206 protein-coding genes, 1 tRNA gene and 3 pseudogenes (1 of these 210 cut by a window edge) are annotated in these 224,821 nt (G+C 64.8%); 101 read left to right on the forward strand and 109 right to left on the reverse strand.

Features of this window, described 5'->3' with window-relative positions:
- Positions 1 to 172 precede the first annotated feature (172 nt).
- The 5 genes from VGR99_RS28080 to VGR99_RS28100 all read left to right on the forward strand — a co-directional run bounded on the left by VGR99_RS28080 (position 173) and on the right by VGR99_RS28100 (position 5,558).
- Entirely contained in the window at positions 173 to 1,066 is an 894-nt protein-coding gene (locus VGR99_RS28080; protein ID WP_326903206.1) for a dioxygenase, read from the forward strand.
- Between the two features lie 116 nt (positions 1,067 to 1,182).
- Complete coding sequence (gene pcaH, locus VGR99_RS28085) at positions 1,183 to 1,884, forward strand: protocatechuate 3,4-dioxygenase subunit beta (RefSeq protein WP_326903207.1); 702 nt, start codon at positions 1,183 to 1,185, stop codon at positions 1,882 to 1,884.
- A gap of 1 nt (position 1,885) precedes the next feature.
- Positions 1,886 to 2,488, forward strand: coding sequence for a protocatechuate 3,4-dioxygenase subunit alpha (pcaG, locus tag VGR99_RS28090; protein WP_326903208.1), 603 nt, complete (start codon positions 1,886 to 1,888; stop codon positions 2,486 to 2,488).
- Positions 2,489 to 2,728: 240 nt separating this feature from the next.
- A complete protein-coding gene (locus VGR99_RS28095) occupies positions 2,729 to 4,420 on the forward strand; it encodes a methyl-accepting chemotaxis protein (RefSeq protein WP_326903209.1) in 1,692 nt (563 codons plus the stop codon).
- A 49-nt stretch (positions 4,421 to 4,469) separates the two neighbouring features.
- The gene (locus tag VGR99_RS28100) at positions 4,470 to 5,558 is read left to right on the forward strand and encodes a phosphotransferase (protein WP_326903210.1); all 1,089 of its coding nucleotides are present in this window, start codon (positions 4,470 to 4,472) and stop codon (positions 5,556 to 5,558) included.
- A 139-nt stretch (positions 5,559 to 5,697) separates the two neighbouring features.
- Here VGR99_RS28100 and VGR99_RS28105 read toward each other — a convergent pair whose 3' ends face one another.
- Genes VGR99_RS28105 through VGR99_RS28115 form a run of 3 tightly spaced genes read right to left on the reverse strand, consistent with a single transcriptional unit; the run spans position 5,698 to position 8,907 of the window.
- Positions 5,698 to 7,254 carry an MDR family MFS transporter gene (locus VGR99_RS28105; protein ID WP_326903211.1) on the reverse strand — a complete coding sequence of 519 codons (1,557 nt, stop codon included), beginning with the start codon at positions 7,252 to 7,254 and terminating at the stop codon, positions 5,698 to 5,700.
- An 11-nt stretch (positions 7,255 to 7,265) separates the two neighbouring features.
- Positions 7,266 to 8,432 (reverse strand): HlyD family secretion protein, encoded by a 1,167-nt coding sequence (locus VGR99_RS28110; protein ID WP_326903212.1) that lies wholly within the window; start codon positions 8,430 to 8,432, stop codon positions 7,266 to 7,268.
- Complete coding sequence (locus VGR99_RS28115; RefSeq protein WP_212487817.1) at positions 8,425 to 8,907, reverse strand: MarR family winged helix-turn-helix transcriptional regulator; 483 nt, start codon at positions 8,905 to 8,907, stop codon at positions 8,425 to 8,427. The genes VGR99_RS28110 and VGR99_RS28115 overlap by 8 nt, the downstream gene beginning before the upstream one ends.
- Before the next feature lie 156 nt (positions 8,908 to 9,063).
- Here VGR99_RS28115 and VGR99_RS28120 point away from each other — a divergent pair, with 156 nt between their 5' ends.
- From VGR99_RS28120 to VGR99_RS28135, 4 genes are all read left to right on the forward strand, one after another.
- Positions 9,064 to 9,558, forward strand: a complete 495-nt coding sequence (locus VGR99_RS28120) for a Fur family transcriptional regulator (protein WP_326903213.1) — start codon at positions 9,064 to 9,066, stop codon at positions 9,556 to 9,558.
- A gap of 35 nt (positions 9,559 to 9,593) precedes the next feature.
- On the forward strand, positions 9,594 to 10,547 hold the full coding sequence (locus VGR99_RS28125) for a DMT family transporter (protein WP_326903214.1): 954 nt from the start codon (positions 9,594 to 9,596) through the stop codon (positions 10,545 to 10,547).
- Positions 10,548 to 10,559: 12 nt separating this feature from the next.
- Positions 10,560 to 11,843 carry a flavodoxin-dependent (E)-4-hydroxy-3-methylbut-2-enyl-diphosphate synthase gene (ispG, locus tag VGR99_RS28130; RefSeq protein WP_326903215.1) on the forward strand — a complete coding sequence of 428 codons (1,284 nt, stop codon included), beginning with the start codon at positions 10,560 to 10,562 and terminating at the stop codon, positions 11,841 to 11,843.
- Positions 11,844 to 12,037: 194 nt separating this feature from the next.
- Positions 12,038 to 12,934: a TauD/TfdA dioxygenase family protein gene (locus VGR99_RS28135; protein ID WP_326903216.1), complete on the forward strand. Its 897-nt coding sequence runs from the start codon at positions 12,038 to 12,040 to the stop codon at positions 12,932 to 12,934.
- 85 nt (positions 12,935 to 13,019) lie between these two features.
- On the opposite strand, the gene VGR99_RS28140 is transcribed toward VGR99_RS28135, so the two are convergent.
- A complete protein-coding gene (locus tag VGR99_RS28140; protein WP_326903217.1) occupies positions 13,020 to 13,859 on the reverse strand; it encodes an outer membrane protein in 840 nt (279 codons plus the stop codon).
- A gap of 205 nt (positions 13,860 to 14,064) precedes the next feature.
- Between VGR99_RS28140 and VGR99_RS28145 the strand changes: the two genes are divergently transcribed.
- Complete coding sequence (locus VGR99_RS28145; RefSeq protein WP_326903218.1) at positions 14,065 to 15,402, forward strand: Rieske 2Fe-2S domain-containing protein; 1,338 nt, start codon at positions 14,065 to 14,067, stop codon at positions 15,400 to 15,402.
- A 3-nt stretch (positions 15,403 to 15,405) separates the two neighbouring features.
- Positions 15,406 to 16,233 carry an N-acetylmuramoyl-L-alanine amidase gene (locus VGR99_RS28150; RefSeq protein WP_326903219.1) on the forward strand — a complete coding sequence of 276 codons (828 nt, stop codon included), beginning with the start codon at positions 15,406 to 15,408 and terminating at the stop codon, positions 16,231 to 16,233.
- A gap of 102 nt (positions 16,234 to 16,335) precedes the next feature.
- Here the strand turns inward: VGR99_RS28150 and VGR99_RS28155 are convergent, their stop codons facing one another.
- From VGR99_RS28155 to VGR99_RS28165, 3 genes are all read right to left on the reverse strand, one after another.
- Complete coding sequence (locus VGR99_RS28155; RefSeq protein ID WP_326903220.1) at positions 16,336 to 17,946, reverse strand: Na+/H+ antiporter; 1,611 nt, start codon at positions 17,944 to 17,946, stop codon at positions 16,336 to 16,338.
- Between the two features lie 58 nt (positions 17,947 to 18,004).
- A complete protein-coding gene (bla, locus tag VGR99_RS28160; RefSeq protein ID WP_326903221.1) occupies positions 18,005 to 18,862 on the reverse strand; it encodes a class A beta-lactamase in 858 nt (285 codons plus the stop codon).
- Between the two features lie 221 nt (positions 18,863 to 19,083).
- Positions 19,084 to 19,458, reverse strand: coding sequence for a nuclear transport factor 2 family protein (locus VGR99_RS28165; RefSeq protein WP_326903222.1), 375 nt, complete (start codon positions 19,456 to 19,458; stop codon positions 19,084 to 19,086).
- A 95-nt stretch (positions 19,459 to 19,553) separates the two neighbouring features.
- Between VGR99_RS28165 and VGR99_RS28170 the strand changes: the two genes are divergently transcribed.
- Both VGR99_RS28170 and VGR99_RS28175 read left to right on the forward strand, forming a co-directional pair.
- A complete protein-coding gene (locus tag VGR99_RS28170) occupies positions 19,554 to 19,982 on the forward strand; it encodes a GFA family protein (protein WP_326903223.1) in 429 nt (142 codons plus the stop codon).
- A 167-nt stretch (positions 19,983 to 20,149) separates the two neighbouring features.
- Entirely contained in the window at positions 20,150 to 21,961 is a 1,812-nt protein-coding gene (locus tag VGR99_RS28175) for a caspase family protein (protein ID WP_326903224.1), read from the forward strand.
- Positions 21,962 to 22,056: 95 nt separating this feature from the next.
- Here VGR99_RS28175 and VGR99_RS28180 read toward each other — a convergent pair whose 3' ends face one another.
- Positions 22,057 to 22,746, reverse strand: coding sequence for a DUF1345 domain-containing protein (locus VGR99_RS28180; RefSeq protein WP_326903225.1), 690 nt, complete (start codon positions 22,744 to 22,746; stop codon positions 22,057 to 22,059).
- A gap of 8 nt (positions 22,747 to 22,754) precedes the next feature.
- Positions 22,755 to 23,678, reverse strand: coding sequence for a farnesyl diphosphate synthase (locus tag VGR99_RS28185; RefSeq protein ID WP_326903226.1), 924 nt, complete (start codon positions 23,676 to 23,678; stop codon positions 22,755 to 22,757).
- 160 nt (positions 23,679 to 23,838) lie between these two features.
- On the opposite strand from VGR99_RS28185, the gene mtgA reads away from it, so the two are divergent.
- From mtgA to VGR99_RS28200, 3 genes are all read left to right on the forward strand, one after another.
- Positions 23,839 to 24,513, forward strand: a complete 675-nt coding sequence (gene mtgA / locus VGR99_RS28190; protein ID WP_326903227.1) for a monofunctional biosynthetic peptidoglycan transglycosylase — start codon at positions 23,839 to 23,841, stop codon at positions 24,511 to 24,513.
- A 169-nt stretch (positions 24,514 to 24,682) separates the two neighbouring features.
- Positions 24,683 to 24,865 (forward strand): 50S ribosomal protein L32, encoded by a 183-nt coding sequence (gene rpmF / locus VGR99_RS28195; RefSeq protein ID WP_007598106.1) that lies wholly within the window; start codon positions 24,683 to 24,685, stop codon positions 24,863 to 24,865.
- A 144-nt stretch (positions 24,866 to 25,009) separates the two neighbouring features.
- Positions 25,010 to 25,660, forward strand: a complete 651-nt coding sequence (locus VGR99_RS28200) for a hypothetical protein (RefSeq protein ID WP_326903228.1) — start codon at positions 25,010 to 25,012, stop codon at positions 25,658 to 25,660.
- Between the two features lie 6 nt (positions 25,661 to 25,666).
- Here the strand turns inward: VGR99_RS28200 and VGR99_RS28205 are convergent, their stop codons facing one another.
- A complete protein-coding gene (locus VGR99_RS28205) occupies positions 25,667 to 25,927 on the reverse strand; it encodes a hypothetical protein (RefSeq protein WP_326903229.1) in 261 nt (86 codons plus the stop codon).
- Between the two features lie 222 nt (positions 25,928 to 26,149).
- Between VGR99_RS28205 and VGR99_RS28210 the strand changes: the two genes are divergently transcribed.
- Positions 26,150 to 27,844 carry a bifunctional diguanylate cyclase/phosphodiesterase gene (locus VGR99_RS28210; protein WP_326903230.1) on the forward strand — a complete coding sequence of 565 codons (1,695 nt, stop codon included), beginning with the start codon at positions 26,150 to 26,152 and terminating at the stop codon, positions 27,842 to 27,844.
- 101 nt (positions 27,845 to 27,945) lie between these two features.
- On the opposite strand, the gene VGR99_RS28215 is transcribed toward VGR99_RS28210, so the two are convergent.
- Positions 27,946 to 28,314, reverse strand: a complete 369-nt coding sequence (locus VGR99_RS28215) for an antibiotic biosynthesis monooxygenase family protein (protein WP_326903231.1) — start codon at positions 28,312 to 28,314, stop codon at positions 27,946 to 27,948.
- A gap of 97 nt (positions 28,315 to 28,411) precedes the next feature.
- Here VGR99_RS28215 and VGR99_RS28220 point away from each other — a divergent pair, with 97 nt between their 5' ends.
- Positions 28,412 to 28,876, forward strand: coding sequence for a MarR family winged helix-turn-helix transcriptional regulator (locus VGR99_RS28220; RefSeq protein ID WP_326903232.1), 465 nt, complete (start codon positions 28,412 to 28,414; stop codon positions 28,874 to 28,876).
- Between the two features lie 13 nt (positions 28,877 to 28,889).
- On the opposite strand, the gene VGR99_RS28225 is transcribed toward VGR99_RS28220, so the two are convergent.
- The 7 genes from VGR99_RS28225 to VGR99_RS28255 all read right to left on the reverse strand — a co-directional run bounded on the left by VGR99_RS28225 (position 28,890) and on the right by VGR99_RS28255 (position 38,677).
- Entirely contained in the window at positions 28,890 to 30,398 is a 1,509-nt protein-coding gene (locus tag VGR99_RS28225; RefSeq protein ID WP_326903233.1) for a tripartite tricarboxylate transporter permease, read from the reverse strand.
- 4 nt (positions 30,399 to 30,402) lie between these two features.
- Positions 30,403 to 30,888, reverse strand: coding sequence for a tripartite tricarboxylate transporter TctB family protein (locus tag VGR99_RS28230; protein ID WP_326903234.1), 486 nt, complete (start codon positions 30,886 to 30,888; stop codon positions 30,403 to 30,405).
- Between the two features lie 191 nt (positions 30,889 to 31,079).
- Positions 31,080 to 32,054 (reverse strand): tripartite tricarboxylate transporter substrate binding protein, encoded by a 975-nt coding sequence (locus tag VGR99_RS28235; RefSeq protein WP_326903235.1) that lies wholly within the window; start codon positions 32,052 to 32,054, stop codon positions 31,080 to 31,082.
- Positions 32,055 to 32,257: 203 nt separating this feature from the next.
- Complete coding sequence (locus VGR99_RS28240) at positions 32,258 to 35,125, reverse strand: PAS-domain containing protein (protein ID WP_326903236.1); 2,868 nt, start codon at positions 35,123 to 35,125, stop codon at positions 32,258 to 32,260.
- Positions 35,126 to 35,468: 343 nt separating this feature from the next.
- Entirely contained in the window at positions 35,469 to 36,344 is an 876-nt protein-coding gene (locus VGR99_RS28245; RefSeq protein ID WP_326903237.1) for an acyl-CoA acyltransferase, read from the reverse strand.
- A gap of 95 nt (positions 36,345 to 36,439) precedes the next feature.
- Positions 36,440 to 37,420 carry an amino acid--[acyl-carrier-protein] ligase gene (locus VGR99_RS28250; RefSeq protein ID WP_326903238.1) on the reverse strand — a complete coding sequence of 327 codons (981 nt, stop codon included), beginning with the start codon at positions 37,418 to 37,420 and terminating at the stop codon, positions 36,440 to 36,442.
- A gap of 39 nt (positions 37,421 to 37,459) precedes the next feature.
- Positions 37,460 to 38,677 carry an acyl-CoA dehydrogenase family protein gene (locus VGR99_RS28255; RefSeq protein ID WP_326903239.1) on the reverse strand — a complete coding sequence of 406 codons (1,218 nt, stop codon included), beginning with the start codon at positions 38,675 to 38,677 and terminating at the stop codon, positions 37,460 to 37,462.
- A 360-nt stretch (positions 38,678 to 39,037) separates the two neighbouring features.
- Here VGR99_RS28255 and VGR99_RS28260 point away from each other — a divergent pair, with 360 nt between their 5' ends.
- From VGR99_RS28260 to mtnA, 3 genes are all read left to right on the forward strand, one after another.
- Positions 39,038 to 39,310 (forward strand): phosphopantetheine-binding protein, encoded by a 273-nt coding sequence (locus VGR99_RS28260; protein ID WP_326903240.1) that lies wholly within the window; start codon positions 39,038 to 39,040, stop codon positions 39,308 to 39,310.
- Between the two features lie 189 nt (positions 39,311 to 39,499).
- Entirely contained in the window at positions 39,500 to 40,375 is an 876-nt protein-coding gene (locus VGR99_RS28265) for an S-methyl-5'-thioadenosine phosphorylase (RefSeq protein ID WP_326903241.1), read from the forward strand.
- Between the two features lie 30 nt (positions 40,376 to 40,405).
- Positions 40,406 to 41,515, forward strand: coding sequence for an S-methyl-5-thioribose-1-phosphate isomerase (gene mtnA / locus VGR99_RS28270; RefSeq protein WP_326903242.1), 1,110 nt, complete (start codon positions 40,406 to 40,408; stop codon positions 41,513 to 41,515).
- 153 nt (positions 41,516 to 41,668) lie between these two features.
- Here mtnA and VGR99_RS28275 read toward each other — a convergent pair whose 3' ends face one another.
- Positions 41,669 to 42,304 (reverse strand): HAD-IA family hydrolase, encoded by a 636-nt coding sequence (locus VGR99_RS28275; RefSeq protein ID WP_326903243.1) that lies wholly within the window; start codon positions 42,302 to 42,304, stop codon positions 41,669 to 41,671.
- Between the two features lie 96 nt (positions 42,305 to 42,400).
- Between VGR99_RS28275 and VGR99_RS28280 the strand changes: the two genes are divergently transcribed.
- Together VGR99_RS28280 and VGR99_RS28285 are read left to right on the forward strand one after the other, a co-directional pair.
- Positions 42,401 to 43,159 carry a S1 family peptidase gene (locus VGR99_RS28280; protein ID WP_326903244.1) on the forward strand — a complete coding sequence of 253 codons (759 nt, stop codon included), beginning with the start codon at positions 42,401 to 42,403 and terminating at the stop codon, positions 43,157 to 43,159.
- Positions 43,160 to 43,277: 118 nt separating this feature from the next.
- The gene (locus tag VGR99_RS28285) at positions 43,278 to 44,780 is read left to right on the forward strand and encodes an NAD(P)/FAD-dependent oxidoreductase (protein WP_326903245.1); all 1,503 of its coding nucleotides are present in this window, start codon (positions 43,278 to 43,280) and stop codon (positions 44,778 to 44,780) included.
- Between the two features lie 122 nt (positions 44,781 to 44,902).
- On the opposite strand, the gene VGR99_RS28290 is transcribed toward VGR99_RS28285, so the two are convergent.
- Positions 44,903 to 46,000 (reverse strand): citrate synthase/methylcitrate synthase, encoded by a 1,098-nt coding sequence (locus tag VGR99_RS28290; RefSeq protein ID WP_326903246.1) that lies wholly within the window; start codon positions 45,998 to 46,000, stop codon positions 44,903 to 44,905.
- 83 nt (positions 46,001 to 46,083) lie between these two features.
- Between VGR99_RS28290 and VGR99_RS28295 the strand changes: the two genes are divergently transcribed.
- Entirely contained in the window at positions 46,084 to 47,313 is a 1,230-nt protein-coding gene (locus VGR99_RS28295; RefSeq protein WP_326903247.1) for a citrate synthase family protein, read from the forward strand.
- 136 nt (positions 47,314 to 47,449) lie between these two features.
- On the opposite strand, the gene VGR99_RS28300 is transcribed toward VGR99_RS28295, so the two are convergent.
- Positions 47,450 to 48,109, reverse strand: a complete 660-nt coding sequence (locus VGR99_RS28300) for a DedA family protein (protein WP_326903248.1) — start codon at positions 48,107 to 48,109, stop codon at positions 47,450 to 47,452.
- A gap of 310 nt (positions 48,110 to 48,419) precedes the next feature.
- Between VGR99_RS28300 and cobS the strand changes: the two genes are divergently transcribed.
- The 7 genes from cobS to VGR99_RS28335 all read left to right on the forward strand — a co-directional run bounded on the left by cobS (position 48,420) and on the right by VGR99_RS28335 (position 55,555).
- Complete coding sequence (gene cobS / locus VGR99_RS28305; protein WP_414645194.1) at positions 48,420 to 49,403, forward strand: cobaltochelatase subunit CobS; 984 nt, start codon at positions 48,420 to 48,422, stop codon at positions 49,401 to 49,403.
- 3 nt (positions 49,404 to 49,406) lie between these two features.
- A complete protein-coding gene (locus tag VGR99_RS28310) occupies positions 49,407 to 49,817 on the forward strand; it encodes a GNAT family N-acetyltransferase (RefSeq protein ID WP_326903250.1) in 411 nt (136 codons plus the stop codon).
- Positions 49,814 to 51,721: a cobaltochelatase subunit CobT gene (gene cobT, locus VGR99_RS28315; protein WP_326903251.1), complete on the forward strand. Its 1,908-nt coding sequence runs from the start codon at positions 49,814 to 49,816 to the stop codon at positions 51,719 to 51,721. The genes VGR99_RS28310 and cobT overlap by 4 nt, the downstream gene beginning before the upstream one ends.
- Complete coding sequence (locus VGR99_RS28320) at positions 51,718 to 52,800, forward strand: esterase-like activity of phytase family protein (RefSeq protein ID WP_326903252.1); 1,083 nt, start codon at positions 51,718 to 51,720, stop codon at positions 52,798 to 52,800. Before cobT ends, VGR99_RS28320 begins: the two co-directional genes overlap by 4 nt.
- Before the next feature lie 43 nt (positions 52,801 to 52,843).
- Entirely contained in the window at positions 52,844 to 53,539 is a 696-nt protein-coding gene (locus tag VGR99_RS28325) for a hypothetical protein (RefSeq protein ID WP_326903253.1), read from the forward strand.
- A gap of 140 nt (positions 53,540 to 53,679) precedes the next feature.
- The gene (locus VGR99_RS28330) at positions 53,680 to 54,792 is read left to right on the forward strand and encodes an NADH:flavin oxidoreductase/NADH oxidase (RefSeq protein WP_326903254.1); all 1,113 of its coding nucleotides are present in this window, start codon (positions 53,680 to 53,682) and stop codon (positions 54,790 to 54,792) included.
- 355 nt (positions 54,793 to 55,147) lie between these two features.
- The gene (locus VGR99_RS28335) at positions 55,148 to 55,555 is read left to right on the forward strand and encodes a hypothetical protein (RefSeq protein WP_326903255.1); all 408 of its coding nucleotides are present in this window, start codon (positions 55,148 to 55,150) and stop codon (positions 55,553 to 55,555) included.
- Positions 55,556 to 55,713: 158 nt separating this feature from the next.
- Here VGR99_RS28335 and VGR99_RS28340 read toward each other — a convergent pair whose 3' ends face one another.
- The 3 genes from VGR99_RS28340 to VGR99_RS28350 form a co-directional block, all read right to left on the reverse strand.
- The gene (locus VGR99_RS28340; RefSeq protein WP_326903256.1) at positions 55,714 to 55,959 is read right to left on the reverse strand and encodes a PilZ domain-containing protein; all 246 of its coding nucleotides are present in this window, start codon (positions 55,957 to 55,959) and stop codon (positions 55,714 to 55,716) included.
- 274 nt (positions 55,960 to 56,233) lie between these two features.
- Positions 56,234 to 57,571, reverse strand: a complete 1,338-nt coding sequence (locus tag VGR99_RS28345; RefSeq protein WP_326903257.1) for a DUF2235 domain-containing protein — start codon at positions 57,569 to 57,571, stop codon at positions 56,234 to 56,236.
- 127 nt (positions 57,572 to 57,698) lie between these two features.
- Positions 57,699 to 58,046, reverse strand: coding sequence for a hypothetical protein (locus VGR99_RS28350; RefSeq protein WP_326903258.1), 348 nt, complete (start codon positions 58,044 to 58,046; stop codon positions 57,699 to 57,701).
- Between the two features lie 357 nt (positions 58,047 to 58,403).
- On the opposite strand from VGR99_RS28350, the gene VGR99_RS28355 reads away from it, so the two are divergent.
- The 3 genes from VGR99_RS28355 (at position 58,404) to VGR99_RS28365 (ending at position 59,357) form a co-directional block, all read left to right on the forward strand.
- A complete protein-coding gene (locus tag VGR99_RS28355) occupies positions 58,404 to 58,670 on the forward strand; it encodes a hypothetical protein (protein WP_326903259.1) in 267 nt (88 codons plus the stop codon).
- Complete coding sequence (locus tag VGR99_RS28360) at positions 58,663 to 58,959, forward strand: hypothetical protein (RefSeq protein WP_326903260.1); 297 nt, start codon at positions 58,663 to 58,665, stop codon at positions 58,957 to 58,959. Before VGR99_RS28355 ends, VGR99_RS28360 begins: the two co-directional genes overlap by 8 nt.
- Before the next feature lie 119 nt (positions 58,960 to 59,078).
- The gene (locus tag VGR99_RS28365; RefSeq protein WP_326903261.1) at positions 59,079 to 59,357 is read left to right on the forward strand and encodes a DUF1488 domain-containing protein; all 279 of its coding nucleotides are present in this window, start codon (positions 59,079 to 59,081) and stop codon (positions 59,355 to 59,357) included.
- 61 nt (positions 59,358 to 59,418) lie between these two features.
- Here VGR99_RS28365 and VGR99_RS28370 read toward each other — a convergent pair.
- A pseudogene (locus tag VGR99_RS28370) lies at positions 59,419 to 59,547 on the reverse strand (phospholipase effector Tle1 domain-containing protein); the annotation flags it as partial.
- A gap of 120 nt (positions 59,548 to 59,667) precedes the next feature.
- Here VGR99_RS28370 and VGR99_RS28375 point away from each other — a divergent pair.
- Positions 59,668 to 60,348 carry a hypothetical protein gene (locus VGR99_RS28375; RefSeq protein ID WP_326903262.1) on the forward strand — a complete coding sequence of 227 codons (681 nt, stop codon included), beginning with the start codon at positions 59,668 to 59,670 and terminating at the stop codon, positions 60,346 to 60,348.
- A gap of 260 nt (positions 60,349 to 60,608) precedes the next feature.
- Here VGR99_RS28375 and ftsZ read toward each other — a convergent pair whose 3' ends face one another.
- Both ftsZ and VGR99_RS28385 read right to left on the reverse strand, forming a co-directional pair.
- The gene (ftsZ, locus tag VGR99_RS28380; protein ID WP_326903263.1) at positions 60,609 to 61,862 is read right to left on the reverse strand and encodes a cell division protein FtsZ; all 1,254 of its coding nucleotides are present in this window, start codon (positions 61,860 to 61,862) and stop codon (positions 60,609 to 60,611) included.
- Positions 61,863 to 62,020: 158 nt separating this feature from the next.
- Positions 62,021 to 62,746, reverse strand: a complete 726-nt coding sequence (locus tag VGR99_RS28385) for a hypothetical protein (RefSeq protein WP_326903264.1) — start codon at positions 62,744 to 62,746, stop codon at positions 62,021 to 62,023.
- A gap of 274 nt (positions 62,747 to 63,020) precedes the next feature.
- Here VGR99_RS28385 and VGR99_RS28390 point away from each other — a divergent pair.
- Positions 63,021 to 63,297: pseudogene (locus VGR99_RS28390) on the forward strand (DUF1488 family protein); the annotation flags it as partial.
- 197 nt (positions 63,298 to 63,494) lie between these two features.
- On the opposite strand, the gene VGR99_RS28395 reads toward VGR99_RS28390, so the two are convergent.
- The 3 genes from VGR99_RS28395 to rpmB all read right to left on the reverse strand — a co-directional run bounded on the left by VGR99_RS28395 (position 63,495) and on the right by rpmB (position 66,723).
- Positions 63,495 to 64,661, reverse strand: a complete 1,167-nt coding sequence (locus tag VGR99_RS28395; RefSeq protein ID WP_326903265.1) for a patatin-like phospholipase family protein — start codon at positions 64,659 to 64,661, stop codon at positions 63,495 to 63,497.
- A gap of 296 nt (positions 64,662 to 64,957) precedes the next feature.
- Positions 64,958 to 66,154 (reverse strand): pentapeptide repeat-containing protein, encoded by a 1,197-nt coding sequence (locus VGR99_RS28400; RefSeq protein WP_326903266.1) that lies wholly within the window; start codon positions 66,152 to 66,154, stop codon positions 64,958 to 64,960.
- 263 nt (positions 66,155 to 66,417) lie between these two features.
- Entirely contained in the window at positions 66,418 to 66,723 is a 306-nt protein-coding gene (rpmB, locus tag VGR99_RS28405; RefSeq protein ID WP_326903267.1) for a 50S ribosomal protein L28, read from the reverse strand.
- 517 nt (positions 66,724 to 67,240) lie between these two features.
- On the opposite strand from rpmB, the gene VGR99_RS28410 reads away from it, so the two are divergent.
- The 6 genes from VGR99_RS28410 (at position 67,241) to VGR99_RS28435 (ending at position 74,991) form a co-directional block, all read left to right on the forward strand.
- Positions 67,241 to 68,104 (forward strand): DUF3108 domain-containing protein, encoded by an 864-nt coding sequence (locus VGR99_RS28410; RefSeq protein WP_414645195.1) that lies wholly within the window; start codon positions 67,241 to 67,243, stop codon positions 68,102 to 68,104.
- Between the two features lie 819 nt (positions 68,105 to 68,923).
- Complete coding sequence (locus VGR99_RS28415) at positions 68,924 to 72,289, forward strand: helicase-related protein (protein ID WP_326903268.1); 3,366 nt, start codon at positions 68,924 to 68,926, stop codon at positions 72,287 to 72,289.
- A 22-nt stretch (positions 72,290 to 72,311) separates the two neighbouring features.
- Entirely contained in the window at positions 72,312 to 72,569 is a 258-nt protein-coding gene (locus VGR99_RS28420; RefSeq protein ID WP_212030331.1) for an RNA-binding S4 domain-containing protein, read from the forward strand.
- Positions 72,570 to 72,701: 132 nt separating this feature from the next.
- Positions 72,702 to 73,040 carry a ferredoxin FdxA gene (fdxA, locus tag VGR99_RS28425; protein ID WP_014490375.1) on the forward strand — a complete coding sequence of 113 codons (339 nt, stop codon included), beginning with the start codon at positions 72,702 to 72,704 and terminating at the stop codon, positions 73,038 to 73,040.
- Positions 73,041 to 73,386: 346 nt separating this feature from the next.
- Complete coding sequence (locus tag VGR99_RS28430) at positions 73,387 to 74,187, forward strand: CarD family transcriptional regulator (protein ID WP_326903269.1); 801 nt, start codon at positions 73,387 to 73,389, stop codon at positions 74,185 to 74,187.
- Between the two features lie 231 nt (positions 74,188 to 74,418).
- Positions 74,419 to 74,991 carry a hypothetical protein gene (locus VGR99_RS28435; protein WP_326903270.1) on the forward strand — a complete coding sequence of 191 codons (573 nt, stop codon included), beginning with the start codon at positions 74,419 to 74,421 and terminating at the stop codon, positions 74,989 to 74,991.
- A 202-nt stretch (positions 74,992 to 75,193) separates the two neighbouring features.
- Here the strand turns inward: VGR99_RS28435 and VGR99_RS28440 are convergent, their stop codons facing one another.
- From VGR99_RS28440 to cyoA, 7 genes are read right to left on the reverse strand one after another with little or no spacing between them, the layout of a single operon-like run.
- Complete coding sequence (locus VGR99_RS28440) at positions 75,194 to 75,727, reverse strand: response regulator transcription factor (protein ID WP_326903271.1); 534 nt, start codon at positions 75,725 to 75,727, stop codon at positions 75,194 to 75,196.
- Positions 75,717 to 77,120 (reverse strand): ATP-binding protein, encoded by a 1,404-nt coding sequence (locus tag VGR99_RS28445; RefSeq protein ID WP_326903272.1) that lies wholly within the window; start codon positions 77,118 to 77,120, stop codon positions 75,717 to 75,719. Before VGR99_RS28445 ends, VGR99_RS28440 begins: the two co-directional genes overlap by 11 nt.
- Positions 77,092 to 77,928, reverse strand: a complete 837-nt coding sequence (locus VGR99_RS28450; RefSeq protein ID WP_326903273.1) for an SURF1 family protein — start codon at positions 77,926 to 77,928, stop codon at positions 77,092 to 77,094. Before VGR99_RS28450 ends, VGR99_RS28445 begins: the two co-directional genes overlap by 29 nt.
- Positions 77,929 to 77,936: 8 nt before the next feature.
- Positions 77,937 to 78,317, reverse strand: coding sequence for a cytochrome o ubiquinol oxidase subunit IV (gene cyoD, locus VGR99_RS28455; RefSeq protein WP_326903274.1), 381 nt, complete (start codon positions 78,315 to 78,317; stop codon positions 77,937 to 77,939).
- Positions 78,314 to 78,943, reverse strand: coding sequence for a cytochrome o ubiquinol oxidase subunit III (gene cyoC / locus VGR99_RS28460; protein ID WP_326903275.1), 630 nt, complete (start codon positions 78,941 to 78,943; stop codon positions 78,314 to 78,316). The genes cyoD and cyoC overlap by 4 nt, the downstream gene beginning before the upstream one ends.
- Positions 78,944 to 80,941 carry a cytochrome o ubiquinol oxidase subunit I gene (gene cyoB, locus VGR99_RS28465; RefSeq protein ID WP_326903276.1) on the reverse strand — a complete coding sequence of 666 codons (1,998 nt, stop codon included), beginning with the start codon at positions 80,939 to 80,941 and terminating at the stop codon, positions 78,944 to 78,946.
- An 11-nt stretch (positions 80,942 to 80,952) separates the two neighbouring features.
- Complete coding sequence (gene cyoA, locus VGR99_RS28470) at positions 80,953 to 82,113, reverse strand: ubiquinol oxidase subunit II (protein ID WP_326903277.1); 1,161 nt, start codon at positions 82,111 to 82,113, stop codon at positions 80,953 to 80,955.
- A 182-nt stretch (positions 82,114 to 82,295) separates the two neighbouring features.
- On the opposite strand from cyoA, the gene VGR99_RS28475 reads away from it, so the two are divergent.
- The gene (locus VGR99_RS28475; protein ID WP_326903278.1) at positions 82,296 to 83,624 is read left to right on the forward strand and encodes an MFS transporter; all 1,329 of its coding nucleotides are present in this window, start codon (positions 82,296 to 82,298) and stop codon (positions 83,622 to 83,624) included.
- Between the two features lie 73 nt (positions 83,625 to 83,697).
- Positions 83,698 to 84,093, forward strand: a complete 396-nt coding sequence (locus tag VGR99_RS28480; protein WP_326903279.1) for a c-type cytochrome — start codon at positions 83,698 to 83,700, stop codon at positions 84,091 to 84,093.
- An 82-nt stretch (positions 84,094 to 84,175) separates the two neighbouring features.
- Here the strand turns inward: VGR99_RS28480 and VGR99_RS28485 are convergent, their stop codons facing one another.
- Complete coding sequence (locus tag VGR99_RS28485) at positions 84,176 to 85,567, reverse strand: M48 family metalloprotease (protein ID WP_326903280.1); 1,392 nt, start codon at positions 85,565 to 85,567, stop codon at positions 84,176 to 84,178.
- A gap of 132 nt (positions 85,568 to 85,699) precedes the next feature.
- Positions 85,700 to 86,575, reverse strand: coding sequence for a thermonuclease family protein (locus VGR99_RS28490; RefSeq protein ID WP_414645196.1), 876 nt, complete (start codon positions 86,573 to 86,575; stop codon positions 85,700 to 85,702).
- A 287-nt stretch (positions 86,576 to 86,862) separates the two neighbouring features.
- On the opposite strand from VGR99_RS28490, the gene VGR99_RS28495 reads away from it, so the two are divergent.
- From VGR99_RS28495 to VGR99_RS28505, 3 genes are all read left to right on the forward strand, one after another.
- Complete coding sequence (locus tag VGR99_RS28495; RefSeq protein WP_326903282.1) at positions 86,863 to 88,071, forward strand: ABC transporter substrate-binding protein; 1,209 nt, start codon at positions 86,863 to 86,865, stop codon at positions 88,069 to 88,071.
- A 152-nt stretch (positions 88,072 to 88,223) separates the two neighbouring features.
- The gene (locus VGR99_RS28500) at positions 88,224 to 89,012 is read left to right on the forward strand and encodes an enoyl-CoA hydratase (RefSeq protein WP_326903283.1); all 789 of its coding nucleotides are present in this window, start codon (positions 88,224 to 88,226) and stop codon (positions 89,010 to 89,012) included.
- Positions 89,013 to 89,014: 2 nt separating this feature from the next.
- Complete coding sequence (locus VGR99_RS28505; RefSeq protein WP_326903284.1) at positions 89,015 to 89,764, forward strand: hypothetical protein; 750 nt, start codon at positions 89,015 to 89,017, stop codon at positions 89,762 to 89,764.
- A gap of 111 nt (positions 89,765 to 89,875) precedes the next feature.
- On the opposite strand, the pseudogene VGR99_RS28510 reads toward VGR99_RS28505, so the two are convergent.
- The 4 genes and pseudogenes from VGR99_RS28510 to VGR99_RS28525 all read right to left on the reverse strand — a co-directional run.
- Positions 89,876 to 90,058 (reverse strand): annotated as a pseudogene (locus VGR99_RS28510) (hypothetical protein); the annotation flags it as partial.
- A 213-nt stretch (positions 90,059 to 90,271) separates the two neighbouring features.
- Positions 90,272 to 91,084 carry an enoyl-CoA hydratase/isomerase family protein gene (locus VGR99_RS28515; protein ID WP_326903285.1) on the reverse strand — a complete coding sequence of 271 codons (813 nt, stop codon included), beginning with the start codon at positions 91,082 to 91,084 and terminating at the stop codon, positions 90,272 to 90,274.
- Positions 91,085 to 91,123: 39 nt separating this feature from the next.
- A complete protein-coding gene (locus VGR99_RS28520; protein WP_326903286.1) occupies positions 91,124 to 92,284 on the reverse strand; it encodes an acyl-CoA dehydrogenase family protein in 1,161 nt (386 codons plus the stop codon).
- A gap of 15 nt (positions 92,285 to 92,299) precedes the next feature.
- Positions 92,300 to 93,364 (reverse strand): acyl-CoA dehydrogenase family protein, encoded by a 1,065-nt coding sequence (locus VGR99_RS28525; protein WP_326903287.1) that lies wholly within the window; start codon positions 93,362 to 93,364, stop codon positions 92,300 to 92,302.
- 262 nt (positions 93,365 to 93,626) lie between these two features.
- Here VGR99_RS28525 and VGR99_RS28530 point away from each other — a divergent pair, with 262 nt between their 5' ends.
- Complete coding sequence (locus VGR99_RS28530) at positions 93,627 to 94,412, forward strand: SDR family oxidoreductase (RefSeq protein ID WP_326903288.1); 786 nt, start codon at positions 93,627 to 93,629, stop codon at positions 94,410 to 94,412.
- Between the two features lie 161 nt (positions 94,413 to 94,573).
- Here the strand turns inward: VGR99_RS28530 and VGR99_RS28535 are convergent, their stop codons facing one another.
- Both VGR99_RS28535 and VGR99_RS28540 read right to left on the reverse strand, forming a co-directional pair.
- Positions 94,574 to 94,846: a GlsB/YeaQ/YmgE family stress response membrane protein gene (locus tag VGR99_RS28535; protein ID WP_326903289.1), complete on the reverse strand. Its 273-nt coding sequence runs from the start codon at positions 94,844 to 94,846 to the stop codon at positions 94,574 to 94,576.
- Between the two features lie 42 nt (positions 94,847 to 94,888).
- A complete protein-coding gene (locus VGR99_RS28540) occupies positions 94,889 to 95,491 on the reverse strand; it encodes a YidB family protein (protein ID WP_326903290.1) in 603 nt (200 codons plus the stop codon).
- Positions 95,492 to 95,642: 151 nt separating this feature from the next.
- Between VGR99_RS28540 and VGR99_RS28545 the strand changes: the two genes are divergently transcribed.
- Entirely contained in the window at positions 95,643 to 96,650 is a 1,008-nt protein-coding gene (locus VGR99_RS28545) for a 2-dehydropantoate 2-reductase (protein ID WP_326903291.1), read from the forward strand.
- Positions 96,651 to 96,667: 17 nt separating this feature from the next.
- Positions 96,668 to 96,880 (forward strand): hypothetical protein, encoded by a 213-nt coding sequence (locus VGR99_RS28550; RefSeq protein WP_326903292.1) that lies wholly within the window; start codon positions 96,668 to 96,670, stop codon positions 96,878 to 96,880.
- 57 nt (positions 96,881 to 96,937) lie between these two features.
- On the opposite strand, the gene VGR99_RS28555 is transcribed toward VGR99_RS28550, so the two are convergent.
- Entirely contained in the window at positions 96,938 to 97,573 is a 636-nt protein-coding gene (locus VGR99_RS28555) for a hypothetical protein (RefSeq protein WP_326903293.1), read from the reverse strand.
- Between the two features lie 210 nt (positions 97,574 to 97,783).
- Here VGR99_RS28555 and VGR99_RS28560 point away from each other — a divergent pair, with 210 nt between their 5' ends.
- The 5 genes from VGR99_RS28560 to VGR99_RS28580 all read left to right on the forward strand — a co-directional run bounded on the left by VGR99_RS28560 (position 97,784) and on the right by VGR99_RS28580 (position 102,514).
- Positions 97,784 to 98,812, forward strand: a complete 1,029-nt coding sequence (locus VGR99_RS28560; RefSeq protein WP_326903465.1) for an alpha/beta hydrolase — start codon at positions 97,784 to 97,786, stop codon at positions 98,810 to 98,812.
- Between the two features lie 123 nt (positions 98,813 to 98,935).
- Positions 98,936 to 100,453: an AMP-binding protein gene (locus tag VGR99_RS28565; protein ID WP_326903294.1), complete on the forward strand. Its 1,518-nt coding sequence runs from the start codon at positions 98,936 to 98,938 to the stop codon at positions 100,451 to 100,453.
- A gap of 19 nt (positions 100,454 to 100,472) precedes the next feature.
- Positions 100,473 to 101,111, forward strand: a complete 639-nt coding sequence (locus VGR99_RS28570) for an RraA family protein (RefSeq protein WP_326903295.1) — start codon at positions 100,473 to 100,475, stop codon at positions 101,109 to 101,111.
- Positions 101,112 to 101,138: 27 nt separating this feature from the next.
- Entirely contained in the window at positions 101,139 to 101,510 is a 372-nt protein-coding gene (locus VGR99_RS28575; protein WP_326903296.1) for a dimethylsulfonioproprionate lyase family protein, read from the forward strand.
- Between the two features lie 47 nt (positions 101,511 to 101,557).
- Positions 101,558 to 102,514, forward strand: a complete 957-nt coding sequence (locus tag VGR99_RS28580) for a tripartite tricarboxylate transporter substrate-binding protein (protein ID WP_326903297.1) — start codon at positions 101,558 to 101,560, stop codon at positions 102,512 to 102,514.
- Here the strand turns inward: VGR99_RS28580 and VGR99_RS28585 are convergent.
- Positions 102,504 to 103,208, reverse strand: a complete 705-nt coding sequence (locus tag VGR99_RS28585; RefSeq protein WP_326903298.1) for an adenylate/guanylate cyclase domain-containing protein — start codon at positions 103,206 to 103,208, stop codon at positions 102,504 to 102,506. The genes VGR99_RS28580 and VGR99_RS28585 overlap by 11 nt on opposite strands.
- 277 nt (positions 103,209 to 103,485) lie before the next feature.
- Between VGR99_RS28585 and VGR99_RS28590 the strand changes: the two genes are divergently transcribed.
- Both VGR99_RS28590 and VGR99_RS28595 read left to right on the forward strand, forming a co-directional pair.
- Positions 103,486 to 104,724, forward strand: coding sequence for a YcaO-like family protein (locus VGR99_RS28590; RefSeq protein WP_326903299.1), 1,239 nt, complete (start codon positions 103,486 to 103,488; stop codon positions 104,722 to 104,724).
- A gap of 94 nt (positions 104,725 to 104,818) precedes the next feature.
- Complete coding sequence (locus VGR99_RS28595) at positions 104,819 to 106,858, forward strand: BTAD domain-containing putative transcriptional regulator (protein ID WP_326903300.1); 2,040 nt, start codon at positions 104,819 to 104,821, stop codon at positions 106,856 to 106,858.
- Positions 106,859 to 106,872: 14 nt separating this feature from the next.
- On the opposite strand, the gene VGR99_RS28600 is transcribed toward VGR99_RS28595, so the two are convergent.
- Positions 106,873 to 107,376, reverse strand: a complete 504-nt coding sequence (locus VGR99_RS28600) for a hypothetical protein (RefSeq protein WP_326903301.1) — start codon at positions 107,374 to 107,376, stop codon at positions 106,873 to 106,875.
- A gap of 26 nt (positions 107,377 to 107,402) precedes the next feature.
- Positions 107,403 to 108,932, reverse strand: a complete 1,530-nt coding sequence (locus VGR99_RS28605; protein ID WP_326903302.1) for a peroxidase family protein — start codon at positions 108,930 to 108,932, stop codon at positions 107,403 to 107,405.
- Between the two features lie 470 nt (positions 108,933 to 109,402).
- On the opposite strand from VGR99_RS28605, the gene VGR99_RS28610 reads away from it, so the two are divergent.
- On the forward strand, positions 109,403 to 109,828 hold the full coding sequence (locus VGR99_RS28610; protein WP_326903303.1) for a hypothetical protein: 426 nt from the start codon (positions 109,403 to 109,405) through the stop codon (positions 109,826 to 109,828).
- Positions 109,829 to 109,890: 62 nt separating this feature from the next.
- Here the strand turns inward: VGR99_RS28610 and VGR99_RS28615 are convergent, their stop codons facing one another.
- The gene (locus VGR99_RS28615; protein ID WP_326903304.1) at positions 109,891 to 111,177 is read right to left on the reverse strand and encodes an SUMF1/EgtB/PvdO family nonheme iron enzyme; all 1,287 of its coding nucleotides are present in this window, start codon (positions 111,175 to 111,177) and stop codon (positions 109,891 to 109,893) included.
- A 193-nt stretch (positions 111,178 to 111,370) separates the two neighbouring features.
- Between VGR99_RS28615 and VGR99_RS28620 the strand changes: the two genes are divergently transcribed.
- From VGR99_RS28620 to VGR99_RS28630, 3 genes are all read left to right on the forward strand, one after another.
- Positions 111,371 to 111,447: transfer RNA gene (locus tag VGR99_RS28620), tRNA-Arg, on the forward strand.
- A 213-nt stretch (positions 111,448 to 111,660) separates the two neighbouring features.
- Positions 111,661 to 112,731, forward strand: a complete 1,071-nt coding sequence (locus VGR99_RS28625) for a DUF2252 family protein (RefSeq protein WP_326903305.1) — start codon at positions 111,661 to 111,663, stop codon at positions 112,729 to 112,731.
- Between the two features lie 179 nt (positions 112,732 to 112,910).
- Entirely contained in the window at positions 112,911 to 114,050 is a 1,140-nt protein-coding gene (locus VGR99_RS28630; RefSeq protein WP_326903466.1) for an amidohydrolase/deacetylase family metallohydrolase, read from the forward strand.
- Between the two features lie 83 nt (positions 114,051 to 114,133).
- On the opposite strand, the gene VGR99_RS28635 is transcribed toward VGR99_RS28630, so the two are convergent.
- From VGR99_RS28635 to VGR99_RS28645, 3 genes are read right to left on the reverse strand one after another with little or no spacing between them, the layout of a single operon-like run.
- Positions 114,134 to 114,727 (reverse strand): TlpA disulfide reductase family protein, encoded by a 594-nt coding sequence (locus VGR99_RS28635; RefSeq protein ID WP_326903306.1) that lies wholly within the window; start codon positions 114,725 to 114,727, stop codon positions 114,134 to 114,136.
- Positions 114,720 to 115,193: a DsrE family protein gene (locus tag VGR99_RS28640; protein WP_326903307.1), complete on the reverse strand. Its 474-nt coding sequence runs from the start codon at positions 115,191 to 115,193 to the stop codon at positions 114,720 to 114,722. Before VGR99_RS28640 ends, VGR99_RS28635 begins: the two co-directional genes overlap by 8 nt.
- A gap of 12 nt (positions 115,194 to 115,205) precedes the next feature.
- Positions 115,206 to 115,634, reverse strand: a complete 429-nt coding sequence (locus VGR99_RS28645) for a DoxX family protein (protein ID WP_326903308.1) — start codon at positions 115,632 to 115,634, stop codon at positions 115,206 to 115,208.
- 103 nt (positions 115,635 to 115,737) lie between these two features.
- Between VGR99_RS28645 and VGR99_RS28650 the strand changes: the two genes are divergently transcribed.
- Positions 115,738 to 116,622, forward strand: coding sequence for a LysR family transcriptional regulator (locus VGR99_RS28650; RefSeq protein ID WP_326903309.1), 885 nt, complete (start codon positions 115,738 to 115,740; stop codon positions 116,620 to 116,622).
- Positions 116,623 to 116,642: 20 nt separating this feature from the next.
- On the opposite strand, the gene VGR99_RS28655 is transcribed toward VGR99_RS28650, so the two are convergent.
- On the reverse strand, positions 116,643 to 117,788 hold the full coding sequence (locus tag VGR99_RS28655) for an acyl-CoA dehydrogenase family protein (RefSeq protein WP_326903310.1): 1,146 nt from the start codon (positions 117,786 to 117,788) through the stop codon (positions 116,643 to 116,645).
- A 126-nt stretch (positions 117,789 to 117,914) separates the two neighbouring features.
- On the opposite strand from VGR99_RS28655, the gene VGR99_RS28660 reads away from it, so the two are divergent.
- Positions 117,915 to 118,592, forward strand: a complete 678-nt coding sequence (locus VGR99_RS28660) for an alpha/beta family hydrolase (protein WP_326903311.1) — start codon at positions 117,915 to 117,917, stop codon at positions 118,590 to 118,592.
- Between the two features lie 3 nt (positions 118,593 to 118,595).
- Here the strand turns inward: VGR99_RS28660 and VGR99_RS28665 are convergent, their stop codons facing one another.
- The gene (locus VGR99_RS28665) at positions 118,596 to 119,570 is read right to left on the reverse strand and encodes a ketopantoate reductase family protein (RefSeq protein ID WP_326903312.1); all 975 of its coding nucleotides are present in this window, start codon (positions 119,568 to 119,570) and stop codon (positions 118,596 to 118,598) included.
- Positions 119,571 to 119,727: 157 nt separating this feature from the next.
- Between VGR99_RS28665 and VGR99_RS28670 the strand changes: the two genes are divergently transcribed.
- Positions 119,728 to 120,531, forward strand: coding sequence for an enoyl-CoA hydratase-related protein (locus tag VGR99_RS28670; RefSeq protein ID WP_326903313.1), 804 nt, complete (start codon positions 119,728 to 119,730; stop codon positions 120,529 to 120,531).
- Positions 120,532 to 120,542: 11 nt separating this feature from the next.
- Here VGR99_RS28670 and VGR99_RS28675 read toward each other — a convergent pair whose 3' ends face one another.
- The gene (locus VGR99_RS28675; RefSeq protein ID WP_326903314.1) at positions 120,543 to 120,815 is read right to left on the reverse strand and encodes a hypothetical protein; all 273 of its coding nucleotides are present in this window, start codon (positions 120,813 to 120,815) and stop codon (positions 120,543 to 120,545) included.
- Positions 120,816 to 120,962: 147 nt separating this feature from the next.
- A complete protein-coding gene (locus VGR99_RS28680) occupies positions 120,963 to 121,847 on the reverse strand; it encodes a LysR family transcriptional regulator (protein WP_326903315.1) in 885 nt (294 codons plus the stop codon).
- 110 nt (positions 121,848 to 121,957) lie between these two features.
- Between VGR99_RS28680 and VGR99_RS28685 the strand changes: the two genes are divergently transcribed.
- The 4 genes from VGR99_RS28685 to VGR99_RS28700 all read left to right on the forward strand — a co-directional run bounded on the left by VGR99_RS28685 (position 121,958) and on the right by VGR99_RS28700 (position 126,097).
- Positions 121,958 to 123,322 (forward strand): FAD-dependent oxidoreductase, encoded by a 1,365-nt coding sequence (locus VGR99_RS28685; RefSeq protein WP_326903316.1) that lies wholly within the window; start codon positions 121,958 to 121,960, stop codon positions 123,320 to 123,322.
- A 59-nt stretch (positions 123,323 to 123,381) separates the two neighbouring features.
- Positions 123,382 to 124,386, forward strand: coding sequence for an ABC transporter substrate-binding protein (locus tag VGR99_RS28690; RefSeq protein ID WP_326903317.1), 1,005 nt, complete (start codon positions 123,382 to 123,384; stop codon positions 124,384 to 124,386).
- 129 nt (positions 124,387 to 124,515) lie between these two features.
- On the forward strand, positions 124,516 to 125,289 hold the full coding sequence (locus tag VGR99_RS28695) for an ABC transporter ATP-binding protein (protein WP_326903318.1): 774 nt from the start codon (positions 124,516 to 124,518) through the stop codon (positions 125,287 to 125,289).
- On the forward strand, positions 125,282 to 126,097 hold the full coding sequence (locus tag VGR99_RS28700; RefSeq protein WP_326903319.1) for an ABC transporter permease: 816 nt from the start codon (positions 125,282 to 125,284) through the stop codon (positions 126,095 to 126,097). The genes VGR99_RS28695 and VGR99_RS28700 overlap by 8 nt, the downstream gene beginning before the upstream one ends.
- A 144-nt stretch (positions 126,098 to 126,241) precedes the next feature.
- Here the strand turns inward: VGR99_RS28700 and gtdA are convergent, their stop codons facing one another.
- Positions 126,242 to 127,282: a gentisate 1,2-dioxygenase gene (gene gtdA, locus VGR99_RS28705; protein ID WP_326903320.1), complete on the reverse strand. Its 1,041-nt coding sequence runs from the start codon at positions 127,280 to 127,282 to the stop codon at positions 126,242 to 126,244.
- A 110-nt stretch (positions 127,283 to 127,392) separates the two neighbouring features.
- Between gtdA and maiA the strand changes: the two genes are divergently transcribed.
- Together maiA and VGR99_RS28715 are read left to right on the forward strand one after the other, a co-directional pair.
- Positions 127,393 to 128,022: a maleylacetoacetate isomerase gene (gene maiA / locus VGR99_RS28710; RefSeq protein WP_326903321.1), complete on the forward strand. Its 630-nt coding sequence runs from the start codon at positions 127,393 to 127,395 to the stop codon at positions 128,020 to 128,022.
- Complete coding sequence (locus VGR99_RS28715) at positions 128,012 to 128,524, forward strand: MarR family transcriptional regulator (RefSeq protein WP_326903322.1); 513 nt, start codon at positions 128,012 to 128,014, stop codon at positions 128,522 to 128,524. The genes maiA and VGR99_RS28715 overlap by 11 nt, the downstream gene beginning before the upstream one ends.
- A 206-nt stretch (positions 128,525 to 128,730) precedes the next feature.
- Here the strand turns inward: VGR99_RS28715 and VGR99_RS28720 are convergent, their stop codons facing one another.
- The 5 genes from VGR99_RS28720 to VGR99_RS28740 form a co-directional block, all read right to left on the reverse strand.
- Positions 128,731 to 130,344, reverse strand: a complete 1,614-nt coding sequence (locus VGR99_RS28720) for a benzoate-CoA ligase family protein (RefSeq protein ID WP_326903323.1) — start codon at positions 130,342 to 130,344, stop codon at positions 128,731 to 128,733.
- Positions 130,341 to 131,498 carry an FAD-dependent monooxygenase gene (locus tag VGR99_RS28725; protein WP_326903324.1) on the reverse strand — a complete coding sequence of 386 codons (1,158 nt, stop codon included), beginning with the start codon at positions 131,496 to 131,498 and terminating at the stop codon, positions 130,341 to 130,343. The genes VGR99_RS28720 and VGR99_RS28725 overlap by 4 nt, the downstream gene beginning before the upstream one ends.
- A 190-nt stretch (positions 131,499 to 131,688) precedes the next feature.
- Positions 131,689 to 131,904 carry a hypothetical protein gene (locus VGR99_RS28730; RefSeq protein WP_326903325.1) on the reverse strand — a complete coding sequence of 72 codons (216 nt, stop codon included), beginning with the start codon at positions 131,902 to 131,904 and terminating at the stop codon, positions 131,689 to 131,691.
- Between the two features lie 127 nt (positions 131,905 to 132,031).
- Positions 132,032 to 132,853 carry a cysteine rich repeat-containing protein gene (locus VGR99_RS28735; protein WP_326903326.1) on the reverse strand — a complete coding sequence of 274 codons (822 nt, stop codon included), beginning with the start codon at positions 132,851 to 132,853 and terminating at the stop codon, positions 132,032 to 132,034.
- 150 nt (positions 132,854 to 133,003) lie between these two features.
- Entirely contained in the window at positions 133,004 to 134,005 is a 1,002-nt protein-coding gene (locus tag VGR99_RS28740; RefSeq protein WP_326903327.1) for an NADP-dependent oxidoreductase, read from the reverse strand.
- Between the two features lie 212 nt (positions 134,006 to 134,217).
- Here VGR99_RS28740 and VGR99_RS28745 point away from each other — a divergent pair, with 212 nt between their 5' ends.
- Together VGR99_RS28745 and VGR99_RS28750 are read left to right on the forward strand one after the other, a co-directional pair.
- Entirely contained in the window at positions 134,218 to 135,513 is a 1,296-nt protein-coding gene (locus tag VGR99_RS28745) for a dicarboxylate/amino acid:cation symporter (protein WP_326903328.1), read from the forward strand.
- Positions 135,514 to 135,525: 12 nt separating this feature from the next.
- Positions 135,526 to 136,443, forward strand: a complete 918-nt coding sequence (locus VGR99_RS28750; RefSeq protein ID WP_326903329.1) for an amino acid ABC transporter substrate-binding protein — start codon at positions 135,526 to 135,528, stop codon at positions 136,441 to 136,443.
- 153 nt (positions 136,444 to 136,596) lie between these two features.
- Here VGR99_RS28750 and VGR99_RS28755 read toward each other — a convergent pair whose 3' ends face one another.
- Positions 136,597 to 137,400: a RimK-like protein gene (locus VGR99_RS28755; protein ID WP_326903330.1), complete on the reverse strand. Its 804-nt coding sequence runs from the start codon at positions 137,398 to 137,400 to the stop codon at positions 136,597 to 136,599.
- Positions 137,401 to 137,776: 376 nt separating this feature from the next.
- Here VGR99_RS28755 and VGR99_RS28760 point away from each other — a divergent pair, with 376 nt between their 5' ends.
- The 4 genes from VGR99_RS28760 to VGR99_RS28775 all read left to right on the forward strand — a co-directional run bounded on the left by VGR99_RS28760 (position 137,777) and on the right by VGR99_RS28775 (position 141,888).
- The gene (locus VGR99_RS28760) at positions 137,777 to 138,550 is read left to right on the forward strand and encodes a ferredoxin--NADP reductase (RefSeq protein WP_326903331.1); all 774 of its coding nucleotides are present in this window, start codon (positions 137,777 to 137,779) and stop codon (positions 138,548 to 138,550) included.
- Positions 138,551 to 138,821: 271 nt separating this feature from the next.
- On the forward strand, positions 138,822 to 139,700 hold the full coding sequence (locus VGR99_RS28765) for a patatin-like phospholipase family protein (protein ID WP_326903332.1): 879 nt from the start codon (positions 138,822 to 138,824) through the stop codon (positions 139,698 to 139,700).
- A 227-nt stretch (positions 139,701 to 139,927) separates the two neighbouring features.
- Positions 139,928 to 141,553, forward strand: coding sequence for an FMN-binding glutamate synthase family protein (locus VGR99_RS28770; protein ID WP_326903467.1), 1,626 nt, complete (start codon positions 139,928 to 139,930; stop codon positions 141,551 to 141,553).
- A 95-nt stretch (positions 141,554 to 141,648) separates the two neighbouring features.
- On the forward strand, positions 141,649 to 141,888 hold the full coding sequence (locus VGR99_RS28775; RefSeq protein ID WP_326903333.1) for a PilZ domain-containing protein: 240 nt from the start codon (positions 141,649 to 141,651) through the stop codon (positions 141,886 to 141,888).
- A gap of 293 nt (positions 141,889 to 142,181) precedes the next feature.
- On the opposite strand, the gene VGR99_RS28780 is transcribed toward VGR99_RS28775, so the two are convergent.
- The 4 genes from VGR99_RS28780 to VGR99_RS28795 form a co-directional block, all read right to left on the reverse strand.
- Positions 142,182 to 143,477 (reverse strand): hemolysin family protein, encoded by a 1,296-nt coding sequence (locus tag VGR99_RS28780; protein WP_326903334.1) that lies wholly within the window; start codon positions 143,475 to 143,477, stop codon positions 142,182 to 142,184.
- 125 nt (positions 143,478 to 143,602) lie between these two features.
- Positions 143,603 to 145,627: a carbohydrate porin gene (locus tag VGR99_RS28785; RefSeq protein ID WP_326903335.1), complete on the reverse strand. Its 2,025-nt coding sequence runs from the start codon at positions 145,625 to 145,627 to the stop codon at positions 143,603 to 143,605.
- A 335-nt stretch (positions 145,628 to 145,962) separates the two neighbouring features.
- A complete protein-coding gene (locus VGR99_RS28790; protein ID WP_326903336.1) occupies positions 145,963 to 146,226 on the reverse strand; it encodes a hypothetical protein in 264 nt (87 codons plus the stop codon).
- A gap of 139 nt (positions 146,227 to 146,365) precedes the next feature.
- The gene (locus VGR99_RS28795) at positions 146,366 to 147,172 is read right to left on the reverse strand and encodes a creatininase family protein (RefSeq protein ID WP_326903468.1); all 807 of its coding nucleotides are present in this window, start codon (positions 147,170 to 147,172) and stop codon (positions 146,366 to 146,368) included.
- 132 nt (positions 147,173 to 147,304) lie between these two features.
- Here VGR99_RS28795 and VGR99_RS28800 point away from each other — a divergent pair, with 132 nt between their 5' ends.
- The 5 genes from VGR99_RS28800 to VGR99_RS28820 are packed head-to-tail and all read left to right on the forward strand — an operon-like array spanning position 147,305 to position 151,680.
- A complete protein-coding gene (locus tag VGR99_RS28800) occupies positions 147,305 to 148,327 on the forward strand; it encodes an ABC transporter substrate-binding protein (protein ID WP_326903337.1) in 1,023 nt (340 codons plus the stop codon).
- A 41-nt stretch (positions 148,328 to 148,368) separates the two neighbouring features.
- Entirely contained in the window at positions 148,369 to 149,184 is an 816-nt protein-coding gene (locus tag VGR99_RS28805) for an ABC transporter ATP-binding protein (protein ID WP_326903338.1), read from the forward strand.
- Positions 149,181 to 149,999 (forward strand): ABC transporter permease, encoded by an 819-nt coding sequence (locus VGR99_RS28810; RefSeq protein ID WP_326903339.1) that lies wholly within the window; start codon positions 149,181 to 149,183, stop codon positions 149,997 to 149,999. The genes VGR99_RS28805 and VGR99_RS28810 overlap by 4 nt, the downstream gene beginning before the upstream one ends.
- Entirely contained in the window at positions 149,999 to 150,988 is a 990-nt protein-coding gene (locus VGR99_RS28815; protein ID WP_326903340.1) for a 2-hydroxyacid dehydrogenase, read from the forward strand. Before VGR99_RS28810 ends, VGR99_RS28815 begins: the two co-directional genes overlap by 1 nt.
- Entirely contained in the window at positions 150,988 to 151,680 is a 693-nt protein-coding gene (locus VGR99_RS28820) for an AprI/Inh family metalloprotease inhibitor (protein WP_326903341.1), read from the forward strand. Before VGR99_RS28815 ends, VGR99_RS28820 begins: the two co-directional genes overlap by 1 nt.
- A 143-nt stretch (positions 151,681 to 151,823) precedes the next feature.
- Here the strand turns inward: VGR99_RS28820 and VGR99_RS28825 are convergent, their stop codons facing one another.
- Positions 151,824 to 153,224 (reverse strand): peptidoglycan-binding protein, encoded by a 1,401-nt coding sequence (locus VGR99_RS28825; RefSeq protein WP_326903342.1) that lies wholly within the window; start codon positions 153,222 to 153,224, stop codon positions 151,824 to 151,826.
- Between the two features lie 367 nt (positions 153,225 to 153,591).
- Between VGR99_RS28825 and VGR99_RS28830 the strand changes: the two genes are divergently transcribed.
- Together VGR99_RS28830 and VGR99_RS28835 are read left to right on the forward strand one after the other, a co-directional pair.
- Positions 153,592 to 153,834, forward strand: a complete 243-nt coding sequence (locus VGR99_RS28830) for a hypothetical protein (RefSeq protein ID WP_326903343.1) — start codon at positions 153,592 to 153,594, stop codon at positions 153,832 to 153,834.
- Between the two features lie 87 nt (positions 153,835 to 153,921).
- A complete protein-coding gene (locus tag VGR99_RS28835) occupies positions 153,922 to 154,227 on the forward strand; it encodes a YMGG-like glycine zipper-containing protein (RefSeq protein ID WP_326903344.1) in 306 nt (101 codons plus the stop codon).
- A 16-nt stretch (positions 154,228 to 154,243) separates the two neighbouring features.
- Here the strand turns inward: VGR99_RS28835 and VGR99_RS28840 are convergent, their stop codons facing one another.
- The 3 genes from VGR99_RS28840 to VGR99_RS28850 all read right to left on the reverse strand — a co-directional run bounded on the left by VGR99_RS28840 (position 154,244) and on the right by VGR99_RS28850 (position 156,809).
- Positions 154,244 to 155,029, reverse strand: a complete 786-nt coding sequence (locus VGR99_RS28840; RefSeq protein ID WP_326903345.1) for a hypothetical protein — start codon at positions 155,027 to 155,029, stop codon at positions 154,244 to 154,246.
- 27 nt (positions 155,030 to 155,056) lie between these two features.
- A complete protein-coding gene (radC, locus tag VGR99_RS28845; protein ID WP_326903346.1) occupies positions 155,057 to 155,770 on the reverse strand; it encodes a RadC family protein in 714 nt (237 codons plus the stop codon).
- A gap of 94 nt (positions 155,771 to 155,864) precedes the next feature.
- A complete protein-coding gene (locus VGR99_RS28850) occupies positions 155,865 to 156,809 on the reverse strand; it encodes a DMT family transporter (protein ID WP_326903347.1) in 945 nt (314 codons plus the stop codon).
- A 132-nt stretch (positions 156,810 to 156,941) separates the two neighbouring features.
- On the opposite strand from VGR99_RS28850, the gene VGR99_RS28855 reads away from it, so the two are divergent.
- Complete coding sequence (locus VGR99_RS28855) at positions 156,942 to 157,538, forward strand: bifunctional transcriptional activator/DNA repair enzyme AdaA (RefSeq protein ID WP_326903348.1); 597 nt, start codon at positions 156,942 to 156,944, stop codon at positions 157,536 to 157,538.
- A 5-nt stretch (positions 157,539 to 157,543) separates the two neighbouring features.
- Here VGR99_RS28855 and map read toward each other — a convergent pair whose 3' ends face one another.
- Both map and VGR99_RS28865 read right to left on the reverse strand, forming a co-directional pair.
- Complete coding sequence (gene map, locus VGR99_RS28860) at positions 157,544 to 158,362, reverse strand: type I methionyl aminopeptidase (RefSeq protein ID WP_326903349.1); 819 nt, start codon at positions 158,360 to 158,362, stop codon at positions 157,544 to 157,546.
- A gap of 115 nt (positions 158,363 to 158,477) precedes the next feature.
- Positions 158,478 to 159,788 (reverse strand): mechanosensitive ion channel family protein, encoded by a 1,311-nt coding sequence (locus tag VGR99_RS28865; protein ID WP_326903350.1) that lies wholly within the window; start codon positions 159,786 to 159,788, stop codon positions 158,478 to 158,480.
- A gap of 242 nt (positions 159,789 to 160,030) precedes the next feature.
- Here VGR99_RS28865 and VGR99_RS28870 point away from each other — a divergent pair, with 242 nt between their 5' ends.
- Entirely contained in the window at positions 160,031 to 161,824 is a 1,794-nt protein-coding gene (locus tag VGR99_RS28870; RefSeq protein WP_326903351.1) for a potassium/proton antiporter, read from the forward strand.
- Positions 161,825 to 161,956: 132 nt separating this feature from the next.
- Here the strand turns inward: VGR99_RS28870 and VGR99_RS28875 are convergent, their stop codons facing one another.
- The 5 genes from VGR99_RS28875 to VGR99_RS28895 are packed head-to-tail and all read right to left on the reverse strand — an operon-like array spanning position 161,957 to position 166,640.
- Positions 161,957 to 162,856 (reverse strand): polysaccharide deacetylase family protein, encoded by a 900-nt coding sequence (locus VGR99_RS28875; protein WP_326903352.1) that lies wholly within the window; start codon positions 162,854 to 162,856, stop codon positions 161,957 to 161,959.
- Between the two features lie 16 nt (positions 162,857 to 162,872).
- Positions 162,873 to 163,670: an ABC transporter permease gene (locus VGR99_RS28880; RefSeq protein ID WP_326903353.1), complete on the reverse strand. Its 798-nt coding sequence runs from the start codon at positions 163,668 to 163,670 to the stop codon at positions 162,873 to 162,875.
- Positions 163,670 to 164,533 carry an ABC transporter permease gene (locus VGR99_RS28885; protein WP_326903354.1) on the reverse strand — a complete coding sequence of 288 codons (864 nt, stop codon included), beginning with the start codon at positions 164,531 to 164,533 and terminating at the stop codon, positions 163,670 to 163,672. The genes VGR99_RS28880 and VGR99_RS28885 overlap by 1 nt, the downstream gene beginning before the upstream one ends.
- Positions 164,530 to 165,609 (reverse strand): ABC transporter ATP-binding protein, encoded by a 1,080-nt coding sequence (locus VGR99_RS28890; protein ID WP_326903355.1) that lies wholly within the window; start codon positions 165,607 to 165,609, stop codon positions 164,530 to 164,532. The genes VGR99_RS28885 and VGR99_RS28890 overlap by 4 nt, the downstream gene beginning before the upstream one ends.
- Positions 165,606 to 166,640 (reverse strand): extracellular solute-binding protein, encoded by a 1,035-nt coding sequence (locus VGR99_RS28895; RefSeq protein ID WP_326903356.1) that lies wholly within the window; start codon positions 166,638 to 166,640, stop codon positions 165,606 to 165,608. The genes VGR99_RS28890 and VGR99_RS28895 overlap by 4 nt, the downstream gene beginning before the upstream one ends.
- Before the next feature lie 196 nt (positions 166,641 to 166,836).
- Between VGR99_RS28895 and VGR99_RS28900 the strand changes: the two genes are divergently transcribed.
- Positions 166,837 to 167,577, forward strand: coding sequence for a GntR family transcriptional regulator (locus VGR99_RS28900; RefSeq protein ID WP_326903357.1), 741 nt, complete (start codon positions 166,837 to 166,839; stop codon positions 167,575 to 167,577).
- Positions 167,578 to 167,732: 155 nt separating this feature from the next.
- Here VGR99_RS28900 and modC read toward each other — a convergent pair whose 3' ends face one another.
- The 5 genes from modC to mepA form a co-directional block, all read right to left on the reverse strand.
- Positions 167,733 to 168,395 (reverse strand): molybdenum ABC transporter ATP-binding protein, encoded by a 663-nt coding sequence (gene modC / locus VGR99_RS28905; protein WP_326903358.1) that lies wholly within the window; start codon positions 168,393 to 168,395, stop codon positions 167,733 to 167,735.
- A gap of 2 nt (positions 168,396 to 168,397) precedes the next feature.
- Positions 168,398 to 169,093 (reverse strand): molybdate ABC transporter permease subunit, encoded by a 696-nt coding sequence (gene modB / locus VGR99_RS28910; protein WP_326903359.1) that lies wholly within the window; start codon positions 169,091 to 169,093, stop codon positions 168,398 to 168,400.
- Between the two features lie 54 nt (positions 169,094 to 169,147).
- Positions 169,148 to 169,933 (reverse strand): molybdate ABC transporter substrate-binding protein, encoded by a 786-nt coding sequence (modA, locus tag VGR99_RS28915; protein ID WP_326903360.1) that lies wholly within the window; start codon positions 169,931 to 169,933, stop codon positions 169,148 to 169,150.
- 192 nt (positions 169,934 to 170,125) lie between these two features.
- Positions 170,126 to 170,629, reverse strand: coding sequence for a hypothetical protein (locus VGR99_RS28920; protein WP_326903361.1), 504 nt, complete (start codon positions 170,627 to 170,629; stop codon positions 170,126 to 170,128).
- Positions 170,630 to 170,826: 197 nt separating this feature from the next.
- Positions 170,827 to 171,771 (reverse strand): penicillin-insensitive murein endopeptidase, encoded by a 945-nt coding sequence (gene mepA, locus VGR99_RS28925; protein WP_326903362.1) that lies wholly within the window; start codon positions 171,769 to 171,771, stop codon positions 170,827 to 170,829.
- Positions 171,772 to 172,356: 585 nt separating this feature from the next.
- Between mepA and VGR99_RS28930 the strand changes: the two genes are divergently transcribed.
- Positions 172,357 to 174,543, forward strand: a complete 2,187-nt coding sequence (locus VGR99_RS28930) for an EAL domain-containing protein (RefSeq protein ID WP_326903363.1) — start codon at positions 172,357 to 172,359, stop codon at positions 174,541 to 174,543.
- Between the two features lie 183 nt (positions 174,544 to 174,726).
- Here VGR99_RS28930 and VGR99_RS28935 read toward each other — a convergent pair whose 3' ends face one another.
- The 3 genes from VGR99_RS28935 to VGR99_RS28945 all read right to left on the reverse strand — a co-directional run bounded on the left by VGR99_RS28935 (position 174,727) and on the right by VGR99_RS28945 (position 178,787).
- Positions 174,727 to 175,209, reverse strand: coding sequence for a hypothetical protein (locus VGR99_RS28935; protein WP_326903364.1), 483 nt, complete (start codon positions 175,207 to 175,209; stop codon positions 174,727 to 174,729).
- Between the two features lie 118 nt (positions 175,210 to 175,327).
- Complete coding sequence (locus tag VGR99_RS28940; protein WP_326903365.1) at positions 175,328 to 177,292, reverse strand: methyl-accepting chemotaxis protein; 1,965 nt, start codon at positions 177,290 to 177,292, stop codon at positions 175,328 to 175,330.
- A 340-nt stretch (positions 177,293 to 177,632) separates the two neighbouring features.
- Positions 177,633 to 178,787 carry an acyl-CoA dehydrogenase family protein gene (locus VGR99_RS28945; protein WP_326903366.1) on the reverse strand — a complete coding sequence of 385 codons (1,155 nt, stop codon included), beginning with the start codon at positions 178,785 to 178,787 and terminating at the stop codon, positions 177,633 to 177,635.
- A 192-nt stretch (positions 178,788 to 178,979) separates the two neighbouring features.
- Between VGR99_RS28945 and VGR99_RS28950 the strand changes: the two genes are divergently transcribed.
- Positions 178,980 to 180,275, forward strand: coding sequence for an acyltransferase (locus tag VGR99_RS28950; RefSeq protein WP_326903367.1), 1,296 nt, complete (start codon positions 178,980 to 178,982; stop codon positions 180,273 to 180,275).
- 212 nt (positions 180,276 to 180,487) lie between these two features.
- On the opposite strand, the gene VGR99_RS28955 is transcribed toward VGR99_RS28950, so the two are convergent.
- Together VGR99_RS28955 and VGR99_RS28960 are read right to left on the reverse strand one after the other, a co-directional pair.
- The gene (locus tag VGR99_RS28955; protein WP_326903368.1) at positions 180,488 to 181,876 is read right to left on the reverse strand and encodes a hypothetical protein; all 1,389 of its coding nucleotides are present in this window, start codon (positions 181,874 to 181,876) and stop codon (positions 180,488 to 180,490) included.
- A gap of 227 nt (positions 181,877 to 182,103) precedes the next feature.
- Positions 182,104 to 182,559, reverse strand: a complete 456-nt coding sequence (locus tag VGR99_RS28960) for a GNAT family N-acetyltransferase (RefSeq protein ID WP_326903369.1) — start codon at positions 182,557 to 182,559, stop codon at positions 182,104 to 182,106.
- A gap of 126 nt (positions 182,560 to 182,685) precedes the next feature.
- On the opposite strand from VGR99_RS28960, the gene VGR99_RS28965 reads away from it, so the two are divergent.
- Positions 182,686 to 184,305, forward strand: a complete 1,620-nt coding sequence (locus VGR99_RS28965; protein WP_326903370.1) for an amidase family protein — start codon at positions 182,686 to 182,688, stop codon at positions 184,303 to 184,305.
- Positions 184,306 to 184,333: 28 nt separating this feature from the next.
- On the opposite strand, the gene VGR99_RS28970 is transcribed toward VGR99_RS28965, so the two are convergent.
- Together VGR99_RS28970 and VGR99_RS28975 are read right to left on the reverse strand one after the other, a co-directional pair.
- Complete coding sequence (locus VGR99_RS28970) at positions 184,334 to 184,654, reverse strand: hypothetical protein (RefSeq protein ID WP_326903371.1); 321 nt, start codon at positions 184,652 to 184,654, stop codon at positions 184,334 to 184,336.
- A 39-nt stretch (positions 184,655 to 184,693) separates the two neighbouring features.
- The gene (locus VGR99_RS28975) at positions 184,694 to 186,220 is read right to left on the reverse strand and encodes an FAD-dependent monooxygenase (RefSeq protein WP_326903372.1); all 1,527 of its coding nucleotides are present in this window, start codon (positions 186,218 to 186,220) and stop codon (positions 184,694 to 184,696) included.
- 301 nt (positions 186,221 to 186,521) lie between these two features.
- On the opposite strand from VGR99_RS28975, the gene VGR99_RS28980 reads away from it, so the two are divergent.
- Positions 186,522 to 187,211, forward strand: coding sequence for an aspartate/glutamate racemase family protein (locus tag VGR99_RS28980; protein ID WP_326903373.1), 690 nt, complete (start codon positions 186,522 to 186,524; stop codon positions 187,209 to 187,211).
- A 239-nt stretch (positions 187,212 to 187,450) separates the two neighbouring features.
- The gene (gene pip, locus VGR99_RS28985) at positions 187,451 to 188,404 is read left to right on the forward strand and encodes a prolyl aminopeptidase (RefSeq protein WP_326903374.1); all 954 of its coding nucleotides are present in this window, start codon (positions 187,451 to 187,453) and stop codon (positions 188,402 to 188,404) included.
- Between the two features lie 88 nt (positions 188,405 to 188,492).
- Here pip and VGR99_RS28990 read toward each other — a convergent pair whose 3' ends face one another.
- The 5 genes from VGR99_RS28990 to lepA form a co-directional block, all read right to left on the reverse strand.
- Positions 188,493 to 190,232, reverse strand: a complete 1,740-nt coding sequence (locus VGR99_RS28990; RefSeq protein ID WP_326903375.1) for an adenylate/guanylate cyclase domain-containing protein — start codon at positions 190,230 to 190,232, stop codon at positions 188,493 to 188,495.
- A gap of 340 nt (positions 190,233 to 190,572) precedes the next feature.
- Positions 190,573 to 191,796, reverse strand: coding sequence for an MFS transporter (locus VGR99_RS28995; RefSeq protein ID WP_326903376.1), 1,224 nt, complete (start codon positions 191,794 to 191,796; stop codon positions 190,573 to 190,575).
- A gap of 313 nt (positions 191,797 to 192,109) precedes the next feature.
- Positions 192,110 to 192,808: a YafY family protein gene (locus tag VGR99_RS29000; protein WP_326903377.1), complete on the reverse strand. Its 699-nt coding sequence runs from the start codon at positions 192,806 to 192,808 to the stop codon at positions 192,110 to 192,112.
- 283 nt (positions 192,809 to 193,091) lie between these two features.
- Positions 193,092 to 193,472, reverse strand: a complete 381-nt coding sequence (locus tag VGR99_RS29005; protein WP_326903378.1) for a nuclear transport factor 2 family protein — start codon at positions 193,470 to 193,472, stop codon at positions 193,092 to 193,094.
- 335 nt (positions 193,473 to 193,807) lie between these two features.
- On the reverse strand, positions 193,808 to 195,619 hold the full coding sequence (lepA, locus tag VGR99_RS29010) for a translation elongation factor 4 (RefSeq protein ID WP_326903379.1): 1,812 nt from the start codon (positions 195,617 to 195,619) through the stop codon (positions 193,808 to 193,810).
- Positions 195,620 to 195,733: 114 nt separating this feature from the next.
- Between lepA and VGR99_RS29015 the strand changes: the two genes are divergently transcribed.
- On the forward strand, positions 195,734 to 197,359 hold the full coding sequence (locus VGR99_RS29015; protein ID WP_326903380.1) for a glycosyltransferase family 39 protein: 1,626 nt from the start codon (positions 195,734 to 195,736) through the stop codon (positions 197,357 to 197,359).
- 118 nt (positions 197,360 to 197,477) lie between these two features.
- On the opposite strand, the gene VGR99_RS29020 is transcribed toward VGR99_RS29015, so the two are convergent.
- The 5 genes from VGR99_RS29020 to VGR99_RS29040 all read right to left on the reverse strand — a co-directional run bounded on the left by VGR99_RS29020 (position 197,478) and on the right by VGR99_RS29040 (position 201,541).
- On the reverse strand, positions 197,478 to 197,795 hold the full coding sequence (locus tag VGR99_RS29020; protein ID WP_326903381.1) for an HPr family phosphocarrier protein: 318 nt from the start codon (positions 197,793 to 197,795) through the stop codon (positions 197,478 to 197,480).
- Positions 197,792 to 198,193, reverse strand: coding sequence for a PTS sugar transporter subunit IIA (locus VGR99_RS29025; RefSeq protein ID WP_007597752.1), 402 nt, complete (start codon positions 198,191 to 198,193; stop codon positions 197,792 to 197,794). The genes VGR99_RS29020 and VGR99_RS29025 overlap by 4 nt, the downstream gene beginning before the upstream one ends.
- Before the next feature lie 208 nt (positions 198,194 to 198,401).
- Positions 198,402 to 198,851: an HPr kinase/phosphatase C-terminal domain-containing protein gene (locus tag VGR99_RS29030; RefSeq protein ID WP_326903382.1), complete on the reverse strand. Its 450-nt coding sequence runs from the start codon at positions 198,849 to 198,851 to the stop codon at positions 198,402 to 198,404.
- Positions 198,848 to 200,638 carry a sensor histidine kinase gene (locus VGR99_RS29035; RefSeq protein WP_326903383.1) on the reverse strand — a complete coding sequence of 597 codons (1,791 nt, stop codon included), beginning with the start codon at positions 200,636 to 200,638 and terminating at the stop codon, positions 198,848 to 198,850. The genes VGR99_RS29030 and VGR99_RS29035 overlap by 4 nt, the downstream gene beginning before the upstream one ends.
- Positions 200,639 to 200,839: 201 nt before the next feature.
- The gene (locus VGR99_RS29040; protein ID WP_025032555.1) at positions 200,840 to 201,541 is read right to left on the reverse strand and encodes a response regulator transcription factor; all 702 of its coding nucleotides are present in this window, start codon (positions 201,539 to 201,541) and stop codon (positions 200,840 to 200,842) included.
- Between the two features lie 240 nt (positions 201,542 to 201,781).
- Here VGR99_RS29040 and VGR99_RS29045 point away from each other — a divergent pair, with 240 nt between their 5' ends.
- The 3 genes from VGR99_RS29045 (at position 201,782) to VGR99_RS29055 (ending at position 207,091) form a co-directional block, all read left to right on the forward strand.
- Positions 201,782 to 202,519 carry a HugZ family protein gene (locus tag VGR99_RS29045; protein WP_326903384.1) on the forward strand — a complete coding sequence of 246 codons (738 nt, stop codon included), beginning with the start codon at positions 201,782 to 201,784 and terminating at the stop codon, positions 202,517 to 202,519.
- A gap of 78 nt (positions 202,520 to 202,597) precedes the next feature.
- Positions 202,598 to 205,189 (forward strand): CHAT domain-containing tetratricopeptide repeat protein, encoded by a 2,592-nt coding sequence (locus tag VGR99_RS29050; protein WP_326903385.1) that lies wholly within the window; start codon positions 202,598 to 202,600, stop codon positions 205,187 to 205,189.
- Positions 205,190 to 205,474: 285 nt separating this feature from the next.
- Positions 205,475 to 207,091 (forward strand): phosphoenolpyruvate carboxykinase, encoded by a 1,617-nt coding sequence (locus tag VGR99_RS29055; protein WP_326903469.1) that lies wholly within the window; start codon positions 205,475 to 205,477, stop codon positions 207,089 to 207,091.
- A gap of 112 nt (positions 207,092 to 207,203) precedes the next feature.
- Here the strand turns inward: VGR99_RS29055 and VGR99_RS29060 are convergent, their stop codons facing one another.
- Both VGR99_RS29060 and VGR99_RS29065 read right to left on the reverse strand, forming a co-directional pair.
- A complete protein-coding gene (locus tag VGR99_RS29060) occupies positions 207,204 to 208,019 on the reverse strand; it encodes a thioesterase family protein (protein WP_326903386.1) in 816 nt (271 codons plus the stop codon).
- A gap of 228 nt (positions 208,020 to 208,247) precedes the next feature.
- Positions 208,248 to 210,764: a glycogen/starch/alpha-glucan phosphorylase gene (locus VGR99_RS29065; protein WP_326903387.1), complete on the reverse strand. Its 2,517-nt coding sequence runs from the start codon at positions 210,762 to 210,764 to the stop codon at positions 208,248 to 208,250.
- A 203-nt stretch (positions 210,765 to 210,967) separates the two neighbouring features.
- On the opposite strand from VGR99_RS29065, the gene VGR99_RS29070 reads away from it, so the two are divergent.
- Positions 210,968 to 211,219, forward strand: coding sequence for a hypothetical protein (locus VGR99_RS29070; RefSeq protein ID WP_326903388.1), 252 nt, complete (start codon positions 210,968 to 210,970; stop codon positions 211,217 to 211,219).
- Between the two features lie 9 nt (positions 211,220 to 211,228).
- On the opposite strand, the gene VGR99_RS29075 is transcribed toward VGR99_RS29070, so the two are convergent.
- Entirely contained in the window at positions 211,229 to 212,092 is an 864-nt protein-coding gene (locus tag VGR99_RS29075) for a LysR family transcriptional regulator (protein ID WP_326903470.1), read from the reverse strand.
- Between the two features lie 109 nt (positions 212,093 to 212,201).
- Here VGR99_RS29075 and VGR99_RS29080 point away from each other — a divergent pair, with 109 nt between their 5' ends.
- Together VGR99_RS29080 and VGR99_RS29085 are read left to right on the forward strand one after the other, a co-directional pair.
- Complete coding sequence (locus VGR99_RS29080) at positions 212,202 to 213,113, forward strand: DMT family transporter (RefSeq protein WP_326903389.1); 912 nt, start codon at positions 212,202 to 212,204, stop codon at positions 213,111 to 213,113.
- A gap of 13 nt (positions 213,114 to 213,126) precedes the next feature.
- Positions 213,127 to 213,900, forward strand: a complete 774-nt coding sequence (locus tag VGR99_RS29085) for an MBL fold metallo-hydrolase (RefSeq protein WP_326903390.1) — start codon at positions 213,127 to 213,129, stop codon at positions 213,898 to 213,900.
- Positions 213,901 to 213,935: 35 nt separating this feature from the next.
- Here VGR99_RS29085 and VGR99_RS29090 read toward each other — a convergent pair whose 3' ends face one another.
- The 5 genes from VGR99_RS29090 to VGR99_RS29110 form a co-directional block, all read right to left on the reverse strand.
- Entirely contained in the window at positions 213,936 to 215,105 is a 1,170-nt protein-coding gene (locus VGR99_RS29090) for a Shedu immune nuclease family protein (RefSeq protein ID WP_326903391.1), read from the reverse strand.
- A gap of 648 nt (positions 215,106 to 215,753) precedes the next feature.
- The gene (locus tag VGR99_RS29095) at positions 215,754 to 216,524 is read right to left on the reverse strand and encodes a TIGR02186 family protein (RefSeq protein WP_326903392.1); all 771 of its coding nucleotides are present in this window, start codon (positions 216,522 to 216,524) and stop codon (positions 215,754 to 215,756) included.
- Positions 216,521 to 217,438 carry a sulfite exporter TauE/SafE family protein gene (locus VGR99_RS29100; protein ID WP_326903393.1) on the reverse strand — a complete coding sequence of 306 codons (918 nt, stop codon included), beginning with the start codon at positions 217,436 to 217,438 and terminating at the stop codon, positions 216,521 to 216,523. The genes VGR99_RS29095 and VGR99_RS29100 overlap by 4 nt, the downstream gene beginning before the upstream one ends.
- Before the next feature lie 401 nt (positions 217,439 to 217,839).
- Positions 217,840 to 221,334 (reverse strand): hypothetical protein, encoded by a 3,495-nt coding sequence (locus VGR99_RS29105; protein ID WP_326903394.1) that lies wholly within the window; start codon positions 221,332 to 221,334, stop codon positions 217,840 to 217,842.
- A gap of 308 nt (positions 221,335 to 221,642) precedes the next feature.
- Positions 221,643 to 222,233, reverse strand: coding sequence for a PadR family transcriptional regulator (locus tag VGR99_RS29110; protein WP_326903395.1), 591 nt, complete (start codon positions 222,231 to 222,233; stop codon positions 221,643 to 221,645).
- 205 nt (positions 222,234 to 222,438) lie between these two features.
- Here VGR99_RS29110 and VGR99_RS29115 point away from each other — a divergent pair, with 205 nt between their 5' ends.
- The 3 genes in view from VGR99_RS29115 to VGR99_RS29125 are tightly spaced (at most 38 nt apart) and all read left to right on the forward strand, a layout consistent with a single transcriptional unit that may run on beyond the window.
- Positions 222,439 to 222,822, forward strand: a complete 384-nt coding sequence (locus VGR99_RS29115; RefSeq protein ID WP_326903396.1) for a nuclear transport factor 2 family protein — start codon at positions 222,439 to 222,441, stop codon at positions 222,820 to 222,822.
- A 38-nt stretch (positions 222,823 to 222,860) separates the two neighbouring features.
- On the forward strand, positions 222,861 to 224,651 hold the full coding sequence (locus VGR99_RS29120) for an acyl-CoA dehydrogenase C-terminal domain-containing protein (protein WP_326903397.1): 1,791 nt from the start codon (positions 222,861 to 222,863) through the stop codon (positions 224,649 to 224,651).
- Positions 224,652 to 224,660: 9 nt separating this feature from the next.
- Positions 224,661 to 224,821, forward strand: partial view of a hypothetical protein gene (locus VGR99_RS29125; protein WP_326903398.1) — the 5' portion only. Its footprint extends 127 nt past the window's final position; only the first 161 of its 288 coding nucleotides appear in the window; the start codon lies at positions 224,661 to 224,663; its stop codon lies off the right edge, out of view.

Raw genomic sequence — 224,821 nt, forward strand, 5'->3', positions numbered from 1 at the left:
TACGCGACGCATACAAGCTGCGGAATCGGATCGAGAACAAAACAGAATCGAACCGCGAAGAGCGAGCTACGCCGCTCGAAAGAGTCTCCTCGCAAGTGCTGAGCGCAACAAGCATTTTTCCATATGCGATCGCCCTACCGCTTGCGGGGAGAGGGCCTCCAGGGGCCGTGCCATGATCATCGAGCGCGAGCAGGACGTCACGGCCGCGGCACTCGCGGTGATGGAGCGGACGTCCGATCCGCGGATGCGGCAGATCATGATCTCTCTGGTCAAGCATCTGCACGGCTTCGTCCGCGATGTCAGGCTGACCGAGAAAGAATTCCGCGACGCTACGGCGATCGTGGCCGAGCTCGGCAAGCTCACCACCGACACGCACAATGAAGTGGTGCTGATGGCGGGATCGCTCGGCGTCTCGCCGCTTGTGTGCCTGCTCAACAATGGCGATCAGGGCAACACGGAAACCGACCAGTCGCTGCTTGGGCCGTTCTGGCGGCTGAACTCGCCGCGGGTCGAAAATGGCGGCTCGATCGTGCGCTCGGAGACGCCGGGTGCGCCGCTGTTTGTCAGCGGCCGAGTCGTCGACAAGGATGGTCGGCCCGTCGCCGGCGCCGAGGTCGACGTCTGGCACGCCTCCCCGGTCGGCCTCTATGAGAACCAGGACCCCGAGCAGGCCGACATGAACCTGCGCGGCAAGTTCACGACTGATTCCGACGGGCGCTTCGCCTTCCGCTCAGTGATGATGATCGGCTATCCGATTCCGACCAATGGCGTGGTCGGCCGCCTGCTCGCGGCGCAGGGCCGGCATCCCTATCGTCCCGCGCATCTGCACGCCCTGATCTTCAAGCCCGGATTCAAGGTGCTGATCTCGCAGGTCTACGATCCCGCCGACCCGCATATCGACAGCGACGTGCAATTCGGCGTGACCCAGGCCCTGATCGGCAAGTTCCAGCGCCACGATACGCCGCATCCGACCGCGCCCGACGTCGCGATGCCCTGGTATTCGCTCGACCATACCTACCGGCTCGAGGCCGGGGAAGCCGTGCTGCCGCGTCCGCCGATCAAATAGCGTTCCTGCCCGGAGCGCGGGGCCGCCAAACCCGCTTCCCTAGATTAGTTATGTTCTATAATGATTGGCGGAAGTGTTGACCGGCCGGACCAAAATGGCCGGGGAGGAGTTCGCCCATGACATTCATCTATCCCACCGACAGCAACAAGGCGCATCCGCTGCCGCTGTCGCCCGAGTACAAGAGCTCGATCAAGCGCGCGCCGAACAAGCCCTTGATCCCGATGCGCCACACGCTGTCGGAACTGACCGGCCCGGTCTACGGCCACGAGACCGTGCGCGAGGGCGACAGCGATCTCACCACCCAGCACAGCGGCGAGCCGATCGGCGAGCGCATCATCGTGCACGGCCACGTCCGCGACGAGGACGGCCGCGGCGTGCCGAACTCGCTGGTCGAGATCTGGCAGGCCAATTCCTGCGGTCGCTACGTCCATGTTCGCGACCAGCATCCGGCGCCGCTCGATCCGAATTTCACCGGTGCGGGCCGCACCCAGAGCGACGCGTCCGGTTACTACCGTTTTGTGACGATCAAGCCTGGCGCGTATCCCTGGGGCAATCACCACAATGCCTGGCGTCCGGCCCACATCCATCTGTCGGTGTTCGGCCATTCCTTCGTCACGCGCCTGGTGACGCAGATGTATTTCCCCGCCGATCCGCTGTTCCCGTTCGACCCGATCTTCAACTCGGTGCCGGACGAGAAGGCGCGGGCGCGGATGGTCTCCTCGTTCGATCTTGAGAACACCCAGCCGGAATGGGCGCTGTGCTACCGCTTTGACATCGTGCTGCGCGGCCAGAACGCCACGCCCATGGAGAACCACTAACGTGCAGGATTCTGTGAAACCCGACGGGATCACCCCTTCGCAAACGGTTGGTCCGTTCTTCAAATACGGCCTGACTCCAACCGGCGAATATTCGTGGAACGACGCGTTCACCAACTCGACGCTGACGCCCGACGTCACCGGCGATCGCGTCCGCATCGAGGGCCGCGTGTTTGACGGCGACGGCGTCGTCGTGCCGGACGCCATGCTGGAGATCTGGCAGGCGGATTCCCAGGGCCGCTTCGCCGACCCCCAGGACAAGCGCGCGCTGCCGAACGCGAGCTTCCGCGGCTTTGCCCGCTGCGGCACCGACAAGGACGGCAATTATTCCTTCGACACCATCAAGCCCGGTGTCGTACCCGACCCCGATGGCAAGCCGCAGGCGCCGCACATCGTGCTTGCGGTGTTTGGCCGCGGCATGCTGCGACATCTCTACACCAGGATCTATTTCAGCGACGAGGCCGGCAACGCCGCCGATCCCGTGCTGGCCCTGGTGTCCGCCGATCGCCGCGCCACGCTGATTGCGGTGCGCGAGGCCGGCAAGGCGATCTATCGCCTCGACCTGCGCCTGCAGGGCGATGACGAGACGGTGTTTTTCGACGTCTGAAGCATGTGGCGCCGGCGACACCGATCGCCGGCCCAGCTTCTCACACAGCGCATCGGCGCCGCGACGCGCGCTGGTGTGACACGGTCGATCCTGTTTCCGTGTGTCAGCTTCGCTGCCTCAAAACTAATCACCGGCGGACAACTCCCGTAGTCTTGCGGAGCTTTCCGCGTCCCGGGCAATCCCGTATTTACCGTGTCGTCCTAGGCTCGATGCGGAATTGATTCGCGCCTGGATTGCCCCATGAAAATTCGCCTGTCGTTGTCCTCCGCGATCGTCGCATTCGGGATCGTGCTCGCCATCGGCTTTACGGCGGTCGTCTCCACCAGCCTCTATGCCCTGCGCGAGCTCAAGGTCGGCGGCCCGCTCTACTCCGACATCAAGCTCGGCAACGACCTGATCGCGGACATCCTGCCGCCGCCGGAATACATCATCGAGGCCTATCTCGAGGCGACCCTCGCCATGCGCGAGCCGGACCAGCTCGCCGCCCATGGCGACCGCCTGGTCCAGCTCCGCAAGGACTACGACGAGCGCAAGGCCTTCTGGGTCACGTCCAGCCTCGGTGCCGACCTGAAGACTGCGCTGGTGTCGAAGTCCGACGCCGAGGTGCAGAAGTTCTGGAAGTTCTTGTCCGATCAGCTCCTGCCGGCCCTCAAGGCCAAGGACACGGCCGCCGCCGAGCGCGCCTATGCGCAGCTCAAGGACGCCTATGCCGCGCATCGCGCCGTCATCGACAACATCGTCGAGAGCGCCAACAAGCAGAACGCCGATATGGAGAAGCTGGCCGCGGAGCGCGACAGCGCGATGCTCTATATCCTGATCGGGGTCTCCGCCGCCGTCCTCGCCTTCATTGCCGCCGGCCTGCTCGGCGTCGCCTTCGGCGTGGTGCGCCCGATCGTGCGCATGACGGATACGATGCAGAAGCTTGCGACCGGCGATCTCGCCGCCGACATCCCCTTCGCGCACCGCCAGGACGAGGTCGGCTCGATGGCCGGTGCGCTGCAGGTGTTCAAGGAGGCCGCGGTCGAGAACGCGCGGCTGCGCGAGGAGCAGCTGCGTAAGGAGCAGGAGGCCGCGCTCGCCAAGCGCGGCGCGCTGCAGCAGATGGCCGAAACCGTCGAGCGCGAGACCGGCCGCTCGGTCGACACCGCGAGTGCGACGACGCAGGGCGTCGAGCGGGCCGCGTCCAGCCTGTCCGAGATCGCCCGGTCGCTGTCCTCGGAATCGCAGGCGGTTGCCGCCGCCTCCACCCAGGCGCTTGGCAGCTCGCAGACCGTTTCGGCCGCCGCCGAAGAGCTGAGCGCCTCGATCCGGGAAATCGCAACGCAGGTCACGCGGACCAGCACGGTCACCAAATCGGCGGTCGCAGGCCGCGAGCAGGCGCGTTCGACCATCCAGGCGCTGGCGGGTGCGGTGAAGAAGATCGCGGAGGTCTCCGACCTCATCGGCGGCATCGCCGGCCAGACCAACCTTCTGGCGCTCAACGCCACGATCGAGGCGGCGCGTGCGGGCGAGGCCGGCCGCGGCTTTGCGGTGGTCGCCGCCGAGGTGAAATCCCTGTCCGACCAGACCGCCAAATCCACCGAGGAGATCACCCGGTTGATCGCCGAGGTGCAGGCCTCGACGCAGGCCGCGGTCGATGCCGTTGAAACCATGGGCGGTCACATCGTCGAGATCGACGGCGTGGCGACCTCTGTCGCCGCCGCGATGGAAGAGCAGGACGCCGCGACGCGCGAGATCGCCCGCTCGATCTCGGAATCGGCGGCCGCCGCCAAGGAAGTTTCCGCCAAGATCGGCAACGTCAGCCGCGACGCCGCCTCCGTCAACGAGCGCGCCGCGGAGGTCAGGCAGGCGATCGCCGGCATGGCGGCCAATCTCGAACAGCTGCGGTCGGTCGTGGTCCGGACCGTGCGGGACTCGACCGCCGCGGCTTGAGCTCGGGTATCCGGCGGTCCGCTGGTGCCCGGACTTGTGATCGTGCAGTATGGCGCGGGGCTGGGGCATCATGGCTATGACACCTCCACAATTGCCGGCCGTCGTTGAGCCGGCCCGCCTGACGGCTGCATTGCGCAAGAGCGGCGTGCTGGACGCCGGCGCGGTGCGCGAGGTGAAGGTGCTGGATGACCGCGATACCCTGGTGTCGCATATCACCCGGCTCGGCCTGCGCTATGTCGGGGAGTCCACTGGTTCCCCGCAGGCCCTGATCCTCAAAACGCCTCATGCCAATTTTGCCAAGACGCTCGCGCATGGCGGTCGGCACGAGGTTGCCTTCTATACGAAGCTGGCACCGAACATGCCGCCAGGGCTGGTGCCACGCTGTTTCGGCGGGCACTTCGACGAGAAGGGTACGGACTGGCATCTCCTGCTCGAGGATCTCACTGACAGTCATGAGGTCGCGACGCAATGGCCGTTGCCGCCGTCGCGCGATCAGTCGATCGCGATCGTCACGACGCTCGCGCGCTGGCATGCGGCTTGGTGGGATCATCCCAGTCTCGGCGACACCGTCGGCAGCTGGATGAGCATCGAGGATTACACAAGACTCATCGAGACGTTCGCCGGCCACTATGATCGTTTCGCCGATCTCCTCGGCGACCGCCTTAGCGAAGAGCGACGCATTCTCTTTCGCCGGTTCATCGAGCAGTCGGGTCGTCTGCTTGAGCGCTATCATTCCCGTCGGCATCTCACCATTGCTCATGGCGATGCCCACATCTGGAACTTCATGCTGCCGCGCGCCGGCGTCGCCGACACCGTACGCATCTTCGATTTCGACCAGTGGCGCATCAACGTGGCGACCGGTGATCTCGCCTATATGATGGCCATGCAATGGTATCCCGAGCGTCGGCAGGCGCTCGAGCGTGTACTGCTCAATCATTATCATGAGACGCTGATCGCGAACGGCGTTCGCGGCTACTCGCGCGGTGCGCTCGACCAGGACTATCGTCGGTCGGTACTCTGGCACATCACCAAGCCGGTCTGGCAATGGGCCATCAACATCCCGCCGCTGATCTGGTGGAACAATCTGGAGCGGGTGATGATGGCGGTCGAGGATCTCGGCTGCGAGGAGTTTTTGTAGGGCGGCTCTTGTCCCGGGCGCGGTGCAGCGTGTAACGCTGCGCCGCAGAACCGGGACCCAGTGTGCGGCGGGCATGGGCCCCGGCTCAGCAGCGCATCACTCGCGTGCTGCGCTGCGTCCGGGGCACGAAACCGGTCTCCTACTCCATCACCGCATGTTCCGGCCCCGCCGCCTGCTTGCGCAGCGTGGCCTTGGTCGAGCCGATCATCAGCGCCAGCGGGATGGTGCAGAGGATGAAGATCATGATGACCTGGTAGTCGTGCGCGAAGGCGATGATCTGCGCCTGGATGCTGACCATCCTGTCGGCCATGGCGCGGCCGGCGTCGGTGGAGAGGTTGAGCATGCCGCGGACATCAGGCATCTGCAGGGCGTGGTTGAACGGATTGATGTGCTCGGACAGGATCGCGTAGGTCTTGCGCGTGCCCTGCGTCAGCTCGGCGATCACGATGGAGATACCGACCGAGCTTGCGACGTTGCGTAGCAGCGTCAGCATCGAGGTGCCGTCGGTGCGCAAATGGTTGGGCAGCGTCAGGAACGACACGGTCGAGAGCGGCACGAAGACGAGGCCGAAGCCAAAGCCCTGGATCACGCTGACGATGACGATCTCCGGCACCTGGGTCTGGTCGGTCCAGCCGGTCATCTGGAACAGCGAGGCCGCCGTCAGCGTCAGGCCCGAGATGATCAGCGTGCGCGCCTCGATGTAGCGCATGATGCGGCCGACCATCATCATGGCGAAGAAGGTGCCGAAGCCGCGGCTCGCCAGCAGGCCGCCGGCGGTGATGATGGGATAGCCGATGACGTTTTGCAGGTACGGCGAGGCCAGCGCCATGGTCGAGTACAGCACGAGCCCCATCACCGTCATGAAGATGCAGCCGGTGAGGAAGTTGCGGTCCTTGAACAGCGCGAACTGGATGAACGGCTTCGAGGTCGTGAACGAGTGGGCGAAGAAATAATAGAAGGCGACGCCGGAGACGGCGAACTCGGTCACGATCTCGACCGATTCGAACCAGTCGAGCTGCTCGCCGCGGTCGAGTGCGAGCTGGAGCGCGCCGATCGCGATCGCCAGCGCGGCGAAGCCGAACCAGTCGAATTTGAGGCTGAGGTTCTTCTCGGTCTCGTCCATGAAGACGATCAGCCCGAGCACGGTGATCGCGCCGAACGGCAGATTGACGAAGAACACCCAGTGCCAGGAATAGGTCTCGGTCAGCCAAGCGCCGAGCGAGGGGCCCATGATCGGGCCCATCATCACGCCCATGCCCCAGATCGACATCGCCTTGGCGCGTTCCTGCAGCGTGTAATAGTCGAGCATGACCGACTGCGACAGCGGCACCAGCGCGGCGCCGAACACGCCCTGCAGCAGGCGGAACAGCACCATCTGGTTGATGTCCTGCGCCAGGCCGCACAGCACGGAGGCGAAGGTGAAGCCGGCGGCGCAGATGATGAAGATGCGCTTGCGGCCGTAGCGGTTGGAGATCCAGCCCACCGGCGCCGTCATGATCGCGGCGGCGACGATGTAGGAGGTCAGCACCCAGTTGATCTGGTCCTGCGAGGCCGACAGCGTGCCCTGCATGTAGGGCAGGGCGACGTTGGCGATGGTGGTGTCCAGCGCCTGCATGATGGTCGCCGTCATGGCGCAGATCGTCACCATGTTCCGGCGCAGGCCGGGGACCATCAGGCTGGCATTGGGGCCGGACATCGGATCAGTCCTCAGTCTTCTTTGTCCTGGCCCGCTGTCGCGGACAGGCCGAGCAGGCCGGCGAGCGAGCGCTGGTGGCCGGTGTCGATGGTGGCGTAGACACTCATGCCGGCCTTCAGCTTCTTCACGTATTTGTCGCTCTCGTCGAAATAGATGCGGATCGGCACGCGCTGCACCACCTTGACGAAGTTGCCGGTGGCGTTCTGCGGCGGCAGGATCGCGAATTGCGCGCCGGTACCGGGCGAGAGCGAGCCGATCTTGCCCTTGAAGACGTGGTTCGGGAATGCGTCGACCTCGAGCGTGACGGGCTGTCCCTCGGTGACGTGGGTGAGGTCGCTCTCCTTCGGATTGGCATCGACCCAGGGATGGGCGACGTCGATGATGGAGAACACGGCCATGCCCGCGGTGACGTAGCGGCCGAGCTGGATCTGCTCGACCTGGGTCGCGACGCCGCCCATCGGCGCGCGCACCACGGCGTGGTCGAGATTGCGCTCGGCATTGTCGAGCTTGGACTTGGCCTGCGCGTAAGGCGGGAACTTCTCCAGCGGCAGGTCGGTGTCGCCGAGCAGCTGCGTCTTGGCGGTCGAGATCTGCTGCCTGACATATTGCGCGATCGAGCCTGACGTCACCAGCGCGTTCGACGCGTTGTCGAGGTCGAGCTGCGAGCCGAAGCTGTTCTTGACAAGCGCCTGCTTGCGCTCGACGTCGCGCTGCTTCAGGTCGACGCCCTTCTGGGCGAGATCGAGCATGTCGCCGTAGATCTTGATGTTGGCGCGAAGGTTGTCATAGGTCGTCTGCGCCTGCATCAGCTGCGCCTTGGCCTCGTCCACCGCGAGGCGGAACGGTACCGGGTCGATCTCGAACAGCACGTCGCCCTGCTTGACGAACTGGCCTTCCTTGACGACGACCTTCTCGATCTTGCCGGAGATGTCAGGCGTCACCAGCACCTTCTGCGCGCCGACATAGGCGTCGTCGGTGCCGACATAGCGGCCGCCATGCAGATAGAAGGTGACGCCGCCGATGGCGACGACGACGGGCAGTACGACCATCAGCAGGACGCGGCGATAGCGCCGCAGTCCCGCGATCAGGCGGCGGCGCGGCTCGGTGCCGGCCTTCTTGCTGGGCTTGCCGCTGTCGCTCTTCTGCTCGGGCGGGAATTTGAGAACCTGATCAGCCATAGCGCTGCTCCTTACGCGCTTGTTCCGCCCCAGAGGCCTGGATCGCGTTCCGCACGTTTTCCTTGATTGTTTCGAGTTGGGTGAGAAGGCGGTGGGCATCCGCCGGGTTGATGCCGTCGAGCGCGTTCGCGGTGAGTTCCGACTTCAGGCCGCTCATCTTGCCGAGCAACTGCCGCCCGGCCTTCTTCAGATAGAGGCGCTTGACGCGGCGGTCGGAGGCGTCGCTGCGGCGCTCGATCCAGTCGCTCTCGCACAGCTTGTCGATCAGCCGCGTCAGCGTGATCGGCTGCATCTCCAGCAGTTCGGCGAGTTCCGACTGCTTCATGCCCTCGCTGCGCTCGACCTTGGCCAGCACCGCCCATTGCGCGCGGGTGATGCCGAAGCGCGAGGCCTCCTTGTCGGCATAGACGCGCAGCAGGCGGTAGAGCTCACCGAGCGTGAACAGGAAGTTCTGGTCGACGGACCCGCGGGTCATAAGCTTGGTCTCCAATAAGCTTGGATATAATAAGCAAGCTTATGATTATTTCACGGCGGGTTAACGGGAGGCTGTCCCGCAGGGGGAGCATGGCTGGCAGCCGTTCGGCCGGTGGTGCTTTGGGTTCCCGTGCCGAAATGCTAGAAGGCGGGCCACATGACCCTCGCAAAGCCGGCCTTTCCCGCGCCTGACCACGATCACGGCCGCTGCACCGCGGACGCGCTGGCGCATGCCGAGGCGGTTTGCGAGCAGCGCGCGCAGAAATTCACGCCGATCCGCCGCCAGGTGCTGGGCGCCTTGCTCGCGAGCCATCGCCCGCTCGGCGCCTATGAGGTGATCGACGAACTCGCAAAATCGATGGCGCGGCCGGCGCCGATCACGGTCTATCGTGCTCTCGATTTTTTGATGGCCAACGGCCTCGTGCACCGCATCGAAAGCCGCAACGCCTATCTTGCCTGCGCCGCCCACGATCACGATGCGACCTCCGCGGTGGCGTTCCTGATCTGCGAGCGCTGCGGCCTCGTCGGCGAGATCCCGTCGGCGTCCTTCGCCAAGGACCTCAACGCCGCGGCGCGCAGCTCAGGCTTCGCACCAAAACTGTCCGTGGTGGAGATCACGGGCGTCTGCGCCCATTGTCAGAAAACTGCCTAAAGCAACAACGGCGCAAAGCCGGTAGTCGGGAAGAAATGTCCTCACCTCAAGCCAACCCATCCGCCGCGCGCCCGCTCAGCGCCGGTGCCATCGCCCTGATGCTGATGCTGTGCCTGACCTGGGGCTTCAACCAGATCGCGGTGAAGCTGGTGCTGCCGGACGTGCCGCCGATGCTGCAGGCGATGATCCGCTCGATGGGCGCGCTGCCGGTGCTGTTCCTGATCGGCACGCTGCGCGGCGTCAAATTCTTCGAGAAAGACGGGACGTGGAAGGCTGGCCTGATCGCCGGGCTGATGTTCGGCCTCGAGTTCGTGCTAATTTTTCAGGGCCTGCGCCTGACCTCCGCCTCCCGCGCAGTCGTGTTCCTTTACACCGCGCCATTCTTCGTCGCGCTCGGCTCCTATCAGGTGCTCGGCGAGCGGCTGGGCGGTTCGCAATGGCTGGGGCTTGCAGTGAGCTTTGCCGGCGTCGCGCTCGCGATCGGCGTGCCGCAGCCCAATGTCGATTCCCACGTCCTGCTTGGCGATCTCCTGATCGTGCTCGGTGCCTCGCTCTGGGCCGCGACCACGCTGGTTGCCAAGGGCACGCGGCTGCGCTTCGCCGCGCCCGAGAAGGCGCTCGGCTATCAGGTTGCGATCTCGATCCCGATCCTCGGCACGGCGGCATGGTTGTTCGGCGAGACCATCACCCACACGCCGTCGCCGCTCTCGATCGGCCTGCTGGCCTTCCAGGCGATCTGGGTGGTTGGAACCACGTTCACGCTTTGGTTCGCGCTGGTGAAGGCCTATTCGGCCAGCAAATTGTCGGCTTTTACCTTCATCACCCCTTTGTTTGGCGTGGTGGGTAGCTATTTCATCATGCACGACACCCTGAGCCTGACATTCGCGGCCGCTGCGGTCCTTGTAATTGCTGGGCTTTTTCTGGTTAACCGTCCCAGCCAAACGGCTGCGGCGCCAGCTGATGCATTGCTGAACGTCACCAAAACCTGATATTTGGACGCCATGAACAAGCTCGAAAACCCTCTCGATTCCGACATCGCGGGCCCCGCGCCCCGGCACCGCACCACCCAGGTCAAGGTCGGCGACGTCGCCGTCGGCGGCGGTGCGCCGATCGTCGTGCAGTCGATGACCAACACCGACACCGCCGATATCGACGGCACCATCGCCCAGGTCGCAGCGCTCGCGCGCGCCGGCTCCGAAATGGTCCGCATCACCGTGGACCGCGAGGAGGCCGCAGCCGCCGTCCCGCACATCCGCGACGGCCTCGCCAAGCGTGGCATCACCACGCCGCTGATCGGCGACTTCCACTATATCGGCCACAAGCTGCTCGCGGCCTATCCGGCCTGCGCCGAAGCGCTCGCCAAGTACCGCATCAATCCCGGCAATGTCGGCTTCAAGGACAAGCGCGACACCCAGTTCGCCGACATCATCGAGATCGCGAACAAGAACAGCAAGCCGGTGCGCATCGGCGCCAATTGGGGCTCGCTCGACCAGGAGCTGCTGACCAAGCTGATGGACGAGAACGCCGCCTCCGCCAATCCGCGCGACGTTCGCGCCGTGACGCGCGAGGCCATGGTGCAGTCCGCGCTGCTCTCGGCCGCGCGCGCCGAAGAACTCGGTATGCCCAAGGATCGCATCATCCTTTCGGCAAAAGTTTCGGCGGTGCAGGATCTGATCGCGGTCTATCAGGACCTCGCCTCCCGCTCCGACTATGCCATCCATCTCGGCCTGACTGAGGCCGGCATGGGTTCGAAGGGCATCGTGGCCTCGTCGGCCGCGCTCGGTATTCTCCTGCAGCAGGGCATCGGCGACACCATCCGCATCTCGCTGACGCCGGAGCCCGGCGGCGACCGCACCCGCGAGGTGCAGGTCGGCCAGGAGCTCTTGCAGACCATGGGCTTCCGCACCTTCGTGCCGCTGGTTGCCGCGTGCCCCGGCTGCGGCCGCACCACCTCGACCACGTTCCAGGAGCTGGCCCGCTCGATCCAGGATTTCATCCGCGACGAGATGCCGGCCTGGAAGACGAAATATCCCGGCGTCGAGGAGCTCAACGTCGCGGTGATGGGCTGCATCGTCAACGGCCCCGGCGAATCCAAGCACGCCAATATCGGCATCTCGCTGCCCGGTACCGGCGAAGCGCCGGCCGCGCCCGTCTTCGTCGACGGCAAGAAGTTCCGCACGCTGCGCGGGCCCACGATCTCCGCCGACTTCAAGGCGCTGGTGATCGACTACATCGACCAGCGCTACGGCCAGGGCGCCAAGGTGCCGGCCCCAGCGGCGGAGTGAGCGGCTCCTAAAACATCGGAATCGTAAGGCGGGTTAGCGAAGTATAACCCGCCTTATTTTTTGCGCGACCGTAGCCCGGACGGAGCGAAGCGAAATCCGGGGCCTCGCGTACGCTGTTAGACCGTTCCCGGATTGCGCTTCGCTCCATCCGGGCTACCATGCCTCCCAATCAAGAACGATCGGGAGACAGACTCATGAGCTCACTCGCCGGCAAGCAGGGCCCGCGCTATCGCCACACGGCCGACGACGGCGCGCCTTACGAGACCATCGCGGTCGAAAAGCTCACCCCCATCATCGGCGCCGAAATCTCCGGCGTCGATATCGGCACGCTGGTCGAGGGCGATGCCCGTTCCAACCGGCAGATGGACGAGATCCATCGCGCGCTCGCCGAAAATCTCGTCATCTTCTTCCGCGACCAGCAGATCACGCCGAAGCAGCATCTCGCCTTCGGCCGCAAATTCGGCGAGCTGCATTTTCATCCCGCTGCTCCCCACGAGGATGAAGACCCGGCCTTGATGAAGATCTACGCCGACAAGAATTCGCCGCGCGCCAATGGCGAGGGCTGGCATTCCGACGTCTCCTGCGATCTCGAGCCTCCGATGGGTTCGATCCTCTACATCAAGCAGTGCCCGCCGCGCGGCGGCGATACACTGTTCGCCAACATGTACGCCGCCTATGAGGCGCTGTCGGATCGCATGAAGGCCTATCTCGACGGCCTCACCGCGCTGCATGACGGCGAGCCGATCTATCGCGGCCTCTATGCCAACTATGGCGTCGCCGACCGTCCGTCCTATCCGAACGCCGAGCACCCCGTGGTGCGCACCCATCCGGTCACGGGCAGGAAGGCGCTCTACGTCAATCGCGGTTTCACCCGCCACATCAACGGCATCCCGCGCGACGAGAGCGACGCGATGCTCGCCTATCTCTACCAGCACGCCGAGAACCCGCTGTTCCAGTGCCGCTTCCGCTGGACCGAGAACGCCATCGCGTTCTGGGACAACCGCTGCACCCAGCACCGCGCGATGTGGGACTACTGGCCGCACACGCGCTCCGGCACGCGCGTGACGGTGAAGGGGGAAAGGCCGGTGTGAATGGGCTGCATACGGGCAGCCCTGCATGAACGAAGAAAGCCCCGGGCGAGGCCGGGGCTTTTGAAGTCTTTCGGTTGGCAGGTGGTCAGTACTTCGCGACGATCGCGCTGCCGCTAAAGCGATAGTTGACACCCACGCGCACCACGTCTTCACGGAAATTATTCGAGATCGACCAGGCCGCACCTGCGGCTGGTCCCGCAGCGGGAGCGGGAGGAGTCGGAGTAGTTCCGGACGAGGTTCCGAAATCCATGTGCAAATATTCGACCTTGGCGGACCAATTATTGTTGAACGCGTACTCCCAGCCGGCGCCCACGACCCAACCGAGCCTGCTGTCAGACGCGCTGGCTTGATACCGGAAGCCTGTGAACCCGGGAAAATCGAGTGCCTTGAGCCAGTTGAATTCGGCAAAGGCTGCGCCGCCGGTCACGTACAGCAAACTGCGCTCGGCGACCACGACGCCGGCCCGCGCTCGCGCCGTTGCAAACCAATTGGAATGGAAACGCTCTTCCCAGGTGTACGGAACAATGGGCGCCGCGTTTGCGAAGGGGCCTCGAATGTGTTGTGCGCCAAGGTCGCTGTAATTGATATCGCCTTCGGCGCCGATGACGAAGATGCCCTTTTGGTAGTTACAACCAATTCCGAGACCTGCGGTGACGCCATCCGGCGTAACTTTTGCGGCGGATGCCGACGTCATTATCGCGGCGGTGCCGACCGGCGACAGGCCCGCAAAGATGGCGTTGGGGGTGCCATCCGACCTGAACTCTGCGCGCGAGTAGCCTGCGTTGCCGCCGACATAGCACCCGCTCCAGGAGAAGACGGGGGCCGGTGCAGGGCGAGCTTTCACCGCCATGTCGGCCGCAGAAGCGGCGCCGGCCATCAACACGGAAACAGAAATAGCCGCGACCGTCAGCGCGCTCTTCACCATCTTTGGCCCCCAGCCAAATCAGACTTCAATATGCCCACAAGTTACGGCGCCCACTGCGCCCAAGTCCGTCACCCATCTGCAACACCCGGGAAATTTCCCGAAAGTATGGTCACGAAAAAGGAGGGACCAGGGCGCTGCACTCCCCGCGTTGACGCCCAGCGTCGCCTGCGCCAATCTTCCCGAAAAGAAGTCGGGAGGATCAGCCATGCTCCGCGCCGAGGACAACAAATTCCTGACCGAGTCCGGGCCCGGAACGGGAATGGGCGAATTGCTGCGCCGCTTCTGGATTCCCGTCCTGCTGTCCGAAGAACTCCCCGAGCCCGACGGCGAGCCGAAGAAGATCGTCGTGCTCGGCGAAGAGCTGCTCGCCTTCCGCGACTCACGTGGCGTCGTCGGTGTCATCGACCAGTACTGTCCGCATCGCGGCGCCAATCTCTGGCTCGGGCGCAACGAGGAATGCGGCATTCGCTGCGTCTATCACGGCTGGAAGTTCGACACCGACGGCCGCTGCGTCGACATGCCGACCTCCTATCCCGACCTCAATGCCAAGGACCTCATCCGCATCAAGTCATATCCGGTGCGCGAATGGGGCGAGATGATCTGGGCCTATATGGGCCCGGCGGATGCGATGCCCGAGCTGCCAGATCTCGAAATGGCGTTGCTGCCGGCTTCGCACCGCTACGTCAGCAAGAAATGGCAGGACTGCAACTGGGTGCAGGCACTCGAAGGCTCGATCGACACCGTGCATTTCACCTTCGCGCATCTCTCCTTCGACAAGGAGGAGAACGAGATCCTGGACATCAAGAAGCATTTTGTGAACCCGCTCGTGCGCATGAACAACGACCACATGCGCTGGATCGCCGAGGGCCCGCGCCCCGTGATCAAGGTCAGTCCGCACGAGGCGGGCCTGACCATTGCCGGCGGTCGTCTCACCGGCAGCGACACCATCTACTGGCGCATCGCGCAGTTCCTGATGCCGTTCCACGCCTATGCGCCGAGCGCGATGCCGGGTGAGAACATCTTTGGCCAGACCTTCGTGCCCGTGACCGACACCAATTGCTGGATCTACACCTATGTCTGGAATCCGGAGCGGCCGCTGTTGCAAGGCGAGCGCGAGGCCTATGACCGCGGCAACGGCGTGATCGCGGAGGTCGACGAGAACTACGTGCCGCTGCGCCACAAGGGCAACGACTATTTGATCGACCGCAAGCTCCAGAAGACCAGGAGCTACACCGGCATCAAGGGCGTCTCCGAGCAGGACGCCGCCGTGCAGGACAGCCAGGGCCCGATTGCCGATCGTACCCGGGAGCATCTCGGCCCGACCGATCTCGGCATCATGCATTTCCGGAAAGTCGTGATGGAGCTCGCGCGTGCGCTCCAGCAGGGCGAGCCGCCGCCGCAGGCCGCGCATCAGGACCGCTATGCGGTGCGCTCCGGCGCCTGCGTCACCAGCAAGGTCAAGGATCTGCCTGCAGTCATGCTGGAACGTTTCGGCGATGTCGCGGGCTTCGTCGGGCGGCCGCGGATCGCGGCAGCGGAGTAACGCTTGAGGCAATCGCGCAGCATCATCGCAGCTCTCGTTGCACCGCTGGTCGCGTCGATCCTGCTGGCGTCGCTTGCTCCTGTTGATACCGCCCTCGCCGTTGCCGCGCGAAAGCCGGCGAAGTCCAGGCAGAAGCCGCCGGAGTCGCCGCTCAGATGCGAGAAGCCGAAATTCCGGATCGTCGTGGATGCCGGGCACACTCCGGACTCCTACGGCGCCCTCAGCGCCCGCAATGATCCGGAATTCGGCTTCAACGTCCGACTGGCACGGCTCATCACGGCAGACCTCAAGTCCGAAGGTTTTGCCGCGACCCGTCTGCTCGTCACCGACGGCAAGGCGCGGCCGAGCCTGTTCAAGCGGGTCAGTGCCGCCAATGACGGCCGGGCCGATCTCTTCCTGTCGATCCATCATGATTCGGTGCCGGACAAGCTGCTCGAGACCTGGGAGTTCGACGGTTCGAAAAGCTATTTCAGCGACCGCTTTTCCGGCCACTCGTTGTTCGTGTCGCAGCAGAATCCGCACTTCACCACCAGCCTGTCGCTGGCGCGGATGATCGGCCGGCAGTTGAAGGATCAGGGCCTGCGTTATGCCAGCCAGTACACTTTGCCGGTGATGGGCCGCTACCGGCGCCAGCTGCTCGATAAGGATGTCGGCGTCTACCGCTATGACGGGCTCATCGTGCTGTCGCGGACACGGAGTGCCGCGGTGCTGCTCGAAGCCGGCTCGATCATCAACCGCGACGAGGAGATGGAGATGAACTCGTCGGAGCGGCAGGAGACGATTGCGCGGGCCGTCGCTGCGGGGGTCGGGGAGTTTTGCGAGAAGCGGTAGATTGCCCCGCTATTTCAACAGCCGTCATTGCGAGCGCAGCGAAGCAATCCAGACTGCCGCCGCGGAAAGATCCTGGATTGCTTCGCTGCGCTCGCAAGGAAGCTACAGCGGCCCTCCCCGATACTCCCTGTTCGCCAAACTCGCCTCTTCCAGGTCGAGATCGCGCTCGATCCGGCGCCTTGTCTCGTCGGTGATCTGGCCGTCGCGCAGGAGGTCGTGGATGAATTTGCGCTCGCCTGCGATCAGTTCGCGGGTCAGCGCGGTGCCGGCGGCGGAGACGTCGTGGTGGGCGGGGTCGAGCGAATCCGGCAGCTGGTTGACGCGAATCTCGTGGCGCGCGCGCAGGAGCCGCATCACCTCGTCGGAGACCTCCTTCTCCTCGGTCAGCGCGTCCAGCGATCTCAGCGCGGCGTCGAGGGCCTGGCGGCGCGCGGCGATCTCCGCCTCGTGCTCGGCGACATGCTCGTTGCGGCCGGCCTCGGCGACGCCGAGCCAGCGCACCACCGGCGGCAGCGTCAGGCCGACACCGATCAGCGTGACGAAGATGACGCCGAAGGCGACGAACAGGATCAGGTCGCGATAGGGAAAGGCATCGCCATCAGGCAGTGTGAACGGCAGCGCCAACGCGGCCGCGAGCGACACGGCGCCGCGCACACCGGTGAAGGCGAGCGTGAACGGCCATTGCCAGGGCGGCGATGGATCGCGCTTGCGCAGCGACTTCGAGAGAATCCGCGGCAGATAGATCGCGGGGAACAGCCAGACAAAGCGTGCAATCACGATGACCGTCAGGACCACTGCGGTCGCGACCGCGATATCGTCGAGCGGGAACGCCTTCGATTTCTCGTAGAGCGCGCGCATCTGGAAGCCGGTGAGCAGGAACAGCAGGCCTTCGATCAGGTAGATGATGAGGTCCCAGAAGAAGATGCCCTGAAGGCGCGTCGACGCCGAGATCAGAAGCGGCCCGTTCCAGCTCACATAGAGGCCGCAGGCGACGGTGGCGATCACACCGGAGCCGCCGACATGCTCGGGCAGCCAATATGAGACGTAGGGCGTGATCAGCGACAGCGTCAGCTCGACCTGCGGATCTCCGGACCATTTGCGGAAGCGGAGGGAGAGCCAGCCGACGCCGATGCCGAAGGCGATCTCGCCGGCGACGATCAGGACGAACTCGCCGGCCGCGAGCGGCAGCGAGAAATGGCCGACAATGATGGCGGCAAGCGCGAACCGGTAGAGGATCAGCGCGGTGGCGTCGTTGGCGAGCCCTTCGCCTTCGAGGATGACCAAGAGCCGTCGCGGCATGTTCAGCCGCCGCGCGATCGCGAGCGGCGCCACCACGTCGGGCGGCGCGACGATGGCGCCGAGCAGGAAGCCGATGGTCCAGGGCAGGCCGATCAGATAATGCGTGGCGGCCGCCACCATGGCCGCGGTGAAGATCACCGCGCCGACCGCGAGCAGCACGATCGGGCGCAGATTCTTCTTGAACTCGCGCCAGCTCATCGCGACGCTCGCCGAGTAGATCAGCGGCGGCAGCACCATCAGCAGCACCAGTTCCGGCGGCAGTTCCACCGGCGGCATGCCCGGCACGAAGGCGAGGCCGACGCCGGCCAGCATCAGCAGGATGGCAGGCGCGATGTTGAAGCGGCGGGCGGCGAGCGCGGTGCCCGCCAGCACGGCGAGCAGGATGAGGAAGGTCTGAAATTTCGCGGCGATCATGGCCTGTCTTGGCCCGGAAGCGGCCAAGAGGTCAATGCGGCGGTCGATATGGTGCGGCCTATGCCAGCCGTTCGGCCACCATGCGCCCGATGCGCGCGAACACGGCCTCGATCTGCGCGGCGGTCGGCTTGCCGCCTTGGGTGTAGGCCGCGATCAGGATCGGCGCATCCGGTTTTGGCCAGACGACCGCGATATCGCCGGATGCATCCTTGCCGTTGTTGCCGGTCTTGTCGCCGATTGTCCAGCTTGCCGGCAGGCCGCCGCGCAGCCGGTTCGCGCCGGTCTTGCAGTTCACCATCCATTCGGTGAGCTGGGCGCGCGATGCCGGCAACAGCGCCTCGCCGATCACGAGGCGTTTCAGATTGCCGGCCATCGCCGCCGGCGTCGTGGTGTCATGGGGATCGCCGGGCGGCGAGCGGTTGAGCTCGGGCTCGTTGTGGTCGAGCCGCGTGGTGGTGTCGCCGAGCGTGCGCCAGAATGCGGTCAGCGCGGCCGGCCCGCCGACCCGCGCCAGCAGCAGGTTGGCGCAGGTGTTGTCGCTGAGCTCGACGATGGCCTTGCACATCTCGGCGACCGACATCTTGCCCGCCGCCAGATTTTGCTTGGCGACCGGCGCGTAGTCGAGCAGGTCGCCCTGGCCGTAAGGGATCACGGCCGCGAGCTGCTCCTCGCCGCGATCGACCCGCGCCAGCACGCAGGCCGCGAGCGAGGCCTTGAATGTCGAACACATGACGAAGCGCTCGTCGGCGCGCCAGGCGAGCTTTGCGCCGGTCGCAAGGTTTTCGGCATAGAGCCCGATCCGCCCGCCGCTTTCGTGCTCGTAGCTGGCAAGTTCGGGCGGCGCCTCTGCGGCAAATGCGGGGGCGGCGGCCATCCAGCAGAGTGAGGCGAGCAGGGAGCGGCGGTCGAGAGGCATGGGAGCTTTCAGGCGAGTGGACGTGGGTGTTGTAGCAAACGCTCCATCCCCATCGTCATTGCGAGGAGCGTAAGCGACGAAGCAATCCAGTCTGTTTCCTCGGAAGGATTCTGGATTGCTTCGTCGCAAGGGCTACTCGCAATGACGTGTGGCGAGAGTTGCGCTCGCAATGACGGCGAATGCGGGACAAGCGCGTCAGATTTCGGTGAGCGGCAAGCCCCTCACTCTCTCAAATCATACCGGTACGATTTCGACACGATCTGCCAGCCGTCGGCGAGCTTCATCGCCACCAGATAATCCGTGAAGAAGCGCGGCGGCAGCTGGCAGCGGACCTTGATGAAGGCGGTGTTGTCGTCGGAGCGGTCGATGGTGACGATGAAATCCTCGCGCGGCTTGCCTTCGGCCTTGCCGGAGGGGCGCTTGCGCACGCGGTCGAGCCAGTCGGGCACGGTCAGCACCTGCAATTCGCCCTTCTCGACCCAGCGCAAATCGGCGGAGGGATGGAAGATGGCGCTGAGCTTGTCGGCATCGCCCTCGTAGAGGCCGTCGAAATAGGATTGCACGACGGCTTCGACGCTCGAACGGTTCTGGCTCATGGGGTCATCCCTTTGAATGATGCTTGGGGCGGAACTTAGTCGTACACATCAAAATGCGCTATGGGTGTGTCAGCCATTTGCGCCAAGGCGTCGCCATGACCGGATCAGAAAATTCGATCGCTCGTATCCTCACCGGCGAATGCTATTGCCGCACGGTGCGCTTTGAGGTCGCCGACGCGTTCTCCTATGCGATGAACTGCCACTGCTCGAACTGCCGGCGCACCACCGGCTCCGCCTTCAAGCCGTTCGCCGGTATCGCGCAGGACAAGCTTCGCCTCGTCCAGGGCGAGGACCAGCGGCTGATCTACGGCGACGACACCACCCATGATGCCCACTGCGCCCGATGCGGCTCGCTGCTTTATTCCCGGGTGCGCGAGGGAAAATGGGTCCATGTCGCCATGGGAACCCTGGTCGATGCGCCCTCGATCCGCCCCAGCGCCCATATTTTCGTCGGCTCGAAGGCGCCCTGGCACGAGATTACGGACGATCTGCCGCAGTATCGGGGGCATGTCGGGGATGCCTAGGGGAACCCGGCCGGCGTGTGCCGTTGTCGCCGAACCCCAGCCGCGCTGGCGCGACAAACCTAAGGGGCCTTTCGGCCCGTCGCCGGCGTCGCCTTGGTGACCTCCATCACAAGCGCCGCCCGCCGATCCTGCTAAAGCGGCCTCAAAGAACTTTTGGAAGTCGTGTCATGCGCAACCTGTCCAGACTTTGCCCGCTTCTCCTCGCTCTCGCGCTGCTGTTCGGCGCCGGGCCGGCTTTCGCCGGAAAGCGCGTCGCGCTGGTGATCGCGAATTCGGCCTATCGGCACGCGCCTTCGCTCGCCAACCCGGTCAATGACGGCTCGGTGATGGCGAAGACGCTGAAGGACGCCGGCTTCGACATCGTCGATTCCCGGCACGATCTGTCGGCGCTGGACACGCGGCGCGTGCTGCGCGAATTCGCCGACGCGACGCGCGATGCCGACATCGCCGTGGTCTACTATGCCGGTCACGGCATCGAGGTCGAAGGCTCCAACTATCTGATCCCCGTCGACGCCAAGCTCGAGCGCGACACCGACGTCTATGACGAGGCGCTCTCGCTCGACCGCGTCCTGGTTGCGGTCGAACCCGCCAAGCAGCTTCGCCTGGTGATCCTGGACGCCTGCCGCGACAATCCGTTCGGCAAGACCATGAAGCGCACCCTCGCGACGCGCGGCATCGGCCGCGGCCTCGCCCAGGTCGAGCCGACCAGCCCCAACACGCTGATCGCCTATTCGGCCAAGGCCGGCTTCACGGCGCAGGACGGCGACGGCGCCAACAGCCCGTTCACGGTCGCGCTGTCGAAGCATCTGACGACCCCGGGCCTCGACGTTCGCCGCGCCTTCGGCTTCGTGCGCGACGACGTGCTGAAGTCAACCGGCAACAAGCAGGAGCCGTTCGTCTATGGCTCGCTCGGCGGCGAGGACGTGCCGCTGGTGCCGGTCAGGGCGGTGGCTGCGGCGCCTGCGGCGCCCATGGTGAATCCGCAGGCCGATATCCGTCGCGACTACGAACTCGCGCTCCAGGTCGGCAACAAGGCGGCATGGGATGCCTTCCTCGCCCAGCATCCCGACGGCTTCTATGCGAGCCTCGCCAAGCTTCAGGTCGAAAAAATTGGCGCCGAGCAGGCTCACGCGGCGGCCACCGAAAAGGCGCGGCAGGCCGAGGTCGAACGCGATCGTCTGGCTGCGCTCGGTGCGCAGAAGGAGGCGCAAGCCAAGGCTGCGGCCGATGCGAAGGCCGCCGAGCAGGCCCAGCTGGCCGCGCAGAAGGCCAAGGAGCAGGCGCAGCAGCAGGCCGCCGCGGCCGAGCAGCAGCGCGTCAATCTCGCCGCCGCAGCCCCGAGCGCCGCGCCCGCAAGCACGGCGAGCCCGGCCGGCACCAATGTCGCGTCCCTGACGCCCGCGGCGACGCCGGCCGATCTCACCCGCTCGGTGCAGACCGAGCTCGGCCGTGTCGGCTGCTTCTCGGGCCAGGCCGACGGCAACTGGACGACGTCCTCGCAGCGCTCGCTGTCGCAGTTCAACCGCTATGCCGGCACCAAGCTCGACGTGAAGGTCGCCAGCACCGATGCGCTGGACGCGGTCAAGGCCAAGCCGGCGCGCGTCTGCCCGCTGGTCTGCGAGCACGGCTTCAAGGCCGATGGCGACAAGTGCACCAAGATCGTCTGCCGTGAAGGCTATGCGATCAACGACGACAATGAATGCGAGAAGCAGCGTGCGGCCAAGCCGTCCAGGCCTGCAACAGCGAAGCGCGACGACAGTGACGAGCGTCCCGCACGGCAGCGTCGTCAGGCCGGTGGTGCGGCCGGCGGCTTTGGTGCCGCGGCCGGCATTGCGGCCGCGGGCGCCAGCCGTACCCCGATTGGCGGGAAGGTCTACTGCAACGGCAGTGGCTGCCGTCCGGTCACCCCCGGCTGCCATCTCGAATATCGCGGCGGCGGCGGTCCCGCCAACGAGGCCAACGCCGAGGTTTGTTACTGATTTCCGGAGTCGTCCCGGCCTAAAGCATGATCCGGAAAAGTGCGCAGCGGTTTTCCGAAAAGATCATGCTCAAACAACATCCAAAGCCGGGACGATCAACTCGAAATCGCGCTCGCCGCAATGTTCACCGTCAGCGCCAGCAATGCCGTGTTGTAGATGAATGATACGATGCCGTGCGCGGTGGCGGTGCGGCGGATGATCTTGTCGGAGATGCCGACGTCGGAGACCTGCGCGGTCATGCCGATCACGAACGAGAAATAGACGAAGTCCCAATAGTCGGCGTGGTCTTCCTTGTCGCCGCTCGGGAATTGCAGGCCGCCCGGCGGGTGCCGGTAATATTCATGGGCGTAATGCAGCGCGAAGGTCGTGTGCACGGCGGCCCAGGACAGCGCAATGGTGGTGATCGCGACCGTCAGTTCCCACGCACCGCGATGTGGTGTGCCGAGCTCCGAGACGATCGCGGCGATGCTGGCGAAGGCGCCGGTCGCCGTCACCAGCAGAATGACGAAGCGGCCGTCGTCCTGCATCGCCGCGGCACGGCGGATGTGCTGGTGGTCGTTGCACAGCATCATCGCGTAGACCAGCACGAGATAGACCGCGATCAGCGCGTCCCAGCCGAACAAGAGCCGCGTCACCAGCCGGTGCGAGCCCGGCAGCAGCAGGCAGACCAGAGCGCCGGCCGCGAGCGCGATGAAGGTGCGCGGCCGCGCATAGATCAGCCGCACCGGCCGCGACATCTGGCGGAAGCGGACGAGGACGGGATCGTCTTTGCCCTCGGCCGCCATCGAATGTGCTAGCTCTTCCGCTCGGCCACGAAGCGCGCGGCGGCCTGCAGCACGGCGGCACGGTCGCCGAAGATCGACACGGCGCTGTCGGCGCGCGCGAGCAGGTCGCGCACGCGCTGCTTGGCGCCGTCGATGCCGAGCTGGGTGACGAAGGTGGTCTTGCCCATCGCAGCGTCCTGGCCCGAGGGCTTGCCGAGCGCGGCCGCATCGCCCTCGACGTCGAGCAGGTCGTCGGCGATCTGGAAGGCCTCGCCGAGCGCGCGGCCGTAATCGTCGAGCGCCTGATATTCCTTCTGCGAGGCCTGGCCGAGGATCGCGCCGGCGATGCAGCCGTAGCGCAGCAGGGCGCCGGTCTTCATCTGCTGAATGCGGGCGACGTCGATCGGTTCGTTGCCGCCGAAGCGGCCTTCGCCGGCGAGATCGAGGATCTGGCCGCCGACCATGCCGCCGATGCCGGCGCAGCGCGCCAGCGCGCGCGTCAGCAGCAGGCGCACATTGGCGTCGCGATGGATCTCGTCGCGGGTGACGATGTCGAAGGCGAGCGTCAGCAGGCCGTCGCCCGCGAGAATCGCGGTCGCGTCATCGGTCTGCTTGTGCAGGGTGGGACGGCCGCGGCGCAGGTCGGAATTGTCCATCGCCGGCAGGTCGTCATGGATCAGCGAGTAGCAGTGGATGCATTCGAGCGCGGCGCCCACGAGCAGCGCGGCCTCGCGCGGCACGCCGAACACGGCGGCGCTCTCGACCACCAGGAACGGCCGCAGGCGCTTGCCGCCGTTCAGGCTCGAATAGCGCATTGCGTCCATCAGTCGCTTGGGCCGGGCGATCTCATCGTGCAGGATATCGTCCGTCAGCAGGCGGCCGAGCAGGGCCTCGGTGTCATCAGCGGTCTTGTCCAGACGTTTGGCGAAATCGGACGGGGACGTGCCGGTCATCAAGAAGGGCTCCAGAACTAAAATTCGGCGGGACAATCCTTTATGCGCCCGCCCCAGTCAATCGTTTGGAAGGCCTAAAAAGTGCTGGAAAAGGCCCGAATTATCACAGACTTAATGCGGGGATCGTCGCCGCGTTTCGTTTTCCGCCGGAAAGCTCGATTTGCGCATCGTTAAAATCCTGCTGGCGTTGCTCGCGGTCGTGGTTCTCGCGCCCTATGTGATCGCGCCGTTCTACCGCACCGGCCATCCGGTTTCGACACTGATGCTCTGGCGCAGCCTGCGGGGCGCGCCGATGCAGCGGGAATGGATCGATCTGGCGGCGATGTCGCCCTATCTGCCGCGCGCGGTGGTGGCGGCCGAGGATGCGCATTTCTGCAAGCATCACGGCATCGACTGGGGCGCGCTGCGCGAGGCGATCGACGACGCCAGGGAGGACGGCACCGCCTTCCGGGGCGCCTCAACCATCACCCAGCAGGTCGCGAAAAACCTGTTCCTCTGGCAGGGGCGGGATTTTGTCCGCAAGGCGCTGGAATTTCCGCTGGCGCTGTGGATCGACTTCGTCCTGCCCAAGGCACGGATCCTGGAAATTTACCTCAACATCGCCGAGCTCGGCCCGCAGGGCCAATTTGGCGTGGAGGCCGCCAGCGCCTATGCCTTCGGCAAGTCGGCCGAGGACCTCTCGTCCCGGGAGGCGGCGCTGCTGGCCTCGATCCTGCCGAATCCGCTCAAACGCAGCGCCCGGACCCCGGGGCCGGGCGTCCGGCGGCTGGCCGCGACCTACATGGCGCGGGGGCAGGCCTCCTCGCTTTCGACCTGCTGGCGGGAAAATCGCTGATTTTTGGCCCATTCCGGGCGCATTTTCCGGTCCAAGAGCCTAGCTTTACGGTCAGCCTTCCTCTATAAGCCCGGCCTTGATCGGCATTCAGCTCGCCCCGTATTGCGGGTGCTGAGCCGTCCTCCGCGGACGATGCCCGGATGAACACCAATCCCTAGAGGATATTGAAATGGCCGTTCCGAGACGAAAAACTTCGCCGTCGCGCCGTGGCATGCGCCGCTCGGCAGACGCCATCAAGAAGCCGACCTATGTGGAGGACAAGGACTCCGGCGAGCTCCGTCGTCCCCACCACCTCGACCTCAAGACCGGCATGTACAAGGGCCGTCAGGTCCTGAAGAAGAAAGAGTCCTAAAGTTTAGGATCTTTCTTCGGGCAGGATGATTTCGCCTGCCTGATTTCGGCCAACCCATGAGATATGACAGTGACGGCGGCGGAGCCAATGCTTCGCCGCCGCATTGTCCTGTCCGGATATCTTGATCGAGAAGGCATTTCGCCGATGGTCGGTTTCCCGCTGCTCCTGATTCCGCTCGCGGTCTACAACATCATCGCCTTCCTGATGCCGAGCGTGTCCTTCACGGACGTGCTGTTCAATGTGCCGATGATCACGGGCGAGACCTGGCCGGTCACGCTCGCCGACCTGATGCTTGCGCTCGGCATCGTGCTGCTGCTGCTCGAGGTGGTCAAAGGCGCGCGGCCCGGGTCGAAATTCCTGATGGACCATCTGCTGTCGCTGATCGTGTTCGGCGCGGCTGCTGCCGAATTCGTGATGTGGCCCAAATTCGGCAACTCCACTTTTTTCCTGCTGGTGCTGCTCGCGATGGCCGATTTCCTCGGCGGTATCGCCCAGCGAACGCGCCGCCGCGTCACCTATGTCGCCGAGACGACCGTGCCCGCACCGCGCAAGTCCAAGCGCAAGGCCGAGGCGCCGGCGGATGAAGCCGTGGTCGAGCCCAGGTTCGAGCCGATGTCCGCGCCGCAGCCAGCGCCGATGGCGCCGCCTGCACCTTCCGCGCAGTCGGTCGCCGAATCCGTGCTGATGGATCATCCGGCGCCGAAGCCGGTGATCCCGCCCTCGCCGGAAATTCCCTCGCCGCATCTGCAGCCCGGCAACGGCACGCCGCCGTCTCCCGACACGCCGCTGCGCTGATCGATCTTACGCCACTTGCCGCGTGCGCGCGGTGACGCTTCCGAGCGGGTGCTTGCTGCCATAGGCCACCCGCGCATCTTCGGACGAAGCGCGGCGGAGCCGGCTGGTCTGGGGCAGGTGCTCGGCATTGGCGATGAGCTGGGTGACGAAGCTCGAATCGGGGCGCGGCAGCGGGGCCTTGTAGATCAACTGGACAGTCGGGATCACCGGCACCAGGGCCGTGCCCGTGCTGCCTTCCGCCACTTCCGATCGATCAGTACCCAACATCGCTATCACCGTTGATCCGGCGAAGCCTGTCGCGTTTCGGGACGCTGGCGCCGGGTGCGTGTCAGTACTCGCAAGGCCTATGCCGGACGGGCCGGTTTGGTTCCGACGTCCGTTCACAACGTGGTTTCCAAATTGTTTATGAACTTTGCCTAGGGTCGTAGGCGAATCTGGCCGTATTCTGTACCGGCTCAGGACTCCCCGCTGTCCCGAAATGAGGCGATTTTGACCCCTGCATTGCCGCAAGCCTCCGACATCCTGGCCGCGCTCGGGCAGGCCGTGTTCGCCTGGGACATCACCAGCGATGTCATCGTCTGGGGTGAGCAGCTCCCTGCCGTCTTCCCCGGTATTCCCTCCGAGCGTCTTTCGACCGGCACGGAATTCGCCAAGCTGATCGAGCCGGCGCAGACGCTGCGAACCGCCGCGCTGGCGCAGACCTCCGCCGTGCATGGTGCCGACGGCACGCCCTACCGGGTCGAGTACGGCGTGCGCGTCAGCGCCTCCGATCCCGTGGTCTGGGTCGAGGAGACCGGCCGCTGGTTCGCCGGCCCCGACGGACGCCCCACGCGCGCGATCGGTTCCGTCCGCATCAACAATGAGCGCCACGCCCGCGACGAGGAGCTGGCCAGGCTCGCCCGGCTCGATCCGCTCACCGGCGAGCTCAACCGCTCGCATCTGATCGCGGCGCTGGCCGAGGCGATCGAGGAGACCACCCGCTTCCGCTCGACCGCGGCCTTCATGCTGGTCGGTATCGACCATCTCGCCCGCGTCAACGACGCCTTCGGCTTCGACGTCGCCGACGCCGTGATCCTCGACGTCGCCAAGCGCATCCGTGCGCGCCTGCGCGGCGGTGACGTGCTCGGGCGCTTCTCCGGCAACAAGTTCGGCCTGATCCTGAAGAACTGCACCATCGACGACATGAACGTCGCCGCCGAGCGTTTTCTCGCCGGTATCCGCGACGCGGTGGTGCCGACGAAATCCGGTCCGGTCTCGGTCACCGCCTCGATCGGCGCGGTCAGCCTGCCGCGCTACGCCCGCAGCACCGATGAGGCGGTCAACCGCGCCCACGAGACGCTGGACGCCGCCAAGCGGCGCCGCGTCGGCTCGTTCGCGGCCTGGCGTCCGGATGCCACGCGCGATGCGCAGCGCCGCGTCAACATCCGCGTCACCGACGAGATCGTCACCGCGCTGAACGAGCGCCGCATCAAGCTCGCCTATGAGCCGGTGGTCGCGGCCGGCTCGCGCGAGCGTGCATTCCATGAGTGCCTGGTGCGGATGGACCAGGGCGACGGCCAGGTGCTGCTCGCGCCCGACATCGTGCCGGTCGCCGAGCGGCTCGGCCTGATTCGCCTGGTCGATCATCGCGTGCTCGAGCTCGTCGTCGCCGAACTCGCCGCTGCGCCCGATATCTGCCTCAGCCTCAACATCTCGCCGGATACGACCATGGATCCGGACTGGTGGGCGAGCATCGAATCGCTGATGCGCGCGCATCCCGGCGTCGCCGAGCGGCTGATCGTCGAGATCACCGAGACGGTCGCGATCCAGGACATCGATGACGTCCGCGGCTTCGTCACCCGGCTGAAGAATTTCGGCAGCCGCATCGCCATCGACGATTTCGGCGCCGGCTACACCTCGTTCCGAAACTTGCGCAAGCTCGGCGTGGATATCGTCAAGATCGACGGCGCCTTCGTGCAGAACATCACCCATTCCGCCGACGACCGCGCCTTCGTGCAGACCCTGATCGACCTCGCCCGCCGCCTCGACATCAAGACCGTGGCCGAATGGGTCCAGGACGAGCAGGCCGCCAACATGCTGCGCGACTGGGGCTGCGACTACATCCAGGGCCGCCTGACCGGCCTCGCCTCCGCCGACCGCCCCTGGGGTGTCCCGTCGGACAGCGTGCTGCCTGCGGCGAGTTGAGACGCCGTAGGGTGGGTTAGCCGAAGGCGTAACCCACCGCTCCTGTCGCGGCACGAGAAGAGGTGGATTACGCCTTCGGCTAATCCACCCTACGAGCGCAGCTACGCCACACAGACCCCCGGCACCGCGACCTTCTGGAACAGATGCGGGCTCGCGACGGCCGACGCCGGGTAGTCCGCGATCTTCGCGCGGAATTCCGGGTGGGTGAACGCCGCGCGGAAATGCGCGTTGGACTCCCAGACCGCGTAGTTGAGATAGGTCGGATTGTCGCCGATAGCGCGGTGGAGCTGGGTCGAGATGAAACCCGGCTGCCGCTTCATGAAGGCGGCATCGTCCTGCCAGTTCGTCAGGAAGCGCTGTTCATCCGCCGCATCCAGCGTGAACAAATTCACCAGCACCACGGGGCCGGCATCGAGTGCGATCTGGCGGTCGATCGGAAAACTCGGGTCGAGCGGACGCATCTGGGGCATGGCATCACTCCGTGCAAATTGGTATCATTATGTCAATTCGACATGGTGTTACATTGATAATTGACATGATGATGTCAATACGGAGCAGTCATTACAAATGACCAGGACCAAACGGACGCCTTCTGGTGAGGCCCTGACCGGCTTCATCCTCGATCTGTTCCGGGCCAACGGCCTGCTTCTGACCGCCGGCGACCGGCTGGTCGCAGCGCTCGGGCTCACCAGCGCGCGCTGGCAGATCCTGGGGGCGATCGTCGATGCCGAGCGCCCGGAGCCGGTGGCCTGGCTGGCGCGCAATCTCGGCGCCAATCGCCAGAACGTGCAGCGGATCGTCAACGACCTCGAGCGTGACGGTCTCGTTGCGTTCGAGACCAATCCGCATCACCGCCGCGCGCAGCTCGTGGTGCTCACCGACAAGGGAAGGCAGGTCTACGATGCCGCCGGCCGCTTGCAGGTCCCGTGGGTCAACGGCCTGGCGGACGGCTTGTCGGTGAAAGACATCGAAACGGCGCATCGCGTGATCGGCGCGTTGCGCGACCGGCTGGAGAGAAGCGGCGAGGGGTGATCGCGCCGCGCCTTCACGCCCCCTCATCCAGTGCCACCAGCTCGCGCTTCTTGCGCAGCGCCGGCAACAGCGGCGCGATCAGCAGGATCAGCGCGAGCACAAGGCACGCCGCCGAGATCGGCCGCTGCACAAAAGTCCAGAGATCGCCCTGCGACAGGATCAGCGACTTGCGCAGATTGTTCTCCAGCATCGGCCCGAGCACGAAGGCGAGCACCAGCGGGGCCGGCTCGTAGCCGAGCTTGCGCATGAAATAGCCGATGATGCCGAACGCGATCATCACATAGACGTCGAACACGTTGTTGCTCGAGCAGTACACGCCGAGGATCGTGAACAGGATGATCAGCGGGAACAGGATGTTGTAGGGCAGCTTCAGGAGCTGCACCCACATGCCGATCATCGGCAGGTTCAGGATCAGCAGCATGACGTTGCCGATATACATGCTGGCGACGATGCCCCAGAACAGGCCGGGGTTTTGCGTGATCAGCAGCGGTCCCGGCTGCAGGCCGTGAATGACGAAGGCACCGAGCAGCAGCGCCATCACCACGTTCGGCGGGATGCCGAGCGTCATCAGCGGAATGAACGCGCCGCCGGCCGCCGCGTTGTTGGCGGATTCGGGGCCTGCGACGCCCTCGATCGCGCCATGGCCGAACCGTTCCGGCGTCTTCGACAGCCGCTTCTCCAGCGCATAGGACGCAAACGAGGCCACCACCGCGCCGCCGCCCGGCAAGATGCCGAGCAGGAATCCGAGCAGCGTGCCGCGCGCGACCGGCCCGGTGCTCGCCTTCCAATCGGCCTTGTTGGGCAGGAGCTGCGTGATCTTCGCATTGATGATGTCGCGCTTGATCGCCTGCTCGATGTTGAGCAGCACCTCGGCGACGCCGAACAGGCCCATCACGACGGGTACGAGGCCGATGCCGTCGATCAGCTCCATGCGGCCGAAGGTGAGGCGCGGCTGCGCCGTGATGCTGTCGAGCCCGATCAGCCCGAGCACGACGCCGATACAGGCCATGAGCAATGCCTTCGGCATCGAGCCCTGGGTCAGGAAGGTCAGCACCACGAGGCCGAGCACCATCAGGCTGAAATATTCGGCCGGGCCGAACGCGATCGCGATGCTGGCAAGCCGCGGCGCCACCAGCATCAAGGCGACCAGCGCAAACGTGCCGGCGATGAAGGAGCCGAAGGCGGAGATCCCGAGCGCGGGGCCGGCGCGGCCCTGCTTCGCCATCTGGTGGCCGTCGATACAGGTGACGACGGATGCGGCTTCGCCGGGAATGTTGACCAGGATCGAGGTGGTCGATCCCCCATACATCGAGCCGTAATAGATGCCGGCCATCATGATGATGCCGGATTCCGGCGTGCCCGACAGCGTCACCGGCAGCAGCAGCGACATCGCCGAGATCGGCCCGATGCCGGGCAGCACGCCGACCAGCGTGCCGATGAAGACGCCGATGAAGCAGTAGAGCAGGTTGATCGGGAGCAGGGCGACGCCAAACCCATGCGCGACGTTGGCAAGCGTATCCATGCGGTCAGCCGATCCCGAACAGGCCCGAGGGCAGCTGGATCAACAGCAGCCGCTTGAGCACCCACCACATGCCCGTTGGCACCAGCACGGCGACCGGGATCGCCAGCGTCCAGCGCACGGGGTCGATCAGCCGCAGCAACAGCAGCATCAACGGGATCGACGACAGCAGAAATCCGAGCGGCTCAAGCGCGAAGGAGAACGCGGTGAGGCAGGCGATCACGAGCAGCGGCTTGCTCCAGCGCGCATTCTCCCAGCGCGAGGCCAGCGTCTGTCCACCCTCGGTGACCGCCGCGATAATGATGGCGCCGGCGAACACGCACATCAGGATGCCCGTGTAGAACAGCACGTAGCCGGAGCCGGGATCGTTGATGGTCCCGAGCTTGAGCTTCAGTCCCTGCCAGATCACGAAGCCGCCGAGCGCAAGCCCGATCAGCCCGCCCCAGAGCTCGGAGTTGTTGAGGCGGAGTTTGACGTTGGTTTGGTCGTTCATCGGTGCTCTCTCGGCCGTTCCCCGGACGCTGCGCAGCGCCATAAGTGCGTTTACGCACGTCTTCGACGTGCTTTGGCGGTGCGCTGCAGAGCCGGGGCCCATGAGTGTGGACGAAAAAGATGGGTCCCGGCTCAGCGGTGCACCGCTGAAGAAGCGCTGCACCGCGTCCGGGACACGAAAGTGGCTCGGTCCTACTTCTTCGCAAGCCCGAGCGTGTCGATCACCTTGCGCTCGGACTCCGTGACCTCGACGACGAACTTCCTGTAGTCCTCGGTGTTCTTGTAGTTCGGCACCATGTCGTATTTGGCGAGCGTGGCGATCACCGCGGGGTCCTCGACCGCCTTCTTGAAGGCGTCGTGCAGCTTGGCGACGATCTTGGGATCCACGCCCTTCGGACCGGCGATGCCGAACGGGGAATCATAGACCATGGGATAGCCGAGCTCCTTCAGCGTCGGCACATCGGGATAGTTCGGCGACCTCGCGCCGGTCCACACCATCAGCAGCTTCAGCTTGCCGGCATCGACCAGCGGCCGCCATCCCGTGGAATCGGCCTGCAGCATGGTGTGCTGGCCCAGCACCGCGGCGTTGGTCTCCGCGCCGCCCTTGAACGGCACCTGCGTGAGCTTGATGCCAGACATCGCCGCGATCTGCTCCATGCCGATATGCAGCGAGGTGCCGGTGCCCGGCGTCGCGTAAGTTACCTTGCCCGGATTGGCCTTGGCGAAGTCGACCACGTCCTTCCAGGACTTGAACTGCGACTCCGCACTGGTGGTCACGCCGAACGTATAGCCGGTGAGGTGGATGATGTAGGTGAAGTCCTTGGCCGGATCCCACGACACTTCCTGCATCAGGGGCAGGCGGAACACGGTGATCGGAATCTGCGCGATGGTGTAGCCGTCGGGCTTTGCGGCTGCCGCCATGGTCGCTGGGCCCACCGTGCCGCCGCCGCCGGCCTTGTTGTCGATCACGATCGGCTGCCCCAGCACCTTCGAGGCACTGTCGGCGATCGCACGCATCGAGATGTCGGTGGAGCCGCCGGCCGGCCATGGCACGATCAGCGTGATGGGTTTGCTCGGATAGTCCTGCGCACTGGCGGCTGTTGCGAGCAACGCGCCCACGACATGCATGGCGGCAAAGGCAATCGTCTTCAGCCCGTATCGCGACATCGAAACTCCTCCCGCACGGCGGCCTCGTTGGACCGCCGTTTCTCTTTGTTATGACGGGATTGTCCCCGAAATCATGGGAGAAGAAAAGCGCATTGCGCGGTTCGCCCGTAACGGCGAGGCAGCGATCCCCGCGGAAACGGGACGTGCGACAATTGGTCGTTTTAGGGTGTGCCGAGAGGCGGAATTTGAAGGAGCCTCGGCCCTTAAGCCACGCGCCGAACCGCGTTCAGCGTCTCGATGGTGCGCCCGACCTCGGCCGCCGGGCAGGGTTTGCCGAAATAATACCCCTGCACGGCGGTGCAGCCGCATTCGCGGACGAAGTCGAGCTGCTCGGCGGTCTCGACGCCTTCCGCCGTGGTCTCCACCCCGAGCACGGAGCCGAGACTGGCGATGGTGCGGACGATGGCGACGCTCTCCGGGCTTTCGCCGAGCGTGCCGACGAAGGAGCGATCGATCTTGATGCGGTCGAACGGAAACTTGCGCAGATAGCTCAGCGAGGAATAGCCGACGCCAAAATCGTCGAGGCTGACGCGGACGCCGAGCGCACGGAGCTGATGCAGGATCTCGATGGTCGCCTCGCTGTCGTCGAGCAGGGCGGTCTCGGTGACCTCGAGCTCGAGCCGCTGCGGCGGCAGGCCGGCCTCGGCGAGCGCGCTCGTGACCAGCGCCACCAGCCCGCGCGAGCGGAATTGCACTGGCGACAGGTTCACCGCAACGGTGACATCGGGCCAGGACGCGGCGGTGGCACAGGCGGTGCGCAGCACCCACTCGCCGATCGGAACGATCAGCCCGTTTTCTTCCGCGATCGGAATGAACTCGGCCGGCGAGACGTAGCCGCGCGACGGATGCTTCCAGCGCAGCAGCGCCTCGAAGCCGGTGAGTTCGGAGTTGTCGAGCCGCACTTGCGGCTGGAACACCAGGTGGAATTGGCTTCCTTCGAGCGCGCCGCGCAGATCGTGCTCCAGCGCGTGCCGGCTGCGCGCCTCCTCTTCCATCTCGGGCTCGAACAGCTGATAGGCGCCGCGCCCCTTGGCCTTGGCCTGGTACAGCGCGAGGTCGGCGCATTTCATCAGCTCGTCGGCATCCAACCCGTGATCGGGCGCGATGGCGATGCCGACGGAGACGCCGACGTGGATTGACTGGCTTTCGAGCGGTGGCGGGTGGCCGATGATCTCGACCAGGCGACGGGCGAGCCGCTCCGCCGATTGCGGCTGCGGTCCGCGCTGCAGAACGGCGAACTCGTCGCCGCCAAGGCGCGCGACGGTGTCGTGCTCGCCGACATTCTCCTTCAGGCGCGCCGCGACCCAGCGCAGCAGCCGGTCGCCGGCGGCGTGGCCGAGCCGGTCGTTGACGGTCTTGAAATTATCGAGGTCGAAGCACAGCACGGCCATCGCGCCGCCGGCGATCGCGACCTGGTTCAGACCCTCGCCCATCTTCTCGCGGAACAGCGTGCGATTGGGCAGATCCGTCAGAGAGTCGTGCTGCGCCATATGCGCCACGCGGGCCTGGGCCTTGTGACGCTCGGTGACGTCTTCATAGGTGACGACCCAGCCGCCATGCTCCATCCGCTTGTGATTGAGCTTGATGATGCGGCCGTCGCTCAAATGGCGGTGCAGCGTGTGCTCGCCCTCGCGCAGTCGCTCGACATAGTCGGCATAGAGCTTGGCGCCGGTCATGTTCGGATGGATGCCGATTGTGCAGCTGTGCTCCATGATCTCGCGCATCGAGACGCCCGGCTTCACGATGTCGGCGGACAGCCCGTACATCTCGATATAGCGACGGTTGCAGACGATCACGCGCAGGCTCGAATCGAGCATGCACAGGCCCTGGCTCATGTTGTTCAGCGCCGCGTCGAAGCGCCGATACTGCTCGCTCAATTCCTCGACCGCGTTCTCGCGCTCGGTGATGTCTTCGTAGGTGGCAACGAAGCCGCCTTCGTCCAGCGCGCAATAGCGCACCGAGATGATGGTGTCGTTCGTCATGCGCCGGCGCATCGGCGAGGAGTCGCGGCGCGCGAGCCGTTCTCGGGCGGATTCGAGGACCTGCTGCGGGGTGTATTCCGAGGAGAACGCGCCGTTCTCCATCGATCGCTCGATCAACTCGCCGAGATGCGTGCCGGGCCGGGTCTCCTCCGGCGACAGCCGGTAGATCTTGCGGTAGGTGGTGTTGCAGACGCGCAGCCGCATGTCGCTGTCGTAGAAGGCGAGCCCGTGCGCCATGTTCTCCAGCGCCGCGTCGAGCATGACGTTCTGCTGCCGCAGCGTCTCCTCGTATTGCAGCCGCTCGGTGACGTCCTCGTGCACGGTGACCCAGCCGCCGTCGGGCAGGAAGCGGGAGACCGCCTGTATCATCCGCCCGTCATAGCGCATCACCAGCAGGGTCTTGGCCTTCCGGCCGCGCACGTCCTCCAGGCGCGTCTCGTGGAATTCTTCTGCCGACATGCCCGGCTTGTTGCCGCGCGAGAGCCAATGGTCGATGGCGGTGCTGTGCTTGACGCCCGGCTTCACGATGGCGGGGTCGAGATTGTAGAGATTCAGGAAGCGCTCGTTGCAGACGACGACGCGGCTGTCGGCATCGTACATGATGAGGCCGTGCGACATGTTGGAGAGCGCATGCTGGCTGCGTTCGGTCTGCACGCGCAATTCCGCTTCGAGCCGGGCGAGGCGGCTGACATCGTCGCAGATCGTCATCCAGCCGCCGCCGGGAAGCGGCTTCAACTCGAGCGTGATGACGAGGCCGCTTGCGAGTGTTTGCCGGGTGAGAAACGGCTTTCCAGCCGCGATCAAGGCGATCCGCTTGGCGTAGAGCGCGTCCAACTCGCTCGCCGGGATATTGCCGAGCGCCACGCTGTGGGCGAGCACGTCGCGGTAGCATGTCCCGATCCGGACGATGTCGGCCGACATGCCGAACAGTTCGATATACCGGCGGTTGACCAGCACGATCCGGTTGTCGGCGTCGTAGACGCAGACGCCCTGCTCCATGCCGTCGAGCGCAAGCTGGCTCAGCGCGAGCAGGGCCTGAAGGCCTTGCTCGCTGCGTGCACCAAGCTCGTTATCGCGGATCGACGTCATGGGATCGGCTGGATCTCGGCGGGCAATAGACTTAACGCAAACTAATTCAGTCGCGGAGGGTAGCGAAGAGGCCGGAAAATTCCCTTAAGCGCGGTAGTTTACGGAGGGTGACCGGGGATGCAGAGATGCGTGCCTCGCGCGCGAATGCGCAAGTGTCTGCAAGCCAGAGTTGGCCGAGATCGCGCGGCAAACCAGGTGTCGTCCCTGCGAACGCAGGGACCCATAACCCCAGGGAGAGGTTTGGCGAAGAAGTGAACGGGCTTTCCCGCGGTACTTGCACACTGCACTTACCGGCAGATCACGCGGTATGGGTCCCTGCGTTCGCAGGGACGACGGAAAGGCCCTACGGCCCGTACAGCACGAGCTCGGTGTCGGTGAGATCGCCGAGCTGCGGCCGGTGCGGGCCCTTGAAATATTTCCGGCCGCGGCGCTCGGTATAAATACCGGCGAGGCCGGGAATCGGGCCGTTGGCGTCGACCGCCACCGAGACCTTGCCGAGCCGCAGCAGCAGCCGGCCGATGCGGCCGGCGCAGGCGGCGTATTCGGCGGCGCTGCGGCAGTAGATCAGCTTCATCGCCGGCGGCGCGATGAAGCCGCGGCGGATGCGCACCGGCTGCAGGATGAAGGGGAACGTGCCCTTCGGCGTGCGGCAGACGAGGCTCAGGCAGTTGTAGCGCGCGTGGCGCGTCAACAGCTCGGTCTCGGCGTCGGTGAGGCCCTCGATCGTCTTGGTGTGCTGCGAGATCACCTCGATCTTGCTCCAGCGCGGGGCGCGCGCCAGCGCCGGCACCGAGAAGAAGATGCCGCGGCAATAGGCGCGAAATCCCTGCGTCTCGATGATCGGCCAGGTCCACGGGGCCGGGCTGATATTGAGATAGGTGACGTCCTTGTGCCGCTGCGCGATCTTGGTCAGCAGCGGCGCGTAGTTGCGATAGGCCGGATCGACATACCAGCTCGACAGGTTGCACTGGATGAAGGTCTCTTCGCCGTCCTTCCGTGCCGTGTAGATCTGCAACAGCACGCCGACCGGCTCGCCGTCATTGTCGAGCATGTAGCCGAAGCGCGGATAGCCCTCCGGCACGGGCCGGAAGGCCTGCCGGCGCAGGCCCTGGATCCAGTAATTGCGCGAGCGGCCCACGAAGCCGCGCGTCAGGAGGTCGGCGACCTTCTCGACGTCGGCTTCGGTGATCTCGCGGCATCGGACCTTGGTGTGGATCACGCTCGTCTTGCCCGTGGAAATGGTCGGCCTCGTTTGGTCTATCGTTTCAGCATGATCCTTTCGGAGAACCGCTTCGCGCTTCTCCGGATTATGCTCTAGCGCCAGCCTTCGCCGTGAGCGTCAGCCGCAACATGCGGCTGCATGCCCATGATCTCCCGCACCTTGGCGGGCCAGGCGGAAACGTCTGTGCCGTGGGTGTGGAACATGGCGACGGCCAGGCGGTCCATGCCGAAGGCGACGCAGCCGGTATGGGCGGGCTCGCCATTGGCGTCCTGGATGCCCCAGGTCGTGCCGAAATGCTCGCGGTGATAGTTGAAGCTCATGCAGGCGGTCGGCTGTTCCTCCGAGCGCAGCGGGATCAAGAGCTCGAACTTGAGCTGCTGCTGCTTCTGGCTCACCGCCTTCATCTGGCCGACCCGGCCGAAGAAGGGATCGCTGGCATAGTCGACGCGGAAGGTCAGGCCGAGATCGGTCGCGATCGCCTGCGCGCGCACCATCCAGCGCTCGCGGAAGTCGGCGACGTCATCGGGCGTGCCGATGCAGACATATTCGCGCATCCGGAACGATTGCAGCCGGTCGAGATGCTTCGACGGCTCGCGGCGGAAGCAGTCGGCGGCGACGTCGAAGCGCAGGCCGCCCTTCGGCAGCTGGCCGCGGCTCGCCGCGATCGGATAGACCGGATAGCAGGCGGCGGGCGACAGCACGAGGTCGGCGGGCGAGAGCGAGGTGGTCCAGTCGCCGCCGGCATCGAAGCGGCTCACCGCCGCGTTGATCTCGCGTTCGGTGCCGTGCAGGCCGCAGACGCAGCCGAGCAGGTTCGGAAAGCTCTTGAGATAGCCGGACTTCTCCAGCTGGGCGCGGCTCATCACCGGCGGGAAGCGCAGCGCCTCGGTGCCGGCTTCGCGGTGCCGGGTGATCAGCGCGGCGAGCTTCTCGACCACGCCCTCATAGAGCGCGGTACGGGCGTAGACGCCGTCCGAGCCCATGCGGTGGAACAGCTTGTCGGCGAGATGATCGAGCGGATCGACGATCTCAGGCGCGGTCTCGGGCGAGTTGGGGAGGACGGCAATGTTCATGTTAAGGTGTCCTGCTATCTGAAAATTGTTCTTGTTGGTTTAGTCACGAAGGCTCGTCGGCACGCCGCTCATCAGCGTCGAGGTGGCGGCGTTGGCCAGAATGCGGTCGTTGTTGATCATGATCGGCGACGACAGCACGTCGCGCAGATGGCGGCCCATGGTGAACTCGCCGTCGTTGCGGTAGCCTGACAGGCCGGCGGTGCGCATCGCATGCATCACGGTCTCGACCGCGAGCTCGGAGGCCTGCACCTTGAGAAGGGTGATCGAGGACTGGAAGTCCAGCGAGCTCAATGCGCGCTCGTCATGCTCGGCGCGGGCAAACGCGTCGATATTGGCGGCGATCAGCGCGCGCAGTTTTGCCAGCGACATTTTGGCGGCGGTGAAATGCGCGGCGGCCGGCGGCATCTGGCCGCCGGACGAGCGGGCCGCCTTGCGGATGAAGGCCTGCGCACGCGTCACGGCTGCGGCGGCGATACCGGCCCAGGCCGAGGACCAGCACAGATGCGCGAACGGCGTCATGGTCTGGGCGTGGATCTTGTCATAGGATTCGGGGAAGACACGGTCGGCGGGGCAGTCGACCTTCAGCTCGAAGCCGGTCGAGCAGGTGCCACGCATGCCGAGCGTTTCCCAGCCCAGCGTCCGCTTCAGCGAGTAATCGTCCTTGGCGAGCGCCAGCAGCACCTGGTCGGAGGCGGCGGCGTCGGTGGCGCGGCGGGCGATGGTGACGAGGCCGTCGGCCTCGGCGCCGTAGGAAATCACGGTGGCATCGCGCATCAGCGAGACGGTGTCGCCGGCGTGGTCGACCGCAGCCGCGCTGGCGCGGATGTTGCCGCCGTTCTGACCTTCGGTGGTGGAGGAGGCGAGCAGCCACTGGTCGCGCGCGACCCGGCGCATCATGGTTTCCATCCACGGGATGCCGTGGCCGTGCCTGACGACGCAGGCGACCTTCGTTGTGTGCATCGCGTAGATCATCGCGGTCGAGGCGCAGGCGCGCCCGAGCGTGTAGCAGATGTCGGTGACGTCGTGGATCGAGGCGTTGAGGCCGCCGAACTCGGCGGGGATCATGACACCGAGCAGCTTCTGCTCGCGTGCGACGTCGAAAGCCTTGTGGGGGAAGCGGGCGTCACGATCGACACCATCTGCATCTGCCGCGGCCGCAGCAGCAGTTCGCGCGGCGCGCTCGATCAGGGACGGACCCTCTTCGAGGAAGCTCGTTTGCGTTTCGTCGACAGTGAGGACCGCTTCACGCACGTTCATACTCGTCCGCCTCCGGTTCGTCGTTCAGGATCGCCGGTCATCATTCGCGATGCCGTTTGAAAGCGATCCTCCGACCATCTTTACTTGTGAGATGAGGCTACGGATTTAATTCAAATTCGTCGATGAAATAGAGGGTAAACAAAGCCCAATTCCGAATGAACAGTTAAGGTCCGGTTGTTCGGGTCCTCCGGATTTCGACGACCGCGTTAGGAATCTGGAAGAAGCCCGGATTTCCTACAATCTGAGTCATCGTTTACTAAGAAGCGTGAAGTAATGATCGCGCCCATTGTGGGATCGGTCCGTCGTGCCCATCGTAGCGGGCGACGGGTCCGACCTTTATAGACAGATGGGAATTTAACCATGCAGGCCTTCGACACCGACGTGCGCGATCGCATCATCAAGCTGGTGAAGGGCATCCTCGAACAGAACTCGCTCACCGCCGATGTCATGCCGCAGACCAAGCTCGTCGATGCCGGCCTGACCTCGATGGACATGGTCAACCTCATGCTCGGCGTCGAAGCCGAGTTCGACTTCACGATTCCCCAATCCGAGATCACGCCGGAGAATTTCCAGTCCGTCGAAACGCTGGAACGGATGGTCTCGACCCAGTTGCAGCCGGCGAACGCGGCTTAAGCCGGGCCTCTCTTCCGTCATTGCGAGCGAAGCGAAGCAATCCAGGCTGCCTCCGCAGCGGCAGCCTGGATTGCTTCGTCGCTGCGCTCCTCGCAATGACGCCGATCGGGCGTGCCACCCAGTTCCAAAACCGCCGCAAAACTGGCATAGCTTAACCATGTCGCAGGTAGCGGACAGGGTGGAGCAGGCATGACGCAGGCGGTATTGGGCATCATCGGCGGCTCGGGCATCTATGACCTGCCGGGTCTCGAGGGCGCGCACGAAGAGGTGATCAAGAGCCCCTGGGGCGAGCCGTCGGCTCCCCTAAGGCGCGGCACCATCGTCGGCCTGCCGATCGTGTTTCTGCCGCGGCACGACAAGGGGCACCGTCTGTCGCCCTCCGACATCAACTACCGCGCCAATATCGACGTGTTGAAGCGCGCCGGCGTCACCGATCTGATCTCGCTGTCGGCCTGCGGCTCGTTCAAGGAGGAACTGCCGCCCGGCACCTTCGTCCTCGTCGATCAATTCGTCGACCGCACCCACAAGCGCGAGAGCTCGTTCTTCGGCCGGGGCTGCGTGGCGCATGTGTCGATGGCGCATCCGGTCTCGCCGCGACTGCGAATCCATCTTGCCGCGGCCGCCGAAGCCGAAGGTCTCGCGATCGCGCGCGGCGGCACCTATGTCTGCATGGAGGGGCCGCAATTCTCCACCTATGCGGAGAGCATGACCTACAAGACGCTGGGCTATTCCGTGATCGGCATGACCAACATGCCCGAAGCGAAACTCGCCCGCGAGGCCGAGATCTGCTACGCGACCGTCGCGATGGTGACCGACTTCGACTGCTGGCATCCGGATCATGATGCCGTCACCGTGCAGGACATCATTCGCGTTCTGACCTCGAATGCCGACAAGGCCAAGGCGCTGGTGGCGCGGCTGGCCAAGGATTTTCCGCGCGAGCACGAGCCGTGCCCGATCGGTTCGGACCGTGCACTCGACACCGCGCTGATCACCGCGCCCGAGGCGCGCGATCCCGAGCTGCTGAAGAAGCTCGATGCGGTGGCCGGGCGCATCCTGCGCGGCTGAGACGCAAGAAGAACGAAAAGGCAGAACGCCATGAAGGTCGACGGCAAGCATTTCCGTAGTATCTGGCGCGAGCGCGACGGCTGGTCGGTCGGCGCGATCGACCAGCGCCGGCTGCCGCACGAGTTCGTCGTGGCGAAGCTGACCTCGTGCGAGGATGCGGCGGTCGCGATCCGCGACATGCTGGTGCGCGGCGCGCCGCTGATCGGTGCCACCGCGGCCTACGGCATGGCGCTGGCGATGCGCGAGGACGCCTCGGATGCCGGCCTGAAGCGCGCCTATGACACGCTGGTCGTGGCGCGGCCGACCGCGATCAATCTGAAATGGGCGCTCGACGAGATGCGCGCGACGCTTGCGCCGATCGATCCGGTCGAGCGGGCGGAAGCCGCCTATGCCCGCGCCGACGAGATCGTCGAGCAGGACGTCGAGATCAACCGTGGCATCGCCGCCAACGGTTTTGCGCTGATCGAGGCGATCGTGGCCAAGAAGAAGCCGGGCGAGACGGTCAACGTGCTGACGCATTGCAACGCCGGCTGGCTCGCCACCGTCGACTGGGGCACCGCGACCGCGCCGATCTATCTCGCGCATGAGCGCGGCATCAAGATCCATGTCTGGGTCGACGAGACCCGCCCGCGCAACCAGGGTGCCTCGCTAACGGCGTGGGAACTCGGCCATCACGGCGTGCCGCACACCGTGATCCCCGACAATACCGGCGGGCACCTGATGCAGCACGGCATGGTCGATCTCGCCATCGTCGGCACCGACCGCGTCGCCGCCAATGGCGATGTCTGCAACAAGATCGGTACTTACCTGAAGGCGCTCGCCGCGCACGACAACAACGTGCCGTTCTACGTCGCGCTGCCCTCGCCGACGATCGACTTCGCCGTCGATGACGGCATCCGCGACATTCCGATCGAGCAGCGCAGCGGCACTGAAGTCACCGACATGACCGGCCGCACCGCTGATGGCAGGCTGGAGACGGTGCGCATCGTGCCCGAGGGCTCGCCGGTCGCGAACTACGCCTTCGACGTGACGCCGGCGCGGCTCGTCACGGGGCTCATCACCGAGCGCGGCGTGCTGAAGCCCGACCGCGCCGCGCTGGCGGCGGCGTTTCCGGAGCGGATCGCGGCCGGGGCGGAGTAGGCCTGGTTACCAGGCGCGATCGCTCCACGTCGTCATTGCGAGCGCAGCGACTTGTCCGCCGAAGCCTCTGGCGAAGGCGGAAGCAATCCAGAGTCCCGCCGCGGAAAGACTCTGGATTGCTTCGTCGCTTCGCTCCTCGCAATGACGAGTTCACTATCCGAGCTTCAACCCCGTCGCCTTTTCGAGCTCGGCGATCGCCTGCGCGCCGCTGGCGACCCTGATCGTGGTCATGCCCATCTCGCGCGCCGGCTTCAGGTTGACGCCGAGATCGTCGAGATAGACGCAGTTGTTCGGATCGACCTTCAGTGTCTCCACCATCAGCCTGTAGATGCGCGGGTCCGGCTTGCGCAGGCCGATCTTTGCGGATTCGATGACGTGGTCGAACAGCACCATCACCTCGGCGACGTAGAGCGAACGCCCGGTCATGCTGCCGATCGCGTTGGCCGGCAGATTGTTGGTGATGCAGCCGGTCTTGAATTGCGCCTTGATGCGCTTCAGGGCCTCGACCATTGCAGGGCGCAAATCGCCCTGCAGCAGCGGCAGCACGTCGCGGCCGCGCACTTCCGCGCCGAGCGCGCGGGATTCCTCCGCGAACAATTTGTCGAATGTCTCGATGTCGACCTCGGCGCGCTCGAACTTCGCCCAGGCGTTCTCCAGATGGTTGGCGGCATTGGTGCGCCGGATGATGTCGGCCGGCAGGCCGCGCTCGGTCTCGTACCGCTTGAACGCCTCGAACGGCGAGCTCGTCAGCACGCCGCCAAAATCAAAGATCACCGCCTCGATCGTCACGATCCTGCCCTCGTCAATTCCTTTCCAAGAGGGCTAGCATGCGCTATCGGCAAGAGCCAGTGCGAAGCAATCCCGCCGATGCCGAAGCGTGTTCCCATGAAGAAGCTTGCAACTCTCGTCACCGCCGCGCTGCTGCTCGCGGCGCCCGCTTACGCCATTGTCGGCGGCGGCACGCCGCAGGCCGATGGCGTCGCGCGCGCCATCGTCACCATCGTCGGCTCGCGTGGAAATTTCTGCACCGGCACCCTGATCGCGCCGAAGCTTGTGCTGACGGTCGCCCACTGCGTGCAGCCCGGCGCCGACTACAAGATCGTCGATCGCGGCGCCGACGGCGCACCGCAATTGCTGAATGTTCGCACCGTCGCGATCCATCCGAACTTCAACATGCAGGCCATGCAGGCACATCGTGCCACTGCAGACGTGGCATTGCTGCAACTGGAAATTCCACTGAAGGGAAAATCGACAGTACCGCTCGGCATGCCGAGTATTCCGATTCAAGTTGGCAGCCGCTTCGTCATCGCCGGTATCGGCGTCACTGTGCGCGGCGACGGCAAGAGCGGCGGCACGATTCGCGTTGCGGGCCTCGTCGCTACCGGCCAGCCCGGCACGCTTCAGATCCGCCTCGTCGACCCCGTAACCAACGGTGTTCGCGACGGAATCGGCGCCTGCACCGGCGATTCCGGCGGTCCCGTATTCGAGGACAAGCCCAGCGGCTCCGTGCTCGTCGGTGTCATCAGTTGGTCGACGGGACCGAATGGCGCCGCCGGCTGCGGCGGCTTGACCGGTGTCACGCCGCTCACGCTCTATCGCGACTGGATCCTGCAGACCGCGCGAAGCTGGGGCGCGGCGCTTTGATCGCGAATTGATCTATGTCATTTTAAAGCGGAAGCGCGATGGGCGACCATGCCCGTTGCGGAGGAAACGCGTCGCCCATCAAGGGCGGCCACAAAAACAAGCAAGGCAAGAAGCAACAATGAATGTCGCTGTTCGCAGTCACGCCACCACCAAGCAAGCTTCGGAACATTTCGACGTGCTGATCGTCGGCGCCGGCATCTCCGGCATCGGCAGCGCCTATCACATCAACAAGCAGCTTCCGGGCACCAGCTACGTGATCCTGGAGACGCAGGCGACATTCGGCGGCACCTGGTCGACGCATCGCTATCCCGGCATTCGCTCGGACAGCGATCTCCACACCTTCGGCTACAGCTTCAAGCCCTGGGTGGGCCCGCCGATCGCGACCGCCGAGGAAATTCTCTCCTACATGAACGAGGTGATCGACGACAACGACATCGCCCGTCACATCCGCTACAAGCACAAGATCAATTCGGCGAGCTGGTCGAGCGAGCAGAATCTCTGGACCATCGAAGCGGTGACGACCGACACCGGCGAGGCCAGGACCTTCACCGCGAACTTCCTCTGGATGTGCCAGGGCTATTACCGCCATTCGGAAGGCTATACGCCGGAATGGAAGGGCACCGATCGCTTCAAGGGCCGCATCGTCCATCCGCAGACATGGCCCGAGGATATCGATCTCGCGGGCAAGAAGGTCGTGGTGATCGGCTCGGGCGCAACCGCAGCGACTCTGGTGCCGAACATCGCGGACAGTTGCGCGCATGTCACCATGCTGCAGCGGTCGCCGACCTATTTCCGGCTGGGGCGCAACGCGATCGAGATCGCAGAAGAATTGCGCCGGCTTCAGGTCGACGAGACCTGGATCCACGAGATCGTCCGGCGCAAAATCCTGTTCGAGCAGGATGCGTTCACAAAGCTCTGTCTGTCCAAGCCGGAGCAGGTGAAGAAGGAGCTGATCGGCCAGATCAGCGCGGTGCTCGGTCCGGACTATGATGTCGAGACGCATTTCACGCCGACCTACCGGCCGTGGCGTCAGCGCATCGCCTTCGTGCCGGATGCCGATTTGTTCAAGGGCATCGCCAGCGGCAAGGCTTCGGTCGTGACCGACGAGATCGAATGCTTCGTCGAGAACGGCATCCAGCTCAAATCGGGCAAGCTGCTGGAGGCTGATGTCGTCGTCACCGCGACCGGCTTCCACCTCTCGGCGCTCGGCGACATCGCCTTCGAGATCGACGGCAAGCCGCTCGCCTTCGGCGATACCGTCACCTATCGCGGCATGATGTTCACGGGCGTGCCGAACCTGGTCTGGGTGTTCGGCTATTTCCGCGCGAGCTGGACGCTGCGCGTCGACCTCGTCGCCGATTTCGTCTGCCGCCTGCTCGGACATATGAAGGCGAAGGGGAGCAAGAAGGTCGAGGTGGCCTTGCGGCCCGAGGACCACAACATGCCGATCCTGCCCTGGATCGATCCGGAGAACTTCAATCCCGGCTACATCATGCGCAACATGAACCTGCTGCCCAAGCGCGGCGACAAGCCGGAATGGCAGCACAGCCAGGATTACTGGACCGAGAAGGACGAGATCCCGAAGACCGATCTCGACGACAAGGCGTTTGTGTACGGGTAAGGCCGTTCGGGACGGCGGCACACCCGCCGTCCCGTAGCCCGGATGGAGCGCAAGCGTCATCCGGGAAATTGGTCGTCGTGCGCGAAAGACCCCGGATTTCGCTTCGCTCCATCCGGGCTACTTCATGACGCCTCCGGCATTGCCCCCACATATGACGAACTCGGCCGGATCAGCCGTCCCGTCCGCTGCTGCTCGCGCGCATGCGCGGTCCACCCCGCAGCTCGCGCCACCGCGAAGATCGGCGTGAATGCCTGCCGTGGAATGGCCAGCGCATCGAGCAGGATCGCGGTGAAGAACTCCACATTCGTCTCCAGCGGCCGCTCCGGATTCTTCTTGCGCAGCGCGCTGCGGATATAGGCCTCGACCTCGCCGGCGAACGGCAGATCGGTGCCGTTGGACGCCAGCGCCTCGACCGCGGTCTTGAGCACGTCGGCGCGCGGATCGCGGACGCGGTAGACGCGATGCCCAAAGCCCATCATCCGCTCGCCGCGGGCAAGCGCCGCATCCACCCAGGGCTGGATGCGCTCGCGCGAGCCGATCGCGTCCAGCATTTCCAGCACCGGCTCCGGCGCGCCGCCATGCAGCGGTCCGGTGAGCGCGCAATAGCCGGCGGTGACGGCCGCGAACAGATCGGCTTGCGTCGAGGCGACGACGCGCGCGGTGAAGGTCGAGGCGTTCATGCCGTGGTCGCTGGCGGTGACGAGATAGGCGTCGAGCGCGGTCACCTCGCGTGCCGCGGGGACGCGGCCATGCAGCATGCGCAGCGTATCCGCGGCGTGGCTGACATTCGGATCGGGCGCGATCGGCTCGAGCCCTTTGGCCCGGCGGACCAGCGCACCCGCGATCACCGGAAACGCGCCGACGATGGTCGCCTCATGCGCGAGGCCATGCTCGGCGCGAAGGCCCGCGACCGCCGCGCGGAACCCGTCGACGATGCCCATGCCGCGCGTTGCCGGCAGCAACTCGTCCAGCCGGGCGAAGGCGCGCTCGCGCGCCGAGCCCAGGTGTGAGCGCACATTGGCGTCGCTCAGGCTGGTCTTGCTGGCGCCGTTCCAGAGCCGGGCGGTGACGCCCTCGAAGCTCGATTTGGCGGCGAGGCGTCCGACATGCTCGCCGGCGATGATCAGCTCGCCGCGCTCGCCATCGACATGGCTCAGCACGGTCTCGGCCGCGGGAACGCCGTCCAGCCCGATCTGGCTTTTGGTGAGGTGGATGTTCATGGCCCAAATCTCCCTTTTTGCACTGCACCGAGGGAAAATCGGGCCTCTCGACAGATTGATCAATCTTGATTACATAAATCAATATGAAAAATTCTGGCGAGCTCTACCTCTCCGCCCGGGAAGCTGCCGCCGAGCTCGCGATCTCGCCGGCCACCCTCTACGCCTATGTCAGCCGCGGCCTGATCCGCTCCGAGCCGACGCCGGACTCGCGGAAGAACCGCTACCGCGCCGAGGACGTCCGCGCGCTCAAGGAGCGCCGGGTGCCGTCGCCCGAGCCGCGCGGCTTGCGCAGTTTCGATGCCGACCTGCCGGTGATGGACACGGAGATCTCGACCATCACCGAGGAGGGCGCGATCTATCGCGGCGTGAACTGTGTCGTTCTCGCCGAGAACGACACGCTGGAGCACACCGCGACGCTGCTGTGGGACGTCTCCGACGTTGATCCCTTCGCGCCGGACAATCTGCCTGAGATCTCCGAGGAAATGCGCGCGATCGCGCAGGCCGCGCGCCGCGCTGCGCCGATCGACCGTGCCATTGCGGTGCTCGCGCTGGCGACCTGCGCGGATGCTCGCGCCTTCACCCGCGCGCCCGATGGCCGCGCGATGGTCGGCGGGCGGATCGTCCGGCTGCTGGTCGCGACCATGCTCAACGCCGAGCCGTCACCTGAGCCGCTGCACCAGCAGATCGCGAGAGCCTGGGCGGCGGACAACAAGCACGCGCCCGATCTGATCCGCCGCGCGCTCGTTCTGCTCGCCGATCACGAGCTGAACGCCTCGACCTTCACCGCGCGCTGCGCGGCCTCGACCGGCCTCAACCTCTACGACTCCGTCATCGCGGGCCTTGCGGCGCTGAAAGGCCCCAAGCATGGCGGCGCCGGCGTGCTGGCATCGCAGCTCGTCAAGACGCTGATCGATCGCGATGTGGCTCCCATGGTGCGCGAACGCGTCGCGCTCGGCGAGCGTTTCGCCGGCTTCGGCCACGGTGTCTACAAGCGCGGCGATCCCCGCGCGCAATCGCTGCTGAACGCACTCTCCCGCGCCGGCGCACCGCGAAAATTCACGAAAGAAGTGCCGGAGCGGATCATCGAGGCGACCGGCGAGCTCGTCAACATCGACTACGCGCTGGCCGTGCTCGTGCACGCGCTGCGCCTGCCGGCCGGCAGTGAGCTCGCTGTGTTCGCCATGGCCCGCAGCGTCGGCTGGATCGCCCACGCCAGCGAGCAGTTGCAGTTCGGCAAGTTGATTAGGCCGAGGGCGAGGTATGTCGGACCCGCGCCGGGAAGAAGGGCGGGGGGCGGAGATTCCAGGGGCTGATCTAAGACCCTCATGGTGAGGAGCGCGGAACGCGCGTCTCGAACCATGCAGGCCCGGCTCTCGCCTGCGGCCATCCTTCGAGACGCCCGCTTCGCGGGCTCCTCAGGATGAGGGCGGAATGCCCGGATGCATCGGCTCAGGCTGGCCGCTTCGCCGTCGCGACACCGCCGCCGTTCCGCCGGCGATAGATCCAGACCGCCACACCCAGCACGATCGCAACCACGACCACCGTCAAAATCCAGATGTGCTTGAACGAATGCCCATGGTGCGGCACGCCGAAATATTGGTGGAGGGCGGACACCGCCAGCACGCCCGGCAGCACATGGGCAGGCGCCCAGACCAGGATCGCCGGGATGTTCACCGCATAGAACTTCGCCGGCGCCATTCCGAGCGCGCCGGCCGTCACCGGCACGAAGGCGCGGATCGGGGGCACGAAGCGGGCGAAGAACACGGCCCAGGTACCGAAGCGGTGGAAGAAGCTTTCGCTCTCGGCGACCACGCGGGGATAGTTGGTCAGCGGCCAGGTGTTGAGGATCTCGCGCTGCCGCCGGTGCCCGATCAAGTAGGCCAAGCCGTCGCCCAGCACGGCGCCGAGCGCGGCGGCCAGCAGCACCCATTGCAGCTTCAACTCGCCGCCGGGAACCAGGGCGCTCAAGGCCAGGATGATGGTCGACCCGGGGATCACCGACCCCACCACCGGCACGGCTTCGAGCAGCGCCGCCAGGAACAGGGTCAGGTAGGCCAGCCACACATGGACTGAGACGAAGGTGATGAGGGGATCGAGAAAGGTCGTCACGTCGTCTCTGTGGCGGGCTGGGGCTTTCGGGTTCAGACCCTACATAAGTAAGGTCGGCCGGGAAAAGTGCCATTCGCTTGGGCAGACGGCCCATCCCGCCCGAAATTCGAGCGTGATTCGCAACGCAGCCCTCCAAAAACTGCGTTCCTCACCTATCTAAATGAAAAGACAACGGAACTTTGATTGAGGGGCGGGCTTCTGCCGGCCACGTCTCTCTGATAGGTTCGCAGATGCACCCAGCCGCAGCCAACGTGCAATAACTGGTCTCGGGATCGCCCGGGGCCTCGGAGGATTGATGACGACCGCCGCCATGTCAAAAGTTGAGGAAGTTTCCGGTCTGCCCGACATGAAGGTGTCGGTCCGCCAGGTGTTCGGGATCGACAGCGATCTCGAAGTGCCGGCCTATTCCGAAGTCGATCCTCATGTGCCCGAAGTCGACGCCGATTACCGCTTCGACCGCGCCACCACGCTCGCCATTCTCGCCGGCTTCGCGCGCAACCGCCGCGTCATGGTGACCGGCTATCACGGCACCGGTAAATCCACCCATATCGAGCAGGTCGCCGCCCGCCTGAACTGGCCCTGCGTGCGCGTCAACCTCGACAGCCACATCAGCCGTATCGACCTCGTCGGCAAGGACTCGATCGTGGTCCGCGACGGCAAGCAGGTCACCGAATTCCGTGACGGCATCCTGCCCTGGGCGCTGCAGAACAACGTCGCGCTGGTGTTCGACGAATACGATGCCGGCCGCCCGGACGTGATGTTCGTGATCCAGCGCGTGCTCGAAGTCTCCGGCCGCCTGACGCTACTCGACCAGAACAAGGTGATCAAGCCGCACCCGGCGTTCCGCCTTTTCGCGACCGCCAACACGGTCGGTCTCGGCGACACTTCGGGCCTCTATCACGGCACCCAGCAGATCAACCAGGGCCAGATGGACCGCTGGTCGATCGTCACCACGCTGAACTACCTCAGCCACGACGAGGAAGTCGAGATCGTGCTGGCCAAGGCCAAGCATTATCGCACCCAGGAAGGCCGCGACATCGTCAACAAGATGGTGCGCCTCGCCGATCTCACCCGTAACGCCTTCGCCAATGGCGATCTGTCGACGGTGATGAGCCCGCGCACGGTGATCACCTGGGCGGAAAACTCCGACATCTTCGGCGATATCGGCTTCGCCTTCCGCGTCACCTTCCTCAACAAGTGCGACGAGCTCGAGCGTCCCCTGGTCGCCGAGTTCTATCAGCGCTGCTTCAACGCGGAGCTGCCGGAATCGGCAGTCAACGTGGCGCTCAGCTAGGCCATGCCGACCATCACCGTCGAGCGCACCATTGGGACCACCAAGAAGGCTGTGCTCGCCGGGCTCGGCGCTTATAACGACGAGCAGTTTGGGAAGCAGAAGTCCAAGAGCATCGCGGTCTCGTTGAAGGACGGCCGCAAGATCGTCGGCGGCGTCGTCGGGCACCTCTGGGCCACGGTTCTGTTCGTCCAGTATTTCTGGATCGACCAGAAGCAGCGCGGCAAGGGTTTCGGCACGAAGCTGATCGCGGCGATCGAGGACGAGGCACGACGGCAGGGCGCGGTCCAGGCCCATGTCGACACGATGAGTTTCCAGGCGCCGGGCTTCTATCGTTCCTGCGGGTACGAGGAATTCGGCACCCTCAAGGGCTATCCCGGCGGCGTGACGCGCCATTCGTTTACGAAGTCGCTATGAGCACATCATCATCCAACTCCAAATTCCGTAATACGAAGGAAGCGCCGACCGAGCCGTTCAAGCGCTCGGTGGCCTCCTGCCTCAAGGCGATCGCCAAGTCGCCCGAGCTCGACGTCAGCTTCGCGGCCGAGCGCCCGGGCCTTGCGCCGGGCAAAGCACGTTTGCCCGAGCCCGCGCGAAAGATGACCAAGCGCGATGCTGCGATCGTGCGCGGCCACGCGGACTCTATCGCGCTTAAGATCGCGTGCCATGATCCGAAAGTGCATCGCAAGCTGATGCCCGGCAATCCGCAGGCACGCGGCGTGTTCGAGGCGGTCGAGCAGGCTCGCGTCGAGGCGATCGGCGCGCGCCGCATGGCGGGCGTTGCGAAAAACCTCACCGCGATGCTCGACGACCATTTCCATCGCGGCAAGTTCGACGAGATCACCGACCGCGCTGACGCGCCGCTGGCCGATGCGCTGGCGATGCTGGTGCGCGAGCGCCTGACGGGCCTCGCACCGCCCGCCGCCGCCAAGAAGATGGTCGATCTCTGGCGTCCCATCCTCGAAGACAAGATCGGCAGGCGGCTCGACCGGCTCGACGGCGTGGTCGAGGACCAGACCAAGTTCGGCGACGCCGTGCATGACCTCCTGACCGCGCTCGAGCTCGGCGACGAGCGCAGCGCCGACAGTGAGGACAACGAAGACAACGACGAGAACCAGGACGGCGACAACGATCAGTCCGGCGCCGAGGGCTCGCCCGATTCCGACGCCGCGCAGGAGATGAGCGCCGACCAGGCGCAGGCCTCCAGCGAGGAGATGAGCGAGAGCGCGATGGAAAGCGCGCAGGCCTCGACCTCCGACACCTTCGACGACGGCGAGCTCGGCGATGACGAGACGCCGGGCGAGGCGACGCGTCCGAACGCGCACGGCAAGAACGAGCCGCGGGGGCCGGAATATCACGCCTTCGCGCCGAAATTCGACGAGGTCATCGCCGCCGAAGATCTCTGCGACCATGACGAGCTGGAGCGCCTGCGCGCCTATCTCGACAAGCAGCTCGCGCATTTGCAGGGCATCGTCGCCCGCCTGGCCAACCGGCTGCAGCGCCGCCTGATGGCGCAGCAGAATCGCGCCTGGGAGTTCGATCTCGAAGAGGGCATCCTCGATCCCGCGCGCCTGTCGCGCGTGGTCACCGATCCCTATCACCCGCTGTCCTTCATGCACGAGAAGGAGGCGACGTTCCGCGATACGGTCGTGACGCTGCTGCTCGACAATTCCGGCTCGATGCGCGGCCGCCCGATCACGGTCGCCGCCACCTGCGCCGACATTCTCGCGCGCACGCTGGAGCGTTGCGGCGTCAAGGTCGAGATTCTGGGCTTCACCACGCGCGCCTGGAAGGGCGGGCAATCGCGTGAGGCGTGGCTTGCCGCCGGCAAGCCGGCCAATCCCGGCCGTCTCAACGATCTCCGCCACATCATCTACAAATCCGCCGACGCCCCTTGGCGCCGTGCGCGCAAGAACCTCGGCCTGATGATGCGCGAGGGTCTGCTGAAGGAGAACATCGACGGCGAGGCGCTCGATTGGGCGCACAAGCGCCTGCTCGGCCGGCCCGAGCAGCGCAAGATCCTGATGATGATCTCGGACGGTGCGCCGGTCGACGATTCCACGCTGTCGGTCAATCCCGGCAACTATCTCGAGCGGCATCTGCGCCACATCATCGAGGAGATCGAGACCCGCTCGCCGGTCGAGCTGATCGCGATCGGCATCGGCCACGACGTGACGCGCTACTACCGCCGCGCCGTGACGATCGTGGACGCCGAGGAGCTCGGCGGCGCCATCACCGAAAAGCTCGCCGAGCTTTTCAGCGAGACCAACACAGCGCCAACCCAGCCGGCCGGTCGCCCGCGACGCAAATTGCATTCGTGAGCACGCTATCGTCCCGCCGCAGCTTCATCAGCCACGCGGCGGCGGGATTTTCCACTCTCGCAGTCTCCCGCCTCGCGCAGGCGCAGATCACGACCGAGCCGCCGCCGCGCGCCGCGCAGGTCGAGCACGCCGTCACCGCGCCTGTCGGCATCGAGGTCAATGCGCGGCAGATCCCGTTCTTCGAGCCGCGCGACCGTTCGCGCACCCGCTTCGGCTCGCTGCAATATCGCAGCGGCCTGGTGCTGACCTCCGCACATCGCGGCTTTGGCGGCCTGTCCGGCTTCCGCTTCCTCGATGCCAAGGGCGAGCGCTTCCTCGCGCTGTCCGACCAGGGCACCTGGTTCACCGGCAGCATCCGCTATGCCGGCGGCAAGATGACCGCGCTCGACGATGTCGAGGCCGCGCCGATGCTCAATACCGAGGGGCGTCCGATCACCGACAGGCGCTTCTGGTACGATACCGAGTCGCTCGCGCGCGACGGCAACCTCGTCTATGTCGGGCTCGAGCGCGTCAACCAGATCATGCGCTTCGACTTCGCCAAGGGCGGCACGCGCGCCCGCGGCGAGGTGCTGCCGACGCCGCCGGCTGTGCGCAAGCTGCCCAACAACAAGGGGCTGGAGGCGCTGGTGTTCGTGCCCAGGGACATCAAGGGCCAGCCGCTCGGAGGCACGCTGATCGCCTTGTCGGAAGGCGGCTTCGATGCCGACGGCAATCTGATCGGCTTTCTGATCGGCGGGCCCACGCCCGGCCAGTTCAGCATCAAGCGCACCGACAAGCAGTTCATCAGCGACGCCGTGCTGCTGCCCTCGGGCGAGCTGCTCATCCTCGAGCGCAAATTCTCCTGGTTCACCGGCATCAACATCCGCATCCGCTCGATTCCGCTGAAGTCGATCGCACCGGGCGCGCTGGTCGACGGGCCCGTGCTGTTCGAGGCCGATCTCGGCCACGAGGTCGACAACATGGAAGGCATCGACGCGCACGTCACGGCCGAGGGCGAGACCGTGCTGACGCTGGTGTCGGACGACAATTTCTCGATGCTCCAGCGCACCCTGCTGCTGCAGTTCACGCTGGTGGAGTAAGGCCGTCGTTGAACGCGGCTGCCGGCCGCCACGACCAAGCCTCATGCACCTCCGCCGCGCCATCGCCGCCGCTCTCTTCATCATGCTCGCCGCATCGCCGCGGGCGTACGCCACGGCCGAGCACACCTATGCGAAGGGCGAGTACGGCATCATCGCGGGCGGGTGGGCGCCGAACAAGCGGCTCGCCATCGCCGTTCATGGCGAGGGCGAAGGCGCGCATGACAAGTTTCACGCCTATCTGATGGCCGAGCCCAGGCATCGCCGGCTGGCGACGCTGGACGGCATCAGCGAGGATGACAATCTCGACACCGCGTCGGACGCCTATTACGCGGAATGGTCGCCCGATTCACGCTACGTCGCGGTGTCCTTCCGCACCGAGCGTCACATCATGACGCTGAACATCTATGCGGTCGAAGGCAATCGCGCGCGGCTGATCGCAACGCCGGACCTGTTTCGCGTGGCAACCGGCCGCACGGTCGTCGTCAAGACCGACGGCGACATGCGCACCTATTTTCCGACGGTCAAATGGCGCGGGCCGCGCAGCTACGATCTCAACGACTACCGTCTGTTCGTCCAGGACGACAAGTCGCTCGCCGAGAAGCTCGGCGAGCTCGGCAGCCTGAGCAAAATGGAGGACGGCCGCTATTCGATCGAGTTCGCCGCCCACGCCACCATCACGATCGGGCGCAGGGACAAAAGCCGCATCGGCAGGCTGCGGCTCGGGGTTTTCCAGCGCTAGCGGGCCGTTCCCGTGATCATATGACGCGCGCAATGCATGGCGCTTTGGGCGGGCATGCCTTCCGCGCGGCTGGCAATTTGCGATCGGCTGACTAAACTTCATGCAATTGCTTCCATCCCTCCATCCCCGGAACTCCCCGCATGAGCGCCCTGTTTTCCCCGATCAAGCTGCGCGGCCTGACGCTGAAGAACCGCCTCGTCGTGTCGCCGATGTGCCAATATTCGGCCGACGACGGCGTCGCCACCGACTGGCACTTCACCCACATCAACAATCTGGCACTGTCGGGCGCGTCGATGTTCTGCATCGAGGCGACCCATGTCGAGGCGATCGGCCGCATCACGCCGGGCTGTCTCGGGCTCTACAGCGACGCCTGCGAGGCCGCGCTGAAGCAGATCCTCACCTCGGTGCGCAAGCATTCCTCGACGGCGATCGCGATGCAGATCGCGCATGCGGGCCGCAAGGCATCGAGCGCGCGGCCCTGGGACGGTGGCCAGCTGATCCCGCAGAGTGAGGGCGGCTGGCAGACGGTGGCGCCGTCGGCGATCCCGCACAAGGAAGGCGAGGCCGCGCCGCTGGCGCTGGATGCCGCGGGCCTGAAGCGCATCCGCGAGGCCTTCGTCGATTCGACCAGGCGCGCGGCGCGGCTCGGCATCGACGCCATCGAGGTGCACGGCGCGCACGGCTATCTGCTGCATCAGTTCCTGTCGCCGATCTCGAACCGGCGCACGGATGAATATGGCGGCTCGCTCGCGAACCGCATGCGCTTCCCGCTCGAGGTGTTCGACGCGGTGCGCGCGGCCTTCCCCGGCGACAAGCCGGTCGGCATGCGGGTGTCGTCGACCGACTGGGTCGAGGGTGGCTGGGACCTGGCGCAGACCATCGAATTCGCCAACGCGTTGAAGGCGCGCGGCGTCGACTGGATCGACGCCTCCTCCGGCGGCGTCTCGCCGCTGCAGAAGATTCCGCTCGGGCCGGGCTATCAGGTGCAGTTCGCAGATAGCATCAGGCGCGAGACCGGCCTGCCGACCATCGCCGTCGGCCTGATCACCGAAGGCAAGCACGCCGAGGAGATCGTCACGTCCGGCAAGGCCGACATGGTCGCGCTCGCCCGCGGCCTGCTCTACGACCCGCGCTGGGGCTGGCACGCCGCCGCCGAGCTCGGCGGCGAAGTCGAAGCGCCGCCGCAATATTGGCGCTCGCAGCCCTCGACGCAGAAGGCGCTGTTCGGCAAGACCACGTTCGGGGCAAGGTAGGCCCACATACTCCGTCATTGCGAGGAGCGTCTTGTCCGCCGTAGCTCGAAGAGCGAAGGCGGAAGCGACGAAGCAATCCAGACTGTCTCCGCGGGTATATCTCTGGATTGCTTCGCTGCGCTCGCAATGACGATGGGGAGGCAGTCGTGCATCACAACCGCCGCTGCAAGTTGTCGCCACACCTCTCCCTGTAGTTTCGGATTCTACGTTCGCAGGGACGACGCTGAATACGCCGCACGCGCTTTATTCCCTCACCATCGCAGCACCCACATCACGTATCCGTAAAACTCCTCACCTTCCACGACCCGCAAAACTGGCCTAACCTTCGCGCATCGGGGCATCACGGAGGCCGGCCATGCGGTTTCGTGTTCGCAAGACTGCCCATGTGTTCGAGCGCGTGGGCCTGGCGATGGCAGGCGCGGCGTGCGGGCTGTTCGTCGGCGCCTATGTCGGCTCGGCGATCTCGCCTCTCACCACGCAAGGCTTTCTGCTGCTGATGATGCTGCTCGGCATCTTCGGCTTCTATCTCGGCATCGACACGCCGCAGCTTCCCTTCGACGATGCGCACAGCCGGATCGATGCCGCGGAATTCTTGAGCGCCGCCGGCACGCTCTGCGCCACGCTCGCCGCACTCGCCTCCGTCGCCGTCATCGTGCTCCGCCTCGACCCGCACCTCGCCTGGACCTGGCTCGTGCTGATCGGCTGGGTCGGGGGCGTCGCGATGCAGATCGTCGGGGGCACGAAGGCACGGATGCGGAAGTAGCTGGCTGCTGGTTGGTCGAGAGCTCGCGCCACAAGCACACTGCGTTCCCTCCCCCCTTGCGGGTCCCGCAAGGGGGGAGGGGGCCGAGCGGAGTGCGCGGCGACGTTACCGGGCTACGATTCACGCTGTTGAGAATTCGCCCGCGTTCAGCGCCGCCTTTAAAACACCACGCCCACCCGCGTGCCGCGCTTCCACGCGATGCGGCAGCGCTTCTTGGTGTTGACGTGCAGCAGCTCGAACCGGTCGGGGATCTTCACCTGCCCGCCGAGATCGACGCAGGCTCCGCCGGGCGAATAGTCGATCAGCGTGCAGACGATCACCGGCGCGCGCGGGTCGGTGATGATCTTGGCCTGGCGCGACACCAGCCCTGCGGGTTTCACGCGAGCATATTTGCGCGGATGCATTGGCACTCTCCTCCAATTCCGCGGACGGCGCGGCGAGCTCTGTGCAGAATGATGCGGAGGAGTTGATGCGAACCAGCTAAGGCGCGGGCGAGAATTTTAATGAAAAGTGGCAGCGAGTGGAGAAAGCGGCGGTAGTGGAGTGCGGCGCCGTTGCCCCAACCACCGTCATTGCGAGCGCAGCGAAGCAATCCAGACTGCGCCCGTGGAAAGACTCTGGATTGCTTCGTCGCAAGGGCTCCTCGCAATGACGAGCTGAGAGAGCGACGCCCGCACCTCACCCCGTCACGCTCTCACCCGCCTCCGCTTCGCCGCCCGTCGCCGGCTCCACCGGCATCGGCACCGTCTCATACACCTTCGGCAAATTCACCGGCCGATAGGTCGGGTCCACCGCGATCCGCTTCAGCACGCTCTCATGCACATGCGCGCCTTCGGGGATGACGCGCGGCTCGCAATCGGGGATGTAGAAGCCGAGCACGACCTTCCTGTCAGGCCATTCCTTGTACTTCGCGCTCTTCGGCAGATATTCCAGCACGCGCCAAGCCGCCGTCATCGAATTGTGCAGCTCGCCGGTCTTGCCGGTGTAGGCGGGCGCGACATATTGGAACGGCGATTTCTTGCGCTGGATGCCCCAGACGAGCTGGTTCACCGTGCGCGGGTTGAAGTTCAGCCCGGCCTTCGCGGCCTCCCCGATCATCCACAGCAGCGGATATTTGGACTCACCGCTCTCGGCTTCCGGATAGCCGCCGCCGACGTCGCAATGCACGCCGGCGAACCACACCTGCAGAATGTCCTGCGGCTCCTTCTTCTCGTCGGGGATGTAGCGGTTGCGCCAGTACTCCTGCGGCTCCTCGTATACCTTGAGGCGGAACATGCAGCGCCGTTCGTCGATCGCGATCGCCTGGCGGAAGATGTGAACGCTCGGATTGCGCAGCGTGAAGGCGAGCTCCTCCAGGCTGAATGCGAGGAAGAAGGCGTCGCGCCGCGGCACGATCACGCTCGCCACCGTGTCCCAGACGCCGATGAAGTGGATGGTCGGCCAGCGCGTCGAGGTGATGCGCGCGAACTGGGCGGCGAGATCGAATTGGTCCTTCGGCAGCGGCCCGCTCTCGTCGAAGTCGATGTCCTTGAGATCCTCGATATCGTTGCCGCGCCCGGTGCCGGAATATTGCTTGTAGGCGACGAGGCCGCTGCCCGCGAGGTTCGCCTGCTCCGGCGAGATCAGCCCGATCTTGTGGATCAGCCCCGCCAGCACCCGCACGGTGTAGGCGCCGCGCGAGAAGCCGAACAGATAGATCTTGTCGCCCGGCGCGTAATGCTCGACCAGGAAGCAATAGGCCGAGAGCACGTTGTCATCGAGCCCGTAGCCGGTGGCGAGCCCCAGCACCAGGTTGATGTTGGCCTTCCAGCGATGCCAGGTCGACGGCTCCGTCACCGTGCCGACCCCGGGATCGTAGAACACCATCTGCCGCGGCTGCGTCTTGTCGGTCTTGCGCAGGCAGCGATAGAGCTTCAGGACGTTGGAGATGTTCTCCGAAATCTCGTTGCCGGTGCCGTCGCAGCAGATGACGAGGTTTTTCGGCTCGGGTTTCGGTTCGGTCTTCTCGTGGTCCACAGGCGGCCCCTCCCGGAAATGCTACCCGGGCGAGTATAGCCGAAAAGCGCGACGGAGAAGAGACGATGGCAATGGCCGTGCAGGCGGTGCGCTCCCTCTCCCCGCGCGCGGGAAGAGGCGAAAGAACCTACTTCTTCTTCCCCGGCCCGAAATCCGGCTGCCAGGCCGCCTCCTTGCGGCTCGGCGCCGCGGCGATCACCTTGGCCTTGTCCTTTTTCGGCTTCTTGGCTTCACGATTGGAGCGTTGCTGTCCCTTGGCCATGGCATCGGTCTCCTTTGCAGGCTTGAGTTCGTCCAGTTCGTCCGATTGCAGCACGCGTCCGCGCGGCGTGCAGACGCGCACGTCCATGAAGCCGTCGCGCAGCAGCTTGCGCGCCAGCCGCAGCGCCACGGTGGCGTCGCTGCGGCCGTGGTTGGCGCTGCCGTATTCGCCGGTCGCCAGGATGAGATAGGGCACGCGGATCGGCCTAGCCATGGAACAGGGCCGCCGCGCCAACGAGAAGCAGCAGGAACAGCGGAACGACGACGGGCGGAACGATCCAATCCGAGGCGCGCAAACGCGACATCGCATGCTCCTTCGCGAGCACGCCAAGAGCGTGCTCTGATGACTGATTCCTCGGCGGGAGCGCACGTGACCCTCAGTCACCGGTCGATGCCGTAGCGGAAGATGCGGTGATGCGGCAGACCCTACGCCTGCATCGCGCCGATAGCGAGGACTAAAACGCCGCGCAAACGGCGGCGACGATAGTGCTGGCTATTGCCGCGCATTGAGCGCATGGTCGTCGCAAGCAGGCGTCGGTTGGGGCCGCTCTCGCAGGGAAGGCAGGCGTGCATGACCATCCGTACGCGGCGGGAAACCGTCACGTTCAGGCATCCGTTCCGCATCCACGGCATCGATCGGCTGCTGCCCGCGGGCGCCTATCAGGTGATCGCCGACGAGGAGACGATCGAGAGCGAGAGGTTCTCGGCCTGGCGCCGTGTCGGCACGCTGATCATCGTGCCCGCGGAAAGCCCGGTCGGCACCATGGAGATGCTGTCGATCCGCGCGCTCGACCTTGCGGATGCGCAACGCGTCGATGCGAGTGTCGCCAATGACTGACGCCCCCGTCGATCTCGACAAGCACCGCGGCATGGCCGCCCAGAAAGCGACCGACCTGCGCCGTGCGCTGGCCGAGGTCGAGAGCAATGTCCGGCAGCTGCGCGAGCGCGAAGCCGATCTCGAGAACCGCCTGATGACCGTGCCCGCCGCCTCCTGGCCCGAGGCTGCGGTGAAGGCGCGCTACCTCCTCAACCTCTACGCCGCGAGCTTGCCGGCCGAAGACACCCGCCACCGCGCGCTGGTGACCGCCCTGTTCGACGATTTCGCAAGGCTCGGCGGCGATAGCTGAAGCGTCCTCGGGGGTACACCTCGCGGACTTGTCCCGCCGAAGCCTCAGCGAAGGCGGAAGTCGCCGCCGCAGCACCGCGTTCAGGTTTCGGGAAACAGCCCGCATCAAAGGAGTAAGCCATGACGCTCACCAGCGGCCGTCTCATCGGCTACGAACAGGATCGCGGCATCATCCAGTTCTCGATGCACGACGGCACCAGGGAAATCCCCTGCGCGATCTCGACCTCCGCAATGGACGATCTCGAACGCGGGTCGCAGGCCCGCCCCGAGCACCGCGAAGCCCAGTTCACCCGCCTCCGCGACCGCATCGAGGCGCGCGCGGCGAGCAAGTATCACGCGACCGAGTTCGAGGGCACGCCGCCGGGGATCGTGCTGCGGAGCATTGATTTTCGGCGGTAGGGCGGGCGCTAACGCGGCGTCGTCGGCGACATCACAGCGTCACACGGAGCGTGAAGCGCCGCGTCTTGTCCGTCTTGCGCAGGCAGCGATAGAGCTTCAGGACGTTGGAGATGTTCTCCCAAATCTCGTTGCCGATCCCGTCACAGCAGATGACGAGGTTCTTCGGTGCGGGGTTGGCTGAGTGCTCCATGGGGTGCGCCTCCGGGTGATGCTACCGGGGCGAGTATAGCGGAAATGGACGGCAGCGAGGAGACGACATTAACCACTTGTTAACCATGCCGTCGCCTAATGTGAACGGCTGGGGGGCACCATGGCGGCCCATATGATGCGACCGAAGTTGATGCCTGTTTCGGCCGATCCGGCCATCCGGTCGGTGGCGAGGCTGGCGGTTCGCGCCAAGGCCGTCTTGCAGATCAAAACGCCTGTCCTGCGGAGTAATGCCATGTTCGGGAAGGACGACTTATTGGACAATCTAAGCCGCGATCTTGATCGCGCGCGCGGAAGACGCGATGCACTCGCATCCGAAGCCACGACCCTGACGGCTCAGATCGCCGAAATTGAAGCCCGCCTTTCGGAGGAGAAGAACAGGCGGGAGCGTGATCGCGTCTTGAGCGAAATCGAAACGATCAAAACGCGAGTCAAACGAGCCGCCGGCGCGTTTGCACCTGTCGTCGATGGTCTCTCCAGCGCGATCGAGTCGGCCGCGGCCGTCGTGCCCGAGGCTCGCGAGCTCAATAGTTTCCTGGTGTCGGTGGCGAGCGAAATCGACAGCGTGCTCGATCCCCTGTTGCGCGAACTGGATCAGCGCGCGGATGCGGTGCGTGCAGGACAGGCGGTACCGGACCTCCCGAGTCCGGCCAATGAAGCGCCGCCCGTCGAGCTGCCGAAAGACGCCAACGATCGCCTGCTTCGCTTCCCGGCATGGCTGTCTCGCGACAAGGAGACGGATAAGAAGGAAACCGCAGAGGGCCCGCGCAGCACGGCAGCGTGAAGCATCGGCGGCTGGCTTCGTTGCGGCGCATCCCTCGAGACGCCCGCCAAAGCGGGAGAGTTACTGTTTTGCGCCGTCATTCCGGGGCGCGCCTCTTGGCGCGAGCTACGGTGCGCAAGTGCGCACCTGAGAATCCGTACTCACGATGGTGGTTATGGATCCTCAGGTGCGCACTTGCGCACCGTAGCTCGCGACTTGGTCGCGCCCCGGGATGACGACCTGTTGTTGGGTGACAGGTAACCCCTCCCTCCAGCCACCGCTCAGTTGCCGGCGCGGCGCAGGAAGGCCGGAATATCGAGAATGCTTTCGTCAACCGCATTGCGCGGAGAGGGGCGGCCGTAGGGATCGAGCGGCTGGGGAGCCGCCTGGCGCGCATAAACCGGCCTGATCGGTTGCCCCCCGGCTTGGCGCGGCTCGGTGCGGAGCGGCGGGCTTTCCACTTGCGGAAGGGGTGCGCTGCGCTCGATGCGATCGGCGATGCGGCGGCTGTCGTTGCGCAAGCGGCCGGCGAGCTGCGTGAGTGGGCTTTCCGCCGATTGCGCCAGGAGCGCCGGGTCGACATTGTCGATCCCGGTCGCCACCACCGAGACGCGGACGATACCTTCGAGGCTTTCGTCAAAGGACGCGCCGACGATGATGTTGGCGTCCGGATCGGCCTCGTCGCGAATGCGGGTCGCGGCTTCGTCGACCTCGAACAGCATGAGATCCCTGCCGCCTGTGATGGAAATGATGAGGCCGCTGGCGCGCTTGATCGACGGGTTCTCGATCAATGGATTGGAAATCGCGGCCACGGCGGCGGCGAGCACGCGCTTCTCGCCGGTAGCCTCGCCCCGTCCCATCATCGCCTTGCCTCCCTCCTGCATGACGGAGAGAACGTCGGCAAAATCGAGATTGATGAGGCCTTCCTTGACGATGAGGTCGCTGATGCAGGCCACACCCGAATAGAGCACCCGGTCGGCAAGGGCAAAGGCATCGGCGAACGTGGTCTTCTCGCTGGCCACCCGGAACAGGTTCTGGTTCGGGATGATCAAGAGGGTGTCGACCGTCTTCAATAGCTCCTCGATGCCGGCTTCGGCAAAGCGCATGCGGCGCTGGCCCTCGAAGAAAAATGGCTTGGTGACCACGCCGATCGTGAGAATGCCGAGCTCGCGCGCGGTCCTGGCGATGACGGGTGCAGCCCCGGTGCCGGTCCCGCCGCCCATGCCGGCCGTGACGAACACCATGTGCGCGCCGGCCAGATGATCGCGGATCCTGTCGATTGTCTCTTCGGCTGCGGCGCGTCCGACGTCCGGCTGCGAGCCGGCGCCAAGGCCTTCGGTCACCCCGGCGCCGAGCTGGATGATGTGCTCGGCCCTCGACATGGCAAGCGCCTGCGCATCCGTATTGGCGACGACGAAGTCGACCCCCTGCAGCCCGGACGTGATCATGTTGTTGACGGCATTGCCGCCGGCGCCGCCGACCCCGAACACGACGATGCGCGCCTTCATCTCGCTGATACCGGTGATGTCTGTCATTCTTCCCTCGCGGTTGCTCCGGCAAGCCGGGGATGGAGAAAGGTCCGAGTGCTATTTGCGGAGCATGATCCGGACCCGGAGGGCCGCGTTAGCGCAAAGTGTGCAGCGGTTTTCCGAAAAGATCATGCTCGAACAACAACCTGATACGCGATGACGAATCATCGCGTACTGGCCGCGCGGTCTGCTCCGATGATGGAAGCGGCCAGGCGTCCCAATCGACGCGCGGCTTGTCCCGCGTCCGAGCCGCCAGCTCGACCGGTCCGCAGAGCCGTCACTTCTTCTTCCAATTGCGCCGCCCACTCATTGGCTGCCGTCGTCTCGGCAGCCGCCTGCTTGAGCTCGACGGCGAGGCGATCGGCGCGCTCCCGCTCGCGCTCGAAATCCGCTCTGGTGTCGGCTGCCGCTATTTCGAGCCGCGCGATCTCCGCCTTGAAAGCCTCGATCTCCGATGCCTGGATCTCTGCCACGGAGGCGGCTGCCGCCCGCTCATTGGCTGCGATCGTCTCGGCAGCCGCCTGCTTGAGCTCGACGGCGAGGCGATCGGCGCGCTCCCGCTCGCGCTCGAAATCCGCTCTGGTGTCGGCTGCCGCTGTTTCGAGCCGCGCGATCTCCGCCTTGAAAGCCTCGATCTCCAATGCCGCGGTCTTCAATGCCTCGATCTCTGCCATGGAGGCGGCGATGTGGTCTGCCTGACGACCAACTTGGCGACCAATTCGCGGGCGAGGCTTGTACCGGAGTTCGGAGACATCAACGCTCACCAGGGCTTTGCCGTCCTCCGAACGCGAGCGTGGCAACCGGTGCCGTCTGGCAAGGGCACGAGCGGCCTCGCGCGAGATGTTGAGGCGGGCACCTAGATCAGCATAACTCAGCAACGCAACTGACATCGGCTGTCTCCTGGAACGAACCGGGGAGGCATTTCGGACTGATGATGGCTGGACGATAACAGCAGGCTAGGCGGCGTTGGTTAACGAACGGTTAACGCGCTTGCGGCGCTCTTTGCCGGTGACGGCGCATCAGATAATGAGGTTGTTCGGCTTGGGTTTTGCAGCGTGCTCCACGGTGGGCCCCTCCAGGTGATGCTACCGGGGCGAGTATAGCAGAGAAGCGCGAGCGCAATTGCGCACCAGGTCGGGACGACGTCCAGTCAAGGGAGTAACCATGCCCCTCACCAGCAGCCGTTTCAGCGGCCACGAGCAGGACCGCGGCATCGCCCAGTTCTCGATGCAGGACGGCGCGAAGGAAATCCCCTGCGCCATCTCGACCTCCGCCATGGACGATCTCGAGCGCGGCCCGCAGACCCGCCCCAACGAGTGCGAAGCCCACTTCACCCGCCTCCGCGACCGCATCGAAGCGCGTGCGGCCAGCAAGTACCGTGCGACCGAGTTCGAGGGGACGCCGATCAGGGATCGTGCTGTGGAGCATTGATTTTCGGGGGTGGGGGCGCCTACTTCGGCGGTTCTTGCGACTTGCTCTGAAATTGAATGTTGCACTTCTTTGCGAGCGAGGCCTGCTCAATCGCAACCATCTGTCCCTTCATCTGCGCAAGTTCGGCCGCAGTCTGTTTGTCGCCACCAACCAGGAACGCTGCGGGCGAAAAAATAACGACAGCAACGCCCATAGCGCAGCGAGAAATCAAATCATGTCGAACGTTTGAGGAAAGTGTTCGGGCTGCACCTGTAGTTTGGCGGCCTTGTTTCCAATCTCAGCGAGTCGATCCATGTTGGAGGCATTGTCCATGCGTGCGACTTGTGCGAGCGTTTCGGGATCAAGGGTGAGTCCGAGTGTTGACTTGAGCCAAGAAGCGTCGATGAGGGCGTCATATCGAGCATACGTCGCAAGTTGCGGGCCGTCACTGCTATCAGCCTCCATGCTCCCCACAACTCGGTCAATCGACCATGGAGTCACGGTGCGGGTTAGCCATTGTAACACGGTCTGATTTGATCGGGCACAATCATCCATCAATGACTGGAGAGCTCTCACGCCTTGCATCGCGGAGAGCATATTCATTATTTCGTCTGCAGAGTAGGTCGGCCGATAAGTGCCGGTACCGATCGAGATCAGCAGTATTTTATCCGACGCCGCCGGCCATCGGAAAGCGTGTCCGTGAAGCGTGGCGATTAATAGCATTTGTAAGGCTGGATCGTTGAAGGGGCTCACGCCTCCGTCTACGAATGCGCCATCGACGTGCGTCCCCGAGCGTGACGCAATACAAAGACGTTCTGGCTCGAAGTAGGTCGGAGCTGCAGTACTTGCACGTACTATCTGGGTTAACTTCATTTGGCCGGTCTGAGCTGCGTACGGCGCAGAAGGATGGTTATTCAGCGGCCATAGGCTGCCGGTATCAAGCCGTTTGGTCATAATCATCAGACCAGTCAGGATGCGCTCGCTTGATAACGTGATGTCTGCTCCTAATACGGCGTCCAGAGCACTTTGAACGCGATCTGCACTAAACTTGGGCGCCAATAGGCCGCGCTTAGGGAGGAATCTGGATTTCTGAAATATCGTCGTTGCTAGTGATCGATACAGCACCTTGATGCTTGCTGCAGTCATTCCGCAGGCTAGGCCGGCCGCGATAATGGCTCCTGTGGAGGTGCCCCCTATGAGATCAAAATATTCTCCAAGCCGGAGATCCGGATCATGGTGGCGTGCTCGCAGGAGCGCCTCGATCCTTTCAAGGTATTCGAGCGACAACACTCCGCGCACGCCGCCGCCGTCCAGGGACAATATGCGCTTCGGGCCGCGGTGAGGATCGAGATGGTCCCGCTTGTCTCTTTTTGTGATTGATTGGGCCGTACGCATGTATCTCCTCCGATGGTTTGGCAGTGAGATATAATTCATCGCAGCCATCGCGGTCCGAACCGAACCCGACGACTTTCTCCGATCAGCTTCGTTCGTTGCTATGCAAGATCGGCAATAGCGCTGGGATCGGAAGGGTCCACGTCAGCGGACGCTGCCCGAGAATTGGCGGGCCGGACGATGAGATTAGAGCGTTAGCAGAAGCCACACTTGGGCCAAGTAAGGCTCCCTTGAAAGATGTTTAGTCGGATTCGGAACTAGATCGATGTTCTCAGGTATGAGACGGGCCATCTGGTTGCCTATTGCGGTTTAGCCAGCTCAGCGTCGATCGTGCGCCGCCGCTTTGCCAAGGCCTCAACTTTGTTTTCAGCAGGCGCGATGACCTTCTCCGCGAGCGCCGCGAGCAACTGCTCAGGCTCTTTGTATTTGTACACCGGAAGTACCCAATGGAAATCCTCCGGGTCGAAATCCTTGAACATCGAATAGAGCGACGAGCCTTCGAGCAGCAGCGGTTGAACAGGTACGCGAACGGAAGGGATGATCGCTTGTAACTCCTGAGGGATGCTGCTGGGGTCAGTTAGGTCGGCAATGACGAACCGAGCCATGCGGGCCAGTAGCGTGACCGTCTCTGTTAAGTTTCGCCTTTCAGGAAGCTTGAAGTCAAAGAGGATCGGCAGGTAACCACGCTCGCGCAGTTTGTCCCGAAGGGCGTCGAGAACCGCCTTTCGGTCATCTGTGAAACGGCCGAGGATCAGTACAGCCTTGGAGGTAATTGTATCAATGACGTCGCGGATTTTCGGGTTGCTGAGCATAAGGTAGATGAACTGCGCGACCTCGATATTGTCGACCGTGATCGCGGGCTCGTCTCTTCTTGTGATGACTAAGTTCCTCTGCTCTGTCTTGGTGTCCAGTTTCAGACCCCAAGCGGATGCACCATGGATGCGACAGCCGGTGAGGTCAGCGCCCGCAAAGTCCGTATTCACCATAGTGCTAACCTCGAGGTCTGCCGCGCTCAACTTCGCCCCGTTGAGGACTGCATCGCGGAGGTTTGTCCCTTCGAGGTTCGCCCAGCGGAGGTCTGCCTTGCTGAGGTTCGCGTTGCTGAGGTTCGCCCGGCTAAGGTTCGCCCGGCTAAGGACTGTACCGCGGAGGTTGGTCCCTTCGAGGTTCGCCCCGCTGAGATCTGCCCCGCTGAGGTCTGCCCCGCTGAGGATCGCCCAGCGGAGGTCTGCCTTGCTGAGGTCCGCGTTGCTGAGGTTCGCCCCGCCTAGCTTCGCCCAGAAAAGGTTCGCCTCGATGAGGTTCGCCCCGTTGAGGTTCGCTTGGGTGAGGTCCGCCGAGGTGAGGTTCGCCGCGCGGAGATCTGCCTCGCAGAGTTGCGCCTCGCGGAGGTCCGCGCCGGAGAGGTCTGGACGGATACCGATGTTCTCGTAACGCCAAACGTTCCAGGCATCCCTCTTATTCTTCAGCCGAGCGATGTGGTCGCCGTTCGCCATGAGAGTTCCTCCATGGACAGTTCACTAGTGTACGGTTCGGTCGACGTGTCGGCAACGGCTCTGGGCGCGCCGGACCTTGTCCATGATCTCAAACAAATGAGCGGTTGCCAGAAACCCGCTACACCCCGGTCTTCAACCGTGGCGCTCTGGCCGCACAAACAAGAACGGCCGGATCTTCCGATCCGGCCGTCAACGCAAACTCTACCTGGCCAAGCCTACGCCACGCGACGCAACTTAGCCCCCGCCCGATTTGAAAACTTGGCTTAGCTGGCCTTCTTGACCGGCGCGTCGCCGACCTTCTTCTGGATGGCGCGCTTCAGCTCGAGGGCGCGCGGCGACAGGGCCTCAGAGTTGGCCTTGAGCAGGAAGGCGTCGAGGCCGCCATTGTGGTCGACGCTCTTGACCGCGTTGGTCGAGACGCGCAGGCGCACGTTGCGCTCCAGGGCTTCGCTGATGAACGTCACGTTGACGAGGTTCGGCAGGAAGCGGCGCTTGGTCTTGATGTTGGAGTGGCTGACCTTGTGGCCGACGAGGGGGCCCTTGGCCGTCAGTTCGCAGCGGCGAGACATGGTATCAATCCTCAGGTTCGAACCCCCAACGATTGCGGCCGCCATTCTGGGCGCCACGGGGGCTAATTCTTTCGTCCTTGCAGGGAGCGGGCGGACGTATAGGGGGGAAGGGGCGGGTAGTCAAGGATTTGGGCGGGGTTTCATGCCTACGTCATGCTCCGCCCTCGGTGTCATCGCCCGCCTTGTGCGCAATTGCGCACTGGGGCGGGCGATCCAGTACGCCGAGGCGGTGCGGCTGGAACCGGGAGGCTGCGGCGTACTGGATACCCCGCTTTCGCGGGGTATGACAGCGGAGCGGGCGGGGAGAAGGGGTCGCGGAATGCGCGCAGCCGGGTGCGCCGCCCTGCCGCGCCCCGATCACCAAAACGGCAATGATTGAAGCGCCTTACCATCACATAAAGGGCGTATTCACACCCGAAGTATCCGGTGGAGTTCCCGGAGAGACATGCCCGGACACATTGTTTGCTGCGGTTTTTGGCTTAAGTAACAACCGTTCGCGCCCCGATTGGACTGTTTCGTGCTCACATCCTCCCCTCATTCGCCCCGGCCGGGTTGGGTCGGCCGGCTGGCCTTCGCGGTCCTTTGCGGGCTCGTGGTGGCGTGGGAAGCCGAGCCGGCGGCGGCGCAGGGCAAGCTCGAGGCGCAGTATGAGGCGACGCTGGCGGGCATTCCCGTCGGCAAGGGCGCCTGGAACATCGACATCCAGGACGACGTGTTCGCAGCCGCGGCCTCCGGCGGCACCGCGGGGCTGCTGAAGTCGTTCGCGGGCGGGTCCGGCACCGGCGCCTCGCAGGGCCGCGTCGTCAACGGCGCGCTGGTTGCGACCGGCTACCAGGCCTCCACCACCACCTCGAAGAAGACCGAAGAGATCCGCATCACGCTCGACAAGGGCAATGTGAAGGAATTCGGCATCGTGCCGACGCCGCCGGTCGATCCGGACCGTATCGTCGTCACGGATGCGCATCGCCGCGGCGTTTGGGATCCGATGACGGCCTCGCTGCTGCGCGTGCCCGGCACGGGTGATCCCGTGACCCCGGACGCCTGCCACAATTCCGCGCCCGTGTTCGACGGCCGCATGCGCTACGACCTCAAGCTCGATTTCAAGCGGATGGAGACGGTGAAGGCCGAGAAGGGCTATCACGGCCCGGTCGTGGTCTGCTCGCTCTATTTCGTCCCCGTGGCCGGCTACATCCCCGACCGCCCCGTGATCAAATACCTCGCCGCCCAGCGCAACATCGAGATCGCCTTCGCGCCGGTCGCGGGCACGCGCATCCTAGTCCCGTTCTGGCTGAAAGTGCCGACGCCGCTGGGCCCCGCGATGCTGGAAGCGACGAGCTTCATCACCGCCGCCCAGCCGCCGCGCGTGGCGAAGACGCAGTAAAGCCGTCAGGGGCTACCAGCCCGCAGGGCCGAAAATAAAACATAGAAAATTCAATAACATGCCTACTGCGCATGGGGTTGTTTTCGCGAAAAATGAGCTTTGACTCCCGACCCTCACCCTGAGGAGGCCGCGGAACGCGGCCGTCTCGAAGGGCGAAGGCCCGGCTGTCGCGGCGTGGATGCAGCCGGGCCTTTCATCCTTCGAGACGCGCTGACGCGCTCCTCAGGATGAGGATCGAGGGTGCGGGAATCCATTTGACTCCTCCCCGATTCTGATTCGACTCCGCACCGTCCCCAATTTTAAGGAACCCGCCCTCAAATCGTCGCTTGTACGGCAGCTCAAAACTCCATCTAGTGCGATGGAAATAAGAGTCCCGCGACATGTTGCGTGAACGTAACAGGACTCATCAGGGAGTCTGCGATTCGGCCGCGATTCGTTCTAGAGTCGTTCCGAAGCTTAAAGAGAACGGGAAAAGCGTCGCAAAGTGAGACAGTTGCGCGGGATTTGGGGGATGCTCCCCACACACTCCGCTGTCATGCCCCGGCTTGACCGGGGCATCCAGTACGCCGCGGCAGGTGTGGCTCGGCGGACGGGCCGCGTTCGGACACATAGCCGACACTTCGATGCCCTCTCGCCGCTGCTTGAACCCCTCACCCTGAGGAGGCCGCGCCAGCGGCCGTCTCGAAGGGCGAGGGGCCCGGCGCCCTCTGCGGCGCCAGCCGGGCCTTCATCCTTCGAGACGCGCTGAAGCGCTCCTCAGGATGAGGATCAGAACAGCACTGACATTCGCCCAAATCGCCACTACCTAATCCCCCAGACATGGCCTTCTCTCCCTCCCCCTTCGCTTCCGAGCGCGCACCCGGCGCGGGCGTCACTGCGGTGCTCGGGCCGACCAACACCGGCAAGACCCATCTCGCCATCGAGCGGATGCTGGCGCATCCCTCGGGGATGATCGGGCTGCCGCTGCGCCTGCTCGCGCGCGAGGTCTACAACAAGATCGCAGCGCGGGTCGGTAGCGAAGCCGTCGCGCTGATCACGGGCGAGGAGAAGATCAAGCCGAAGAACCCGCGCTATTGGGTCTCCACCGTCGAGGCGATGCCGCGCGACATCGACGTGTCGTTCCTTGCCGTGGACGAGGTCCAGATCGCCGCCGACCTGGAACGCGGCCACGTCTTCACCGACCGCATCCTCAACCGCCGCGGCCGCGACGAGACGCTGCTGCTGGGCGCAGCCACCATGCGCCCGATCATCGAGCGGCTGTTGCCGGGCGTGTCCATGATCACGCGGCCGCGCCTGTCGCAGCTTGAATTTGCCGGCGACCGCAAGATCACGCGCCAGCCGCGCCGCACCGCCATCGTCGCGTTCTCCGCCGACGAGGTCTACGCCATCGCCGAGCTGATCAAGCGCCAGCATGGCGGCGCCGCCGTGGTGCTGGGATCGCTTAGCCCCCGCACGCGCAATGCGCAGGTCGAGATGTTCCAGAACGGCGACGTGGACTATCTCGTCGCCACCGACGCCGTCGGCATGGGCCTCAATCTCGACGTCGACCACGTCGCCTTCGCCTCCGACCGCAAGTTCGACGGCTACCAGTTCCGCCGCCTGACGCCGGCCGAATTCGCGCAGATCGCCGGCCGCGCCGGCCGCGCCACGCGCAACGGCACCTTCGGCACCACCGGCCGCTGCGCCCCGTTCGAGCCCGAGCTGGTCAACGCGCTTCAGAACCACACCTTCGACAGCGTGAAGATGCTGCAATGGCGCAATTCGAAGCTGGATTTCGCCTCGCTCGGTGCGCTGCAGGTGTCGCTGAACCTTTCCCCCGGCCATGAGGCGCTGACGCGCGCCCCCATCGCCGAGGACATGCGCGTGCTCGACCATGCCGCCCGCGACGCCGAGGTGCGCGATATCGCGCATGGCAAGGCCGCCGTGGAGCGGCTCTGGGAGGCCTGCCAGGTCCCGGATTACCGGAAACTGTCGCCGGCGGCCCATGCCGAGCTCGTCACCACGCTCTACGGCTTCCTGATGCGGAAGGGCTGCATCCCCGATTCCTGGTTCGCGGCCCAGGTCGATCAGGCCGACCGCATCGACGGCGACATCGACACGCTGTCGGCCCGGATCGCGCAGATTCGCACCTGGACCTTCGTCGCCAACCGCCCGGACTGGCTGAAAGGCCCGGAACGCTGGCAGGGGATCGCCCGCGAGGTCGAAAATAAATTATCGGATGCGCTCCATGAACGCTTGACTGAGCGTTTCGTTGATCGCCGGACCAGTGTATTGATGCGCCGCCTGCGGGAGAACACGAGCTTGAATACTGAAATCGGCAAGACCGGCGAAGTCATCGTCGAAGGCCATGTCATCGGCCGCCTCGATGGCTTCACCTTTGCACCGGATGCGGCGGAAGCCGGCTCCGATGCGAAAGCCTTGCAGGCTGCAGCCCAAGCGGTGCTCGCCGGCGAGATCAACACGCGCGCCGAAAAACTGGGCAACGCACCGGACGACCAGTTCGTACTGACCTCGGAAGGCACCATCCGCTGGACCGGCGATGCCGTGGCGCGACTGTCCGCCGCAGAGGAGGCGCTGCATCCGCGCATCCGCATCATCTCGGACGAGCGGCTGACCGGTGCGCCCCGTGAGAAGGTGCAGGCCCGGCTCGACCTCTGGCTCAAGACGCATATCGAAAAGCTGCTCGGGCCGATGTTCGAGCTGTCGAAGGCCGAGGACGTCACCGGCATTGCCCGCGGCATCGCCTATCAGCTCGTCGAGGCGCTCGGCGTGCTCGAGCGTCCGAAGATCGCCAACGAGCTGAAGGATCTCGACCAGCCCTCGCGCGCGACGCTGCGCAAATACGGCGTCCGCTTCGGCGCCTATCACATCTATTTCCCCGGCCTCTTGAAGCCCGCCGCGCGTGCGCTGGCCGCGCTGCTGTGGGCGCTGAAGCAGGACAATGTCGATCTGTCCTCGCTCTCGGGCGCGCAGCATCTGGCGTCTTCAGGCCGCACCTCGTTCCCGGTCGACAAGCAGCTGCCGCGCGATGCCTATCGCGTGCTCGGCTACAAGCAGGCCGGCGAGCGCGCCGTGCGCGTCGACATTCTGGAGCGTCTTGCCGATCTGATCCGCCCCGCTTTGGCCTGGCGCGAGAACTCGCCCGGCGAAAAGCCCGCCGGCGCGTTCGACGGCCGCAGCTTCGTGGTGACGCAGGCGATGACTTCGCTCACCGGCTCCGCCGGCGAGGACTTTGCCTCGGTGCTGCGTGCGCTCGGCTATCGCATGGAGAAGCGTCCGCCGCTGCCGGTGAAGCCCGCAGCGCCTGCTGCTGCCGAGACGCCGGCTGCTGAGGCTTCTTCTGAGGCACCTGCGACCGAGGAGGCTGCTGCCTCTGCAGAGACGGCCATCGAAGCCGCCGGCGAGCCTGTGACCGTCGAAGACGCGCCCGGCATGGAGCAGCACGACGAGCCCGCGCAGGAAGAGCCGGCGCTCGAAGCCTCTCCCGAAGCCCCCGTCACGCCGGAAGATGCCCCCGGCATCGCACCGCCGGTCGAAGAGGCCGCTGCGCCCGCAGAGCCTGCTGCCGAAGCCGCTCCCGCGGAGACTGCTGCGACGGAAGCCGCTGCATCCCCCGACGCGGCTGAGGCTGCCGCGGCGCCCGCTGAGCCGGAACTCGTCGAAGTCTGGCGTCCGGGTGGCCGTCACGAGGACCGCAAGCCACGCCACGAGCGCCATCGTCACCAGCGTCACCACAACAACCAGCGGCCGCAGGCGGGTGCTGAGGCCGGTGCCGCGCCCGCTGAAGGCGAGGCTGCGCAATCGGCCGATGGCGAGAAGCGCGGTGAGCGCCATCGTCACGGCGGTGGCCATCGCCGCGACGGCGGCAAAGACTTCCGCAAGCCGCGTGAAGGCGGCGAGGGCGGTGAGCGCCGCGACGATCGCAACCGCAGTTTCCAGGGCAAGGACCGCGACAAGGATCGCGATCGCAACCGCGACAACAAGAAGTTCGGCGGAGATCGCGACAAGGGCCGCGACAATCGTGGCCGCGACCGCGACAAGGGTCGCGATCGTCAGGGTGGTCCGTCGCTGCGTCCCTACGCATCGAGCGCGAATCCGCGCGAGCGCGATCGTCCCGCCGATCCGAACTCGCCCTTCGCAAAGCTCGCCGCGCTGAAAGAGCAGCTCTCGGGTCGCAAGGAGTGATCCCACGACCGAGCGGCAGCGCATCGACAAATGGCTGTGGCACGCGCGGGTGGTGAAGGCGCGCACCTCCGCGGCCGAGCTCGTCGAGTCCGGCCATGTCCGCGTCAACGGCACGCGTGAGAAATCACCGGGGCATGCGATCAAGATCGGCGATGTCATCACCGTCGCACTCGATCGCACCGTGCGCGTGTTGAAAGTCACAGGCTTCAACGAGCGCCGCGGCGATGCCGCCTCGGCCCGCGTGCTCTACGAGGAGCTCAGCGAAGCAAATCGCAATTAATTGCGCTTCGCGTTCATTTCTTGGTCGATCAAACACATAAAGCCGTCATGATCGGGGCTTCCCGACCTTGCAGCGCCGAGCCATCCGCGCTACGCAAGCCGCGACTTTTAAAAGAGCTTTTCGGAGCGTTGGATGACTTACGTCGTCACTGAAAACTGCATCAAGTGCAAGTACACCGACTGCGTCGAGGTCTGCCCGGTCGACTGTTTCTACGAGGGCGACAACATGCTCGTCATCCATCCTGACGAGTGCATCGACTGCGGCGTGTGCGAGCCGGAATGCCCCGCCGACGCCATCAAGCCGGACACGGAACCGGGCCTCGAAAAGTGGCTCCAGGTCAACGCCGACTACGCCAAGAGCTGGCCGAACATCACCCAGAAGAAAGAATCACCCCCGGACGCGAAGGAATTCGACGGTCAGGAAGGTAAGTTCGAGAAATATTTTTCTCCGAACCCTGGCTCCGGTGACTAAATTCCGTCGCAAACTTAACCCTAATACCTTCGTCAGCGCCGAAAACCAGCCCTTAAGACCCCTAAATCATTGATTTTTGCGGGAAATGTGCTATATTGGGCACATTGAGCCGAACCCCGTCAGCCCAGTTGGCCCCGTTGGGTTCCCGTGAAACCAAAATGTCGAACAGGGGCGTGGCAGTTTCCGCGCGCAGGCTGTGTCACAGAAAACGCGTAAAAAGAGTACTTCAGCGAGGGCTTCCCATAAGGAGGCCAAAAAAGTCGCCGCGGCCAGCCGTAGCGCATCCAAGGGTCGGACCGCGACGAAGGCGCCGGCTGCAAAGTCCTCGAAGAACAAAAGAAGCGCAATGCCTAACAAGACTGCCAAACCGGCCGCGAAAGCGACCGTTGCCAAGCCTGCTGTCGCCAAAGCTCCCGCTGCCAAGCCCGCTGCGCCGAAGGCTCCCGTTGCTGCTGCTCCTGCCAAGGCTCCTGTTGCTGCCAAGCCGGCCGTGAAGCCGGCCGCCGCTGCGCCGAAGGTCGAGGAAAAGAAGGTCGTGACCCAGCGTCAGGGCTTCAAAGCCAACGAATTCGTCGTCTATCCCGCTCACGGCGTCGGCCAGATCCTGGCCATCGAGGAGCAGGAGATCGCGGGTGCGAAGCTCGAGCTGTTCGTCATCAACTTCATCAAGGACAAGATGACGCTCCGCGTTCCGACCGCCAAGGTCGCCAACGTCGGCATGCGCAAGCTGTCCGAGCCCGCCCTCGTCAAGAAGGCGCTCGAGACGCTGAAGGGCCGTGCCCGCGTCAAGCGCACCATGTGGTCGCGCCGCGCCCAGGAATACGAAGCGAAGATCAACTCGGGCGACATCGTCGCGATCGCGGAAGTCGTGCGCGACCTCTATCGCTCGGAGTCGCAGCCGGAGCAGTCGTACAGCGAACGCCAGCTCTATGAAGCGGCGCTCGATCGTCTGTCCCGCGAGATCGCGGTGGTGCAGCACTCGACCGAGACCGAAGCGGTCAAGGAGATCGAGGCCCAGCTCGCCAAGAGCCCGCGCCGTACCAATGCCAAGGCGGAAGCCGCCGACGGCGAAGGCGAGACGGATGCCGAGGGCGATGCCGACGATACCGATGGCGACGACACCACCGTCGCCGACGAGGCGGCGTAAGCCTCTCGCGTCGATCGCAGCAGATCAAAAGCCCGGCCGCTCGGCCGGGCTTTTTGTTTGTCCGTGGCCTCGATCATCGATCCCGGTGAACCGGGAGCCTATCCGCGGGCACTGATGAGAGCAGTGCTCCAGGCAGCTTCCACAGCCATGGCCAAGTCGATCCTCTGCGTCCTTCAGTCCAGCGTCCTCCTCTGTTGCATCACGCTTCATGCTGCATCGGCCGAACGCATCGTGTTCAGATATGAAAACGCCGCCGATCTGCGTGGCCTCGTCAATGTGTTGACGGCTTTTCGCGCCGCGTGCCTTGCCGAGCCCGTGACATCAGGCCTGCCAGCGCGGCTTGTCCCCGACGGCTACCGGATCGTCACCCGCGCCGTCCACATGTGGGGCAGGGAAGATGGATCGTTTCCGGATACCGCCATCCTGTCGAAGACCGGCGGTGAGGACAGCGATGTCGCCGGCGGCTACCCCATCGTCGACTTCATGCTTCCGACCGCAAAGCTTCCCGACGGTGCATGCAGCGTCAGCTGGAAGCGGCGATGGGTCCAGGATTATCCCGATGGCGCCAATCGGCTGAGCCTCGACATGGCCGCGTCCCTTCCGGCGCGCGTGTCTTACCATCTCGGTGCGACGCTGCTCTCAAAGCCCAATGACATCTTCGCCATCGCTGACAGCTACAGCGACCTGACAACGTGGCGGACGGAATGCTGGGCGACCAAGCCCTGCCGCTTCGACGTCAATGCCCGCTTCGATCAGGAGGGTATCGACATCACGGTTACGTCTCGGGGCGAAGTGACGAAGTAGATCTTTTTGTAGCCCAGATGAGCGAAGCGATATCCGGGAGCGGGTTTTCCGCCGATGCTGACGCCCCGGATGTCGCTTCGCTCATCCGGGCTACGGCACTGCCGGAGGTGGGAAAACTGGCGGCAGCGCTTGGTTCGCAGAAGCGGAGTGACACACTCCGTGTCGTCCCGGGGCGCGTACCGCGCGAGCCCGGGACGATAGGTCATTTCACCGGCCGCTTCTCGAGCTTCCGCGCCAGCGTCCTGCGGTGCATCCCCAGCCTCCGCGCCGCTTCCGAAATGTTAAAATCCGTCTCGATCAGCGTCTGGTGGATGCGTTCCCATTCCAGCGTCTTGATCGAGGTCGGGCGGGCATCGAGTGCGACCTCGGCATTGCCTTCGGCCTTGTGGAAGGCGGCCTCGATGTCGTCGGTGTTCGAGGGCTTTGCGAGATAGTGGCAGGCGCCCAGCTTGATCGCCTCGACGGCGGTGGAGATGCTGGCGAATCCGGTCAGCACCACGATCAGCATGTCAGGATCGTGCGTGTGCAGCAGCTCGACGCAGGCGAGGCCAGAGGCGCCGCCGAGCTTGAGGTCGACCACGGCATGGCCGAAGGAGCGCTCCTCCAGCACCTTGCGCACGTCTTCAATTGAGCCAGCGAGCACGACATCGTAGCCGCGGCGCTCGAACGAGCGTTTCAGCGTGCGCGCAAAACCTTCGTCGTCCTCGACGACGATGAGCGAACGGTCAGGCGTCAAAGCTGCCTCCGATCGCGAGCGTGGCGAGCGGCAGTGTCAGGCGCACGGTGGCGCCGCGCTTCCTGTGGTTCTCGGCGGTGACGCTGCCACCCAGCTTGCGCACCACGTTCACCACCAGGAACAGGCCGAGTCCGCCGCCGGCGCGGCCCTTGCTGGAGTGATAGGGTTTTCCGAGCTGCGACAGCATCTCCGGCGCAAAGCCCGGGCCGCGGTCGGAGATCGACAGCACGAGATTGTCGCCCTCGCGCTCGGCCAGCAGCTCCACCCACTCGCGTGAGACCTCGTAGGCGTTGTCGAGCACGTTGAAGATGACCTGCTTCAGCGCGATGTCCGAGACGATCGCGACGTCCTCGCCAAAGGTGTTGACGAAATAGAGCGTGCGCACCGAGCGCGCGTCGCGCCACTCCTCCACCAGCGCCGTCACGAAGGCCGTCACCGTGGTCGGCGACGAGCCCTCGCCGCGTGCTTCGCCGGCCGAGACCAGGATGCCCGTCACGATCGACTTGCAGCGCTGCAGCGAGGTCTCCATCTGCGAAAGATCCTCGGCGAGCTCCTGATCGGCGGCGAGGTCGGGCATGCGGCGCCAGTCGCTGAGGATCACCGAGAGCGAGGCGAGCGGCGTGCCGAGCTCATGCGCGGCACCGGAAGCGAGCAGGCCCATGCGGACGATGTGGTCCTGCTCGGCCGCATGCTGGCGCAGCGCCGCCAGATGCGCGTCGCGCTCGCGCAGATTCCTGTTGATGCGGGTGACGAACACCACCAGCAGCACGGCGTTGAGCGCGAAGCCCAGCAGCATGCCGGCCACGGTGAGCGTGTAGGTCTCGCTGAGCGGGTTCGGCGGCAGGTCGAGCGGCCGGTAGGCCAGCGTCAACCAGACGAAGCATGCGCAGGTCAGCGCGACCAGCGACCAGGTCGAACGGGCGTCGAGCAGCACGGCCGCCAGCGTCACCTGGAGCAGGAACAGCGAGGTGAAGGGATTGGTGGCGCCGCCGCTGAGATAGAGCTGCGCGGTGAGAGCCGCGACGTCGAGCATCAGCGCGACCAGCAGCTCGTTGCTGGAGATCGCGGCGCGATGGCGGACCCACACCAGGCTGGAGACGTTGAGCAGCACCAGTGCGCCGATCACCGCGCCCATCCGCTCCAGGGGCAGGGGAATGCCGAGCCCGAAATGCGCGCCGCCGATGGTCACGATCTGTCCGACCACCGCGGTCCAGCGCAGCTGGATCAACAGCGCCATGTTCTTGCGGTTGGTCTCGTCGTCGGTGGGTGTGGCGCCGATCAATTCGCTGCGCGCGTCAGCCTGCGATTGCAGCGTGACGGCGAGTTCGCCGCCGGCAAGCATCTGGGAAATGGTCTTCCCGTCGTCAGGTCTGCTCGACGATCTTTCCAGCATCTGATCCCGTCCTGCGGGCGGAGGCATCTGGGCCGCCATCCGGTTCGTGGACGAAGCGTTTGCGGCGGAACAGCCCGCCGCCGAATGTGACGAAAAGCCTGCCGGCCAGCATGAAAGCCAAGGCAAACCACGTCAGCGCGTAGATCAGGTGGTTATTGGGAAAGCGGACCACGGTCAATCCACCGATGGGACCTTGGCCGGATTGTGATCCGGCGTCGGCATCGATGAAGAAGGGGGCGGCCTCGGTCAGGCCGCTTGCCGCCGAGATCGCGGCGACATCGCGCGAATACCAGCGGTTGTGCTGGGGCACGTTGTTGCGGAGGAAGCCGCCCTTCGGCTCGGTCATGCGCAGAAGGCCGGTGATCGCGACCTCGCCGTCAGGATTGCCACTTTGGCGCGTCGATGCGTCGCGCCGCTCGGACGGCACGAAGCCGCGATTGACTAGGACCTGCGTGCCGTCGTCGCGCTGAAGCGGCGTCAGCACCCAATAGCCGGGACCTTCCTCGGTGACGGCCTGAACCAGCGTCTCGCGGTCGTTCAGGAAGCGTCCGGACACGCTGACGTGCCGGTATTCGTCGTCTGCGCGGGTAACGGTGGGCCACGAAGCGGGCGAGGGGATCGGCTGGGCCGGAGCATGGACGCGCTGCTCGACGCGGTCGATCAGCGCCAGCTTCCAGGCGCGGCGCTCGATCTGCCAGATACCGAGCGCGATGAGAATGACGAAGGCAATGAGCGAGAGGACCGTGAGCCACAGGGACGGACGCGCAGCCCTGGTGGAGCTGCGCGTCTTGTTATCCTTGTGGCTCACGAGATCGCTCACTTCATTCCCGTCATCTCGTGGATCGGCATCATGTTGCTGTTGAGGTGGTTCATCACCCACAGCGAACCGGACAGTGCGATCACCACCATGACGATGGTGAAGATCAGCGCCATCATGCTCCAGCCGTTCTCGGACTTGGTGTTCATGTGCAGGAAGTAGATCATGTGCACGACGATCTGCACGACCGCGAAGGCCATGATGACCAGCGCGGTGATCTGCTTGCTTGGCAGCGCGCCGCTCATCACCAGCCAGAACGGGATCGCGGTGAGTACCACCGAGAGCACGAAGCCGAGCATGTAGCCCGAGAACGTGCTGTGGGCGTGGCCGTCGTCGTGGTGATGGTCGCCCGCGTGGGCGGCGTGGGTATCGGTGTTCATCGCAGAACTCCCAGGAGATAGACGAAGGTGAAGACGCCGATCCAGACCACGTCGAGGAAGTGCCAGAACATCGACAGGCACATCAGGCGGCGGCGGTTGGCTTCGATCAGGCCGAACTTCTTGACCTGCACCATCAGCGTCACCAGCCAGATCAGGCCGCAGGAGACGTGCAGGCCGTGGGTGCCGACCAGGGTGAAGAAGGAGGACAGGAAGGCGCTGCGCTGGGGCGTCGCGCCTTCGTGGATCATGTGGGCGAACTCGGTGAGCTCGATGCCGATGAAGGCGAGGCCGAACAGGCCGGTGATCGCCAGCCACATCTGCGTCTGCGCGACCTTGTTCTGCTGCATGGTCAACATGGCGAAGCCATAGGTGATCGACGACAGCAGCAGCATCGAGGTGTTCACCGCGACCAGGTCGAGGTCGAACAGGTCCTTCGGCGCGGGGCCGGCGGCGTAGTTGCCGCCGAGCACGCCGAAAGCGGCGAACAGCATCGCGAAGATGAGACAATCGCTCATCAGGTAGATCCAGAAGCCGAGCGAGGTGCTGTAGCCTTCCGGATGCGGGTGTTCGTCGGCGAGATAGAAGAGCGGCTCGCCGGTCTGCGAGGGATTGACAGAGACGGTCATTTACTTGGCTCCGGCGAGCAGTTTGGTGCGCGCGTCCTCGGTCCGGATGACGTCCTCAGCCGGAATGTCGAAGTCGCGGTGATAGTTGAAGGTGTGACCGATCCCGACGACGAGCATCGCGATGAAGCTCGCAGCCGCCAGCCACCAGATGTACCAGATCAGGCCGAATCCCATCGCGGTGGCGAGGCCGGCGAGGATGATTCCGGTGCCGGTGCTGCTGGGCATGTGGATGGGCTTGAATCCGGTGAGCGGACGCTGATAGCCGCGCTTCTTCATGTCCCACCACGCGTCATTGTCGTGAACGACGGGGGTGAAGGCGAAGTTGTAGTCCGGCGGGGGCGAGGAGGTCGCCCATTCCAGCGTGCGCGCGTCCCAGGGATCGCCGGTGACGTCCTTGAGCTGCTCGCGCTTGAGGAAGCTGACCGCGAACTGCATCAGCATGCTGAGGATGCCGAGGAAGACGAGGCCGGCGCCGATCGCGGCGATGACGAACCAGATCTGCAGGGACGGATCGTCGAACACACGCAGGCGGCGGGTCACGCCCATCAGGCCGAGCACATAGAGCGGCATGAAGGCGAGGTAGAAGCCGACCACCCAGAACCAGAACGACAGCTTGCCCCAGAACACGTCGAGCTTGAAGCCGAACGCCTTCGGGAACCAGTAATTGATGCCGGCGAACGCGCCGAACACCACGCCGCCGATGATCACGTTGTGGAAATGCGCGATCAGGAACAGGCTGTTGTGCAGCACGAAGTCGGCCGGCGGCACCGCGAGCAGCACGCCGGTCATGCCGCCGAGCACGAAGGTCAGCATGAAGGCGACGGTCCACATCATCGGCAGCTCGTAGCGGATACGGCCGCGATACATCGTGAACAGCCAGTTGAACATCTTCGCGCCCGTTGGGATCGAGATGATCATCGTGGTGATGCCGAAGAACGAGTTGACGCTGGCGCCCGAACCCATCGTGAAGAAGTGGTGCAGCCACACCAGGTACGACAGGATGGTGATGACGACAGTGGCGTAGACCATCGAGGTGTAGCCGAACAGCCGCTTGCCGGAGAAGGTCGAGGTGACTTCCGAGAAGATGCCGAACGCCGGGAGAACCAGGATGTAGACCTCGGGATGGCCCCAGATCCAGATCAGGTTCACGTACATCATCGGGCTGCCGCCGAAATCGTTCGTGAAGAAGTTGGTGCCGACGTAGCGATCGAGCGAGAGCAGCGCGAGCACGACGGTCAGGACGGGGAAGGAGGCGACGATCAGGATGTTGGTGCAGAGCGAGGTCCAGGTGAACACCGGCATCTTCATCATGCTCATGCCGGGGCAACGCAGCTTGACGATGGTACAGATCAGATTGATGCCGGATAACGTCGTGCCGACACCCGCGACCTGTAGCGCCCAGATGTAATAGTCGACGCCGACGTCAGGACTGTAGCCGATGTTCGACAGCGGCGGATAAGCCAGCCAGCCGGTGCGGGCGAATTCACCGATGAACAGCGAGGCCATCACCAGCACCGCGCCGCCGACCGTCATCCAGAAGCTGAAATTGTTCAGGAACGGGAACGACACGTCGCGCGCGCCGATCTGCAGCGGCACCACGTAGTTCATCAGGCCGGTGACCAGCGGCATCGCCACGAAGAAGATCATGATCACGCCGTGGGCGGTGAAGACCTGGTCGTAGTGATGGGCGTTGAGATAGCCTTCGGAGCCGTTGAAGGCGAGCATCTGCTGGCCGCGCATCATCAGCGCGTCCGCGAAGCCGCGGAGCAGCATCACGATGCCGAGGATCATGTACATGATGCCGATGCGCTTGTGGTCCACCGTGGTGAACCATTCGCGCCAGAGGTAGCCCCACAGGCGGAAATAGGTGAGGCCGGCGAGCAGCGTGGCGCCGCCGAGCGCGACTACTGCGAAGGTGCCGACGACGATCGGCTCGTGCAGTGGCAGCGACTCGATGCCGAGTCGGCCGAAGATGAGCTTGAGAAGATCAGGAGACATGCGAGCTCTCTTTAGGAGTCTGACTTCGGACGCTGTCCGAGGAAGAAGGACGAGGACTTCAGCGGCGCGAAGGTCGGCCGCTTCAGGCCGGCGCCGGTAAGTGGCGCGGTGTCGAGGGGGGCCTTGATCGACGCAGTGGTCTGGCCCTGCGGCGCCTCCGGCGTGCAGGTGCCGGCGACGAAGGTCGGCTCGGGCCCGAGGACGGTGCCGCGGCGGGCGTATTTGTCGTAGGCCAGCGGCAGCGTGTTGTTCAGGCCCTCATGGCCGTTGCCACCCTTGGCGTCGATCGCCATCATCTCGCTCTGGCACATCTTGCCGGTCTCGACGCACATGTTGAGGATCAGGCGGTAGAGATCGGCATCGACCGTGCCCCAGCGGCGTACGGGCTCGTTCTGGCTCGGTTTCTCGAGCTGGAGATATTCGGCGCGGCCGAGCGAGCCGCCGGCTGACTTGGCCTGCGCGACCCAGGCGTCAAAGCCCTTGTCGTCGAGACCGTGGAAGTTGAAGTGCATGCCGGAGAAACCGGCGCCGCTGTAGTTCGCCGAGAAGCCCTTATAGGTGCCGGCGTGGTTGATCACGGCGTGGAGCGACGTCTCCATGCCCGGCATCGCGTAGATCTGTCCGGCGAGCGCGGGAATGTAGAACGAGTTCATCACCGAGGACGCGGTGATGTGGAAGTTGATCGGACGATCGACCGGCGCGGCGAGTTCGTTGACGGTGGCGATGCCGTAGTCGGGGTAGATGAAGAGCCACTTCCAGTCGAGCGCGACGACATCGACCTCAAGCGGAGCCTTGGACTGGTCCACGGCGCGCTCCGCATGGATGCGGCCGATGTTGCGATAGGGGTCGAGCAGATGCGTGCCCATCCAGGTCAGCGCGCCCAGGCAGATGATGATCAGCAGCGGCGCCGACCAGATCACCAGCTCGAGCTTGGTCGAGTGATCCCATTCCGGCTCGTAGCGGGCCGAGGTGTTGGACTGGCGGTAGCGCCAGGCGAACAGCACCGTCAGCGCCATCACGGGGACGACGATCAGGAGCATCAGGACGGTGGAGATGATGACGAGGTCGCGCTGCTGGGCAGCGATGTCGCCGGCTGGCGCCAGCACGACGTAGTTGCAGCCACTGAGCGCAACTGCCAGAGGTAGCAGCGCCAGGATCTTGAGACGGGACACGGGCCGAGCCTTATGAGAATGAGTTTCCTTTGCGGGGCCAACGGGTAGCTGCGGCGCAGCAATCGGGACATTGGACAATTTGTCCAATGTTGCACTGCGGAATGTTGGGCCAGACAGGGCGGGATCGCCTGGCCTCCCGCCGGGCGGTCGGCTTTGGTTTTCAGGACGTTAAGGGCGCACGAATGGCGACGGCACAGACCCCCGCAATGGCAGACCTCCACTCGGGCGAGCACGGCCACGACCAGGCCAGTCCCGGCGAGATCGCCATCGGCGTCATCATCGGCCGCACTTCGGAATTCTTCGACTTCTTCGTGTTCGCGATCGCCTCGGTGATCGTGTTCCCGCGTCTGGTGTTCCCGTTCACCAGCGAGCTGACCGGCACCCTTTATTCCTTCATGGTGTTCGCGCTGGCCTTCATGGCCCGGCCGATCGGAACCGTCATTTTCATGACGGTCGACCGGGAGTACGGCAAGACGGCCAAGCTGGTCTCGGCCCTGTTCCTGCTCGGCACCGCCACCGTGGCGCTGGCGTTCCTGCCCGGCTATCACGAGATCGGCAGCGCCGCGATCTGGCTGCTGGCGCTGGCGCGTATCGCGCAGGGTCTGGCCTGGGGCGGCGCCTGGGACGGCATGGCCTCGCTGCTGGCGCTGAATGCGCCGGCCTCCAAGCGCGGCTGGTACGCGATGGTGCCGCAGCTCGGCGCCCCGCTCGGGCTGATCGTGGCGAGCGCGCTGTTCGCCTATTTCGCCGGTAACCTCTCGGCCGACGATTTCTTCGACTGGGGCTGGCGCTATCCGTTCTTCGTCGCCTTCGCCATCAACGTGGTGGCGCTGTTCGCCCGCCTGCGCATGGTGACGACCGAGGAATATGCCTCGCTGTTCGAGACCCGCGAATTGCAGCCCTCGCGCATCTCCGAGACGGTCGCGCGCGAAGGCCAGAACATCATGCTCGGCGCGTTCGCGCCGCTCGCAAGCTTCGCGCTGTTCCACATGGTTACGGTGTTCCCGCTGTCATGGGTGTTCCTGTTCACCCGCGAAAGCCCGGTGCGCTTCCTGATCATCGAGATCGTCGCCGCCGTGTTCGGCGTCGCCGCGATCGTCGCCTCCGGCATCATTGCCGACCGCGTCGGCCGCAAGTCGCTGCTGATGGGATCGGCGATCGCGATCGCGATCTACAGCGGCTTTGCTCCGCAGCTGCTCGACGCCGGCGCGTTCGGTGAGACCATCTACATGGTGATCGGCTTCATCCTGCTCGGCCTGTCATTCGGCCAGTCCTCGGGTGCGATCGCCTCGAATTTCCGCCAGGCCTATCGCTACACCGCCTCGGCGCTGACCTCCGACATGGCCTGGCTGTTCGGCGCCGGCTTCGCGCCGCTGGTCGCACTGCTGCTCGCCACCAATCTCGGCGTCATCGCTTCGGGTGCCTATCTGCTCTCCGGCGCGTTCTGGACGCTGCTCGCGCTCTGGCTCAGCGGCCAGCGCGAGGCCGGCGACATGGACGCGGGCGCTTAAAACCGCGTCTCGCGGACGGGAATAAATTTCAGGCCGGACAATCCTGTTTGCGGTGACGCAAGCAGGAGATCCCATGAACGTCCGGTCCAATCCCGTCCGCCAGCGAAGCTGTGCAAGCCTCGCCTTTGCTGCCCTCGCGATCCTCTGCTCGACCGGACTCGCCCACGCCACCGGAAATGTCGCGCGCGGCCAGATGCTCTACAAGGGCTGCGCGGATTGTCACGCGATCAACGAGAACGCGGTCGGCCCGATGCACAAGGGCGTGGTCGGTCGCAAGGCGGGCAGCGTTCCCGGCTATGATTACTCCGCCGATCTGAAGAGCTCGGGGATCGTCGGGACCGAGGACAATCTCGACAAATGGCTGGCCGGACCGCAGGCCATGGTGCCGGAAACCAAGGTGTTCTTCGACGTGCCGGACGCGCAGGATCGCGCCGATATCATCGCGTATTTGAAGGAGAAGGCGCGGTAGGGCGGCAGAGCAGGTCTCTTCGTGGCTCAAGATCCCGGGTTCGCGCTAAGCGCGCCCCGGGATGACGCGCGCTTGGCGCGAGTCAATCCGCGACGATCTTCACGCGGTCGCGCACCTTCACCTGGGCGGTGCGGTCGAGGCCGTTCAGCACGCGGAAGCGCTCGGCGGGGTGATCGACGCCGGCCATGCGGTGCGACAGCGAATCCACGGTGTCGCCCGGCTGCACGGTGATGACCTTGATGCGCAGCGGGCGCGCGGCCTGGATCTCGTCGAGCGTCAGGCGGCGGAATGAATTGACGGTCTCGCGCGCGTTTCGCTCGCTCTCGGTCGACTTCTGTCTTGTCGCGAAGATGAAGCGGTAGACGTCGCTGCCGAACCGCAATGCATAGACCTTGAACTGCCACTGGTCGCCCTTGGCGGTGGCGGACGCGGCCGGGAAGCCGTTGATGGTGATGTCCTCGGTGGACGCCTTCTCGACGCCCTCCATCCAGCCTGAATTGAGGTAATCGCCGAGCGACTGCTCGCCCGGTACGCGCACCACGTCGAAGCGCATCGCCTGCGAACCGCCGTCGCGCACGCCGATCACCGCCTGCGCGGTGTTGTCGAGCGTGAAATTGTCCGGCGCCTGAAAGGTGAAGCCGAGCTTCGGATGCAGGAAGCGGCGGCCGCGGACAAAGCCTTCGCTGGGGTCTTCGCCATAGACGAGATTGTCGATCGCGGCGAGATAGCTCTCGCGGTCGCGCTCGGCGCCTTCGGGCGCTGCATATTGCCGCGCGATGGTCTGTGCGTTTTGCACGCGCTCCGGCGTTGCCGGGTGCGACGAGGTGAAATCCTGTGCGCGCGGGTCGAGCGAAGTCTTGCCGGCTTTCAGCTCGGCATTGCGTTCCATCGCCGAAAGGAAACGCGCGGCGCCGTAAGGGTCGAAATGCGCCTTGGCGGAGATGCCGACGCCGATGCCGTCGGCCTCGAACTCCTGGTTGCGCGAGAAGCTCGCCATGGTGAGCTTGGTCTTGGCGAGCGCCAGCGCGGTGAGGTCGGGATCGTTGCTCATGTCGGTAACGACACGGGTGACGATCGCGGCCTGGCGGGCCTGGTCCTCGCGCATCGCCGCGTGCTTGGACAGCACATGCGCCATCTCGTGGCTGAGCACGGAGGACAATTCCGACGTATCGCTCGCGAGCGCGAGCAACCCGCGCGTGACATAGAGCTGGCCGTTCGGCAGCGCGAACGCGTTCACCGCGCCGGAATTGAGAATGGTGACCTTGTAACCCTGGTCGGGGCGGTCGGACGCGGCGACCAGTCGGTCGACGGTCTTGCTGACGAGTGATTCGAGCCGGGGGTCGTCATAGGTGCCGCCATAGCTCGCCAGGATGCGCTCGTGCTCCTTTTCGGTGGCGGGGGTCTGCGCGACAGCCGGCTTGGGTTTCGGCATCGCGACCGTCGGCGGGGCGGCCGCGGTCTGGAACCGGTTCATGTCCCCGCAACCGGCAAGGGCGGTGCCCAGCACGAGGCAAAGCACAGCCGGCGCAGCCCGCAGGCGGCGGCCTTCAACCGTCTTGTGCCGTTCTAGCACCCCATTCACGTCGCTTAACCCGTGCCCGGCCCTTTAGGGCCTTACCCCAATAGGCTCGTTTGCGCCCAGCAATTCAACCTGTCCCAAGAGACGCACATCGATACGCGGCCCCGCAGTCCCCTCAACCCAGCCCCGGACGCGAACACGTCGATTTTCCAGGGACTTAAGGGTAATCCCGGCGCTTTCGAACGCCGGCAGCGTGCGCTTTGAAATAGTCACGGCAAAGCCGCGAGTCCAGTTCCGTCCGAAGTTGAGGTAGGTCACTGCCCCAGCTTGCCGGACCGACAGGACTTTGCCCTCGACCACCATAAAGCGCCCGATCCCGGACAAAATATCGTCCGAACTTTCCGCGTTTTTTATGGCTGACGGGTCAGCCCAGTTGCCCTTTTTTTGGCGCCTCGCCTCGGCCTCCGCCCCCATCAGGGCGGCTGCGCAGTCCTTGTCGGCGATTTCGCCGGAGACGAGGGCGTCGCCTTGGGCGAGCAACGCCGCCTGCACCGAGGTGTCGCTCTCGCCGATGAACAGGATGGCGCCTTGCCTTCCGTAGCGGTCGGGCGTGTCGTCGGCGCTTCGCAGTGCGACGTCGCGACCGGTGAGCAACGATGTCAGCGCCTGCTTCGTCGTCGATGTCGCCTCGATCCCGGTGAGGCGGATTTCGCGACCGTCATCCAGACGCACGCTGCGTGGATCGACAATCGCGGCGACGCGGCCTTCGCCCTGCGTGTCGAATTGGCACGGCGTGGCGGACGCGGTGTGACCCGCGACGAGAAAAAATCCGACGATGAGGTGAAGCAGTCGCGTCACGTTGCCCGGAGAGGTTGCGTTGCGCCGAGACCTTAACCCAAACGGTGCCAACGACGAAGGGGCTCTCGTCGTGTGACGCTTCGCCATTGCCTCACACATCGTCATTGCGAGGAGCGAAGCGACGAAGCAATCCAGAATCCCTCCGCGGAAAGTTTCTGGATTGCTTCGCGGAGCCTGTCATCGGACCGCGCTTTGCGCGGACCCGTTGGCTCGCAATGACGATGCGGAAACATCTTGCGTGCCTCACCATTCCGCTTTGCGGAAAACATGCGCGGCAATGTGCGCGCGCAACGCACCTGCGCTTGCTGCGCTCTCGCGCATGCGGCATGATTGTGGCAACACCAATAACCAAGCCGCCATCAGAGACAGGCGATCAAGGGAGGTCTTTTTCGATGAAGCATATTTTGTCGGGCATTTTTGCCGCTGCGTTTGCCCTCAGTGCGAGCGCCGCCGCGCAGGCCCAGGACAAGCCGCCACTGAAGATCGGTGGCATTCTCGACATGTCGAGCCTGTACGCCGACATCACCGGTCCCGGCAGCGAGACCGCAGCCAAGATGGCCGTCGAAGACTTTGGCGGCGAAGTGCTCGGACGCAAGATCCAGGTGCTGGCGGCCGACCATCTCAACAAGGCTGACCTCTCGGCCAACATCGCCCGCGACATGCTCGACAACCAGGGCGTCGAGATGATCTACGACGTCGCGGCGTCCGCGACCGCGCTTGCCGCCGGCGAGATCGCGAAGGCGCGCAACAAGATCATCATGTTCAACGGCCCGGGCTCGATCCGTCTCACCAACGAAGCCTGCGGTCCTTACACCATCCACTACGTGTTCGACACCTACGGCCAGGCCAACGTCACCGGCCTTGCGGCCGTGAAGTCGGGCCTCGACACCTGGTTCTTCCTCACCGCCGACTACGCCTTCGGCCAGGATCTGGAGAAGGACACCAGCGCCGTCGTGACCAAGACCGGCGGCAAGGTGCTCGGCAGCGTGCGCCATCCGCTCAACACCTCGGACTTCTCGTCGTTCCTGCTGCAAGCGCAGGCGTCGAAGGCCAAGGTGATCGGCCTCGCCAATGCCGGCGGCGACACCGTCAACGCCATCAAGCAGGCGGCCGAGTTTGGCGTCACCAAAGGCGGCCAGAAGGTCTCGCCGCTGCTCGCCTTCGTCTCCGACATCGACTCGATCGGGCTGGAGACAGCGCAGGGCCTGCTGCTGGCCGAAGCGTTCTACTGGGATCTCAACGACGACACGCGTGCGTTCTCCAAGCGCTTCATGGAACGCACCAAGCGCGTGCCGACCTCGGCGCAGGCCGGCGTCTACTCCTCCGTCACGCACTATCTGAAGGCCGTGAAGGCGGCCGGCACGACCGACTCGGCAGCAGTCATCAAGGTGATGAAGGAGACGCCGATCAACGACTTCTTCGCCAAGGGCGGCAAGATCCGCGAGGACGGCCGCATGATCCACGACATGTACCTGTTCGAGGTCAAGAAGCCGTCGGAGTCGAAAGGCCGCTGGGACGACTACAAGCTGCTGGCCACTGTGCCGGGCAGCGAGGCGTTCCAGTCGCTTGAGCAATCGCGCTGCCCGCTGGTGAAGAAGTGACGGCGTGACGAAGTCGCGCCGTCATCCCGGGGCTCGCGTAAGCGCGAGCCCGGGATCCATCTGGCGGCATTGACGGTTGAGAAATGGATTCCGGGCTCGCGCTTCGCGCGCCCCGGAATGACGGAGTCAAACAACAACAAGGGAGACGTCCCATGAACGACATGGTCCTGCAAAAGCTCGAAGGCGGGCTGCTCACCATCACGATGAACCGCCCCGAGCGGAAGAACGCGCTCAATCCTGAAATGGTCGCAGGCCTCGTCGAAGCGGCGCGGCGCGCGGCTGATGATCCCGAGGTGCGCGCGGTTCTGTTCAAGGGTGCCGGCGGCTCGTTCTGTGTCGGCGGCGACGTCAAGTCGATGGCGGCTGGCCGCGCGCCGCTGCCGTTCGAGGTGAAGATGGCGAATCTTCGCCGCGGCATGGAGGTCTCGCGCATCCTGCACCAGATGCCGAAGCCCGTGGTGGCGCAGCTCGATGGCGCGGCGGCCGGCGCCGGCCTGTCGATGGCGCTGTCCTGCGACCTCCGCATCGCCAGCGAATCCTGCAAGATCACCACCGCCTTCGCAAAGGTCGGCTTCTCCGGCGATTACGGCGGGACTTATTTCCTCACCCAGCTGCTCGGCAGCGCCCGGGCGCGCGAGCTCTATCTGATGTCGCCGGTGCTCACGGCCAAGGAAGCGCATGCGATCGGCATGGTGACCAAGGTCGTTCCCGATGCCGAGATCGAGACTGCCGCGCATGAGGTTGCGCTGTCGCTGGCGCAGGGCCCGTCGATCGCGCTCGGCTACATCAAGCGGAACATCAACAATGCCGAGCATCTGCCGCTGGAGGACTGCTTCGACGGCGAAGCGGTCCATCACACCCGCTGCAGCGACACCGAGGATCACAAGGAGGCCGCAAAAGCCTTCGTCGAGAAGCGCAAGCCGGCCTTCAAGGGGGCATGACGATGGCGCCCTATATGCGGCTGCGGCAGATTTGTTTGGTCGCGCCGCAGCTCGCGCCTGTCATCTCCGACATCGCCGGGATCATGGGCCTCGCCGTCTGCTACCGTGACGGCAATGTCGCCAAATACGGCCTGGAGAACGCACTGCTCCCGGTCGACACGATCCTGCTGGAGGTCGTGGCGCCGTTCAAGGACGGCACCACGGCCGGCCGCTTCATCGAGAAGACCGGCGGCCGCGGCGGCTACATGGCGATCTTCTGCTGCGACGATCCCGATGAGCGCGGCCGCAACGCCAACGCGATGGGTGTGCGCACGGCCAACGTGATCGACCATGCACCCTATCACGGCGTTCAGCTCCATCCCCGCGACTGCCGCGCCGCCTTCATCGAGTTCAACCACACCGAAGGCAGCGACGACATTCTGGGTCCGTACCCGCCGGCGGGTCCCGACTGGCAAAAGTTCATCCGCAGGGATGTGACACAGGCGCTGACAGCGGTGGAGATGCAGAGCCCGGATCCGCAGGGGCTGGCGGAGCATTGGGGCAGGATCATCGGCGTTGCGGCTGATGGCTCTGAGCTGAAGCTGCCGAACGCGACCTTCCGCTTCGTGAAGGGCCGCAGCGAGATCATGAGCGCGCTGGAATTTCGAGTGGCTGATACGGCCCAGGTGCTGCATGCCGCCAAGGCGAAGGGACTTGCGGTGGCGGGGAACGAATTCCTGCTGGGCGGGGTCACGTTCCGGCTCGTTGCCTGAGCTCTTGCCTTCGTAGCTCTCAATCCGTCATCGCTGCGCAGCGGCGAAGCCGCTGTCGCTGGAGGTGCGAGCATTGCGATGCGAACGCACCGCGATGGGAGCCAACGTTCTGAGGCGGCCCCCGAGCGCCAGTGTCTGGTCGGCACCGATCACGTAGCTTCCGGGATGATTGATCGAGACCGCCTTCGCTTTCTCGCGGGCCAGCAGCAGGCCGATCTCGCGCGGATTCGAAAGCTTTGAAGCGGCCTGAATGCCGCGCGCGTCGATACATCCGGAGGGGCAGGGCGTGACGATCGTCGACGCGCTGGTGGTGTGGAAGAAGTAGCGAGCCACAAACGCCAATGTCGTCCCGGGGCGCGAAGCGAGCCCGGGACCCATAACCACAGGGAGTGGTTTGGCGAAGACTCGGAGTTACCAGCTTGCGCTACGAGATCTCCTTGTGGTTATGGGTCCCTGCGTTCGCAGGGACGACAGGAGAGGTTGCCGAAGCGCCGGCGTGATACGGTGTTACCGTCCCTTGAAATTCGCCGCGCGCCGCTCTTCCGTGGCCTTCACGCCTTCCTTGAAATCCTCCGTCGCGCGCAGGCGGGTCTGTTCGGCGAGCTCGTGATTGGTCGCGGCCATCACGCGGTCGGCGAGGTTGGCGCGCATCGTGGCGCGGGTGGAGAGGAGGCCGAGCGGGGAGCATTCGGCGATCTCGCCGGCGAGCTTCATCGCGCCGGCCTTCACCTGCTCCTGCGGCACCAGCTCGTTGGCGAGGCCCCACTTGACGGCTTCTTCGCCGGTGACGCGGCGGCTGGTGTAGAACATCAGCTCGGCGTTGTTCTTGCCGATCAGTTCGGGCAGCGTCACGGTCAGACCGAAGCCGGGATGGAAGCCGAGCTTGGTGAAGTTGGCGGAGAAGCGCGCTTCGGGGCAGGTGACGCGGAAGTCTGCCGACACCGCAAGACCGAGGCCGCCGCCGATGGCGGCACCCTGCACGGCCGCAACGATCGGCTTCTTGGCGCGGAAGATGCGGACGGCCTGAATGTAGAGATGGTTGATCGGGCCGAGATTGTCGGCGGGATCGCCCTTCTTTTCGGCCTCGCGCGCTTCCTGCGCCTGCCGCGCGGGATCGCCGAAATTGGCGCCGGCGCAGAACGCCTTGCCCTGCGCCGAGAGAACCGAGGCGCGGATCTCGATGTCGCGGTCGAACTCGTCGAGCGCGTCCGCGATCTGGTTGATCAGCGAGATGTCGAAGAAGTTCAGCGGCGGGCGACGGATCTCGATGGTGCCGACGTGTCCGACCTTCTCGACGCCGATATCTTTAAAAGTGGTCATGATGTCCTCGAAGAGTTAGCGCAAACCGAGTCCGCGCGGCTAGCGCAGACCAAGTCCGCGCGCGATGATGCCGCGCAGCACCTCGGTGGTGCCGCCCTGGATGGTGAGTTTCGGTGCGGTCTTGATGGCGAAGTCGAGCTGCCGCTCCAGTGTCTCGCGGTTGGTCGCAGTCTCCTCGACGAAGGCGGCGAGATCGCGCACGCGGTGCGGAAGCTGCTGCTCCCAGACCGTGCCGATGTCCTTGACGATGGAGGCCTCCACCACCGGCTCCTTGCCGGCCTGCAGCATGCCGGCGACCGAAACCGACATGCGACGCATGGTGTGGAGCTGCGCGACCAGACGGCCGATGCCTTCGGCGCTGCGCGTATCCGGATTGGGGCCGACCGCGCGGACCAGCTCGGTCAGCACGTAATAGGTCTCGAGGAAACGCTCGGGTCCGGAGCGCTCATAGGCGAGCTCGCTCGTCGCCTGCTTCCAGGCGCCGTCGACTTCGCCGAGCACGTGATCGTCGGGCACGAAGAAGTCGGTGAAGACGACCTCATTGAACTCGTGCTGGCCGGTGATCTGGCCGATCGGGTTCACCTGGATGCCCGGTTGCTTCATCTTGACCAGAAACTGCGTCAGGCCGTGGCGGCGGTTTTCCTTGGTCGGCTGTGAGGTCCGGAAGATCGCGATCATGTAGTCGGCGATATGCGCCGACGAGGTCCAGATCTTGGTGCCGTTGATGAGATAGCCGCCGTCGGTCTTGGTCGCGCGCGTCTTCGCGGCGAACAGGTCGGAGCCCGAGTTCGGCTCGCTCATGCCGATCGCAAAGCAGATCTCGCCGCGGCAGATGCGCGGCAGGATGTCCATCTTGATGTGCTCCGGCGCGTATTTGATCAGCACCGGGCCGCTTTGGCGGTCGGCGACGAAGAAGCGCCGCGTCGGCGCATTGGCGACGCGCATCTCCTCGGTGACAACATAGCGTTCGAGGAAGGAGCGCTCCTGGCCGCCATATTTCTTCGGCCAGGTCATGCCGAGCCAGCCCTTGGCGCCGACCCGGCGGGAAAATTCCGGCGCGTCGGTATCTTCGCGGTTGGGCTTGTGCGGATCGAAGGTGCCGGCAGCGATTTCCTCGGCGAGGAAGGCGCGCACTTCCTTGCGCAATTGCTCGCACTTCTCGGGCAGGCGGATCGGATCGAAACGGAGGGCAGCGGTCATATGTTTCGTTCCCTGTTAGCGCGAAGCCACGAGCGGCCACAATTCATCGGCGCCGCGGTTTGCAACCAGCTTGCCGAGTTCGACGGCCCAGTGGCTCTCCGACCCGAAATCGTCGCGCCAGGCCAGCGCGCGCAGCGAATAGCGGTGCAGGATGTGCTCCATGGTGAAGCCGATCGCGCCATGCACCTGATGCGCGATGCCGCCGCCCTTTTCGGCTGCTTCCGCGCAGCGGATCTTTGCCGAGGCGGCTTCGAGATAGACCTCGTCGCCGAAGCTCTTTGCGTTGGCGATGGCGTCGGCCGCCGATGTTGCCGCCGCAAGCGCTGCGGCGGATTCGCCTGCTAGTCGCGCGAGATTGTGCTGCACCGCCTGGAATTTCGAGATCTTCTTCTCGAAGGCAACGCGCTCGTTGGAATAGCGCACGGAGATGTCGAGCATCGATTCCAGCGCGCCCGCGATCTGAAGGCTGCGCGCGACGCCGCCCATCAGCATCAAATTGGTCTGGTCACAGCCCTTCGGCGCAGCCTTGATGGTGACGGGCTGGACCTTGTCGAGCGTCACGGTATCGCTGTGGTCGTAGCCGACATTGAGCCCGGCTTCGATCCGGCCCTTGCCGGCGTCGACCAGCGCGATGGAGACGCCGTCCTTGCCATGCGCCAGCACCGCGAAGTGCTTTGCTGCTTTGGCAAAGGGTACGCCGCGGGCGCGGCCGGACAGCGCGCCGTCGGCATCGAGCGTGATGCGATCCTTTGGGGATGCCGGCAGAACCGTCATCTCGCCTTCAGGTGAGGAAATCTTCGCCTGCGCCAGCAGCCAGCCGGCAAGCATGGTTTCGGCCAGGGGAACCGCGACCGCGAAGCGGCCGGCGGCGTTCAGCAAGGCAAAACCGTCGGCAAGGCTCGCGCCGGAGCCGCCGAGATCGTCGGGCACCCACGACAGCGGCAGGCCGGCCTCGCTCAGCGCTTGCCAGAGCGGCGCCTGCCAGGAATCCTTCTTGTCGTTGTTGATGGTCTGCGGATCGGCGAGATCGGCGAAGATTTTTTCCGCGGTCTCGACGACGATATTGTCACTCTCCGCCACAGCGCTCCCCGTGTTTTACCATTGGCGCGTCTCGCCCGACGGGCCGGCGCGCGGTCTCTTCTTGCGCCCGATGATCTGAAAAAGCCATGGCCCTGACAAGCGTTGATCGCAGGCCCATCTGCGGCGGCGGCATGGGGGCAGGGCATCAAAAAATGCTAATTCCGCTTAGCGGAGTTTGCTCGATTTGCAGGGCGCGGCAAACTCGCTAAACAGGGCCAACTGCTCTCAAGGCTTGCATCAGATACAGGGGAAGGAAATCCGGATGGCAAAAGACAATCTGTGCGCAATCGTGACGGGGTCCGCATCCGGACTTGGTGCCGCGACCGCGGAAATTCTCGCACGAAGCGGGGCGCGGCTCGTCATCAACTACTCGTCGAGCCAGAAGGAAGCCGAGGCCACGGCGGAGCTCTGCCGCAAGGCCGGCGCTGCGGAGGTGCTGGTCGCGCAGGGCGACGTCTCGAAGGATGAGGATTGCCGCAAGATCGTTGCCGCCGCCAGCGGCTGGGGCCGGCTCGACATCCTCGTCAACAATGCCGGCACCACCAAGCATGTCGCCCATGCCGATCTCGACGGATTGTCGGCGGAGGATTTCCAGCGCCTCTACGGCGTCAACACCATCGGCCCGTTCCAGATGGTGCGCGCGGCGCGCAGCCTGCTCGAAGCCGGATCGAAGGCGTCGGGGCGTCCGTCGGCCGTGGTGAACGTGTCTTCAGTGGCCGGCATCAGCGGCGTCGGCTCGTCGATCGCGTACGCCGCAAGCAAGGGCGCGCTCAACACCATGACACTGTCGCTGTCGCGTGCGCTCGCGCCGCTGATCCGCGTCAACACGGTGTGCCCCGGCTATATCGACACGCCCTGGTTCACCAAGGGCCGCGGCGAGGCCGGCGCCAAGCAGGTGCGCGACAGCGTTGTGGCGAAGGTGCCGCTGAAGGTCGCCTCATCCGCGGAGGATATCGCCCAGCTCGTCTGCTTCCTGGCGATGCCGGCGTCCAGCAACATGACCGGCGAGGTCGTGCGCATGGATGCGGGGATGCATTTGATTACGTGAACTCGTCATTGCGAGCGACTTGTCCGCCATAGCTCGAAGAGCGACGGCGGAAGCGAAGCAATCCAGACTGCCTCTGCGGAAAGGCTCTGGATTGCTTCGTCGCTTCACTCCTCGCAATGACGGAGTGTGAGGCGACAGCGTGCGTCTATCGGCCTGTGCCGCTACCCCTTGATCACGCCGCTCGCGACCAGGCGGTGCCAGATGAACAGCACCACCACCGCGCCGATCGTGGCCATGATGAAGCCGGCGCCCTGATCGGGGCTGTAGTGCCCGATCGCCTGGCCGATGAAGGTCGCCAGGAACGCGCCCGCGATGCCGAGGATGGTGGTGAGGATGAAGCCGCTCGGGTTGTTCGGCCCCGGCGCGAGCCAGCGCGCGATGAGGCCGGCAATGAAGCCGACGACGATGATCCACAGCAGGCCGCCGAAACTCATGACAGTGCTCCCCTTGCCTAGAATGCGCAGATCGAACTTCGACTAAATTCTGCCCGATAGCTCGTCCTCGGTCGGCAGCCGCCCGTCAGGCGTCAGATGGTCGACCACCTGCGGCAGATACTGGCTGAGGCCGGAGAGCAGATCCTGGCGTGACAGGCCGCTCTGGGCGGACAGGCTCTCGATCTGGTCGGCACCGAGCGCGTTGGCGAGATCGCCCGGCGAGATCGCCTTGTTCTCACCCTTGCCGACCCAGGAATTCGCGGCCTCGCCGTGGCCGCCCTGCTGAAGCTGGTTGAGGAGATCGCCGAGCCCGCCGCTGAGCACGGTGCCGGCCGCGCCGCCCGCGAGCAGGCCGCCGAGGCCGCCTTTGAGCAGATCGCTGAGGCCGCCGCCGTTCCCGGGTCCACCGGGAAGAGCGCTGCTGCCCGTATTGACAGGCGTCGGCGGCGGCAGCGGTGAGCGCTGCTGCGGGGCAGGTGCCGCGTCGGGCTGGCCTGCGGTCAGGTGCTTGAAGGCCTTCCAGGCGATCAGGCCGAGCAGCGCCATGGTCATTGGCGACATGCCGCCGGAGGATTGCTCAGAGCTAGGCGTGCTCGGGCCACGCGGGCCGTTCTGCATGCCATTGAGGACGTCGAGTAAACCCATGGCGTTCTCCTTTGGCGATTGCTCGCCGGTGACAAGCCCCCGGGGCGAAAACATATGAGGCTCTCATGACGGTTACAAGGCGGATGCGCTGCAACCAATGGGCAGGCGGTGCTGCCTCTGCTATCGAGGGCGGGACGTTAGGGAGAACGAGGTGGTTACGGATCGACCCATCGTGGTGGCCGGCGCGGGCGCCATCGGCTGTTTCGTCGGCGGCATGCTGGCGGCATCCCGCCGCCGCGTCGCGCTGCTGGTGCGGCCGCGGGTGAAGACCGAGATCGAGCGGTTCGGCCTGCGGCTGACTGATTTCGACGGCTCCGAGCAGAAGCTCGGCCCGGGCCAGCTCGCGCTGTCGGAGGATCCCGCGATCTTCCACAGCGCCGGCATCGTGCTGGTCACGGTGAAGAGCGCCGACACCGCCGAAGTCGCCGACCAGATCGCGCGGCATGCACCGCAGGATGCGGTCATCGTCTCCCTGCAGAACGGCGTCGGCAATGTCGCCGTATTGCGCGAGCGCCTCGGCGGCCGGCGCGTGCTCGCCGGCATGGTGCCGTTCAATGTGGTCGCCATGGGTGAAGGGCGCTTCCACCGTTCGAGCTCCGGCGACATCCATGTCGGCGCGGATGCAGAAAACACGGCCGGGGCACTCTCGGTGCCGGGCCTTAACGTCCGCGCAAGCGCTGACATTACCGGCGTGCAATGGGGCAAGCTGATCATCAATCTGAACAATGCGCTCAGCGCATTGTCCGATATGCCGCTCGCCGCACAACTGGCGAACCGCGACTGGCGAAGGCTGTTTGCCGACCAGATGGCGGAAGGTCTGGCCGCGCTGAAGGCCGCCGGCATTGCGCCGGTGTCGGCAACTCCGATCCCGATGAACTGGTCTCCGACCTTGCTGCGGCTGCCCGACATGGTCTTCAACGCGATCCTGGGACGGACCATGAAGATCGATCCCGAGGCGCGTTCCTCGATGTGGCAGGATCTGAAGCAGGGCCGCAAGACCGAGATCGATTATCTCCAGGGCGCAGTCATCGCGCTGGCCGAGCGGAACAATGTCGCCGTGCCGCTGATGCGCCGCATTGTTGCGCTGATCAAGGACGCGGAAATTGCCGGCAACGGTCCGCCCGGGCTGAAGCCGCAGCAGATTCGCGGAACGGCCTGAGGCGAGGGAGAAGCGCGATGAAGCGTTGTCTGACGATCGGGCTCGCGCTGACCGCGCTCTGCGCCGCAACCGCGCTTGCCTACGCAAGGCCGCCGACCGTCATGAACTCGCCCGGCTACGACCGGCGATTGCAGGAGAGCCGCAAGGCGCTGGGCGAGTCACAGACGACAACGCCGGCGAATGCGGCGGTGGCCAAGCCGAAGCATAGCAAGAAGAAGCAGTCGAACTGAAGATGAAGTGCGGCTCTCCATCCGATCGTCATTGCGAACGTCGGCGGTGGCCTGAGCTCACCCCTTTTTCGCCGGCTTGCTCGGCGCCGGGTTGAACAGCCTCTTCAGGTCGTTCAAGCTTTCCGACAGCAGCGGCCACTCGCAGGAGAACGAGCCCTTGGCGCAGGGCGCGCCCTTCGACCGCTGGCCTGCCGCCTTCGGCCGCTCGACCGGGACGGGTACGCGCGGGGCTTCGGTTCGCAGCGCGACCCGTTGGACTTGCTGCGTCTGTTGTTCCTGCTGCTCGTGCTGCTGGCGCGCCATGGCCAGGGCGGTGGCTTGGGCGGTGGCCTGGGCCGCTTCATGGCTGCGGCGCTGGTTGGCGAGATAGGCGGTGTAGGATTCGTCGATCTTCTTCTGCTCCTCCGGCGTCGGGTTCGGCCCGGCGATGTCGAAGGTGCGGTCCTGGAGAAAATCGTAATAAGAATAGCCGCCGCCGGCCTTGCGGCGGCCGGCGAATTTGGCGTTGCAGTCGGCAAGCGCGGCAGTTTTCTCGGTCTTGGTCGCGGCCTTCTCGGCGGCGTCGGCGCATTCCTCGAAATCAACCGGCGCGCGCTTCCACCATTGCGCCTGGGCATGCGAATGCGTCAGCAGAAAAAATCCTGCTGCGGCAAAGAGAAGCGCCGCACGACGCGATGCAACCACGACCGACATTCTACGAGAGCAATCCTTGCCAAACTCAACTCGAACTGAGTCGAGCCGGATTTTTGCCCCTTTATCGCCGGCTTGTCACCCATGGAACTCGGGAATTTCATGGCTGTAATGCTGACATTTTTTGCTTGACGTTGCCCGGGAGTCACAGCCGCGCAGCACCTGATGCGCTTAAAGTTTTTATCCATCCGAATGCGAGGGGGAATGTTCGTCATGAGAGCGCTGGTCTGTCTTGCCACACTCGCCCTGGTGCTGATTTGCGGCCGCGCCTTCGCGGCGGACGAAGATGCGCCCAACCGCAAGCCGGTGAAGGCCATCGGCGATGCGCGGCTCTCGGTCGGCGGCCGGGGAATGCTGCCGCTCTACCTCTCCCGGGACTGGTCGCTGCCACAGCCCGCGATCTCGCGCGCGATCATCGTGCTGCATGGACGGCTGCGCAATGCCGACGAATATTACATCTCGGCCAACAACGCGCAGGCCGCGGCGGGCGACGATGGCAAGGCGTCGCTGATGATCGTGCCGCAGTTCCTGGCCGAGATCGATATCGATGCGTACAAATTGCCGCAGGACATGCTGCGCTGGTCACTGGAGGGATGGGAGGGCGGCGATGCCGCGCTTGCACCCAATCCGGTCTCCTCGTTCGAGGCGCTCGATGCGATCCTCGCAAAACTCTCCGACCGGCGCATCTTCCCGAACCTGAAGCAGGTCGTGGTTGCCGGTCATTCCGGCGGCGGCCAGGTCGTGCAGCGCTACGCCATCGCCGGCAAGGGCGAAGCGGCCCTGTCGCGCCAGCATATCGAGATCCGTTATGTCGTCGCCAACCCCTCGTCCTATGCCTATTTCAGCGCCGAGCGGCCACTGCCGAAGATTGCCGCATCCTGCCCTGGCTACGACAACTGGAAATACGGCATGGGCGACCGGCCGCCCTATCTCGCGGACGCGACGCCAGCCGCGCTCGAGCAGCGCTATGTCGAGCGCGAGGTGATCTATTTGCTCGGCACGCTCGACACCAACCCGAAACATTCTGCGCTGGACAAGAGCTGCATGGCGGAAGCGCAGGGGCCGTATCGGTACGCCCGCGGGCACGCTTATGCCGATGCGATGGCCAAGCGCGATCGCGGCACGCCCAATCACCGTGTGTGGGACGTCGCCGGCGTCGGCCATGACGGCGACAAGATGCTGACCTCGAAATGCGGTCTCACGGCGCTGTTCGATATTCCGGGCTGCGGCGCGGAGCGCTGACGCAGGTCTGCCTTGCCGGCAATGTCTTGTAGGCATCGCCCCGGCTGTTACACTTCGCAGCGCGAGCGCCGCACGCCGCGGCGCCGCCAAGAAGCTGCCAAGAACACGAAGTGGAAACGCCTGATGCTGCTGCCCCTGTCCGACGTGCCGCGCTGGTACGCTCAACGCAAACCGCAAGGCACGATCGCCGTCCAGCATGGGCAGGACAGGCTGACCTGGGACGAGCTGGAGCGCGGCGCCAATCGCCGTGCGCGGGCATTCGCCGCGAAGGGCGTCAAGCCCGGCGACTTCGTCGCGATCGGCTTGCCCAACGGCAACGCGTTCTTCGAGACATCCTTCGCGGTATGGAAGTGCGGGGCGACGCCGACCTCGCTGTCATGGCGATTGCCGCGTGGCGAGGCTGCCGCGGTGCTCGACATCCTCAAGCCGGCGCTCGTGGTCGGCGGCGAGGCCGACTGGAACGCGCCGAACCGGTTGCCCGCGGGCTTCGTGCCGGAAGGTTTTTCGGATGAGCCGCTCAATCCGCCGGTGGCCCGCTACTGGAAGGCCATGACCTCAGGCGGCTCGACCGGCCGTCCGAAGGTGATCCTCGACCACCAGCCGGCGGTGACCGACACGGTGGCCGCGCCGCCGCTCAACATTCCCTTCGGCGTCTCGCTGCTCAATCCCGGTCCGCTCTACCACAATGCGCCGTTCATCGTGTCGCACTACGCGCTGTTCACCGGCGGCAAGCTCACCGGCCTGACCAAGTTCGACGCCGAGGAGACGCTGCGCCAGATCGCGCGTGAGCGCGTGCAATGGGTCAATTTCGTGCCGACCATGATGCACCGGATCTGGGCGCTGCCGGAGCAGGTGCGTAACGCTTACGACGTGTCGAGCCTGCAGACCGTGTTTCACATGGCAGCTCCGATGCCGCCCTGGCTGAAGGAGAACTGGATCGCCTGGCTCGGACCCGAGCGGGTCTGGGAGCTCTATGGCGGCACCGAGCGCCAGGGCTCCTGCATCATCTCCGGCACGGAATGGCTGACCCACAAGGGCTCGGTCGGCAAGATCGGCGAGATGGCGCGCTTGCGCATCGTCGGCGAAGACGGCAACGACGTCGCGCCCGGCGAGACCGGCGAGATCTATTTCCTCAACAATGACGGCAAGGACGCCACCTATCACTATCTCGGCGCCGAGCCGAAGCGCCGCGCCGACGACTGGGAATCGCTCGGCGATATCGGCCGGCTGGATGCCGAAGGCTACCTCTATCTCGGTGATCGCCTCGCCGACATGGTGCTGCGCGGCGGCGCCAACATCTATCCGGCGGAAGTCGAGGCCGCGGTCTCCGAGGCCCCCGGCGTGCGGTCCTGCGTCGTGGTGGGATTGCCCGATCCGGAGTTGGGACAGCGGGTGCATGCCATCATCGAGCCGGAGGGCGATGCGGATGGCCAGGCCATCGCCGACGGCATGGCGGACTTTCTGAAGGACCGCCTCAGCCGCTACAAGCATCCCGAGAGTTTCGAGATCGTCAGCGCGCCGCCGCGCGACGATTCAGGCAAGGTTCGCAGAACGATGTTGCGCGACGAGCGCGCGGCGTGGATGAAGGAAGGGCGTGCCTTCCGGATCATGCCGGCGAAGGCGCGGGCGCACGCCGAATAAGAAGAGAGGATTTCAGAATATGACCATCACCATCGCAGCGAACAGCGTGCCGAAGCCGCCGGCCGGGATCATCGAGGGCTTTCGCGGCGCGCCGACCTCGGTCATCTCGGACAATCTCGCCCGGCTGCCGGGCGCGGTCGGGCTGAAGCCTTATCATCGCGGCGGCAAGCTGGTCGGAACGGCCTTCACCGTGCGCACCCGTCCCGGTGACAATCTCGCCATTCACCGCGCGCTCGAGCTGGTCGGCCCGGGCGATGTCATCGTGGTCGACGGCGGCGGCGACGAGACGCGCGCGCTGGTCGGCGAGATCATGAAGAACATCGCGCAGTGGCGCAAAGCCGAAGGCTACGTCATCGACGGCGCGATCCGCGATGTCGCGGCGTTCGCAGCCGACGACTTCCCCTGCTACGCCCGTGCTGTGATCCATCGCGGCCCCTACAAGAACGGTCCCGGCGAGATCAACGTGCCCGTCTCGGTCGGCGGCAGCGTGATCTCGCCTGGCGACATCGTGGTTGGCGACGAGGACGGCGTGGTGTCGTTTCCCGCCGCAGGTGCCGCGGCGCTGCTGGAAGCAGTCCGTGCCCAGGTCGCGCGCGAGGAGGAAACCATGAAGGCGATCCGCGAGGGCCGCTATCAGGGCTCGTACGGCAAATCCTGATCAGACAATGACGAGGGGGAGAGTGGCGTGAGCCAGAAGGAAGAATTCCACAATATCGACAATCCCGACGACGGTCTCTTCCGCGAACTCGCGGCGGGGGTGACCACGCGCATCTTCTCCGGCGAGCAGGCGATGCTGTCGGTCGTGACGCTGGCGCCGCATGCGCAAGGTTCGCTGCATCATCATCCCGAAGAGCAATGGGGCGTGCTGCTCGACGGTTCCGCCATCCGCGTCCAGGGCGATGAAGAGATCCCGGTGAAAAAGGGCGATTTCTGGCGCACGCCCGGCAACGTGCCGCACACCATGCGCGCCGGCCCCGATGGCGCCCGCGTGCTGGACATTTTCAGTCCACCGCGGCCAGAATACAGAAAACCGGGGTCGGGTTTCGGGACGACCTAAGCGCTAGAGAGCAACAAGCCAGGCGCAAAAATAAAAGGGAGGGGACCATGACGATCACACGACGGGCGCTGCTGGCCGCGCCCGCCATCCTCGCGATGGCACCGGTACGCGCGCAGGCCTCGAAGATCACGCTGGTGGTGCCGTTCCCGCCGGGCGGCTCCACCGACGCGATGGCGCGCTTGCTGCAGGCCAATCTGCAAACCAAGCTCAACCGCATCGTCGTGGTCGAGAACAAGTCGGGTGCCGCCGGCGCCCTCGGTGCGGCGCAGGTCGCCAAGAGCCCGCCGGACGGCTCGTCGTTCCTGGTCACCTTCGATTCCCACGCGGTGATCCCGTCGATCCTCGACAAGCCACCGGTCGATGTCGAGCGCGAATTGATGCCGGTGCTGCTGGTCGGCACTGCGCCTTACGTGATCGCGGCCGGCGCCGGCCGCCCCTACAAGAGCTTTGCGGACGTGGTGGCGGCCTGCAAGGCGACGCCGGGTGCGGTGAAATACGCCTCCGTCGGCATCGGCACGCTCGGCCATCTCGCCATGACCGTGCTCGGCAACAAGGCCGGCGTCGAGATCATGCACGTGCCCTATCGCGGCGGCGGCCCGGCCATGAACGACGTGCTCGGCGGCCATGTCGATCTCATTGCGGGATCGGCGGCGCTGGTCGCGGCACAGCTCGGCACCAACATGCTGCGTCCGATCCTGCAGCTCGGCCGCGAGCGGCTGCCGGGCTTGCCGGATACGCCGACCGCGATCGAGGCAGGCTTCCCGGATTTCGAGACGCTGGCCTGGTGGGGAATCTTCGCGCCCACCGGCACGCCGCCCGACATCGTCGCTGGCCTTGCGGCCGCGTCCAAGGAGATCCTGAGCGAGCCCGCGACCGCGGCCCAGCTCAAGGAGACGCAGCAGATGACGCTGCTGCTCGAGGATGGTCCCGCCTTCAAGACCTTCTTCGACAAGCAGGTCGCCTATTGGGGCAAGGTGGTGAAGGACAACAATATCAGGGCGTGACGAGGCCCACAGGCCGCCCGCCGAGCGCGGCAAGGCCGCGCGTCAAGAGAGGAAGCGGCTGGAGTTCTTCCGGCTGCTTCCTGCTCTTTCGCCGCCTGGCATCACACCTGCAATGAAAGACGCGCACCGGGCGGCCCATGTTGTGAAAATATTGTTCTCCGACGTCTTCGAGTTGCAGGGCGAGGGCGCTGCCGACGCGGTTTGCGATGTCGTCCGTCATCGCGATTCCGCCTGGGGGTGCGATTGCCTGCAGACGCGCGGCCACATTGACGTCGTGACCATAGATGTCCTCGGCGTCGGCCATGATCGGGCCGCAGCTCAGGCCCATCCGGAACACGATCCGGCTGTCCTTGGCGGTCCTTCGGCCGCGCTCGATCATTCCCTTCTGGACGTCGATCGCACAACGGGCGGCGTCAATCGCTGTCTCAAATTCGGCCAGGATGCCGTCGCCTGTCGATTTGAAGAACCGCACGCGGTATTCCCTGAGCTTGGGATCGACCAGCTCATTGCGATGGGACTTGTAGAGATAATAGGCGAACTCTGGGTCCAGGAATGTGAGCCGCGAATATTCGACGACATCGACCGTGAGGACTGCGCCCCATCTACGCTCGAGGGTCGGCAGGTCCGATCGGCCGCAGCCTATCGGCGCATCGAGTATCACGGCACGTGAGTTTGCTGATGTTCTCAACCACATAGTGTGCCTCCTCGACGAATGTTTGCGACAGTCGTTCGCGTCGGATGCAGGCACCCTAGGAGGCCAGCGTCATTGCAGCGTCATTTGACCGTAAAAGGCGAACGGCTGCGGGGAGGGCGCCGGGCCGCCGCCCGGCACGGCTTTTCACGCACGGTTGACGAACCCGTGTCATTGCTGGCCATCGGCTGAGACTGAGCCCGTCCGGGGTGATTGGGCTTGCTCGGGGCTTCAGCTAGTGTGACGGTTGCGTATCGCCGAAAATGGGCAGGGATCGATCATGCATCTCGCCGTTCTCGACCTGGACTCCCCGCCTGGCCGCAAGCTGCTCGACCGTGTCGCCGGTCTTGCATCGGCCGAGCTTGTCGCGATCGCCGGGCGTCTGACTCGCCTGTTCACGATCGCGTCTCCCTTTGCACCCGGCTTTCACTGCATCGGCGGCGAGATCGCCATCGCCCCCGATCCGGCCGCGACGACCGCCACGGTGGTGCGACTGAGCGTCACAGGAAATGGCGAGACGCTGGAGGCCGCACTCGTCTCATGTCTCGGCGAGGCGGCCGAGTATCTTTCCCAGTTCGAGCGGCCGGGCGACATTGCCGCAGCGGTCGCCGCGAACGATCAAGCGAGTTTTGTTTCGGACGGATGGATCGGTCAGGCCACATCAAGCGCCGACCGGGCCATCGACTGCGTCCATGCGTTCGATGCGGCAACCGGAGAAGCCATGCGATTGCCGGCTGATCTCTGCCTGAGACGGCCGCAAGAACGCATGGCGATCGAGCCGGTCAGCGCATTATCTTCGGGGGCAGCCGCGGGCCCGAGCTTCGAAGCCGCAGCGCTTCGCGCGATCCTGGAGCTTTGTGAGCGCGACGCGGCCGCAATGTGGTGGCTCGGCGGCCGCCGCCCGAAGCGTTTCGCGCTGGAGCATCCTGTGACCAAATCGGCGGCCGAACTGATCGCCCGGTTGCGCCAGAGCGAGACGGCGCGGCGGACCACGTTGCTCGATATCACGACCGATCTCGGCATTCCGGCCGTTGCGGCCGTATCGGTCGATTGTGACGGTAAGGGAATGGCATGCGGGCTGTCGTCAAGACTGACCGCGAGCGACGCGGCAAGGGCCGCAATCCTCGAGATGTGTCAGATGGAGATGTCCGCGCCGGTGGCGGAAGCCAAGCGCGCCGAGCGTGGCGATGCCGCGCTCAATGCGGCCGATCGTCGCCATCTGCGTCGCGCGGAGTTTTCCGCCACAGATTGCGTGTTGCTTCAACCGGCGGCGGTATCGCCGAACGCTGTGAGCCTGCCGGCTGCCGATCTGAAGGGATTTGTGGCGCAATTGGGGAGCCGTGGCATTCGGCTCTTTCTGGTCGATCATACGCGACACAACATTGGAGTTGCCGTCGCAAGGGCTGTTTCGCCTGATCTGCAACCTTTTTCGGCAATCGTCTCGACGAAGCGCTTTTCAAACGCGCACGGTAATAGCGAGAGCCCTGATGTCGCCGGGCACGACATCCCGCTATTCTGAGAGCGAAGATATCGCTAGACGCCCATCGGTTGCGTTTCGTAGACTTTAGTAAGCGTGGTTGACCATGACTCCGGCATTGGTAGGAGCCTCAGAGGTGGCAACGGGCATTCAGGAAGCGCTGGCGAATGGGCAGCTGGCCCTCCGCCTCCTCGGCGATTTTGCCGCCAGGATCGACGAGCGCGAGATTTCACTTGCGACGCGCAAGGCCAAGGCACTGACCGCCTATCTCGCCCTGTCGGACAATACGCAGGACACGCGCGAGCGTCTGGTCGGTCTGTTGTGGAGCGAGAGCGACGAAGAACATGCGCGGGCCTCGCTGCGGCAGGTCGTGCATGACATCAGACTGGCCTTCGACAATGCCGGCTTCGCGGGATTTCGCGCCGACAAGCAAACCCTGGCGCTCGCCCGCGAACGGCGCCTCTGCGATGTCGACGAGGTGCTCGCCGCCGCGGCGCGCGGCACCGTGCATCCGCGGCTGCTCGATACCCAGCGCATCACCGAGACCCTGCTGTCCGGTCTCGACAACCTCGATCCGGCTTTCCAGGTCTGGTTGCTGACCAAGCGCCAGTTGCTTCATGACCGACTGACGCTCGCGCTCGAGCGCCTGTTGTCCCCCGATGGGGACTCGCGCGAAGCCAATGACGCCGCTCTGGCTCTGCTCAATCTCGATCCGACACATGAAGTCGCTTGCCAGCACCTCATCCGGGTGCGTGCGGCGCGCGGCGATGTCGGCGGAGCCCTGAAGATCTACAAGTCTCTCTGGGACCTGCTGGAAGCGGACTACGACATCGAGCCATCCAAGGAGACCCAGGAGCTGATCGTTCGCATCAAGCAGATGCCGGGCCTGAACGAACAGCCGCAGGCGCCGGTGGTCGTCCAGACCTTGCTCGGAGTGCCGCACATGCTGACCCCCTCGCCGAAGCGGCTGCTCATATCGGTCTGCACATTCCAGGCGAGCGGCGTGCCCGAGGACATGCGCCACCTCGTCGACGGGTTTCGTCATGAATTCGTCGCCTGCCTGGCGCGTTTTCGCGAATGGTCGGTGCGGACATTGCCGCCGCTTTGGGAATCGGAGCCGAGGACGTGGTCTTCGCCGCCGGAATATATCGTCGAGGGCAGTACGTATGAGTTGAATGGTACGGTCCGGCTCGTCGTCACGCTGCGCGATGCGGCCAATTCCGTGTGCATCTGGAGCGAGCGCTATTCGATCACGCTGACCGAGTGGTTCGACACGCAGGAGCGTATCGTTCGCCAGATCGCCATGGCGCTGAACATCCACGTCTCGGCCGAGCGGCTGCGCCGCCTTGCGGCCGGAGGCGAGGTGACCCTGGAGATCCACGATCGATGGCTGCGCGCGCAGGCCCTGCTGTTGCAAATGGACTCGAAGCATTGGCCGGCAGCCGCCTCGCTGGTCGAGAGCCTGCTGGCCGACGCGCCGGATTTTTCCCCTGCGCTCAGCGGCCTGGTTCAGTACCGCAACATCGCGCATATCGCGCTTCCCGGCCAGTTCCGCGATGTGTCCAAGCTGCCGGAGACGTTGCGGATCGCACAACGCGCGATTCAACTCGATCCGCTCGATTCGCGTGCGCAACTCGCGCTCGCATGGACCTACCAGCTGCTCGGCCGTGTCGATGAATCGACACTGCATGCCGCGCTCGCGGTCGATCTGAACGAAAACGATCCCTGGACCTTGATGGCATCGGGCCAGATCTTCGCTTACTGCGGCAAATATGAACGCGCGGCGAGCCTTTCAGCCGCATCGCTCCGCATCACGCCGGTCCCGACGGCGCCGCAGATTGCCTATTCCGGCGCGATCAAGTTTCTCTGCTCCGACTATGCGGGATGTTCCAATGTCTCGCGCGAGGATCTCGGGGTGTCTCCGGCCTTCGTGATATGGGAATGCGCGGCCAAGGCGCATCTCGGCCGGCTCGACGAGGCGAGGTCGGATTTCGCGAAAGCGCTGGAGTGGATCGCCGCAGATTGGCGAGGCCAGCAGCCGCCAACGCGCGAAAGCATCACGCGCTGGCTGCTGCACGTCTTTCCGATCGCGATCCGTGCCGACTGGGAGCGCCTGGCCGCTGGTCTTGCCGCAGCAGGCGCCCCCATCGAGGGGATCGAGTTCGGCTCCTGGTGAGAGCTGATCTGGCTTCAGCCGCAGGTGTTGATGGTGTATTCGCCGACCCGCTCGGCGTGGAGCTTCGCCTTCTGGACCTGGCTGCTCGTCTGTTCAGCGAGCGGCGGATGGCCTTCGATGCGGTCGTAGAAGCCCGGCAGGAAATAGCGATTCCCATTCTGTTGCAGCCGAGCTTCGGACTCAGCGATCCTGACGGAATGCGGGAGCTTCACGTAGTGCGTATTTAACTCAACGTAGGTCATCTCGAAATACAAGTCTTCGTCGCCCGTGACGTCAGGATTATTGACGCCGTCGTCGAAGAAGAGCTGAACGCCGGCAGACTGGGCCTGCGCGACGAAGTCGCGGAAGGTCGTCGGCCTGGGAAATTCGGGCTTGGGCTCGACGACGGTGGGAAACGGATTCTGTTCGGTGATCACATGCCGGACGTAATTCTTGCCGGTGGACCATGTCTTGACCAGCTTGCCCCAATTCTCGTGATTGCCAGGAATGTTTCGGACGTTGATTCTCGGGTAGGCCATCGCTTCTCTCCTTCGCTACGTGGTTGTCATGCTGGGGTGACGCGTTGTCTGTCGTTGAGAAATTGCCGAACGGTGGTCAGGCTGATCTTCCGCGCGGGTCCCTCGATGTCCGCCAGGAATGCGAAGATGTTGGTCTGGCTGCTCCCGGTCTTGCCGAGCGTTGCCGCCGATAGGGTCGCGAGCTCGCCCTGCAATCCGCCGGCGGGATTGCCAGGCAGCAGCCGGTCGTATTGCAAGACACCGCAGATCACGTCGGCGACGACGATCGAACCCAGGATGCCCAGGCGTTCGCCCTGGTTGCCGGAGGCCAAGCCTGCCTCGAAACGGACGAACAGTGGGATCGGAGGATCATTCGCGAGTGTCTTGATTTCCTGCGCCGACAGCTTGTTGAAGGCGCCGAAGCTCTCGTCCGATCGCTTGGTCAACCAGTCGGCAATGCGTGCGGCCCATGGCCGCGAACCGATCAGTCCCGCCAGGAATTCAGATCGCTCGAGCAGCGCGCCGTGCGTCGTCCTGAGGCGGTCGACGAGGGAGCCGATCGACCAGGGCTGGATCGCAATCGAGCTCAGGAGGTCGCGCGCAATCAAATCGCCTTCCCCGGGCACGTCTTCCCCGATGCCGACTTGAGACCACGGCCCGATGCGGATGCTGACGTTTCCGGCGTTGGGGTCGCTGGTGAAAAATAGATCCCAATTCACCAGCCAGGCGGCTTCCAGGGGAACGTCGGAGGGCGATTTGTCGGAGGTGTGCGCCAGGATCTGCTCGATGGTAAATGCGTTGGCCGGGCCATCGTTGAAGCGATAGATCGGCCTGATCATGGAATGGCCGAAACGGAAGAACCCGTTGGTGAATTCGAGAGGCGCCCGCCATTCGCCGCCGACGCGCCAGGGGAACGGTGCCTGACCGGTGCTGTAGGCCTGCCAGACGTCCTGGTGCAAAATGCGCGGAAGCAGGTCTTGACGGATCAGGTCGCGGTAGATCAGGACGCAGGCGGTCCGTGCAGCCGTGAACAGCCGTTGCGCGTCGGCAAACGGATTGGCCGTCGGGGGCAGGGTCCCGCCTCGCACCAGCTCGTCCGCGATGCAATTGTGCAGTTCGTGGAAGAGAACCAGGATCTGCGAGATGAGCGCATGGGAATCGTTGCGCGGGTCGGCGATCAGGGCTTCGGGATAGCTCGTCTTCCGGGCAAGCTCGGCGGCAGTGCTCGTGGTGCCCCGCGCGATGTCCTTTTTGGGACCGCTATGGTTTTGATCGTTCCTGTCGATCCGCGAATTGCCCAGCCGGAGCTTGCTGCGGAATGCGATCTGGCTCGCCTCATAGGCGTGCGGGCATTCGGTTGGTCCGCCGCCATAGACCGTCTCGAGCCGGAGCGGGGCATTTCGGACGTTGCTGAGCCCGGCCGTCTGCCCGTCGCCGAGCGACGTCGAGATCGCGCTGTGCACGAGATCATGCGCAACCATCTGCAGAAAATAGGTGTAGCCGCTCGGCAGATTGGGATTTGGTCTCGCTTTATTCTCGTCCGGATTGAACCTGATCAGATGCGCGAGGCGCTTCATCAGGTTCTCGGCCCGCGCCCATTGATCGGGATCCGATGGGTCAAATCGGTTGCCCTCAAGCGTGAAACGCTGGTCGTCCGACGGGGGCGAGATGAAGTGGCAAAAGCCGCCGGGATCTTCCGCAGAGCCTTGTGCAGAGGCTTGCGAAGGCGGCTGATCATTTGCGGTCTGGCGGAAACGCGTCGAAGAAATCGTCCCATGTGATGCCATGGCGTCCTCGCATCTACCTGTCCAAGTCTAAGGCCATCTCCCGTGAATTCAGCGTGAAATGATCGTCCCTTGCGGCCGCGAGGCGCTTCACGCTCCCCTCACGCGCTCATCGTACTCCCGTCCATACAAAAAGCGGCACACCGGGAGGAAACAGTGCGCGAGCCAGAGCATAGCATTTCGGCACCCGGGCGTTGTCCCGGCCGGCCGACCTGCCAGCCCCTGCAATCTCTCAATTTCAGTCAATCAGCCGGGGCAATGGAATGGCCGATTTCTCGATCTGCATGACGAACAGGCTGCAATTCTCGACGTGCGATGCTCCGCACGTTCCGACAAGCAAGACGCATGAAGAGACCGTCCTTGTCGAGTTGCGCGGCGACCTTCTGACGATAACCGCGCTCGGCGCGGATAGCAGTCCCGGAAGTCGCGTCTATGCGCAACGCACGATCGACCTGCCGGAGACGTCGATTTTCATGATCCTCCCAGAACTGCCGTCCCGGGTTCGGGACGGCGCCTTTTTTCCCGCCCTCGGGACCGTGGCGATTTTACACCCCCGCCCGGACAAGCAGCGCCGGCTGCGCGCGGTCGGCACGGACAACAACAGCGGGCAGTGTCACGGATGGATTTTTGACGCAATCGAGATTGCGTCAAGTTCAAATCGGCCAAGCGAGGTAACGTCCGGCCGCTAATTCGCCGGCTGCGGTCATCCGCCGCGGACGAGGTCCTCGACCACCTTTAGGCCAATGCTGGATCACGGCTCGCTCAAGTCGCGGACGACGCGAAAGCCATTGAAGGGCGATAGTCTCAACGACGTAGTGAAAACGCGCGCGGCCAGCCCGAAATCGGAGAAATTCTCGTAGCTGTTGCCGCGCAGGACGCGAAGCTGGCAATCGGCGTCGGTCGTCCAGGCGGAGCCATCCCTGGGCGCCCCGTCATAGCTGGGGTGCCAGCAATCCTGAACCCATTCCCAGGCATTGCCGAGCGTGTCGTACAATCCGAACCTGTTCGGCTCGAACCGTCCGGCGGGCGCGGTTTCCGCAAAACCGTCCTCGCATTGATAGGCGCCCCAGTTCGGATGCGCCTTGCGCCTGGTGAGATCGGGCACATTGCCGATCCTGCACACATCCTTCAGCGTCTCGATGGTGTAGACGGCGCGCTTTTCGCCGGCCCGCGCCGCATATTCCCACTCCGCTTCGGTGGGAAGCCGGTATTTGCGCCCGGTCTTCTCCGAGAGCCATCTGACATAGGCCTGCGCGCCGAGCCAGGAGACGCCGATCGCCGGATGGGTCTCGAACCCGGCCTGAACCACGAATTTGTTGAGGCGCGAGAGCACGATGCTGTTGGGGTCGGTGCGGTCGGTGGTGATCCAGCGCGGGTCGAAGGACCCGTAGGAAACGTTCAGGAAATCAACATACTCCTGGGCCATGACCTCGAAGCGGCCGATCGCAAATGGATGGGCGATCGTGACTGTTCTGGGCGGCATCGCCCAGGCGGGCGCGGATGGCTCGTTGTCCTGCGCGCCCATGACGAAGAGTCCCGCGGGCAGGACCGTCATCGACGGGCAATTGTAGCAGTCGGAGAATGTCTGCCCGGGCTGCGGGGAGCGAACGCTCATGATGGCCGGAAGGAAGAGGTAGGTCGCAAGCCCCGCGATCAGGACGATGCAGATCGCGCCGGCCGCGCCCAGCGCCCATCGATTCCAGAACCCGCCCGTGCGGGGATGGTCGAAGGCGCTTTCGGGGAGGATATCGAGCCTGGCGAAGTGGTCGGGCTCCGTGTCGAGCCCGGCATCCGCAACCGGTCCGCCGATCGTCGGCAGCCGGCGGAGCGCGGCGTCGTAGACGGCCTTCTGGGTCGGGTGCTCCACGACCTTGTAGGCTTCGTTGATGAGGTCGAAGGTGACCGCAGCTTCGGGTTCGGGATTCCTGTCCGGGTGATATCGCTTGGCGAGGCGATAATAGGCAGCTTTGACATCCTCGAGCGAGGCATAGGCGGGAAGGCCGAGGACCTCGTAATATGTATCGCTTTCAGCCGGCATAATCGGAAGACGGACAACCTGCGACGCAATCGCGACACTCAATGATGGAACCCTACGTCAGGCCATCGATAAAATCTAGAGTTGTATGGCGGCTCGGAATGACGCCGACGTGGTTACGCCGCCTCCGAGGGCTTCCGGTCCAGCCTGCGCTTTGCTATGTACGGCCAACAACCTGCCGCTCGGCGGGTTACGCGGTCCCGTAGCTCAGCCGGATAGAGCGACGGTTTCCTAAACCGTAGGTCGGAAGTTCGAGTCTTCCCGGGATCGCCATTTTTCAATTCTCGGTTCGTCCGTTCTGAGCTCTCGCGAGGCTGCTCGCGCACGCAAGGTCCTGTCCCCCCGATACAATCAATGTTTGCATCCGGGTCTGTTTGCTCCTAGCATTTCGCCCTTGCGCTTCAGCCGGCATATGATGCTACCGGCGATTGATTAATTTCATGCGAGCCGCGCCTCGGCTCCGGCTCGCCAACATTTTGGTGGCCCATGACATTTCAGCGCGACAATGCGGCGTTCGAGGATTGGCTGCGCGACCAGTGCGATGTCGTCGAGGACGACCTCGTCTACAAGCATGAACGGATGCAGAAGGACGCGTTCACGTTCTTGCGGGCTACGTTCTTCCGCTGGGCGAGGCGCATCGAGAAGCTTTGTCCCAAGCTGGAGGACGCTCCCGCCGTGCTCTCGGTCGGTGACCTTCACATCGAGAATTACGGGACCTGGCGCGACGCCGAGGGACGGCTGGTCTGGGGCATCAACGATTTCGACGAAGCGGCGGTCATTCCCTATCCCTTCGATCTTGTCCGCCTCGCGACCAGTGCACGGCTCGCGCCGAAGGCGCAGGCCGATAATCGTGTGGCGGCGGCCACCATTCTCGAAGGTTATCGGGAGGGACTGGCAAACCCGGCTCCGTCGCTGCTCGACGAGCAGGAGAGCTGGATGCGGCCCTTCGTCGTCTGCAGCGACGAGGAGCGGCGGGACTTCTGGGATGAAGTGAAGGACTATCCGGACGCCGAGCCGCCGGCCGAAGTTGTGTCCGCACTCAAAGAAAGTCTCCCAGAGGGCTTCAAGATCAAACGGTACGCTTCGCGCAGAAAGGGCGGCGGCGGTCTTGGCCGACCGCGCTTTGTTGTCATCGCAAAGTGGAATGGCGGAAAGATTGTCAGGGAAGCCAAGGCGCTGGTGCCCTCCGCCTGGCACTGGGCGCACGAGACCAGGGGCAAGCCGCGCTTTCTGGACCTTGCGCGAAAAGGATTTCGCGCACCCGATCCTCATCTCGCATTGAGCGACGGCGACGGCTACATCATCCGGCGTATCGCTCCCGATCAGCGCAAGATTGATCTCAGCAATCGCAGTGGTCCGCGGCTCAGGCTCGATCTGCTCTGGGCGCAGGGATTTGACCTCGGTGCAGTCCATGCCGCGAAGCGCAGTGCTCAGGAGGCGATTGCCGACGATCTGCCCAAGAGAAAGGACGACTGGCTGTACGAGGCCGCAAAGACTGCGGCCGAAGACGTCCAGGAGGATTTTGACGAATGGAAGAAGGTTCGGCTGCCCTTGTAGCCGGATGGCACCGGCGGCGCTGGTGAGCGCCGCTGCGCGTCGTGATTTGCCAAGTGATTTGCCAAGTCGGCGCGAAAATTGCTAGCAAAATGGCCCGCAGAGACGACAGGCCGAAGAAGCAGCTTCCAGCCCGTCCTGTGCCCGCCACTGGCAATGCCCTGCCATATCCGGAGACGATGATGCCTTTTGACTTGATCCTGCGTGGCGGCCGTGTGGTCGACCCGTCACAGAAGCTCGACGCCGTGACGGATGTCGCCTTTGCGGGCGGCAAGGTTGCTGCGATCGGCAGCGGGCTCAAGGCGGATCCGGGGACCGACGTGCGCGATGTGTCACGCTATATCGTGACGCCGGGGCTGATCGACCTTCACACCCATGTCTATTGGGGCGGCACCTCGCTCGGCATCGATGCCGAGGAATTCTGCCGCCTGTCCGGCGTCACCACGGCGGTCGACACCGGCAGCGCTGGTCCCGGCAATTTCGCCGGCTTCCGCAAGCACGTGATCGAGCCGAGCCAGGTCCGCATTCTCGCCTATCTGCACGTCTCGCATGCCGGCATTTTCGGCTTCTCGCACCGGATCATGGTCGGCGAAAGCGAGGAACTGCGGCTGATGAATCCGATCGAGGCGGCCAAGGTGGCCGATGCCAACCGCGACCTCATCGTCGGCATCAAGGTGCGCGTCGGCCTGCATTCCTCGGGTACGTCGGGCGCCGTGCCGCTCGACATCGCGCTCGAGGTCGCCAACGAGGTCGGCATGCCCCTGATGGCGCATATCGACCATCCGCCGCCGAGCTATGAGGAGGTGCTGGGCCGCCTGCGTCCCGGCGATATTCTCACCCATGCGTTCCGGCCGTTCCCGAACACGCCCGCGACCGCGCAAGGCACGGTGAAGAAGGCGGTGCTGGACGCGCGCGAGCGCGGCGTGCTGTTCGACATCGGCCACGGCAAGGGCTCGTTCGCGTTCAAGACTGCGCGCGCGATGCTCGCCAACGGCTTCTATCCGGACACCATCTCCTCCGACATCCACCAGCTCTGCATCGATGGCCCGGCCTTCGACCAGGTCACGACCATGTCGAAGTTCCTGTGCATGGGCATGGAGCTGTCCGACGTGATCGCGGCCTCGACGGTGAATGCCGCGATGGCGCTGCGGCGTCCCGAACTCGGCAGCCTCAAGCCGGGCAGCGTCGGCGATGCCACGCTGATCTCGGTCAAGCAGGGCCAGTTCGACTACGAGGACGTCGTCGGCGAGCATTTGATCGGCGACCGCAAGATCGCGTCAGAGGGTGTCGTGATCGGCGGCCGCTGGTGGCATCCGAACTGAAGCATGATCCGGACCGGCACGGCCGCGCAGCGCAAAGTGCGAAGCGGTTTTCCGACAAGATAATGCGCAAACAGCAATCCGCGCTAGCCCTGCTCGCGATAGAATTGCAGCAGGCGCGTGCCCGCGGGTGAGAGCCACTCGGGCGCGCCGGCGATATAGCCCTCGACGCGGCTGCTCGTGCCGACGAGATAGGTGATGGGCATGCCGACGAGCGAGAACATCTCGGTGGATGCCTGGGCCGCCGCGCCGTAGGCATCGACGTAGCAGGCGAGCTCTTTCACGGCGAGGCCGCCGAGAAACGCGCGGATCTTGCGCAAATCCTTGGTGTCCGTGCAGATCGCGACGATGTCGAGCCGGTCGGGCCGCGATCCCGCAAGGCTTGCGAGCGTCGGCAGATCGAGCCGGCAGGCTGCGCACCAGGTCGCCCAGAAGTTCACCAATGTGATGCGGCCCGGCTTCGCCGTCACGACGGCATCCCGGCCGTTCGTGTCCTGAAGCCTGAGCTGCGGCATCGGCGCGTGCGGCCGCACCACCGTGAACTGGTTGCGGCCGGTCTCGAACACCGGCGGCCAGCGCTCCTGCGCGTTGGCCGCGCGCAGGAGCGCAAGAGCCGGCGCGGCCATCAGCATCGCCCGCCGCGATAGCACCGGATCGCTCGGGCGTGCCGTCTTACGCATGGATGTAGGCCCAGCCCTTGAGTTGCAGGTCGACCACGCGCCCGATGCCGAACGGCACGAGGCTCGCGCCTGCGATCAGCGGGATGGAGATCTGCTCCTTGGCTTCCGCGATCGCCTTGGACGAGGCGCACATGCTGTAGGTGAGGTTCGGCAGCGACTGCCGCAGCGTTGCGAGCGGCTCGACCAGCGGCGTCTTGTCGGCGCGGAAGACGTCGATGCCCTTGCCGTTGGCGACGACCTCGATCAGCAATCGCGCGCCCCTGTCGGCAAAGTGTTTTGCGAGGTTGGCCGAATAGCTGATCGCGTGACCCATGACATAGGGCTCGTTGCTGTCGACCAGGATCACGACGGCATCGGTCAGACGATCCTCCTTGGCCACAGCGCTGCCGCCGGCCGTGAGGATCGCGGTGCCCGCAAGCAGGCCCCTGCGGGACCATCCCTTGGCTGAGATCTTGGCTGAGATCATGGCGGCTGCCGCTCAGAACTGCCGCGGTGCGATCGGGGCCTTCCAGCCGCGGCCCCACAGCACGAACAGGCTGAGCGCGAGCAGGACGACATTGAGCGGCGTGACCGGCGCTTCGCCGCGCGAGACGTGGAAGACCAGCGCGAACACCTGCAGCACGGAGCAGCCGAGCGCAGCCAGCACCGTCAGCCGCGGCAGGATCCGCGTCAGGGCCGGCAGCAGGATGCCGATGCCGCCGGCGAGATCGACCAGCGAGATGAAGCGAACGAAGGTTTCGGAATACTGCCCGGCCCAGGGCATCATCGCGGCCAGTTGGGGAATGGGAGTGAGCAGCTTCACCAGCCCCGCGGAGATGAAGGTGAAGGCGATCACGACCTGCGCGGCCCAGAGGCCGATGCGAAGGGCGCGGCCGGGGGCGGGGGTCTCGAAGGCGGTGGTGGACATAGCGGGTCTCCAAAATGCGAGGGTCGCCACCATTTGATAGTTTCACTATCTTTGATCATTATTTGTTCCGGGATGAGTTCGTTTCCTCTGTGTTGATGATCTGATGGATTCGCTGGTCAGCATGAGGGTGTTCTGCCTGGTCGCGGAGCTGAAGAGCTTTGCAACCGCGGCCCAGCGCCTGCGCATCTCGCCCGCGATGGCGAGCAAGCACGTGATGCAACTCGAGCAGCGGCTCGGCACGCGGCTGCTCAACCGGACCAGCCGGCGCGTCAGCCTGAGCGAAAGCGGTGCGCTATATTTCGAGCAGGCGCGGCAGATGCTGGATGCGCTCGACGAGGTCGAGGCCGCCGTCAGCAATGCGACCGTGGTCCCGCACGGTACGCTGCGGCTGACCGCACCGGTGTGGATGGCGAACACGATCTTCGCGGGCGTGCTGGCGGACTATCAGGCCCGCTATCCGGACGTGCGCCTCGACGTCGATCTCAGCGGGCGGCTGGTCAATCTCGTGGAGGAGGGTTTCGATCTCGCCTTGCGCGCGACCGGTGCGCCGGACGAAGCGCTGATCGCGCGTCCCATCAGCAACGTCCCGTTCTACATGGTTGCCGCTCCCGCCCATCTCGATCGCGTCGGGCGTCCGGCCAGGCCGGCCGACCTCGCCGGCCAGGCCTTGCTGCACTATGCGCTCTATCCCGGCGAGAGTTTCTCCTTGAACCGGAACGGCACAGTCGAGACCATCAAGCTCAATCCGGTCCTGCGCAGCGGCAACGAGACCCTGCTCCACATGGCCGCGCTGGAAGGCATGGGCTTTGCCTTCCTGCCGAAATGGCTGGTTGCAGAGGACATCGCCTCCGGACGCCTCGTGCACATTCTGCCTGATGACGTCGTCTTCGAAGGGCGCCTGTTCGCAGTCTATCCGAGCCGCAAATATCTCTCCGCGAAGGTGAGGACCTTCATCGACTTCATCGCCGCCGACAAGCGGATGAAATAGCCGGCGCTACAGCGGCCTGATCACAAGGATCGGGCGATCAGCAGCTTCATGATCTCGTTGGTGCCGCCATAGATCTTCTGGATGCGGGAATCGATGAAGATGCGCGAGATCGGGTATTCCTGCATGTAGCCGTAGCCGCCGAACAGCTGGAGGCATTCGTCCGCGGTTTGCACCTGCTTGTCCGAGCACCAATACTTCGCCATCGACGCCGTGACGGTGTCGAGGTCCTTGGCGACGAGGCGCTCGATGCACCAGTCGACGAAGACGCGCGCGATCATCGCTTCGGTCTTGCGCTCGGCGAGCGTGAAGGCGGTGTTCTGGAAATCCATCAGCGGCTTGCCGAACGCTTTCCGCTCCTTGGTGTATTCGGTGGTGAGCTTGACCGCGCGCTCCATCGCGTCGACGGCGCCGACCGCGAGCGCGAGGCGTTCCTGCGGCAGTTGCTGCATGAGCTGCACAAAGCCCTGGCCTTCCTCCTTGCCGAGCAGGTTTTCGGGCGGCACGGTCACGTTGTCGAAGAACAGTTCCGAGGTGTCGGAGGCATGCAGGCCGATCTTGTCGAGGTTGCGCCCGCGCTTGTAGCCATCGGCGCCTTCGGTCTCGACCACGATCAGCGAGATGCCCTTGGCGCCGGCCTCGCCGGTGCGAGCGACGACTACGACGAGATCGGCGGCCTGGCCGTTGGTAATAAAAGTCTTCTGGCCGTTGATGACGTAGGAATTGCCCTGCTTCTTCGCCGTGGTCTTGACGGCTTGCAAATCCGAGCCGGTGCCGGGCTCGGTCATGGCGATGGCGCCGACCATCTCGCCCGAGGCCATTTTCGGCAGCCAGCGCTTCTTCTGCTCCTCCGAGCCGTAATTGAGGATGTAATGCGCGACGATGGCGCTGTGCACGGAGACGCCGGTCGTCAACTCCGGCACCGTGCTTTCGAGATCGTCCAGCACGGCGGCGTCATAGGCGAAGGTCGCACCCAGCCCGCCATATTCCTCCGGCACGCTCGCCAGCAGCGCGCCCATCTCGCCGAGCCCGCGCCAGGCGAAGCGGTCGACCATCTTCTGCTCGCGCCATTTCTCGGCATGCGGTGCTAGGTCCTTGGCAAGATATTTCCGGAACTGGTCGCGGAAGACGTCGAGCTCTTCGGTCATCCAGGAGGAGCGGTAGGACATGATTACCTCGGTTGATGCGGCTGTCCGGCTTGGTAGGCCAGGGCGCCGCGGCAATTATTGTGTTTTCAGGCTGCGCCGGTGACGCTACCAAGGCGGCCGGAAACGCGTCTGTCGGGATGATCGATTGTGGCCGCCAAAACCAGAGAGCTCAAGCTCGAGATCGAGAACATCGGCACGGTCTCGGCGATCCTGACGCAGCCCGACAGCGTGCGCACCTGTTACGTCCTGGCACATGGGGCCGGCGCCGATATGCGGCATGCGTTCATGGCGAAGGTCGCGGAAGGCCTCGCGGATCGCGGCATCGCGACGTTCCGCTTCAATTTTCCCTACATGGAAATGAAGAAGGGTCGCCCTGACCAGCCGGCGGTCGCGCACGCCGCCATCCGCGCGGCGGTGGAGGAGGCGGCACGACTGTGTCCCGGCGTGCGGCTGGTCGCCGGCGGGAAATCCTTCGGGGGGCGCATGACCTCGCAGGCGCAGTCCAAGGATCCGCTGCCCGGTGTGAAGGGGCTCGCCTTCCTCGGCTTTCCCCTGCATGCCGACAAGAAGCCGTCGTCCGAGCGTGCCGAGCACCTCGCCGGCATCGCAATCCCCATGCTGTTCCTGCAAGGCACTCGCGATGGGCTGGCCGACCTCGGCCATCTCAAGCCTGTCATCACCTCGCTCGGAGCGAAGGCGACGCTGCATGAGATCGAGGGCGGCGATCATTCCTTCGCGGTGTTGAAGAAGTCCGGCCGCACCAATGACGAGGCGCTGACAGAGGTGCTGGATACGCTCGCGGCCTGGATCGACAAACTTGGCTGACGCTCAGGCCGAATAAAGCCCCTTGTCGCGTGCCTTCTGGATCGCGAGCGCGGCGATCAGGTCGAGCGTCGGCGTCGACAGGCCGGCGGTGCGGGCGAAGGCGGCGGGCGCCTTCACCAGTACGTCGATCTCCATGGCACGGCCGAGCTCGTAATCCTGCAGCAGCGATGGCTTGTGGTTGGGAGCGGGGCCGCTGCGGGTCACGCGCTTGACCTCGGGAATGAAGTGCTGGGCAATGTCGTTGGCTTCGTTCAGCATCCGCGGAATGACCTCGGCGAAGGCCGGGTCGTCGCGCACGCCGCGCGCGGTCTGGCCGGTGAGCAGGCACAGCACCGACAGCGACATGTTGGTCAGCAGCTTTGACCAGATCGCCTCGCGGATCTCGGCCACCGGCGGCGATTCCAGCCGCGCGTCGTTGAAGGCGCCGCGGAGTTTTGTGATGCGCTCGCAATTGCGGTCGTCGCATTCGCCGATCAGGAGGCGGTTGCGGTCCGGGGTGAGGTTCTGCACCACGCCGGGCGCGGTCACCTCGTTGGAGGAGAAGATGACGCCGCCGATAATCCGCTCCCTCGGGATGCAGGCACGCAAACGTCCGCCCGGATCGAGAAAGGAAATGTCGGGCGGGGTGGGATGCCGCGGCGGCAGGCCGATCCCATACCACCAGGGAATGCCGTTCTGCGCGAACACGATGGCGGTGTCGTCCTGGAGCAGCGGCTTGATGCTGGCGACCAGCCCGGTCAGCGCGGTGGCCTTCAGTGTCGAGATCACGACGTCCTGCGGGCCGAGCTGGGCTGGATCGCCGGACGCATTCACCTTGGCGCTGACCTCGGAATCGCCGACGCGCAGCTTGAGGCCGTTGGCGCGGACCGCCTCCAGATGCGCCCCCCGCATCACGCAACTGACCTCATGACCGGCGCGCGCCAGCCGTACCGCAATGTGGCTGCCGACGGCGCCCGCGCCGAAAATGCAGATGCGCATATGATGTCCCGTCCCTGATCCCTAGGATGCCGCCCGAGCGCACCATGACACAAGCCGCCATGCGATGGGCGCGGCCGCCCCACGCTGGAAAGATATGGATCGGGGTGTGTTGCCTCGGCCATAGTGCGCGGCAAACAAGATGACCGGAGGATTGCCGATGACTGCCAACCCCGTCCTGTGGACCCTCGATGAGCGTGGGCTTGCGACCGTCACGTTGAACCGGCCGGAGGTGAACAACGCCTATGACGGCGCCTTGATCGCCGGCGTGCTCGCGGCCATGGACGATCTCGGCAAAAAGCCGAACCTGCGCGTCGTCGTGCTCAAGGGCAATGGCAAGCACTTCCAGGCCGGCGCCGACCTCAAATGGATCAATGGCGTGCGGCCGCAATCGCCCGAGGCGAACGAGGCGGCCTCGCAGGCGACCTTCGAGGCGGTGCAGCGTCTCAATACCTTGCCGATCCCGACCGTCGCGCTGGTGCAGGGCGGCTGCTTCGGCGGCGGTACCGGTGTGATCGCGGCCTGCGACGTCGTGATTGCCGCCGACAATGCCTTGTTCTCCATCACCGAGGTGCGCTGGGGCCTGACCGCCGCGATCATCATCCCGCAGCTCTGCGATGCCATTAGTGTACGGCAAGTTCGCCGGTATGCGCTGACCGGCGAGCGTTTCGGCGCCGAGGATGCCCGCCGCATCGGCCTTGTCCACGAGGTGGTGCCGCTCGCCGATCTTGAAGCTGCCGGCACCAAGGTGGTCGATCAGCTCCTCGCCAACGGGCCGGAGGCGATGGCCGAGACCAAGCGCCTCGCGCTGGAAAGCTCGTTCGGCGGCATGGCGGTGGACGATGCCGCCTACAAGCGGCTCGTGCACCTGCATTCAGTCAAGCGCCAGAGCGCGGAGGCGGCGGAAGGACTGGCCTCGTTCGCCGAGAAGCGGGCGGCGAATTGGGGTGGCGGCAAAGGCTGAACGCTCGCCGCTCAGCAGCCGCGGCAGATGTTGTTGATGCTGCGATAGACGACGTCGTCGTCCTGCCGCATCTGGCGAAGCGATTGCAGCGTGTTGCTCTCGTCGGCCGGCGCGGCAGGTTTGCGCTTGGCCGCGAGTTCTTCTTCCTGCCGCTTGTAGCAGGCTTCGCGATCGGGCTTGGCCTGGATGAAACGGCAGCTTTGCTCAAGGGCCGAGGCGGGGGTGGCTGAGATCGCGACGGCGGTCAGGGCGGCGAAAGCGTATTTCAAAATGATCGAATCCATGGGGGCTTCTCTCAGGTCCGCGTCGTGAGAGCAACCGCCATGTTGTGACAGCGGCGCGACGGCGTGTAGCCCGGATGGAGCGAAGCGTAATCCGGGGCCGGCGTCCCCGCATTCTGCTGCGCTCCATCCGGGCTACTGCACTCCAATTCACAGCGACGGCGCCAGCGACGTCTTGAGCAAAGTCAGCAGCGCCTGCACCGCGGCGGCATTGCGCCGCCGCTCGGGGATCGCGGCCTTCACCCACAATTCCGGAATCGGAAAGTCGCGCAGTACCGGCTTCAGCGTGCCGTCGCGCAGCGCATCCGCGACCAGATAATGCGACATCAGCGCGATGCCGTTGCCGGCGATCGCACTGCGCGCCAGCACATGGCCCTCGTTTGACGAGAGCAGCGGGCTGACCTGGATGCTGATGCGGCCGCGGGGGCCGTCAAAGATCCATTCGGGGCCGGTCGGCATGAAGCTGAGGCAGCGATGCTCGACGAGATCGCGCGGATGCTTTGGCGTGCCGTACTTCTTCAAATAGGCCGGCGAGGCGCAAAGCAGCCGCTTCAACGGGACCAATGGCTCGTCGACCACGCCGCCGAAGGAATGCGGGAATGCGCCGATGGCGATATCGAAACCTTCGCTGACGGGGTCGACCGGGCGGTCGATCAGCACGATCTCCAGCTTGAGCCGTGGGTTCTGGGTCTGGAACGCGCTGAAGGCGTCCGCGAGCCGCGCCACCGTCATCGAGGTCGGTGCCTTGATGCGGAGGTGATCGACGAGGTCATGCCCTTTCTCGCCCATGCGCGTGAGCAGGTCGGCGGCATCGGTGACGACACCGCGGGCGCGATGCACATAGCGCTGGCCGGCCTCGGTCAGCCGCAATTGCCGGGTCGAACGGTGAAACAGCGGCGTACCGATCCGCGCCTCCAGCTGCGTCACGCGCTTTGCGACAACCGAGGTCGAGACGTTGAGTTTTCGCGCGGCGGCGGAGAAGCCGGCTGCATCGGCAGTGGCGAGAAACGCCTGAAGGTTCACCAGGATGTCCATGTCCACCTTTCGCGATTCGAGAAAGCTGATCGCATATTTTGGTAGATTGTAGCCCGCCTCGCGTTAATTCATAGTCGCCCTCAAGCAAAGGATTTTGGGAAGGACGCGCCATGCGGGCCACGATGATCGAAGAACCGGCACGTCAGGTGCCGCTCTATGGCGAATATGAAGTCGTCGTCCTCGGCGGCGGCCCCGCCGGCATCGTGGCAGCGGCATCAGCGGCGCGCGCGGGGCGCAAGACGCTGCTGATCGAGCGCTACGGCTTCCTCGGCGGCATGGGCACCGCCGCCGGCGTCACCAATTTCTGCGGCCTGCACGGCAACGTCTTTGGCCAGGCGCACCGGCTGGTGCAGGGCATGGCGTCCGAGCTGCTGGCGCGGATCGATCTGCTCAACGGCCTCAATACCCCGCATCTGATCCTCGGCAAGGTCTATGCGCAGGCCTACGACACCGCGGCCTACAAGATCGCGGCCGATCAATTGCTCGCGAGCCACAGGGTGCACATCCTCTTCCACGCGCTCGGTGCCGGAGTCGTGATGGACGATGACCGACGCATCGACGCGCTGATGGTCGAGACCAAGGCCGGCCGGCAGGCCGTGCGCTCGGAGATATTCATCGACTGCTCCGGCGACGGCGATCTCGCGGTCTGGGCCGGCGCGCCGTACGAGATCGGCGACGAGCACGGTCATCCGATGTATCCGTCGATGATGCTCCGCCTCAACGGCATCGACCCCGACAGGGCCGGGGATGCCTGGCGCACCATTCCGCAACTGATGGAAAAGGCGCTTGCCGCCGGCACCCACACATTTCCGCGCAAGAGCGCGATCGTGCGGCCTCAAAAATCCGGCATCGAATGGCGGGTGAATTTTACGCAAGTGGCACGTGAGGACGGCCACGCCATCAACGGCGTCGAGCCTGACGACCTCAGCCGCGGCGAGATCGAAGGCCGCAAGCAGGCGCTCGCCGCGTTCGAATTCCTGCGCACCGTTCCCGGCTTTGAAAAATCCTACATCGTCGATTTGCCGCCGCAGCTCGGCATCCGCGAGACCCGCCGCATCAAGGGCGGCTACCAGCTCAGCGGCGAGGACGTGCTGGGCTGCGCCTCGTTCGAGGACTCCATCGGCGTCAATGGCTGGCCGATCGAGGCCCATGTTCCCGGCGACGTCGTCTTCACGTTTCCGCCGATCCCGGAATCGCGCGGGTATAACGAGTTGCCGTATCGTATGTTGGTGCCCGAAGGTGTCGACAATCTCCTCGTTGCCGGCCGCTGCGCCTCGATGACCCATGAGGGCCAATCGGCGGCGCGGGTCTCCGGTGCCTGTTTTGTGATGGGCGAGGCCGCCGGTTCCGCCGCTGCGCTGGCGCTCTCCGGAAACCGGATCCCGCGTGACATCCCCATTGAAAAATTGCAGGAAACGTTGAAACAACAGGGCGCCTTCATCGGGCGGGACCAGGCGGTGCCCGAGGGCCTGTAGCGGACTGCAGACAACGACCAAGAGATGAAGACCAAGCGAAAGACGGCGGAGGAAACGGGATGATCGGGAAGATGCGGCTCGCGCTTGCGGGTCTTGTGGCGATCATGGCGATCGGCACGGCGCAGGCCGAGGACGCGCTGAAAGCCAAGGTCGGCGTGCTCCGCCTGTCGTCCTCCGCGCCGGTCTTCATCGCGCAGGACAAGGGTTATTTTCGCGAAGCCGGGCTCGACGTCGAGCTGAAATTCTTCGACGCGGCGCAGCCGATCGCGGTCGCCACGACCTCGGGCGACGTCGATTTCGGCGTGACCGCCTTCACCGCCGGTCTCTACAATCTCGCCGGCAAGGGCGTGCTGAAGGTGATCGGCGGCATGAGCCGGGAAAAGGCCGGCTATCCCCTGATCGGCTATTTCGCCAGCAACAACGCCTATGCGGCCGGGCTGAAGACGCCGAAGGATCTCGCGGGCAAGCGCATCGCGGTGACGCAGGTCGGCTCGTCCTTCCATTATTCGCTCGGCCTGCTCGCCGACAAATACGGCTTCAAGCTCGCGGACGTGAAGATCGTGCCGCTGCAATCGCTGTCGAACGCGGCGGCCGCGCTCAAGGGCGAGACTGTCGATGCCGCGCTGCTGCCGATCTCCACCGCGCGAAAACTGATGGACGAGGGCGGCGCCAAATTCCTGGGCTGGGTCGGCGACGAGACGCCCTGGCAATTGGGCGCGGTGTTCGCCTCGCCGAAAACGCTGACCAACAAGGCGCTGGTGACGAAATTCCTCGGCGTGCTCGCGAAAGCCGATCGCGAATATCACGACGTGATCCTGGCTTCGATGAAGGACGGCGTCGCCCCGATCAACGACAAGACCAAGCCGCTGCTGGAGATCATCGCCAAGTACACCAATTTGCCGGTCGAGCAGGTGGTCGGCAACTGCGCCTATATCGATCCCGACGGCAAGCTCGACGTGAAGAACGTCGACAACCAGATCAAATGGCTCCAGGAGCAGGGATTCGCCGACAAGGGCTTTGATGCGAACGCGATCATCGCCAAGGATTATGTGAAGGCGGACTAACCCTTCGTCATTCCGGGGCTCGCGAAGCGAGAACTATGGTGCGTAGTTGCGCACGAGAGAATCTCGAGGTTCCGGGTCTGGTCCTTCGGACCATCCCGGAACGACGGAGAAGAGGATAGACGAGACAGAATGGACCTGATCGCCAACCACATCAGCCATCGCTTCGGCGACCTCGACGTGCTCGATGACATCTCCTTCACCGTCGGCGCCGGCGAGGTGGTGGCGATCGTCGGCCCCTCCGGCTGCGGCAAGAGCACGCTGCTGTCGATCCTCGGCGGCCTGCTGCAGCCGACATCAGGCTCACCAGAGCTGCGCGGCGCACCGCCGGCGGACAGTCTCAATCCGCTGACTTTCGTGTTCCAGGATTTCGCGCTGCTGCCCTGGGCGACGGTCGAGGAGAACGTCGAATTCCCGCTGCTGCACACCCCGCTCTCGGTCGCGCAGCGCCGCGCTTTGGTCGACGACGCCCTGCGTCGCACCGGCCTCACCGATTTCCGCACGACCTATCCAAAGCAGCTCTCCGGCGGCATGCGCCAGCGCGTCGGCATTTCGCGCGCGCTTGCGGTGAAGCCCGCCATCCTGCTGATGGACGAGCCGCTGTCGGCGCTGGATTCGCAGACGCGTGAGCTCTTGATGGAGGATTTCGTCCGCCTGCTCGCCGACGGCGGCATGGGCGCGGTCTATGTCACCCACAATCTCGAAGAGGCGGCCCGGCTCGCCGACCGCATCGTGGTGCTGTCGCGGCGGCCCGGCCGCATCCGCGAGGTCGTGACCGTGCCGATGACGCGCGCCGCGCGCGGCGAAGCTTCGGCGCGTGAGAAGCTGCTTGCGCTGCAGAACCAGATCTGGTCGCTGATCCGCAACGAGGCGATCGATGCCGAGCGCGAGGTCCAGCATGCTTGATCGCGCGGGGACACCGAAAGACGAGACGACGCGGCGCGTCCGCTTCCGCGGCGCCGGCTTCGTGCCCGCGTCGAGCCGCTTTGGCGGCTGGATCGCGCTCGCCCTCGTCATCGCGATCTGGCAGGCGGCCGGCAGCGCCAGGCTCGTCAATCCGCTGTTCCTGCCGGCGCCCTCGGCGATCGTGCGGGCGATCTACGAGCTCGCGGTCTCGGGGGCGCTCTGGCAACATCTGTCCGCCTCGCTGCTGCGCATCGGCGGCGGCTGGCTGCTCGGGACGGCCGCCGGTGTCGTCGTCGGCTTCGCCATCGGGCTGTCCAGGCTCGCGCGCAGCATCGGCATCACCTTCATCTCGGCGCTGTTCCCGATTCCGAAGATCGCACTGCTGCCGCTCTTGATCCTCTGGCTCGGCATCGGCGAAGAGCCGAAGATCGCAACCATTGCACTCGGCGTGTTCTTCTCGACCGCGATCTCGGTCTATAGCGGCGTCGACGCGGTGCCGCGCAACCTCATCCGCATGGCGCAGAGCTTCAACGTTCCCTTCGCCACCATCGTGCGCAAGGTGATCTGGCCCGGCGCGCTGCCCGCGATCCTCGCCGGCTTCCGCATCACGGCGTCCGTCGCACTGCTGCTCGTCGTCAGCGCCGAGATGATCGGCGCGCAATACGGCATCGGCGCCTTCGTGCTCCAGGCCGGCAATCTGATGCAGACCGATCAACTGCTCGCGGGCGTGGTGATCCTGTCGGTGTTCGGCCTGGCGGTGGGCAAGGTGATCGGCTGGCTGGAGACAAGGCTGCTGCACTGGCGGTAGCCAAGTTCACCGCCGCCGTAGGGTGGGTTAGCCCTGCAGATGCGCGAAGTGCATCTGCTGGGCGTAACCCACCACCTTGTTTCCACGCGGAGATACCGTTGGTGGATTACGCCTTCGGCTAATCCACCCTACGAGATCGGTGCCTCACGCGTTGCCGCGATCTTCCCTGAACAGATCCAGCTTCTGCTGCACCGGCCGATCCGAGAAGCTGAACAGCACGGCATCCTCATCGGCCTCGTGCGTCACCCACTGCCAGCTCGGCACCACGAACAGATCGCGCGGGCCCCATTCGAACACGGCATCGCCGATCCGGCTGCGCCCCTTGCCCTCGATTGGGCAGAACACCGTCGCATCGGTCGAACGATAACGCGCGGTCTTGAAGGCTTTCGGCAGCAGCTGGATGAACGTGCCGATGGTCGGCATCGCGAAATCGCCGGTCTCGGGGTTGCTGAATTTCAGCTTGAGCCCGTGGCAGGCGTCCCATTCTTGGCTCGTCCGGGCCTTCTCCAGCGCTTCGCGGGTGTAGGCATAGGGATAGCTGAAGATCGGGGAGGTCTTCGATGACCGCTTCACGTCGACCGGCAGCAGATTGTGGCCGTAGCGCGCAAAACTGTCGCCGGCGGGCTTTGTGATCTTCTGCTGGTCTTCCTTGGAGCCTTCCGCAAAGGAGCAGTCGAAGAACTGCACCAGGGGAATGTCGAGGCCGTCGAGCCAGAACATCGGTTCGCTGGTCTCGTTGGAATGATCGTGCCAGGTCATCGACGGCGTGATGATGAAGTCGCCGGGCTCCATCGCGGTGCGCTCGCCGTCCACCGCGGTGTGCGCGCCTTTGCCTTCGAGCACGAAGCGCAGCGCCGACTGGCTGTGCCGGTGCGCGGGCGCGACGTCGCCGGGCACCACCATCTGCACGCCGGCATAGAGCGAGGTCGTGATTTTCGACTGTCCGCGCAGGCCGGGGTTCTCCAGCACCAGCACGCGGCGTTCGGCTTCCTTGGCGGTGATCAGCTTGCCGGCTTCCGTCATGTAGTCGCGGATGATGTCGAACTTCCACAGATGCGGCCGGCAGGCGCTCTTCGGCTCCGGCGTGATCAGATCGCTCATCACCGTCCACAGCGCGGTGAGATTCTCGCCGTCGATCTTCTTGTAGAACGCCTCGCGTTCCGGCGTCTTGGTCACGGCTTCCATGGCGCGGCTCCCGTTCGTTTTTCTGTAGATTGACAGCATACTGACAATCTTTGTAGCGTCAATGGTAGCAACTCTTGCTAAGTAACGAGAAAATTCACGGGAGGGTTCCGATGAAGCTGCACGGCTATTTCCGCTCCAGCGCCGCCTACCGCGTGCGCATCGCGCTGAACCTCAAGGGCGTCGGCGCCGAGCATCTGCCGCATCATCTTCGCAAGGGCGAACAATGCGCGCCCGCCTATCTCGCCATCAATCCGCAAGGCCTGGTGCCGGCGCTGGAGGAGGGTGGAACGGTTCTGACCCAATCGGTCGCCATCATCGAATGGCTGGATGAGACCCATCCCTTTCCGCCGCTGCTGCCAAAGGATCCGCTGCGCCGCGCCAAGGTGCGCGCCTTCGCGCTGGCGATCGCCTGCGACACCCATCCGGTGCAGAATTTGAAGGTGCTGGCGCGGTTGCGCGAGCTCGGCCTTGCCGAGGAGAAGGTCCAGGACTGGGCCGCCTGGGTCAATCGAGAGGGGCTGTCGGCCTGCGAGACGCTGATCAAGGACGAGAAGGGGGCGTTCTGCTTCGGCGATGCACCGACGCTCGCCGATCTCTGCCTGGTGCCGCAGCTCGCCAATGCGCGCCGCTTCGGCGTCGACGTCTCCGCCTATCCGCGCCTGCTCAAGGCCGAAGCCGCCGCCAAGGCGCTGCCGGCCTTCGCCAATGCCGCGCCGGAGAAGCAGCCCGATGCCGAGTAAGCCGGCCACTCCGATCACCATCGACGCGGTCTATGCCGCGCCCGGCTATCTGTTCCGGCGCATGCAGCAGATCGCGGTCTCGATCTTCATGGAGGAGTGCAAGGCGTTCGATCTGACGCCGGTGCAATATGCGGCGCTGATCGCGATCCACACCCATCCCGGCATCGACGCGACGCGGCTGTCGGCCGTGATCGCGTTCGACCGCTCCACGCTCGGCAGCGTAATCGAGCGTCTCCAGGCCAAGGCCTATGTCGAGCGCAAGCCGGCGCCTGAGGACAAGCGGATCAAGCTGCTTTATCTGACCAAATCGGGCGCTGCGATCCTGCGCGAGATCATCCCCGCCGTCGAGCGCGCCCAGGCGCGGATGCTGGAGCCGCTCAAGCCCGCTGACCGCAAGGTGCTGATGGGGCTGATGACGCAGCTCGTCGACCTCAACAACGAGGCCTCACGCGTGCCGCTGCGGGCCGAGGATGCGCTGGAGCATCTGGGGAAGGGTGGGTGAGGGGGATCTCCGCTGTCATTCCCCGCGACCCGGCTACGCCAAGGCTTCGCCGAGGTTTCGGTCGCGGGCGCGCCGAAGCTTTAGCGTAGGCGGCAAGCGGGGAATCCAGTACGCCGCGGCGTCTCCGTATATCTCTGGCGTCTCTGGAATACTGGATCGCCCGCCTTCGCGGGCGATGACACCGAAAAATTGGCGAGGCCCTCGCCTCACATCCTCAACAACGCCTGCCGATCAATCTTCCCCGTCCCCGTCTTCGGCAGCTCGTCGATGAAGATCACCTCGCGCGGATATTTGTAGGGCAGCAGCTTGCCCTTCACATACTCCTGCAGCCGCCGCGTCGCCTCGCTTGGATCGACGGCGCGGTTGTTCATCACCACCACCGCCTTCAGCGTCATCCGCCGGTCCGGCAGCTCGGCCGCGAACACGGCACATTCGCGGATATCGGGGTGGTCGGCGAGGCAGAGCTCGACCTCCAGCGGGTAGACCCACTGGCCGGAGATCTTGATCAGATCATCGGCGCGGCCGCGGAAGAAGTGAAAGCCGCCGGCATCGCGGACAAAGCGATCACCGGTGTAAATCCAGCCGCCCTCGCGGATCGTCTCGGCGGATTTGTCCGGCCGGTTCCAGTACAGCGGCGTGTTGGAATCGCCGCGCACCCACAAGATGCCTTCCTCGTTGTCGCCGACGTCGCGTCCGTCCTTGTCGCGCAGCGCGACCTCGTAGCCGGGCACGCGCAGGCCGGCGGCGCCGAGCTTCTTCCGGTCTGGACGGTTGGAAAGATAGATGTGCAGCACCTCGGTCGAGCCGAGGCCTTCGACGATTTCGAGGCCGGTGAGCGTCTTCCAGCCGTTGAACACCTCCGCCGAGAGAACCTCGGCCGCCGAGAGCGCCATGCGCAGCGACGAGAAATCGGTCTTGTTCGCACCCTCCGCCTTGGTCAGCGACGTATAGAGCGTCGGGAGGCCGAAGAAGACCGTCGGCCTGTGCTGCTCGATCGCGGCAAAGATCGCCGCCGGCTTCGGCTGCCCCGGCAGCAGCAGCGTCGCGGCACCCGCCGAGAACGGGAAGGTGACGGAGTTGCCGAAACCATAGGCGAAGAAGATCTTCGGCACCGAGAAGCAGATATCGTCAGGCGTCAGCTTCAGGACGTTCTGCGCAAAGGCGACCTCGCTATAGGCCATGTCGTGCTGGAGATGCACGATGCCCTTGGGCCGGCCGGTCGATCCCGAGGAGTACATCCAGAACGCCATCTCGTTGCGATCTGTGTCGGCTTCCGCAAGCTCGGTCTGGAATGGCGCGAGCCAGCTTTCCGCCGCGAGCGCGACAGGCGCGGCGTGCTCGCCGATCGCGCCATTGACGACGATCAGCGTGCGCAGCTTCGTGTCCTTGCACGCCTCCGCATTGAAGCGCGTGCAGAACTCGGCGTCCGCGACCGCAACGGCTGCGCCGGAATCCGCGAGATAGAATTGCAAGAGGTCCGGCGGCGTCAGCGTGTTGATCAGCAGCGGCACGAAGCCCGCGCGCACCGCGCCGAAGAAGGCGGCGGGATAGGCCGGCGTGTCGTCCAGGAACAGCAGCACGCGGTCGCCGCGCTTGAGGCCGAGCGAAGCAAAGCCATTGCCCCAGCGGCAGGCGTCCGCGCAGAGCTCGGCATAGGTCCGCGCTCCCGCTGGTCCAATCAGCGCGAGCTTGTCGCCGCGCCCCTTGGCGAGATTGTCGAACAGCACGCGGCTGGCGTTGTAGGCTTGCGGAACGGCAAAGTCGATCTCCCGGGCGCCCGGGCTGTCCGCGGGCACCTCGTCGCGAATCTCGTTGCTCATGCGGTCGCCTCGCCGTCGGCATCTCCGCCGCCGTTCTTCGCCGCCTCGTAGCGCGCCATGAACGCGGGCGACATGTGGCGAAGGCGTGCATCGTCGATGCGGCCGGAGCGGGTGATGTAGCTGTAGGCGAAGTCCATCAGGTCGAGCTGCATGTGCTGGGCAAAGTGCTCGTACCAGAATGCGCTGGTGCGTGCGGCATTGACCAGCTTCTGCACCACCGGCTTGCGCGCGGCCTGGTAGCGCTGTAGCGCGGTGGCCAGATGCGCATCGGATTCCAGCGCCTTGACCAGTGCGATGGCGTCCTCGATCGCGAGCCGCGTGCCCGAGCCGATCGAGAAATGCGCCGAGTGCAGGGCATCGCCGATCAGCACCATGTTCTTGAACGACCAGTGCTCGTTCCAGACCCAGGGGAAATTGCGCCACACCGATTTGTTGGAGACGAGGCAGTGGCCGCCCAGCGTGTCGGCAAACACCTCCTCGCAGACGCCCTTGGATTGCTCGACGTCCTTGTAGGCAAAGCCATAGGCCTGCCACGTCGCGTGATCGCACTCGACCAGGAAGGTGCTCATGGTCGGCGAGTAGCGGTAGTGATGGGCGTTGAAGGCGCCGCGGTCGGTCTTCACGAAAGTCTGCGACAGCGTGTCGAAGCGCTTCGAGGTGCCGTACCAGACGAACTTGTTGGAGGAATAGGACAGCGAGGTACCGAAATCGCCCTCATAGGCGCGGCGCACCTGCGAGTTCAGCCCGTCGGCGGCGACGATCAAATCGTGGCCGTTGAGCTGGTCGATCGCCTGGATCGATGTGTCGAAGCGCGGGGTGACGCCGACATCGAGCGCGCGCTGCTGCAGGAACTGCAGGAGCTCGAGCCGGCCGATCGAGGAGAAGCCGACGCCGTCGATGGCGACGTGGTCGCCGCCGAGGTTCAGCGTGATGTTCTCCCAGCTCTCCATATGCGGCGCGATCGCGTCGACCGTTTCCGGGTCGTCGGCGCGCAGGAACTCCAGCGCCTGATCGGAGAACACGACGCCAAAGCCCCAGGTCGCGTCGGCCGGGTTCTGTTCGAACAGGTCGACTTGATCCTCGGGGTGACGCTTCTTCCAGAGATAGGCAAAGTAGAGCCCACCGGGCCCCCCGCCAATCACGGCGATCCGCAACGTCTGCCTCCCTAATTGACAGTATACTTACTATCTCAGGGTAGACTAATGGGCTCCAGCGTTTCGCGCCAGCGGAATTATGGGCCGGGCGAGGCGCGCCAAAGCCCGCTCTTGGACACGCGGTTGACGTGTGTCCAAGAGCGTCAGGCGCGAACCATAACCAAACCGCGACGGCTTGGCTATTCGAGCCTCAGACGCAGCGCTTCACATAGACCCCGTTCACCAGCACCCTGGTACAGCGGACCACTGGAACCGGCTTGCGGACAACGACCGCCGCGTTCGGTCCGGCGCAGCCGGCGCGGTAGACGCCGCGGGCGCAGACCACCGCGTTGGTATCGGTCGCTTCAAGGGTCATGGTCGCGCCGAAGGCGAAAAGGGCGGAGGCAATCAGCAGCAATGAACGCACGTTTCTCCCCCGGTTTTGTTGTGATTGAAATCGGATGTTGGCAAAGGATCTGTTGCGGTATGCGCGCGAAAATTCATTCGCGCGCGCTGCCAGATGTTCGCATCTCACCGCGTGTGTTGCGCCTCGCCTATCGCGCCGCGAAGGGCGCGAGGACTTCCTTGCACGCGGGCGAGAGCGACGCCGCATTGCTGGCGACGCACTGCACGATGCGGCCGCCGCCTGGCGCCACGCCGGCGCAGAGCGTCCGGATGTCGGCGCCGCAGGCGGAGCGCACGATGAACAGCTCTTCGCGCGGCCGCAGCGGGCGCAGCACGATCACGGCGGGTGCAGCCGCCGGTGCTGCCGCGGCAGCCGGTGCGGCGCCAGTAGCAGGCGCTGCCGTTGCAGCCGCGCCGCCGCCGCCGGCCGCGGCGGTCACGGCCTTCTCGCAGGCCGGCGAGACCTTGGCCTTGTTCTTCTCCAGGCATTCGAGCGCGGGGGCGCCGCCGGGCGGCACGCTGGCGCACACCTTGGGATAATCGGCGCGGCATGCGCTCTTGACCGCAGCGACCTGCGCGCTGCTCGGCTGTTTTGCGGCGGCGGCCTTCGGAGCGGCTGCGGCCGGCTTGGGCTCGGCGGCGGGTGCCGCCTCCGTCTTTGCTGGCTCAGACTTGGCAGGTTCGGATTTGGCGGGCGCAGCCTCGGTCTTCGGTGCCGAAGCGGGCTCGACCGCGCGAACCGCGGTCTGGCATCCCGACGACAGGCTCGACATGTTCTTCTGCAGGCACTGATACGCCTCCACGCCGCCGGGCGTCACGCTCGAGCAGTGCGCCATGAAGTCCGAGCGGCACGCGGAGCGGATGGCGCTCTTCTGCGCCTCGGTCTGCGCGAATGCGCCTGTTGCAGTTGCGAAGAGAGTTGCCGCCAGCAACGCGGTGCGCGTTGATGCATGTTTCAACGTGTTGAACATTGGGATGAATTCCTGCCCTGTCGGTAAAGCCGACGATGTATCAAAAGTGATGCAAGCAATCGTCGCGGGTGAGCCGCGCGCGGCATCATTGGCCGCCGCGGCTTCTACCGCAAGTAGATAATGCGAGGGCAATTGCGGTGTAACTACTCGCTAGAGCTTGATCATGCGCTTGCCGCGGTTCTCGCCTGCGAGCAATCCGATCAGCGCCTTCGGCGTGTTCTCCAGGCCGTCGATGATGTCCTCCTGCACCTTCAACTTGCCGGACTTGACCCAGCTCTGGAGGTCGGCGAGCGCGCGCTGGTTATCCTTCATGTAGTCCATCACGATGAAGCCCTGCATCACGAGCCGCTTCACCACGATCAGGCCGGGCACGCCGCGCGGGCCGTGCGCCGACGGCGCGCCGTCATATTGCGAGATCGCACCGCAGCAGGCGATGCGGCCGTAATTGTTCATCTGTGGCAGGCAGGCTTCCAGGATGTCGCCGCCGACATTGTCGAAATAGACGTCGATGCCTTTGGGTGCTGCTGCGCGCAGGGCCTTGAACACGGCGCCGTCCTTGTAGTCCACGGCGGCATCGAAGCCGAGTTCGGAGGTCAGCCAGTTGCATTTGTCCGCGCCTCCCGCGATGCCGACCACGCGACATCCTTTGATCTTGGCGATCTGCCCGACGATCGAGCCGACCGAGCCCGCAGCCGCCGAGACGACGACGGTCTCGCCTTCCCTGGGCTTGCCGACCTCGAGCAAGCCGAAATAGGCCGTGAGGCCGGCGATGCCGAACACGCTGAGCAGATGCGTCATCGGCTCGAGCTTCGGCATTTTGGTGAGATGCTTCGCCGGCACCGCGGCGTATTCCTGCCAGCCGGTGTCGCCGAACACGATGTCGCCCGCCGCGAGTTCCGGCGCCTTCGAGCTGACGACCTCGGCGATGCCGCCGCCGGCCATCACGCTGTTGGCCTCGACCGCGGAGCGGTAGGTCGCGCCGTGCATCCAGGCCCGGTTGGCGGCGTCGAGCGAAATATAACGCACGCGCAGCAGGGCCTCGCCGTCCTTCGGCTCCGGCATCGCACCATCGACCATGCCGAAATGTTCGGGACCGAGCTTGCCGCTGGGCTTCTCCACCAGAAGAATCTGGCGATTGACGTTGCCGCTCATGGTGTTTCCCTCTCCGTTTGTTTTGACGATTATTGATGCAGCTGCCGCAAACAAAACGTGCAAGCCGCATTCGTTGTGCGCTGCATGAAGGCTAGAGCGTGCGTTCCTGTTTCGCAACGGGAACATCCCGCAACACGAGCGCACGCGAAGCGTGTTGCGTCGCTGTCATATCTGCGACATCATGAAGCGGCCGGTGTAGTTGGGGGTAAGCAATGTCGAACAGGTTTACGCAATACATCCTTGCCGCGATGGTGCTGGGCATCGTCATGGGGGCGGCGATCTTCAACTTCCTGCCCGACACCAGAGCCGACTGGGCTTCCTCCATCAACCTGATCGCCATGATGTTCCTGCGCCTGATCAAGATGATCATCGCGCCGCTGGTGTTCGCGACCCTGGTCGGCGGCATCGCGCATATGGGTAGCGGCGCGCGGCTCGGACGCATCTTCGCCAAGACCATGGGCTGGTTCATCAGCGCCTCCTTCGTGTCGCTGCTGCTCGGCCTCGTCATGGTCAACCTGCTGCAGCCCGGCGCGAACTTCCCCGGCACGCTGCCCGCGGCGGGGCAATCGACCGGCTTGCCGGTCTCGGCCTTCTCGATCGAGAAATTCCTGACCCATCTGATCCCGACCTCGATCGCGGACGCGATGGCGCAGAACGAGATCCTCCAGATCGTGATCTTCGCCGTGTTCTTCTCGGTGGCGATGGGCTCGATGCCGGAGCGCTCGAAGCCGATCCTGGCGATGATCGACGACGTCGCCCACATCATGCTCAAGGTGACGAGCTATGTGATGCTGTTCGCGCCGCTCGCGGTGTGGGCCGCCATCACCGCCACCGTGGCCAAGAACGGCCTCGGCGTGCTCTGGAAGCTCGTGGTCTTCATGGGCGGCTTCTATCTCGCGCTGGCGATCCTGTGGTGCATCCTGGTGGTCGTCGGTTTTGTCGTGATCGGGCCGCGCTACAGCCATCTGCTGAAGCTGATCCGCGAGCCGCTGATGATCGCGTTCTCGACCGCGAGCTCGGAGGCGGCCTATCCGAAGACGCTGGAGGGGCTGACCAAGTTCGGCGCCTCGTCGCGAATCTCGAGCTTCGTGCTGCCGCTCGGCTACTCATTCAATCTCGACGGCACGATGATGTACTGCACCTTCGCGAGCATCTTCATCGCGCAGACCTACCATATCGAGATGTCGCTCGCGACGCAGCTCGCGATGCTCGCGACCCTGATGATCACCTCCAAGGGTGTCGCCGGCGTGCCGCGCGCCTCTCTCGTGGTGATCGCCTCGACACTGTCGCAGTTCGGCATCCCCGAGGCGGGCCTCTTGATGATCATGGGCATCGACACCTTCCTCGACATGGGCCGCAGCGCCACCAACGTGATCGGCAACTCGCTCGCGACCGCCGTGGTCGCGAAGTGGGAAGGCGAGCTCGGGCCCGAGCACGAGCTTGGACCTGGCGAGGTGGCGACGCCGGACATGGTGCCGGGCGAACTGCCCGCGATGGCCGGCCATTGACGGGAGTGCGTCATGCGCCTTTCAACGGCGATATCGGGCGGCCTGTTGCTGGCAGCGTGCCTGCTGGCGACACCCGCCTCCGCCCAGACTGGCAGCGACGGGCTTAGCCCGACGCTGTCGGCGATCAAGGGGCGGCACAATGTGCGGCTCGGCTATCGCGAGAGCTCGCCGCCGTTCTCCTTCCTCGACCAGTCGGGCCGGCCGATCGGCTACAGCCTCGAGCTCTGCGAGGCCATCGTCGAGGAGATCGGCGCCGAGGTCGACGATCCCAATCTGAAGATCGACTACGTCAAGGTCACCTCGGACGACCGCATCGATGCGGTGCTCCAGGGCAAGATCGACCTGGAGTGCGGCTCGACCACCGCCAATGCCGAGCGCGGCAAGCGCGTCGCGTTCTCGCCGCTGATGTTCGTCGCCGGCACCAAGCTGATGGTGCCGAAGGCGTCGAACGTGCAGTCGCTGACGGATCTGAAGGGCAAGACCGTCGTGGTGACGAAGGGCACCACCAACGAGCTGGCGATCCAGGCCGCCGACAAGAAGTCCTCGCTGGGGCTGAACATCGCGGTCGGCGCCGATCACGAGCAATCGTACCAGATGCTCGTCGACGGCAAGGCCGATGCGTTCGCGACCGACGACATCCTGCTCTTCGGCCTGATCGCGCGCCACAAGGCGCAGGACAAGTACCGCGTCACCGGCGATTATCTGTCCTACGATCCCTACGGCATCATGTTTAGGAAGGGCGAGCCGCAGCTTTCCGCCGTGGTCGAGCGCACCTTCCGCAAACTCGGCTCCAACCGCGACCTCGTCCCGCTCTACAACAAATGGTTCATCGCCAGGCTCCCGACCGGCGAACGGCTGAACGTGCCGATCTCGCTGCAACTGGAGGAAGCCTTCAAGGCGATGGACGATTCTGCCAGCGCGAATAATTAGGGCGTTCCGTCATCCTGAGGTGCTCGCCCAGCATCGCTGGGCGAGCCTCGAAGGATGAACGGCCGAGCTGGCGGTCGGGCCGTCGTCCTTCGAGGGCCGCTGAAGAAGCGGCCACCTCAGGATGACGGCGATAGATCAGCGCTCGCGGCGCGCTTAGCTTGCTTCCCCAAACACCCGGTCCAGCGCGGCGTCATATGTCGCCTGCACCAGTTCCGGATGCAGCTTCGCCAGCGCTTCCATCATCACGCCGGAATTGATCTCGAGCACGCGCCAGTCACCGTCAACGCACACCACGTCGATCGACGCGAAGGTAATGCCGATCGCGCGCGCGGCATTGGTCGCGAGCCGCGCGCAAGCCGTTCGAACCTCGCTATGCTCCAACAACACCGGCTTGGCGCCGGCATCGAGATTGTGCCGCCAATCCGTGCCGCGCTGCTTGCTGTAGACGACGAGCGGCACATCACCGAGCAGCACGACCCGGACCTCGTCCTCGATCGCGACATAGGGCGAGATCACGAGCCCGGTGCTCATCGCAAAGACCTCGCCGATCGCGTGGTCGAGCTCCGCCTCCATCGTCACCTTGAACACCGAGCGCCCCGACGTCCCCTCGTTCGGCTTCACCACCACGCCTTGCGGATGATCATGAAGCTGCTTGAGCATGTCATCGCGCCAGGCGGGGCCGACGACATTGCTGCCGAGCTTCGGGTTGAGGAAGAGGTGATGCGGAATGCAGGCCACGTCCGCGAGCGCCAGCGCTTCGGCGGTGGCCGATTTGTCGTTGGCGAGGCGATGCGCGATCGCGCTGTTGAGGCCGATGTCATAGCCGAAGGCAAAGCGCCGCTCCTCGCCGAGGTGCATCGCGATCAGCCAGCCGCCGGCGCGGACATCGACCGCAATGCCATGGCGGGCGCAATAGCGCCTGATCGCCTGAACGAAGATCCGCTCGCTGCTCGCCATGTGCCTTAAGCCGTTCCTGGCGCCAAAAGCCGCAAAAATGCGGGAATCGGCGCCAAACCGGGGTGAAAATCAGAGCTATTCTTAATGAAATTCTCGCGAGCGCGATGGAAATTAAGTGCTGCGATCGGCCCCTGAAGGGAAAAGAAATTGCCCTCGGGGCAGGCCTGACAGCAGATCCATTAATGATCTGGCCAGTTCTGCCGCAAATGCCGGTTTGATCGGCATCAATTGCATCCGAAACGAGGTTGATTATTGGTCTCAATGGCGTAGATCACACACGCGAAATCCTCCGCCATGGCAATGGTGTCCGCCCCGCATTCAGGGGCCGGGCAATCCTTTTGCCCTAAAACCGCAATCATTCGGAATATCGAAAATCATGAGCGCGTTTTACCGAGAGAAGGTTCTTTCCGTCCAGCACTGGACCGACACGCTGTTCAGCTTCCGCGCCACGCGCGACACCGGCTTCCGCTTCCAGAACGGCCAGTTCGCCATGATCGGCCTCGAGGTCGACGGCCGCCCGCTGCTGCGCGCCTACAGCATGGCGAGCGCCAACCACGAGGAAGAGCTCGAGTTCTTCTCGATCAAGGTTCAGGATGGCCCGCTGACCTCGCGCCTGCAGAAGATCAAGGAAGGCGACACCATCCTGGTCGGCCGCAAGGCCACCGGCACGCTGATCACCGACAACCTCATCCCCGGCAAGCGGCTGATGCTGCTCTCGACCGGCACCGGCCTTGCGCCCTTCGCCAGCCTGATCAAGGACCCCGACGTCTATGACCAGTTCGAGTCGATCGTGCTGGTCCATGGCTGCCGCCAGGTGTCCGAGCTCGCCTATGGCGAGAAGCTCGTCGCCACTCTGCGTGAAGACGAGCTGTTCGGGGAGCTGCTTGCGGACAAGCTGATCTACTACCCGACCGTGACCCGCGAGCCGTTCCGCAACCGCGGCCGCATCACCGACCTCATCAACTCCGAGCAGATCTTCAACGACATCGGCCAGGGCCCGCTCAACATCGAGACCGACCGCGTCATGATGTGCGGCAGCCCGGCGATGCTGGAAGAGCTGAAGGTGATGTTCGAAGGCCGCGATTTCATCGAGGGCTCCGGCAACAAGCCCGGCCATTTCGTGATCGAGAAGGCGTTCGTCGAGCGGTAAGCCGCTCGATTTGATTGCGGTCCTCTTAGCCACAACTTTGGTGTCGTCCCGGGGCGCGTGAAACGCGAGCCCGGGACCCATAACCACAGGAAGTCGTTTGGCGACGACTCGTGGCTAGCTCCTCGCCTCGCGCTCGCTAGCTAGCCCACCTTCCCCTCACCATCCTCCCCCGACTTTGTTATTGGCCTCGCCCCTCCGGGCGCGGCTATATGCTCGCGCCTAAATCTCGCCGCGATGTTGCAACGCGAGAGCCGGGGGAGCTGCGCAGATCTTGTCCGTGATCGACCATGGCCGGGCGCCGAAACCGACTGCCTTCGTGCTGGCGGGCGGCGGCAGTTTTGGGGCGATCCAGGTCGGGATGATGCATTCGCTGGCGCGGCATGGCGTCGTCGCCGATCTCGTGGTCGGCTCCAGCGTCGGCGCGATCAACGGCGCCTATTACGCCGGCGATCCCACCCTCAAGGGCCTGCTCTGGCTCGAAGCCCTCTGGCGCGGGTTGAAACGCCACGATGTGTTTCCGGTGACCTGGCGAAGCCTCGCCGGATTCATGTGGCGGCGCGATTTCCTGATTCCCCATGACGGCATCCGCAAGCTGATCGAGGACCATCTGCCCTATCGCAACCTCGAGGATGCCGCGCTGCCGGTGCACATCATCACGACGGATTTCGTCTCCGGCGAGACCGTGGTGCTGTCGGAGGGCTCGGCGACGGAGGCGATCCTGGCATCCACGGCGATTCCCGGTGCATTCTCGCCGATCTACTATCGCCATCGCTTCCTGGCCGACGGCGCGCTCTCCTCCAACACGCCGGTCCGGGTCGCGATCCAGAAGGGAGCAAAACGCCTGGTTGTGCTGCCGACCGGGCACGCCTGCGCGGTCAAGGATCCGCCGGTGGGTGCGGTCGCCAACGCCTTGCATGCGCTGACGCTCCTGATCGCGCGGCAATTGGTGGCCGAGCTCGAAGGCGTGGCCTCCGACATCGAATATGTCGTGGTGCCGCCGCTCTGTCCGCTGGTGGGCTCGCCTTACGATTTCTCACGCACCGACGACCACATCGAGCGGGCGGTCGCGAGCACCGATGCGTGGCTGGAACGGGGCGGCCTCGAGCTGCACGGCGTCATCCCGCACGAGGCGCAGCCTCATGGCCATTGATCTGGCCATTGATTGCGGTCACTGATTTGTCATTTCATTTGAGTCTATTGCACTGCAAAAGCAGGTCATCCGGCGGATTGATTTGCGGCAGCGGGATTCGGTAGCCTCAAGCCAGCTCCGCGTCATATCCATGGATGTGGCGCGGGCGTATCTTACCCCGTCATTTTGACGAGAGGGATGTGGTCGTGGCCAACGATAACAAGACGCAAGCTTCGCCCGAAGGGCTGGTGGAAACCCTGCTGCTGCCGTTCTCCCCTCGCTTCATCGTGCTGACGATCTGTGCGGTCGTCACGGCGCTGCTGATCGGCTTCGGCATCGCCGATCGCAAGATCTTCGACATCCTGCTGATCCCGATCCTGATCTTCGGCGGACTCACCCTGCTCGGCGTGCGCGATCTGCTGCAGAAGCACCACGCGGTGCTGCGCAACTACCCGATCTCGGCGCATATCCGCTTCCTGCTCGAAGAGATCCGCCCGGAGATGCGGCAGTATTTCTTCGAGAGCGAGAAGGACGGCATGCCGTTCTCGCGCGACACCCGCGCGGTGGTCTACCAGCGCGCCAAGATGGAGCTCGACAAGCGCCCGTTCGGCACCCAGGAGGACGTCTATCGCGAGGGCTATGAGTGGATGCACCACTCGGTCTCGCCGAAGTCGCATGCCGAGGAGAAATTCCGCATCACCGTCGGCGGCCCCGATTGCGTAAAGCCCTATTCGGCGTCGGTGTTCAACATCTCCGCGATGAGCTTTGGCGCGCTCAGCCCGAACGCAGTGCGCGCGCTCAATGCCGGCGCCAGGAAGGGCGGCTTCGCGCATGACACCGGCGAGGGCGGTTTCAGCCCCTATCACGCCGAGATGGGCGGCGACATCATCTGGGAGATCGGCTCCGGCTATTTCGGCTGCCGTCACCTTGACGGCACGTTCGATCCCGAGGCGTTCGCGCGCGTTGCGAGCCAGGACCAGATCAAGATGGTCGAGCTCAAGATCAGCCAGGGCGCCAAGCCCGGCCATGGCGGCGTGCTGCCGGCGGCAAAGGTCTCGGAGGAGATTTCAAAGATCCGCGGCGTCGCCATGGGCGAGGACTGCATCTCGCCGGCCTCGCACCGCGCCTTCTCGACGCCCGTTGGCATGATGCAGTTCATCGCCGAGATGCGAAAGCTCTCCGGCGGCAAGCCGGCCGGCTTCAAGCTGTGCATCGGCCATCCCTGGGAGTTCCTGGCGATCTGCAAGGCGATGCTGGAGACCGGCATTTATCCCGACTTCATCGTCGTTGACGGCAATGAAGGCGGCACCGGCGCTGCGCCGCTGGAGTTCATGGACCATCTGGGCATGCCGATGCGCGAGGGCGTCAATTTCGTCCACAACGCGCTGGTCGGCATCAACGCGCGCGACCGCATCAAGATCGGCGCGTCCGGCAAGATCGCGACCGCCTTCGACATGGCGCGCGCGATGGCGATCGGCGCCGACTGGTGCAACGCGGCGCGCGGCTTCATGTTTTCGCTCGGCTGCATCCAGTCGCTGAGCTGTCACACCGACCGCTGCCCGACCGGCGTTGCGACACAGGACCCGACCCGGGCGCGCGCGCTCTACGTGCCGCTCAAGATCGATCGCGTGCATAATTATCACCACGCCACGCTGCACTCGCTGACCGAACTGATCGCCGCAGCCGGACTCGAACATCCGCAGCAGCTGCGCCCGATCCACTTCACCCAGCGCCGCTCGACGACCGACGTCAAATCCTTCGCCCAGCTCTATCCGGCGCTGCGCCCGGGCGAGCTGCTGGAAGGCACCGAAGACCCGCGGTTCCGCGACGCCTGGCGGATGGCCCGTGCCGAGACGTTCCAGCCGGCGATGTGAGGTCAGGCTACGGCATGGCCGGCGCCGGGCCTGAATTCATGGGGAGCATGTTGAGGCCTTAAGGTCTGTGTCAGCTTGGGGTGTAGATTGTCCGCATGGACGAGCGACGCAACAAGGCGAGGCATCGCGTGCTCAAGGCCGGAACGATCGAGTTCGGCGGCGGTGCGATCGACTGCACCGTGCGGAATCTCTCGGACACCGGCGCTGCCCTCGACGTCACCAGCCCCGTCGGCATTCCCGAGCACTTCACGCTGTTCATCCAGGCCGAAGGAACGCATCTGTCCTGCACCGTGGTCTGGCGCAAGGAAAAGCGGATCGGGGTGAGGTTCGGGTGAAGCGCGGGGGGATTGGAGTTTTCGCTCGCCGCCACGCCGACGGTGCACCCTCGCCCCTTGCGGGAGAGGGTGGCTTTGCGCAGCAAAGCCGGGTGAGGGGTTCTCTCCGCGCGCCCATCCGCGAGAGAGTCATCCGCGGAGAGAACCCCTCATCCGGCGCCATAGCTGAAGCTTGGCTTCAGCGTTCTTGGAAACGGCGGCCGAAGGCCGCCTATGCCACCTTCTCCCACAAGGGGAGAAGGGAAGCTATGCCACAAATTACGCTTGTCCGGGACGATAGTTGAGATTGCCGCTCACGCCGCCGCCTGCTCGCTCACACGGCTCGCCAGGATCTTGTCGATCCTCCGTCCGTCGAGATCGACGACTTCGATGTGCCAGCCGGCGAAGTCGAAGGCATCGCCGACATTGGGCAGCACGCTGAACTGCTGCAGCACCAGGCCCGCCACCGTGTTGTAGCGGTGCGGCGGCAGCTCGATGCCGAGCAGTTCGCCGAACTCGTCGACCGGCATCCAGCCGGAGATCAGCAGCGAGGAGTCCTCGCGCCGGACATAGGCCGGTTCCGGCGGTCCTTCCTCGGAGTGGAAGGCGCCGACGATCGATTCGAGGATGTCGGCGGCGGTCACCATGCCTTCGAAGGCACCGTATTCGTCGTAGACGAAACCGACATGCACCGGTGCAGCCCTCAGGATCGCCAGCACGTCGCGGGCATCTGCGGAGGCTGGAATGCCCGGCGCCTCGCGCACCAGCGCGCGCAGGTCCGGCGTCCGTTCGTTCATATAGGCGATCAGCAGGTCCTTGGCCTGCAGCACGCCGATCGGCTTGTCGCGATCGCCGTCCGAGACCGGAAAGCGCGAATGCGGGCTCTTCACGATGATCTCGCGAATGGCCTCCGGCGCGTCGTTCAGGTCGATCTCGTGGACCTCCGTGCGCGGCGTCATGACGGCGCCGACCGGCCGGTCGCCGAGCCGCATCACGCCGGCGATCATCTCCTTCTCGCCGGGCTCGAGCACGCCGGCGCTGTCGGCTTCGTTGACGAGGTGATGGATCTCGTCTTCCGAGACCTTCTCCTCGGCCTTGCCGCCGCGGCCGAGCAGCGTGAGGATCACCTTGCCGGAGAGATCGAGCAGAAACACCAGCGGCAGCGAAATCTTGGCAAGCACGTGCATCGCCGGCGCGACCTTCACCGCGATGCTCTCGGGATCGCGCAGCGCCACCTGCTTCGGCACCAGCTCGCCGACGATCAGGGTCGCATAGGTGATGAGCGTGACGACGATGCCGACGCCGACGATGTCGGCGATGCCTGCGGACATGCCGAGCTCGACCAGCCATTGTGTCAGCCGCTGTCCGAGCGTCGCACCGGAGAACGCGCCCGAGAGCACGCCGACCAGCGTGATGCCGATCTGCACCGTCGAGAGGAATTTGCCGGGATCGGCGGCCAGCGTCAGCGCCCGCTCGGCGCCGCGGACGCCCCTGGCGGCGAGCAGCGACAGCCGGGCCGGGCGGGACGAGACCACGGCCAGCTCGGACATGGACAGCAGGCCGTTAATGACGATCAGGACGACGACGATGATGAGTTCGACGGACAACATTGTGCGCAATGGAGAGGGATATCGTGCCCGGCGGACGCCGGGCCGAGCCCCTTATATATGAACTCCGTACGCGATTTACCCGGTTCCGGCCCAAATTGTCGCACCGGAACCATAACTCCCGCCGTTCAGAACTCGCCGTGCAGGCGTCCTGAGAACACCGACACCGGACCACGATCCGCGTTGTAGGCGGGATTGACGATGAGCTGGTAGTCGGCGGTGAAGGTCAGCGCCTTGTTCAGCGCGTAGGCGTAATAGGTCTCCAGCACGCGTTCGTGGCGGTAGTTGAGCCGGCCGTCGCCGATCAGCGGGCCGAGACCGCCGGCGGCGATGAAGTCGCGGTGATCCTGCGACAGGCCGTTGATGGCGCCGGCGATCGCGACGACGTCGTCGGGCCGGCCCCATTTGGTGCCCTTGACCGAGACGCCGCCGGACAGGCTGCGGTCGATGTCGGTGAAGGCCATGATCTCGTTGCGGCCGTCGTTCCAGCTCCAGCGGCCGAACACGCCGACATCGTCGGTGATGGCCTGCTCGAGGTTGAACGCATAGCCGTATTTCAGTCGGCCGCGGCGGGTCTGGCTGATGTCCACGCCGAACGCGGGATTGTCCAGCGTCTCGCGATAGCTGCCGGAGAAGGCGCTGTTGACGAAGCCGAGCGTGCGCAGCTTGCCGGGCATGCCGAACAGCGAATAGCGCATCTCGAGCTCCGCGACATATTCGCCGCGGCGGCCGATATTCATGTCGAAATTGTTCGAGTTGGATTCGGCATCCATCAGGAAGTAGCCGGCGCGCAACGCCCATTGCTTCTGGTTCAGCTCGGCAGTGGCACCATAGCCGAGGCCGAGCTTGTCGGCGGCGTAGTCGAAGGCGCCGGACGCCCAGATCGACCAGTTCATGAAATCCTTGCGCGGATCGTGCGCGTAGGAATTGCCGTCGAACACGTCGACCACGGAGAACTTGCCGACCTGCAAGGTCAGGCGTGAGATGTCCGCCTTGCCGGCGAGCTGGAACTGGCCGCTGGCAAGTTCCTCCTGCTCGCCGCCGAAACCGAAAGTGTGGCGCACGAACAGCCGCGAGGCGTTGAAATGCGGATAGGGGAAGCCGGATTTTTGCGCTTCGCCGTTGGGGAAGCCCGCCGCGCCCGTGGTGTTGTTGAAGCCGAAGCCCTGCAGCAGCTCAGGATTGAAATAGACCTCGCCGCCGTCCCACAGCCGTGCATTGAGATAGAGCGAGTTGCTCCAGGTCTGCTGGAAATCCGGCGACGGGATCAGGCTGTTCGTTCCGGTATAGGGCGCGTGGAACGCGGGGTAGCCCTGTCCCAGCACGGTCGACTGGCCGTGGATCTCCCAGCGGCTCGACTCGGTGTCGGTGACGTCCGATTTCGGGTTGTAGGTGGGCACGCCCGGCCAGTCGATCTTGCGATTGAGGCCGATCCGCAGGCTCTGGAAATCCATCGACGACGAATATTGCCCGCCGGAGGGGAAGGTGACGTTGGTGTTCTCGAACTTGCTGTAGAGATATTCGAGCCGCGCGCTCCAATGCGGCGCGAAGGCGTATTCGACACCGCCGCCGGCGATCCAGCCGAACCGCGTGTGCAACACCTTCTCTTCGTCGCCGCCGGTCGGGGTCGAGAGGAAGCGCTCGCCGGTAAAGGCCGCGCCGCCGGTCGCGTAGAACAGCCAGTTGCCGGTGGCGTAGCCGAGCCGTGCGCGCAGGCTGGCGACATAGTCCCAGCGCTCTTCGACACCCGACAGCGCGGTCGCCGTCGACGACACGACGTGGTTGGAGGGCAGATAATTCGGGAAGGAGATATCGCCTTCGACGCCGAGCAGCAGCCCCGAATTGAGACGCCAATTGTAGCCGGCCTGGACGCCGCCGGTGGCGCCGTTGAAGACGTGATTGTCGGTTGCGATCGTGGGATCGGTCAGCGTCGTCGAGGAGTTGCCGCGCGTGATGCCGGTATGCGCGCCGATATAGAGACCGGTCCAGTCGTAGATCGCTTTCAGCGCCGGCGCCTTGAGCGGCAGATCGGCCGCGCGGCCGGCGGCGGGAAAAGCCAGTACGCCCGAGGCAATCGCCGCGGCCGTGCGCAAATACCGGTGTCGATGACCTCTCAACGTCAAAACGCACGCCCCCAAACGAATGTGTCCCATTCGCCGCGATATCCCTGCCGATTCGCGGCGGCCCTGTCATCAGGGTTCGGAAGTGCATGGCATCGGTCGAGATTGATCTCGATTTGACGCGTTTTGTCCCAAGCCCCTGAGCTTGTTGCGAACCTTATTGCGATTAATTCGCAATAGCAACTGACACGGATTGCCGCAGGTGATGGTTCGCACCCTTCTGTGACGGGACTGCAACAAATTCCCGGGCCCAAAACAGGTGACCCGCCCGGGGGGACAACCGGGCGGGTCGGGGCACGACACGGGGTGGATGAGGCGCCCGTGTCGGACGCAGGATCCACGTGTGAGATCGGCCTCAGGTACTCAAATCAGTAGCAGGAACGAACGCGGCCGACGTACTGGCCGAAAGCGTTGTACTGGGCGACCCAGCCGCAGCGATGATAGCCGTTGTAATAGGGATCGTTGCTGGCGGCGATCGCGGAGCCGACCACGGCGGCGGTGGCGATGCCGGCACCCACACCCCAGACCCAGCCGGGCTGCTTGGCTTCGGCCGAGGAGGTGGTGGACACGATGCTGCCGGTGACGGCGAGGGCAGCGAGGGCGACGGCGGCAATCCTGGTCTTGATCGACATGTGAAACTCCATCCGGGTTGAGGCGGTCCGTTGTGGCCCGCGTGCCCAGTTGGACGGAGGCTCCCCGCGTCCGGTTCGAATGCCGCGAAGGCGGGGCCGGGCAGAGAGCTTTCTCTGAATGATTCCAGTGGGATGAGGGCTAACCGAGGGGCCCTTTGGCGAGCCTGTTCACGTCGAAGTTATCGACTTCCGCGAGCAGCTCGCAGAAGGCGCGCGCGCCCTGGTCGAGCAGCTGCTCGCCCTTCTCGGGCACAGCCAATGTCGCGTTACCGACCGCGCCGCTGGCGTGGAGATCCTGCGCCTGCCAGGCGAACGGCGCCGGCCGCTGCGTCGACAGCCAGCGATATTGTTTTTCCAGCGCGATGCTGCTCGCGGGAAAATCCGCGATCGCATCCTTGCGCACTTGCTCGGGATAGCGCGCCAGCATGATCGAGGTCTCGACCGCGCCGCCGTGAATGCCGTGGCGTACCTCCTCGGCCGGGAACAATTGATCCGCGCCCGACAGCCGCGACCACGACGTCGTCACCACGAAGAGCTTGTGATGCGCGCGCAGATCCTGCGCGACCAGCATCATCGCCGCGCTGTTGCCGCCATGGCTGGTGATGATCACGAGCTTCTTCACGCCGCGCCGCGCGACGTCCTCGCCGATCCCCGTCCATCGCTTCAGCGCGGCGTCGTTCGGCAGCGTCTGCGTGCCGGGATAGTCGATATGCTCGGTGGAGATGCCGATTGGCTCGACGGGAAGAAAACTCGCCGGAACATGTTCGGGCAAGAACGCGCGCACGCGCGCGAGATAGGCCTCCGCGATCAGCACGTCGGTCGTAACAGGCAGATGCGGGCCATGCTGCTCGGTCGCCGCCAGCGGCAGCACCGCGATCCAGCGCGACACATCCGCGGGACCTGCATTGGCCCAGTCGATGTCGATCCAGTCGCGGGACGGCGTGATCGAGAGTTCTTTGGAGGTTTCTTTGCCCAATTTTGTCACGTAGTTTGAGGTTATCAGGGGACGCGGGCTCGGCCGGCTCGCGTCCCCGAAATTCTCAATATCATGGGCCGGAATGATCGACGGAGTCCAATCATGCGCCTCATCCATCTCTGGCGAGCGTTAACGGTTGCCCTTTGTCCCGTGCTCGTCGCGGGCGCGCCGGCGCGGGCCGAGACGCTGGACAAGGTCAGCTTCGGCACCAATTGGGTCGCCGAGGCCGAGCATGGCGGCTTCTTCCAGGCGGTCGCCGACGGCACCTACAAGAAATACGGCCTCGACGTCACCATCGTTCCCGGCGGTCCGAACGAGAACAACCGGATGCTCCTGATCGCCGGCAAGATCGATTTCTTCATGGCCGCGAATACGCTGATGTCGTTCGACGCGGTCGCCAACGACGTTCCCGTCGTCACCATCGCCGCGGTCTTCCAGAGGGATCCGCAGGTGATGCTGACGCAGCCCGATGCGAAGGTCGCCAAGATCGAGGACCTCAAGCCGCTGACGCTGTTCGTCTCCAAGGAGGGCATGACCAGCTATTTCCAGTGGCTGAAGTCCGAATACGGCTTCAACGAGAAGAACGTCCGTCCCTACAATTTCAATCCGCAGCCCTTCATCGCCAATCCCAAGAGCGCGATGCAGGGCTACGTCAGCTCCGAGCCCTTCGCGGTCGAGAAGGCCGCCGGCTTCAAGCCCAACGTGCTGCTGCTGGCCGATTACGGCTTCAACACCTACTCGACCCTGATCGAGACGCGCCGCGACGTCGCCGAGAAGAAGCCGGATCTGGTGCAGCGCTTCGTCGATGCCTCCATGATCGGCTGGTACAATTACATCTACGGCGACAATTCCGCCGGCAATGCCATGATCAAGAAGCTCAACCCGGAGATGACCGACGATCTGCTCGCCTATTCGGTCGCCAAGATGAAGCAATACGGCATCGTCGATTCCGGCGATTCCCTGAAGAACGGCATCGGCGCGATGAGCGACGAGCGCTATACCTCCTTCTTCAACAAGATGGTGAAGGCAGGCGTCGTGAAGGCTGATCTGGATTTCCGCAAGTCCTACACGCTGCGCTTCGTCAACAAGGGCGTCGGCGTCGAGCTGCGCCCGAGCAAGCCGTAACGCAAGGTCCAAGTCTGCTGTAATCTAAGTCTGCTGTCAGAATGTCTGCTGTCAAAACTTCGTCCGCCGTCGAGGCCAGCCTGACGGCTCTCGCCGTCAGCCTGCGCGGCGTGACGAAGGCCTATGATAACGGCGTCATGGCGCTCGGCCCGCTCGATCTGGCCGTGCGCAAGGGCGAGTTCATCTCGCTGCTCGGTCCGTCCGGTTGCGGCAAGTCGACGGCGCTGCGCATCATTGCAGAGCTCAGCGCGCCGTCATCGGGCATCGTGCGGGTGGCGCGCCATGAGGGCGAGGCGCAGCCCGGCCACGGCATCGGCTTCGTGTTCCAGGAGCCGACCCTGATGCCCTGGACCAGCGTGCGCGAGAACGTGCGGCTGCCGCTGAAGCTCGGCGGCGTGCCGAAGGCCGAGGGGCGCGCGCGGGCCGACGCGGCGCTCGCCAGTGTCGGGCTTGCCGATTTCGCCGAGGCCTATCCGCGCGAGCTGTCCGGCGGCATGAAGATGCGGGTGTCTCTGGCGCGCGCGCTCGTCACCGACCCCGATATCCTCCTGATGGATGAGCCGTTCGCGGCGCTCGACGAGATCACGCGCTTCCGCCTCAACAACGATCTGCTCGCGCTGTGGCGCAGCCTTGGCAAGACCGTCATCTTCGTCACCCATTCGGTGTTCGAATCCGTTTATCTGTCGCAGCGCGTGGTGGTCATGACGGCGCGGCCCGGCCGCATCCAAGCCGATATCCGCATCGAGACGGTCGAGCCGCGCGGCGAGGAGTTTCGCACCTCCGCGGCCTATTCCGATTATTGCCGCAAGGTGTCGGCCGCGCTGGCGCCGTCCTATTCGGGGCAGTCGACGCTATGAACGCGCAAGCTGCCGTCACCGCAAAGCCGTCGAGCGTGCAGCGCGCGATGCGCTTCGTGCTGCCCGTCATCGTGTTCGCGGCGGGGATCGCGGCCTGGGAGCTCGTGGTCCGGATCAAGGAGATCCCGCCTTATGTGCTGCCGGCGCCGTCCGTCATCGTCCTGACATTGATCAAGGACTGGGCGGTGCTGTCACAATCGCTCGCAACCACGCTTTTGACGACACTTGAAGGCTTTGCCGCCGCGAGCATCGGCGGCGTCGCGCTGGCGCTGCTGTTCAATCAGTCGAAATGGGTCGAATATTCGCTGTTCCCCTATGCCGTCGTGCTGCAGGTGACGCCGGTGATCGCGATTGCACCGCTGCTGCTGATCTATCTGGAGCAGCAGACCGCGGTCGTGGTCTGTGCCTTCATCGTCGCCTTTTTCCCGGTGCTGTCCAACACCACGCTGGGGCTGAATTCGGTCGACCGCAACCTGTCCGGCCTGTTCCAGCTTTACGGCGCCTCGCCGCCGCAAACCCTGCGCTTTCTGAAGCTGCCCGCGGCGCTGCCCTATATTCTCGGCGGCCTGCGCATCGCCGGCGGCCTGTCGCTGATCGGCGCGGTGGTGGCTGAGATTGCGGCGGGAACTGCGGGCGCCGGCTCCGGCCTCGCCTACAGAATCGCCGAATCCGGCTACCGGTTGAACATACCCCGCATGTTCGCAGCGCTGCTTTTGCTGTCGCTGGCCGGGATTGTCATCTATGGGGTGCTGGCGCTAGTTTCCCACCTCGTTTTACGGCGCTGGCACGAGAGCGCGCTTGGAAAGGAAAGCTGATGTCTACCGGTTCGATTTCGTCCGACAAGATCGATCTTTTGATTTATGGACCGGTCCGGCCGATCCTCGAGAACGGGTTTTCCGATCATTTCGTCGTGCACAGGGCCGAGACCCGCGGTGACCTCGAGCGGCTGACGCCGGCGGTCCGCGAAAAGATCCGCGGCGTCGCGGTGACCTATCACACCGTGCGGGCCGACAAGGATTCGCTGTCGCAACTGCCCAAGATCGAGATGGTGGCGAGCTTCGGCGTCGGCTACGACCATATCGACGCCAAATACGCGGCCGAGCACAACATCATCGTCACCAACACGCCCGACGTGCTGACCGAGGAGGTCGCCGACGTCGCGATGGGCCTCTTGATCTCGACCCTGCGCGAGTTCATCAAGGCCGACCGCTACGTGCGCTCGGGCCTCTGGCAGACCCAGAGCTATCCGCTCAGTGTCGGCTCGCTGCGCGACCGCAAGGTCGGCATCGTCGGCATGGGCCGCATCGGCCAGGCCATCGCGCGCCGGCTCGATGCTTCGCTAGTGCCTGTTGTCTATCATTCGCGCAATCCGTCCAAGGACGTCTCCTACAAGCACTATCCTGATCTGATCGAGATGGCGAAGGCGGTCGACACGCTGATGGTGATCGTGCCCGGCGGCGCCAGCACCAACAAGATGGTCAATGCCGAGGTGCTCAAGGCGCTCGGCCCGCGCGGCGTGCTGGTCAACGTCGCGCGCGGCTCGGTGGTTGACGAGCAGGCTCTTGTCCAGGCGCTGAAGTCAGGCACCATCCTCGCCGCCGGCCTCGACGTGTTCGCGGCCGAGCCGAACGTGCCGGACGAGCTCAAGACCATGCAGAACGTCGTGCTGCTGCCGCATATCGGCTCGGCCTCGGTGGTGACGCGCAACGCCATGGACCAGCTCGTGGTCGACAACCTCAAGTCATGGTTCTCAGGCAAGGCGCCGCTGACGCCGGTTGCCGAAACGCCGTTCAAGGGGCGCTGATGCGAGTTCTCGGGGTCGTTGCGTTCGTCGTCGCGGCATGTGCTGCCGCGATGGGCCCTGCGCATGCGCAGGATGCGACGACCCTGAAGAAGGAGATGCTCGGGCAGTGGGAGCTCTCGACCACCGAGCGCAGCAAGACCTGCGTCGTCACCCTTAAGGGTGATCCAGCGGGCCAGGGCTTTAAGCTGGAGCTCGAGCCGGCCTGCAAGACCGCACTGCCTTTCACCAAGGACATCGTCGCCTGGAGCGTCAGGGGTCTCGACATCGTTCGCTTGCAGGACACGACCGGCGAGGCGGTGATCGACTTCACCGAGGTCGAGGCCGGCATCTTCGAGGGCCTGCGCCAGGGCGAGGGCGTCTACATCCTGCAGGACCTCGCCGCCGCCCGCTCGATGGCGAAGTCGATGGACCAGATGATCGGCGACTGGTCGATGGTGCGCGGCAACGGCCAGCCGGTCTGCGGGCTGACGCTGACCAACACCGAGGCGGGGCCCGATAATTTCCAGGTCTTCCTCAAGCCGAAATGCGATTCCGTGATTGCGCAGTTCAACCCGACGCAATGGCGGCTCGAGCGTGGCCAGATCATCCTGATGTCGAAATCAGGCGACGTCTGGCAGTTCGAAGCCGACGACAACGCGCAATGGCGGCGCGTCCCTGATACCGCCGATCCCCTGATCATGCTGCGTCAGTAGGCGCCGCGGAAATGCTCGGCCTGCATGGTTCGAGACGCCCGCCTGCGGCGGGCTCCTCACCATGAGGGTCTGATCTCGCCGCGAAACACGACCTCATCCTGAGGGCCCGCTGCAGGCGGGCGTCTCGAAGGATGGCCGCAAGCTCACGTCGTCCGCTTCGGCGGCGGTGCGGTGCCTTGCGCCCATTTCTCCAGCTTGCCGAGCATGCCCCATGCCGTGAGCGCGAGCGAGATCGGCATCGCGAACTGGCCGAGGCCCGGCACTGCCGACACGATCGTCCCGAGCAGCCCGGCGATGCCGCCCGCATTGGGGCTCGCCGTCACGGACGAGAGCAACGCGGTGAGCACCGAGCCGCCGAGACCGATCGCCGTCTTCTTGCCGTCGAGTAGCTTGCCGATGGTTTCGCCGAGCGCGCCGTTGACCTGGCCGAGCACGGGCTTGCCGTCCTTGTTGAGCAGCGCGCTGAGCAGGTCGATCACCTGCTTCAACTGATCGACGGGCGCGGTGCTGGGCGCGCCGGGCTGGGTCGTCCCGGTCCCGGCTACGGTGCCGGTCCTGTTGACGAACATCATCAACCGCTCGAGCAGATTGATCGGGTCGCTGGGCGCGGGCGCGGGCGCCAGCGTAACCGGCGGTGTCGGTAGCCTCGGTCCGGGTTGAAGCAGCGTCACCAGATCCTCGAGACGTCTCAGAACGGGAGACAGGTCCGCCTGTGTCGCAGCCGTCGTCGATTGCTGAGCCGCCCGCGTGATGGCGGCGGTCGTCGCGTTGTCGAGGATCCCGGTGTCGCTCAGGCCATGCTGCACCTGGAACTGCAACACCGCGGCTTTGGTCATCGGCCCGACGATGCCGTCTTCCACCAGCGGGGGATTGGCGCCGAGCTTGTTGAGCGACTGCTGCATCAGCAGCGCCATCGGTGCCAGGCTTTCCTCCGGCTCGATATGACCCGGCGACGACGGGGTATCGTCGAGCGTGATCGACGGATCGAGCGCCATCATCGCCTGGAGGATCACCGCGGCACCGAGTTGCGGGTCGACCTTGTTCGGATCGAACACGCCGTCAGCGACGAACTTGCCGGGCCTTTGCTCGGGCGGGCCGTAGATGTTCGAGCCGCCCCAGAGATAGGGCGAGTTGACACTTCGGCCGCGATAACCGAAGCCGTTGAACTTCTCCAATCGGAACAGCATTTTTGCGATGCCCCAGTCGCGTGCGCCGATGAAGCCCTCGAGCTGGAGCGCGTCCACGGCGCCGTCGACGAACGACGCAAACGGGCCGCGTCCCTTGGGGACGATGGTTGTCACCCTATGGAGCGACTGGCCGTTGCCGAGATAGGTGTCGAAGTCGAAATCGGATTCGCGCGAATGCAGCAGCGCGATGAAATACCATTTCACGCCGCCGGTCCGCTCTTCGATCTGCTTGTAGATGTCCTTGCCCCTGAGCGCCTTGCGCGCCGCCTCGTTGGCGACCTCGGCGCGCGCCGGCCTGATCCTCATGTTGGACCAGTTTCGCTCGTATTCGGCTTTGATGTTCTCGAATGACACCATGTGTGGCTCCCGCAAATTGATGGTTTATCGAAATGTCATGCAGGCGAGATTTGGACCGGGCGTCGTGAGCCGGGCGTGACCCCAGCGTGATCTGATGGAATGTGGCAGGTTGCCGATCCCGGCCGTATGAAATGGCTTACAGATTTAGCGGACCGATCGACGCAACCTGCGAGTATGCAGCGCAAGATCGAACCGTGAGCGCACTGTCTTTTCTGTGGTGCGCCCGTTATGGTGCATGATAAGGTAATTACACTTTTAACGAGTGCGCTAATTCCATGCTGGTCCGTCGATGTTCAGGGCCGTCGTCATCCTTGCTCTCGCCCTTGTCCTGTCCGGTTGCGATGCTGTCGACGCACTGAAAGAGGGAATGCAGCAGGCCCAGGCCGTCGAGGGCGATCTCGAGCTGTCGACTGGCATCAGGCCGCGGGTCGGTTTCAACTGGCGCAACGGACGCCTCGCATCGGTGACCGTCATGTTTCCCCGCCTTTACCAGACCAAGCCGATCGGTGATCTCGCCGGCCCCGTGCGCGAGGCGGTGACCAGGGAATTCAAGCAGACGCCGGACGCGATCGTGCTCTCCTTTGCCCTGGACAAGGGCCCCGCGGTCTGAGGGCCGCCCGCGTGGCCCGCGACAATGGGGCTGGCCGGGAATTGTCCCGAACGCTATGACTGGCAGCACCAATCTGGAGGATGCGGAATGCTTCGATCTGTTGGAATGGCGCTGTGTTTGACGGTTGCGATGGCGGTGCCGGTGCATCAAGCGGCGGCCCAGGATGCCGTCGGCGGCGCGATCATCGGCGGTGTCGGCGGGGCGATCCTCGGTGGCGCGCTCGGCGGAGGCCGTGGCGCCGCCATCGGCGCCGTGGTCGGTGCCGGCACGGGCGCCGCGATCGCCTCCGAAGGCGAGCGCCGCCGCGCCGGCTACTACGCCTATCAGCGCGGCTGCTACATGCAGCGCCCGGACGGCTACTATGTCCGGGTCGATCAGCGCTATTGCTATTGAGGCTAGCGCGCTTGCGCTAACTCTTCGCTTCCCCCGGCATGATCTGCAGCAGCGGCTCCGGCTGGATCGAGATCTGGCCGGCGAACGGCCGGTCATGCGCGGCGATGAGCAGGACGGCGGTGGCCACGCCCGTCGCGAACAGGCCCATCGCAACCGCCGATCCCAGGCGGTTGTCGCAATGGACGAGGCCGATCGCCAGCAGCGCACAGGCGGCCTGGAGGTAAAGGCACCACCATTTGACCGGGTTCACCGCGGCGAGACTGACGATGATCCGCTGCCGCCGCGCGTCCAGCGCCTGCTCCAGCGCGGCGATCAGCTCGCGCTGCACGTTCGCCTGACCGGTGCCTTGCGGCGTCATCGCGACGACGAGCTGCAAGGCGTCGGCAAGCGCGGGCGGTGTCACCTTCAGCGAGGCCTCCTGATGCGCCATCATCGGCCATTCCACCGCCACGGCCTCTCCGATATAGTTGCGGACCAGGCCGCGCAGCTTGGTCTCCTGCTCCGCCGGCAGGCCGCCAGCCAGCAGCACGGCGCTGCGAAGCGCGCTGGCCTCGCGGCTCACCGCGGCGCTGGCGCGGTCGCTGTCACCCCAGACCTGCGCAGCGATGAAGGCGACGAACAGGCCGAAGATGATGCCGAGCACCGGCAGCATGCCCGGCGAGATCGCCTTGAGCGATTTCGCGCGTTCCTCGGTCGCGGCCATGGTGACGGCCACGAAGATCGCCGCAGCGAGCAAATAGGTAAATCCAAAGATCACCAGCGCCATCAAGGGCACCGGCAGATTGTGCAGCCAATCGCTCATGCCGTTCTTGTCACCTGATTTGCGACCTCAGATCAACCGCATCCCCCGCAGGCTCGCATGCCCGTTCTTCCCGACAATGATGTGATCGTGCACGGCAATCCCCAGCGGCTTGGCGATGTCGATGATCGCTTTCGTCATCTGGATGTCGGCCTGCGAGGGCGAGGGATCGCCTGAGGGGTGATTGTGCACGAGGATGAGCGCGGTCGCGGACAGCTCCAGCGCGCGCTTGATCACCTCGCGGGGATAGACCGGGGTGTGGTCGACGGTGCCGGTCTGCTGCACCTCGTCGGCGATGAGCTGGTTGCGCTTGTCGAGGAACAGCAGGCGGAATTGCTCCTTGTCCGAGAACGCCATGCTGGAGCGGCAATAGTCGATCACCTCGTTCCAGGACGACAGCGCATTGCGGCTGTTGACCCCGCCCTTGGCGACGCGGTGTGTTGCCGCCGCGATCAGCTTGAGCTGGTGGACCGCCGCTTCGCCGATGCCGTCGATCTCGCGCAAGCGCGCCACCGGCGCATGAACGACCTCGGCAAACGAGCCGAACGTCTTGATCAGCGTCTTCGCCAGCGGTTTGGTGTCGCGCCGCGGCAGCGCCGGAAACAGCGCCATCTCGAGCAGCTCGTAGTCGCTGAGCGCATCCGCCCCGGCGCTGTAGAAGCGCTCGCGCAGCCGCTCGCGATGGCCGTGATAATGCGGCGCGTCCTCCGGCTTGCTCTTGTCGTGGTCGGGCTTGGCGGGCATCGGCGGCCAGCATCGCTGCGGGGCCGCGCTTTTGCAACCGTCAATTGCGGTACGGCCCACCGGTCCCGGCATCGGAGTTTGAGGGGCGCGACAATCAGCCGGCCGGCTCTTTGGCGCGTCGCGCCGGCAGCGGCATGGTGACGGCAATCACGCCGGCGAGGATAAACGTCATTCCGGCGAGACCGGACCAGGTAAAGCGCTCGCCAAGAAAAACAATGCCGAGCGCCACCGCGAATCCCGCGCGCAGGTAACTCCCGCTGGTCGTGCCGAGCGGGCCGAGCGTGCGGATCAAGCGGAAATAGATCACCATGGCGAGCGCGGTGCAGATCACGGCGAGGATCATCACGGCTGCGATTGCGTCCACGGGTGGGGACGGCAGCGCCCATGGCTGCTCGAGCACGGCGGCCGCCGGCAGCATCAGGATCGCCGCGCAACTCATGGCCCCGGCGGCCGTGACGATCGCGGGAAGCTTCGAGAACCGCTGTCCCCATATCGGCGCGAGCGCGTAGCACAGGCTCGCGCCCAGCGCGGCGGCCTGCGCCAGCGGTGCTGAAGTGCCGATCCCGGACAACGCATCAGGACCCATCGTGATCGCGACGCCGGCAAGGCCGAGGCTGACGCCGATGATCTTCTGGCCGCCGACGGTCTGCCGTCCGCGTCCGGCGACCAGCGCGATCGCGAGCACGAACATCGGCGGGGTCGCATTGAGCACGCCGGCGAGGCCGCTCGGGATATGGGCTTCGCCCCAGCTGATCAGGGTGAACGGCAATGCGCTTTGCAGCAGTCCCTGCACGAAGAAAGCCGCCCAGACCGATCCCCGGTCCGGAAAAGCGTGTCCCTGCACGCGGGCGATCAGGACCAGGAGCATGGCCGCGATCGTCACGCGTGCGGCAACCATCGTGAAGGGCGGGATCGTCGGGATCGCGACCTTGATCAGCGTGAACGAGCTGCCCCAGATCAGCGAGAGCAGCAGCAAAAGCCCGATCTCGAACACGAGAGTGGTTTGTCCTGACGTCGTTCGTTGCGCCTGCATGCTCATGCGAATCTGCTCCTGGATGGAGCGGGACCATGATCCGGAGCGGCGGCACAGGCTGGCCGGATTCGGACCTCATCGCCCGACCGAGTCCGATTTCGGCTACTCGATGGCTCGCGCGGACACTATTCTTGCCTGATGGCAACAGGCTCGGCGCATCGGCAAACGCTGCCACCGCATCTCGACCGGGACACGTGCGACCGCGCGCGCCTCGCGCGTGCCCGCGCGTTCGACGGCCTGTTTTTTTCCGGCGTGCGCTCGACGCGGATCTATTGCCGGCCGGTCTGCCCCGTCCGTCCCGCTCGTTCCGAGAACGTCACCTTCTATGCGACAGCGGCCGCGGCCGAGCGGGCCGGCTTTCGCCCGTGCCTGCGCTGCCGGCCGGAAACGGCGCCGGGCTCGCCGGCCTGGATGGGCACGGCCACCACCGTCGCGCGCGGGATGCGCCTGATCAATGACGGCTTTCTGGATTGGGCATCGATGGCGGAGCTTGCGGACGCGCTTGGCGTCGGGCCGCGCCATCTGCTGCGCCTGTTCATGCGCCATGCCGGCGCGAGCCCGAGCGAGATCGCCGCGACACGGCGCGTGCAGGAGGCCAAGCGCCTGATCGACCAGACCGGGATGACGTTAGCGGAGATTGCGTTTGCGGCAGGCTTTGGCAGCGTTCGCCGCTTCAACGACGCCTTTGCCGCAACCTACAAGCGGGCGCCGTCATCATTCCGCCGGCGGCGCTAGCCCGATCACCCGATCTGCTTCTCGCCGTGCCGCTCCGACAGGGTGAAGATCTCGACGCCGGTGGCCGTGACGCCGACGGAGTGCTCGAACTGCGCCGACAGCGAACGGTCGCGGGTCACCGCGGTCCAGCCGTCGGACAGGATCTTCACATGCGGCTTGCCGAGATTGATCATCGGCTCGATGGTGAAGAACATGCCGGGCTTGAGCTGCACGCCTTCGCCGGGCCGGCCGATATGGATGATGTTCGGCTCGTCGTGGAACATGCGGCCGAGGCCATGGCCGCAGAAATCGCGCACCACGCTCATGCCCTGCGGCTCCACAAAACTCTGGATGGCGTGGCCGATGTCGCCGGTGGTGGCGCCCGGCTTCACGGCGGCGATGCCGCGCATCATCGCTTCATAGGTGACCTCGATCAGCCGCTCGGCCTTCCGAGCGATCGGGCCCACCGCATACATCCGGCTGGAATCGCCGTACCAGCCGTCGACGATGAAGGTGACGTCGATGTTGACGATGTCGCCTTCCTTCAGCGGACGGTCGCCCGGCATGCCGTGGCAGACCACGTGGTTGAGCGAGGTGCAGGTCGAATAGCGATAGCCGCGATACATCAGCGTCGCCGGAAAGGCGCCGTGGCTGAAGGCGAAGTCGCGGACGAACTGGTCGATGCGCTCGGTCGGCACGCCGGGGCCGACGATGTCGGTGAGCTCGTCAAGGCACTTCGCCACCAGCGCTCCCGCCTTGCGCATGCCGGCAAAGGCGCCCGGCCCGTGCAGCTTGATCTGTCCGGTCTTGCGCAGGGAGGTATCGGTGGCTTCGACGTAGCTCATGCGTGTGCTGTCTTTGCGGGCTCGATGTCGGCGGAAGGGCTTGATTTCAGGCCCTAATCTAATGATCGTGGGCCTTCATGCAAGCCAAGCGTGCCGTTTGCGCCCGAAAGCGGGCCTAATTCGGGACTTCTACGGTGGTTTCCACGGGCAGAGCGCCGCCGCGGACGCGGATTTCACGGACCGGATATGGAACCCGGATGCCCTCGCGCTTGAAGGCGTCCCACAGCGCCAGCATGACGTCGCTTTTGACATTGTCCATGCCGTCGGGGTCCGCGATCCAGAAGGTCAGCGAGAACTTCATCCCGGCCTCGGCGAACTCGGTCAAAATGCTGTTCGGCGGCTTGCCCTTGGTCGCGCGCGGATGTGCGGCGGCGGTCTCGGCGGCGAGCTTGGTCACCAGTCGGGGATCGGCGTCGTAATTGGTGCCGAAGGCGATCTTCACCAGCGTGTTCTTGTCGGTATAGGTCCAGTTGACGACCTTTTGCGTCACCAGGTCCTCGTTCGGCACCAGGAACTCGCGGCCGTCGCCGGCGGCGACGGAAATATAGCGCGTCTTCATCGCACTGATGCGCCCCGTATTGTCGCCGATGGTGACGAGGTCGCCCGGCTTCACCGATTTGTCGGCGAGCAGGATGATGCCCGAGATGAAATTGGCGACGATCTTCTGCAGGCCGATACCGATACCGACGCCGACCGCGCCGGAGAACACCGCAAGCGCCGAGAGGTCGATGCCGACCGCACCGAGCGCGATCACGATCGCGACCGCAAGCAGGCCGATCCGGATGATCTTGACCAGCAGCACCTGCACCGACGGCGTGAGGTCGGTGGTCGCGTTGATCCGGCTCTCGGCGAAATTGCTGGCGATGTTGGTGAGCCAGAGCGCGATCAGCAGGAGCGCGCCGGCCTTGATCACCAGCAGCGGCGTCAGCCGGAGGCCGCCGAGCACGATCGCGACGGAATCGAGCAGCTCGACCGTGGCATCGAGCTGGCCGATGATGGACAGCGCCGCGACGAACCACGCCGTGATCGACACCAGCTTGACGATGAAGGCGTTGCGCAGCACCGAGGTCACGAGCCGGATCGCGAGCCAGGCGAAGCCCAGCTTGGCCGCGACCATCAGCAGATAGGAGCGGCTCGGCCAGGTCGCATGGTACATCGCCACCCGCGAGATGATCACGAGCAGGGTGAACACGGCCGTCGAGGCGCTGGAGACCATCACGCGGGCAAAGTGCCGGAGCGGCAGCGGCCAGCGCATCGCCAGCGAGCTCATGTCGACGCGGTTGCGGATGGTGGTTTCCGCGGCATAGGCGATGCCGGCCGCGATCAGCATCAGGCCGAATTGCAGGTAGAACCAGGGTGACGCGATTTCCGCCCCGACGCTGCGTGCGGTGGTCTGCACGAACTCCATGAAGTCTTTCATATCCATCGGGCAAGTCTCGTCGGAAGGGTCTCGTCGGAAAGGTCTCGTCGGGAGGCAGGTCGTGGGGCTGATTCGAGGGCGCCGCAGAATCCCACAAAGGACACGGCCCAGCCATCGATACACCGCGAAGTGAAGCGCGTTAAGGCCGCAAAATACGGGCAGATTGCCGCGAGCGGGAGAAAATGGGTTGGCGCGCCGGTGCAGCGACGATATGGATGCAATTCCAGCGATTTGTACCCGGAAGGTGGATGGCCTCTCTCGACTCTGTCAGCCTCGCCATATTACTCGGCGCCGTCCTCGTCATGGCGGGTATCCTGTCGAGCCTGCTCGCGCTGCGCTTCGGCGCGCCCCTGCTGCTGGTCTTCTTGGCGATCGGCATGCTCGCCGGCGATTCCGGCCCCGGGCAGCTTCAGTTCGACGACGTCCGCACCACCTATCTGGTCGGCTCGGTGGCGCTGGCCCTGATCCTGTTTGACGGCGGCCTGAAGACGCGCTTTGCCAGCATCCGCACCGTGCTGGCGCCATCGGTGGTGCTCGCCACCGTCGGCGTGCTGCTGACCGCGCTGGTGACGGCGCCGTTCGCCAAATACGCGCTCGACCTCAACTGGACGGAATCGCTGCTGGTCGGCGCCGTCGTGGCCTCGACCGACGCCGCCGCGGTGTTCCTGCTGGTGCACACCCAGGGCCTGCGCCTGCGTCCGCGCGTCGGCGCGACGCTGGAGGCCGAATCCGGCACCAACGATCCCTTCGCGATCTTCCTCACGCTGATGCTGGTCGAATACATCTCGCTGGGCTCGAGCTCGGCCGGGCATGTGGTGATGGAGTTCGTCCAGGAGGCGGTGCTCGGCGCCGTCGTCGGCGTGATCGGCGGACGTCTGGTCGTCATCGCGCTCAACCAGGTGGCGCTGCCGCAGGGCCTTCACGCGCCGTTCGTGACCACGGGCGCGCTCGTGATCTTCGGCGGCTCGCAGATCATGCACGCCTCCGGCTTCCTTGCGGTCTATCTCGCCGGCATCATCATCGGCAACCGCCCGACCCGCGCGCATAATTCGGTGGTGGCCTTCCTCGATGCCGCGACCTGGCTGGCGCAGATCGTGATGTTCGTGCTGCTCGGCCTTCTGGTCTCGCCGAGCCGGCTCGGCGCCAGCGCGCTTCCTGCAATCGCCGTCGCATTCGTGCTGATGCTGGTCGCACGGCCGCTCGCGGTGTTCGTGTGCCTGGCGCCGTTCCGCTTCAACTGGCGCGAAAAGATCTTTATCGCCTGGACCGGCCTGCGCGGCGCCGTCGCGATCTTCCTGGCCTCGATCCCGATGCTGGTCGGCCTGTCCAAGGCCTATCTCTATTTCGACGTCGCCTTCGTCGTCGTCATCATCTCGCTGTTGCTGCAGGGCTGGACCTTGGCGCCGGCCGCGCGCAAGCTGCACGTCGCGCTGCCGCGCACCGAGCGCGGCCCGCGCCGCGTCGAGCTCGACCTGCCCGGCCAGCTCGAGCAGCAACTCGTCGGCTATTCGGTGCGGCCCAAGAGCCTGTATTTCCGGCGCGGCCTGATCCCGTCCTGGTCGAAGCCGACGCTGGTGATCCGCAACGAGAACATTTTGACGCCGCTGGAAGCCGAACCGATCGCGCCCGGCGACTACATCTACCTGCTGGCCCCGCCGGAAAAGGCGGATGCGCTCGACCGCTTCTTCGTCGACATGCAGCAGAGCTCGGCGCCCGATCCGCATCTGCTTGGCGACTTCATGGTCTCCGGAGAGCACACGCTGGCCGAGCTTGCGGAGATCTACGGCGTCAAGGTGAGCGAGGACGAGGCCAAGCTCACGCTCGCCGACTATTTCGACGTCCATCTCGACCGCGCGCCGAAGGAGGGTGCGGAGCTTGCGCTGGACGAGATCGTGCTGGTCGCCCGCAGCATCTCCGGCGGCCGCGTCAACGTCGTTGGCCTCCGCCTGCCCGAGGAAGACGAGACGCCGCCGCCGCTGACCCGCCGCCAGGCGCTGCGGCGGAAGCTCGCGGACGTGTGGACCTCGGTGGCGGGGGTTTGAGAAAGTCTCGTGTCCCGGACGCGCTGCAACGCGCAAGCGTTGCTGCGCAGAGCCGGGACCCATGCCGCTGTGGGCCCCGGCTCTGCAGCGCACCACTTCGTGATGCGCTGCGTCCGGGGCACGGAGAGTGCATCACACCCCCGCCGGCACCACTTCCCTCCAGTGCCGCGCAATCGCCGCGCGGGGCGCGATCCACGCGGCGCCGCTTTTCGCAATGTGTGCGAGGATCCGGTCCAGCGCGCCGATGCGGCCGGGGCGGCCGATCATGCGCAAATGCAATCCGATCGACATCATCTTGGGCGCCGTCTCGCCTTCGCGCTTCAGCCATTCGAACGCGTCGATGACATAGTCGGCAAAGTCCGCGCCGCTGAAGCGCGAGGCGTTGTAATACTGCATGTCGTTGGTGTCGAAGGCGTAGGGCAGCACCAGATGTTGCTTGCCCAAAATCTCCCGGTAATAGGGCAGATCGTCATTATAGGCGTCGCTGTCGTAGAGAAAGCCGCCGTCCTCGACCAGCAGGCGGCGCGTGTTCGGCGAGGTCGCCGAGCGGGTGTGCCAGCCGACCGGACGCTGCCCCGTGACGCGCGCGATCGCCGCTACGGTTTTCGCGATGACCTCGCGCTCGGTCGCCTTGTCCATGTCGGCATGGCTCTGCCAGCGCCAGCCATGCGCCGAGACCTCGTGGCCGCGTGCGATCGCATCGCGCGCCAGCTCCGGTGAGCGCTCGACGGCGTGGCCGCAGGAGCTCACGGTGGCCTTGACGCCGTAGCCGTCGAACAGGTCCATGATGCGCCACCACGCCGCGCGCGTGCCGTATTCGAAATGGCTGTCGATGCAGCTGTCGGGGCCGTCGAGCTTGTGTACGACCTCGTAGATCGCCTCGTTGCCGGCATCGCCATCGTTGACGGAGAACTCCGAGCCTTCCTCGAAATTCACCACCAGCGACACCGCAACGCGCGCGCCGTTCGGCCAGCGCGCATGTGGCGGCTTGCCGCGATAGCCGGCGAAGTCGCGATGGGAGGTGGTTGGCATCGGTTCGCTCATGGAATCAGTCCGAGGTTCCGGCCATGCGGTGCAGGCCGACGACGCGGTCGCTGACGAACAGCAGGATCACCGTGCCCAGGAGAATGAGGGTGGAGAGCGCGGCGAGCGTCGGGTCGGGCGCCTCCTCGATATATTGCAGCATCCGGATCGGCAGCGTCTTGGTACGGACGTCGGCGAGGAAGATCGACACCGGATAATTGTCGAACGAGGCCAGGAACGAGAAGATCCCCGCGATCAGGAACGATGGCGCCAGCGCCGGCACCATCACCCGCAGCACGCTGCCGGAATAGGTGCAGCCGAGCGTGCGCGCCGCCTCGATCAAGGTGAAGTCGAACCGCGCCAGCCCCGCGATCATCGTGCGCGCGACGTAAGGCAGCGTGATCACGAGATGCGCCACCAATAGCGTGCCCCAGGGCGTGTTGAAGCCGACGGCGCGAAAGCCCTGCAGCAGCGCGATGCCGAGCACGAGGCCCGGCATCATCAGCGGCGAGACCAGGGCTGTTGCGAAGACGTCGGCGCCCGGCAGCTTTCCGCGCGCGATCGCGATGGCAGCCAGCGTGCCGCAGACCAGCGAGATTGCGGTCGACAGCAGCGCGATCTGCAGCGACAGCAACAGCGACGGCCAGAAGCCGTCGAGCCGTCCGATCCGGCCATACCAGCGCGTCGACGCGCCCGTCAGCGGCAAATCGAACACCGGCGTCGGCGAGAAGCTGGCCGCTGCGATCACCAGCAGCGGCAGCACCAGGAACAGGGCGAGAGCGATCGCCATCACCCAGCAAACGATGATTGCGGTCCGCGTCATCACTTCGGCTCCCGCGACAGGCGCGCGCTCAGCGTCACGACGGCAATCGCAATCGCCAGCAGCACCACGCCGGCGGCAGCGCCAAACCCGGGCTCGCGCGCCAGCAGGTACGCCTTTGCGATCGTGGTCGCGAGCGTCGGATACTTTTCGCCGATCAGGAGCGTCGGCACCACATAGGCGGAGACCGACAGCGAGAACACCAGCGCGACGCCGGCGATGATGCCGGGCAGGGTCAGCGGCAGGATCACGCGGAAGAACGTCGCGACCGGCGAGGCGCCGAGCGTGGAAGCCGCCTCCGCGTAGCGCGGATCGAGCTGGGCGACGATCGCGTAGATCGGCAGGATCATGAAGGGCAGAAAGATGTTGACGGCGCCGACGATCAGCGCGGTCTCGGTAAAGATCATCCGGATCGGGTCTTCGACGATGCCGAGCGCCATCAGCGTCTCGTTGACGATACCGTCGCTGCGCAGCAGGATCGTCCAGGCGAACGCCTTGACGATGACGCTGGCCGCCAGCGGCAGGAACAGCGTCGCCAGCAGCACCGAGCGTAAAGGTCCGCGGGCGCGCGCCAGCGCGAAGGCGGCGGGATAGCTGATCAGGAAGGCGATGATGGTGGTCAATAGGCCAAGCCGCAGCGAATTCCAGATCACGCCGAGATAATAGGGCGTGCCGAGCAGGCGCTTGTAGTTGGCGAGCGTGAACCCGTTGGCGTCGACGAAGCTGACGCCGAGCAGGAGCAGCAGCGGCAGCGCGAACACGCCGGCGATGATGACGAAGGAGGGCAGCACGAAGCCGATCGCCGTGAGCCGCTCGCGATCGACCGCGGGGGCTGCGACGGGCGCGGAGAGTGCTGCTTCGCTCATGCCTGCGCCTCCATCGGAAACGCAAAGGTCTCGGCCACGGGCCAGCTCAGACGGATCTCGTCGTGCACGCCCGGGATCGCGCCGTCGCGCCCCGAGAGTTCGGCGAGAAGGCTTTCGCCCGCGCCGGCATCGACATCCACCAGCGTGCGCGAGCCCTGGAACACGACGGAGCGGACACGCCCCGACGCAGAGTTCGTCTCGCCCTCGCCGCCGATCCGAAGCTGCTCGGGCCGCGCGGCGACGATGACGGGAGAGCCCGTCTGGAAATTGCCGAGCGCGGAGAGGCGGCCGACCTTGGTCTCGACCTCGACCTTGCCGTTGCCGGCCGCGAGCACCGTGCCGGAAATCCGCGTGGAGAGCCCGACGAAATTGAGCGCGAACAGACTGGCGGGGCGCAGATACAGTTCGCGCGGTTCGGCAAGCTGCTCGATGCGCCCCTTGTTCATGACCGCGACGCGGTCCGACATGGTCAGCGCCTCGTCCTGGTCGTGTGTCACGAAGATCGCGGTCGCCTTCACCTCCTGGAGCAGGCGGCGCAGCTCGACCTGCATCTCCTCGCGCAGCTTGCGATCGAGCGCGGACAGCGCCTCGTCGAACAGCAGCACGTCGGGCTCGACCGCAATCGCGCGCGCCAGCGCCACGCGCTGCTGCTGACCGCCCGACAGCGCCGAGATGCGCCGTCCCGCGAGATGGCCGAGCTTGACCAGCGACAGCGCGCGATCGACCGCCGCGTCGATCTCGCGCTTGGCCACGCCGCGCACCTTCAGCCCGAATGCGACATTGCCGGCCACGGTCAGATGCGGAAACAGCGCGTAGCTCTGGAACACGACGCCGACATTGCGCTTGTGCGGCGGCACGTTCGTGATGTCACGTCCGGCGAGCTCGACCTTGCCCGCGTCCGGCTGCGCCAGCCCCGCGATGGCGCGCAGCAGCGTGGTCTTGCCGCAGCCGGAGGGGCCGAGCAGTGTCACCAGCTCGCCGCGGCGGATGGTGAGGTCGATATGGTCGAGGACCGTGGTCGGCCCGTATCGTTTGGAGACGCTGCGGACGACCAGATGCGGCGCGGCTTCGCTCATGTCATCTCCTTGCTCCAGCGGTCCACCCAGCCGGCGCGGTTCTTGGCGACGAACGCCCAGTCCGGCGCGAACAGCGAGGCGGGATCGGGGAAGCCCGCCGGCGTCGGCGTGCCCTTGTTGGTCGGTGCGACAAAGGCCTTGTCGGCGAGGATGGTCTGCGCTTCCGGGCTGAGGAAGAAATCGATCACGGCATCGGCGAGATCGCCCGCCGGCGCGCCCGCCACCTTCGCGATCCCCGAGGGCATCGCAAAGCCGCCATCCTGCGGCACGGCGAGATCGACCGGCGAGCCCTCGGCTTTCCGGATCAGCGTGTAGGCGGAAAACTGTCCGCCGATCATCCAGGCCTCGCCCTGCTCCATCAGATTGATGGCCTGCGGCGCGTTGGTATAGACGTTCAGCAGATTGGCTTTCAGCTCCTTCACCTTCTTGAAGGCGGCGTCGATCTCGTACTGCGCTTCCTTGTAGGGCTTGCCGGTCTCGAGATGCGCGGCTGCGAGCAGCGTCCAGAAACCTTCGGTGTTGGAGAGCGAAGGCACGATCACGCGCGAGGCATATTTCGCGTCCCACAGATCGGACCACTTTGCGGGCGCCGGCTTCATGCGCTTGGTCGAGTAGGCGATGCCGGCCCAGGGCCGCTGATAGTTCGCCCACATGCCGTCCTGGTGCACCGAGCCGTCCACGAGCTTGCCGAGATTGGCGATCGACGAGGCCGACATCTTGGTGATCAGGCCCTCGCTTGAAGCCGGCAGCATCACGGGATCGTCCATGATGACGACAGAGATCTTCGGCGCAGCCTTGTCGGCCTGCATCTTCTGCAGATTGGTCAGCGAGTTGGTGCCCTCATAGAGCACCTTGCAGTCGAGCTTCTTCTCCAGCACCGGAAACAGGTCGGCGTTGAAATATTTCGCGGCGCCCGCGGGGCCGCCGATGACGATCTCCTTCGGCGCGGCGCGCAACCGCGCCGGGGCCGCCAGGACCGCGGCGAGGGCCGCGCCGGATTTCAAAACGCTGCGTCGGGAGGGGGTGTGCATGGGCTTGTCCCGTTTGTTGTGCGTAAAGCTTGCCTTGAGACAGCAGCAAGCGCCGTGCCAAATGTGCACATTTTTATAAAGGCAAGTAATTTCAATTGATTGAGTGATTTTGAGTTTGGCCGACTGCGCAGTCCCGCGGCAAATGTGCACATTTTTTGGAGGTGACGCTGCGCATCCTTTGGGCCTAGCTATCGCCATGGCGACGCAGCGCAGGCGAAATGGGCCAGGAAACCGTAAGGCCAATCCGGCAGAGGATGAGGCGGTCTATCAGGCCATCCTGCACGCGCTGCTGGAGGGCAAGCTGAAGGCCGGCACCAAGCTCGCCGAGCCTCCGCTCGCCGACATCTTTGGTGTCTCGCGCGAACGTATCCGCAAGGTGCTGCATCGCCTGGGCGCAGAGCGGCGGCTGGAGATGATCCCGAACCGCGGCGCCCGCGTGCCGCGCCCGACGCTCGACGACGTCCGCAGCGTCTATGAGGCGCACCGCGTGCTCGAGGCCGGCGTGCTGACGCAGCTCGTCCGCCTGGTCGACGATGCCCTGATCGAAAAGCTGACCGCGCATCTCGCTGAAGAGCGCGCCGCCGCCACCCGCGGCGACCGTGCCGCCTCGGTGCGGCTGTCGGGCGCGTTCCACGTCCATCTGGTCGAGGCGCTCGGCAATGCCGAGCTCACGCGCTTCCTCGCCGATCTGCTCAGCCGCTCCTCGGTGATGGTCTCGGTCTACGAGCCCGCGACGGATTCGATCTGCGCCGTGGACGAGCACGGCGCCATCGTCGAGGCCTTGCGCGCCCGCGACGTCGCGCGGGCGATTGCGGTCTCGCGCGAGCATTTTCTGCATGTCGAGAGCCGGCTGCATCTGGATGACGATGCGGTACCGGCGAGCGAGGATCTGGCCGCGGTATTCACGGCGGTGAAGGCGAAGCGGCGGAGGCGGTGAACTCTCTCGGTGTCATTGCCCGCGAAAGCGGGCAATCCAGTATTCCAGAGACAGCAAGGCTAGAACCGAAACGCCGCGGCGTACTGGATGCCCCGCCTTCGCGGGGCATGACAGCGGTGGATGTTGCGGCAGCGCGGCGCAATCGTCAGCGCGGCCTACGTCAGCACCTTCACCCCGCCGAACGACGTCACGCGTCCCTGCTTCAGCATCACGATCTGCGTCGCGAGCTGGCGCAGTTCGGCGACGTCGTGGCTGACATAGACCATGGGCACATTGGCCTCGTCGCGCAGCCGCACCAGATACGGCAAAATCTCGAGCTTGCGGCCCTCGTCGAGCGCGCCGAGCGGCTCGTCGAGCAGCAGCAGGCGCGGCTTCGACAGCAGCGCGCGGCCGAGCGCGACACGCTGGCGTTCGCCGCCGGAGAGTTTTCCGGGGCGGCGATCGAGCAAAGCGCCGATGTCGAGCAGGTCGATGATGCGCTTGTGCTGGGCCGGATCGGCCGCGAGGCCGTTCATGCGGCGGCCGTAGTCGAGATTTTGCGCGACGTTGAGATGCGGAAACAGCCGCGCGTCCTGGAACACATAGCCGATGCGGCGTCGATAGGTCGGCACATGGATGCCGGCCGCAGTATCGTCGACGGTCTCGCCGTCGATCACGATGGTGCCGCGGTCGGGCCGCAGCAGCCCCGCGATCATGTTGACCAGCGAGCTCTTGCCCGCGCCCGATGCGCCGAACAGGCCGATGACGCGGCCTTCGCTCGTGAACGATGCCTGGAGCGAGAATTCGCCGAGCTTCTTTTCGATGTCGACCCGCAGCATGGTCAGTTCCCGTGCAGGCGCTGCGTGGCGCGGCGGGCGAACCATTCGGCGGCGATCAGCGCACCGATCGCCAGCGCGATCGAGATCACCACCAGCCGCGCCGCGGCAGTATCGCCATCAGGCGTCTGGATCAGCGAATAGATCGCCGAGGAAATCGTCTGCGTCTCGCCGGGAATGTTGGAGACGAAGGTGATGGTCGCGCCGAACTCGCCGATTGCCTTGGCAAAGCCCAGCACCATGCCGGCGAGCACGCCGGGCAGAGCCAGCGGCAGCGTCACCGTGAAGAACACTTTCCAGGGGGCCGCGCCGAGCGTCTCGGCGGCCTGTTCGAGCCGGCGGTCGATCGCCTCGATCGACAGCCGCATCGGCCGCACCAGCAGCGGAAACGACATCACGCCGCAGGCGAGCGCCGCACCGGGCCAGCGGAACGCGAACACGATGCCGAGATAATCGGCGAGGAAGCCGCCGACGAGGCCGCGGCGGCCGAAGGTGAGCAGCAGCAGATAGCCGGTGACGACCGGCGGCAGCACCAGCGGCAGATGCACGACCGCATCGAGCACCGACTTGCCCCAGAAATCCTTGCGGGCGAGCAGCCATGCCAGCGCAATGCCGAACGGCGTTGCGACCAGCGTGGCGATGACGGCGACCCTGAGCGAGAGCAGGATCGCCGTCCATTCAGCGGGAGAGATGTCGAACATCAAGTCGAAGATATCAGGTCGTCGAAATCAGATCGCAAAATTCAGGTCGCAAGATCAGGTCGTCGGGCTGACCAGGAACTTGAAGCCGTATTTTTCCAGGATGGTCTTGGCGGCCGTCGAGCGCAGGAAGGCGAGATAGTCGTTGGTCTCGGGCTTCGCGGTCGTGGTCGCGGCGACGGGATAGATGATCGCGGGATGCGAATCCGCCGGGAAGGTCCCGACGATCTTCACGCCGGGCTCGACCTTGGCGTCGGTGGAATAGACGATGCCGAGATTGGCCTCGCCGCGGGCAACCAGCGTCAGCGCGGCGCGCACGCTCTCGGCCATGGCGAATTTCGGCTCGGCGGCCTGCCAGGCACCGAGCTTCTCCAGCGCGGCCTTGGCGTATTTGCCGACCGGCACCGACTTGACGTCGCCGGTCGCGATCTTGCCGTCGCCCGCGAGCTTGGCGAGGTCAAAGCCTTGCGCGATGGTGACGTTGTCGACCTTGGAGTCCTTCGGCGCGATCAGCACGATGCTGTTGCCGAGCAGATTGACTCTGGAAGGCTCGTTGATGGTCTTCTTGGAGATCGCGTAGTCCATCCAGTCGGTGTCGGCGGAGACGAACACGTCGGCCGGCGCGCCCTGCTCGATCTGCTTGGCGAGCACCGAGCTCGCGGCATAGGAGACGCTGAATTTGACGCCGGTCTTGGCGGTGTAGGCCGCATCGATCTCGTCGAGTGCGTTCTTCATCGAGGCCGCGGCGAACACGGTGATGGTCTTGTCCTCGGCACTGGCGGGCGAGAGGGCCGCACTCGCGAGAAGCACGAAGGCGGTGAAAAGTCCGGCAATACGAATCATGAGTAGCGCTCCGTCCGAGCAGGCGCGCGCCAAAGCACGCGCAATTCTGGCGTTGGGTGGGTCAAGTGCGACGGGCGGAAGCGCTGTTCCACGGGCCTTGCGACGGCTTACGGCCGGCAGGGATATCGCAGTTGCGAAGATAGCAGGCTGGGGCCTCAGGTCAAAGGCGACCGTTTGTCTAACCAGACCCGCTTATTGTGCGGGCAGGATCGCAATCGAGAGCGAATTATCCTTCGCGCCGCTGATTTGGAGCGTAAAAGGCTGGGCCGACAGCTCGTATTTCATGGTCTTGCGGATGCCGTCGCAATCGGTGGCGCCGCTGAAGGCCACCGGCTTGAGGAAATGGCCGTCCTGGACCACGTCCACCCAGGCCCCCGAGGATAGGCTGATCGTGTAGAGCCCGGCCTTCGCCGCCTTGATGCTGGTGAAGCCGGCAAAGGTGCCGTCCTTCGGCGCCCGCTCCGGCGGCGTCGGCAGCTTTGCCTCCTGGGGCGCGACCAGCCCCAGCGTGATGGCCGTGGCCGGCAGCGCGGCCTGCTCGGCGCCCGACGCGAGCCTGGCACGATCCGGCGCGGTCAGCGCGGCGCGCTCGCGCTCGATCGGCCATTTGAACTTGTCGCAGCCGCTGGGTTCCTCCGCGGCGAAGGCGGAGGTCGCGCTGAGCGAGAGCACGGCAAGGAGAGCAAGGACGCGCATGTCAAATCTCATCGTTGGCCACGCGAGGACGCGCGGCTTGCGGTCAGGTTTGTTGAAGGACGGGATGCGCATCCCGGGATGCCGCGGGCTTACGGCCGAGCGGCGCGCCGATCCTAGCGCACCAGGGGAGGCGCACCAACTCTCGAGTTCGTCATCCCGGGCTCGCTGCGCGCCCCGGGACGACATCGGTCGGCACGCTACGGCTTCGCGTCGCCGGCGTGCAGCACCACTTTGCAGGCCGCAGGCATCTGCGCCAGCGTCATCGGCGGTTTGGGCTTCGGCGGCTCCGGCGGCGGTTGCGGATGCAGCACGGCGTCGCTGAACCAATAAGCGAGATCGGACGGCTTGCAGCCCTCGTCCTCGGATTGCGACGGCTGGCCCTCGCATTCGCCGGCGCCGGCCGGGCAGCGCATGCGGATGTGGAAGTGATAATCGTGGCCCCACCACGGCCTGATCTTCGACAGCCAGGAGCGGTCGCCCTTGGCCTCGCGGCACAGCGCCTTCTTGATCGCGGCATTGACGAAGATGCGCTGCACCCCCGGCTCCTGCGCGGCGTCGCGCAGCACCAGCACGTGGGAAGGCGTGAACACCTTCGGATCGATGTCGAGCCGGTCCGGCCGCACCATCATCACCGCCGAAATCTCTTCGCGCTCCTCGCGCGAGAGCCTGCGGTCCGGCATCGGCGTCAGCCAGATGTCGGCGTCCAAGCCGATCTGATGGCTGGCATGCCCGGAGAGAGCGGGCCCGCCGCGCGGCTGGGCGATGTCGCCGACCAGGATGCCCGGCCATCCCGCGTCCTTGTGCGCCCTGGCCGCAAGGCGCTTGATCAGCGCGATCATGTCGGGGTGGCCGAAATTGCGGTTACGCGACAGCCGCATCACCTGCCAATTGTCGCCGTTCAGCGGCATCTGCATCGCGCCGCCGATGCAGCCCTTGCTGTAGGAGCCGATGACACGCGCCGGCCCCGTCGAGGGCAGCAGCTTGCGCGCGAACAGCTCCTTGGCGCCGAGATGCGGATCGTTGGGATTGGCGAGCGGCGGCAGCGGCTTCGGGGTCACGCTGCCCTTGTCCTGGGCCAGCGCGCCGCCGGCGGCCAGGAACGTCATGACGAGCAGGAGGGGGGCGAGGCGGCGGCGACTCATGCTGGCATCCTTATAGCCCAACGCCACGTCAGGGGTAAGAATGAGGCTTGTCAGGAGAGCGCCATCTCACGCCGTCTTTACAGCCGTAAGCCCGTGGCAAAGGGCATTTTCATGACGACATTTTTTCTTTGGTGCGGCTCGCGCGGCGGCCCTGTCCGCGCTGGCCCAGCGCGAGGGCGCGCGCAACACGACGATCCGCATGTCCAACCAAGCTCCGTCGAAAGTCGTAGATTTTTGCGTGGACGGCCGCCGATTTTAACGGCGCGATAACCCTATCCTGCATTGACCAATATTCGTGCGCGGAGCGAGATTCTCCTGTTCCTGCATGCAATCGGACGCGCGCCGTGGAATTGATTCATGGCCAGCGCGCGTTTTTGCGGCTTCACGCTCTCCGATTGCGAAGCAGGAACAGGACGAACGCGCATTCACGTACTATGTGCGCCTCCCAAACAGGCAAACCGGTCCGGTGCCTGGCCGTCGCGCGCCGTGCCCCCAGGGAACGGGATCAGCGAAGATTACTTTTCTTTCAGATACTTGTCGCAAAACTTGCGCCACTGGGCGCGGCTAGGACATGTGAAGTTGAGTTTGGGGTACCGAAAACAAGCAAAGCGAAAGCGTAAAGGGCTGGCCGGCGAGGGGCCGCGCAAGCCGCGCTTTGCGCGCGCGCCGCACCGCGTCGAGCGCGACCAGCTCGTGCAGAGCCGCGCCGAAGCCGAAGCGGCCATCATTGAAGCGCGCAAATCGCATGAGCGGCTGCGCCAGGCCGTCGATTTGCTCCCGCAGGGCATCGTGATCCTCGATCCCGAGGGCCGCTACGTCCTCTGGAACAAGCAATATTCCGAGATCTACAGCAAGACCGCCGATCTGTTCGCCGAAGGCGCGCGCCTCGAAGACACGCTGCGCGTCGGCGTGGCCCGCGGCGACTATCCCGAGGCCGCCGGCCATGAGGACGAGTGGATCGCCGAGCGGCTGAAGAAGCTCTACGAGCCCGGCAAGCGCCACGAGCAGACGCTGTCGGACGGCCGCGTCATCCTGATCGAGGAACGCCGCACCGATGACGGCGGCGTCGTGGGCTTGCGCGTCGACATCACCGAATTGAAGCAGCGCGAGGCCTCGTTCCGCCTGCTGTTCGACGGCAATCCCGTCCCCATGATCGTCTGCGCGCTGGACGACGAGCGCATCCTCGGCGTCAACGACGCCGCGATCGCGCATTACGGCTATAGCCGCGCCGAGTTCGAGAAGCTGAAGATCCGCTCCTTGCAGGCCTTCGACAGCGAGCCGCCCTGGACCACCGATCGCTCCAGCGAGGAGCAGGCCGCGCGCACCTGGAAGCACGTCAAGGCCGACGGCGCGCTGATCGACCTTGCGATCTATTCGCGCGAGCTGACCTATGCCGAGCGGCCCGCGGTGCTGCTGGCGCTGATGGACATCACCGAGCGCAAGCGCGCCGAGGCGCGGCTTGCCTTCATGGCCCAGCACGACGGGCTCACCGGCCTGCCGAACCGCAACCTTCTGCGCCAGCAGGTCGACGAGATGCTGCTGCACACCCGCCGCAGCGCCGAGAAGGTCGCGCTGCTGATGCTGGGGCTCGACAATTTCAAGGCGGTCAACGACACGCTGGGCCACGCCGTCGGCGACAAGCTGCTGCGCGGCGTCGCCAAGCGGCTGCGCTCGACGCTTCGCGAAGAGGACGCGCTGGCGCGGCTCAACTCCGACGAGTTCGCGATCGTGCAGAGCGGCCTGGCGCGTCCCGAGGACGCGGTGGGCCTGGCAAAACGCCTGCTCGAAGCCATTTCCGATCCCTATCTGCTCGACGGCCATTCCGTGGTGATCGGCGCCTCCATCGGCATCGCGATGGCGCCGGGCGACGGCGATGATTCCGAAAAGCTGCTCAAGAGCGCCGACATGGCGCTGTCGCGCGCCAAGCAGGATGCGCGCGGCACCTTCGCCTTCTTCGAGGCCGCGCTGGATGCGAAGGCGCAGAGCCGCCGCAAAATCGAGGTCGAGCTGCGCGATGCGATCCAGAACGACGTGCTGCGCCCCTATTACCAGCCGCTGATCGACCTCCAGAGCGGCCGCATCACCGGCTTCGAGGCGCTGGTGCGCTGGCCGCATGCCGAGCGCGGCATGGTCTCGCCGGCCGAGTTCATTCCGGTCGCGGAGGACACCGGCCTGATCAATCCGCTCGGCGGCTTGATGCTGCGCCGGGCGTGCCTGGATGCCGCGACCTGGCCCGACGACGTCCGCGTCGCCGTCAATCTGTCGCCGCTCCAGTTCCGCAGCGGCAATCTGCTCTCGATGGTGACGGACGCGCTGAAATATTCCGGCCTGCCGCCGCGCCGGCTCGAGCTCGAGATCACCGAGACGCTGCTGCTGGAGAAGAGCGCGCAGGTGCTGGCGACGTTGCATGCGCTGCGCGCGCTCGGCGTGCGCATCTCGATGGACGATTTCGGCACCGGCTATTCCAGCCTCAGCTATCTGCGCAGCTTCCCGTTCGACAAGATCAAGATCGACCAGTCCTTCGTGCGCGATCTCGGCGCCAACCGCGAGGCGCAGGCGATCATCCGCTCCATCGTCAGCCTCGGCAAAGGCCTCGGCGTCACCATCACCGCCGAAGGCGTCGAGACCGAGGCCGAGCTGAGCTGCCTCCGCGCCGAAGGCTGCGACGAGGGCCAGGGCTTTCTGTTCAGCAAGGCGCGCCCGAACGCCGAGATCATCAGCCTCCTGGCCGCCCAGCGCGGCATTGATGGTGATACGGCGCTGGTGGCCTGAGTGACCCTTACCTCGCCCCGCTTGCGGGGAGAGGTCGGAATTCAAGCGCAGCTTGAATTCCGGGTGAGGGGGTACAGGTCCATCGACGATCTCACGTGTGGAGAGAACAGCGCACCTTCGGCGCGCCATCGACGGTGACATCGTGACATCGCGCTGGTGGCTTAGCCCTCGGCAGATTGGCTTCTAGTAGCCGGAGTAGGGGCCGGACGGCATGCAGGAGTCGTCGATTAAGCGGAAGCCGCCGTCATATTCGTAAGCGGGCGGATAGCTGTAGGCGGGATAGCCGCCACCATAATAACCGCCACCATAATAACCGCGAGAACCCCCGTAATAGGCGCTTGCGATCCCGGCGCCGACGACGGCACCCGCGACGCCGTAACCGAGGCCCCGGTAGCCGTAACCGCGATAGCCATAGCCACGATAACCGTAGCCGCGATAGGCCAGGCCGCCACGATAGCCATAGCCACCACGATAGCCCCATCCGCCGCCGCGGTAACCGTAGCCGCCGCGGTAGCCGTAGCCCCAGCGCACTTCGGTGGTCACAGGATCGACCATCGATTTGATCGTCGCCACAGATGTCGGCATCGGGCCGGCCTGGGCACCCGTGGCGAGCAGGGCGCCGGCTGCAGCGAGAACGGCAATACGCAGAGAGTTCGAAAACCTCATAACCATCTCCGTGCTGTGCGGCGGCGCTTGGGCGCGGCCATCGACAGCCTATTCGGAGGCAGGCTCGCTGCGCCAGACTTGATTTAGGTCAAACAGGTCGCGGCTGGTCGCGCGGCGCTTACGCCGCCCGCAGCCTCGCCAGGAACGTATCCACGCTCTTCATCAGCGCCGACGCGTGCTGCCCGAGCTCGCCGGATGCCACCATCACGTTACCGGCCAGCGCGCGCGATTGGTCGGCGGCCTGGCTTGCGCCGGCGACGTTGGCGGAGACGTCGGTGGTGCCGGCGGAGGCCTGCTGTACGCTGCGGGCGATCTCGCGCGTCGCCGAGCCCTGCTGCTCGACTGCGGCGGCGATGGTGGTGGCGATGCCGCTGATCTCGCGGATGGTGTCGCTGATTCCGGATATCGCGGTGACGCAATTGCCGGTCGCGGCCTGGATCGCCGAGACCTGGCTCGCGATCTCGTCGGTCGCCTTCGCGGTCTGGCTGGCCAGCTCCTTCACCTCCGATGCGACGACGGCAAAGCCGCGGCCGGCCTCGCCCGCGCGCGCCGCCTCGATGGTGGCGTTGAGCGCCAGCAGGTTGGTCTGGCTCGCGATCTCGCTGATCAGCCGCAGCACGTCGCCGATACGCTCGGCGGCGCCGGCAAGGCTGGTGACCATCTCGGTCGCTTCGGTGGCCTTGGTCACCGCGCCGCTCGCGACCTGGCTGGAATGGGTGACCTGACGGCCGATCTCGCTGACCGACGAGGCCAGTTCCTCGGTCGCGGCCGCAACCGCGTTGACGCTGGTCGAGGCCTCCTCGGACGCCGTCGCAGCGGCGGATGCGCGCTGCGAGGTGCCGTTGACGCTGGAGGTGATCTCGCCGGCGACGCTCTGCATGCCCTCGGTCGCCTTGGCGACCGCGCCCACCACGCCCTTGACGTCGGCCTCGAAGCGATCGGCCATCTGGCGCTGCAGCGCCTGTTTCTCGATCTCCGCCTTGGCCTTGTCGGCCTCCTGCGCCTCGCGCAGCGTGCCGGTCTCCAGCATGCTCTGGCGGAACATCTCGACCGCCTTGGCCATGGTGCCGAGCTCGTCCGGCCGCTCGCTGCCGGGAATGGTGACGCCGGTGTCGCCGCTCGACAGCCGGTTCATGACAGCGGTGATCGCGGTGAGCGGCCGCGACAGGCCGCGTCCGAGCAGGAACGCCAGCAGGACGGCGGCGGCGAGGATCGCGACCGTGCCGAGGATCAGGTTGCGTTCCGCGGCTGAGAAGGCGGCCTCGTATTCCGTCGTGTCCTTGATGATCTCGAGCACGCCGACCGGCTGCCCCGCATAGTTCTTGATCGGCCCGGCATAGACCGCGACCGGATGGCCGTCGAGCTCGGCCTCGCGCAGCAGCGGCGCGCCGTCGATCGCGGCTTTCAGCTCGTCGGGCTTGGCGACCGCGTTCTCGCCGAAGGTGGAGGACAGCTTGTTCAAATTCTTGCCGTCCACCGAATAGACCGCGAGGTCGATGCCGAACCGCTTCTTGGCGCGGTCGACGAATTCCTTGCCGAAGGCGGCGCCGACGTCGACATTGGCGAGGTTCTTGCCGTCGCGCACGATTGGGGTCATGCCGAAGATGCCGAGCGCTTCGCGGCCGGGCTCGACGCCGACGATCTGGCGGCCGGTCTTGAGCGCCTCGACCACGGTGGCGCGGCGCGCGGAGACGTCGTCGCCGAAGGTTTTTGGCGTGTGGACGCGGAAGAACGAGGTCGCCGGCGGAAGCTGGAAGGTGATCAGCGGGATGCCCTGCGCCTTCAGCGCCTTGTTGGCGTCGCCGAGCAGCGTGAGGAGACTGTCGCGGTCGCCCTTGGCGATGGCGTCGCCCACCGGCGGCAGCGCCGCGATGACGGTGGAGACCGCCAGCGCCGAACGGCCCTCGTAGTCGATTGCCGCGATCACGCTGTCATATTGCAGCTTGAGCTGCTGATCGAGTGCGAGCCGTGTCAGTGCCCGCTGCTGGGTGATCGAGAAGCCGGAGAGGATGGCGCAGGCGATCGCAACGGTGAGCGCGATGGCGAGAATCAGGCGAGCGGCAATCGACTTGATCTTGAACATCGAAAATTCCCAGGCATTTCCAAATTTTGCTTTTGCGGAAAGGTCCCAGAAATTGCTTAACAACAAGCGCGGCATGGCCCCCGTGATTCAACGGAAACGCTACGGTCCTTTTGCATGACTCAATGCAGTGGACGCATGGAGGACAGGCCACCTCGGCTGCGCTTCGAAAGCGTATGTGGGCCTTCATGGTTCGAGATGCCCGCGATGCGGGCTCCTCACCATGAGGGTCTGGCATCTCGCCGCAAAACAAGACCTCATCCTGAGGAGCCCGCATCGCGGGCGTCTCGAAGGATGCGCCACAAGGGAATGCGAGACAAAGCGCCGCAGTGCTGACCGGTGACTATCGATTTTCGGCAAGGATCATCTTGCCGACGTCCTCGTAATGCGTGTCGCGCGCCTGGATCTGCTGCGCGATGGCGTGCATGTCACGGAACCGTCGCTCGAACGGATTGCTGCGGAACACCGCGGTCGCGCCGGCCATGTGATAGGCGGCGTCGACCACTTTTGCCGACTGGTGAATGGTCCAGGTCGCGGCGAGCCGCACGGCGCTGCGATGCGCGGCGCTGAATTCGCCTGTTACGCAGAGGTCGCGCCACATCGCATTCGCGGTCGCATAGAGATAGGCGCGCGCGGCGCGAAGGTCGCCCTCGGTGCGGCCGATCAGGCCCTGGACCGCCTGGTTGTCGCGCATCGCGCTGGCCGCAAGCGATTGGTGCTTTGCCCGCGACAACGCGATGGCGGCATCCAGCGTTGCGCGCGCGACGCCGAGCGAGACCGCGGCAAAGCCGAGGCTGAAGGTCGAGCCGGTGCCGATCTGGTAGAGCGGCCCCTTCTCAACCAGCGCAGCCGGTACGTCGCGAAACGCCGTGAAGCGCTCAGGGATGAAGAGATCGCTCGCCTCGTACGAATCCGTGCCGGTGCCGGCGAGCCCGATCGCCTGCCAGACGTCGTGCATCACGGCGCTGCCGACCGGAAACAGGATGGTGCGCACCTCCGTCGAGCCGTCGGCATTTTTGCGCGGCATGCCGTCGCTGGCGACGATGCGCACATGCGCGCCGAGCCAGCTCGCCTGCCGCGAGCCCGAGGCAAAATCCCAGCGCGCCGTGACGCGATAGCCGCCCTCGACCGCGCGTGCCTCATGCGCGATCGCGCCCCAGGCGAGGATGCCGGGCGCCTGGTTGAAGATCTCATGCGCGGTGTCGTGATCGAGCCAGGCCGCGATCATGGCGCAGACGCTGCACTGGCCGAGGCACCAGGCGGTGGACGCATCCGCCTTCGCGATCTCCTCCAGCATCTGCATGAAACTGTCGATTGGGGCTTCGGCACCGCCGAGGCTTTGCGGCAGCAAAGCGCGGTAGAGCCCGTTCTCGATCAGCGCGGCGACGACATCAGGCGTCAGCCGCCGCGTCCGCTCGATCTCGTCGGCCTCGCCCGCAATCAGCGGCGCGATCGCCTGTGCCCGCTCGACCAGACCAACCCCGGGAGTTGCGTTCATGCGCGTTTCCTCGCCCATTCTGCCGTGAGCGGTAAGATGCGCGATGGTGGTCTATTTGGCGGGGAGGATCAAGGTCATGCCTCCGCGCAAATGGCTCTTGTTGATGTTGGCAGTGGAGGTGAGAGCAGGTTGACGGCGCGACGGGCCTCGCCATGCCGCTGTCATCGTAACTTCGCAAAGGCGCTGCAAAGAATGGCGCGCGCGATCCATCCCAAACAACCTGGCGCTGTCCCGAAAGATGACGTGGCTTTGCTGCGGCCGCGACCGAGTTCATTAAGCTCGCGGGACGACAACAAGAAAATTCAGAGGACTTCCGTGAGCATCGGCCAACGACTAGACGAGGTTCAAGGGTTCGGACCTGGCTTTGACTTCCTGCGGATATTTCTCGCCGTCAGCGTTGTGCTTATTCATGCTCCGCTGATTACCGGAACGTGGTCCCCGCTCGATCCGGTCTGGCTGTTTCAGTTTTCGATCCTGCCGATGTTCTTTGCTCTCAGCGGCTTCCTGATCGGAGGAAGTGCACAACGGCTCGCTTTCAGCTCGTTCATCCTGAACCGCGGATTCCGGATCATGCCGGCTCTGGTCGTGGAAATCGTTCTCTCGGCACTGGTTCTTGGTCCTCTCGTGACGAGCCTTGATTTCACGTCCTATTTCACTGACCCACGATTCTTCAAGTACTTCCTCAGCATCGTCGGTCTCATTCAATACGAGCTGCCGGGCGTCTTCGAGAACGCTCACTATACGAGGTTTCTCAACGGGCATGAGGCGGGGATTGTCAACGGGTCGCTGTGGACTGTCCCTCACGAGATGTTCTGCTATCTCATCATGTCAGCCATCATCCTGCTGGGACTGCTCAAGAGGCCTCTGCTGGTGCTGGCATTGACGGTTCTCGTGGTGTCCGGCGGCATCGTGCTTCAACTGACGGCACCGCATCCGGGTCCGATTCTGGACTCGCTCACCTACATTTTTGCCCAGCGTGGTTCCGCGCGCCTTATCCCGGCGTTTCTGGCTGGATTGCTCTTCTATCAATTCCGGTATGCGATCCCATTCAGGTGGTCGCTCGTCGCGGGCTGCTTTGCCTGCCTTGCCGCGATCCAGCTCATTGGGACGCAAGACTGGATTGCATCGGTACTCGTCCAGGCCATAACCACACCGATGCTGGCCTACATCACGGTTTTCCTGGGTTTGACGCCGCTTCCAAGACTTGGGATTCTCGGCACGGGCGACTACTCCTACGGAATCTATCTCTATTCCTGCCCGATCCAGCAAACCGTGAACTGGCTCCTGCCGGACATTCGCAGCAACGCCTTTAATTTCATCACCAGCCTGGTCCTGACGGCGCTGTTCGCGGCCTTCTCCTGGCACTTCATCGAGAAGCCCGCACTCAAGCTGCGGAAGAGCTTTTCTTTGCGAAGGCCCGCGAGCGAGGACGAGGCGCTCGCCGCTGAACCGACACCGCTAACGGTGCCCTCCCGGGAAAGCGCTTAGGCAGAGAATGCGAGACGAAATTTTTCGACAGAACGGTTCGCTGTTGCCGGAGAAGAGGTTTAGCGTCGTAGGGCGACACCTAAAGCGCGATGAGATCAGGATAGATCGTCATCGCGCTTTAGGTTGTTGTTTGAGCATGATTCGGAAAACCGCTGCGCACTTTTCCGGATCATGCTTTAGACGCTTCTCGGACACAGCTGCGCGCCTGAATGTCAAGTCCCGTTGGCGAAATTCAGTGTCACGACCTTTGTGCTGTCGAGGGGAGAAACACCACGGATAGGCGCGGCAAGAATTTCTCCGTATCCCTGAAAGATCCCTGTGACGGTTGCCGGATCATGGGACCCGTTCACGACGAAGAGATCCAGCGCGACATGGGGTGAGGCGAATGACGGGGAAACGGACAGCCGCGCCTGCGTGATCAGGTTGTTTTGGTTCATCACGACGCCCTGCCGGTGCGTCAGTATGGGGTTCGGATAGGGGAAGTTTCCACCCAGCGTCGACGTACAGTCGAACTTCCAGGCATTGGAAGCCAAGCCACCCGTACCGCCACTAAAGTCGGTTGCGTCCAACTGCATCGTGCCTGCGATCGCCCAATTCGAGCAGTTTGGATTGCCGTTGGCTTCTCCCGTCATCACTCGAAACCAGGCGTTGCCGCCGCCTGCGAGCTTGAGCGAGAAAGGCTTGAGCCTGCGAAATCCTGAGCCGTAAATCGGCGACACTATACCCATCGGAGCAGCATTGCCGCTGGACGCAAGCGCAGCGGCAAAAGAGGGACCGCTTTCCACCATCCAATAGTACAGGGAAAACGAGGTCCGACCGAGTTGCCAGCCTACATAATTGATGTCGGCTTGCTGGATCCCGACATCACCACTGGCCGCGGCAGCAAACGCATGGGTGTGGGACTGGCCGTCCGGTCCAAAAATGGTGGCCGTTCGACCGACAAAATCGTACTCGATCGAACAATTCATCGGCGTGCCATCGGTGGGCCACGGTGTTTCCCACGTGCCGAAACCAAACACGCCGGCGTTCAGGCCATTAGTTCCGGTCGCGGTTTGCTGCAGCGTGTAGCCATCGGCCGCCACCTGTGCATGAAAGAACTTGCCCTCCGTCTGTGTAAACTGGGTATCTGCGGAGGCAAACATCACAGAGTTCGCATTGGCTCGGTCGCCCGATCCGCCCGGGACAGGCAGAAAGGAAACGACCTCCGACTGTCGATAAAACGTGCCAGGCTGGACTGGCAGATAGTTGTAACAGTTGTCCTGGGCCGTCATGCTGGCCCCGACGATCTTCAACGTCGATACGCCGGGTCCAGTGCAAAACCAAGTTTGTCCGGTCGCGCTGATCCGGCCCTGCACCGGCGTCTCGTCCGGAGCGTCGAAATTGTCGTAAATCGTTGGAGCTCGTGATGCGAGATTGCCGCGGGCGCGCGCGAGGATAGATGCGGGTCCGATGTTCATCCAGACGGCCGCACCGACGATCGCGCTCGAGCATTGCCAGATGGTGCCGGAAGCGACGTTGGTCCATATCGAACCGACCGCATAACCTTGAGATGAGTCATTTGTTACGGCCGGGTCGCTGTTGGCCGAATAATTGTTCTTCACGACTCAATCCTCTCATTGGCCCGGGAATCAATGCGCTGGGCACAGCCGCCTTCGCGGTAGTGGCAGTTCGAATTATCCGCGACAGTTGCATAGAGATGATCCACGACATCGCAATGACGTCGCGCCGGACTGTGCGCTATCGCGATCGTCCTGCTTCGTGGCTTGTAGCCGCCTTGCATGGATCAAGAGGCGCGCCCCGCAATCACAGGGGACTCCCGCGATACGCACTATTGAGCGAGCATCCGCTCCATGATGATCGTGCGCTCGTCGCCATGATAGCTGTCGCGCACGGCCTTGAAGCCGAGCCTTGCGTAGAACGACTCGGCGGTGACGGACGACGGCACGGTCAACGCCGCAATGCTCCGTCCCCGCGCGGTGCGCTCGATCTCGGCCATCAGCAGCCTGCCGATTCCGCGACCCTGAACATCCGGTGCTACGAAAACGGTGCGGACGACGCTTCCGTCGAGGCTCGCCGTGCCAACGACCCGCTCGCCAACGGTCGCGACGAAGACGGCGCGTTTCCCGATCAGCTCCCGCACGGCGTCCGGGCTAAAACTGCGCTCGACCCGCGCGATGATCTCGTCGGTATAGTCCTTCGCATTGGTCTCGCGCAGCGCACGCCAAACGACGCCGCTGATGTCAGCCGCGTCGTCCTCGCGCGCGGGCCGGATCGTGCAGTCCATCGATCACTCCACCGGAGCCTTCGCGTCGGCGTCCGTGCCACAGGCTCGGCAATCGGCTTGCCGCGCAATCGCACTTAATGCTACCGTTTGTAGCATATTTGCAGGAAGCGGTCCAAGAGGCGCCTCATGACGAAGCCATCCCGCCGCGATGCTCGCCCCGCCGCGACGACCGGGCTGAAGCCCGAGGACGCCTCCATGAGCGACATCGTCGATGCGCTGGCGAGCGGGCATGTCACCGCCACGGCGCTGACCAAGGCCTATCTCGCGCGCATCGAGGCCTACGACCGCAACGGACCGATGCTCAACTCCGTGCGGGCGCTCAATCCCGACGCGCTGGAGATCGCCGGCAAGCTCGACGGCACCAGGCCGTCGGCCAAGCGGCCGCTGGCCGGCGTGCCGATCCTGCTGAAGGACAACATCGCCACTTCCGACAAGCAGCCGACCACGGCGGGCTCGCTGGCGCTGGAGGGCGCGCGCGCGAGGCGCGACGCCACGGTCGTCAAGCTGCTGCGAAAGGCCGGCGCGGTGATCCTCGGCAAGGCAAACCTGACCGAGTTCGCCAACTTCATCGCGGTCGAGATGCCTGCGGGCTATTCCTCGCTGGGCGGCCAGGTGAAGAACCCCTATGCACCGGCCTTGATGGACGACCATGGTCGTCCGGTCGTGACTCCCGGCGGCTCGAGCTCCGGCTCGGCGGTCGCGGTGGCCGCAGGCCTCTGCGGGGCCTCGATCGGCACCGAGACCTCGGGCTCGCTGCTGTTTCCCGCCAGCCAGAACGGGCTCGTGACGGTCAAGCCGACCGTCGGGCTGATCAGCCGCGCCGGCATCATTCCGCTCGCGCACAGCCAGGATACGGCGGGGCCGATGACGCGCACGGTGCGCGACGCAGCGATGCTCCTCAACGTCCTGGCCGCGGAGGATCCTCGCGATCCCGCCACGGACCGGCAGAGGCGGCCGCCCGATTACACCGCCGGCCTCACGCCGGGTGCGATGAAGGGCGCGCGCATCGGCGTGCCGAGCGATCCCGCCGATCCCCTGAACGATCCTTATTACGGCAAGCTGCCACAGGCTTCAGTGAAGCTGATGACGGACGCAATCGAGGTGTTGAAGGATCTCGGCGCCGTGATCGTGCGCGCCGGCATGCCGACGGCTGGCTGGATCGGCGGGCCGGGCACCGGCATGCCCGTGCTCAACCGCAATCCGCTGAGCCCCAACAAGGGCAATCCGACCGGTTCGCCGCTCGTCTTCATCTACGAGCTGAAGCACGATCTCGATCTCTATCTGAGGGATTGGGCGACCAACACCGATATCAAGTCCATCGCCGACATCGTCGCCTTCAACGCGGCGAACGCCGACAGGGCGCTGCGTTTTGGACAGGACCTGTTCCTCGCCGCCAATGCGACGAGGGGCGACCTGAGCGAGCGCGAGTACAAATCGGCGCGCGCCATGGACCTGCTCGCCGCCAGGACGCGCGGGATGGACGCCTACATGAACGGGCACAAGCTCGATGCCGTGCTGTTCCCGGGCAGCGGAGGCTGGGTGATGCCGGCGAAGGCGGGCTATCCCAGCGTCACGGTGCCCGGCGGCTTCGTGTCCGAGGTCGACGGCAAGGAGACGCCTGCGCATCCGTTCGGCGTCACCTTCACGGGCCGGGCCTGGAGCGAGCACAAGCTGCTGCGTCTCGCCTACGCCTACGAGCAGGCGTCCAACATGCGCAAGCCGCCGCCCGGCGTGCCCGCGCTTTAGATGTCGGGATTCTTTCCCCGCGGATGCTTCACCCGTTCGGAAACCACCACCCGAATATCACGATGGCGGCGCACGACACGAGGCAGATGACCTGGTGGCCCATCTCCATCCAGTACCGGACCGGTGCGGTGTCCCTCTGAAAGACCTGCCGCGACCAGTCCAGCAGCCAGGCCACGACATCAGGGTTGAAAGCCCTGATTTTCCGCTCGGTATAGCCATCCCGCAGCATGCGGCCGCAATCGACGCACAGGTAGATCGCGACTAATCGGGCGACGACCTCGTACAGGAAGAACCGCATCCACACACCCGTTTCACAGGTCGCGCATCGATCGGCGGGATGCACGATCATGCATCGGCCTGACTTTGTGTGACCGGCGTTGCGGTTGGTTCAATCGCGGGGTTCACCGAACCATCGCACCACAGCTTGTGCCGCTGCATCAGGATCAGGAATCCCCTCGCTGACCCAAGCCACGATGCCGTCGGGGCGGACGAGCAGGGCGGTCAGGCCCAACCGGTCCTTCGCGTTGCTTGCGACATGCACGATCCGCCCTCGCCAGCGGCGCGCAAGCGCTTCGAGCGATGACCGGGCATCGAAATCCAGCAGCAGCCCTTGTCCTGTCCTGAGCAGTTCTGCGGGTCGTGTCCCGTCGTCGAGCGCGAAGTCGGGCGCGCTGCGGCCGACCAGCGGATGGGGATCGCCGAGATCGGTGCGCAGCGAGACGCCCCAGACGCGCTCGGCGAAATAGGTGGCGCCGTCGCGCGTCTCGATGAGATCGCGGATGATCGCCTCGAGCGCACGCGAGCTCCTGCTCGGACGCATCAGCGCGACCTGGGCGCGCGACCAGTCGAGGATCTGTGCGCCCACCGGCTGCCGCTCGGCCGCATAGGTGTCGAGCAGGCCGGCCGGCGCGTCGCCGCGAATGGTCGCGGCGAGCTTCCAGCCGAGGTTCATCGCATCGCCGAGGCCGAGGTTCAGGCCCTGGCCGCCCAGCGGCGAATGGATATGCGCGGCATCGCCCGCCAGCAACACGCGGCCGTTGCGATAACATGTCGCCTGACAGGCGCGGTCGGTCCAGGTGGTGGCGAGCGCAAGCGCGGTCACCGTCACATCGAGACCCGAGACCTTGCGCAGCACCGCCTCGATCTGGCCGCGGTCCGGCTCGGTGCGGTGGGCGGCACCGCCGTCGAAATCCACCATCGCGATCGTGCCTGGTGCCGCATAGGTGTACATGCCCTGTGCCGTGTAATGGCGGCCGGGCGCGAGCGCGATCGGATCGGCCAGCTCGACCTGCGCGGAATAGCCGGTGAATTCCGGATCGGTGCCGGCGAAGTCGAAACCAGCCGCCTTCCGCACAGTGCTGCGTCCGCCGTCGCAGCCGACCAGCCAGCGGCCCCGCGCCATTCCATCAGTCGTAACAATGGTGACGCCGTCATCCGATTGCGTGAGCGCCTCGACGCCGCAGCCGCGCCTGATCTCGACGCCAAGCGCTTCGGCGCGCAAGGCAAACACCGCCTCGATGCTCGCCATGTCGGCCGCGATGCTGCCGATAGGGCCGGGCAGGCGCCAGGGCCATTGCGTGCTGTCGATCCGGTCGTGGAAGAACTGGATGCCGGCGAAATGACCGCCCGTGCGGCGCTGATGCGCCATCCAGTGCGCGCCCGCCGGCGTGTCGCGGCCGGCGGCGCGGCGCGTGAGATCGTCCAGCGGGTCGCGGCGATCCAGGCTCTCGATGGCCGGCACCGAAAGTCCGCGCAGCCCGAACGGCAGGCCCTTGAGTGGCGAATGCGGATCTTGCGCCTTTTCGAGCACCAGCACCGAACAGCCCGCAAGCCTGAGCTCGCAGGCCAGGAACAGGCCGACCGGACCTGCGCCGGCAATAATGACGTCATAGGGGATCGTGTCGGGATTCTGCATGACTGGCTCCGTTGTCGAGATTCGACTGTCGATGTTCGACCGGAGCGTTTCCCGAACCCGAGACCTCACGGACGAACGAGGGATCGCCTGACCGGCGACCGTTGTTCGTCGTGGGGATCTCGGGCACGAGGCCAAAGACCAGAGCTTTCGTTACCGAAAGGACTTGGGCTTACCAGACCAAGTCTGCCTTTTCCGACATTGGCCATTTAGCGTTGGAGCTCGCTTTCGTCAACGTGCCGTGATGGCGAGCTTCCACATCTTCGTCTACGATCCGATCGCGCAATTCGTCGGAGATGCTGGAATGCAAACGATTGGCCTGATCGGCGGCATGAGCTGGGAGAGCACCGCGCTCTACTACAAGCTCATCAACGAGCGCGTCCGCGACCGCATGGGCAAGCTGCATTCGGCGCCGCTGCTGATGTATTCCTACGACTTTCAGGACATCAAGGAGATGCAATACGCCGGCCGCTGGCAGGACGCCGCAAGCAGCCTGGCGGAGGTCGCGAGTCGTCTCGAAAGCGCCGGCGCCCGCGCGATCGTGCTGTGCACGAACACCATGCACAAGCTGGCGCCCGACATCGTGGCGAACTTGAGCATTCCCTTCATCCACATCGGCGACGCGACGGCGCAGCGCATCCGGTCCAAGGGCTACCGGCGCGTCGGGCTGCTCGGCACCAAATTCACGATGGAAGAAGATTTCTACATCGATCGCCTGCGCGCCCATGACCTCGACGTCCTGGTTCCGCCCGAAGGCGCGCGGGCTGACGTCAACCGCATCATCTATGACGAGCTGTGCCTCGGCATCGTCTCGGCCCCCTCGCGCCGCCGCTATCAGGAGGTGATGGCCGCGCTCGTCGCCGCAGGCGCGGAGTGCATCATCCTCGGCTGCACCGAGATCACGATGCTGGTCGGTGCTGCCGATACGTCGGTCGAGACCTTCGACACGACGGCGATCCACGCGGAGGCGGCGGCCGATTTCGCGATCGGCTGATGATGATGCAGCTCGTAGGATGGGTAGAGCGGAGCGAAACCCATCAGACGTCGTCCCCACAATCAGGTCGAGCCGGCAGAGCTGACGAATGTCACCTTGGTTGAGGCGATGGGTTTCGCTTCGCTCTACCCATCCTACGGGCTGACGTCGATATGGGCCAATAGATGCCTTTGCCCGCTGTCTTCCGATAGGATAGCAAGGCCGCCCAAACTCCCTCCGACCTGACGCGAGAGCAAGCGATGGCTCAGTTCCAACCCATCGAGCCATATCAGCACGGATTGCTGGATGTGGGGGACGGCCACCGGATCTACTGGGAATGTTGCGGCAATCCTGCGGGCAAGCCCGCGCTCTTCCTGCATGGCGGCCCGGGCTCCGGTTGCTCGATCGGTCAAAGACGATTTTTCGATCCCGGCATCTACAAGGCTGTGCTGTTCGATCAGCGCGGCTCCGGTCGCAGCCTTCCGCTCGCGAGCGAACCGGGCGCGAATCTTTCGAGCAACACCACCCACCATCTCGTCGCCGACATCGAGAAGCTGCGCGATCTGCTCGGTGTCGAAAGCTGGGTCATCCTGGGCCTGTCCTGGGGCACCACGCTCGGCCTTGCCTACGCCCAGGCTCATCCGCGGCGCGTGAAAGCGATGGTGCTTGGATTTGTGACCACGACGTCGCGTGACGAGGTCCGGTGGATCACCCATGATGTCGGACGCATCTTTCCGAGGGAATGGCAGCGCTTTTGCGACGCCGTTCCGCCGCATCTGCGGAGCATGCCGCTCGTCGATGCCTACGCCATCATGCTTGCTGACGCCGACGAGACGGTTCGCGATGCCGCCGCGCGGGCATGGTGCGCGTGGGAAGACGCGCATGTTTCGTTGACGCCGGGACATCAGCCCAATCCACGATTTGACGATGCGGAGTTTCGGCTGCGATTTACCCTGCTGGTCACGCACTATTGGCGCCACGCAGCGTTTCTCGAGGAAAGCCAGTTGATCCGCGACGCATCGAGGCTGAACGGAATTCCCGGCGCCCTGATCCACGGCCGCTTCGACGTCGGTTCACCGTTGTCCACGGCCTGGCAGCTGCACAGGCAATGGACCACCAGCAGGCTCCATATTCTCGACGACGCCGGCCATGGCGGCGGCGATCAGTTCATGCCGTTGGTGATCAGAACCCTGGACGAGTTCGGGAAGCTGTAGGCGTGCGCGCCGCGGACTTATCGTCCGGGCCCGGGCGGCAATTGGCCAGAAGCCAACGAGTCCGGGAGCAATGCGAACGATGCGAAGGTCATTCCGGCAACCCAGCCTTGCGAAGGGCGTCTGTCAGATGTTTGCGATCCTTTGAAAGCCTGTATAGCTCCTTTGGCACAAAGCGGGAAATCGAGAACTCTGGCATGAGTCGAAGGACTTCCGCGGCATGATGATGTGATCGGCTAATATTGCCGGTCAAAGCATAGCAACCCGCCAAGTGTGCTGGCCGCCAAAATCTCGTGCTTGGGTAACGAGTGAAAGCCGCGATGGCGTTCTCATATCGATGTGTCATGAAGTACGCCCTGCCCACCGGTCCCCAATACCATTTCGGAGCAAAGAAGGGGTCGATAATTTTCGCTTCCTTGAAGTGCTCCAGGCACTTTGCGGGATCTCCGAGACGGAGGTAAAGGTCGCCCAGATTCGCTCGGACCGTAGGGTTGTTCGGATTCAGCGCGAGCGCCCTCGCATAATAGTGCTCAGCAAGATCGTATGAACGGTGATGCATGTGCACCCAACCCAAAGCTGCCAAACACACTTCCTGGCCATCATCGAGTTCGACGGCTCTCTTGGCCAGCGCTATGGCCTGGTCCAACGCAGCGTCGGATGATCCACTCATGTCCAAGTACCATTCGCGGCAGAACGCAAACGCCAGCAGCGCATAAGGTTTTGCGTACTCTGGATCCAGTTCGATGGCGCGCTTGAGCAAACAGCGTACTTCGGCCTCGTTGGCGGGATCGTACACGGACAAGGCATCGCCGCGCAGCATACATTCATATGCGGCTAGGCTGGCGGGCGGCTTGCGCTTGGCACGATCAACACGGTCGGCCTGCAGCCGCCCTACGAGGGTGCCCACGATGGTCCGAACGACCTGATCTTGGACATCGAACAACTCTTCCAAGGGCCTATCAAATCGATCCGCCCATATATGGTGACCCGACGACGCGTCGATGAGCTGGGCGGTGATGCGAATGCGGTTTCCAAGCCGTCGGACGCTACCTTCCAAGACATATTGGATGCCTAGTTCTCGGCCGACGCGACTGACATCGACATTTGGCCCGCGAAATTGAAACGAGGAATTGCGTGCCAGCACGCGCAATTGTCGGAAGCGCGACAGCTCGATGATGATGTCATCGCTGATACCGTCACCGAAATATTGTTGGTCTTCGCCACTGCTCATGTTGTCAAAGGGCAATACGGCGACCGAAGGCTTGTCGCTCGCGGTCCGATCTACCGCCATTGCCACCGATGGCGTGCCACTGACGCGATAGGCATGCACAGGCTCGGCTATGTTCTTCAGGATATGAGCGCCGATATCGTCGAATCCAATCTTGACCTTGTTCCTGACGTAGTCATGGGTGGTGCTGGAGACTACGATGCCGCCCGGCTCGGCGAGGGTTTCGAGGCGCACCGCGATGTTGACCCCGTCGCCAAAGATATCATCATCTCCGATGATGATATCACCGACGTGAATGCCGATGCGAAACGCGACCCGCCTGTCCTGCGGCACATTGATAGTGTGCTTCGCCATGCCGTGTTGGATTTCGTCAGCACATCGCACGGCGTCGACCGGGCTTGCGAACTCAACAAGGGCGCCGTCTCCGGTATTCTTGACGATACGTCCGTGATGCTCCGAGATTTTGGGATCGAAAAGCGTCCTTCTCAGAGATTTCAGCTGCGCCAGCGTGCCTTCTTCGTCGATCCCAAATAAGCGGCAAGAGCCCACGACGTCCGCCGCCAGAATAGCCGCCAATCGCCGCTCAACGTTCTCGCTGCTCAAGATGCACCCCCGGGGCCTCGGGGAAATTGAATGCCTGTATTATAGCAACTGCGCCAATGTCTGGCTATGCGCGCCGGATGCTTCGGCGCCCCGCTAAGCTGACTTCAGTGAGGGACGCGCCGCTTCGCTGAAGGGACCAATTTCAGATCGTAGCCGCGAAACGATGCGCTGATATCCGGCTGCAATTCACGGATGTCCGATCTTCCCCAAACAATAGGAATTTGGTCATGGCGAATAGTGGAACGACCCGCTGTCGCATGCTTCGCGATGTCGCAGTCGCGCCCCCGCGGCGCAATCGGTGCCGCTCGCGCGCAATCAACGTGAAAGACCTTCGTCTTGGTCAGCGGGCCGCAGCGCGGCCAAGGTCGAGCGGTTGCCTGCGTTTGGTCGGGAAACTCAGCGCCACCGCGACGGCGGCAAGCCCGATCGCGAAGGAACCGGCGTGCAGCCAGGTGTATTGCTGGAAATTGTCGAACACGAGCCCGCCGGCCCAGGGTCCGAGCGCCATGCCGAGGCTGGCAAAGGCCGACACCGCGCCGAACACGGTGCCCATGATGCGCGCGCCGAAGAACTCGCGGACCAGCACCGCATAGAGCGGCATCACGCCGCCATAGGCGAGGCCGAACACGACCGAGAGCGCGTAGAACTCGCCGAGCTGGGCGACCGCAAGATAGGTCGCAATGCACATCGCCTGCACGAACAGGCCGCCGACCAGCACCGGCTTTGCGCCGATGCGATCGGCGAGGGTGCCGAGCAGCAGACGCCCGCCGAGGCCCGAGACGCCGGCGACGCTGTAGACCGTCACTGCCGTGAGCGGGGCGATGCCGCACACCATCGCATAGGACACCATGTGGAAGATCGGACCGGAATGCGCGGCGCAGCAGGCGAAATGCGCCGCTGCGAGCGCGACGAATTGCGGCGTGCGCAGCGCCTGCGCCGCGGTCAGCTCGACGTCCGGTGCGGCGTCTGCAGCGGTGGCGGCCGTCGCGGCCGGCGCCGGACGCACCAGGAAGCAGGCCGGGATCAGCAGCGCCCATGCAGCACAGCCGATCACCAGCATCGCGGTGCGCCAGTCATAGGCCGTGATCAGCCAGCTTGCGGTCGGCGCGATCGTCACCGGCGACACGCCCATGCCGGCGGAGACCAGCGCCACCGCAAGGCTGCGGTTCTTCTCGATCCAGGCGCTCGCGAGCGCCATCATCGGCGCATAGAAGCTGCCGGCGGCAATCCCGATCAGCACGCCGAAAAAGAGCTGGAATTGCCACAGGCTCGTCGCCTGGCTCGCGGTGACGAGACCGAGCCCGAGCAGAATGCTTCCCGCGAGGACCACGATACGCGTGCCGAAGCGGTCCGACAGCGTGCCCCACAGGAACGCGGCAAATCCCATGCAGAGGAAATCCAGCGTCGCGGCGGCCGACACGCCGGCGCGCGACCATCCCATCGCTTCCGAGATCGGCTGCAGGAACACCGCAAGCGACAGCATCGTGCCGAACCCGACACAGGTCATCAGCGCGCCCGCGGCGACAATGACCCAGCCATAGTCGAAGCCTGACGGCTTGCTCATGCGTTTCCTCGCGCTCTTGATTTTATTGATGCTGCGCGCGCGGATGGTGGCCCATCTGCCGATGAAGGGCAAGGTGACCTGCCATGCGCGATCCCGTGAGTGGTGTCGGCTTTTGTGAGATGAGCGGACCAGGACGGCAGCCCGTAGGATGGGTAGAGCGAAGAGAAACCGATCAAACGTCATTCTGACGATCGAATCGAGCCGACAAGAAGGACCAGGTGCCGCTGGTCGGGACGATGGTCTTCGCGAGAGCTCAGCCCATCCCGCGAAACTGGGCTTTGTCGTCGTAAGCGTCGTCGAACCCGGTCGCCAGTCAGTCCACAGTTTTGCGGCGATCCGCGTCGACTTGGCTGCGCCATTGCTTGACGAGGTCACGCCGGCGACCGGGATAGCGTTCCGGCTTGAGCTTGATCTTCTCGATCCGATCCGTCCGGAACGAGCGAAAGTCTTTCCTCATTTCGCACCAGCCGGCAAGGACGCGCCGGGAATCGAAAAATGCGACGCCGATCGGCCAGATGGTCCGTGTGGTTTTCGCGCCCTTCGGATCGCGATACACGATGGAAAGCTTGTGCTGGTCGCGCATGGCCTGGCGTACAATGCGGAGATCGACGACCTCAGGCTGTTTCGGTCTGCGCCCCACATGAAAGGCATTGTCGTCGATCTTGTGTTGCAGCTCCGACGGGAGCACAGCGCCGATTTTTGCGAGCGCATTACGCGCTGCCAGCGCGAACTCTTCATCAGTCTGGCGGGAAACCCATTGGGCACCGAGTGCGAGAGCCTGGATTTCCTGTTCGGAGAACATCAGGGGAGGAAGGAGAAAGCCAGGCTGCAGGACATAGCCGAAGCCGGGCTCGCCGTCGATTTGCGCGCCGAATGCCTGCAAGTCGGCGATGTCGCGATAAATCGTGCGCAACGACACGCCCGCCTCGGCAGCAAGATTTTTGCCCGACACCGGATGACGGTGCCGCCGCAAGATTTGCATGAGGTCGAATAGCCGTTGGCTCTTGGACATACCGCAAGTCTAACACACATCCTGCCAAAAATTGGCGGCAGGGCACGGGCGGCACGGCCTTGAATGGTCGTGCCGCTTCGATGGCCCAGACGGCGATTCTCACATCGCGACCAGCGCCTTGCCGGCGAGCTTGCGCCCGTTTCGAGCACGGCAATGAGCGGGATCGCATCGTCCAGGCGCGCGGTTTCAGCGATCGGCAAACGAAGTTTCGAAAGCTTCGAGCTTCATCGTTTCGGGGCCGCCGTAACTGCAATATTGAATCCGCGTCATGATCGATCGCGCCTCAATGCGGTTGGGCCGCCGCCATGTAGGCAGAGAAGGGAGATGCGTCGTAGATCACTTCGGTCGACGCGATCTTGCCATTCCTCACCGTGAGGAGTTCCGCGACGATGGCGTTCGCAACGGGATGGGTGTCCGCGTTGTAAACGACGACAGCCTGCTCAGCGTCGCCGTAGGTGGCGAGGATCGTCACCTTCTTGACCATGCGGGCGAACCCGTCGTGGAACGCGCGAAACTTCTGGGTCCCTGTAATCCGCCCGATTGGCGAAGTGCAGACAACGTCGTCCGCCGTGACGGAGATGATCGTATCGACATTCCTGTGGGCGATGGCCTCGACATAGGTCTTGGCGATTTGCAGTGCCTTGCCGCTGGGCTGAGTAGTCATGAGTTTCCTTTCAGTGATTGGTGCGCTGAAGGGAAACTAGTGCAGGGTAGTGACAGATTCTGGCAGTAGGAAATCGGCGCGGCCGAAACACCCAATCGGCGCGGCCGTCGAGTGTTTTTCAGGTTGCTTCAATGGGATTGGGCTGGCCGATCACACACGCCGCGATGATGGCATTATGCCCCTGTTTTGCCCGACGGGTCAAGGGTGATTCCGAAAATCAGAAAAACCCAATGCCGCCAAGGGGGCGGCTACTGTGCATGGGGTTGTTTTCGCGTTTTTTGTTTGCCGGCCCCGATATCCGGGCCGGACCCTGCCTCGTGGCGCGGGAAGTCGCCTCAGCTATCCACCTTCAGCGCGGCAATGAAGGCTTCCTGCGGGATGTCGACCTTGCCGAACTGCCGCATCTTCTTCTTGCCTTCCTTCTGCTTCTCCAGAAGCTTGCGCTTGCGCGTGATGTCGCCGCCGTAGCACTTTGCGGTGACGTCCTTGCGCAGCGCGCGCACGGTTTCGCGCGCGATCACCTTGCCGCCGATCGCCGCCTGGATCGGGATCTGGAACATGTGCGGCGGGATCAGCTCCTTCATCTTCTCGACCATGGCGCGGCCGCGGCCTTCGGCGCGGGTGCGGTGGACCAGCATCGAGAGCGCATCGACCGGCTCGGCGTTGACCAGGATCTGCATCTTGACGAGGTCGGCCGGCTTGTAGTCGGTGAGATGATAGTCGAACGAGGCGTAGCCCTTGGAGACCGACTTCAGGCGGTCGTAGAAGTCGAACACCACTTCGTTGAGCGGCAGATCGTATTTCACCATCGCGCGGGCGCCGACATAGGTCAGCTCCTTCTGCGAGCCGCGGCGGTCCTGGCACAGCTTCAGCACGCTGCCGAGATATTCGTCCGGCGTGAGGATCGTCGCTTCGATCCAGGGTTCCTGGATTTCCTCGATCTTCACCACGTCGGGCATGTCGACGGGATTGTGGATCTCGAGCTCGGTGCCGTCGGTGAGCTTCATCTTGTAGATGACGCTCGGCGCGGTCGCGATCAGGTTGAGATCGAACTCGCGCGACAGCCGCTCCTGGATGATCTCGAGGTGCAAGAGGCCAAGGAAGCCGCAGCGGAAGCCGAAGCCGAGCGCGGCCGAAGTTTCCATCTCGAAGGAGAAGCTGGCGTCGTTGAGGCGCAGCTTGCCCATCGCGGCGCGCAGCGTTTCGAAGTCGTCGGCGTCGACGGGGAACAGGCCGCAGAACACCACGGGGATCGCCGGCTTGAAGCCCGGCAGCATCTCCGTGACCGGCTTCCTGTCGTCGGTGATGGTGTCGCCGACGCGGGTGTCGGCGACTTCCTTGATCGCGGCGGTGATGAAGCCGATCTCGCCGGGGCCGAGCTCCTCGACCTGCTGCATCTTCGGCGTGAAGAAGCCGACGCGTTCGACGTCATAGGCGGCACCCGTGCCCATCATGCGCACGCGGCTGCCCTTCTTCATCACGCCGTCGACGACGCGGATCAGCACGACGACGCCGAGATAGACGTCGTACCAGCTGTCGACCAGCAGCGCCTTCAGGGTCGCGTCGCGGTCGCCCTTCGGCGGCGGCAGGCGGGTGACGATGGCTTCCAGCACGTCGGGAATGCCAAGGCCGGTCTTGGCCGAGATCATCACCGCGTCGGAGGCGTCGATGCCGATGACGTCCTCGATCTGCTGCTTGACCTTCTCGGGCTCGGCCGCGGGAAGATCGACCTTGTTCAGGACCGGGACGATCTCGTGATTGTTGTCGAGCGCCTGGTAGACGTTGGCGAGCGTCTGCGCCTCGACGCCCTGGCTGGCGTCCACCACCAGCAGGGAACCCTCGCAGGCCGCCAGCGACCGCGAAACCTCGTAGGCGAAGTCGACATGGCCGGGCGTGTCCATCAGGTTGAACACGTAATCCTTGCCGTCCTTGGCGCGGTACTGCAGGCGCACCGTCTGCGCCTTGATCGTGATGCCGCGCTCGCGCTCGATGTCCATGGAATCGAGCACCTGCTCCTTGCCCGCCATTTCGCGGTCGGAGAGGCCGCCGGTCATCTGGATCAGACGGTCGGCCAGCGTCGATTTGCCATGGTCGATATGGGCGACGATGGAGAAGTTGCGGATGTTGGAAATGGGGACGGTCGTCATGGGCGCGGGATACCACTCGCGTCCCCGTGCGGCAACCATATTACTGTATTTTCAGGGCCTTTGTTCACGCCAAGCTGATTCCACGCAGCCCCAAAACGCGCTAGGCAACGGTCCATGTCGACCACCTCGATGCCATCTGCCAGAGCGCGGGCGAAGACCCGCTTGAGTTACAACCGCTTCCGGGCGTGGCTGGTCGCCTGCGCGATCCGCCCGGAGGCGCGGCTCTGGCTGGTGATCCAGCTCGCCATCCTGCATGCGGTGCTCTGGACCTTCATCCTGATCAATCTCAAGGCGGCGCAGGACGTTCACATGGACGTCGCAGAAGCCTATGGCTGGGGCCAGCAATTCCTGTGGGGTTACGGCAAGCACCCGCCGCTGTCGGGCTGGGTCGCAGGCGTCTGGTTCAAGGTGTTCCCGGCGGCGGACTGGGCGACCTATGCGCTGGCAATGGCGACCGTCGGCGTCGGCATGGTGATCTGCTGGCTGCTGGCGCTGCGCGTGGTGGATGCACGGCGCGCGTTCCTCGTCGTGGTGATGATCGCGCTCTATCCGATCTTCAATTTCAAGGGGTTCAAGTACAACGCGGACCTGCTGCAGCTCGTCACGCTGCCGTTGCTCGTGCTCGCCTATCTCAACGCCTTCGAGAAGCGGAGCTGGCAATCCGGCATCTGGTTCGGGCTCGCCGGCGCGCTGGCGCTGATGACCAAATATTGGGTGCTGACCATGATCGGCGCCATCGGCCTTGCCGCGCTGATCCATCCCGACCGGATGCGCTTCCTGCTGTCGCCGGCGCCATGGGTGGCGATCGCGACGATGGTGGTGGCGATGATCCCGCACATCGTCTGGCTTGCGGATGCGCATTTCGTGCCGCTGACCTATGCCGGCGACACCTACAGCATCGAGGATGCGGGCCGCGTGCATCAGCTCGTGGCCGGCTACGCCCTGCATAATTTCGCGCTGCTGGCATTGCCCGTGGCGCTCGCCGCGCTCGCGATGACGCTGGTGCCGCCGTGGTTCACGCTGCTGCTACGTGCGCCGTTGCGGATCGTCACGCGGGCCTGGGCGCGCGGCGCCAATCCTGGTGTCAATGTTGCGCAGGCGCTGAATGTCTGGATCATCCAGATCATCGTCGCGGTCGGCCCGCCGCTCGGCGCGGTTCTCTTCAGCATCTACATGAAGACCGATTGGGGCATCTCGCTGTTCTTCCTGGTGCCGCTCGCGCTGGTCGCGATCCCCGTGCTGCGGGTGCAGAGCGCGGTGCTGTGCAACATCGCCGCGATCTGGCTCGTGCTGAGTGTCGCCACGCTCGCAGCCTCGCCCTGGATCGCCGCGCGCGAGATGGCCGCCAATGCCGGCAACACGGCCACCTACGGCGCGCGCTCGGATCTGGCGCGCGAGCTGACGCAGGCCTGGCACGCGCGCTTCGCCTCGCGCTGGGCGGTCGTCGCCGGCACGATGGAGTCGATCCAGCCGCTGGTGTTCTACAGCCCGGATCATCCGGCCGCGCTGCTGCCGATCGAAGCCTGGGATTCCGGGCTGACCTCGCGCGAGGACGCCAAGAAGTACGGCTTCATCGGCGTGTTCGACCCGACCGACGGCCGCCTGCCGGCGTTCGAGAAATGGGTGTCGGAGACCGCGCCCAACGCCGAGCGCATCGTGATGACGACGCGCCGCTTCACCCACGGCAAGGCCGGCCCGTCGATGAGCTGGAACATCTACATCGCGCCGCCGGAGAAGTGACCGAAGGTCATTCCGGGGCGATGCGCAGCATCGAACTATGGTGCGCACTTGCGCACCTGAGAATCTCGAGATTCCGGGTCTGGTGCTGTCGCACCATCCCGGAATGACGGTGAGGGTTTTAAATCCCTTCCTCGTTGAACTTGCTTTCAACGAGCTCGGTAATCGCCGCGAGCGCGGCGTCCGCTTCGGCGCCTGAAGCCGCGACGGTGATCGTCGTTCCCGGTCCCGCCGCGAGCATCATCAGGCCCATGATCGAGGTGCCGCCGACGGTCTCGCCGCCGCGCGTCACCCACACCTGCGCGTTGAAGCGCTCGACCGCCTGGACGAACTTCGCCGAGGCGCGGGCGTGCAGGCCGCGCTTGTTGATGATCAGGAGCTCCTTGGAGATCGCGCCCGCGGGCACGCCAGTCCCCGCTTGTGGCGCGTCGTCGCTCATTTGCCGGCGAGCACCCGGCTGGCGATGGTGACGTATTTGCGGCCGGCTTCCTGGGCCATCGCGATCGCGTCCGGCAGCGGACGCTCCTCGCGCACCTTGGCGAGCTTCACCAGCATGGGCAGGTTGATGCCCGCGAGCACTTCGACCTTGGGCCGGCTCATGCAGGAGATCGCAAGGTTGGACGGCGTGCCGCCGAACATGTCGGTGAGGATCGCAACGCCATCGCCGGAATCGACGCGGTTAACCGCCTCGATGATGTCGCTTCGGCACAGATCGGAATCATCTTCGGCGCCGATCGTAATCGCTTCGATTTGCTTTTGTGGGCCCATGACATGCTCAAGCGCTGCCTTGAATTCGTCGGCAAGGCGCCCGTGGGTCACAAGTACTAGACCAATCATCGGAAAACTCCTCGCGGGCGCTTTTGGTGCACCGCACGAACGCGCCACTTTGACCATCCAGAGCCCCTGCGCAAGAGGGGATGTTGCGTATCTCCCTGAATCTAGACGGATGGATGAGGGGAAATGCGCCGGTCTACTCGGCCGCGATAGTGGGGTTCATATGGTTACCATTTCCCTTCAAACAATCGCCTGACGGATTAGCAGAAGGTTAACTCTTGGTAGTGGTCAAGAGCGCGACAACCAAAGGGAGGGGCGAATAGTCGCGGCCGACGGGGATTCGAGGTATTTCGACACCTAAAATGCTTGTTTTCAGGGATTCCGCCGCCGGCAGCCGTTCCGCGTCCGCGGCGTCCAGATCGACAACGAGACCGACGGTCGCATGCCCCACGAAGTCGCAACGGCGAATCCCGAGGCCGCGGATCTCGATCAGGCCGGCCAGGCGAGGTGCGGGGCGCACCTCGATTTCATTGCCGAGTGTCGCCAGATGGACACGGTCATCACCGACCAGAACGGCTCTTTCGACCACCCCGGCGCGCCCCGCCATGATCAAATCGAAGGCAAGGCGCGACTTGCCGGAGCCTGAGGGACCGCGGATCAGCACCGCCACATCACCGACCTTGACCGCGGAGGCGTGCACGCTGGGCTCGCCGTCGCTCATAGCGCCGGCAGCCGCACCACGAAGCGCGCGCCGGCAACGGTCGGGACGCCCTCGTCGTCGGGCGGGCCAGCGCGGTTCTCCGCCCAGATGCGCCCGCCATGGGCATCGACGATCTGCTTGGAGATCGACAGCCCCAGCCCCGAGTTCTGGCCGAAGCCCTGATGCGGACGGTCGGTGTAGAAGCGCTCGAAGATGCGATCCAGCGCATCATCGCGAATGCCGGGGCCGTCGTCGTCGACCACGATCTCGATCTCGCTGCGCACACGGCGGCAAACCAGGCGCACCTTGCTGCCGGGTTCGGAGAAGGATTGCGCGTTGGAGAGCAGGTTCGAGACCACCTGTCCGAGCCGTGAATCGTGGCCGGTGACGGCGAACGTATCGGTCGCCCCGCGGCCCTCGAAGCGCGCCTCGACCGCGACGTCATGGCCGAGCTTGGTCTCGTTCGCGACCGAGACCAGCGTGCCCAGCAGGCGGCGCAGATCAACCGGCATTGCGTCCTGCCGCTGCAATTCGGCATCGAGCCGACTGGCGTCGGAGATGTCGGAGATCAGGCGGTCGAGCCGCTTGACGTCGTGCTCGATCACCTCGAGCAGGCGCGCGCGGCTGTTCTCGTTGCGCGCCAGCGGCATCGTCTCGACCGCGGAGCGCAGCGAGGTCAGCGGATTCTTCAGCTCGTGGGCGACGTCGGCGGCGAACATCTCGATCGCCTCGATGCGGCTGTAGAGCGCATTGGTCATGTCGCGCAGCGCGCCGGACAGATGCCCGATCTCGTCGCGGCGGCGGGTGAAGTCAGGAATCTCGACGCGGGTCTTGATGCGGCGGCGGACGCGCTCGGCGCTGTCGGCGAGCCGGCGCACGGGACCGGCGATCGTGCTCGCCAGCAGCAGCGACAGCATGATCATGACCGCGGCGGCGACGCCGCCGACCTTCAGGATGGCGAGGCGCTCCGCGGTCACCATCTGGTCGATCTCGTCGCCCTGGGTCGACAGCATCAGCGCGCCGTGGATGGCGCGGGAGCGCAGCACGGGGACTGCGACGGAGACGATCACCTCGCCGCGTGAATTGACCCGCACCATCGAGCGCTTTTGTCCCTGCAGCGCATCGCCGACCTCCGCATAGCCGTTGCCGTTCTCGCGCCCGAGCTCGCGATAGAGCGGCAGGTCGCCGCGGTTCAGCCAGGTGCGCACCGCGACCATGCCGCGCTCGACGAGGCCCGGCTGCAGCGACGGCGGCGGCAGCGGGAAGCTCAGCACGTTCTCGAGGTCGCGGCTGTCGAGCAGCAGCGTGCCGTTGGGATCGAAGATGCGCGCGCGGGTCTTGGTCGGCGAGATCAGCGTGCGCAGCACCGGCGCGACGCGCTCCGGATTGATCGGGAAATCGAGCGAATCGTCGGTGCCGCCATAGCTGTCCCCGGTCTTGAGGTCGAGCAGGCGGTCGGGGTCGATGGTGATGGCGTTGGTCTGCACGGTCGCCGAGGCGGCGATCGCGCCGGCGATGATTTCGGCCTGCACCAGGAGGCTCTGCGCGCGCGCGTCGATCAGGCCGGCGCGGAACTGCGACAGGTACAGGATGCTCGCGACCAGCGCGACGAGGCCGGCGAGGTTGAGCGAGACGATGCGGCGGGTCAGGCTCGAGAACGACAGCGCGAAGAAGAACTGCCCGGCGCGCTTCAGCCAGCCCAGCGGCCGCCAGCCTTGCTTGACGGGCTTGTCCTCATGATCCGATGCGCCGCGGGAATCATGGTCCTCGGCGTTCGAACTCGGATCAGGCTGCGTTCGGTCAAGCAATGCTTATGCCCGCGTTAGGACAGCTCGTGCGACGGTCCTCGCATCCTAGAGCATGATCCGGAAAAGTGTGCAGCGGTTTTCCGAAGAGATCGTGCCCAAACTATAATCCAAAGCGCGACGACGGTCGCGCTTTGGAACGATCCCGGTCCCTCTCGAACGAGAACCGGCGATGCTCTCGACTTTTGTGAGCGGGCCCCCCGCTCAGGCTTCCTTGAAGCGGTAGCCGACGCCGTACAGCGTCTCGATCATCTCGAACTCGTTGTCGACCACCTTGAACTTCTTGCGCAGCCGCTTGATGTGGCTGTCGATGGTACGGTCGTCGACATAGACCTGGTCGTCATAGGCGGCGTCCATCAGCGCGTTGCGGCTCTTCACCACACCGGGCCGGGTCGCCAGCGCCTGCAGGATCAGGAATTCGGTGACGGTCAGCGTCACCGGTTCGTTCTTCCAGGTGCAGGTATGCCGCTCCGGATCCATGCGCAGCAGGCCGCGATCGAGCGCCTTGGCATCGTTCTCCTTCGGCACGACGGTCGGGTCCTTCGGCGCCGAGCGGCGCAGCACGGCCTTGACGCGCTCGACAAGCAGGCGCTGCGAGAACGGTTTGCGGATGAAGTCGTCGGCGCCCATCTTGAGGCCGAACAGCTCGTCGATCTCCTCGTCCTTGGAGGTCAGGAAGATCACCGGCAGGTCGGACTTCTGCCTGAGGCGGCGCAGCGTCTCCATGCCGTCCATGCGCGGCATCTTGATGTCGAGGATGGCGAGATCGGGCTGGGTCGTGCGGAAGCCGTCAAGCGCGGAGGCGCCGTCGGTGTAGGTCATGATGCGATAGCCTTCGGCTTCCAGCGCGATCGAGACGGATGTGAGAATGTTGCGGTCGTCGTCGACCAAAGCGATTGTGGGCATGAGCCTCTGCTTTCTGCTTTCCGTTTGGGTCGTGGCTTAAACGGCGAGCAATCCAGTGATGCGCCGCATACATGGGTGCCAAAGTTGGCATTCGAACCTTGTCACCGAGCAATGCAAGCTGGGCTGAAGTGTGACCAAGTTCCACGAAACACGGCAGATTCGCCGTATGTCGACCCATAACCGGACACCCGTTTACCCGAAAAAAGACCCTCCTTGCAACCACCTGAGCCGAGAAAGCCAATGCAACCGACCCCCGATTTCGCCCCCGAGAAGCTCGCCAAATCGCTGCTGCGGCGGTCGCGGCAGGGGGCTCTCGCAACATTGATGGCCGGGAGCGGCGATCCCTATTGTTCCCTGGTCAATCTGGCCAGCCACCCCGACGGCTCGCCGATCCTGCTGATCTCGGGCCTGGCCGTGCACACCAAAAATATCGTGGCAGACAGCCGGGTTTCGCTGATGCTGGACGAGCGCGCCGCGGGCGATCCCCTGGAGGGGTCCCGGATCATGCTGTCCGGACGGGCCGAGGCGGCCGGTGTGGACGACAAAGAGCTCCTCCAGCGACGGTATCTCAATGCCCATCCGTCGGCGGAAGCCTTTGTTTCATTTAAGGATTTCTCGTTCTTCCGGATCCGCCCCACGGGGACCCATCTGGTCGCGGGCTTCGGCCGAATCGTTGATCTGACGCCGGAGCAATTCCTGACAGACCTTACCGGCGCCGACGACCTGCTGGCGGCGGAGGAGGGGGCGGTCGAGCACATGAACGCCGACCACCGCGACGCCATGGGCCTTTACGCAACCAAGCTGCTTGGTGCGGCGGCCGGTGACTGGCGCTGCACCGGCTGTGACCCCGAAGGCCTCGACATGCAGGAGGGCCAGACGGCGCTACGGCTGGAATTTCCGGAGCGGGTCACGAACGGCACGGCGTTGCGCAAGATGCTGGTCCGCCTCGCTGGTGAAGCACGCACAAAGGTGGACTAGCGCGCAACCGTTTGAACGCTGCCGCCCATCGCCGCGACCCAAGACCGTATCGGTTTTTTGGCTGCAGCGAGAGGGTTCATGACACGCCGTCGTTTGACGCTGGTCGCGGGTTTGGCGCTCGCGATCGCTGTATCGCCTGCAACGCCGGCCCTTGCCCAGAAAGGTCTCGCCGCGGAAGGCGCGCGGATCAACGCGCTCATGGGCGCCGGCAAATATTCGGAAGCGCTGCCGCTCGCGCAGGGCATGGTGGCGAGCCTGGAGAAGAGCGACAACGGCCGCGAGCTCGCCGCCGCGCTCAACAATCTCGGCCAGGTCTATGCCGGCCAGGGCCGCGACGATCTGGCAGAACCGCTCTACAAGCGTGCCATCGCGCTGATGGAAAAATCGCTCGGTCTCGACACGCCGCTGCTTTCGGCCGAGCTGACCAATCTCGCCGCGCTCTATCAGCGGCAGGGCCGCTTCACCGAAGCCGAGCCGCTGTTCAAGCGTGCGCTGGCCGTGAGCGAGAAGGGCCTGTCGCGCGAGCATCCCGATGTCGGCCGTGCGCTCAACAATCTCGCCACGCTCTACGTCAAGCAGGAACGGCAGGTCGAGGCGGAGCCGCTGTTCCAGCGTGCGCTCGCGATCTATCAGAAGGCCGCCGGGCCCGAGCATCCCGCGGTCGCCACGGTCCTGAACAATATCGGTCAGGTCGATCGCGACCTCAACCGCGATGCCGATGCCGAAGCGCCGATCAAGCGCTCGCTCGCGATCCGCGAAAAGGTGCTGGGTCCCGATCATCCCGATGTTGCACGCTCGCTGAACAATCTCGCCGGGCTCTACGAGCACCAGAAGCGCTATGCCGATGCCGAGCCGCTCTACCGCCGCGCGCTGGCCATCCGCGAGCGTGCGCTCGGGCCGGATCATCCTGACGTTCTGACCTCGACCAGCAATCTCGCCTATTTCCTCTATGTGTCCGGGCGCACCGCAGACGCGCTGCCGTTGGCGGAGAAAACACTTCGCTCCGATCGCGCGCAGCTGCGCGTGGTGCTGCCGGTCCTGTTTTCCGCGCGCCAGCAACATCTTTTGCCGGATGACAAGGCGCTCGATGAGGCGCTGGCCGCGATCCAGCGCGGCACGCAATCTTCCGCCGCCTCCGCCGTGAACAAGCTCGCGGTGCGGCTTGCCGCCGGCAGCGACCGGCTCGCCGAGCTCGTGCGCAAGGATCAGGATCTCGGCGCCGAGGCCGAGGCGCTCGACAAGGCGATCGTCTCGGCCGTGTCCAAGCAGGCCGCGCAACGCGACCTCGCGGCCGAGCAGCGCAGCCGCGCCCGGATCGCGGCGATCGCAAACGAGCGTGCCGGCCTGCAGAAGACGCTCGCGGTCGAGTTTCCAGACTATGCCTCGCTCTCCAATCCGCTGCCGCTCGCGGTGAAGGACATCCAGGCGTTGTTGTCGGCCGATGAGGCGATGACGATCTATGCCGTTGTCGACAAGCAGAGCTACGTCATCGCCATCACGCGCGAGGGCGCCGACTGGAAGGAGGTTCCGTTCGGCGCGGATGCGCTGGCGCAGAAGGTGGCTGCATTCCGCAAGGGGCTCGACGTCGGCAAGGCCCGCGATGCCACCGGCAAATCGGGTCTGTTCGATCTCGCGCTCGCCAACGATCTCTATGCCGCGCTGCTCGGCCCGGTCGAGGCGTTGACGAAGGACAAGCGCAATCTGCTCGTGGTGCCCTCGGCTGCGCTGACCGCATTGCCGTTTCATCTGCTCGTCACGGAGAAGCCGCCGGCTGCGATCCCCGACACGTTCGAAGGCTATCGCAATGCCGCCTGGCTGCTGCGGCGTCAGGCCGTCTCCGTGCTGCCGTCGGTGATCAGCCTGAAATCGCTCCGTGCCTTTGCGCGCAAGGATCAGGGCGTGAAGCCGATGACCGGCTTCGGCGATCCCGTGTTCAACCCCGCGGCCGAAGGGCCGGCCGATCGTCGCGCCGCTGGCGGCAAGGTTGCCGCGCGAAGCATCGCGACGATCGCCTACACCGACTTCTGGCGTGGTGCCGGTGTCGATCGCGCGCGGCTCGCGCAGGCGCTGCCGCAATTGCCTGACACTGCCGACGAGCTGAACGCGGTGGCCAAGGATCTCGGCGCGCCCGAAGGCGATATCCATCTTGGCCGCGACGCCAGCGAAACGACGCTCAAGCGTGCAGCGCTTGCTCAATACAGCATCATTTACTTTGCCACCCACGGTCTCGTCGCCGGCGACGTCAAGGGCCTGGGCGAGCCCTCGCTTGCGCTCTCGATCCCCGATCAGCCTTCCGAACTCGACGACGGCCTCTTGACCGCGAGCGAGGTTGCGCAGCTCAAGCTCAATGCGGATTGGGTTGTGCTGTCGGCCTGTAACACCATCGCCGGTGACAAGCCCGGCGCAGAGGCGCTTTCGGGGCTGGCGCGCTCGTTCTTCTATGCCGGTGCCCGCGCGCTGCTGGTCTCGCATTGGGCAGTGGATTCGGAAGCTGCCACCCGCTTGACCACGTCGACATTCGCCTTGCTCAAAAACGAACCAAAAATCGGCCGTGCCGAAGCATTGCGCCGCGCAATGTTAATGTACGTTGATGACGCTTCATCGCCGCGCAATGCCTATCCCGCGATGTGGGGGCCGTTCGCGCTGATCGGCGAGGGAGAGGTACGATAGACCGCCCTGAGGGATTGTGCGTCGCAATAACCCCTGACAACGCTGAATCCTGCATTTGGTTGCGCGATCATTTGCGATTTTTTGATGCGCCTGCTCAGGGCTGACATGCGCGACGCTTGGCGCGGTCCTTGAATAAACCAAATCCTGCGGGATCAGCTTGGCAACGCCAGCGTTCATCAGTATTAGGTCGTCCAGCCGAGGCCGGATGGCCTGTAATTCACGGTGACCGCGATGGCGCCAAAGTTTGGTCGCGCAGAGTGTCGCGGGTTCTAGGAGGACTTTTTGGTGCAAGAGACGGGCGTGCGCAACGGTGCCTTCGGCGCCGACAAATTCGGCTTAAAGAATCTCAAGCAGGTTCACTGGAACCTTGGTGCGCCGCAACTCTATCAATACTCGCTCGCAGCGGGCGAGGCGGTACTCTCCGCCGACGGCGCGCTGTGCGCCGACACCGGCGAGTTCACGGGCCGCAGCCCGAAGGACAAGTTCACGGTGCGTGACGCCACCACCGACACGAAGATGTGGTGGGCCGGCAACCAGTCGATCACCGCAGAGCAGTTCGAGACGCTCTACCAGGACTTCCTCAAGCACGCCGAAGGCAAGAGCCTGTTCGCGCAGGACCTCTACGGCGGCGCCGATCCGGCTTACCGGATCAAGACCCGCGTCTTCACCGAGCTCGCCTGGCACTCGCTGTTCATCCGCACGCTGCTGATCCGCCCCGAGGCGGTCGAGCTGTCGAGCTTCACGCCCGAGCTCACCATCATCGACATGCCGAGCTTCCGTGCCGATCCGAAGCGCCATGGCTGCAAGTCGGAGAACGTCGTCGCGATCGACTTCGCCCGCAAGATCGTGCTGATCGGCGGCTCCTATTATGCCGGCGAGATGAAGAAGTCGGTCTTCACCACGCTGAACTATTATCTGCCCGAGCGCGGCGTGATGCCGATGCATTGCTCGGCCAATGTCGGCGCCAAGGGCGATGCCGCGATCTTCTTCGGGCTCTCCGGCACCGGAAAGACCACGCTGTCGGCCGATCCCAACCGCACGCTGATCGGTGACGACGAGCACGGCTGGGGCCCGAACGGCGTCTTCAACTTCGAAGGCGGCTGCTACGCCAAGTGCATCAAGCTCTCGCAGGAAGCCGAGCCGCAGATCTATGCGGCGTCGACACGCTTCGGCGCGGTGCTCGAGAACTGCGTGCTCGACGAGGACACCCGCGTTGTCGATTTCGACGACGGCTCCAAGACCGAGAACACCCGTTCGGCCTATCCGCTCGACTTCATCCCGAACGCCTCGCGCACCGGCCGCGCGCCGCAGCCGAAGAACGTGGTGATGCTGGCTGCCGACGCGTTCGGCGTGCTGCCGCCGATCGCCAAACTCTCGCCGGCGCAGGCGATGTATCACTTCCTGTCCGGCTACACCGCCAAGGTTGCCGGCACCGAGCGCGGTCTCGGCAACGAGCCGCAGCCGGAATTCTCGACCTGCTTCGGCTCGCCCTTCCTGCCGCTCGACCCCAGCGTCTACGGCAACATGCTGCGTGACCTGATCGCCCAGCACAATGTCGATTGCTGGCTGGTCAACACCGGCTGGACCGGCGGCAAGTACGGCACAGGTTCCCGCATGCCGATCAAGGTGACGCGTGCGCTGCTCACCGCTGCGCTCGACGGCTCGCTTCGCAACGTCGAATTCCGCACCGACAAGTATTTCGGCTTCGCGGTCCCGACCGCGCTGCCGGGCGTGCCGAGCGAGATTCTCAACCCGGTCAACACCTGGAAGGACAAGGACGAGTTCGACAAGACCGCGCGTGCGCTGGTCGGCATGTTCCAGAAGAACTTTGCCAAGTTCGAAGCCCAGGTCGACGCCGAGGTGCGCGCCGCTGCTCCGGACGTGAAGATCGCGGCGGAGTAAGGTCGCAGCGGTTGAAATAGGAAAGGGCGGCCGCGAGGCCGCCCTTTTTATTTGTGGCACGATCTCTCCACGCCGTCATTGCGAGCTCCTCACAATGACGAGGAGGAAGCAGTCACGCCTTGAAATACGCGATCTGCGTCGTGGTCGCGAGCAGCCGTCCGTTCGGCGACCACAGTTCGGCGTTCTGGTCGGCGTAGCTCTTGTGCATGATCTTGGAATCGGCCGTCGCGAGCACGCGCGTGATGTCCTCGGCGGCGAGCTCTTCGCTGTCGGTGTGGAAATAGGTCGTCAGCGACACCGTGCCGAACGGCACCAGCTCGCGCCGCGCGTGGAAGATGCGGCCGAAGAAGGCGTCCGACATCGACATCAGCGACGGCATGTCGAGCCTGCGCGGCGTGCGATCGCTGATCCAGATTTTCGAATAGGTGCTGGCAAGCTCGGCCTGCGGCGGGCCGAGCCGCATCTCGCCCTCGACGAAGCGGAATTCGTACTGGTTGGCCCACGATGCCGCGATCTTGGGGAACGGCAGCGTCTGTTCGAACGGCTTTGTCTCCGGATATTGCGCCACCCTGTGCTCCCAGGACGGCCGGCGCTCGGCGAACACGGCGGTGGCGAGTGTGGCAACCTCGCCGCCGCCCTGCGACAGTTCGACGCTCCAGTGCTGGCTGGAGCGATTGGCCTTCACCAGGCGGATGTCGAGGTCGAACGGGCCCTTGGCGATCGGCGCGCAGTAATTGACGGTCAGCGCCAGCGGATCGCCGGCGGCCTGCGGGTGTTCGATCAGCGCGCGCAGGATCGTCGCGGCGGTAGCGCCGCCGAACGGGCCGACAAAGGCCCAGTAATCGTCGCTGGTGTGCCCCTGCCAGCTGCTGTCACCGGCGGTGATGCGCGTGGCGTCGTCGAACGGATGCGGGAGCTTGGCGTGCATTTTTGGTCCTCGATGCCGACCCCACCGTCATTGCGAGCGCAGCGAAGCAATCCAGACTGTCCCCGCGGAAAGAACATGGATTGCTTCGCTGCGCTCGCAATGACGGCGTTTGAGGCGACGGCGTTCGGATCACCGACACCGCCCTGGGGATGATGATAGTCATATCATCATCAGGCTCGTGAGATGCAATAACCTCGCAGGTAGCGCCGATTTCACGCCGCGGAAATATCAGCCGGCGACGTCGCGCAGATTCGGTAGCAGCGGCGTGGTCGGATTGACCGGCACGTTCCAGATCTCCTCGGCATATTCGCGGATGGTGCGGTCCGAGGAGAACCACGCCATGCGCGCGACGTTGAGGATGGAGGCGCGCGTCCAGGCCGGTGCCACCTGCCAGCGCGCATCGACCGCGCGCTGCGTCTCGTAATAGGAATCGAAATCGGCGCTGACCATGTAATGGTCGAGATAGCGCAGCGCATGCGCGATCGATTCGAAGCGGCCGGGATCGCCAGGCGAGAATTCGCCGGCGCCGATCGCGTTGATGGCGCGCTGCAGCTTCGGCGAATTGCGGATCACGTCGGAGGCATCCAGCCCCTGCTTGCGCCGGATCATGACGTCGCCGGCCTCCATGCCGAAGATCGCGATGTTCTCGGTGCCGACATGGTCGCGAATCTCGATATTGGCGCCGTCGAGCGTGCCGATGGTGATGGCGCCGTTGAGCGCCAGCTTCATGTTGCCGGTGCCGGAAGCTTCCATGCCGGCGGTCGAGATCTGCTCGGACAGATCGGCCGCCGGAATGATCACTTCCGCGAGGCTGACATTGTAGTCGGGCAGGAAGACGACCTTCAGCTTGCCGCCGATCGCGGGGTCGTTGTTGACGACCTCGGCGACGTCGTTGATCAGCTTGATGATCAGCTTGGCGTAGCGGTAGCTCGCCGCCGCCTTGCCGGCGAAGATCTTCACCCGCGGCACCCAATTGCCGTTGGGATCGTCCTTGATCGACTGGTACAGCGCGACCGTCTCGATGACGTTGAGGAGCTGGCGCTTGTATTCATGGATGCGCTTGATCTGCACGTCGAACAGCGCGCCCGGGTCGACCTTGATGCCGAGCCGCTCGCCGATCAGGCGCGCCAGCGCGGTCTTGTTGTGGTGTTTGACGCTGCGGAATTTCTTCTGGAATTCGACGTCGCTGGCGCGCGCCTCGATCAGCGAAAGCTGGGTCGGGTCGTCGAGCACGGCCTCGCCGCAGGTCTCGCGCAACAGATCGGTCAGCTTCGGGTTCGCCAGCATCAGCCAGCGGCGGAAGGTGATGCCGTTGGTCTTGTTGGTGATGCGGCCGGGATAGAGATGGTTGAGGTCGTGGAACACGGTCTCGCGCATCAAATCCGAATGCATCGCCGAGACGCCGTTGATGCGGTGCGAGCCGACGAAGGCGAGCTGGCCCATGCGCACGCGGCGACCGCTCTTCTCGTCGATCAGCGAGACCGAGGCGCGGAAGTCGATGTCGCCGGGCGCGCGCGCTTCGGCGAGCGCCAGATGCTGCACGTTGATGCGGTAGATGATCTCGAGATGCCGCGGCAAGAGCCGCTCGAACAGCTCGACCGGCCAGGTCTCCAGCGCCTCGGGCAGCAGCGTGTGGTTGGTGTAGGAGAGGGTGGCGACCGTGATCTTCCAGGCCTCGTCCCAGCGGAAATTGTGGAGGTCGACGAGGATGCGCATCAACTCGGTGACGGCAAGGCTCGGATGGGTGTCGTTGAGCTGCACCGCGACCTTGGACGACAGGCTGCGCAACTGGCCATCCGAGGAGAGGTGCCGCTTGACCAGATCCTGGAGCGAGGCGGAGACGAAGAAATATTCCTGCCGCAGCCGCAGCTCGCGGCCCGCCGGGCTCTCGTCGTTCGGATAGAGGAATTTGCAGATCGCTTCGGCGCGCGACTGTTCGGCGCTGGCGCTGACATAGTCGCCCTTGTTGAAGGCGTCGAGCTTGAGCGGGTCGGGCGAGCGCGCCGACCACAGCCGCAACGCGTTGACGTGCTGGCCGCGCCAGCCGACGATCGGCGTGTCATAGGCGATCGCCTGCACGGTCTCGCCGGGATGCCAGATCGCGCGGTCGCGGCCCTTGTCGTCGACATGCTCGACGCCGCCGCCGAAATTGATGTCGTAGATCACTTCGGGCCGCTGCAATTCCCAGGGATTGCCGAAGCCGAGCCATTCGTCGGGATATTCCTGCTGCCAGCCCTGATTGATGATCTGGCGGAACAGGCCGTAATCGTAGCGGATGCCGTAACCGATCGCGGGGATCGACAGCGTCGCCATGCTCTCCATGAAGCAGGCGGCGAGGCGGCCGAGGCCGCCATTGCCGAGCGCCGCGTCAGGCTCGCATTTGCGCAGCTCGGGCAGCGAGACGCCGAGATCGCCGAGCGCGACGTCGAAGATCTTGAGCAGGCCCATATTGTTCAGCGCGTCAGAGAAGAGACGGCCGATCAGGAATTCGAGCGAGAGATAATAGACGCGCTTGCGGCCGGCGTCGTAGCTGCGCTTCTCGGCCGTGAGCCAGCGATGCACGATGCGGTCGCGCAGCGCCAGCGCGGCGGCCTGGTACCAGTCGTGCTTGGTCGCCATGCCGGCGTCCTTGCCGATGGCAAGGCGCAGCTTCGCCAGGATCGCGCCCTTGATCTCGGCCAGCGCCAGTTCGTCGATGGGCTGGTCAGAGGCGGGCAAATTTGGCTGGAACGATTGATCTTGCAAGGCGGTCACTTCCTGGTCGCGAAAACACCACTCACCCTAAGCGTCTTGCCCCTGCACCGGAACCATCGCTGGTGCGGCCGTGCACTGCGCTGGCGTAAAATTATGCAAGGAACGGGCCGCTTTGGGAACCCGGACGAGCACGGAGAAACCGGGATTGGGTGCTAGATTGCAGGCAGATTCAGCCATCAGTGTGGAGGAAGTCCATGAGACTGGAGACGGGACTGCTGACGCGACTGCTGATCGAAATCGCCGCCGCGGCTCTGCTCGTCGTCTGCATCGCCGCGTCCAGCGCCGCGTTCGCCGCCGGCAATTCCGGCCGCAGCGCCGATGGCCTGACCTGCAGCTTCACCGTCCCGCAGAACGCCTCCCCCGCCGCCCGCTGCGCCGCCATCAAGCGCCAATGCGGTGGCAAGTTCTACGCAAATGCCTGCGGCGACAGGCTGGTGGCGAACTGAGGCGCGAGCTCAGGCCGCCTTCGCCTGCACCGCATCGCAAAATTCGGCGAGCCGATCGGCAAGGCGCAGCGTCGCCGGGCTTGCATCCGGTGAGGCCATCAGCGCCACCTCGGTCCGGTTGATCGGTGCAAAGCCGTCCTTCGCGGTCAGCACGCGATGATCGGACTGGATCGACATCTCGGACAAAATGCTGAGGCCCATGCCGGCGGCGACCGCGGCCTGGATGCCGGCCAGGCTCGATGACGAATAGGCCATGTGCCAGGCGCGCCCGGCGCTTTCCAGCGCATGGATGGCGCCGGCGCGGTAGAGGCAGCCGAGCGGAAAGCCGATCAGCGGCACTGACGATGCGTTGACGTCGGCCGGATGACTCTTGCTGGTGACCCAGTGCACCCGCTCCGGCCACACCGCGATCGCGCCCTTTGCGCCGGCCTCGCGCTTGAACAGCGCAAGGTCGAGCTCGCCGCGTTCGAGATCGCGGGCGAGGTTCTTGCTCTGGTCGGCGCGCACGTCCAGTCGCAGGCCCGGATGCGAGCGCGAGAACGCACCGAGCAATTTTGCCAGCCGGTACGCCGCAAAATCCTCGGGGATGCCGAGCCGGATCGCGCCTTCGCTGTCGGGCTCGCGCAGCACGTCGCGCGCCTCTTCGGCGAGCGTGAGCAGCCGCCGCGCATAGGACAGCAGCCGCTCGCCGGCCTCGGTCGGGCGCACGTCCTTGCCGTCCCGGTGCAGCAACACCTGGCCGACATCCTCCTCCAGCCGCTTGATCTGCTGGCTCACGGTCGATTGCGTGCGGTGGACGCGCTCGCCGGCGCGGGTGAAGCCGCCGGCCTCGACCACCGAGACGAAGCTGCGCAGGAGCTCCAGATCGAGCATCTCAGCCTCCATTCGAAAATCCACTGATCCGCAGTTAATCATTTAATTTCCAAATGACAAGCCGGCTCCCTAGATCGAGGGCCAGAAGAAAACATCCGAGAATGCCCTCATGTCCCTCGCCACCTCGCTTCCCGCCCCGCGGAGCCGCTTCAACACGCTGCCGCTCGCCATCGGCCTGTTTTGCCTGCTCTGGAGCTATGCCTTCGTCGCCGGCAAGATCGGCGTCACCCATTGCCCGCCGCTGATCCTGCTCGCCGCGCGCTTCTCGCTCGCGGGCATCTTGATCCTCGGGGCCACGCTGGTTCGTGGCGACGACTGGTCGCTGTCCTGGCGCGATGCCGCGATCTTCGCCGTGCTCGGCATCGCCAACAACGCGCTCTATCTCGGGCTCGGCTACACCGGCCTCCAATCGGTCTCCGCCGGCCTCGGCGGTCTGATCGTCTCGGCCAATCCGGTGTTCACCGCTGCGCTCGCCGCGCTGCTGCTTGGCGAGGGCATGACCTGGCGCAAGGCGAGCGGTCTTCTGCTCGGCATCATCGGCGTCACCTTGATCGTCTGGCATCGCCTCGCGGTCGGCACCGATAGTCTTCACGGCATCGTCTTCACGCTGGCCTCGCTCGCCTCCATCGTCGCCGGCACGATCCTGTTCAAGCTGCTCGCGCCGAAGGGGTCCTTGTGGATCGGCAACGGCGTGCAGAATCTCGCCGCCGGCATCGTGCTGACGCCAGTCGCGCTCACCTTCGCCGACGTCCATGCGATCGACTTCACGCCGAGCCTGATCGGCGCTTTCGCCTTCCTCGTGCTGGGCGGCTCGATCCTGGCCTACTGGCTCTGGTTTCATCTCCTGAAAGTGTGTGGCGCGACCGCTGCCAGCGCCTATCATTTCCTGATGCCGCCGCTCGGCATGCTGTTCGCCTTCATCGTGCTCGGCGAGCATGTCGAGGCCCGTGACCTGCTGGGGATCATTCCAGTGGCGCTCGGCATTTACCTGGTGACGCGGCCGGCCAAGCCGGTCGCGTAAGAGGAGTTGTCTCATGCCCATCGCCATCACGCTGATCGGCGGCCCCACGGCGCTGATCGAGATCGACGGCTTCCGCCTGCTCACCGATCCGACCTTCGATGCACCCGGCGCCTACCAGCTTCCGCATGTGAAGCTGGAGAAGACGGTCGGACCCGCGCTCAAGGCCGACGCGATCGGCCCGATCGATGCCGTGCTGCTCAGCCACGACCAGCACTCGGACAATCTCGACAATTCCGGCCGCGACTATCTGCTGAAAGCCAAGCGCGCGCTGACGACCGAGGCCGGCGCCAAGCGCCTCGGCGGTCATGTCGAAGGGCTCGCGCCCTGGGCGACCGCGCATCTGAAGGACGACGACGGCAACACGCTGACGATCACCGCAACGCCGGCGCGTCACGGCCCGGCCGGCATCGAGCCGCTGTCGGGCGACGTGATCGGCTTCGTGGTGACCTCGAGCCGGAAGGATACCAGCTCCGTCTACATCAGCGGCGACACCACCTGGTTCGACGGCGTCGCCGAGGTCGCGCGCCGCTTCAAATGCGGCGTGGTGCTGCCTTTCGCGGGCGCCGCGCAGACGCGCGGGCCGTTCCATCTCACCATGGACACCAACGACACCATCGAGACCGCGCGCGCCTTTCCCGATGCGATGATCGTGCCCCTGCATACCGAAGGCTGGGCGCATTTCCGCCAGAACGGCGAGGACCTGCGCAAGACGTTCGACGTGCTCGGCTTCGGGACGCGGCTGCGGCTGCTGGAGCCGGGCGTGCCGACGGTGATCGAGGCGCCGTAGCCTCATGCCCAGCACTAAGCGTGCTATCGATGTATTCAATCGCTCCCATGATCGACAATAAAGCGTGCTCGCTGCAGCAGTTCGTCAAAAGTTACGATTTCGGGTCGCCAAGTATTCCGGCGATAGAGTTCGAAGGACCGAAACTTTGGAATGTTCACACCGTTCGCGGTCTGAAACTGTCCTAGCGAGCCAATGACAAGGCAGGAGCGCGGCTCGATATTGAACAGCACCTCCCCAGTCGGATCACCGAAGTCGTCACGCGGTAGAAGCTTGTGCCCGATCGCCTCGACGGCAGCATGAACGGTCGTCTGTATCTGAGAGACGCCGCTCGCTAAATCTGCGGACGGCGACCAAACGTCTGGCCGATATGTGCTTTTGCCGAGCAGAGGCGTATCGTGTCTTTTGATCTCAACAAAGCAAAGAGAATTTACGATGCCGCGTGTCTTCATGAGCGCGTCCGACCGCTTGCCCGCGCCTCCTAAATCGCGTCCTCGAACAATCTGCTCCAGTTTGCGTTCATCCAGTTGCGACATGAATTGATACGACAGGCCGTATCCAAATATCCACGTATTCGCTTCGAAGAATTTCTGCCAAACATCTTCCGGTTTGCACTGAAGTCTGCTCCTTTCACTCTCGAAGAAATCTTCATCTTGAAGCAAGGCTTCGAAATGACGAAGTTGCCTTCGGCGATAGCCAACGGCTACAAGGTCGCGGGTTACGTGCTCCTGCTGCGCCAGTTCCAAGAACAATTCAGAGTTCTTTTCAAAAATTTTCCGGGCTTGACCTTGATCTAGAATGATCTCACGGAGAACCTCATCCGTCAGGTGAACTTTGGCGGCGCCGTCAAATTGTATTGTTCTCACGCCAGCGATGAAGTCGATGAGCGTGTCGATCTCGTTTCCCACGAAGGTGAAATGCTGCCGATCTTGCGGCCCGGTCTTATTGTATCGTTGGATCGTGAGAGACCGAATTGACCGATCGTCTTCAAGGAACGCGGCCTTTATCTGATAGCGGCCACCCGGCGTCTCGCGCAAAACGGCTTCGTTCTCGACCGTAGCGAATCTCAGGCCTGGCTTACCATCGATGATGTGGGAGGCGATCCGCATCTTGTCGCCAGCGAGCCCGCTCTGGAAACGACGACTTATGATCGTCTTGTCTGTCCTCCGTTGGAAGAACATTTTCCTATCATCGTATTCGTCAGCCACAATGCGTCACCCGCGTTGAGGGAGAGATTGGAAGCTACCACAGCTCGCGGAATCTGCAGACGGTGTTATCCACGCTTGAAACCGTGTGACAGCCTGCACTGCCTCTTCGATCGTCCATCCTCAAGCTCGACATGTATGTCCAGAAGATACTTGGCGAGCTTAGTCTGGATCATCTTCAGATGCGTCTTTGGCGCCGTGATTGATCGCCGTCCACCGCGTCGCTTGGGGATAGTGAAGCTTTCGTACTTTTGATCGTCCGTCAGCCAGTAAAGTACGTAGGAGAGGCCGTGGGGCTGGACACCCAAGACGCGCGCCAATTGCGGGAGCGACTTCGCGCCTTTTAGCTGAGATAGCCTAGAAGTCATGAAAAACCGGCTTGCGGATACTCGTACGCCAGATGTTCCGCCCAATCATAGCGATCTGCAAGGAGCGCGCATTGCCGCTGGCAACCATATCAACTGTCGCGAAGCACAACAGAAAAATCTATCCGCAAGCCGTGGTTGCAGTTGATCAAGTTCGCGATTTAACAGCAAGCTTTGCGGAAACTTATCAACAGAAGCTGGCGACTGTCGTCGTAGCCACCAAGGCTAGGGAGGGCTACGCGTCGAGGCCACCTTGTCGAGCCGGGCGACGACGAGAGTGGAGCCCTCAATCCTTCCTGAAAACGATCGACGCCATCCAGCCCGTCATCAGCGCCATGGCCGCGACGGCGAGGCCATAGATCAGCCCGTTCTGCCGCGCGGTCGTCGCGACGAATTGCTCGAAGCCGACCTTGACGATTTCGAAGGCGGTCTCGGTCTTGGTGATCAAGGCGCCATTCGCGAACAATTTGATCTCGACCTCATAGGTGCCGATCGGCACCTCCGCCGGCAGCGGAATGCCGGTGCGGAACAGCGTCGGCGTCAGGAACGTCACTGCGCTCGCGTCCTCGCGATAGAGGCCGCGCTGGGTGCGCAGGCGAATGAAGGCCGAGCGGAAGGCGTCATTCGGCACCACGTCGGCATAGTCGCCGCTGACGCGCTGGGTCAGCAGCACGTTGTTCAGCCCGATCTGCTGCCGCCGCGCGATCTCGGGCGAGGTGATGACGTCGAACGGCCGGTTGGCGAACAGCGCCAGATAACTCGGCACCTCCAGGAACTGGCGATAATCGGTGTTGATCCAGATGCCGAATTTGCGCTCCTTGCGCCGCGTCACCATGTCGGCGCGCGGGCCCATCACGGTGACGACGAGATCGTAGGCCGTGCGATCGGCGGGCGTGCTCGGGTCCTTCTCGACCGAGCCGAACAGCACCAGCTCCTCGCCGGAATAATTCGGCGTCACCGTGACGCGGTGGTTGGAGACCGACACGATCAGCCGCTCGGCCTGCGCGGCGGAGCCGAGCAGCAGAATGAGAAGGCCTGCGAGAAGCGCGCGCATCATCCGCTCACCCCTAACTCGCGGATGGTGAAGAGATCCTCGGGCCGGATCACCAGCTCGATCGCGAAGCGGACGCCGACCGAGAGGATCAACAGCCCGAGCAGCAGCCGCAACTGCTCGCCGCGGATCTTCTGGCCGGCGCGGGCGCCGAACTGCGCGCCGGTGACGCCGCCGACCATCAGGATCAGCGCCAGCACGGCATCGACGAGGTGATTGGTCACCGCGTGCAGCATGGTCGCGAACAGCATGGTGACGAGGGTGAGAACCATCGAGGTCCCGATCACCGTCGAGGTCGGCACCCGCAGCAGATAGATCATGATCGGCACCAGGATAAAGCCGCCGCCGATGCCCATGATGGCGCCGATGAAGCCGATCACGATGCCGACGATCACGACCGGGATCACCGAGAGATAGATCTTCGAGCGCTTGAACCGCATCTTCAGCGGCAGGCCGTGGATCCAGTTGTGCGCGCGCCGTGGCGGCACCGCGCCGCGCCGGGTTCGCATCAGCGCGCGCAGGCCTTCGGAGAACATCAGGCTGCCGACCGTGGTGAGCAGCACCACATAGGACAGCGCGATCATCAGGTCGAGCTGGCCGAGGGCGCGGAGCTGCGTGAACGTCCAGACGCCGAGCGCCGTCCCGGTCACGCCGCCGCAGAGCAAGACGCTCGCCAGCGCCGGATCGATCGCGCGCCGCCGCCAATAGGACAGCGCGCCGGAAAAGGAGGAGGCCGCGATGTGGCTCGCGACGGAGGCGACCGCGACCGCCGGCGTGATGCCGATGAAGATCAGGAGCGGCGTCATCAGGAAGCCGCCGCCGATCCCGAACATGCCGGAGACGAAGCCGACCGCCGTGCCCATCGCCAGCACCAGGAAGACGTTGACCGGAAGATCGGCGATCGGGAGATAGAGCTGCATTGAACCGTGCACCGGCGAGACGGAACGACTAACGCGGAATGCTCGCGGGAAAGTCGGAACGATTGCCGCGTCTTTCAATAGCGGAATTTGAGGCCGGGCGCGCTCAGGAAATTCGGGCGTGGTGAATGAGCGAAGAGGGATCAGGTGGCTGCATCACTGTGCGCAGAGGAGTTCGCCACATTCTCCGCCGTCATGCCCCGGCTTGCCGCCTTCGCTGAAGCTTCGGCGTACCGAGCGCTCTCGTGTGGCCTCGGCGTAGCCTTGGCGGAGCCGGGACCGGGGCATCCAGTACGCCGCGGCCGTTGTCGTGAGAGCGAGCTCTTTAACGCCCGCCTCTGGAATACTGGGTCGCCCGGTCAAGCCGGGCGACGACAAGAGGAGAGGGCGCGCCCTAAACCGCTTTAATGCGCCGCCGAAGCCGACCGCTTCGCCGCGACCGGCTTCGGCGCCGGCTTGGCGTTTGCCTGCGGTGCGCTGTCCCAGCCGCCGTTCGGAGCCGGAACGTTGACGGCATCGTCGGGCTGCGGCTCGGCGCTGAAGGTCTGGATCGCGAGCTTGGCGGCGGCGAGCGATTGCGGGTCGAGGCGCTTGGCGACGTCGTCGCGCTTGCCGGCTGCGTCCGCATCGCCCTGGGCAGCCGCCAGGCTGAACCATTTGTAGGACTCGGCGAGGTTCTGTTCGACGCCGATGCCGCGGGCATAGAGGATGCCGAGATTGAACTGGCTGTCCGCGACGCCGCGATCGGCGGCTTTGCGGAACCACTGCGCCGCGCTCTTGTAATTGGCGCCGCGTCCGCCGCCGTCGGCATCGAGCACAGCGAGATTGTGCATCGCCTTGGCGTTGCCGCGCTCGGCGGCTTGCGTGTAGTAGCGGCGGGCGATGTCGGCGTCCTTCTTCACGCCGAGGCCCTTCTCATAGAGCGTGCCGAGGCGGAAGGTCGCGGGCACCACGCCGGCTTGCGCCGCGCGGTCATACCACTTTGCCGCTTCGTCATAGTTCGCGGCCACGCCCTTGCCTTCCGCAAAGCGCAAGCCGACCTCGTAGGCCGCGGTGGCATCGCCCTTCATCGCCGCGGTGCGCAGGCCGGGGCCGCCGATGCCGTCGGGCAGCTTCTCGCTCGGCGGCACCTGGACCAGGCTCAGCCTGGCACGGCTGGCGCCCGACAGCGCGCCGGTGACATCGCTGGAGGCAGCAGGCGGCGGCGCGACCGGAGCCGGCGGGATTTCGACCGAAGCCGAGCTGCCGGCGTTTGCGGGCAGGGACGGTGCGGAATTGTTCTGGGACTGCTTCCCGATCGGCGTCGGCGAGGTCATCGACGGCGTGACCTGCTCGGGCGCGGCGGGCTTGCTCTCGACCGGGGGCGGCGCGGGCCGCGGCGCCGGCTCGCTGACCGAATTCTCCATCGCCTGCGGGGCCGGCGGCGCGCTGCCGCCGTCGAGCAGGTTCATCGCCATCTTGAAGGTTCCGAGCACGATCACGACCACGCTCGCGCCGACCAGCAGCGAGCGGATCTTCGAGGTGATCGTCGAGCCGCCTTCCTGGGCTTGGCCCTTGTCCTTGCCCTTGTCCTTGGCGCGCGCTGCGATCGCGGCCTTGACGCCGCGGGCGGGCTTCTCGGGCGGTTGCGCGGCGGCGGCTTGTGCTGCACGGCGCGCGGCAGCGATGAAGCTCGACGACGACACCGGCTCCTTCGGCGCGGCCGGGATTTCGCTGATGGCGTTCTCGGAAGCGGCAATGCGCTCCGAGGGCGTGGCGGCGCGACCGCCCGGCCGTGTGCCCGGCTCGAGCGGATGATCGGGCGGCAGCTCCGGCGCGATCGCGGCGCGCGCGGGCGCCGTATGCGGTTCCAGGATCTCGCTGATCGCGCGCGGCGGAACGGGCGCGGCCATCGGCACGGGCGGCGGTGGCGCGGCGGGGGCTGCGGCGTGGAATTCGCGCGGCGCGGCGACGAAGGCGGACTGCGCGGGCTGCTGTGCGGCGGCCGGGTTCGGCAGCTCGGGCTTCGGATCGTATTTCGGCTGCTGCGGTGCCTGCTGCCGCGGCTCGCGCGCCATCGGCGCGGGCTCCATCGGGGCGGCCATCGGCATCGGCATCGGCTGCGGTGCAGGCGCCGGCGGCGCGCTGCGCACCGCGCGCAGATCGCCCTCGATCATCGAGAGGCGATCGACGACGTGGCCGAGCGCGCTGTGGACGGCGTCGAGCGAGTCCTGGGTGCTGCGGTTGGTCTCGGCCTGGTTGAAGCGGATGTCGGAGAGCTCGCGCTTGACGAGATCGACCACGCCGGAATCGGGTGATGGCGCGGAGCTGCGGCTCTCGGCGAGAGCCGAATAGGTCGCCTGCTGCCGCTCGAGATGGCGCAGGATGTCGTGCAGCCCGTCCTCGACGCGGCTCAGATTGCCGTTGCGCGGATCGGCGGCGGCCTCGATCCGCTCCAGCAGATACGAGACCCGCTGTTCGAGATGCGCGAAGGTCGAAGCTGAGTCGTTGCCGACCTGCATGCGGTCGAAACGGTCCGACAGCGCGCGGATGGCGGCTTCGAGATGCTCAGTGCTCTCCGTGGCTTGCGGCCGTTCACGCGTTTCCAGCGCCGCGGTGAGCGCAGCGATGCGCTGCTCGAGCACCGCAAAGCTGTCGCTGTGGCCGGAGGCGCGGGTGACCTGGTCGACCTTGGACGACAGCAATTGCACGTCTTCGGACAGACGTGCCAGCGCTTCGTTGGAGGCGACGTTGGAGACGATGCCGCGCAGCGCCGAGATCGCGCTTTCGAGCTGGCGCACCGTGGACGGATCATCGTTGGCGCGCAGGAGCAGGTCGAGCTTGCCGCCGAGATTGCGGATCGCCTCGTCATAGCCGGTGAGCTGCTCGGCCGGCGTCAGCGTGCGCAGCACCTGCTTGATGTCGGACAGTGCGCGTTCGATGCCGGATAGCACCTGGCCGTCGGTGCCGTTGGACCGGGTCTCGTCGATGCGACGGTGCAGCGAGCGGATTTCGTTCTCGATCGATTCGATCGCGCGCCGCGGCATCGCCTCGGTGATGGCGGTACGGATTTCGGCGAGCTCGCTGCGGAAGGCGTTGATCGCCTGCTCGGTATTGTCAGGGCGCTGCAGCGACTCGATCTGGCTCGTGATCTTGAGCAGGTGGCGCTCGAGCGACGAGAAATCCGGCCCCGGCTGCGGTGGCGGCGGAGCATAGGCAGGCGCGGGCGGCGCCGCCATTGGTGTCATGGTCGGCGCGTAAGGAGCGGCAGAAGGCGCAATCGAGGGCGCGGCGCGCGGCGGCATCTGGCGCGGCGCAAAGCCGTCGAGCTCGCTCTGCCGCGCCGTGATCTCGGCGACCGCGACGTCGAACGAAGCAGGGCTCAGGGGAGGCGAGCTGCGATAGACCTGCGCGGCGGCACGCTCGACCGCATCGGCCTGGCGCTGGCGCATTTCAAGGGGTGACGGGGCAGGGGCCGCCTGCCGCGGGGCCTGAGGCTGTTGCTGCGGCTGCGGGCGGGAGATCTTCGACAGGCGCGCATCGAGCCGCGAGATGGCATCGTTGAGCTGGCGCGCGACGCCCTGCTCGCGCGACACATCCGGGCGCGGCGCCGCAGGCTTCGAAATCCGTTCGATCTGCTGGGTGATCGCGTCGAGCCGCTGATGGATGTCGGCGACTTCGCGACTCTCCTGGCTCGGCATTGGGTTCGGCATCTGTTGCGGACGCTGATCTTGACGCTGATCTTGGCGTTGATCTTGGCGTTGATCGTAAGGTCCGCGAAAGTTTGGCGGGGCAGTTTCGCCGAGCGTGGAATTCAGCCAATCGTTGAGTGACATGCCGGCGCGGCGCGCAGCAGCTTCGGCCCGCTCCCGGACGGTCGGATCGATGCCGTCAACACTCCACGATACGCGCGAATTCATGACTCTGTCCGGTTCCGACTCCGGCGCCCCACCCGGCGCCTCCAGTCTCCCCACGCGTGCCGGTTGCAAAGACAATCGGATTTGGCGCGGGTCGTCTGCCTCGAAAACCGACTTTTTCCTGTTACGGTAAATAACGGGTTAAGGAACGCGTCGCCGGTGGCTTAAAGTTGGGCGGCGGGAACCTGGGACGTGCCCCACGCGACGGTGCGTAGCCCGGATGGAGCGAAGCGAAATCCGGGATTCATGCCGCGGGGCGTCGGTCCCGGATTACGCTGTGCTCCATCCGGGCTACGGATCTTGCTGCGGTCTCAGCCCTTCCCCTCTCGCTTGCCGTCCTCCAGCGTCACAACCGTGCCCTTGCCGCTCATCGCCGAGAGCGCGTCGAGCGCCTCCTCGCAGAAGTCGGCCACCATCTGCTCGTGGCGGGCGCCGAGCTGAAGCAGCAGCAGATTGCCGAGGTCGAGCACGCCCGACGCGGTCCCTTCCGGAAAACGCTTCTTGAGGATGCGCTCGTAATTGGCGTGGCGGTCGCGATGGTGCTCCAGCCGGTCCATCAGATCGGTGCGCATGGGCTCGATGTCGATGCTGTCGAGCGCATGCAGCCGGACCAGCAGGTCGTCCTTGATCGAGGGCGGCGTGCTCGGTCGCGCGGCCCAGTGCCGCAGCGCTGTTCGGCCTTCGGGAGTCAGCGTATAGATGAGTTTATTGGGTTTGCCCGATTGCACGACCTCCCGGCCCTGGATGTAGCCGCGGTCGCGCAGCTTGGAGAGCTCACGGTAGATCTGCTGGTGGTCGGCCTTCCAGAAGAAGCCGATCGAGGAATCGAATGTCTTGGCGAGCTCGTAGCCCGTCATCGGACGTTCCGTCAGGCATGCGAGGATCGCGTCGCCCAGCGCCATGGCACCAGCTCCCATTTAGAGGTACCGACCAATTGACTTGACTTTATGCGCATTGGTGCATATGCGTCAATGTGCATATGAGGTGGCCCAAGATCGGGGCTTAAGTCCGATCCAAAAACCCAGCGGAATCAACCCCCTCGCTACTGTGCATGGGGTTGTTTTCGAGCTTTTTTGCCAAGGCCTTTATCTAGGGAGGCATTTGACCATGACCGGCCTCGATTCCTGGTACGCCTTCATGAAGTCTCACGACCACAAGGCGCTGTGGGACCTGCTGCATCCTGACGCCGTGTTCGAAAGCCCCGTGGTGCATTCGCCCCAACGCGGCCGCGACATCACCTTCAAATATCTCGCGAGCGCCGAGAAGGTGCTCGGCGGTCCTGGCTTCACCTACGTCGGCGAGTGGAAAAGCGCCAACGGCGCCGTGCTCGAATTCAAGAACGTCATCGACGGCATCGAGATCAACGGTGTCGATATCATCACTTTCGACGCCGAGGGACGCATCACAAATTTCAAGGTGATGGTGCGTCCGCTCAAGGCGATCAACATGCTGCACCGCCTGATGGCCGAGCAGCTCGCCGCCCAATCCTAGCGAATTCCACCCCCTTCAAGCCCTGCCGGGAGACCGCAATGCCGATCTACAAAGCCCCCGTCGAAGACGTGAACTTCCTGCTCAACGACGTCTTCCAGATCGACCGCTACGACAATCTCGCCGGCTTCTCCGATGCGTCGAGTGACGTCCGTGAGGCGATCCTCGGCGAAGCCGCCAAACTTGCCGAAGAGGTGCTGCAGCCGCTCAACCGCGTCGGCGATCTCGAAGGCTGCAAGCGCGCCGATGACGGCAGCGTCACCACGCCGAAGGGGTTCAAGGACGCATTCAAGCAGGTGGCGGAAGGCGGCTGGCTGGGCCTCTCCGCGCCGCAGGAGTTCGGTGGCCAGGGCCTGCCGGTGACGCTCTCGCAGGCGGTCAACGAATTCCAGATCTCCGCCAACATGGCCTTCTCGATGTATGGCGGCCTCACCATGGGCGCGACCGCGGCGCTGCTGGTGCACGGCACGCCCGAGCAGAAGAAGACCTATGTGCCGAAGATGATCGCCGGCGAATGGACCGGCACCATGAACCTGACCGAGCCGCATTGCGGCACCGATCTCGGCATGCTCCGCACCAAGGCGGTGCGCCAGGCCGACGGCAGCTTCAAGATCACGGGCACCAAGATCTTCATCTCGGCCGGCGAGCATGATCTGGCTCCGAACATCATCCACCTCGTGCTCGCCCGTATCGAGGGCGCACCCGCCGGCATCAAGGGCGTGTCGCTGTTCGTGGTGCCGAAATTCCTGGTCAATGCCGACGGTTCGGTCGGCGCGCGCAACGGCGTCGTCTGCGGCTCGATCGAGCACAAGATGGGCATCCACGGCAATTCCACCTGCGTGATGAACTACGACAGCGCCACCGGCTGGCTGATCGGCGAAGAGAACAAGGGCATGCAGGGCATGTTCGTGATGATGAACGAGGCCCGTCTCGGCGTCGCCGTTCAGGGCCTCGCGCAGTCGGAGGTCGCCTACCAGAACGCGGTCGCCTACGCCCGCGAGCGCATCCAGGGCCGCGCGCTCACCGGCGTCAAGGCGCCGGACAAGCCGGCCGACCCGATCATCGTGCATCCCGACGTGCGCCGCACGCTGCTCTCGATCCGCGCCTTCAACGAGGCTGCGCGCGCCTTCGTGATGTGGACCGCGCTGAAGAGCGACGTCGCCCATCGTTCCGAGGATCCCAAGGACCGCCAAGCCGCCGACGACCACATGGGCCTGATGACCCCTGTGCTCAAGGGCTTCCTCACCGACTACGGCTTCGCCAACGCCGTGCAGGCGCAGCAGATGTATGGCGGCCACGGCTACATCGCCGAACAGGGCATGGAGCAGTTCGTGCGCGATGCGCGCATCGCCATGATCTATGAAGGCGCCAACGGCATCCAGGCGCTCGATCTGGTCGGCCGCAAGCTGCCGCGCGACGGCGGCCGCGCCATCATGGCCTTCTTCGGCGAGGTCATGGCCTTCGCCAAAGAGAACGGCGGCGACGAGGCGCTGAAGCCCTTCATCGCGCCGCTGTCGGCCTCGCTCGGCCATCTCCAGCAGGCCACGACGTGGCTGATGCAGAACGCGATGGCGAAGCCCGACAATGCCGGCGCCGCCGCAACCGATTACCTGCATCTCTTCGGCTTCGTCGCGCTCGGCTACATGTGGGCGAAGATGGCCAAGGTGACCAATGCCAAGATTGCCGAGAGCGGGGCGACGCCCTATCTCTCGACCAAGCTCGTCACCGGCCGCTTCTTCATGGAGCGCATGCTGCCGGAGACCGCCGCCAATCTTGCGCGCATTCAATCCGGCTGCGCCACCATCATGGAACTGCCGGCGGACGCGTTCTGAGGGGATTCGATGTTAGCAGCAGACGCGATCGTTGCGGAGTTTCGCGCCTTCGGCGCTGGGCTCCGCCGCGACAAATTCTGCGCGCGCACTGCCCTCGACATCGTCAACCGCTGTGAGGCCACAGGTGTCGGAATTCTCGGCATCGAAGGCTTTTACCTGACCGACACCAC

The sequence above is a fragment of the Bradyrhizobium sp. genome (assembly GCF_035935975.1).
In the GTDB taxonomy this organism is placed as follows: Bacteria; Pseudomonadota; Alphaproteobacteria; order Rhizobiales; family Xanthobacteraceae; genus Bradyrhizobium.

Excerpts from the sequence above, each read along its gene's own strand:
- VGR99_RS28080 (WP_326903206.1), top strand. The coding sequence starts at position 173 with ATGATCATCGAGCGCGAGCAGGACGTCACGGCCGCGGCACTCGCGGTG.
- pcaH (WP_326903207.1), top strand. The coding sequence starts at position 1,183 with ATGACATTCATCTATCCCACCGACAGCAACAAGGCGCATCCGCTGCCG.
- VGR99_RS28095 (WP_326903209.1), top strand. The coding sequence starts at position 2,729 with ATGAAAATTCGCCTGTCGTTGTCCTCCGCGATCGTCGCATTCGGGATC.
- VGR99_RS28100 (WP_326903210.1), top strand. The coding sequence starts at position 4,470 with ATGGCGCGGGGCTGGGGCATCATGGCTATGACACCTCCACAATTGCCG.
- VGR99_RS28105 (WP_326903211.1), bottom strand. The coding sequence starts at position 7,254 with ATGTCCGGCCCCAATGCCAGCCTGATGGTCCCCGGCCTGCGCCGGAAC.
- VGR99_RS28110 (WP_326903212.1), bottom strand. The coding sequence starts at position 8,432 with ATGGCTGATCAGGTTCTCAAATTCCCGCCCGAGCAGAAGAGCGACAGC.
- VGR99_RS28115 (WP_212487817.1), bottom strand. The coding sequence starts at position 8,907 with ATGACCCGCGGGTCCGTCGACCAGAACTTCCTGTTCACGCTCGGTGAG.
- VGR99_RS28120 (WP_326903213.1), top strand. The coding sequence starts at position 9,064 with ATGACCCTCGCAAAGCCGGCCTTTCCCGCGCCTGACCACGATCACGGC.
- VGR99_RS28125 (WP_326903214.1), top strand. The coding sequence starts at position 9,594 with ATGTCCTCACCTCAAGCCAACCCATCCGCCGCGCGCCCGCTCAGCGCC.
- ispG (WP_326903215.1), top strand. The coding sequence starts at position 10,560 with ATGAACAAGCTCGAAAACCCTCTCGATTCCGACATCGCGGGCCCCGCG.
- VGR99_RS28135 (WP_326903216.1), top strand. The coding sequence starts at position 12,038 with ATGAGCTCACTCGCCGGCAAGCAGGGCCCGCGCTATCGCCACACGGCC.
- VGR99_RS28140 (WP_326903217.1), bottom strand. The coding sequence starts at position 13,859 with ATGGTGAAGAGCGCGCTGACGGTCGCGGCTATTTCTGTTTCCGTGTTG.
- VGR99_RS28145 (WP_326903218.1), top strand. The coding sequence starts at position 14,065 with ATGCTCCGCGCCGAGGACAACAAATTCCTGACCGAGTCCGGGCCCGGA.
- VGR99_RS28155 (WP_326903220.1), bottom strand. The coding sequence starts at position 17,946 with ATGATCGCCGCGAAATTTCAGACCTTCCTCATCCTGCTCGCCGTGCTG.
- bla (WP_326903221.1), bottom strand. The coding sequence starts at position 18,862 with ATGCCTCTCGACCGCCGCTCCCTGCTCGCCTCACTCTGCTGGATGGCC.
- VGR99_RS28165 (WP_326903222.1), bottom strand. The coding sequence starts at position 19,458 with ATGAGCCAGAACCGTTCGAGCGTCGAAGCCGTCGTGCAATCCTATTTC.
- VGR99_RS28170 (WP_326903223.1), top strand. The coding sequence starts at position 19,554 with ATGACCGGATCAGAAAATTCGATCGCTCGTATCCTCACCGGCGAATGC.
- VGR99_RS28175 (WP_326903224.1), top strand. The coding sequence starts at position 20,150 with ATGCGCAACCTGTCCAGACTTTGCCCGCTTCTCCTCGCTCTCGCGCTG.
- VGR99_RS28180 (WP_326903225.1), bottom strand. The coding sequence starts at position 22,746 with ATGGCGGCCGAGGGCAAAGACGATCCCGTCCTCGTCCGCTTCCGCCAG.
- VGR99_RS28185 (WP_326903226.1), bottom strand. The coding sequence starts at position 23,678 with ATGACCGGCACGTCCCCGTCCGATTTCGCCAAACGTCTGGACAAGACC.
- rpmF (WP_007598106.1), top strand. The coding sequence starts at position 24,683 with ATGGCCGTTCCGAGACGAAAAACTTCGCCGTCGCGCCGTGGCATGCGC.
- VGR99_RS28200 (WP_326903228.1), top strand. The coding sequence starts at position 25,010 with ATGGTCGGTTTCCCGCTGCTCCTGATTCCGCTCGCGGTCTACAACATC.
- VGR99_RS28205 (WP_326903229.1), bottom strand. The coding sequence starts at position 25,927 with ATGTTGGGTACTGATCGATCGGAAGTGGCGGAAGGCAGCACGGGCACG.
- VGR99_RS28215 (WP_326903231.1), bottom strand. The coding sequence starts at position 28,314 with ATGCCCCAGATGCGTCCGCTCGACCCGAGTTTTCCGATCGACCGCCAG.
- VGR99_RS28220 (WP_326903232.1), top strand. The coding sequence starts at position 28,412 with ATGACCAGGACCAAACGGACGCCTTCTGGTGAGGCCCTGACCGGCTTC.
- VGR99_RS28225 (WP_326903233.1), bottom strand. The coding sequence starts at position 30,398 with ATGGATACGCTTGCCAACGTCGCGCATGGGTTTGGCGTCGCCCTGCTC.
- VGR99_RS28230 (WP_326903234.1), bottom strand. The coding sequence starts at position 30,888 with ATGAACGACCAAACCAACGTCAAACTCCGCCTCAACAACTCCGAGCTC.
- VGR99_RS28235 (WP_326903235.1), bottom strand. The coding sequence starts at position 32,054 with ATGTCGCGATACGGGCTGAAGACGATTGCCTTTGCCGCCATGCATGTC.
- VGR99_RS28240 (WP_326903236.1), bottom strand. The coding sequence starts at position 35,125 with ATGACGTCGATCCGCGATAACGAGCTTGGTGCACGCAGCGAGCAAGGC.
- VGR99_RS28250 (WP_326903238.1), bottom strand. The coding sequence starts at position 37,420 with ATGAACATTGCCGTCCTCCCCAACTCGCCCGAGACCGCGCCTGAGATC.
- VGR99_RS28255 (WP_326903239.1), bottom strand. The coding sequence starts at position 38,677 with ATGAACGTGCGTGAAGCGGTCCTCACTGTCGACGAAACGCAAACGAGC.
- VGR99_RS28260 (WP_326903240.1), top strand. The coding sequence starts at position 39,038 with ATGCAGGCCTTCGACACCGACGTGCGCGATCGCATCATCAAGCTGGTG.
- VGR99_RS28265 (WP_326903241.1), top strand. The coding sequence starts at position 39,500 with ATGACGCAGGCGGTATTGGGCATCATCGGCGGCTCGGGCATCTATGAC.
- mtnA (WP_326903242.1), top strand. The coding sequence starts at position 40,406 with ATGAAGGTCGACGGCAAGCATTTCCGTAGTATCTGGCGCGAGCGCGAC.
- VGR99_RS28280 (WP_326903244.1), top strand. The coding sequence starts at position 42,401 with ATGAAGAAGCTTGCAACTCTCGTCACCGCCGCGCTGCTGCTCGCGGCG.
- VGR99_RS28285 (WP_326903245.1), top strand. The coding sequence starts at position 43,278 with ATGAATGTCGCTGTTCGCAGTCACGCCACCACCAAGCAAGCTTCGGAA.
- VGR99_RS28290 (WP_326903246.1), bottom strand. The coding sequence starts at position 46,000 with ATGAACATCCACCTCACCAAAAGCCAGATCGGGCTGGACGGCGTTCCC.
- VGR99_RS28295 (WP_326903247.1), top strand. The coding sequence starts at position 46,084 with ATGAAAAATTCTGGCGAGCTCTACCTCTCCGCCCGGGAAGCTGCCGCC.
- cobS (WP_414645194.1), top strand. The coding sequence starts at position 48,420 with ATGTCAAAAGTTGAGGAAGTTTCCGGTCTGCCCGACATGAAGGTGTCG.
- VGR99_RS28310 (WP_326903250.1), top strand. The coding sequence starts at position 49,407 with ATGCCGACCATCACCGTCGAGCGCACCATTGGGACCACCAAGAAGGCT.
- cobT (WP_326903251.1), top strand. The coding sequence starts at position 49,814 with ATGAGCACATCATCATCCAACTCCAAATTCCGTAATACGAAGGAAGCG.
- VGR99_RS28325 (WP_326903253.1), top strand. The coding sequence starts at position 52,844 with ATGCACCTCCGCCGCGCCATCGCCGCCGCTCTCTTCATCATGCTCGCC.
- VGR99_RS28330 (WP_326903254.1), top strand. The coding sequence starts at position 53,680 with ATGAGCGCCCTGTTTTCCCCGATCAAGCTGCGCGGCCTGACGCTGAAG.
- VGR99_RS28335 (WP_326903255.1), top strand. The coding sequence starts at position 55,148 with ATGCGGTTTCGTGTTCGCAAGACTGCCCATGTGTTCGAGCGCGTGGGC.
- VGR99_RS28340 (WP_326903256.1), bottom strand. The coding sequence starts at position 55,959 with ATGCATCCGCGCAAATATGCTCGCGTGAAACCCGCAGGGCTGGTGTCG.
- VGR99_RS28350 (WP_326903258.1), bottom strand. The coding sequence starts at position 58,046 with ATGGCTAGGCCGATCCGCGTGCCCTATCTCATCCTGGCGACCGGCGAA.
- VGR99_RS28355 (WP_326903259.1), top strand. The coding sequence starts at position 58,404 with ATGACCATCCGTACGCGGCGGGAAACCGTCACGTTCAGGCATCCGTTC.
- VGR99_RS28360 (WP_326903260.1), top strand. The coding sequence starts at position 58,663 with ATGACTGACGCCCCCGTCGATCTCGACAAGCACCGCGGCATGGCCGCC.
- VGR99_RS28365 (WP_326903261.1), top strand. The coding sequence starts at position 59,079 with ATGACGCTCACCAGCGGCCGTCTCATCGGCTACGAACAGGATCGCGGC.
- VGR99_RS28375 (WP_326903262.1), top strand. The coding sequence starts at position 59,668 with ATGGCGGCCCATATGATGCGACCGAAGTTGATGCCTGTTTCGGCCGAT.
- ftsZ (WP_326903263.1), bottom strand. The coding sequence starts at position 61,862 with ATGACAGACATCACCGGTATCAGCGAGATGAAGGCGCGCATCGTCGTG.
- VGR99_RS28385 (WP_326903264.1), bottom strand. The coding sequence starts at position 62,746 with ATGTCAGTTGCGTTGCTGAGTTATGCTGATCTAGGTGCCCGCCTCAAC.
- VGR99_RS28395 (WP_326903265.1), bottom strand. The coding sequence starts at position 64,661 with ATGCGTACGGCCCAATCAATCACAAAAAGAGACAAGCGGGACCATCTC.
- VGR99_RS28400 (WP_326903266.1), bottom strand. The coding sequence starts at position 66,154 with ATGGCGAACGGCGACCACATCGCTCGGCTGAAGAATAAGAGGGATGCC.
- rpmB (WP_326903267.1), bottom strand. The coding sequence starts at position 66,723 with ATGTCTCGCCGCTGCGAACTGACGGCCAAGGGCCCCCTCGTCGGCCAC.
- VGR99_RS28415 (WP_326903268.1), top strand. The coding sequence starts at position 68,924 with ATGGCCTTCTCTCCCTCCCCCTTCGCTTCCGAGCGCGCACCCGGCGCG.
- fdxA (WP_014490375.1), top strand. The coding sequence starts at position 72,702 with ATGACTTACGTCGTCACTGAAAACTGCATCAAGTGCAAGTACACCGAC.
- VGR99_RS28430 (WP_326903269.1), top strand. The coding sequence starts at position 73,387 with ATGCCTAACAAGACTGCCAAACCGGCCGCGAAAGCGACCGTTGCCAAG.
- VGR99_RS28445 (WP_326903272.1), bottom strand. The coding sequence starts at position 77,120 with ATGCTGGAAAGATCGTCGAGCAGACCTGACGACGGGAAGACCATTTCC.
- cyoD (WP_326903274.1), bottom strand. The coding sequence starts at position 78,317 with ATGAACACCGATACCCACGCCGCCCACGCGGGCGACCATCACCACGAC.
- cyoC (WP_326903275.1), bottom strand. The coding sequence starts at position 78,943 with ATGACCGTCTCTGTCAATCCCTCGCAGACCGGCGAGCCGCTCTTCTAT.
- cyoB (WP_326903276.1), bottom strand. The coding sequence starts at position 80,941 with ATGTCTCCTGATCTTCTCAAGCTCATCTTCGGCCGACTCGGCATCGAG.
- VGR99_RS28475 (WP_326903278.1), top strand. The coding sequence starts at position 82,296 with ATGGCGACGGCACAGACCCCCGCAATGGCAGACCTCCACTCGGGCGAG.
- VGR99_RS28480 (WP_326903279.1), top strand. The coding sequence starts at position 83,698 with ATGAACGTCCGGTCCAATCCCGTCCGCCAGCGAAGCTGTGCAAGCCTC.
- VGR99_RS28485 (WP_326903280.1), bottom strand. The coding sequence starts at position 85,567 with ATGAACCGGTTCCAGACCGCGGCCGCCCCGCCGACGGTCGCGATGCCG.
- VGR99_RS28490 (WP_414645196.1), bottom strand. The coding sequence starts at position 86,575 with ATGACGATGTGTGAGGCAATGGCGAAGCGTCACACGACGAGAGCCCCT.
- VGR99_RS28495 (WP_326903282.1), top strand. The coding sequence starts at position 86,863 with ATGAAGCATATTTTGTCGGGCATTTTTGCCGCTGCGTTTGCCCTCAGT.
- VGR99_RS28500 (WP_326903283.1), top strand. The coding sequence starts at position 88,224 with ATGAACGACATGGTCCTGCAAAAGCTCGAAGGCGGGCTGCTCACCATC.
- VGR99_RS28505 (WP_326903284.1), top strand. The coding sequence starts at position 89,015 with ATGGCGCCCTATATGCGGCTGCGGCAGATTTGTTTGGTCGCGCCGCAG.
- VGR99_RS28515 (WP_326903285.1), bottom strand. The coding sequence starts at position 91,084 with ATGACCACTTTTAAAGATATCGGCGTCGAGAAGGTCGGACACGTCGGC.
- VGR99_RS28520 (WP_326903286.1), bottom strand. The coding sequence starts at position 92,284 with ATGACCGCTGCCCTCCGTTTCGATCCGATCCGCCTGCCCGAGAAGTGC.
- VGR99_RS28530 (WP_326903288.1), top strand. The coding sequence starts at position 93,627 with ATGGCAAAAGACAATCTGTGCGCAATCGTGACGGGGTCCGCATCCGGA.
- VGR99_RS28535 (WP_326903289.1), bottom strand. The coding sequence starts at position 94,846 with ATGAGTTTCGGCGGCCTGCTGTGGATCATCGTCGTCGGCTTCATTGCC.
- VGR99_RS28540 (WP_326903290.1), bottom strand. The coding sequence starts at position 95,491 with ATGGGTTTACTCGACGTCCTCAATGGCATGCAGAACGGCCCGCGTGGC.
- VGR99_RS28550 (WP_326903292.1), top strand. The coding sequence starts at position 96,668 with ATGAAGCGTTGTCTGACGATCGGGCTCGCGCTGACCGCGCTCTGCGCC.
- VGR99_RS28555 (WP_326903293.1), bottom strand. The coding sequence starts at position 97,573 with ATGTCGGTCGTGGTTGCATCGCGTCGTGCGGCGCTTCTCTTTGCCGCA.
- VGR99_RS28560 (WP_326903465.1), top strand. The coding sequence starts at position 97,784 with ATGAGAGCGCTGGTCTGTCTTGCCACACTCGCCCTGGTGCTGATTTGC.
- VGR99_RS28565 (WP_326903294.1), top strand. The coding sequence starts at position 98,936 with ATGCTGCTGCCCCTGTCCGACGTGCCGCGCTGGTACGCTCAACGCAAA.
- VGR99_RS28570 (WP_326903295.1), top strand. The coding sequence starts at position 100,473 with ATGACCATCACCATCGCAGCGAACAGCGTGCCGAAGCCGCCGGCCGGG.
- VGR99_RS28580 (WP_326903297.1), top strand. The coding sequence starts at position 101,558 with ATGACGATCACACGACGGGCGCTGCTGGCCGCGCCCGCCATCCTCGCG.
- VGR99_RS28585 (WP_326903298.1), bottom strand. The coding sequence starts at position 103,208 with ATGTGGTTGAGAACATCAGCAAACTCACGTGCCGTGATACTCGATGCG.
- VGR99_RS28590 (WP_326903299.1), top strand. The coding sequence starts at position 103,486 with ATGCATCTCGCCGTTCTCGACCTGGACTCCCCGCCTGGCCGCAAGCTG.
- VGR99_RS28600 (WP_326903301.1), bottom strand. The coding sequence starts at position 107,376 with ATGGCCTACCCGAGAATCAACGTCCGAAACATTCCTGGCAATCACGAG.
- VGR99_RS28605 (WP_326903302.1), bottom strand. The coding sequence starts at position 108,932 with ATGAAGCGCCTCGCGCATCTGATCAGGTTCAATCCGGACGAGAATAAA.
- VGR99_RS28610 (WP_326903303.1), top strand. The coding sequence starts at position 109,403 with ATGGCCGATTTCTCGATCTGCATGACGAACAGGCTGCAATTCTCGACG.
- VGR99_RS28615 (WP_326903304.1), bottom strand. The coding sequence starts at position 111,177 with ATGCCGGCTGAAAGCGATACATATTACGAGGTCCTCGGCCTTCCCGCC.
- VGR99_RS28625 (WP_326903305.1), top strand. The coding sequence starts at position 111,661 with ATGACATTTCAGCGCGACAATGCGGCGTTCGAGGATTGGCTGCGCGAC.
- VGR99_RS28630 (WP_326903466.1), top strand. The coding sequence starts at position 112,911 with ATGCCTTTTGACTTGATCCTGCGTGGCGGCCGTGTGGTCGACCCGTCA.
- VGR99_RS28635 (WP_326903306.1), bottom strand. The coding sequence starts at position 114,727 with ATGCGTAAGACGGCACGCCCGAGCGATCCGGTGCTATCGCGGCGGGCG.
- VGR99_RS28640 (WP_326903307.1), bottom strand. The coding sequence starts at position 115,193 with ATGATCTCAGCCAAGATCTCAGCCAAGGGATGGTCCCGCAGGGGCCTG.
- VGR99_RS28645 (WP_326903308.1), bottom strand. The coding sequence starts at position 115,634 with ATGTCCACCACCGCCTTCGAGACCCCCGCCCCCGGCCGCGCCCTTCGC.
- VGR99_RS28650 (WP_326903309.1), top strand. The coding sequence starts at position 115,738 with ATGGATTCGCTGGTCAGCATGAGGGTGTTCTGCCTGGTCGCGGAGCTG.
- VGR99_RS28655 (WP_326903310.1), bottom strand. The coding sequence starts at position 117,788 with ATGTCCTACCGCTCCTCCTGGATGACCGAAGAGCTCGACGTCTTCCGC.
- VGR99_RS28665 (WP_326903312.1), bottom strand. The coding sequence starts at position 119,570 with ATGCGCATCTGCATTTTCGGCGCGGGCGCCGTCGGCAGCCACATTGCG.
- VGR99_RS28670 (WP_326903313.1), top strand. The coding sequence starts at position 119,728 with ATGACTGCCAACCCCGTCCTGTGGACCCTCGATGAGCGTGGGCTTGCG.
- VGR99_RS28675 (WP_326903314.1), bottom strand. The coding sequence starts at position 120,815 with ATGGATTCGATCATTTTGAAATACGCTTTCGCCGCCCTGACCGCCGTC.
- VGR99_RS28680 (WP_326903315.1), bottom strand. The coding sequence starts at position 121,847 with ATGGACATCCTGGTGAACCTTCAGGCGTTTCTCGCCACTGCCGATGCA.
- VGR99_RS28685 (WP_326903316.1), top strand. The coding sequence starts at position 121,958 with ATGCGGGCCACGATGATCGAAGAACCGGCACGTCAGGTGCCGCTCTAT.
- VGR99_RS28690 (WP_326903317.1), top strand. The coding sequence starts at position 123,382 with ATGATCGGGAAGATGCGGCTCGCGCTTGCGGGTCTTGTGGCGATCATG.
- VGR99_RS28695 (WP_326903318.1), top strand. The coding sequence starts at position 124,516 with ATGGACCTGATCGCCAACCACATCAGCCATCGCTTCGGCGACCTCGAC.
- VGR99_RS28700 (WP_326903319.1), top strand. The coding sequence starts at position 125,282 with ATGCTTGATCGCGCGGGGACACCGAAAGACGAGACGACGCGGCGCGTC.
- gtdA (WP_326903320.1), bottom strand. The coding sequence starts at position 127,282 with ATGGAAGCCGTGACCAAGACGCCGGAACGCGAGGCGTTCTACAAGAAG.
- maiA (WP_326903321.1), top strand. The coding sequence starts at position 127,393 with ATGAAGCTGCACGGCTATTTCCGCTCCAGCGCCGCCTACCGCGTGCGC.
- VGR99_RS28715 (WP_326903322.1), top strand. The coding sequence starts at position 128,012 with ATGCCGAGTAAGCCGGCCACTCCGATCACCATCGACGCGGTCTATGCC.
- VGR99_RS28720 (WP_326903323.1), bottom strand. The coding sequence starts at position 130,344 with ATGAGCAACGAGATTCGCGACGAGGTGCCCGCGGACAGCCCGGGCGCC.
- VGR99_RS28735 (WP_326903326.1), bottom strand. The coding sequence starts at position 132,853 with ATGTTCAACACGTTGAAACATGCATCAACGCGCACCGCGTTGCTGGCG.
- VGR99_RS28740 (WP_326903327.1), bottom strand. The coding sequence starts at position 134,005 with ATGAGCGGCAACGTCAATCGCCAGATTCTTCTGGTGGAGAAGCCCAGC.
- VGR99_RS28745 (WP_326903328.1), top strand. The coding sequence starts at position 134,218 with ATGTCGAACAGGTTTACGCAATACATCCTTGCCGCGATGGTGCTGGGC.
- VGR99_RS28750 (WP_326903329.1), top strand. The coding sequence starts at position 135,526 with ATGCGCCTTTCAACGGCGATATCGGGCGGCCTGTTGCTGGCAGCGTGC.
- VGR99_RS28755 (WP_326903330.1), bottom strand. The coding sequence starts at position 137,400 with ATGGCGAGCAGCGAGCGGATCTTCGTTCAGGCGATCAGGCGCTATTGC.
- VGR99_RS28760 (WP_326903331.1), top strand. The coding sequence starts at position 137,777 with ATGAGCGCGTTTTACCGAGAGAAGGTTCTTTCCGTCCAGCACTGGACC.
- VGR99_RS28775 (WP_326903333.1), top strand. The coding sequence starts at position 141,649 with ATGGACGAGCGACGCAACAAGGCGAGGCATCGCGTGCTCAAGGCCGGA.
- VGR99_RS28780 (WP_326903334.1), bottom strand. The coding sequence starts at position 143,477 with ATGTTGTCCGTCGAACTCATCATCGTCGTCGTCCTGATCGTCATTAAC.
- VGR99_RS28785 (WP_326903335.1), bottom strand. The coding sequence starts at position 145,627 with ATGGGACACATTCGTTTGGGGGCGTGCGTTTTGACGTTGAGAGGTCAT.
- VGR99_RS28790 (WP_326903336.1), bottom strand. The coding sequence starts at position 146,226 with ATGTCGATCAAGACCAGGATTGCCGCCGTCGCCCTCGCTGCCCTCGCC.
- VGR99_RS28800 (WP_326903337.1), top strand. The coding sequence starts at position 147,305 with ATGCGCCTCATCCATCTCTGGCGAGCGTTAACGGTTGCCCTTTGTCCC.
- VGR99_RS28805 (WP_326903338.1), top strand. The coding sequence starts at position 148,369 with ATGTCTGCTGTCAAAACTTCGTCCGCCGTCGAGGCCAGCCTGACGGCT.
- VGR99_RS28810 (WP_326903339.1), top strand. The coding sequence starts at position 149,181 with ATGAACGCGCAAGCTGCCGTCACCGCAAAGCCGTCGAGCGTGCAGCGC.
- VGR99_RS28815 (WP_326903340.1), top strand. The coding sequence starts at position 149,999 with ATGTCTACCGGTTCGATTTCGTCCGACAAGATCGATCTTTTGATTTAT.
- VGR99_RS28820 (WP_326903341.1), top strand. The coding sequence starts at position 150,988 with ATGCGAGTTCTCGGGGTCGTTGCGTTCGTCGTCGCGGCATGTGCTGCC.
- VGR99_RS28825 (WP_326903342.1), bottom strand. The coding sequence starts at position 153,224 with ATGGTGTCATTCGAGAACATCAAAGCCGAATACGAGCGAAACTGGTCC.
- VGR99_RS28830 (WP_326903343.1), top strand. The coding sequence starts at position 153,592 with ATGCAGCAGGCCCAGGCCGTCGAGGGCGATCTCGAGCTGTCGACTGGC.
- VGR99_RS28835 (WP_326903344.1), top strand. The coding sequence starts at position 153,922 with ATGCTTCGATCTGTTGGAATGGCGCTGTGTTTGACGGTTGCGATGGCG.
- VGR99_RS28840 (WP_326903345.1), bottom strand. The coding sequence starts at position 155,029 with ATGAGCGATTGGCTGCACAATCTGCCGGTGCCCTTGATGGCGCTGGTG.
- radC (WP_326903346.1), bottom strand. The coding sequence starts at position 155,770 with ATGCCCGCCAAGCCCGACCACGACAAGAGCAAGCCGGAGGACGCGCCG.
- VGR99_RS28850 (WP_326903347.1), bottom strand. The coding sequence starts at position 156,809 with ATGAGCATGCAGGCGCAACGAACGACGTCAGGACAAACCACTCTCGTG.
- VGR99_RS28855 (WP_326903348.1), top strand. The coding sequence starts at position 156,942 with ATGGCAACAGGCTCGGCGCATCGGCAAACGCTGCCACCGCATCTCGAC.
- map (WP_326903349.1), bottom strand. The coding sequence starts at position 158,362 with ATGAGCTACGTCGAAGCCACCGATACCTCCCTGCGCAAGACCGGACAG.
- VGR99_RS28865 (WP_326903350.1), bottom strand. The coding sequence starts at position 159,788 with ATGGATATGAAAGACTTCATGGAGTTCGTGCAGACCACCGCACGCAGC.
- VGR99_RS28870 (WP_326903351.1), top strand. The coding sequence starts at position 160,031 with ATGGCCTCTCTCGACTCTGTCAGCCTCGCCATATTACTCGGCGCCGTC.
- VGR99_RS28875 (WP_326903352.1), bottom strand. The coding sequence starts at position 162,856 with ATGCCAACCACCTCCCATCGCGACTTCGCCGGCTATCGCGGCAAGCCG.
- VGR99_RS28880 (WP_326903353.1), bottom strand. The coding sequence starts at position 163,670 with ATGACGCGGACCGCAATCATCGTTTGCTGGGTGATGGCGATCGCTCTC.
- VGR99_RS28885 (WP_326903354.1), bottom strand. The coding sequence starts at position 164,533 with ATGAGCGAAGCAGCACTCTCCGCGCCCGTCGCAGCCCCCGCGGTCGAT.
- VGR99_RS28890 (WP_326903355.1), bottom strand. The coding sequence starts at position 165,609 with ATGAGCGAAGCCGCGCCGCATCTGGTCGTCCGCAGCGTCTCCAAACGA.
- VGR99_RS28895 (WP_326903356.1), bottom strand. The coding sequence starts at position 166,640 with ATGCACACCCCCTCCCGACGCAGCGTTTTGAAATCCGGCGCGGCCCTC.
- VGR99_RS28900 (WP_326903357.1), top strand. The coding sequence starts at position 166,837 with ATGGCGACGCAGCGCAGGCGAAATGGGCCAGGAAACCGTAAGGCCAAT.
- modC (WP_326903358.1), bottom strand. The coding sequence starts at position 168,395 with ATGCTGCGGGTCGACATCGAAAAGAAGCTCGGCGAATTCTCGCTCCAG.
- modB (WP_326903359.1), bottom strand. The coding sequence starts at position 169,093 with ATGTTCGACATCTCTCCCGCTGAATGGACGGCGATCCTGCTCTCGCTC.
- modA (WP_326903360.1), bottom strand. The coding sequence starts at position 169,933 with ATGATTCGTATTGCCGGACTTTTCACCGCCTTCGTGCTTCTCGCGAGT.
- VGR99_RS28920 (WP_326903361.1), bottom strand. The coding sequence starts at position 170,629 with ATGCGCGTCCTTGCTCTCCTTGCCGTGCTCTCGCTCAGCGCGACCTCC.
- mepA (WP_326903362.1), bottom strand. The coding sequence starts at position 171,771 with ATGAGTCGCCGCCGCCTCGCCCCCCTCCTGCTCGTCATGACGTTCCTG.
- VGR99_RS28935 (WP_326903364.1), bottom strand. The coding sequence starts at position 175,209 with ATGAGGTTTTCGAACTCTCTGCGTATTGCCGTTCTCGCTGCAGCCGGC.
- VGR99_RS28940 (WP_326903365.1), bottom strand. The coding sequence starts at position 177,292 with ATGTTCAAGATCAAGTCGATTGCCGCTCGCCTGATTCTCGCCATCGCG.
- VGR99_RS28945 (WP_326903366.1), bottom strand. The coding sequence starts at position 178,787 with ATGAACGCAACTCCCGGGGTTGGTCTGGTCGAGCGGGCACAGGCGATC.
- VGR99_RS28950 (WP_326903367.1), top strand. The coding sequence starts at position 178,980 with ATGGCGCGCGCGATCCATCCCAAACAACCTGGCGCTGTCCCGAAAGAT.
- VGR99_RS28960 (WP_326903369.1), bottom strand. The coding sequence starts at position 182,559 with ATGGACTGCACGATCCGGCCCGCGCGCGAGGACGACGCGGCTGACATC.
- VGR99_RS28965 (WP_326903370.1), top strand. The coding sequence starts at position 182,686 with ATGACGAAGCCATCCCGCCGCGATGCTCGCCCCGCCGCGACGACCGGG.
- VGR99_RS28970 (WP_326903371.1), bottom strand. The coding sequence starts at position 184,654 with ATGATCGTGCATCCCGCCGATCGATGCGCGACCTGTGAAACGGGTGTG.
- VGR99_RS28975 (WP_326903372.1), bottom strand. The coding sequence starts at position 186,220 with ATGCAGAATCCCGACACGATCCCCTATGACGTCATTATTGCCGGCGCA.
- VGR99_RS28980 (WP_326903373.1), top strand. The coding sequence starts at position 186,522 with ATGCAAACGATTGGCCTGATCGGCGGCATGAGCTGGGAGAGCACCGCG.
- pip (WP_326903374.1), top strand. The coding sequence starts at position 187,451 with ATGGCTCAGTTCCAACCCATCGAGCCATATCAGCACGGATTGCTGGAT.
- VGR99_RS28995 (WP_326903376.1), bottom strand. The coding sequence starts at position 191,796 with ATGAGCAAGCCGTCAGGCTTCGACTATGGCTGGGTCATTGTCGCCGCG.
- VGR99_RS29000 (WP_326903377.1), bottom strand. The coding sequence starts at position 192,808 with ATGTCCAAGAGCCAACGGCTATTCGACCTCATGCAAATCTTGCGGCGG.
- VGR99_RS29005 (WP_326903378.1), bottom strand. The coding sequence starts at position 193,472 with ATGACTACTCAGCCCAGCGGCAAGGCACTGCAAATCGCCAAGACCTAT.
- lepA (WP_326903379.1), bottom strand. The coding sequence starts at position 195,619 with ATGACGACCGTCCCCATTTCCAACATCCGCAACTTCTCCATCGTCGCC.
- VGR99_RS29015 (WP_326903380.1), top strand. The coding sequence starts at position 195,734 with ATGTCGACCACCTCGATGCCATCTGCCAGAGCGCGGGCGAAGACCCGC.
- VGR99_RS29020 (WP_326903381.1), bottom strand. The coding sequence starts at position 197,795 with ATGAGCGACGACGCGCCACAAGCGGGGACTGGCGTGCCCGCGGGCGCG.
- VGR99_RS29025 (WP_007597752.1), bottom strand. The coding sequence starts at position 198,193 with ATGATTGGTCTAGTACTTGTGACCCACGGGCGCCTTGCCGACGAATTC.
- VGR99_RS29030 (WP_326903382.1), bottom strand. The coding sequence starts at position 198,851 with ATGAGCGACGGCGAGCCCAGCGTGCACGCCTCCGCGGTCAAGGTCGGT.
- VGR99_RS29040 (WP_025032555.1), bottom strand. The coding sequence starts at position 201,541 with ATGCCCACAATCGCTTTGGTCGACGACGACCGCAACATTCTCACATCC.
- VGR99_RS29045 (WP_326903384.1), top strand. The coding sequence starts at position 201,782 with ATGCAACCGACCCCCGATTTCGCCCCCGAGAAGCTCGCCAAATCGCTG.
- VGR99_RS29050 (WP_326903385.1), top strand. The coding sequence starts at position 202,598 with ATGACACGCCGTCGTTTGACGCTGGTCGCGGGTTTGGCGCTCGCGATC.
- VGR99_RS29060 (WP_326903386.1), bottom strand. The coding sequence starts at position 208,019 with ATGCACGCCAAGCTCCCGCATCCGTTCGACGACGCCACGCGCATCACC.
- VGR99_RS29070 (WP_326903388.1), top strand. The coding sequence starts at position 210,968 with ATGAGACTGGAGACGGGACTGCTGACGCGACTGCTGATCGAAATCGCC.
- VGR99_RS29075 (WP_326903470.1), bottom strand. The coding sequence starts at position 212,092 with ATGCTCGATCTGGAGCTCCTGCGCAGCTTCGTCTCGGTGGTCGAGGCC.
- VGR99_RS29080 (WP_326903389.1), top strand. The coding sequence starts at position 212,202 with ATGTCCCTCGCCACCTCGCTTCCCGCCCCGCGGAGCCGCTTCAACACG.
- VGR99_RS29085 (WP_326903390.1), top strand. The coding sequence starts at position 213,127 with ATGCCCATCGCCATCACGCTGATCGGCGGCCCCACGGCGCTGATCGAG.
- VGR99_RS29095 (WP_326903392.1), bottom strand. The coding sequence starts at position 216,524 with ATGATGCGCGCGCTTCTCGCAGGCCTTCTCATTCTGCTGCTCGGCTCC.
- VGR99_RS29100 (WP_326903393.1), bottom strand. The coding sequence starts at position 217,438 with ATGCAGCTCTATCTCCCGATCGCCGATCTTCCGGTCAACGTCTTCCTG.
- VGR99_RS29105 (WP_326903394.1), bottom strand. The coding sequence starts at position 221,334 with ATGAATTCGCGCGTATCGTGGAGTGTTGACGGCATCGATCCGACCGTC.
- VGR99_RS29110 (WP_326903395.1), bottom strand. The coding sequence starts at position 222,233 with ATGGCGCTGGGCGACGCGATCCTCGCATGCCTGACGGAACGTCCGATG.
- VGR99_RS29115 (WP_326903396.1), top strand. The coding sequence starts at position 222,439 with ATGACCGGCCTCGATTCCTGGTACGCCTTCATGAAGTCTCACGACCAC.
- VGR99_RS29120 (WP_326903397.1), top strand. The coding sequence starts at position 222,861 with ATGCCGATCTACAAAGCCCCCGTCGAAGACGTGAACTTCCTGCTCAAC.